Genomic DNA, 230,686 nt, shown 5'->3' with positions numbered 1-230,686 from the left:
CAACAGGGTTAAAAATTGTAAGATTACTTTGATCTAACCCTCTAACACGTATATTCAGGATATCATTTATTTGTACGCGATACGGTGTTTGTTTTTCAGTGATTACAGGAATACTATCTGTAGCCGCTTCTTTATTTTGTAGATATACAATATCACGATGCGGAATACATGAGCTAAAAACAATGGGAAAAATGAGCAAACAAAGGACAAGTAAATTCTTCATTATGAAGCTTAAAAGTTTATTCACAAATATAACTTTTAGATAGGAATATCAAAACTAAAGTGGGTATTTTTGGTTTTTATACGTTTATTTGCAAAAAAACAGCTTTTTGAATTACCTTAACGTTGAAAATATAGCCAAATCTTATGGAGAAGTCTCTTTGTTTAGCGAGATTTCTTTCAGTATTCATAAAGATCAAAAAATAGCTTTTGTAGCGAAAAATGGCACCGGAAAAACATCTATTTTAAACATGCTTGCAGGTTTAGACCAACCTGATACCGGGCAAATTATTTACAGAAAAGATATTACTGTTGCTTTTTTACCACAAGAGCCTATTCTAGATAACAATTTAACTATTGAAGCCTCAATATTTGACACAGAGAACCCTATACTAAATGTTATCAAAACCTATGAACATGCTTTACAAAACCCTGAAGACACAGAGGCTTACCAAAAGGCTTTTGAGCAAATGGATAGTCACCAAGCATGGGATTTTGAAACACAATACAAGCACATATTATTTCAGTTAAAACTTGATAATCTAGACCAAAAAGTAAGCACGCTTTCTGGCGGGCAAAAAAAACGTCTCGCACTTGCCATTGCTTTACTAAAAAAGCCTGATTTACTTATTCTTGATGAGCCTACCAACCATCTTGACCTTGAAATGATTGAATGGCTAGAAGATTTTTTTGCTAAAGAGCAAATTACTCTTTTTATGGTCACTCACGATCGTTATTTTTTAGAACGTGTATGCAATGAAATTATAGAGTTAGACCAAGGGCAACTTTACACCTACAAAGGCAATTACACCTACTATCTAGAAAAGCGCGATGCACGTATAGAACAAGAAGCCATAGAAACAGGCAAAGCCAAACAGCTCTTTAAAAAGGAGCTTGATTGGATGCGACGTCAACCTAAAGCACGTACTACCAAGTCTAAGTCTCGTATTGATGATTTTCATGAAATAAAACACAAAGCCCATCAACGTCGTAAAGACCACCAGGTACAGTTAGAACTTAATATGGAACGTTTAGGTAGTAAGATTTTAGAACTGCACAAAGTTTCAAAATCTTACAAAGACAAAACTATTTTAAACAGCTTTGACTACAACTTTCAGAAAGGTGAGCGTATTGGTATTATTGGTAAAAATGGCACCGGAAAATCTACGTTTTTAAATATACTAACCCAAAGTATTTCGCCTGATTCCGGTAAAATTGTGGTTGGTGAAACTGTAAAGTTTGGCTACTATACGCAAGCAGGAATCACCCCAAAACCAGACCAAAAGGTTATTGACGTTATAAAAGAGTTTGGCGATTATATCCCTTTAAAAAAAGGGCGACAAATAAGTGCGCAGCAACTTTTAGAGCGCTTTTTATTTGACCGAAAAAAACAATATGATTTTGTAGAGAAGTTAAGTGGTGGCGAGCGCAAACGCCTATACCTATGTACAGTGCTTATCCAAAATCCTAATTTTTTAATTCTAGATGAGCCTACTAACGATTTAGATATTGTAACCCTAAATGTTCTTGAGAGTTTTTTACTAGATTTTCCGGGATGCCTTATGGTTGTATCTCACGACCGTTATTTTATGGATAAAATTGTAGATCACTTATTTGTTTTTAGAGGTCAAGGCGTGATTGAAGATTTCCCTGGTAACTACAGTGACTTTAGAGCTTATGAAGACAGCCAAGAAAGCACATCAAAATTACCCGAAGAAAAGAAGGAAAAAAAGGCCTGGAAAAAAGACAGCAACAATAAACTTTCTTATAATGAGCAAAAAGAATATAAAAACATTGAAAGCAAGTTAAACACACTTGATTACGATAAAAAAGCTTTAGAAAAAAAATTTAATAACCTTGATTTAACTCAAGAGCAAATAAATGCCCTATCTCAAGAGCTACAAACCATTATTGATGAGATAGAAGCCAAAGAAATGCGCTGGTTTGAATTGGCTGCAAAAATGGAAGACTCCTAATGAATAATTCATGCGTTGGTGTTTCATAATTCGTACATAAAACATGTGGTATTCCTTATTAGCATACATTAGATTCTTATTTAAATCTACCAATCAACATGGTGTGCACTCGCCTTTTGTGTATCATTTAGTTACTCAATGCTTTTATGACAAAACCAAGTACCCTGAATATGAGATTTTAAAAACCTACCGAAAAGCGTTACTAAAAAACAACACCCCAATTAGCATAACCGATTTAGGTCCAGGTTCAAAAAAAACAGCTTCAAAGCAACGACTGGTTTCAGAAATTGCAAAAACATCAGGAAGCACCTTAAAACGCACACAATTACTCTTTAGGTTATCAAGGTATTTTAAAAGCCCTGCTGTTTTAGAGCTAGGCACCTCATTAGGTCTCGCAACACAAGCACTGCATTTAGGACATAGACATTCAAAAATCACTACCATTGAAGGCTGCCCAAACCTTTCAGCTTTTACTAAAAGTCAAGTCAACAATGAAAACATCTGTTTTAAAACGGGTGATTTTTCAGATGTATTAGAAACTTTAACGCAACCATCTTTTGATCTTGTATTTTTTGACGGCAATCACACCCAAGAGGCCACCATGGCTTATTTTGAAACCTTATTACCTAAAGCTCACAATAACACACTTTTTATTTTTGATGATATTTATTGGTCTAAAGGCATGACAGCCGCTTGGGAAACCATTAAAAACCATCCTAAAGTCACAGTAACTATAGACACGTATTTTTGGGGTTTTGTATTTTTTAGAAAAGAACAAGCAAAAGAACACTTTACAGTTAGGCTGTAAGAAGCACCAGCTGTAATTCCTTCAATTTTTTAACTCATAATTTTTAGCTTTTTAGCAAATATCCAGTAACTTTGTTTGAGTAAAACGCGCTTTTTATAGATGCTTCTCCTCTACTAAAGAACTCTGAAAAAACGCTTTATTTAATCTCTAAACACCTAGAATTACTTAATGAAAATTTACACAAAAACAGGCGACAAAGGTACCACAGCATTATTTGGTGGCACACGTGTTCCTAAACATCATATTCGTATAGAAAGTTATGGTACCGTTGACGAATTGAACTCTCACATAGGGCTCATAAGAGATCAAGACATACAGGAAGCATATAAAAATGTACTCATACACATTCAAGACAGACTGTTTACTGTTGGAGCCATACTGGCTACAGATCCGGAAAAAGCTATCATGAAAAACGGTAAAGAGCGTTTGAACATCCCTAAAATTTCAGAAGCAAACATCACGCTTTTAGAGCAAGAAATGGACGCTATGAATGACGCCTTACCACAAATGACACACTTTGTTTTACCTGGCGGTCACCAAACCGTGTCATTCTGTCACATAGCCCGCTGTGTTTGTAGGCGTGCCGAGCGTTTAGCCTCTGCACTTAATGATTTAGAACCTATAGATCCCAACACATTAAGGTACCTAAACCGTCTTTCTGACTATCTGTTTGTCTTGGCACGGAAGTTGTCTTTAGACTTACAAGCCAATGAAGTTAAATGGATTCCAGAAAAAACATAAATTCATCTAACTATCATTTAATTTTTTTACAACAATTAGTAAAAAAATAAACGTTCTTTTTAATAATGCGTAATTAATTGTTTTTTTTCTTGCTTATTTAAACTAAAAATTTATTTTTGCAAAAAATAAAACGAATTACAAATGTATTGGACATTAGAATTAGCATCTTATTTAAGTGATGCACCTTGGCCAGCAACAAAGGACGAACTTATTGATTATTCGATAAGAACGGGAGCACCACTTGAAGTCGTAGAAAACTTACAATCTATTGAAGATGAAGGTGATCAATATGAATCCATCCAAGAAATCTGGCCTGATTATCCAACAGACGAAGATTACCTCTGGAATGAGGATGAATATTAATATCATTAACATTTTAAAAGTCTCGTATAGAGGCTTTTTTTATGCTTTAAAAACACGTCATTAGTCACATACAAAACACATCAAGACACTTTTAAGTCTTGATTATAAATAACATACGCATTGTTATTATATTATAACAATGCAACAATAATATAACACACATGAGTTTTTTAGATTCTGTACTAAAAGTATTTGTCGGCGATAAGTCGAAACAAGACGTAAAGGCCATCATGCCTATCGTAAATAAAATAAAATCTTTTGAAAGTGCTCTTGAAGCATTATCTCACGATGAATTAAGAGCTAAAACAGCAGCTTTTAAAGCACAAATTGCAGAAGCCAGGAAGCCTCATAATGAAAAAATAGACGCTTTACTTAAAGACGCTGATGCCACTGACGATATAGATAAACGCGACGATGTTTATCAAGAAATAGATCGTATAAAAGACGCTATTTACAACGTTACAGAAGACGTACTAAACGACATATTACCAGAAGCCTTTGCTGTGGTAAAAGAAACTGCAAAACGTTTTGTACACAACACCTCTATCCCTGTTACGGCCAATGAATTTGACCGTTTAATATCTGGAGATAAAGACTATGTAAGTTTAGAAGGCGATCAAGCTATATGGTCAAACTCTTGGGATGCCGCAGGAAAACCCATTACTTGGGATATGATTCATTATGACGTTCAGCTTATTGGTGGTATTGCCATGCACCAAGGAAAAATTGCAGAAATGCAAACAGGTGAAGGTAAAACACTTGTAGCAACCTTACCTGTTTACTTAAACGCTTTAGCTGGTAAAGGTGTACATCTTGTAACAGTAAACGATTATTTAGCAAAACGTGATAGCGCTTGGATGGCTCCTATATTTGAATTTCATGGTTTAAGTGTAGACTGTATAGATTATCACCAGCCAAATTCTGAAGCAAGACGTAATGCTTATAAAGCAGACATTACTTACGGAACCAATAACGAATTTGGTTTTGACTACTTACGTGACAATATGGCTCACGCGCCTAACGATTTAGTACAGCGTCCACATCATTACGCAATTGTAGATGAGGTTGACTCTGTATTAGTTGATGATGCTAGAACACCTTTAATCATTTCTGGGCCAATACCACAAGGTGATCGTCATGAGTTTAACGAACTAAAACCAAAGGTTGATTCTATTGTAGCAACCCAACGAAAATATTTAACTGGTGTATTAGCCGAAGCAAAAAAACTCATTGCTGAAGGCGATACCAAAGAAGGTGGTTTTAAATTATTGCGTGTTTACCGCGGTATGCCTAAAAACAAAGCTTTAATCAAGTTTTTAAGTGAAGAAGGCATCAAGCAGCTTTTACAAAAAACTGAAAACTTCTACATGCAAGACAACAATCGCGAAATGCCAAAGGTAGACGCAGAGTTGTACTATGTTATAGAAGAAAAAAACAACCAAATAGAACTTTCTGATAAAGGTATTGATTACCTATCAGGAAAAGATGACCCTAACTTTTTTGTCATGCCAGAAATTGGCACTGAAATAGCAAAAATAGAAAGTCAAGGTTTATCATCTGAAGACGAAGCCAACCTAAAAGAAGATTTATTCAGGGATTTTGGTATCAAATCAGAACGTATTCATACCCTTAACCAATTATTAAAAGCATACGCCCTTTTTGAAAAAGATGTTCAGTATGTTGTTATGGATAATAAGGTTATGATTGTAGATGAGCAAACAGGTCGTATTATGGATGGACGTCGATATAGTGATGGTTTACACCAAGCTATAGAGGCTAAAGAAAACGTAAAAATTGAAGCTGCGACACAAACTTTTGCAACGGTTACACTTCAAAATTACTTTAGAATGTACCGCAAACTATCTGGTATGACAGGTACAGCGGTTACTGAAGCAGGAGAATTCTGGGAAATCTATGAACTAGACGTTGTAGAAATTCCGACTAACAAGCCTATTGCTAGAGACGACAAAGAAGATTTAGTTTACAAGACAAAACGTGAAAAGTACAACGCTGTTATAGATGAAGTTACCAAACTATCACAAGCAGGACGTCCTGTGCTTATAGGTACCACATCTGTAGAAATTTCTGAATTATTAGGAAAAATGCTTTCTATCAGAAAAATACCTCACAATGTCTTAAACGCCAAACAACATAAAAAAGAAGCCGAGATTGTTGCAGAAGCTGGTAATGCAGGGCAAGTAACTATTGCTACCAATATGGCCGGTCGTGGTACCGATATTAAACTAAGTGATGCTGTAAAAAAAGCAGGAGGTTTGGCTATTATAGGTACAGAACGCCATGACTCGCGCCGTGTAGACAGACAGCTTCGTGGTCGTGCCGGTCGTCAAGGAGATGTAGGTAGTTCACAATTTTATGTATCTCTAGAGGACAACTTAATGCGTTTATTTGGTAGTGAACGAATTGCCAAAATGATGGATAGAATGGGATTAAAAGAAGGTGAAGTGATTCAGCATTCTATGATTTCAAAATCTATAGAACGTGCACAGAAAAAAGTTGAAGAAAATAATTTTGGTGTTCGTAAGCGCTTATTAGAATATGATGATGTTATGAACTCACAACGTGAGGTTGTATACAAACGTCGTCATCATGCCTTATTTGGAGAGCGTTTACGTGTTGATTTGGCCAACATGATTTATGATACCTCTGAAGGTATTGCAGACACAAACAAAGCTGCTAATGATTATAAGAATTTCGAATTTGAACTTATTCGTTATTTCTCAATGAGCTCGCCAATTACCGAAGTAGAATTTAACAAACTATCAGTACAAGATATTGCTGGTAAAATATACAAAGCTGCTTTTGAACATTACCGAACAAAAATGGAGCGTAATGCCGAAGTTGCATTCCCTGTAATTAAAAATGTTTACGAGACACAGCGCGATAAATTTAGACGTATTGTTGTTCCTTTTACAGATGGTAAGAAAACATTACAAGTTGTTACCGATTTAGAAAAAGCTTATGAAACTAACGGGAAACAACTTATTACAGATTTTGAAAAGAACATCACATTAGCCATTATTGATGACTCTTGGAAAACACATTTACGAAAAATGGATGAGTTAAAACAATCTGTACAATTAGCTGTTCACGAACAAAAAGACCCATTACTTATTTATAAGTTTGAAGCTTTTGAGCTTTTTAAAGCTATGATTGATCAGGTAAATAAAGATGTTATTTCATTCTTATTTAAAGGTGAGTTACCATCAGAAGACACCAGCACAATTAGTGAAGCAAAACAAACTCAAAAAAAGGAAAACCTTCAAACACAAAAAGAAGAAATTCCTAATATGGATGAACGTGCCGCTCAAAGTAGAGCTGCAGGAAACACACAACCACAACAAGAGGTTGTTGAAACTATAGTACGAGACAAACCCAAAATAGGTCGTAACGATAAAGTAACTATTAAAAATGTTATGAACGGTGAAAACAAAACAGTTAAGTACAAACAAGCAGAACCGCTTATAGCAAAAGGAGATTGGGTTATTATTGAAGAGTAAACCTAAATCACTACAAAACAACACATTAAAAAAGGTCATGATAATCATGACCTTTTTTTCTTACCATAACTGACTACAACCGATATATTTTTCGTTTTAACGAAAAGTTATTCTAATACGTTTTTTAATAACTAAATTCACATCAAAATACTCCCTGCATTTTTTCGATTAATAGCGCTTAAAACGAAAAAAATATTATTATGGGTTTCTCTTTTTTAAAAAAACCTTTTTCCAAGGTCACCTTGTTATTAAGTTTTACTGCAACACTATGCATCATTAATAACACCATAGCACAATCTATTAGTTTTGGATCATCAGGACTTATAAATGACAATGTATTAAACCCAACCTCTTTAGAATTTGGACCAGATGAAAGACTCTATGTTGCCCAACAAAACGGTATTATTTGGGCTTACGATATAGAACGTGATGCCGCAACAGCTGGCAATGGTACTTATACTGTAATAGGTAGCGAAGAGATCACCAACATACGCTTTGGTATTCCTAATCATACCGATGGTGGAAACCCTAATCCTAGTCAGCAACGACTTATCACTGGTTTGGTTACTGCGGGAACACCTGAAAATCCTATTATTTACGTTAGCTCTTCAGATTACCTTCTTGGCGGCGGCGGCGGCGGTAATGACACAAATCTTGACACAAACTCCAGTATGCTTTCAAAATTAGAATGGGATGGCAACGCATGGACTAAAATAGATTTAATAAGAGGATTACCTCGCTGTGAAGAAAATCATGCTATAAATGGCATGGATCTTTTTGAAAAAGATGGAAACACCTATATGCTCATAGCTCAAGGCGGACAAACCAATAAAGGCGCTCCTAGTAATAACTTTGCTGGTACTCCAGAATATTTTTTATCTGGAGCCATTTTAATAGTCAATCTAACGCAGTTAGAATCTATGCCTGTGTATACAGATCCTAGAACAAACACGCAATATGTTTACGACTTACCAACCCTAAATGACCCAACACGATTAGATATTGATAATACTAGCGAAGACTTTCCTTACCCTTCTGGACACCCAATGTACAATGCAACCATTGATGTAGGCGATCCTTTTGGAGGAAATAACAGTCTTAATCAAGCCTTTGCAGAACCTGGTGGGCCTATTCAAATTTTTTCACCTGGATATAGAAATCCGTATGACATCATTATTACAGAAAACGGACGTATTTACACCTCTGACAATGGTCCAAATTCTCTTTGGGGCGGATTTCCTAAAATTTATGACAGTGCTACAGACATTTATTTAGGTGATGAAAGCACCATTACTTATGACCCGCTAAACCACTATATCAAGAATGAAATTAACGAAAGCGGTAGTACTATTGTGAGAGATCCTTTACACTTTGTTGGCTCTACAAATGATGCTAATGGCACTTATTATGGTGGTCATCCTAACCCGATATTAGCATTTCCATCAAGAGCTGATGTTATTACTTATAACAATTCAGGAGGTGTTTGGACTGCTACAAACACTTATGATTTAGCGACTTTACTACCTAATGTCTCTGGGTATTTTCAATCATCTTTTACCATAGCAGATTTTCCTGACCAGCCTAGACTAGGCGAATATCTTGTTGATGAACCTACAACCAGTACTCGTGTAAATATATTAGACAATGTAAACGCCTCAACCAATGGTATTACAGAATATACAGCGACAAATTTTGATGGCGCTATGCAAGGCAATATCCTTACAGCCTCTTTTAACGGTGGTATAAATAGATATGTATTAAATCCTGAAGGCGATACTGTTTTAGAACATGAAGTTACCTTTAATGGATTTGGCAGTTTACCACTTGACGTTACAGCACAAGGAGACAACGATGTATTTCCTGGTACTGTTTGGGCTGCTACCTATGGTTCAAATAGCATAACCATTTTTGAGCCTACAGATTTAAGTTGTTTTTTACCTGGAGAACCAGAGTATGACCCTCAAGCTGATTATGATGGCGACGGTTACACAAATCAAGATGAAATAGATAACGGTACGAATATATGCTCACAAAGTAGCAAACCCAATGATAACGATGGCGACAACGTATCTGACTTAAATGATGATGATGATGACAATGATGGCATTTTAGATGTCAACGACGCTTTTGCTTTAGATCCAGACAATGGCACAACAACTAATTTACCTATAGATTATCCTTTTTGGAATAACGACCCAGGAACAGGACTTTATGGTTTAGGTTTTACAGGTTTAATGGTAAACCCTGCAGGAACTACTGACTACCTTACACAATTTACAGATGCGTCTTTATCGTTTGGTGGCGCAGCAGGAAAGGCAACCGTTGAAAATGTAAATGGCGGTGATGCATTTCAAAGTAATAACGATCAGCGTAACGGTTTTCAATTTGGGATTAATGTAGATACAAACTCTCCTAACCCATTTACGATACACAGCAAAGTAGAATCACCATTCTTTGGATCAAACGGGTCGCAGCAAGACCCTATAGATTTTCAATCGTACGGAATTAGCTTTGGTACTGGAGATCAAGATAACTATTTGAAAATGGTCATTATGAATGGCACATCAAACAGCGATAATATAAGTGGTTTACAAGTACTTCTTGAAGAAAATGGTATTGTAACTCAAAATTTAATTTATGATATCCCTAGTATTTTAAATGCAAGCTCTGTTGATTTATATTTCTCTATAGACCCTGATACTAACGAGGCACAACCTTTTTACTCTATTGACGATGGAAACAACTTAATACTATTAGGAACACCTATAGCTTTACCTACTAGCTTTCTAGATCCTAATGACAATAAAGGACTTGCCATAACATTGATGTCTACATCACGAGCAGGCGCTACTTCAAATCCTTTTACAGCCACTTGGGATTTTATTGAAGTTTATGAAAATTTAAATGGTCAGGTTTCTGTTTCTCCTAACCCATTAGATTTTGAATTAACACCAGTGTCTAATACGCAACGCACCAAATATGTAACTTTAAAAAATGATGGCGGCCCTATTGACGATCCAATCACCATAACAGGAATTACCTTTGGAGGCGCGGATGCTAGCCTATTTTCTAGTGACGCTATTTTCCCTATAGTAATTGGCTCTGGTTCATCAATTGAAATCCCCATAGACTTTAGTTCAGATAATATTGTTGGCGTTAAAAATGCCACAATGAATGTTACACATTCTGGTATAAACTCACCAACAGCCAACATAGATATCACAGGAGAATTGACAGATATTTATGGCCCAATAATACGTATTAACGCTGGTGGTCCAATGGTTACTGCTTCTGACGATGGTCCAGACTGGGAGGAAAACACCACCTCTACAGGCATTTCTTATGCAGTAACTTCTGGATCTTCTTTTTCTGTGACAGGCATGTATTATGAAGATAGAGATGCTTCAATACCTGACTATATAGATTCTGACTCGTATTACGAGGTTATGCGTTATGAACGTAGTAATAGTGACGAATCATTTCCTATGATTTTTTCTATTGCATTACCTAACGGAAATTATATTGTTAATCTTTATTTTAATAACCTATATAATGGAACTTCAGAGCCTGGAGAACGCATTTTTAGTGTTAACCTAGAGAATGAAAGGCGCATAAACCATTTAGACCCTTCTGGTGAATTTGGATACCGATCTGCAGGAATGATTCAAAACAATGTAACCATTACTGACGGTGTTTTAGAAATTGAATTTATTGCTGAACTTCAAGACCCGCTTATTAATGCTATAGAAATCATGGGGATTCAATACCCTGAAATACTTGTATATCCTATTGCTGATCAATCAAACTGTGAGTTAGAGTTTGCTGATTTCGCTGTTGTAGCTTCAGGAGGAAACCCTTCAGATAATCTCTTTTATGAAATGAGTGGCCAACCTCTTGGCGTGCATATGGAACCTACAAATGGATTAATATTTGGAACTATTGATGAAAGCGCTGTAACAGGCGGACCAAATAGTGATGGCGTTTACCAAGTAACTGTCACCGTTTCTAAACCTGGAAGTTTATCTAAATCTGTCAATTTTGAATGGACTGTAGTTGATGACACTGAAGCACCACTAATAACTTGTCCAGAAGCTATTTCTGAAACCATTTCTAGCAGTGAAACACATGCAAATATTACTATTGTAGAACCTTCGGCTTCTGACAATTGTGCTACAGACATCTCGTATTTAGGAGAACGCTCTGATTTACTACCTATTACAGATCCTTACCCTATAGGTGAAACAACAATAACTTGGACAGCTACTGATGCTTCTGGTAATACCTCATTGAGTTGCGATCAGACTATAGCCGTTACATCTTTAGACCCTATAATACTTTTACCTAAAGCTTATTTACAAGGCGCTTCTTTATACCCTAATACTGGTGAAGAAGCACTAATGCGTGATGATTTACGTATATCAGGACTTATACCAACGACAAGCCCTTATTCAGATATGAAAACTTGTTCATCTGGAGTATTCACTACAACTGGAACAAACGCTATTGTAGATTGGGTTTGGGTAGAGCTTCGAGATGCTACTGATAACACACTAGTTATTGATAGCCAATCGGCTTTAATACAGCGCGATGGTGATATAGTAGATACTGATGGAACATCGCCTTTAAGCTTTTTACAAGCGGCAAACAGTTATTATGTTGTCGTTAATCATAGGAATCATTTAGGTGTTATGACTGCCACTGCTCTAGCTTTATCTAATACTCCAACAATTGTTGATTTTACTAATGGAAGCACCGCTACTTATGGCACAAACTCACAAACAACTTATGGCACACCTAGCGGATTTTCAGGATTATGGGCTGGAGACATTAACAGTAATAATGACGTTCGTTACCTGGGGCCTAGCAATGATTCTGCTATAATAAAAACTACGATACTTAATGCTCCTGGTAATACCACAAATAGCAATTATTACCCTTTTGAAGCTTACCACCAAGGTGACATAAATATGGATGGACAAGTACGTTATTTAGGGCCTGACAATGACAAAGGGATTTTAAAAGAAATAATAACCAACCACCCTAGTAATCCATCATCAAACTATTATCCAATTAACGAGCAGCTGCCAAATTAAAAAAACAAGCATCATGAGAACATTATTTACTTTAATAACCATAGTATTAGCAACTACTTCTTTAAAAGCTCAAATCACTTATGAGTTTAGCTTATCTTTTGTAGGCATAAATAGCGCTACTGGAAATTACCAAATGGCTTTATTAGCAACACCCAGTGCTTCTGTTACAAATCACAGTACAGATGATATGGGCGCAGGTTTTTATGTTCCTACAGGATTAACCATTGGTAATTTTGTAACCGGAAATTCAAACCTTCCTGCAAGTGAATGGTTTATTACACCTATGGGTTCAGGGACTGGTGGTGATGCTTACTTTTTAGGAAGAGACGAAGCAGGAGCTTTTTCTGTGTTGCTTAATGGTTCTGGGCCATTTCAATTAGTGCTTTTTGATGTTATTGCTAATCCGAACCCTTCATCTGGAGAAATTAAATTTGTAGAGAATGGCGATCCTGTTTTTGACACCATTTTTATAGAAAACTATATCAATATTGCTGCTCAAAATTTATATGCTCAAAATAACCCTGCGGCAAGTGCTGTTCAGTTTAATACATTACATAGTAACAGTGCTATTGTTTTTGAAGATTTAAGTGTTTTTCCAAACCCAGCACAACAAGAATTATTTTTGAAGTCTTCAACTTTAAGCCATATAAGATCTGTAATCTTTCATTCTATTGATGGAAAAAAAGTATACGAAAACAATCATTTATCTATTGTAAATAACAGCTCAAAAATTGATGTATCTAGTTTTTTAAATGCTTTATATTTTATGACAGTTACATCTAAAAATGGCGATCAAGAAACCTATAAAGTACTTATTCAGAGATAAGATTAAAGCTTTAGTAACAAATTAGGGTCTGGACAATTTTGTAAAAATTTGTCTAAATCATTTTTACTACAAACGCCTGGGTAATCCCCATAAAAATTCTGAATATCTCTAATAATTTGAAAATGTAAATGTGGTGCATAATCTCCATTTACAGAAGCATCGCCTAATGTTGCTATTTTATCACCTGCTTTAAAGCATTGCCCTATTTGTAAATTAACCAGAGACTCTAAACTTAAATGGCCATAAAGTGTGTAAAACTCTACAGTTTCTATTGTGTGCTTTAAAATAATAGTAGGACCATAATCTCCAAAATTTTGATTGTTTTTAAAGCTATGCACTTCGGCATCAAGTGGCGTAAATATTTCAGAACCTGCATCTAACCACAAATCGACACCTAAATGTATATTTCGCTCTGTATCAACATCTAAATTATTAAAGTGCTTACTGCGTTTATAAATATTTCTTACTTCTGCATAACCACCATAAGCAACTTTAGCATGATGCTTTTGTAGATAAGTGGTCATGTAGTCTTGCCAAGCACTTGAAGAGGCTACGTCAAATTCTTGTAAATCTAAATTATCTTGAGAAAGTTTAATTGGCACATAAGCCGGTAAAGGAATACTAGCGTCTAAAACCAAAAGTGGTTTTGAACTAATCGTATTTAGAAAAGAAGTGAATTTTTGTGAGTTCATTATTAAATAATTGAACTCAAAAGTAACAAACTATTGCATGATAACATCGCTAAATTTAGCATTAATCACAATGGTTTTATCACTGGTAAGGTTTCCTGTAGAAAATGACGAGGTATTTTGATTTGAGTTATTTTTAGGATGTTTTAGCCTAGACTGCTTGCCTTTGTATTGTAAATTATAATCTGTTTTTGGAAGATAAACTACAGCCTCACTATTTTCTAGAACAACATTAAGGTTACTAAAAGTATCTGCTATATTTTTTATAATTAAGTCTCCAAAACTCCCATCAATGATTGCATTTTTTTGCAACGTATTTATTTTAATGTTTGATGAATTAGAACTTAATACCAATCTGTCTGCATTTGTAATAGCTGCTTTATCTACAAAATTAAGTTTTAGTTCACCCATATTCCAATTAGTGATGGTTACTGGTGAATAAGAAGCATTGATGGAAGTCTGGCTTCCATCTATGCTATCTGCTATTAATGTTGTGTAAGATAGGTCTGCTTTTGTATTATAAATAACAGACGTTACTTTTAATTCACCGTGACGTACATTCATTTTTAAATTAGCCTTTTTAGGCATTTTTATAATGATTGTTTTCTTAACTTTTAAATGCGGTTGTCTGTAAGCATCTCTTTCAGAACGATAACGCGCTCTTTCTTCAATATGTTTTCGTCTTTCTTCTAAATGTTTTTCTCTTTCATGCATACGGTTTTGGCGGTGCGCTTCTGCATTTGCTCTTGCTTCAAGGCGTTTTGCTTGTAACTCCATACGTCTTCCATAGGCTTCGCCCCAAGCTTCCATTTGTTTTCCAAACTGCTCGCCCCAAGCCTCCATATCTTTACCAAACTTTTCTCCAAACTCTTCGCCCCAAGCTTCCATATCCTTACCAAATTTCTCTCCAAATTCTTTACCGAATTTTTCGCCCCAGGCTTCCATTCTCTTCTCAAAATCTTTCATTTCATCGCTTGACTCCCATTCTTTTGCCCAAGCTTCCATTTTTTTTGCATATTCATCACCATATTTACTTTCATACTCTTTGCTCCATTTTTCTAAATAAACTTCTCCTTCTTTTTGATATTTTTCATAATCAAAATTAGTATCTGTCATACCTTTTGGTAATTTAGGCAGCTTTGGTAATTTGGGCATTTTTGGCATATCAGAGAAGTTTATTGACTCTATTAAACCTTCTATAATTGGAATATTTGCCAATTCTAATTCTAGGGTTCTTAAAGCTTCTGCTGACTCATCGTTAAAAAAACCTGGTACTTGAGCCCAAGAATGATTTGATGCATCAGAATTTATAGATACATAATCACCAGATCCTTCTATGGCTACATGCCAATTATCAAAATATGGTTTTAATGCGTCTTTAGAGAGTTCATCACTCTCCATATAAGCCTCAATTTCTATCACATCTTTACCCCAAGTATCTATTATAATATTGGTGTAATTTGTGTTTAAGTTAATAGTAACATCTTTATTTGCTTTAACAGATTGTGAGGCTTTTTCAAGCTTGCTCTGCGCCAACGTTGATACGGATATCAACAATATTAAACATAGTATATGTAATCGTTTCATAGTTTTTGTGTTATTAAAGGACATTTGTTTCTGTCTCTTGTAGGGTATTTAATTGCTCTTTTAAGCGATACAGTAAGTTTAAACGTAATTTTAAATTTGTAATTAGTGCATTTACAGTTAACTCATTAGGCCCTTTTTCTGTGATTTCTTTTGATAGTCGCTTATATTCTTTATTAAGCTCTTCTAATTTTTTAATATAACCATCAATAAGCTCCTTGTTTTCTGGTGTTGGTTTTACTTTAGACAACTCATAATTGATAGTTGCCATGTAATAGTCTTCAACTTTTTTTAAATCAGGAGAAACATCACCTAAGGATTTTGTAGTTTCTACATTGGTAATTGTTGGTTTGGTAACAGTTTGTGAAGACTCAAAGTATTTAAAGGCTCCAAAACTCATTCCTAGTAAAATTACAACACTAGCAGCAATACGCATCCATGGCAAAGATTTTGAAGATCTTTTTTCTGGTAAAGCACGATCTAACTTATTTAAAAAACGTGCTTCATGTCCTTTTGACATCTGTTCGTTTGATTGATTTTGATGATTTTTTATTAAATCTCTAATATCTTGTGCCATGTTGCTTTTTTGTTAACTGTTCTTGTACTATTTTTTTACCTCTGTAAAGTTGCGTTCTAGAAGCAACTTCAGAGATATTTAAAATGTTTGAAATTTCTTGATGATCATAACCTTCTAACAAATAAAGCATCACAACATATTTATACTTTTCAGGTAAATTATCTATGGTTTGCTTTATATCATTTATTGTTACAGTATCATCTACCAACCATTTGTCATCATATTCATTATCAACAATTTTAAGATGCGCTTCATCCAACTCTATAAGTCGTTTTTTATTCGCCTTTAAAGTGTCAATACTGGTATTGATAACAATACGTTTTAACCAGGCTCCAAAAGTGACCTCTGCTTGATATTGCTCAAGTTTTGAAAACGCTTTAATAAACGCTTCTTGAACAACGTCTTCAGCTTCAGCATCGTTTGCAATAAATCGTTTGGCAACTATATACATACCATTGCAGTACTGGTTGTACAACTGCATTTGTGCCTTGCGGTTATTTTGCTTGCATTTTTCAATGATATCTGTTTGAAACACGCTTTACTTTTGGTTTTATTTGGTTAGTTCTCTTTAAAGACGACACAAAAAAAGAAGTGTTGCAAAATTTTAAAAAGTTTTTTAAGTTATTAAAAATAATAAAAGAATTTAGTGTTTCCTTTTTACATACTATGACTTTTGAAGTATCTTTATACTATAAAAACAGATAGACTATGAATAGATTTTTGAAATGGGTTTTAGGCATATTAGCTCTTGTTGCTGTTGGCGTATTTTTATATGCTTATTTTGTTGATGGCAGTTTATTGAGCAAACCTTTGAGTCCTAAAGACACTGTTTCTTTTGTTAAGAATGATTTAAAGCTTGATGTATTTTACAACCGCCCATCAAAACGTGGTCGTGAAATTTTTGGCGGATTAGTTCCTTACAAACAAGTTTGGCGTACTGGCGCCAATGAAGCTACAACTTTTAGAACCAATAAAGCATTAAAAGTTGGTAATGACTCATTGCCTGCTGGAAAATATACATTATGGAGTGTTCCTAATGATTCTGCTTGGCATGTAATGTTTAACTCTAAACAATATTCTTGGGGCGTTGATTTAGAAATGAAACCAATGCGCGAACCTGAATTTGATGTTATTGATGTTACAGTTCCTGTAGAAAAAATTGACACCACTGTAGAACAATTTACTATTGGGTTTGATAATGCTTTAGACAACCTATCATTAACTATGGCTTGGGACAACACAAAAATAGCCGTTCCTTTAGAGCAATTTGAGTAAAAAAAACAAACATACATCAGCATTAAGCGAGCAAAAAGGTGTTTCTGATCCAGAAATGACCAACATTTCTTCTATAAAAAACATACGAAACAAACGCAGGTCTCAACCTAGCGCAGAAGATTTAATATCGGGAATTTTAAAAGGTGATGTTACTGCTTTAAGTCGTTCCATAACACTTATAGAAAGCACTAGCAGCACTCATTTAGAAAAAGCTAATGCCATTATAAAAGGGTGTTTACCATATGCTAATAAGTCTATACGCATAGGAATTACCGGTGTTCCTGGTGTTGGCAAAAGTACATTTATTGAAGCCTTTGGAAATCACTTAACACAGTTAAATAAAAAAGTAGCTGTACTTGCGGTAGACCCTAGTAGTTCTTTAACCAAAGGAAGTATACTAGGAGATAAAACACGTATGGAAACGCTGGTAAAAAACACAAATGCTTTTATAAGACCATCAGCATCTGGCGATTCTCTTGGAGGTGTAGCCAGAAAAACCCGTGAAACCATTATACTTTGTGAAGCTGCTGGTTTTGATACCATTATTATTGAAACCGTTGGTGTTGGACAAAGCGAAACGGCTGTACACAGCATGGTAGATTTTTTCTTGTTATTAAAACTGGCTGGCGCTGGAGATGAATTACAAGGAATTAAACGTGGTATCATTGAAATGGCTGATACTATTGCTATAAACAAAGCTGATGGAGATAATTTAAAACAAGCTAAACTTGCTAAAGTAGAATTTAATAGAGCGCTTCATCTGTATCCTAATAAGGATTCTAACTGGCAACCCAAGGTTACACTTTGTAGTGCTTTAGAAAACGAAGGAATTGATGCCATATGGGAACTTATTTTAGCGTATGTAAATACGACAAGCACCAATGGCTACTTTGAAAATAAAAGACAAGAGCAAAATAAATTTTGGTTACTTCAAACAATAGAAGAACGTTTAAAATCAGATTTTTTTAAACAGGCAAAGATTAAAGAGGCTTTAAAAAAGCAAATAGTTTTAATTGAAGCTGGAAAAACAACGCCTTTTGCTGCTGCTGATTATTTATTGTCACTCTCCTAACAGAAATGCTCTTTGTACCAATCTACTTGTTTTTTTACAGCTTCTAAAAGTGTTGTTTGCGGGTTATAATTAAGTAATTTTTTTGCTTTATCAATATTAGCTTTGGTTCGCCATTGATCTCCAGGACGTTTAGGCTTTATATCTATAGCGATTGGTTTTCCTAAAACGTCTTCAACAGTCTTGATACCTTCTTGAGTTGTATGTTCAACCTCGGTACCTAAATTTATAATTTCGCCATCCAAAACTGTTTCCTTACCTAAAACACTCACAACACCATCAACAATATCACCCACATATGTAAAACTGCGTAAATGAGAAGCGCTACCTTCAAACAATGGGAATGGTTCTCCTTTCAAACCTAAATCAATAAGTTTGGTGTACATTTTTTCTGGACGCTCTCTAGGACCTATAACAGAGTATAAACGCAATGAACATGCTGCCATAAGTTTTTCTCTACTTTTTTGAAGTACTAATTGTTCAGCAGCTAGTTTTGTAACACCATAGTGTGATGCTGGTTTTGGAGCTTTGTCTTCAGTAAACGTTGCTTCAAGTCCATAAATAGATGATGTGCCTATGTTTACAAAAAGTTTAAAATTTGATAATGACAGCGCATAATCAACCACGTTTTTTGTTGCTATAATATTGTTGGTAAAATAGTCTTCAAATGTAGATGCAGAAGAAATACCTGGTTGTGCTGCAAAATGAAAAATATACTCAATATCATTAGGTAGTAACGCAGACAAATCATCCGTTCTTAAATCTAGCTTCAACACAGAAATACCTGCCTTTTTTAGCGCATCTTCATTAAGCTTTTTAAGGTCCTCACTGTAATAAGGAGAAAAATTATCAACTCCTACAACATTATGCCCTAAATGCGTTAAGCGCTCTGCTGTATGAGACCCAATAAAACCAACAGCTCCAGTTACTAATATTTTCATATGTTTTTAATTAAACTATCTGTGTTTCTACACATTAAAAATAGGCATACCATTTATTTTATGATATAAAACATCGAAAAAACTTAAAAAAATTAGATTAAAGTAACTTATAGCGGTTGTGTAGATAGTTTTGTAGTTTATAAAAGCCAAAACCTGACAGTGCTCCAAAGGTCATACCACATAATACATCTAACGGATAGTGAACTCCTATATAAATACGACTATACCCCATTAAAGCAGCCCAAAGCAACAATAAAAATATAAGGTTTTTGTATTTATATTTTAGAGTAAGTCCTGTAAAAACGGCTACAGCCATAGAGTTACTTGCGTGTCCTGAAAAGTATCCATAAAGTCCACCACACTCTGATTTTACTCTACGCATTACATCTATAAAATCAGGATTGTGGCACGGTCTAAATCTCATAAAGGAGTCTTTAAAAATATTGGTTACTTGATCAGTAAAAGCAACCATCGCAATAATGAGAACAACCGTTAAGAAAAAAGCATTTCGTTGATATTTTTTAAAAAACAAAAATAGCAACACCCCATAAAATGGAATCCAATAAAATTTAGTTGTATAAAACATCCAAAAAGGATCCCAAGTTGATGAACCTAAGTTATTAAGAAATAAAAACAGTTTTTCGTCGTATGCTATTAGCTTGTCAATCATTGTATATTACTCTTCGTAGCGTTCTATTTCTCTGTCATAAAAATTGCTTGCCTGCTGAATTAAGTTTTCGGCTTCTAATTCTAGTTCTTTTTGATCATGCTGATCAAAATCTTCTAACCATTCTACATCATCATTTTCAAGGTTGATTATAAACCTAGGAAATTCAGTATGAATTACAAATATGGCATCAGGAAAGTCTGTATTATCACCAAGTAAAAATTTAGGAAACTCCATGTTTAGTTTTTATTAATTTGTTGGTTAAAAAATTGAATCTAATATACAATAAAATAGCTGCGGTTGTTAATCCTGCTAATAATCCAAGCCAAATACCAAAGCTACCATAAACGTCTTCTTTACCTAAATAAAAGCTGATAGGAAACCCTATAACCCAATAAGAAATAAACGTTATAAGTGTTGGTATTTTTACATCTTGCAATCCTCTTAAAGCTCCAAGCATTACAACTTGTATACTGTCGCTAATTTGAAAAAATGCAGCAGCAATTAATAATGTTGATGCAATACCAACTACTTGTGTATTATCAGCTAAATTTTTTAAATCGTTATAATCTACATACAGTTTTGGTAACTGTTCGTGAAATAAAAAGAAAAACAGGCCAAATATAACAGCCAATATGGTTCCTAATAAGAATATAGAAAAAGCTATTCTTCGTAATTCTAAATAATTTTTTAGTCCTTTTTGATTACCCACACGAATCATTGCTGCTACGCTTAATCCTGTTGCAACCATAAAAGTCATAGATGATAAGTTTAATGCTATTTGATTTGCTGCTTGAGGATTTTTACCCAATAATCCGCTTAACCAAATTGCGGCTGTGAAAATGGCTACTTCAAAAAACATTTGCATGGCACTTGGCATGCCCAGATTGATAAGTTTTTTAAGCATGCTTTTATCTAACACAAAAATCTTAACGTCTGTTACATAGTCTTTTGATTTACTATTTCTTTTTAAAATCCACCATATAAACAACACCATTATAATTCTAGAGAAAAGTGTTCCGTAAGCAGCTCCTACAATACCCATTTCTGGAAATCCTAATTTCCCAAAAATTAGCACATAGTTAAAAGCCACATTTACAACATTGGCGATAATGGTAGCATACATAGGATATCTAGTCATAGACAATCCGTCACTAAATTGTTTTAATGCCTGAAAAATAATAAGTGGAATTAATGAGAAAGCTACCAAGTCTAAATATGGAATAGCCAACTCAACAACCTCTACAGGTTGTTTCATTAAATACATAAGTGGTTTGGCAAAAAATACCAAAAGAAATAATGAAATTCCTAAAACCATACACAAAAACAACCCATGTTTAAAAGCAGATTTTCCGCCTTTAAAATCATGAGCAGCATCGGCTTCTGCAATAAGTGGCGTAATAGCTGTAGAAAAACCTATTCCTAGAGACATTGCTATAAACATAAAGCTATTGCCTAATGATACAGCTGCTAATTCGGCTGTACCTAACTGTCCAACCATAACATTATCTATAAATGCTACAAAGGTATGGCCTAGCATACCCAACATAACAGGCGCTGCTAATTTCCAGTTGTACTTAAATTCTTTTGTGTAGTCGCTTAAAACCATTTTGCAAAAGTAGGGTTTAGGTTTTGCTTAAAAGAGCTAAATTGAAAATAAATATGATGTATGGTCGTTAAAAATATGTTAGAAGTTTGCTACGCTATTTTTTGCTAACTCAAACTCTTTCATCATATCATCAACTATAACAGATACTGGTTTTATATCGTGAATTAAGCCTGAAATTTGCCCTATTTCTAACTCTCCGTCGTCTAAATTGCCTTCAAACATTCCTTTTTTAGCTCTAGCGCGCCCAAGAAGCTCTTTTAACTGCTCTACTGTTGGAGCGTTTTTATAAAGCTCTTGCACTTCATTAAAGAATTTATTTTTTATTAATCTCACAGGTGCTAATTCTTTTAATGTAAGTTGGGTGTCACCTTCTTTTGCATTAACAACAGTTTCTTTAAAAGCTTGATGCGCAGAACTTTCTTCACTAGCTACAAATCTACTTCCTACTTGCACGCCATCTGCTCCTAAAACCATTGCTGCTAACATAGCTTGCCCTGTAGCAATACCTCCAGCTGCAATTAATGGAATTTCTAGCTGTTCTTTTACCATTGGTATTAACGTTAATGTTGTAGTTTCATCGCGACCATTATGGCCACCAGCTTCAAAACCTTCAGCAACTACAGCATCAACTCCAGCCTCTTGGGCTTTTAATGCAAACTTAACACTGCTTACAACATGAACAACGGTAACACCTCGCTCTTGCAACCAGCTAGTCCAAGTTTTTGGATTTCCTGCCGAAGTAAAAACAATTTTCACTTCTTCTTCTATAATAATATCCATAATCTCTTTGATGTTAGGATATAGCATTGGCACGTTTACTCCAAAAGGTTTATTTGTAGCTTTTTTACATTTTTGAATATGCTCACGCAATACATCAGGATACATACTTCCGGCTCCAATAAGTCCTAATATTCCTGAATTACTAGCTGCTGATGCTAATCGCCAGCCACTGTTCCAAATCATACCTGCTTGAATTATTGGGTATTGTATTTTGAATAATTCCGTGATTCTATTTGCCATAAGTGTATTATTTTATGCTGAAATTTAAGAATATCTCAAAGCTTCAACAAGGTATTTTGTATTAAATATTTTTTGAAATTTTTAATTAAGAAATAACACCGGAGCCAACCAACTCATCATCAAGATACCAGGCTGCAAACTGCCCTTCGGTTATTGCTGATTGAGGTATCTCAAACTCAACATACAAACCACTATCTACTTTATGAAGAGTTGCATTTTGCAATGGTTGTCTATAACGAATTCGTGCTTTTACTTGCATTGTTTCGTCTACTTGTAGCTTTAAATCTTCGCGTACCCAATGCAGTTCGTCGTTTGATATAAAAAGAGCACTTTTATACAACCCAGGATGTTGTTTACCTTGCCCAGTATAAATGACATTCTCATTTACATCTGTATCAATAACAAACAATGGTTCTGTAGTTCCGCCAACAGCCAATCCTTTACGTTGTCCTTTTGTAAAGTAATGAGCTCCTTGATGTTTCCCTACTATTTTTCCATCTGTAACAGCATAAGTTGCTTTTTGAGAAAGATATTGTAAACGTTCTTCGTTTGAGCTAAACTCTGGTTGACTTTTGTTATAAATAGTATTGCTTTCTGGTATTTCTACAATAACACCTTCTTTAGGTTTAAGTTGTTGTTGTAAAAATTCTGGCAAACGTACTTTTCCTATAAAACAAAGTCCTTGAGAATCTTTCTTTTCTGCTGTAATTAAATCTAATTCAGCTGCAATGTCTCTTACTTGAGGTTTTGTTAATTCTCCTATAGGAAATAACGATTTAGACAACTGCTCTTGAGAAAGTTGACATAAAAAATATGATTGATCTTTGTTACCATCAATACCTGCCAACAATTGATAAACGTCTTTACCGTTTTTTTGGATGGTACCTTTTCGACAATAATGCCCAGTGGCTACATAATCAGCTCCAAGTTCTAGTGCTATTTTCATAAACACATCAAACTTAATTTCTCTGTTACAAAGTACATCTGGATTTGGTGTTCTACCGCGCTCGTACTCATTAAACATATAATCAACAATACGTTCTTTGTATTGCTCACTTAAATCGACCGTTTGAAAAGGAATGCCAAGTTTATCAGCTACTAGCATAGCATCATTGCTATCGTCTAGCCATGGACATTCGTTTGATATTGTTACTGAATCGTCGTGCCAGTTTTTCATAAATAGACCTATAACCTCATAACCCTGCTGCTTTAGCAAGTATGCTGCTACACTTGAGTCTACACCTCCTGAAAGTCCTATTATTACGCGTTTATTTTTCATATTTTGCATTTGCAAAGATACAGCATTTTGAATCAATGTTGTATCGTATTGTTTTTTAAAGTTTTACAAACCTAACAATCAACTATTTAATGCTAGTTGATGAAATTAATGCTTAAAAGATTTTAATTTTTAAGCTTTATTATATAACTTGCCGGCCTTATGTTTAGGTAACATCCTTTCTTATACTAGATTGATTAATAGCTTACTCAACTTAAAGAAATACCTAAATAATAAAGCTCCTTATAGTTTTATAAGGAGCTTTTATATTTTTAAAGAGGTACTTTTTTACTTCTTTTTATATGGGTTTTTGCTTCTTATAGTATAATCTTTCTCTTCGCTTACCTTGCCATCTTTATAATGTGTCCATACACCATCTTTTTTATCACGTTTATAACGTCCTTTTAAGATTAGCTTTCCTGTTTCATCATAAAATTTTGCTTCACCATGAAGTTCGTTATTGACATATATATAAGACTTTATTAAAGTTCCGTTTTCAGAATACCACTTTGCTTCTCCTTCTAAAAGCCCTTTATTGTAATGACGTTTTTCGGCAATTTGTCCGTCAGCATAATAAACCACACTTTCTCCATCAAGCAAGCCGTTATCGTTATAATGCTCTAATGTCATTATTTGGTTAGAGTTGTTATGATAATACACCCATTTACCAATATGCTTTTTACCATTCATTTTACCTTGGCTTATCACTTTTCCGTTTGATGCTAAAAACGTAACTTCAGCTATTTGGTTGTCTTTATTAAATAGTTTGGTTGCTGATAGAATCGCTTTATTTTGATATTTTTTATAGAATTTAAACTCCCCTATTTCTTTGCCATGAAAAAACTCTCCTTCGTATCGAAGAATATTTGTGCCTTCATAGTTTTTTTTCCATACACCATGACGCTCACCATTAGCATCAAGTTGGTTTACAGTTTGAGCATGACCAATGCTTATTAGTAGAAGTGTTATGATACTTAAAATTGTTATTCTCATCTATTCTTATTTCTAATTAACGTATAAACGTTTCTTTTTTTAAAATGTTATGTAACAAAAAAGCTGCCAAAAGGCAGCTTTTAAAAAAATTATTTTCTTCGTTGCTGTGCTCTTTTTTGTTCTTCAGCTTGTTCCATCATTTCTTTCATTTTCTTTTGAAAACGACTTTCCTTCTTTGGTTTCTTTTTATTCACTTGAATTTGCGCATGAATCTTGTCTTCATCAAGAATGTAATTTTTGATAACTAACATGATACCAATACTAATAAGGTTTGATATAAAGTAATATAAACTTAATCCAGATGCATAGTTATTAAAGAAAAACAGCATCATAATTGGAGAGAAGTAAATCATGTACTTCATAATTTTACTCATATCTGGCATACCTTCTTGTTGTGGTTGAGATGCCATTTGTTGACCAGTAGTCATTCTCATATAAAAGAATATAGCGATTGAAGCTAATATTGGGAATAAACTAACGTGATCTCCATAGAATGGTATATGAAATGGTAATTTTGCTACAATATCATAAGATGACAAATCGTCTGCCCAAAGGAAACTTTTCTGTCTTAAATCAAAAGCTGAAGGGAAAAATTGAAATAATGCATAAAACACTGGCAACTGTATTAAGGCAGGCAAACATCCGCTTAACGGGCTTGCTCCTGCTTTGCTTTGTAAAGCCATTGTTTCCTGTTGCGCTTTCATTTTATTATCCTTGTACTTTTCTCTAATCTCATCAAGCTCTGGCTTAAGTATTTTCATTTTTGCTTGAGACAGGAATTGCTTATACTGCACAAATGACAATAGCATTTTTATTAAAATTGTCATGATGATAATAGCCATACCATAAGGTAAGAAGCTACTTAACATGGCAAATAACGGTATAAACACATAACGGTTTATCCACCCAAAGATTCCCCAACCTAGAGGTATACTATCCTCAAGGCCAATATCGTAAGTTTTTAAAACCTTATGATCTGTAGGACCAAAATACAAGCCTAAATCTTGATTAAACTCACCAGCTTGTAAAGCTATTGGTAATTTTGTTGCGTAAGCTTTTGTAAAAACAGTATCAATAGTTTCATCTTCTACCAAATTTGTAGATGCTAAATGTACTTCTTCAAATGGTGTTTTTGTAGTAAGAATGCTACTAAAGAAATGCTGTCTGTAAGAAATCCAGTTTACATCATTTTCGGTTTCATCATCTTCACTCGTTGGGCTTAACTTGTCTATTTTACTTCCGTCTAATTGGTATGTTAAGCGCGTGTATCTGTTTTCATAAGAGATACTTTTATCGTGACGGTATGTTTTTAGTTTCCAATCTAAATTAACATCTTGAGAACTATTTACTACATTATTTAAACCTTGTGAGCGAATGGTAAAGTTTACCATATAATCACTTGGTTTAAGCTCATAACGATATTCTAAAAACTTTTGTTCTGAAACTTTAAGCTTCATAGACACAACCGTATTCTCACCGCTTTTTGTTACAGTAGGCTGAAAGTATAAGTCTTGTGTATTAAGTATGCGGCTATCTGTTGTACCAAAATTAATATTAAAAGCCGTGTTTCCGTCTTTTACTAAATAGATAGGCACTGAATCATAATCTACAAATTGCTTCAGTTTTACTTCAGAAAGATATCCACCTTTATTACTAAATTTAAGAGCAAGCACATCATTTTCTACCAATGTTTCTTTAGGCGTTGCTGAAGGCAAACTAGCACCGTAAGCAAAAGCTCCTAATTTGTTTTGTAGTTCAACACGCTTTAATGAGTCTGCATTTGATGATGCCGAGAAGTCATCAGAAGACGTAACGTATGTACTTTTGTCTTCTTTAGCTTTTTTACTTGCTTTAACCTGTTCTTGTTTTGCTTTTTCTTGTGCTTCAAGTTCTTCGGGAGTTGCTTTATTAATATACATCATGTATAGTAATATTCCGAATATAAGTACAAATCCTATGATAGAATTCAGGTCAAATTTCTTTTCTTCCATTTATAAATATGTATTATGGTTGGTTGCTTTTTATTAATATGTTTATTTAAAAAACACAAACGTGATTCTCATACTCAAAAAGCTATCCATTTTTTATTTTATGCCATACTGACACTTATTTCTTTTTTTTATGTTTTAAGGCTGCCTTTACAAATGCTACAAATAATGGGTGCGGATTTGCTACGGTACTTTTGTACTCTGGGTGATACTGCACACCAACAAACCAAGGATGTGTAGGAATTTCTACAACTTCTACAAGTCCTGTATCAGGGTTTGTTCCTGTAGCTACCATACCAGCAGCTTCGATATCATTTTTGTAAGCGTTATTAAACTCATAGCGGTGCCTGTGACGCTCTTGTATTGTATTTGCTTTATAAACTTTTTCTACAATAGAATCTCTTTTTAGGTCGCATACCCAAGCTCCTAAACGCATGGTTCCACCTTTGTCAGTGATATCTTTTTGTGCTTCCATAAGACTAATAACAGGGTTTGCTGTATTAGGATTCATCTCTGTAGAGTTTGCATCTTTAAGGTTAAGTACATTTCTCGAGAATTCTATGACTGCCATTTGCATACCTAAACAGATACCAAAAAATGGCATGTTGTTTTCTCTCACATACTTAACAACATCTATTTTTCCTTCTATACCACGCTCCCCAAAACCTGGAGCAACAAGAACACCATCAAGATGTGCTAATTTAGCTTTTACATTATCTTCATTGATATATTCGGAGTGAATAGACTCTACATGTACTTTTACTTCATTTTCTGCTCCTGCATGAATAAAAGCCTCTAGGATAGACTTGTAAGAATCTTGAAGCTCTACATACTTACCTATAAGTCCGATAGTCACTTCGGTATTTGGGTTTTTATGACGCTTTAAGAACTGATTCCATTGTGTTAGGTCTGGAGCATCACTTTTAAGTGCTAGTTTTTTAAGGACTACTTTGTCTAAACCTTGTTCTAACATTAAGTTAGGGACATCATAAATAGTTGATGCATCTATAGATTGTATTACAGCTTCTTCACGAACGTTACAGAATAGTGCTAGCTTGGTACGTAAATCGCTTGGTAAATCGTGTTCTGTACGACATACGAGAACATCGGCTTGTACACCGCTTTCCATAAGTGTTTTTACACTATGTTGTGTTGGTTTTGTTTTAAGTTCACCAGCGGCTGATAAATATGGTACTAGGGTAAGGTGAATAACAATGGCATTGTTTTCTCCTAGTTCCCATTTAAGCTGACGAACAGCCTCTATATAAGGTAAAGATTCTATATCTCCTACTGTGCCTCCTATCTCTGTAATAACGATATCATAGTCGCCAGATTTACCTAGAATTTGGATACGTTCTTTAATTTCGTCTGTAATATGAGGAATTACCTGAACGGTTTTACCTAGAAATTCTCCACGGCGTTCTTTTTCTATAACGCTTTGATAGATACGTCCTGTGGTTACATTATTTGACTGGCTTGTAGGCACGTTTAAAAAACGTTCGTAGTGACCAAGATCAAGGTCTGTTTCTGCACCATCATCTGTTACATAGCATTCACCATGCTCATAAGGGTTTAGAGTACCCGGATCAACATTGATGTATGGGTCAAGTTTTTGAATGGTGGTTCTGTAGCCTTGTGCTTGAAGTAATTTTGCTAGAGAGGCAGCGATTATACCTTTTCCTAATGAGGATGTAACGCCTCCTGTTACAAAGATGTATTTTGTTGTTGTTATCATGTTGCGCTGTTAAACGCAGGCAAATTTACAAAATTAAATTAGGTATTTAGGCATTGAAATAGTTTTAAAAAAGTGATTTTTATAAAGAAAGTTGTGCTATAATGAATTATGTTTGAATACAGCTACAAGAAGCTAAAAAATAAAATTACATTTTAAAATGTATGGTAAAACAAACTCTGTATAAGAAAGTGATTTTTTTTTTTAGATACAGTTATGTTTAAATTATTAAAACCTATTTAATCATTATTTGTAAATAAATGAAAAGCGCATTAAAAATAAAAGACAAAACTAAATATAATGAAGAACTTAAAATTGCAAAATTTAAGAAGCACATTAGAAAAACATCACCCCACAAACACAACAGTTATTTCGAAATCATTTTCCTAACCAAAGGATCTGGTTCGCATACAATTGATACAGTAGAATACAAAATTCAACCACCTGTAGTATTCAATATACGTAAAGAACAGGTTCATTTTTGGGACATCAAAACAGAACCTGAAGGGTTTGTGCTTATCATAAAAAAAAACTTTATCAACAACTGTTTGGACAAGGAAATTAAAAGCCTGATTTCAGAATTGAGCGCACAAACTTGTCTTTTTCCCAAAGACAATACTGCAATTGACATTTTCAACATTTTACTAAACGAACATCAAGAAAAGAAAAAGTCAAATCAACCGATAATAGACGGACTGCTAAAAGCACTTTTGGCTAAACTACTTGAATCGTCAACGCCTAATATTCCTAAAAACGGTAATAGCACAACCTTTCAAAAATTCATTGACCTTTTGAGCAAAGAAGATGAACTCACAAACAAGGTAAACCACTATGCCCAATTGTTGAACACTACTCCACAAAATTTAAATGCTATATGCAGAAAAGAATCAGGTCAATCTTCTGCTGAAATAATTTCTAATTACATTAATAACGAGGCAAAACGCCTTTTACTTTATACGGATTTAACAGTTAGTGAAATTGCAGGTAAACTTAATTTTAAAGACAACTCTCATTTCACTAAATACTTTAAACGAAACGTAGATAAAACTCCAATTGCTTTTCGTAAAGCAAATGATTAAGTACCACCAGTTTTTCAAATAGACCATATTATCAACTGCGTGTTGTATAATTTTACGCCATAATTAAATCACAACATATGAAATGGCTAATATATATTCTCACAGCACTTCTATTTACTTCTTGTGGAGAAAAACAACAACAAATAGTAGAAGGAAATTGGATAAAAGGAACAGAGCAGGAAAAATTAGAAATCGTTGAAAACCAATTTAGGGGATTTGATATGGCAATGGTAGAAACAGGATACCGTTATCAAGAACTGTATTGGGCAGGTCAAGATGAAAATTGGGAATATGCTGATTACCAAATTGAAAAAATCAGAAAAGCGATTGAGAACGGCTTGAAAAGAAGACCCAAACGCGCAAAATCCGCAGAACATTTCTTAACTGTTGCAATTCCAGAAATGGAAAAAGCACTCGAAAAAAGAGATACCCTTGTATTCAACAAAAATTTCCAAATCTTCACCAATAACTGCATTAGTTGCCACGCAATGGAAAAAGTACCAAGCTTTACTATAAAAAAACCACTTTACAGACAATCACCTATAAGAAAATGAGTATGTTTCAAAAAATTATTAGTTCAGATCATTCAAAAACAACCATCATTATTCGCTTAATGGTTGGTACTGTTTTTCTATCAGAAGGTATTCAGAAATTTTTATTTCCCGCTATTCGTGGTGCAGGGCGGTTTGAAAAAATCGGACTTCCATCACCTGAATTTCTCGGTGCTTTTGTCGGCACATTTGAGATTATTTGTGGATTATTAATTTTACTTGGTTTACTAACAAGGTTGGCAAGTATACTAACATTTATTATAATGTTGGTAGCCATTACTACTACAAAATCAGACATTTTAATTAATGAAGGATTTTGGTCAATGATGCATGGCAGCAGAACTGATTGGGCAATGTTTTTAGGAAGTCTATTTTTAATTATAAAAGGTGGTGGAAAATATTCAGTTGATAAAAAACTTCAAAAAAATGAGTAATAAGAAAAACTTAAAAGAAGTCGCAAAACTTTTTTTCAAATTAGGTAGCATTGCTTTTGGCGGTCCTGCAGCTCATATTGCAATGATGGAAGATGAAGTTGTAAAAAAAAGAAAATGGATGAATCAACAACATTTTCTTGACCTAATAGGCGCCACTAATTTAATTCCAGGGCCTAATTCTACCGAAATGACAATGCATTGCGGTCACGAAAGAGCAGGTTGGAAAGGCTTGATTGTAGCGGGTGTTTGTTTCGTTTTTCCAGCTGTTGTTATTACAATGATTTTTGCTTGGTTATATCAACAATACGGACAACTTCCAAAAATTGAACCTTTCATTTACGGAATAAAACCAGCGGTAATTGCCATTATTCTTGGAGCTGTTTACCGACTTGGAAAAAAAGCACTCAAAAATGTGGAACTCGGAATTTTAGGAGCATTGACGTTGATTGCTTGTTTGCTTGGGGTTCACGAAATTTTGGCGTTGTTTGCTTGTGGTCTTTTAGGTTTAATTCTATACTTTGTTAGAAACTCAAAAAACACATTAAATAGTTTTACTCCATTTCTTTTATTACAAGTAGTTATAACACCGAGTACTCTAAAGATTCTATGGACGTTCTTTAAAGTAGGTGCCTTGCTTTATGGTAGTGGCTATGTATTATTTGCCTTTTTAGATGCTGAATTGGTTACTACAGGTTTATTGACTCGTCAAGAATTGATAGACGCTGTGGCTGTTGGTCAATTTACACCTGGCCCAGTTTTATCAACCGCTACATTTATTGGGTGGCAATTAGGCGGTTTTTTGGGGGCGATTGCAGCAACTGTTGGTATATTTCTTCCTTCTTTCATTTTTGTTACTATACTTAATCCGCTTATACCAAAAATGAGGAAATCGAGAGTTATAGTAGCTTTTTTAGATGCTGTAAATATTGCAGCGGTAGCTGTTATCGTAGCAGTTTGTGTAGAGATGGGAAAAGAAACGTTGACCGATTGGCGAACAGTTCTAATTGCCACTTTGAGTATTATTGCTGTTTTTATCTTTAAGAAAGTTAATAGTGCGTTTATTGTAATTGGTGGTTCACTTATAGGATATTTTTTATCTTTGATGTAGAAATATATGGATTCACTTAAAACAAAAAATAAAGAATGTTGCGATATTCAATATGACAAATCAGGTAATTTTTCTTCATGTACAATAAAATCTCACTGTACACCATTACAAAAATTAGAAAAAAAATAACTAATTAACCATTGATAAATGGTTGGTTATAAGCAACCTTTCAAAAAAATACTTTTTTTTGTTCCTAAAAATGTGTCTTTTATAAAAGATTTCTGACTTCGTAATAAAGTTTAATCATTAAAAACATTTATTATGAATACTGAAGTTAAAATTTTACACTCTTCTTGTTATGCAAAAGCGTCTCCTATTAAAGAGCAATTAGAAAAATTAGCACAAGAAAACAATCTGTCAATTACTATTGAGGAACTGTCAGAAATGCAAGACACCATGGTTTATGGTGCAATGTCTTTTCCTTCATTGGTAATTAACGGTAAGGTTCACGCTTATAAATCATTTAATTCTGATGCAGAACTTCTTGCAGCACTAAAAGCAGCATAATATGGAGAAGTTGACAGAATTATTATCTAGTTTTTCAGACTATATCGTGTTTGAATTATTAGGCCTAGACCAATCAGGGCTGTTTGCAACAGCCCTTCAATACTTTATTGCCACATTTATTTTATAACCTCACCTTTAGTAAACGAAATAGCTATTGTATTATTTTGGGTGTCTTATGGTTGGAAGGTTACTGTAATTTATATTTTATCTGGTATTGTTATAGGTGTTATAGGTGGCGGACAAGCAGGCTTGTCCGTTGCTTATTTTTTAAAAAGAAGTAAACTAAATTATTTAATTCTAGATGCAGAAAGTAATTCCGGTGGTTCTTGGTTGCATACTTGGGATAGTTTAAAATTATTTTCACCTTCTCAATATAGCTCACTTTCTGGTTGGCAAATGCCTACAACCAAACAAGAGTATCCTACAAAGGAAGAATATTTGAGTTATTTGTCTAATTACGAAAAACGATATAATTTCCCAATACAACGAAGTACATTTGTTGAAGAAGTTGTTAAAGAAGGAGAATTATTTAAATTAAAAACCAATCAAGGAGTATTTATTAGTAAAACTATTGTAAGTGCCACAGGTACAGCTCGTTAACCTTTTATTCCTATATACCCTAAAATTGATGAATTTTTAGGTATGCAAATACACTCTAGTGCTTATAAAAATAGTTCACCTTTCAAAAACAAAAGAGTAATTGTTGTTGGTGGTAGTAATTCAGGAGCTCAAATTTTAGCTGAAGTTTCTAAAGTAGCTTATACAAAGTGGGTAACACTAGAAAAACCTGCGTTTCTACCAGAAGAAATTGACGGTCGTTACTTGTTTAATCAAGCTAATGAAAAGTATCTTAAAAAAAAGAATACTTCAAATACTTTACAAGTTTCTTTGAGTGATATTGTACAAGTTGCAAGTGTGAAAGAAGGATTAACACGTAATGTATTTAAAGATTATCGTCCATTTTCCTCATTCTATAAAAACGGTGTAATTTGGCAAAATGGTAGCAAAGAAGCTTTTGATGCCATTATATGGTGTACTGGTTTTAGACCTTACCTGAACCATTTAAAAAAATTAAATATTGTTGAAAATAACAAGGTGGTAACCAACCATACAAGAGCTATTAAAGAACCAAACTTATGGCTAGTGGGTTATGGTAATTGGACAGGTTTTGCTTCAGCAACTATTTATGGCGTTGGTAAAACTGCAAAAATTACAGCAAAAGAAATAATAGATTCACTGTTATAACTACTTAATTATAAGATTGGACATTTTTTTAGTTACTCAACAAAAAACTATATAGCAATCATACAACATATGAGTTTACGTATAAATCACTTTACCATTTACTTATTTTCAAAATTTATATATTCAACACTATTATAACCATCAATAACATATAGTACAATATCTTTATTTGTAATTACACATTATAATGCACGACCAATTATTAATAAAAAACAAATTAGATTAATGAATTTTCAAGGCATCAACAATGAATCTATAGAACTAAACATAATAGACAACAAAACCTCTATAACATTTGACAATCATGCATCTTCTTCTTTACAGTTTGTTTGGTTAAAAGGAAAAAATATTGAAACTATATATGAAAACGCAAAACAACCTTTAGAAGACAACACTATTTTATGCCTTACTTCATTTGACAAACTAGACATTATTAATTTAGAATCTGCAAGAGTTATTAAATTTAACCGTGAGTTTTATTGTGTAAAAGAGCACGATAAAGAGGTGAGCTGTAAAGGGCTACTTTTTTATGGCTCTAACCAATTACCATATTTTAAAATTCCTGAAACCGAATTAGATAAATTTGACACGCTCTGGAAAATGTTTCAAATAGAAATGAAATCAAAAGATAGTTTACAACTTGAGATGCTACAGATGATGTTGAAGCGTTTTATAATACTCTCAACACGCATTTATAAATCTCAAATGAATTTTTCAAAACTAAAAGTTAGTGAAGTAGACCTTGTGAGAGAATTTCATTTTTTAGTAGAACAACATTTTAAAACCAAACATTCTGTAAAAGAATATGCCTTATTACTTTACAAATCCTCAAAAACAATAGGCAATATTTTTTCTCAAGTTTCAGACAAAAGTCCGTTACAAATTATTCATGAAAGAATACATTTAGAAGCAAAAAGAATGCTCAGGTATACTGACAAGTCAATTAAAGAAATTGCTTTTGAATTAGGCTTTGAAGACTTACAAACCTTTAGTCGTTTCTTTAAACGAATAGAAAAATTAAGTCCAACAGCCTTTAAAAACATGCCCTTGGGAAAAATTGCTACCTCTTAAGGAATAATAACCTACCGCGACACCTCATTCTTGTTGCAAATTTGCATTGTAATTAAAAAACAAAACAAAATGACAAGATTTAATGTTCCTGCCCGAGGAGATGTATCGGAAAACAATCAAGCAATTTTTGACAACTTAAACAAAGGCTTAGGTTTTGTACCAAATTTATATGCCTATTTTGCTAAAAACGAAACAGCTTTAGGCGATTATTTAACGTTGCAAAACAGAAAAAGCACCTTAAAAACTAAAGAAAGAGAAGTAATAAATCTAATTACCAGCCAGATAAACGGTTGTCGCTATTGTCAATCAGCACATACTGCTTTAGGTAAAATGAACGGTTTCACTGACGATCAAATCATAGAACTACGTAAAGGGAGCGCTTCATTTGACACAAAACTTGATGCTTTAGTAAAGTTTACAGCATCAATAGTTGAAAATAAAGGTCGTGCCACACAAGAGAGTAAAGAAGCTTTTTTTGACGCAGGCTACACAGAGGCTAATTTAATTGATGTCGTTATGGTTGTTGGTGATAAAATAATAAGCAACTACATACATAATTTAGCTGATTTTAAAATTGATTTCCCTTTAGCCCAAGAACTATAAAAAATAACGATGAAGCATTACGGAGATATTATTATTAGAATTGGATTTGGTTTACTCTTCATTTGGGGTGGATTAGAAAAATTTTTTGAAGGATTTTTAGGTGGTGTTGGTCTTGAATATATGGCCGATGTTCTAAAAAAAACAGGATGGCATTTTTTAGGTGATAACGGCACTTTGGTTTTAGCTATTTTTTTAGCTGCAACAGAGCTTGTAGCTGGTATACTATTAATAATTAATAAGAAAATAACTGTGTCATATCTCTACGTATCATTCTTGATGCTAGTCGCTCTGTTAACTGTTCATATACCTTCGGGAAATTGGATGAATAGTATGATACACATAGCATTATTTACATCACTATTAGGTTTAGGTTTAAATACTTTTGAAAAAGAAAAAGCACTATGGCAACAGAAATAAACATCAAAAATATACCTACAGGATACCAGTCTATTATAAGTAATGGTAGACATAGCATTGTAGGAGATGAACCCTTAAAGGCTAAAGGCACAGATTTAGGTATGTCACCTACAGAATTAGTTTTAGCAGGAATATCAATGTGCAAAGTAGCTACAATACGAAATGTAGCAAGACGAAAAAACATTAATATAAGAGATGTAGATGCTGAATTATCTCAAGTGGTAAAACGAAATACTGATGGCAGCTTTACAACAGAAATAAATTCTGCTATTAAAATTGAAGGTGATATATCTGAAGAAGAAAAAACAATGCTTATTTCAGAGGCTGACAATTGTTACGTAACAAGGCTAGTAAGAGGCGAATGGATTATTAATGATTCTAGCACTTTAGCATAACTAAACTAACATAAGCTTTAAAACAGAAATCTATAAGCGGTAGAAGTAAAAACTTCAACCGCTTTTTTAAGTTCATAAACATAACCTAGTGTAAATATTTTTCAGCACCTACAACAAACAACTTACCATAACACCTTGTTAATTGTGTTTAGGTTTAATTTTATTTAACAAAAAGTCATCTCTTATTTGCTATCTTTATTGTTGGGCAATAACCATTTACTATTTTTTATTGCCACTCATTTATGTACAAAAATGTTGTAAAAAATTTAAAGAATGATTAGAATTTACTTCAAATGTTTTATGTTTCTTGTTTGTGCTAGTGGCTTTAGTCAGGATTCAGAAAAAGAAACCAATAAAGAAACAACCAAAGAAAAAAAGCTATATGTAGATGCTTTTAGTTTTCCTGAAGGCATGAATGGAGAAGCTTACAAAGGATTTACATTAAGCTACCCTATTTCTTCAAAACTAGATGCACAATTGGGTGGTATGTATAATAAAACCTTTTCGTCTGAATTGATACGCTCTTCGTTTATGCTAAAATGGTACACTCGTGAAAGTTTGCATTTACGATCAGGTTTGGAGCGAGAATATGAAAGTAATATTTTTTCTAATCAACAATACATAGAAAGGAACCATTTTAATTTAGGAGTTGGCTACAAGTTAAAGCCTGATTTCTCATTGGAGGTAGGTTACAGACAACAAATTAATAGTCCTAGTCAGCAGAAAATTAATTTTCAAGGAAGCAAAAAAGCACTTTCTGTACGCGCAAAGTTTTAATCTTCTTCTATTGTTTATCTTTGTGTAAAAGTTAATACGCTTACTAAACAAAGCCCTAAACCCGTTTAAGAAAATGAAAAACGCCTTATTATTATTTACAATTATATTATTGAGCAACTGCGCATCAAAAGACGTAGAAATAGAAACCGTTGCAAGTTTTAAAGGTCAGCAAGTTACTGGTGTAACAGTAAGTGATAAAGGAAGGATTTTTGCTAATTTTCCCAGATGGCGAGATCATGTAACGCATGCCGTTGTTGAAGTTTTTGACAATGGCGAGTCTGTACCTTTTCCAGATGAATCTTGGAATAGCTGGTCGTTAAATGCAGCTGTGTCTGACAGTGTTTTTATCGCAGTACAATCTGTAGTTGCTCATGAAAACACACTATATGTTTTAGATACAAGGAACCCTTTGTTTAAAGGTGTTATAGACAACCCTAGGATTTTTGCTTTTGACTTACCAACAAAGCAACTAAAAAACACCTATGTTTTATCAGAAAACGCTTTTCATAAAGACTCTTACATTAACGATTTAAGAGTAGATAAAAAACGAGGTAAAATATATGCAACAGATTCAGGGCATGCTGGTTTGGTTGTGATAGATATTAAATCAGGCGACTCATTTAGAGTATTAGATAATCATACCTCAACACTTGCAGAAACTAATGAGTTGACATTTAGTAATGGCGTTTGGAAAAACACAGTGCACTCTGATGGTATTGCATTAGACACAAAAAATGATATGCTATACTATCATGCATTAACTGGATATAATTTGTATGCCATTGCTACAAAACATCTGAAACCCAATAATGAAGAAAACATAGAACTAGAAGTTAAACTCATTAAAAAAACTGCTGCTCCAGACGGAATGATTATTGATGATGCAGGGCGCTTATTTTTTGCTGATTTAGAAAATGACAAAATATTGACATTAAACCTTACGGATGGTAACATAAATGTATTTGCTGAAGGAACTAAAGTAAAATGGGCAGACACTTTTAGCATATACAACAACGAACTTTACTACACAAACTCAAGAATCAATGAGGTAAAAGGCGCTATCAATGATTTAGAATTTAGCATCAATAAAATACCTTTACATTAAGTACTACTTTAATTATCGATACCTCAATATCACAATGAAGTATTTTGTACATTGCTTATCAAACAATACCTAACCATTTATAATTACCGCTATGGAATTTGATAAAAAGTATACCGTATATACTTGGAAAAACTGGATGTATTTACATTGGATTATTAATCCAGGACTTATTATAAACGAACTTATTTTAGGGCAACGAATTCCTAAAATAACGCTTGTAGACAAAACCTCAAACAAGTCAAAACTAGAAAGCTCTTATATTCCATGTCCGCATTGCAATACCATTCATGATGCCAAAACATGGTCTACAACCAATAGAACAGCTTTTAAAAACTGGTTTGGTTTATATTGCCCAAACTGTGATAACATTATTCCGTGCTTAATAAACATATTCTCTTATCTTATTCTGGCAATAACCTACCCTATTTGGGGCTGGTTTAAAAAATCATTAAAAAGCAGTTGGCTAGAAAAGCAGCCTAAACGCTTTAAAAATTTAGATTTAGAAAGTAAACCAAACCCTTTTGCCGGAAAAGGATGGGTAAAAATAGGATTCAGCTGGGGCTTTTTTATGTTTGTTTTTATGACAATTGTATTTCCGTTAAGCCAAGGCGAAGAAATAACATTATTAAAAACGCTAATAGGAATACCTGTTTGGACCATAGGCAGCTTACTATTTGGCTACACGATGAAACTCCTAATGGGAAATCCGCAGAAAAAAAAAGTTAACAATAAGTAAGCAAATAAGAATGCTATGCTGGGAGCATATTTTAAATTTAAAATCAAATCAGTACATTAGGGAATTGATTTTTATTAAAATAAAATGAACCCAAAAGTAGACGCTTTTATAGAAAACAACACCGACTGGCAAAAAGCACTTACTATTTTACGAGACCTAGCGCTAGCATGTGACCTAAACGAAATTTTTAAATGGAAAAGGGTTTCATGATTGTGTTTGTGGGCTTTCTAAAAAAATGCCTATCTGTGATGGGTCTCATAAATATTTATAACTAGCAAATATGGTAAACACAAATTTTTACTTTAGTAAAGAAGAACCCTATAAAAGCTGCTTGCTTGCTATGCGTGATACGCTTCTTAATTACAACACCCATATTACAGAAACCACTAAATATGGCATGCCTTGTTTTTGCTATAAAGGAAAAGCTTTTTGTTACATATGGACAGACAAAAAAACCAAGAACCCATATTACCTTATGGTTGAAGGCAAGCGCTTACTGAATTTACATTTAGAACCTGGTGATCGGGCTAAAATGAAAATACTTCCTATACAACCCGATAAAGATTTACCAATAAAAATAATTAATGCTGTTATGGATGAAGCTATAAGCCTTTATGAAAATGGTACAATAAAAATAAAATAACCAACCAATGCTAACCAAAACCGAAAAGCGATTTACCTTAATATTTATATTACTGCTGATTTTTGAGATTATTACAAGCAGTTATGCCGCTTTAGAAATGCTACATTATTTTGCTAAACCGGCTTTACTACTATCACTTATTATCTTTTTTTGTAAAGAAAGTGCGGCTATAAACAAACCGATAAAAAGACTAACCGTACTAGCGCTGGCTTTTTCGCTTCTTGGAGATATCCTCCTGATGTTTGTACAAATATCACCTCATTTTTTTATGAGCGGTTTAATAGCTTTTTTAATTGCTCATGTTTTTTATGTACTGGTATTTACCAAACAACGAAACCCACAAGCAAAACCAATTAGTTTTGTTTTAGCCTTATTGCTATATGCCTGTGTGTTATTCTACTTTTTAAAACCTAGATTGGGAGATATGCTTATCCCTGTTATTATTTATATGGCTGTAATTTTGAGTATGGCTACAGCCGCTTTTTTACGATTAGGATTTGTTATAAAAACAAGTTTTACATTGGTGTTTTTAGGCGCTATTTTATTTATGATTTCTGATAGCTTACTGGCTTTAAATAAGTTTTACAAACCATTACCTTTATCAAACGTAAGTATCATGTTTACTTATGCTTTTGCACAACTTTGTATTGTATTAGGTTTACTAAAACAGTCTAAAAAGTCTTGAAAGTTATTTATTTAGATTTATGAAAAGGTCTGATAATTAAACGTGCTGCCTTATCAAAATTGATATAATTATACGTCCAGTTAAAGAACACGATAACACGATTTCTAAAACCAACGAGCGACATAAGGTGCACAAACATCCAAACAAACCAAGCAAAGAACCCTCCAAACTTATAAGTCTTTAAATCTACAACAGCTTTATTTCTACCTATAGTTGCCATAGAACCCTTGTCATGATATTTAAATTTTTTCATGGGCTTCCCTTCTATCAGTTTTAAAATATTTTTACCCAATAATTTTCCTTGTTGAATAGCTGGCTGTGCCACTTGCGGATGCCCTTTAGGATATGCATCAGTTTTCATAAGTGCAATATCACCCAAAGCAAAGATGGTATCATACCCTTGTACTTGGTTATACTGATTTACAAGATATCTGTTTGCGCGCTCTACAACAGTACCTTCTTGCAGGCCGCTAACAGGGTTTCCTGTTACACCAGCCGCCCAAATTACCGTTTCAGACTCTAATTTTAAATCGGTGTTTGTAGTAACTTTTAATCCGTCATAATCTTTCACAAACGTGTTACAGTGTACTTTTACGCCAAGCGCTTTTAAGAATTTCTCTGATTTTTCAGATGCTTGCTTACTCATAGGAGGCAAAACTCTTGCGCTACCTTCTAGCAAGTGAATTTGCATATCTGAAGTATTCAAATCATGATAATCTCTTGGTAAGATATTGTTTTTAAGTTCTGCTATAGCTCCTGCCAACTCAACTCCTGTTGGCCCACCACCAACTATCACAAAATTTAAGAGTGCTTCTCTTGCCTCTTTATCATTTGTTATTGCAGCTTTTTCAAAGTTTTGTAATATTAAGCTACGAATATTTAATGCCTGCGGCACTGTTTTCATTGGCATACTATTACTCTCAATAGCTTTATTACCAAAAAAGTTAGTTTTTGTTCCTGTAGCAACTACTAAATAATCGTAAGCAATCTCTCCTATAGACGTTTGTACAACACGAGCCTTATGGTTTATATTGCTGACCTCTGCTAATCTAAAAAAGGTATTCTTTTGCTTTTTTATAATTTTTCGGAGCGGATATGCAATAGAATCAGGTTCTAAACCAGAAGAAGATACTTGATATAATAGTGGTTGAAATGTGTGATAATTATGCTTATCTATTAAAACTACTTGAACAGGTTTATTGGCTAGTTGTTTTACCATGCTAATACCAGCAAAACCTCCACCAATTATAACAACACGTGGATTTTGAGACGCAGGGATATTCATAAAACAGTATAAAAAAATGTGTCTAACAAAGATACGACATACACCTATTAAACCCTATTTTTACATATTATTTATAAGAATATGTAACATTTATTTAAAACAAGCTACTTATATAATAACTAAACCACCAATTTGAGCAAAGAGTTAGAACATAGTTTTGTTGAACAGCTAGAGAAACATCAAAATATTGTGCATAAAGTTTGCAGGCTATACACCAATAACCAACAAGCACACAATGATTTGTTTCAGGAAATTACCATCCAGCTGTGGAAAGCCTACCCTAAATTTAGAGGCGATGCTAAATTTAGTACCTGGATGTACCGTGTTGGGCTTAACACTGCAATAACGCTGTACAGAAAATCAAAACGCCGTATTACAACTCAAGAGTTTGATGCTATTCAGTTTAAAATAAAAGCAGAAGCTTATGATGACACTGAAGAAGAGCAACTGAAACTTATGTATCAAGCTGTGCATCAACTAAACGACATTGAAAAAGCGCTTGTTTTCCTGTATTTGGAAGACAAGAATTATAAAGAAATAAGTGACACATTAGGTATAAGCGAGGTGAATGCACGAGTGAAGATGAATCGCGTGAAAACCAAATTAAAAACCATTTTAAATCCGTAATGCTATGGATGAATTAGATTTATTAAAGAAAGATTGGAAACGCTCTGAAGAAGCATATCCCAAGTTGTCATATAATGATATATATAAAATGATTCTTAAAAAATCATCTTCCATTGTGAAGTGGATTTTTATTATCAGCTTACTAGAGTTTATTTTTTGGACTGTGATATCATTATCCCTAAAAGATTCTAGCAGTATGAAGCACTTTAATGAGCTTGATGCTGATTATATTTTAATTCCGCTTTCTATAATAGGATATATTGTTTTAGGATATTTCTTTTTCTTATTCTTTAAAAATTACAGAACTATTTCGGTTATAGACAATGCCAAAGTTTTAATGGAAAACATTCTTAAGACACGAAGAATTGTAAAGCAATATGTTGCTTTCAACCTTATATTTTTAATAATTTCAACGCTAGTTGTTTTATTTATTGAGTTTGATCAGGACCAACAATTAATCAATAAAATAGAACAAGCATCTGCTAATGGTGAAGCATTTAAATTTTATGCCATGTTTATAATTACCGTTGTTGTTTTCTTGGGAATAGCTGTTGGTGTCTTACTATTATTCTATTGGTTGGTTTACGGTATATTACTAAAACGCCTAAATAAAAACTACCAAGAGCTTAAAAAATTAGAAGTATAAAATTTTATATACTCTTGATGCTACCATCTTCGTTGCTCGTTAAGTTTTTCTTGAGCTTCTAGTTCTTCTTGAGGAATCACTTTTAAAAATGAAGGATGTTGCTCTATGGCGTATTCTATTTTTTCTACAATATCAGCAATAGATTCGTTTTCGTAATCAATATCTAAAGGCTTTTTAATTTCCATAGATTGAAGAATGTTTTTCTTCTTAACACGAAGTCCTTTTTTATCAAAAGAACGTCTAAAACCATCTATAACTATAGGTACTACAACAGGTTGATAATGCTTAATAATATGAGCTGTTCCTTTTCTTATAGGTTTAAAAGGCGTTGTAGTACCTTGTGGAAACGTGATAACCCAACCATCGCTTAGCGCTTTTTTTATATTGGATATATCACTCATTTTTACCTGTCTATTCACATCTTGTCCCGCTGCTCGCCATGTTCGTTCTATACTAATAGATCCTGCATAAGCAAGAATTTTAGGTAACAAGCCTGATTTCATTGTCTCTTTTGCAGCAACATAATATATATTCAACTTGGGGTTCCATAGGTAACCAACATTTTTAATATTATCTTCTCTGTTGCTTAAACTAGCATTAAACACATGAAACATAGCAACTACATCAGCAAAATATGTTTGATGATTTGAGATAAACAACACATTGGTATCAGGTAGATTTCTTATAATATCAGAACCCTCAATCTGTAATTCATTAAAGCCTCTAAAGCGTCTGTGGGTTAAAGTTCCGATAACTCTAATAACCCATTTTTTTATAAAAAGTGAGTGTCCAAAAGGATTTTGTTTAAACAATCCCATATATGCATTTACGTAAATTAGTTAAGCTACAAATGTAATAAATCTGAATCTTTACCAAAGTTGTTTTAACAAGTCTTTTACTTCACTCAACATCATTGCGGTAGCTCCCCAAACAATATGGTTGTTGAGATTAAAGGCAGGAACCTCCACTTTTTTATTATAGGAGGTTGATACAGATTCTGTTATCACATTGTCGTCATTTAAAAAATCTGAAAGGGTAACCTCAACAATATCTTCTACTTCTTCATCTTGTTTTATAAATTTAGGTGTTTTATGAGTGATCCCTAAAAATGGATGCACATAAAAGTTACTTGGCGGTATATAAACTTGAGTTAATTTTTTTAGCACTTTTATATCTTCTATAGGTACACCAACTTCTTCATAAGTTTCTCTTAACGCTGCATGTTCAATAGATTCGTCTAGAAGCTCTAACTTACCACCTGGAAATCCTATTTGAGCAGAATGAACACCTTTGTAGGTTTTACGAAGAATAAGTACCAGCTTTGTTTGATGTTGCAAATCTGGATAAAACAAAGCCATAACACCAGCTGTTTTGGCATGTTTCATTTTATCTTTTTGCATCTCTTGAAGCTTAAGCCTAAATGGTGGTGACATTTTAAACTGGGATGCTTCGGCTGGCAATGGTATATTTTTTACTTTTGAGGTATATTTTAAAAAATCGTCGAAATTCATTTTTATAAGAAATAATTATATCTGCAAAATACATTTATGATACAAAAAATAGCTTTAATAATAATCTGCAGCTTTTTTGTTTTAAGTTGTCAAGATAAACAATCTAAACCAAAAGAAAATCAAATACAATCATCTAAAGTAACAAAAAATAAAAACACAAAAGCAGATACAATAGCTGATAAAAAACCAGAGTTTCCTTTTCTTACTGATAGTTTGGCGATGGAATTCTTTTTAGAATACGAAAAAACACACAAAGAGAATAAAGTTAGAATTACGACCAAATTTGGTGACATAGACATTTTGCTTTATGATAAAACCAAATTTCATAGAGCCAATTTTATTTACTTAACAAAGCGCGGATATTTTGATAACACTCAATTTTATAGAGTTATAGACAATTTTATTATACAAGCAGGGAATACTGATGATCCTAAAGTAAAACGCAAACGAGGTAAAATAGGACGATATTTACTACCTAAAGATACCAAGCGTGGTTACAAACATGACAGAGGTGCTGTAAGTATGCCTAGTAGCGACATAGAAAACCCCTATAAACTAGCATCGCCTTATGAGTTTTTTATTGTACAACAACAAGGTGGCGCACATCATCTAGATGGTGATTACACTATTTTTGGTACCGTAATTAAAGGAATGGATGTTGTTGATGAAATTGCCAAACAAAAAACGGATGATGGTGACTGGCCGTTGAGAAACGTGTATATACAAAAAGTTGAAATTATTGAATAACCTGTTAGTTAAAGGTTTCATCATCGTCATACAAACTAGGCAAGCTTATTTTAAATCTTACTGCTAGTAAGCGTATTACAATAACAACAATACCAGAAATTATAAACACCACATTATAATCTAGTGGAAATTTACGTAAAATAAAGTATGACAAACCACCGATAATACAGGCTGTTGCATAAATTTCTTTTCTAAAAATCACAGGGATTTCATTACATAATATATCACGAATTACACCACCAAAACAAGCTGACATAGTTCCTAAAGCGATACAAATTATTGGATGCAACTCTGCATTTAAGCCTTTTTCAACTCCTACAATGGTATATAATCCTATTCCTATTGTGTCAAATAAGAGTAATGACGTTCTTAAATAATCTAATTTTCTTCTAAAAAGAACTGCAAATATTGTAGATGCAAGTATGACATATACGTAAGTCATATTTTTCATCCAGGTTACTGGAGTTTCTCCTATTAAAATATCTCTTAAAGTACCGCCACCAACAGCCGTTACAAAAGCAATAATAAGAATCCCAAAAGGATCCATACGTTTACTAAAAGCAACCAACACTCCAGAAATTGCAAATGCAATAGTTCCTAAAATATCAATGGTATAAAACATAGTTTAATGAGTTTGGATATGATTATATGCCGAATAAAAACTGTTTAATAACTTTCTTAAACATTGAAAGATAATAAAATTGCAATTATAGCATTTTTAGATACCAATAAAGCCTTATTGAGTAGATCTTTTTTTTCAAATTCTTAAAACCTTAATTGTGCTAATTTTAATTTTTATGCCCTCTCATTTTAAGCTAATTATAAAAATTAAACAGTTCATCCTGTAAATTTTACAGTTTGGTTCTTTTTATTTCCTTGCTACTTGTTTTGTATAGATATTTGTCCTGTATTAATCAAAAAACAATCTTACATTTATGAAAACACTAGCCATTACATTAGCACTTGCATTATCAAGTTTTATTTGCAACGCACAAAAAAATGACACATTAGCAACTTATACCATTACGGTAAAAATAAACAACACCCTAAATAATAACGGTCATATGCTGATTGGTCTTCATACAACAGATACCTTTATGAAAACGAAAGGTATACAAAATTCAAAAGCCGAGATAAAAGACGGTAAAGTTGAAGTAACTTTTAAAGATGTTGTTCCTGGTGAATATGCTGTTATGGTTTTGCATGATGAAAATGATAATAACCGCATGGACTTTGAAAGTAATGGAATGCCTAAAGAGTCATATGGTATATCTAATAACCCAATGCTTTTTGGACCTCCTACTTTTAGTGACGCAGCCTTTAAGGTTACTAATGAAAACATTGATATGATTATCAGGTTATAAGAATCTATAAAAAAAGCGACTCAATTGAGTCGCTTTTATCGCTATTAACCACTGTTTTTCTAGACTGTTTCGCCCAACCAAGCTTTCATCATCCAAACAGTTTTTTCTTGTTCAGTAATAAAATCACTCATCATAGAGTTTGTACCTTCATCATTGGCATCATCTGATTTATCTAATATAGCACGCTCTATTTTTAATAACTCTGTTAAAGATTCTACTATTAGGTTTACTGCTTTTTCATCTTGAGAAATATTTTTTCCTACAGGCACTTTTGCTGCATTGGTATAATCTTCAAAAGTGTGTAACGGTGTAACTCCTAATGTTAAAATACGTTCGGCTATTTCATCAACCTTAACATTGGCATCAGTATAAAGTTCTTCAAACTTTACATGTAAATCAAAAAAACGCTTTCCTTTTATATTCCAATGAATACCGCGTAAATTTTGATAATATATTTGAAAATTAGCTAATAACGTATTTAAATCGTTTGCTAACTCTTTTGTCATTTCTGTATTTAATCCTATACTATTTAGTGTCATAATTTGTTTGTTATTTTGTTTAGTACAAATTTATTTTATTATTAACACTTCTATGCATAAGTTTTATTGATAGTTTTTATATTTTTATAATCTAAATTGATACCATGACAATAACACAATTGTACTATGTTTTGGCTGTAGCCGAAAACAAAAACTTTACTAAAGCAGCAGAAAAATGTTTTGTTACCCAACCAACGTTAAGTATGCAGATTCAAAAACTAGAAGACGAATTAGATATCTTGATTTTTGATAGAAGTAAAAAACCTATAGAACTCACAGAGGTTGGTAAAAAAATAGTAACTCAAGCTAAAAATATTGTAAATGAATCCTATAGAATTCAGGATATTGTTGACCAGCAAAAAGGATTTATAGGTGGCGAATTTAAGCTAGGTATTATTCCTACTATTATGCCTACGTTATTACCTATGTTTCTGAAAACTTTTATAAAAAAGTATCCGAAAATTAAATTAAAAATAGAAGAGCTTACCACTGAAGAAATTATTGCGAGAATTAATGACGGGCATCTTGATGCTGCAATAGCTGCTACGCCTTTGGAGCATGACACAATAAAAGAACGTGTGCTATACTACGAACCCTTTGTTGGTTATATTCCTGAGCATCATAAATTACATAATAAACAAAAAATAAATATTTCTAATTTAGATATAGACGATATGCTTTTGCTTGAAGATGGGCATTGTTTTAGAGAAGGTATTATAAATTTATGCAAAGCGTTTAAAAACCAAGTAGATGAGCAATTTCAATTAGAAAGTGGTAGCATAGAAACGCTAATTAAGCTATCAGACGAAGGTTTAGGCATGACGCTTTTACCCTATTTACACACATTAGATTTAAGTGAAAAAGCTAAAGGAAATTTACATCACTTTGAAGAACCAAGCCCAGCGAGAGAAGTAAGCATTATTTATCATAAAAGCGAATTGAAAATGCAAATTATAAATGCTCTTTATGATGTAATTTCTAGCATTATTCGTGGCGCTATTGCTTTTCAAAATGTAAAAATAATTAGTCCGTTACCAAACAAAAACTCCCACTAATTAAAACAATTAGCGGGAGTTTCTCTTCTTTAAATTATTATGCTATAATGCGTAATTAAGATAAATAGAAAAACGTTGTTTAGACTCTACATTATCACCAAATAATTCTTGTGATAATGGTAAGGTATAATTTGCTCCTAAAATAAATCGTTTTGTAGCAACTTCTACCCCAAAACTTGAGTTTACAATATAACCATCAGTATCTGTCAGCGTTTCGTTATACTGTTTTATTGAATCATAAACATCACCTGACACTCCAGCAAAAGGCATAACATTAAAAGATGTAAACGGAAATGCATAATATGCATTTAACGCATAACTAAACTGATTACCAAACTGGTAATCGTTCTTATTTTCTCCTTTAAAGTAATAGGTAGCTAATGTGTTTATGCCAAATCTATCTAGCCCTAAATTATAACCAAGAGCAGCAATACCATCAAAACTTCCTGTTCCTAATTGAAACCCTGGGTTGATTCTGTTTGTCAGTCTCTGTTCAAACTCACCTGTTGGCAATTTTAACCCTAATCCAAACTGAAATGAATGCGGTGATTTCTCTTGCGCAAGGTTATTGTAGTCTACATTTTCAGAATCGGTTTCACGTTTTTTATTAAACTGAAGTTTGTACCACGCAATTACATTCATATCACCCAAACCATTTATGTGCTCTTCTCTATCAGTATATACTCTTCGCAAATCTTGATAAGGTATTGTTGTACTTACATAAAAAGATTTGTAAACAGGTATTTGAGCCCAAGCTTGATACGTGTTAAATTGCTCTTTAATAATTGGTGAATTGGCATAAATACCATTTCTTGATTCAAAGTTTTGGTATATATACCTCACGCCAAAAAAATTAGCATTACTTAATGTACCAAAACCAAAACTACCGCTGCTTGTAGAACAACCACATAAATCACATGCAAATTGAAATTCATAATACTTGTGCGGTGGTTGTCCTGAATGTGCTTGTATTGTAAAATTGCATATCAAAAATAGTATGCCGAATACAAGTTTGTATTTAATATTCTGAAAAACGTTCATCGTTTAAAAATTCATTATCTGTTAGTGTTTTTAAGAAAGCTATTAAACTTTCTTTTTCATAATTAGAAAGCGAGATACCATAGGTACCATCGTTTCTCAATAAAATTGGATCTACATTGCCATTATCTACCATACCTGAATCATAAAAATCAAGCACTGCTTCTAGTGATGCAAAACGTCCATCATGCATGTAAGGAAAAGACTTTTCTACATTTCTTAAGCTAGGTACTTTAAATTTGTATAAATCGTCTGGGTTTTCAAAAACCACATACCTACCTTGATCGTTGAGTTGTGGGTTTACTGGCAATCCATTATTTCTATATTCCTGATTTGTAAATAAGGCTGTTGCATGACAGCTTATGCATTTATCTTGAAACGTATTATAACCATCTAACTCTAATGCGGTAAATGTAACCTGATCTTCTGCTCTAATATATTTATCATATTTAGAATTTGAAGAAATCATGGTTATCATAAATTGCGATAACGCTTTAAGCATATTTGAGCTATTTATTTTACCGTCTTCAAATGCTCTTATAAAATCTTGTTTGTATTGAACATCAGCTTGTAATTTACTAACTACATTGCTTAATGTTTCTCCCATTTCTAAATCACTTGTTAATGGAATAATAGGCTGTAAATCCAGATGCGAAGCAGCTCCATCCCACATAAATTCATTTTGAAATGCCAAATTTTGCATTGGTTGAGAGTTTCTAAACCCAATACCTCCATTTACACCATGGCTTAGTGTGTGCCCGTGATGTGTAAAAGCAAAAGCTTGCTCATGACAAAATGCACAAGGAATAGAGTTGTTTGCAGATAGTCTTCCGTCATAAAACAACTTTTTTCCTAAAGCAACACCAGCTTCTGTAGGCGGATTAGCTTCTAAATTATAAGCTATTTCTGGAAAATTATCAGGTTTTTCAATACTTACTGGAATAGGTTCGTATGCTGCTTGTGGTATGCTTGTTTCATCTTTATCACAAGAAAAAAACAACAATACCAATACCAGTATAATGTGTATTATTTTCATCAACTATATATTTAAGATTAAAAAAAACAGGAATACTTATGTGTATTCCTGTTTTTCTTGAAAATATTACTCATTGTGTACGTGGTGTACAACAAACATTTTACTTATGTTATTAGCTATTACCGAAGTTGTTTCAGAGTCTGTATGCACCTGACTATAACCTTCTTCAAAATTTACTGAAGTTTCTCCATCAAAAACTTTAGAGATGTCTGCTTGTACATGAATTTGAGGTTCAACTCCTGGACGAACTCTTACAGTATTTGGAAACGGTAGCGTTACTTCTCTGTAGTTATCTAAATCTGTACCAACACTTCCCATGTGAACATTTAATGCACCATCTGTAGTTACTGCTGATGAATACGTACCATCAAACCTTGTAAAACGGTAGCCTGTTGCCCAAGACCAAAGCATACCTTCTTCTTGAGCGACTTCTAAAAAGTCTCCTTGCCCTTCAGCTCCTAATGCGTAACGTTCCTGATCTATTCCTACACCAAAAGTTAACTCGGTGTAATTTGCAGCATCAACATTGTTTAATGTAATATAGATTTCACCTGCGTTATTTGCATCAGCTTCATCTACAATAAAGATGTTTTCGTCATAAGGGTATACATACTCAATTCCGTTAGCATCTTTTAATTTGACATTACTTATTAAGTATTTTAAACTTTCTAATTTATAAGACTCGCCATTTGATTTGTTATAGTTTACACCAAAAATAAAGTCTTGGTCACCTACTCCGTTATCAAACTTGATTACGACATCTCCTTTTTGACCTACTAAACTTGTTGCTAATAAAGCGTCATCATCTGATGAACATGATAATATAGTTATTGCTAGCATTAACGTAAATGCTAATTTTAAAATTTTCATTTTTATGTTATTTTAATTTAATATTAGGGTATGCTTCATGGCAAGTACCAAAAAGCCTTGTAAAAAAACTAGATATTAAATTAAACGCTGCGGTGGTTTATATTGGCTTTCGCCTTTTAAGAAGAAATAATTATTAAAATACCCATCAACAATATGTTTTGATATTGTTAGCTTGGGTTTTTTAGGTAATATATATGTTTGTATCTGATTAAAAACAGGTAAGAAACCTTCAAAAACAGCTATACTATTAAGCTCGTTTTCATCTTCAGAGTTTTGAGTTTCTAAATTAAGTTGCTTTGCTAAATGACATTTACCATTACACTTTAGTTCTGGCTTATCAGTATTTATACAATACGTTTTTATGATGTAGTCTATATTTAGCTCATAATAAGCCATTTGTCCTAAATAATAAATAGGACGCAGCGAAAGCGCTAATAAAAACGTTATTGCGATTATTCTTTTCAGAAGAAAAATATTTTTGCAAAGATACTTCTAAAACATTTTACATTCAAGTAAAAAACTAAAAAAGCGACTCTAAAAGAGTCGCTTTTTTTTATGGTTTTAAATAGATTAGACATTGATTTAATTCTGGGTTTTGCTGCACAAGTGATTGAACATAAATCTTGAGCTCTTCAATTTCGTAGGGTAATAATCTTTGAAGGGCTTTTTGTACTTCTTTGCAAAACAACGTAGCATCGAAACTTACTTTATTAAGTACAGTTTTAGTGTACTCAAACATTGCTCTTGCCATATTAATTTTAAGGTTATAGTTAGGTAGTTTTTAATATAAGCTTTGTTTTATTGTTTGCTTAAAAATACTAAAAAAAAGGATTAGATTTTTATTTAAACAAAACTTTAACAAGAAAAAATTAGTGTTTAAAATCTGTTATCTCCATCTAGTAAATCTCCTAGTCCGCCTAAAATACTTCCTTCTCCTTTATCTTTTCCTCCAGAACGTGGTGCCGATGCCAAAACACGATCTGCTAGTCTACTAAATGGTAGTGATTGTATATAAACAGTTCCAGGACCTTGAAGCTTTGCAAAGAATAATCCTTCTCCTCCAAAAATGGAATTTTTAATACCTCCTACAAATTCTATATCATAATCTACATCTTGTGTAAAACCTACAATACAACCAGTATCTACTCGTAAAGTTTCTCCTGCTTGCAATTCTTTTTTAGCCATTGTTCCGCCTGCATGCACAAATGCCATGCCGTCTCCTTCTAATTTTTGCATAATGAAACCTTCGCCACCAAACAGCCCACGACCTAAACGTTTACTAAACTCAACACCAACACTTACACCCTTTGCAGCGCATAAAAAGGCATCTTTTTGGCAAATAAACTTACCACGAAATTCTGTTAAATCTATTGGCACTATTTTTCCTGGATATGGTGACGCAAAACTTACGTTTCTTTTTCCTGAAAGCTCATTGTAAAAAGCTGTCATAAATAAACTTTCGCCTGTAAGAATACGTTTTCCTGCTCCTAAAATAGAACCTAAAAATCCTTTGTTCTTTGAAGAACCATCTCCAAAAATAGTTTCCATCTTTATACCATCATCCATCATCATAAAGCTTCCAGACTCTGCAATTACACCTTCTTGAGGGTCTAATTCAATTTCAACAAACTGCATTTCTTCTCCGTAAATTCTGTAATCTATTTCATGTGCTGTCATAATTATATATTTATTTATTGATTGATGTATATAGGTTTCTTTTTTATTGTTTTTGTTACAAATCACTTAACTTTTATACTCCATTCAAAATAAAATGTTGAGACTTCAACATTATCTTGATTTACGCCAATTGATTTCATCCAGAAGGTCTGACCTTCTCCTGTTTTTATTGCTTTATCAATAGCTTCGTTTATTAAATCACCGTCATTGCACGTAAACGTAATACGTCCGGTTGCTTTTTTTGTAAACGTAGCTTTATTATTAGCTACAAGCATTGATATATTTTTACCACTTGACTTAATTTTACCTAACACTAAAGCTCCAGTAGTCAATTCAGCAGCCATTCCTTGTACGGCCCAAAAAAGAGATTTAAATGGATTTTGATTAATCCAACGATGTTTTACTGTAACAACACAGCGTTGCTCTGTAATAGTTTTTACTCGTATTCCTGTAAAGTAAACTGCCGGTAATTTATAGAGATTAAACAAGTTAATCTTTCTTGGTGTAAGTTTCATTTAGCCTGTATTATTTCCTTAAAAATAGATAAAATATTCTATTTTCAATATGTTAATATTATGTTAATTTTAAGTACTTTGTATTGCATAATACCTTTTTTTAAACATATATTTGCATAAGAAACTATTATATACTTTTAAAAAATGATAGATAATCACCAAAAAAACATAGCCACATTTATTCATTTATCTAGCTTTTCTAGGTTTATTATTCCGTTAGGAAATTTTATTGGACCAATTATTTTATGGGTTGCTAATAAAGATAAATCTGAATTTATTGATACGCATGGAAAACAAATAATTAATTTTCAAATAAGTATACTGCTATACGCTTTGGTTTTAGGAATGATAACCGTTCCATTATTCTTATTAAGCTTTTTTAATGGGTTTGACTTTATAGATGTAGATGCTTTTAATAGTGTAAGCATAAGTTTAAACAAACCTTCACCTTTGCTTTATGTTTCTGGTGGTTTAGGTTTTTTAACTGTCATAGGTTTCATTTTAGAGCTAGTATTAATAGTTAAAGCAAGTTTAACAGCCAAGGAAGGCTCACTATATAAATATCCGTTTACAATCAATTTCATCAAATAATCAATCAATCAAAAAATGAACAGTTTCACAATTAAATCGAATTAGAACATGAAGATAGAAAACACAAAAGCACAAATGCGAAAAGGTGTTTTAGAATACTGCATATTATCCATCTTAAAAGATGATGATGCATATGTTGCAGAAATTTTGGAAACCTTAAAAGATGCAAAAATGCTTGTGGTAGAAGGAACCATTTACCCTCTACTAACACGACTTAAAAACGCCGGACTTCTCAATTATAGATGGGAAGAATCTACTTCAGGACCGCCAAGAAAATATTACGGCTTAACAGAAACAGGAAAACTGTTTCTTAACGAACTTAACACCACTTGGAGTGAATTACAAAATGCAGTTAACATAGTAACCAGACAAAAAAACACAAAAAAATGAATAAAACAGTCAACATAAATTTAGCAGGTATATTTTTTCATATAGATGAAGATGCATACTTAAAATTACAACGCTATCTTGAGGCTATAAAACGTTCATTTACAGACTCTCAAGGTCGATCTGAAATCATATCAGACATTGAAGCTAGAATTGCTGAACTTTTTAACGAACGTGTTCAAAATGAAAAGCAAGTTATTTCAATAAAACAAGTAGACGAAGTTATTGCCATAATGGGACAACCTGAAGACTACCTTGTTGATGATGAAATCTTTGAAGATGAGCCAAAAACCACTTACAAGAGTCAGCGTTCTGCATCAAAAAAACTTTTTAGAGACACAGACAACTCTTATATAGGTGGTGTTGCTTCTGGTTTAGCTCACTATTTAGGCATTGATGCTATTTGGGTACGTTTACTATGGTTATTGCTTGCTATAGGTTCTGGAGGAACATTTATTTTTATCTATGTTTTATTTTGGATATTAGTACCAGAAGCACTTACCACTGCTGATAAGCTTACTATGACTGGAGAACCAGTGAATATAAGTAACATTGAAAAAAAAATTAAAGACGGGTTTGAAAATGTATCACAAACAGTATCTGATACTGTAAAAAACATAGATTTACCTAAACAAGGAGAAAGAATAAAATCTACCTCTAAAGGTTTTTTTGACACCATAGGAGACATCATAATGTTTTTCTTGAAAGTTTTTGCCAAGTTTATAGGCATTATCTTAATCATGGTAGGTGCAGGTACACTTATAAGTCTTATTATAGGATTATTTACAGTAGGTATTACAGATATTGTACATATTCCTGGTTTTGACTTTGTTGATGCCGCCAACGCAGCCGATACACCTGTTTGGTTTATTTCACTCCTACTATTATTTGCTGTTGGCGTTCCTTTTTTCTTTGTATTCTATTTAGGATTAAAAATATTGGTAAACAACCTTAAATCTATAGGTAATGTAGCTAAATTCTCTTTATTAGGTTTATGGATAATGGCAATTATTGGACTCATTATTGTTGGCGTAAGACAAGCTAGCGAACATGCCTATGATGCCAGTGTAACACATAAGGAAGAACTTTACATTACAGCAAAAGACACCTTGCATATAAAAATGGTTGATAATGAAAATTATTTTAAGTCTCATGGTAGATACTACAGAAATAATGGCTATAGAATTGTTCATGATGACAACAATGAAAAAGTAATTTTAACATCAGACATTAGATTAATTGTTCGTTCTACAAAAGACTCACTTGCATCTATTCATATAGAGAAAAATGCTGAAGGTAGAAGCTATCAAATTGCTAGAAATAGAGCCGAAAACATTACGTACAATTACGCGCTAGTTGGTAATGAATTACAGTTAGAAAGTTATTTAATGACTGCATTCAACAATAAGTTTAGAGATCAACAAGTAGAAATAACGTTATACCTACCTATTGGATCAACTTTATATGCTGATGAAAACACCTATAGTTTTCACAGAAACTCTAGCTATTACAATGATATTTTAGATAATGGTATGGAATCTCACTATCTAAAGGTATTAGACGGCAGTTTACTTTGTGAAAATTGTCCAGCTGATGAAGATGATGATTTTAAAGTTCGCGTAAACGTAGGCAATAAAGAATCACATATCAAAATAAACGATGAAGGTCTAGAAATACAATCAAAAGATTCTAGCCTTGAAATTAACAACAACGGAATAAACGCAAAAGACGATGACGTAAATGTTAACATTGACGATAATGGTATTGAAATAACTACAGATAACAATTAACAACAACTCATCAATGCTATATAACAATTCAGAAAATCAAACTTTAAAAAAATAATATAAGTTAAGATATTTAAACCATCAATCAAAAAAACAATCAATCATGACAACCATCACCAAAATTATTATATCAATTGCCTTATCACTTATGGTATTATCATGCCAATTTGATATAAATAGCGTTCATGGTAACGGTAATGTTACTACCAGCAATCGTTCTATAAATAAAAGCTTTAACAAAATTAAAGCTAGTCGCGGATTAGATGTTTATCTAACACAAAGCAATGATGAAAGTGTTTCTGTTGAAGCCGATGAAAACCTTCAAGAAATCATTATTACTGAAGTAGAAAATGACGTCTTAAAAATTTATGCTAGCGAAAATATTGGTCAGGCATCAGCAAGAAAAGTGTTTGTAAATTTCAAAAACATTTCGGCAATAAAAGCTAGTAGCGGTAGTGATGTTTTTTCAACCAATACAATTATTGCTAACGATTTAGAACTTGCTTCTACCAGCGGTAGCGACTTAATACTAGATGTAAAAGCAAAAACCATAGACTGTAAATCATCTAGTGGTAGTGATCTAGAATTGTCTGGAACTGTAGATCACTTGATAGCTCAAGCTTCAAGTGGTAGTGATATTGAAGCTAGCGAGTTAAAATCAATAACATCTACAGTAAAAGCAAGTAGCGGTGCAGAAATTGTTGTAAACACAAGTAAAGAACTCATAGCAAAAGCTTCAAGCGGTGGTGACGTAACTTATTACGGAAACCCTGACCGTGTTGATAAATCTGATGGTGTTTCTGGTTCAATTACCAAACAATAACTTAATCTATAATAACCAACCAATAAAAAACCCGAAGCATTTAGCTTCGGGTTTTTACCTTTAAAAAGAAATATTTTTTAATTGTATGTAGAAGTACTTACTTCAAAACCTGCATCTTTTGCTGCTAAATAGCGTTCTGCATCAAGTGCTGCCATACATCCTGTTCCTGCTGCTGTGATTGCTTGTCTATAAACATGATCTGCTGCATCACCACTTACAAAAACACCTTCTACATTGGTTTTACTTGTTCCTGGTACTGCATTTATTATATATCCTGTTGCGTCAAGATCTAAATAGTCTTTAAAAACGTCAGTATTAGGTTTATGTCCAATAGCAACGAAAAAACCAGTAGCTGGTATTTCGTGCTTTTCATTTGTTTGGTTATTAAATACTCTAACACCAGTTACAACTTGACCATCTCCTAAAACCTCATCAGTTTCAGTATTATAAAGTATTTCAATATTTTCAGTATTTTGTACACGAGCTGCCATGATTTTTGAGGCTCTAAACTCATCGCGTCTTACCAACATAGTTACTTTTTTACAAAGTTTAGATAAGTAATGTGCTTCCTCACAAGCAGAGTCTCCTGCTCCAACTATAACTACTTCTTGATTTCTATAGAAAAATCCGTCACAAACGGCACAAGCTGAAACGCCACCACCTAGCTTTAAATATTTTTGTTCAGACTCTAATCCAAGATATTTAGCTGATGCTCCTGTTGAAATAATGACTGTATCACAATGAATTTCTTTTGTATCATTTACCCAAACCTTATGTACATCACCAGAAAAATCTACTTTGGTAATCCAGCCATCTCTAACATCGGTATTGAAACGCTCTGCTTGTTTTTGTAACTGTATCATCATTTCTGGCCCTGTTATTCCTTCTGGGTATCCAGGAAAGTTTTCTACTTCATTAGTGGTTGTTAATTGTCCTCCTGGTTGAGATCCTTGATATAAAACAGGATTCATATTGGCTCTAGCTGCATAAATAGCTGCAGTATATCCTGCAGGTCCAGAACCTATTATTAAGCATTTTACTTTTTCAATTGTATCTGACATAATTATCTTTTGCGTTATTAATCATAACAAAAGTAGGTTTTTTAACTAAAAACTTACAGATTAGTTATTAACAGTTGTTATGATGCTATTTACATTTTCTATGTTCAATAATTTAAAATAGTTTTAACTATACGTCCTAGGTATTATACGTATTTTAGTAAAAACCACAACACAAAAAAGCAATGACTGTGATTTCAAAAAATAGCAAAACCAATAAAATTTTTTATAATTCAGAATCTACCATAGGCAAACAAACTTTAGGATATCTAAACGGATCTTTCAAAAGCTTACTCTCAATTGATGTCACAAAAACCAAAGTAACTGGCACGCAATGGAAAGAACTTGCTGATGGCTTAAATATGTCTTTAGAAGATTTAACAGATAAAAACCATCCTGAATTTAAAAAACATTACGACAAGCATTTATCACTTGATGAAACAGATTGGATTAAAGTACTAAATGCTCACCCTGAAGTACTAAAGAATCCTATTATAATTCTAGGTGAAAAATATTATAAAATTGAGAATCCTTCTGATGTTGAAAAGTTATTAGAACCCAATAGTAAAGGCATTGACGAGAAGAAGCATATTTAAAATTATAAGGACTCAAAAATTATAAAAAACGACATGAAAAGTAACACTATAAAATCTATCAATCCTTTTAATGGTGAACTCATTAAAACATATGAATTGTTTACTGATAAAACTGTTGAAAACACAGTAAATAAGGCTCATGAGACACAGCAAGATTGGAAACTATTAGATATAGAAGACCGTACCGAACTTCTTGCTGAACTTTCTGATACACTTCTCAAAAACAAACAGATCTATGCTGAACTTATGACAAACGAAATGGGTAAACCCATTAGTCAAAGCATTGCTGAAATAGAGAAATGTATGTTTTTATGTGATTTTTACGAAACTAATTCTGAAGAGCTTTTATCAGACGAAATAATTGATACCGAAGCAGAAGAAAGCTTTATTAGCTATGATCCTTTAGGTGTTATATTAGGAGTCATGCCATGGAACTACCCTTTTTGGCAAGTAATGCGCTTTGCGGTTCCTACACTTATGGCCGGAAATACAGTATTACTAAAACATGCTGCCAATGTTTCTGGATGTGCCTTAATACTACAAAAGCTATTTGAAGATGCTGGTTTTCCAAAAGGATGTTTTCAAACACTTCTTGTAAATCATAACCAAATAGAATCCATAATTGCAGACTCCCGAATAAAAGCAGTTTCTCTTACTGGTAGTGAAAAAGCAGGAAGAAAAATTGCTGAAATCGCTGGAAGAAATTTAAAAAAGTGTGTGTTAGAATTAGGAGGCAACAATGCATGTATTGTATTAAACGATGCTGATTTAGACAAGCATTTAGATACCATTGTTAATGCAAGAATGCAAAACACTGGACAAAGTTGTATTGCTGCAAAACGCTTTATTGTAGAAGCAGGTATTTATGATGTTTTTTTAGAAAAGTTTCAAAAAAAAGTGTCTAGTCTAAAACACGGAGAGCCACTAAATTCTAAAACTCAAATAACCGTTCTAGCAAGACCAGACCTAGCTGATGATTTACAAAAACAAATAAATGACTCTATAGAAAAAGGCGCTAAAGTTATTATAGGAAACATAAAAAAAGACGCCTATTTCGCACCAACAATTGTAACAAACGTTACTCCTGGAATGCCGGTATTTGACGAAGAAACCTTTGGTCCTGTAGCTGCTATAATAAAAGCTAAAGATGTTGATGACGCTTATGAGCTTGCTGCTAATTCTAAATTAGGGTTAGGAACTATGATTTTTAGCAAAAACACCAATGACGCTATTGATAGAATAAGCTCTATTGAAGACGGCGCTTTTTTTGTAAATGAGTTGGTAAAATCTGATCCTAGGTTACCTTTTGGAGGTACCAAAAATTCTGGATATGGTAGAGAATTATCCCGAGAAGGTATTTTAGAATTTACGAATAAAAAAACAGTCTACGTAAGTAAATAACTTACGTTATTTATTTAAAAAAACGTTTTAATAATACATAAAACCCATATTTACCAGCCACATTAAAAATGGTACTAACCCAGTTGGCTGGTTTTAAATCATCTTTAAACTCGCTTTTAAGTAGTTTCATTTCTTCTAAAGCAATATTGCGTTCTAGTTTTAAGCGCGTTAAATCTTTTTCTATATCTTCAAAAGATTGATAGTTTTTCATAATAAGTCAGTCAAAAAATTTGGTTGCTAATGCTTTGATAATTTTATTGTTTATAAAGTGTCTCTTATAGTAAATAATAGCCGTTATGATTAAAAACAAACCAGCTACTATAACATAACCTAAAGCTATATTATCAAGCCACTCACCTATAGCCACTGCTGCTGCAAGAGCTAAAAAAAACAAGCCTATAAATAATAAGCCGCCAATAATTAACCCTTTAGCAACAAGACTAATTGAAACTGTTAACTGCTGAAAAACCTTTAACTTATAGTACTCTTGCGTTTTTTTTACATAGGTTTCTCCTGCATCCGACATCTTGCCGGTTGTTTCATTTACAGATTCAAAAATATTCATATTTAAGATTTTTGATATTTCTTATTTTTAGCTTTTAAGTCTGCTAGTTTCTTTTCTAAAGTTGTTATAACATCTTCTGTTTTATGACTCATATCAGACACAATAGCTTCAACTTGCTCATCTAGAGTTTCTTTTTTGCTAGATACAGTATCTGCAACCTTATCCCTCATTTGAACAGCACTTTCATGCATTCGCTCTTTAGCTGACTGCGCTTCGTCTGCAATGCGTTGTCTAGTTTTTGAGCCCTTATCTGGTGCAAATAATATTCCTAAAGTTGCTCCAATTGCTGTTCCTGCTAATATTCCTAAAAGTGTGCTACTATCTTTCCCCATAATTATTTAAGATTTTTTGTGTTAATAAATTGTTTTGCCGTTTCTTATTAAGAATTCTCTTTTGAATTGTTATACTTGAAAAGACTAACTAATATTAACTTACCATAATTTTTTCGGTTTACAATATCTTTTAAAAATACTTTAACACTATAAATAAAAAAAGCTTGGAACAAACCAAGCTTTTCTTATATCATAAAAATGACTATAATTATTTTATCTCAACCAATTCAAGTTCGAATGTTAAATCTTGACCAGCTAATGGGTGGTTTCCGTCAACAATAATATGATCATCATTTACTTCAGCAATTCTAAACTGATGCTCTCTTCCGTCTTCACTTTTTGATACCAATCCCATACCCAATTCTGGAGTAATTTCTTGTGGTAATTGAGCTTTATCAACTTTATGGAATAATTCTTTTTGAACATCTCCATAAGCTTCAGCCATAGGAATATTTACAGTTTTTTTATCGTTTACTTTCATGTCAATGATCGCCTTCTCAAAACCAGGAATTAACATACCTTGACCTAAAGTCGCTTCTAAAGGCTCTCTTTCTAAAGAACTATCAAAAACTTGACCGTTACTTAATTTACCTGTGTAATGTACTCTTACCGTATCATTTTCTTTTACTTGACTCATAAATTTTGTTTTCGTGTTTTATAAAAATCGTTGCAAAACTATCACTTATAAACTGAAAGCCAATAGCATAATTATAAAATATTGGTTAATTAAGAGAATATTAACGCTATAATCAAAAAATTATGTAAACAATTATATTAATCATTATAGTCATATATTTCCAAGTAGTTTATAAAACAACATTTAACTGTTAAGACTCAATTAAATATAAGGAGCTTGTTTGTTAGTTTATTTTAAGCTTTGTTGCTTTTTTAAAAAACATTGAACTTATAACAATTTTTGTAGACATGGATGATGTACTTGCCGATACTTATGTCAAGCACTTAGAATTATATAATTAAGAACCCAACAAAAACTTTCGCTAGCTCAATAGAATCTGGTGAAGTATGGCACAACGTGCCAGAAATGCATCAAAATAGCATTTTACAGCACGCTTATCAATAAGGCTATCAAAGATGCTATACAAATCATGGAAGCGCTCTAAAACAAACACGAAATTTATATTGCAACTGCAGCTACACAATTTTTTAATTCTTTAAAAGAAATAAGCGATTTATTAGACCAGTACATGTCTTTTATTACTTGGAAACATCACATCATGTGTGATCCTAAATTCATCTTAAGAGGTGATTTATAATTGATGATTGTTCGTATAATCTTGAAAAATTTGAAGGTGACACTTTATTATTCAATTCGCCACATAATATAAATGATACTGGATATAGCAGAGTTTTTAGTTGGTTAGAAATCGCTGAGCGTTTATTGTAATTTTTAACAAGATGAATATATAGAATTTGACTCTAATTTTTTTGGGGCTTTTTGTTACAGCAAAAAACTGGTGCCTTTAGCAGGTATTATGGCAGGCGTATTCCTTATCCTCTACAGTTAAAATTTTGTTATAATTAGCGTATTTACATTAAACCTTTGTTAAAAAAATGAATGTTCATTCACTTTTTTATATTTTTGCATATTAGAACTAAAAGTAATGGCAAAACTTCAAAAAAGTATAGACAAACGTAACGCTTTAGTCAAGGCAACTATTGATTTGGTAAACAACAATGGTTTCCACGCTACACCTATGAGTAAGATTGCTAAAATGGCTAACGTATCGCCAGCAACGATCTATTTGTATTTTGAAAACAAACAAGATTTAGTGAATCAAACTTACATAGATGTAAAAACTGAATACACTAAATATGCGTTTAACGGTTATGATGCCAATGCACCTGTAAAAGAAGCGTTTCAATACATCTGGAATCGAATTGCAGATTTTAAACTAAAACAATGCGAACACGCTTTGTTTTTAGCTCAATGTGATAATACACCAATGATAGATGAAGCTAGCAGACAAGAAGGCATTAAACATTTACAACCGCTACTAGATTTATGGGCAAAAGGTAAAGCCGAAGGTGTTATAAAACCATATTCAGACTATATTTTATATGCCTACGCTATAAACCCGCTAGCGTTTTTAATGTTAGCTCAAAAACGTGGCGCAATTACTTTAGATGATACACTAATTAAAAATGCTTTTGAAGCAGCTTGGAACAGTATAAAAAAATAAAAACAACCTATGGAATTATTAGATAAATTAAATTGGAGATATGCCGCTAAAGCTATGAACGGTAAAGACGTACCAGAAGAAAAAGTAGAACGTATTTTAGAAGCTGCAAGATTAGCTCCAACGTCTAGTGGTTTGCAACCTTTCGAAATTTTTGTGGTAAAAAACCAAGACATCAAAGAACAAATTAAACCAATAGCTTGGAACCAAAGGGTTATTACAGAGTGCTCTCACCTACTCGTTTTTGCTGCTTGGGACACGTACACTGCAGATCGCATTAATTACATGTTCGATTTAACCAACGATATTCGTGGTTTTAAAAACGAAGGTTGGGAAAATTACCGTCAAATGTTACTTAACGCCTATCCGCAAAAAGACGAAGAAGAAAACTTTAATCACGCAGCAAAACAAGCCTACATTGCATTTTCACAAGCTATTGCAGCTGCTGCTTTTGAAGGTATAGATGCAACACCAATTGAAGGTTTTGATCCTGAAGCTGTAGATAAAATTTTAGGCTTACGAGAAAAAGGCTTACGTAGCGCAGTATTGTTACCGCTTGGTTACAGAGAAGAAGAAAATGATTGGTTGGTAAATCTTGTAAAGGTTAGAAAACCTATGGAAGATTTAGTAACCGTAATTGATTAACTATAAAAAAGAAAAAAAATGAACAATTTTGAATTTAAAAATCCTACCAAAATTATTTTTGGAAAGGATTCAATTGAGAAACTAACAGATCAAATACCACAAGATGCCAAAGTATTAATGCTTTATGGTGGTGGTAGTATTAAAAAGAATGGTATTTACGATAAAGTAAAAATCGCTTTAGCTAATGTAGATGTTACCGAGTTTGGAGGTATTCCTGCAAATCCAGAATATGATATTTTAATGAACGCTTTAAAAGTCATTAAAGAAGAAAACATCACCTATTTATTAGCTGTTGGTGGTGGTTCTGTAATTGATGGCACAAAGTTTTTATCGGCTGCAGCAGTTTACGACGGTGACACACCTTGGGATATTTTAATAAACAAAGTACGTACAGAAAATGGTATGCCATTTGGTACCGTATTAACCTTACCAGCTACAGGATCTGAAATGAATTCTGGCGCAGTTATTACCAGAGAAGAAACTAAAGAGAAATTAGCTATGGGCGGACCTGGTTTATTTCCGCAGTTTTCAATATTAGATCCTTCGGTAATTACCTCTATTCCACAACGTCAATTGGCAAACGGTTTAGCTGATGCGTTTACACACGTTTTAGAACAGTATATGACCTATCCTGTTGGCGCATTATTACAAGATAGATTTGCTGAAAGTATTATTCAAACATTAATAGAAGTTGCACCAAAAGTATTAGAAGATCCTACAAACTATGAAGCAGCATCTAACTTTATGTGGAGTTGTACTATGGCACTAAACGGACTTATACAACAAGGAGTTCCTGGTGATTGGGCAATACACATGATGGGACATGAGTTAACAGCATTATTTGGAATAGATCATGCCAGAACATTAGCAGTAATTGCACCAAGCCATTACAAGTATAATTTTGAAGCTAAAAAAGAAAAATTAGCGCAATACGCAGAACGTGTTTGGAATGTAACTGAAGGTAGTATTGACGATAAAGCTTATGCTGCTATTGAAAAAACAGAAGCGTTTTATCGCCAGTTAGGTATTGACACTAAATTGTCTGATTACACAGATAAGTTTGAAGGTACTGCCGAAGAAATAGAAAAACGTTTTGAAGATCGTGGCTGGAAACTTGGTGAAAAACAAGAATTATTACCAGCAGATGCCAAGAAAATAGTAACTATGGCATACTAAATTAAAACATTTAAAAGTTTGATTATATAGCGAAACAGAGGTTTAAACTAATTTTAAATCTCTGTTTTTTTTATTAATTATTACAAATATTTACAAAACAGTATTAAACTGTTAAGACTTAATTAAATATAACACACTAATTTGTTAGTCTATTCTAAGCTTTGTTGCTTTGTAAAAAACATTGAACCTATGACAATTTTTGTAGACATGGACGATGTACTTGCCGATACTTACGGTAAGCACATAGAACTATACAATAAAGAACACAAACAAGAGCTTTCTCTTGCACATATTAAATCTGGCGAAGTATGGCATAATGTACCAGAAATTCATCAAGAAAGTATTTTACAACACGCTTACCAAGACGGTTTTTTCAGAAATTTAGAGCCTATAAAAGATGCTATCCAAGTTATGGAAGCGTTATATAACAAACACGAAGTGTATATCGCTACTGCTGCGACTCAGTTTCCAAATTCATTAAAAGAAAAAAGCGATTGGCTAGACCAGCACATGCCATTTATTACTTGGCAGCACAGAATAATGTGTGGACACAAATTTATATTAAAAGGTGATTTACTAATTGACGATCGTACGTATAATCTTGAAAAATTTGAAGGTGATACATTACTTTTCAACTCACCACATAATATAAATGATGCTGGATACACAAGAGTATCTAGTTGGTTGGAGATTGCTGAAAAATTACTTTAAAATTAATTTATATTTAATATGAAAAAAAGACCCAAATCACTTTGAGTCTTTTTTAGTTTTAATATTATGAATTGCTATTTTTTGATGAAGTAAGGAATTAGTTAAAAATGGCTTTATATGCTTTAATTAGTTCTAAAGCACTTGGATGTGGCACACCTGCAGCTTTTTCGTAATCACTTTTTATATCATAGGCACCATTATGCATACTTTCGTAAATGCCACCTATTACAGTGCCTAAAAATTCGCCCAATGCGTCTTGACGTTCTTTGGTATAAGCATCAATTGAAATTGCGTTATAACTTAAATTAGTACCATATACTGTATTGATATAATTAGCAAGTTCTGCTTGTGTAATGGCTTCGCCTGCTAAATTATAAGTGTTTCCGTTATGTTTTTCTTCGGTAAGCATTTGGGTATAAGCTATTGCTAAAGCTTGTCGGCTAGTGTAAGTACACTTGCCTGTTCCGGCAGAATTTCTTATTTCTCCTTCTTTTACATAAGTATCAATGTATTCTAAATCGGGTTTAATGTAAATGCTATTTCTTCCAATAACAAAGTCTAAACCAGAGTTTTTAATGTCTGTTTCTGTTTGGCGGTTACTTTGTACTATTGGGCTAAAAGCCGAACCTTTTTCGGCACCAATAATACTGGTATATACAATTTTAGCAACTTTATTTTGTTTAGCCGCTTCAATAACATTGCGGTGTTGTTCTATACGTTTATCTGGTGCATCCATACCAGAAACTAGCAACACAGCATCAATACCAACTAATGCATCGTTAAATTGTTCGCGACTGTTGTAATCGCCTTTTCTAACTTCAATTCCTAAATGTTGTGCCTTTTCTGGTGTACGCGCAATACCAACTACATGTTCTTTCCCTATGGTTTTTATTAATTGATTAGCTATGGCTGCACCTAACTGTCCGCTAACCGATGTAACTGCTATTTTCATAATATTTTGAATTTTTATTTATGTTATTTATTGTATGTACAAATATCAGTAACAATTAAGGTTGAAGTAAGATGAATATATTCCTAAAAATGGTAAATATAAAACCTACTTGTTTATTGCTTTTATTGCACTTTCAATTTGCAATTGCGCCATATCTAGTATTGCATCGTTTTTAGGTTTAATAATTGATAGTTCTGTACATGCCAAAACAATGGTGTGTTTTAATGCATATGTGTTACATAAATTGAAGTATGAATCCATTAAATCATCGGTTTCGGTATGATTGTAAATAGCTTGTCTTACAGTATCAATAAGCTTCATTTCTGATGCATTAGGTACTAAAACATCTATATTATGAGCATTTAAAGCGTCTTTTATATAATTTGAAGACATGGTATATATAGAACCAAACACCACGACTTTTTTTATTTGTTTAGCCTTAATAGCATTTATTGTTAAATGAATAGGATGAATAATTTGTTGTGGAATTAACATCTCATCTACCGTTTCATGAAGTGTAATATTAGGAATTAATACATGTGAAGCTTGAAATGATTGGATGGCTGAAAATGATGGTTGTAATACGTCTTTTAACGCTTTTGAAGGTTTAGGAAGCAATGTGTTTATTGCATGAAAGTTAACGTTATAAAGTACCAACGGACAAGTACTATAACCACCAAACTTGGCATTATATTCTTTGTTAAGCGCTTGTAAATAAAAGGCTGTAGACCGACTTCCTAATCCTAAAACCACTAGTGTATTATCACTCATAACTAATGGCGTTTTAAGATATAATCTGCAAAATAAGCTTTGCTGTCTAAAATTTTATCTTCTATTGTAAAATCGGTGTTTGCAATAACATTATGAATTAATTTGTCATTATATTTTCTTGAAATTTCTGTATGAATTTTTTCACCTTCATCAAAATCAAACGTAGCATTCATAGCTTTAATGGTTACTGTTTGCGCTTTTGTACTTAAAATATAGCTTTCAGCAATACCTTTAACAGCATCATATTTTGGAAGATGTTCAAAATAATCTAAATTAAAATTGGCTTCTAACTCGTTGTTAATTCGCTCTAAAATATTTAAGTTGAATTGTGCCGTAATGCCTTTAGAATCGTTATAAGCTGGCAATACAATTTCTTCAGGTTTTATTAAATCTACACCTAATAAAAGCATATCATTTTTTTGAAGATTAGCACCTAAATTATAAATAAATTGTTGCGCTATTGCATCTTCCATATTACCAATATTAGAGCCTAAAAACAAAATAACCTTTGGATTATTATTGTGTTTTAATGATGCCAAAACCTCAAAATAATCACCTTGCTTTGGCGTTACAGCAATATCTGGCAAAGTTTTATTTAAATCTTGTTGCAATAACTGTAATGCATTTGCCGAAATATCTATAGGTATATACTCAAAATTAAAATGCTGATCTTTCAAAGCTTTTAGCAAATGTTTGGTTTTTAAACCATCGCCTGCACCAAGTTCAATAAGTTCAAAATGAGTATTGGTTTTTAATTGTAAAGCCTTAATTAAGGCGTTTGTTTTGTTTTTAAAAATCTCTAACTCGCAGCGTGTTAAATAATACTCTGGCAAGTTCATTATTTCTACAAAAAGCGCATCGCCTTTTTTATCATAAAAGTATTTTGAAGGTAATGTTTTTTGAGGTTGCTCTAAACCTTTCCTTACGTCTTCTTTAAATGTGTTTGTCATCTATTTTACAAGTCTAATTCCTGTGTATTGCCAGCGTTGTGCTGGGTTAAAAAAATTGCGATACGTTGGTCTGCTATGGTTTTTAGACGTTGCAACAGAAGCACCTCTTAACACCATTTTACTGCTCATAAATTTTCCGTTATACTCACCTACTGCCCCATTTTCTTTTACAAAATTTGGGTATGGCAAATAAGCGCTATTTGTCCATTCCCAGCGTTTTCCCCATTCAAATTTTTGCGAAGCAATTTCCCATTCAAACTCTGTAGGCAATCGCATACCTTTCCATTCTGCAAACGCTTGGGCTTCAAAAAAACTAACATGACTTACCAATGCTAATGGATCTACCTTTTGCAATCCAGCTAAGGTATATTGATACCATTCATCATCTTTTTTATGCCAATATAAAGGTGCTTTAATGTTGTTTTGGTTTACCCATGTCCAACCTTCATCTAACCAAAGGTTAAAATCTGAATACGCACCAGAATTCATAAACTCTAAATATTCACCATTAGTTACTAAATGATTATGTATTTCGAAATCATTTAAGTATACTTGATGCACACCTAATTCATTATCATAGCAAAAATCATCACCTTGATGACCAATGGTATAATTCCCTGCTTTTATGGTTACTAACGCGTTATTTATATTGTAATCATTCACTAAATTATAGTCGGCATTAAACACAGGAAATAACGGATTATGACCCAGCATGTATTTAACATCGGTTACCAAAAGTTCTTGATGTTGTTGCTCATGATTTAAACCAAGCGTAACCAAGTCTAACAGTCTTTTATTGGTTGTAGTGTTTAAAAGCGTTATCATGTGCTTATCAACATAACTTCTGTATTCAAACACTTTGTCAATACTTGGTCTAGACATATTACCTCTGTTGGCTTGCAAAATGCGAGAACCAACATTATTGTAATAACTATTGAACAAAAAGTTGAAATCATCATCAAACACCTTATAATTGTCACTGTATGTTTTAAGAATAAATGTTTCAAAAAACCAAGTAGTATGTGCTAAATGCCATTTTGCTGGACTTGCAAATTGTACCACTTGAATTGAAAAATCTTCAATAGTTAAATGTTTGCAAAATGAGCGTGTTTCTTGCCTTATTTGCTGGTATCTTGTGCTTAACGCCATTATTCTAATCCTTTTTTTAACGGATTCCAAAACGGTTTAATTTTTAACTGTTTTGCGCTGTAACCTAATTCTTTCTTAAGATACTGATTTAAAATTAAACAAACTCTGCTAGTTGCTTGCTTTCGCCTTCGGTATAGTACACAATCATATTAAATGCTACTTGATGCGCTTTTTCTGGGTGATGGTCTTTCACCAAATCTTTACGACTGGCTAAACTTTCAATGGTAAGAATCTCTATGCCAGAATTATTTGGCTTTTTTGCATTAAACTCAATATTTGGAATGTCTTTTTGCATCAATTATTTCCTTCTTCAGATTTTTCTAATTGCTTCCTAATATGTTCGCTATCCCAATGATTATCGTAGGCTACAATGCCACGTTTAAAATCATTTTCTAGTAATTTTTCTTGCTGTTCTATTTCTTTTCTTGCTATAAACACATAGTCTTCTTCTCGCTTAGGTTCAGAAGCCAATCGTCTTAAACTCGCTTCATCATACTTAATAAAATTCTGTACTTGACGATTTAAAGTATATTTTCTAAAACCTAATTTATTAAGTGCATCACTCGCTAACGCTAACGAGGTGTCTAAGGTTTCACGGTAAATATTAGTTACATCAAGGTTTAATAACTCGTAAGCATCGTAACGGTTTTTTGTACGAACCAACATCTCAACGTGCGGATATTTTTCTTTTACAATTTTACTAATCGCTTTTGCTACAGAAACTTTATTTGTGGCGCAAATGAGTAATTTAGCTTCGGCAATTCCGGCAGATTCTAATAAATCTTCGCGTGTGGCATCACCATAATACACCTCAAATCCCATTTTACGAAGGAAATCGACACGGTTAGAATCGAAATCTAAAATGGTAGCTTCTACACCGTGAGAACGCAAAAATCGGCCAACCGTACTACCAAAATGTCCAAAACCAACTAATATTACTTTTTGCGATTTGGCGATGTGATCCATTGGTCGTTTTATAGATTCTTTTGTACCAATTTTAGGAAGAATGAAACGTTCATTTACCACCGCTAAAATTGGTGTTAAAGACATGGAAACAGCCGTAACCACTAACATCATGTCCATTTGTTCTTGTTCTAAAATATTAAGCTGAAATGCAAACGATAACAATACAAATGCAAACTCACCAACCTGCGCCAAACTGAAGGTTAACAACACATTTTGATCGAGTTTTAATTTAAAAATGCGTCCTGTAACAAATAACACCAACGCTTTTATAACAATAATAGCGAGTAAAATACCGCCAATGGTCAACGGACTATTCGCAATCACCACAAAATTAATAGAGGCACCAACTGCCATAAAAAAGAGTCCGAGTAGTAGATTTTTAAAAGGTTCTAGCGTGCTTTCTAATTCGTGTTTAAATTCACTTGTAGACAAAACAACACCACCTAAAAAAGCACCTAACGCTGGACTTAAGCCTACAAATTCCATTAAATATGAAATTCCGAAAACAATTAAAAATGCAGCTGCAATCAACAACTCTCTAACACCTGTTTTAGCTACTTTACGCAACATAGGCACCACTACAAAACGACCAGCCAAAACAATAAGGACTACCGATAAAATAATAGCTAAAGTTTGTAATCCTATAGGTAAACTTTCAATTAAGGTTGATGCCGAATGTGATATTTCATCACCTGTATTTTCAGGAGAATTACTTAATAACGGTAAAGCACCAATCATAAATATGACGATGATATCTTGAAATAATAAGATGGAAAACGAGCTAGAACCAAAGGTGGTATTCATTAATCCTTTTTCCTTTATAGTTTGCAATGCAATTGCGGTAGACGATAGCGCCACAGCCATACCAATAGCCAGTGCAACCTGCCATTCGTAACCTAAAAATGCAAACAACACATAGGTTAACCCTACGGTTAATGCTACTTGTATGCCGCCCATACCAAGTATGGATTTTCGCATGTTCCAGAAGTTTTTGGGTTCAATTTCTAGACCAATTAAAAACAGCATGACTACAACACCAAACTCTGCAAAGTGTAAAATATCTTCACCTTCTTCACCTATAAATCCTAAAACATAAGGACCTATTAAAACACCTGCTAGCAAATACCCAATAACAGAACTTAAACCCAAACGTTTAGCTATTGATACACAAATAATGGCACCAGCAAGAAAAACAATGGCATTAAATAATAAACTTCCAGACATATGCTACGCGGATAAAATTTCTAAATCGTTTAAGAAAAAACAATTGGATAGCTGCGTTGCATTAAAATCACCTTGTAGCAAATCTATCAATTGTTCGTATTGGTTAGCATAATCTAATAAATCATCATCGGATAAATGGTGCGTTCCCATAACCGCAAAAGGTGGTAAATAGTTCATACCACATAATTTTGCAGTTTGTTCAAAAGGTCTTAAAAATTCATTTATTGTATAGGTATTATAGCCCTCTGTGCAATACACTTCGCGTGATCCACCAGTAGTAATAACATTAAAAACAGTTTTATTATGCAGCACTTTTCCGTTTGGTCCGTATGCCCAATTGAACTCTAAAACTAAATCTTTCCATTGCTTTAAAATGGCAGGACTACTGTACCAATACAACGGATGATGCCAAATAACAATATCGTGTTGAAGTAATAACTCTTGTTCTTGCTGCACATTAATATGAAAGTTAGGATAATGCTCATACAAATCGTGAAATGTTACGTGCGCCTTGTCCTTTAATCGCTCAATAAGTGTTGCATTGACTCTTGATTTTTCAAATTTTGGATGTGCAAAAAGAATGAGTACTTTTTTCATTGGCTATTTTGGTTGACTTTTAAACTTTAGCTACTTATTATGCTTTCTGTTAAAGTTACTAATAATTTCACTTTGTCTTCAGCATACACATCAGGATGCGCATTATTGTAACTTCTTCTATCATTGTCAAAATATGTGCCTGATTGGTTTTTTATGACGTTCTGACATCATATTAATTTGATAGTGTTATAAAAAAAAGCCACACAGAATGTATTTTACATTTGGTGGCTTTTTCTGCTATTAATCAATCAAGCTAAATTATAGAGATTATTTTATTTTGAATTTACCATTTGAGCGAATGTAAACAACCGTTTCAACGTCCGTTTTTAAACGTGGTGAAGTTTTTTCTGCTGCACCAAAATAAGAACCTGGTTCCAACACATTTACGTCATCTTTTTTAGAAAATTGATGCGTTACTTTACCAGAAATAACCACAGCTCTAAAATTTGGGCTTAAATTTTTAATTTTTCCTTTAAATCCGGCAGGTAATTTTATTAATGACGCACGCAGTTGATTTTTTTCGTGACTTCCCCATAAAAAAGCAGTTTCAACATTACTTTTTTCTGAAACCCATTCAATATCATTAGCATTTAACCAAACTAAATTGGTTTTATCAACGTTTACTGGTTTTTCGCCATTATCAAACGCTTCCGATGTTGGTTTTACTAAATATGGGCCTTCTTGAATATCTAAAAACGCCATATTATCTTCAGCATCTGCAGCTGTAATATGTGCTTCGCCAGCAGGTTGTTGCCAATACGAACCGGCTGGTAACCATTGTTTTTCAGCATTTTCATCATCATTATGTAATAATCCTTTAATTACCACACCACGATACGTTATGTTGTGAATATGTGGTGGTGATGAAAATCCTTTTTTAAACTTTACTAAAAAACCTGCAGGCTCGTTATTTGTACGGTCTCCCCAAAGTTTTCCTGCAGCAGGACTTTTATCGCCTCGTAAAGGATTTAACCATCCCCATTCTACATTGTCTGCAGTAACAATTTCGTTTTTAGATTTTCTAGCATCTGTTGTTGGTGTTTGGGCTAATACTTTAGTCGCAACCAATAACAAAACAGCTATTATAATTTTTTTCATCACTATGGTTTTTATATGATTTATATTTCAGTGAAAATTTCACTTTCAGGTAATCTAGATTTTGGTGTTTTATCTGTTGAATTAAAGTCAGATTCTGCTCTATAACCTATAGAAACGGCAACTAATGCTGTGAAACCTTTTTCTCTTAAACCAAATTCTTCATCTAATGCTTTTACATCAATTCCTTCCATAGGTGTCGCATCAATACCTAAACTCGCAACGCCTAACAAGAAGCTACCTATGTTAAGATATACTTGTTTTTCCATCCAATGATTTAAATCTTTTAAATCGTATTTATGGATATTGGCAAATGTTTTTACAGCACCTATAAATCCGTTTTTTATGTCTTCATTTGGGAATCGTCCATTTTTATCATCTACATCTGCAATGTGTTTATAATAATCTTCATTAGCATCGGTTTTTGCACAAAAAAGCACCACTGCCGAAGCATTAGTTACTTTAGGTTCGTTAAAATGGAAAAAACCTTGCGTTCCTTTTGCTATGCGTGCTTTTCCTTCTTCAGTTTCAGCAATAATAAAATGCCAAGGTTGTAAGTTTACACTTGAAGCGCTCATTCTTAACAAGCTTTTTACTTGACCCATATCTTCTTTAGATAATTTTTTTGTTGGATCAAATTCTTTAGTAGTGTATCTCCAGTTAAGTGTTTCTTTTAAATTCATTTTTAATTGATTCTTGTTATGTTTTATTTTTAACTATCAAAAGTATAGTGACAAAAGTATGTATAGTGTTTATTTCTGACAATAACGGTCAAAAAGGATAGTTTAATTTTTTATGGTATAAAAAGACGTAAACTCAACAATATCAATGGATTTAACCGAATGTTAAATTTACTATAAAAAGTATAGTTGTATAATTAATGATAGTATAATACCTTTGTACTTATTTAAACGAATAATATGTATAAATTTAAAGGAAAAGAATACCCTTGTTGTGCCAGTTTAACAATGGGACTTATTGGTGGGAAATGGAAAACGGTAATTCTATTTCATCTTATTGATAAGACATTACGATACAATGAGCTTAGAAAAGAAATGCCTACTGTAACCGAACGTACATTGAGTTTGCAATTAAAAACACTAGAAGAAGATGGTATAGTAAAACGCAAGGTTTACACTTCTAAACCACCGTTAAGGGTAGAATATTCGTTGACAGATTTTGGCAAAACGTTGATTCCAGTAGTACAAGCTATTGCAGATTGGGGAGTTTATGCTGTGAATAAAAAAAAAAAAGTTAATTTATGATAAATTTTAAACGTATATACGTACATTAACACTCTATAAAACAAAATCTTAATGCGATTTAGTGTTTTCATAAAAAAATTAAAAGGCAGCTTGAATATTTTCGACCTGCTTTTTTTTGTGTTACTAATTGCATCTGTAACAATAAACACCGTTTCTATAAAAAAGCATCTTGTATTCACAATGCCTTTATCTATTATTTGTGTTTTATTAAGTTATATCTTTTATAGGACAAATAAACTAAACTACTATTACATCATAGGTTTGATTGCTTTATTTTCGTCTGATATTTTAGCGTCATTAGATTTTAAAAATCATTTTTCTTGGATCACCATATTAAACTTTATTTATTTAACATGCTGTACTTTAGCACTAAAAAAATACATAACTTTAAAAAAGATTAACGATTTAATTTCTTTCACTTCAATAATAGCAGTTAGCTTAATTGGGTATGTTTTATTCTCTATAACAAACCTTTTATTTTCTGCACTAAACAACTACTCAATATTTTTCACATTTCTATTAGTTTTTTCTGTATCTATATTTTTAATTACTATAAGCTTAATCTATTTAAGCGTTCGGTATAAAACAGGGGCCACACTGCTAGCCGCTGGCATATTTTACTTATTCCAAGTTTGTTTAAGCGCGATAAATGAGTTTCTAAACACTAACAAAGTTTTCTTAATGATTATATTGATTTGCCATGTTTTAAGTGTTCTTTTTTTTAAAAACTTTTTGGCGAATACCAATCCTTTAGGGCGTGATTAAAAAAAACTAAATAAGGAAGTAAATAAAAAGCCAAACTTAATAGTTTGGCTTTTAGCTTTTTGTCGGGGTGGCAGGATGATAACTAAACCGCCACTATGCAGTAAAATCAATACTTTCAGAAGTAGACTAAAACAGTGTTAACCGAATTGTAGACCTATCTGTTAGTTTGAAATAGTATTATTTATCTGAACGTCTTACTACAAATTTACAATTTTAACTTCATTAAAACCAGTCAATTTGTATCAAATATTATGATTAATCTATTAAATATTTGTTGACAATATCTTCTTCTATTCCGCTGTATTCAACGAATTCTTTAATTGTGACGAATTGGTAAGATTCCTTTCCAAAGTAGTTTCTAATGTCATTTAAAAGCTTACGCCCATAGCGCTCACTTCGTCCTGTGATACGCTGAATATCTTTTGGGTATATGCAAGCTCTTTTTGGGATCATAATACTTTATCTATGCCTTATCCGTACATCATCCATACTTTATTGTTTTATGATTATGGTGATGATGATGCGTTGTTAAAATGTTGGAAATCCCGATAGGGTTTTCAATATTTTAATGACGTTTTTGGTTGTATCGGAATGGATGACCGAAAACGGAATTGCTTTTTTAACAACGTGCCATAAAATTACGTGATTTGGTTTCATTAATCAAAAAACGAATTATTATGGCAAAACAAACTGGAATTATTAAACTGAAAGGAACTATCGGTGGTATTTCCTTTTACAAAACGACTGATGGGCATTTAGCACGCGAAAAAGGTGGTGTGGATGCCAATCGTATTGCGAATGACCCTGCGTTTCAGAGAACGCGTGAAAATGGGTCTGAATTTGGACGCGCTGGTAAAGGTGGTAAATTATTGCGTAATGCAATCCGTATTCTTTTACAAAACGCAAAGGACAAACGTGTGGTTTCACGTTTAACTAAAACGTTGGTTGCTATCACTAAAACTGATACAACCAATGAAAGAGGATCTAGAACACTTCAAGATGGGAATTTAAGCCTGTTAGAAAGCTTTGAATTCAATTTAGGTGGAAAGTTAGGGACAACCCTTTTTGCGCCATTCACGAATGCTTTTGACCGTGTTTCTGGTGATGCTACGGTTAACCTTGATGCGTTTTCTCCAACGGTAAGAATTGCAGCACCAACGGGAACAACCCATTTTAAGGTGGTAATGGGTGCTTCTGAATTGGATTTTGAGAATGAAACCTCAACATTTGAAAATGATGAGACCGCTATTCTGCCTTACACCGCTGCTGATACTGCTGCTATTGCCTTAACAGCTTCATTGACTGCAAACTCAACGCTTCCTGTGGTTCAGGTGCTTGGTGTTGAGTTTTACCAAGAGGTAAACGGACAAATGTACGAGCTTAAGAACGGTGCTTACAACGCTTTGGCAATTGTTATTGTAGATACTCCGTAAGTATGGAATTAGTGCTGCATAGAGCCTATTTTAAAGAGGGCACCAATGGTGCTCTCTTTAATTCTGGTAAATTCCTTTGTCATACCATTGAATTGCCCTGGAACAATAACAAGCGAAATATTTCCTGTATTCCTGAAGGCACTTATGAAGTTCAACCACGTTTTTCAAAACGGTTTAAGCATCATTTGATTTTGAAGGATGTAAAAGGTAGAAGTTTTATTCTCTTTCATCCTGCGAATGATGCCTTAAAAGAGCTTCAAGGTTGTATTGCTCCAGTAACTTATTTGAGTGGAATTGGGAAAGGTGTTTATTCTAAAAATGCTATGCAAAAACTGTTGTCTTTGGTGTATCAAGCTAAAGACAGAAAAGAAACTATTTTATTAACTATTAAATCACAGAATTATGAACATTGTAGAACGTTATAAAAAACCAACTCCCAAATTTTTTAAGACTTTACGCAATATTGGTATTGCATTGGCTACTGCAGGTGGTGCTATCATAGCTGCACCTATTTCGATGCCTGCTATTGTGGTAACCATTGCTACTTATATGACCGTTGCTGGAACTGTAGCCACCGCAGTAAGTCAAGCTGTTGTTACTGATGATGAAAATACCGAAACTGATGCGAATGACGATGGATTATAATACCAAATCTGCCATTATTGGTGGTACTTTCTTTTCATCTTTTTTAAATATAGGTGTTGAGGATTTGATTACTACCATTGTTTTGGCTGTTGTTGGTGCAATCGTAAGTTTCTTTGTTTCTCTACTTCTAAAAAAACTGATCACTTTTCTTGGGGCAAAGTGTCGTAGGTGGAAGTAATTATTGATGTTAAGCGATAGGAAAGATAAATAAAGGGCATTTTCTAAAAAATGCTCTTTTTTTATGCGCGGTGTTGAGGTGGGTGAAAGCTATGACCGTCTGCCTTCTAAGCAGATGGTTTAGCCTTTTACCTACCGCAGACACAAGGCAAAACATTAATAATTGCTGAAACCTACACCGTTGAAATGGGTGGTGGGGAAAAGATGGAAAAATTGTGTGTTCTGAACTTCAATGTCAGTTCTGAATTGAGCGTGGGGAATGTCGGATATTTTACATAATGGCGTTATAGTACAGAAAGTGAATGAATGTTACTATAACTACCCGTTATGTAAACATAGCTTTGGGTAGTTTTTGGTGTGAGGGTTGGAAACAGCTCTTTGCTTTTTTGCTGTACCAAATTGTTCAAATAATTCTTTTAAGCAAAACAAGCAATGTGCTGTGTGCGGGTTGGCAGCCAAAAACTACAAGCGCGTTGGCGAGCGGAACAAACCAAAAGACAGAGGATTTTTGTAATAGCAACAAACTGGATTTTGGTTTGTGGGGAATTGTAAAATAAATTTTTCTTAAAAACAGGGGTCACAACCTATGACCCTTATTTCAATTAACATATTGATAATCATAAATTATAAACTACCCAACAAAATTCATTGGGACAAATTATTTTAAAATTGATTTTTTTTAAATAGTGAAATAAAGGAAACCTCCGATTTTAGAAATGTATAAATTCCCATTAGTGAAGATAATATTGCTAGTAGACTTTCTAAATTCATACTGAAATATACAACTATTTGCGATGTCTTTTATTTACTAATTTCTTTCTAATTGATTCAATTTTATTAATTTCTTCCAGGTTAAGATTAAGAGAATTATGTAAAATTTGATGATTGTATTTTAACAAAACGTCTTCAATATCATTTTTACTCTTAAAATCTTTTTTGTAAGAATTAAAATCATTGTGATGAGCCATTGGAATAGGCAATACTCTAAACTCATTTGGCGTAAGCTCTAAAACACCACCTCCATAGTAACGTCCTTCTAGTTCTGCAAAAGCTAATGTTAATGAATTATAGAATGAAAATATAAAATCATTTAAATTATGACCTTTTTTAACGGTTACATTATAGGCACTGTCAGTTACAAATACATTCGCTTCATTTTTTAATAATTTTGGGTATTCGTGAGCCCTTTTAAAGAAAAATGCTTTTGATTGTTTTGCTATATTTGGTACTTGATACCAGTGGTTTCTTTGTTTACATTTAAATCTTTCTTGAAGTTTTTCTTCTTCTCCTAAATCAATATAGTCCTGTACATTTGAAGGGATATTTTCAACATCTAAATTATTAAAGTCCAATAAATAAGCTGGTTTATTTTCCTTGATTAATTTTGAATAATCATTTCTATTGAATGCTACTGAACCGTTAACAAAAAAACCTTTTTGTACTATTGGTCTTGCATAAGCTTCTAAATCGTATTGATCTAAAATTTCTTTATCTACAATAAAATAATTATTAGCAGCTGTTACAATACCTGCTTTATTATCTACATAATCAGAAACAAGATTTAAATCTTGTTTAATATTTTCAAGAAATGTATGTTCTTCTGGCGTTATAAAATGATGTGTCCATTTTTTACTAGACTCTGATACACTTTCATTACTATACAATCTAAAACTTCTTTTTTGAAGCTCATCCATTGATTTGATTGTTGTATAAAATGTACCAGGTACTTTATGCTTTTTATAGCCAATTAACAGTACTGTATCTTGACCTTTGCACTCCAAAAATTGAAGCTCATCAAACATAAAAATCTCGATACGCTCAAAAGAAGCTTTAAGCAAATCTCTAATTTCTTCTGTAAACTTTACTTGTAGTAATTCTAATGGAAGTACAAAAGCCAAAAGACCATCATTCTGTAGTTTAGAAATACCGCTAACCAGAAATGATGTCCAAATGTTATTTATTTTTCTATCAGCAAGGTTTTGCTCTAAATGAATTTCTTTAGCCAGTACTTTTTGTTCATCAGTGAGATAATTACTTTTTACATATGGTGGGTTCCCTAGGATGGCTGAAAATTTCTTTTTACTATCAGAGTGAAAATTCAAATAATCTTTATTAAAAGCTGATAATTTTATAGAGTTATTTACATTCTTCTTCTTTGCTTTTTTTAATTCTTCCTCTTCCCTTTCTACAATAGTTAAATTAATTTTATTAAAATTATTTAACGCTTCTGTTTCATTTATAGCCTGAACAAAATTTCCATCACCAACACTTGGTTCAAGCACAGAGATATTAAGCCTATCTATTTGAGATAAACAATAATCCGCAATAAATTTTGCTAAATTTAGAGGTGTATAATATGAACCTATGCTTTTTTTATTCATTTTCTAATTTCAGCCAATTTGTATGGTCTTATATTATTTCGTTTTTGAGTTGTCTTTAGTAACTCTATTACACCTTTATTAGACTCCTTTAATAACTCTTGTGTATCTACCATTTCTTGCAGCGCCTCGATAGCTTTCGTAACATTTTCTGCTCTTTGCTGCAAAACTGTTTCACGCCTTTCATACAACAATTGTGGGCGATTTAAATAAAGTCTTTCTGTCATATATCTAGTACTAACATACTTACCATTGACTTTATAGTCATCACTACTTACCTCAAACAATTCCGAATAATTGTATTCAGAAGGATCTGGATAACAAATTATATCTAAATCATCTGCATCGTTGGGCCAGTCATTGCTCTTAAACCTATTGCATATAGGACAGCTATAAAATAAGTTACAAATATCATTTTCTAAAGCTTTAAATCTTTCAATTGATTTTGGTTTATAATGCTCGATATGATAATGGTCAATACCTCCAAATTGTGCTTCATTTATTGAACAATAAATACATTGAAAAAAACACTCTTCTGCTATTTGCTCTTTCCAATCTGTATATGTTCCTTTTTCCGGTTGATTAGCCTTGTCTTTAACTATAAGTTTCCAATTCACTACTCCTTGATTTTATTTTCAATTTTCTTCTGAAGCTCTTCTAAAAATTGAATTTTACTTTCATACTCATCTAGCCAATCCTTTCTTTCTCCTAAACCGCTGTCTATTTGAACATTTAGTTTAAGTTGTAACGCTTTCAAACGTATTAAATCATTTTCGTCACTCTTACCTGATGCTACTAACTCTGACAAATGCTTTAATTCTGAAAGCTCTGAAATATTTTCATCTAAAAAACTTTGACTTGCACGAATAAACCTCTTTACATATTTCTCACCATCATTAATAAATTCTTCTCTACCTATTATATCTTCAAACTCACTAAACTTTTCCTGTAAGTCATCATCGTTTTTATGTGACGTTATTACATAGATTGGAATATCTTTAAAATATTTTCTTATCTCTAAAACGAGCTGATTTCCTCTATAACCGACAGGACCTTTTCCTCCTTCAGAATCATTATGCATTTGTTCATCAAAAATTAAACAAACTATATCATTTTGCTCTACCCAATCTTTGTATTGAGCTATTGAATCATCAGGAAAAGGAAATGTATCAACCACCTCAATACTAGAATCAAAATTTTCTAAATGAGATTCAAGAATTGATTTTAACGTTTCTCTTTGCTCTCTATCATCATCTATGATGCCTATTTTACTCATAACTAATTTCTTTGTTTTCTTTCTTTTGGAAGCCAAATTTTAAACCTAGCTCCTTTTAATACAGGGTCTTTATCAAAAGAAATATTACCGTTTAAATCGTTTACTATAGAATTGACGACTGTAAGACCAAGACCAGTACCAATACTCTTACTGCCTTGTGTTGGATTTACTTTAGTTGAAAAAAGCGGTTCAAATAGCCTGTGCTCAAACTCTTTAGAAACACCTGGACCAGAATCAGAAACAATGAGAGAATATCCATTTTCAATCAATTTTTTTGGTTCCTTCAAGTCTTCTTCAATTAATCTAACTTCTATCAATCTCTTACCAGACTTCAAAGTAGCAGCGGTATAAGCATTTGTTAAAAGGTTAATTAAAACTGTTTCAATATCCATTTGAAACGTATATGTATAAATATCTTTAAGTTCTGTATTAATGCTTATTGAAGCAGCTTTATATGCCGGTTCTAACTCATTAACGACAGACTGTATAATTTTAGCAATATTTACATTTTTTTTATTACGTTTTTCTCTTTGAACTCTTGTTAATGCGTAAGCACCCCATGCAGCAACTCTTTTCGATGATTTTACAGCTTTTTCGATTTCTACTATCGCATCATCAACTTTCGGAATTTTTCTAGATAATGCAAGTTTTGCTGCCATTACAGAACCTTTAAGTTGAGTTATAGAACCTTCCGTTTCATGACCAAAAACCGCAGAGGATATACCTATTGTTGCTAAACCACTTAAGGTTCTATTCCAATTAAGAAGTTCTGTAATTGTTTTTTCAACTTTATCAGTTGTACCACTTAAATCATTTACATTTTTTTGAACCCTCTCTTTAATGTGACTAGCTACATCAGAGTTATTTTGAATCTCTAAATTGATGCTATACAAATCCTTTTCAATACTATTTAAAGCTTTTATTATTCGTTCAGTTCTCGACTCTTTACTACGTGATTTTCTTTTAGCCTCGTTAATTTTTGGTATTAATCTGGTTCTGTAAGACTCAAGCATATTTATAGTACCCATTACCAAACTTTTTAAATCATAAAAAGCTTCTGATTCTACCAACCCTTCTCTTGCAGCACTATCCGCTAATTCTACATTAGAATCTCTAGCTATAAAAACAGCACCTACTAATTGATTTGGTGTAACACTATAATTTGCAGACCTACTAATACCAGCTGGATCTTTAGCTTTTCTATCAGCTAATCCTAACCAATCATACCCAAATTGAGAACTAGGGAAGCCATAAGGTTTAACAACTATTCTGTCACGATATATTTTTATACCAGCATTGTTATCGAGAAACTCTCTTAATTTGGTTAGATTAAATTCAAAATCTTTTACCGATGCACTTTCTCTTAAAAAGAAATAAAGTTTAATGGTAGCTGAACCAGATCTAATTTTATTTTCAATTAAATTAGTGGTATCAATACCTGTTCTTGTTAATAAGTTAGACCATTCAATTTTTTCAATAACTTCTTTGTCATTGTACTTGTCCCAGTAAGTATAAATTATTTCTGTACCTGTACCAGGATAATAAGCTTCAATTTTAATTTCAGCTGCATCGAGATAATTTGAGTTAATTTCTTCTGATGGAAGAGGATAAACATCGTTAACTAAAGAAATATGAAAATCTTGAACATCTTCAAAAGGCGGTGTTAAGGCAGATAGTTCTTGAAAAAGATTTTCAATGTTTGTCTTTGTCCATGATTGACGTTGCTCTTCAATTAATATTTCCGTACCCGTTGCCGAAGGTTTACCATCAGTTAGAGGTAAATTGATTTCTTTCGGCTCAAAAATTTGAACATGAATATCTGAAAGAGATTTACCTTCAACATCAAAATCATCCCAATTGACTTTTAAGCCTATAAGTTTTTCATCTTTAGATTTTGTTCTCAATTCTAGTTTTGAACCTAGTCTATCAGTGGATATTCGTCCAATTCCTTTTTCACCAGTTTTTCTACGTCCTAATTTACTTTTCGTTGAAACCCTTTTACCTGAATACCCAATACGTAACCAACTATTCTTCAATTCCTCTGGTTTCATACCAAAACCATTATCAGCGACACGTATCATGTCTTTAGTTTCAGAGAAAATCTCAATATCTACTTTTGTGGCATCAGCATCATAGCTGTTTTTTACCAACTCTAATAAAGCAGTTGAATGATCTTTAATGCTATCTCTTCCTAAATGAATTAAAGTTTTAGCATCAATATAAAATCTTTGATTTGTAGGGTCTAGCTTTGCCAATTCTGTAGACAATGAAACAATATCATCTAAATTTGGCGGGTTACTTTGTATGGCCAAGAGTAATTTTGCTTGTATTTCTTCAGGTTTACTCACTATGAATTAATTAGATTTCTTGGATTCATGTTTAAAGCCTTTGCTATTTTGAATAGTGTAGGTAGTGATGGTTGTCTATGATTTGTACACCAATTAGATACGGTTGTTTCACTCATATCCAACTTTTTCGCCAACCATTTATTGGACTTGTTTTTTTCTGCTAGAACAATTTTTATCCTATTATAACTATTAAATACAGGCATATTATTTATACTAAAACACAAATATATTTAAGTTTTAGCATATTCTATTAAAATATCTTAACTATCTGCGCTTATCTAAACTTTCCTTATCAAAAGCTATCAAATTAAAAAGTTGTCGCATTCTGGAACGCACAGTAACCCTATAACGTGTCTTTAACTATTAAGCTTAATACTAACAATTAAACGCTTTAGCCATCAAGGTTTGTTCTTTATTAGCAATACCTATTTCTTTCGCCACCTCTTTCCAAGTTTCTACTACAGTTAAAACCTCATGAATAATTTTATCCATTTGTTTATCATCTAGACGAAAAAATTCACCTACACTTTTTACCAAATCATAGTCAAGCGCATTGTTATCCATATCAATATTGAGTGCTAAACCATCTTTATCTATAGATGGATTTAAATCATAAGCTGGTGATAATATCCACCCTTGATTGGTTAAAATAAATCCATGGTTTCTTAAATGGTCATCGGTATTTGAAATAGCAATATTAAAGACTATTCTACGCCACAATTGCTCTAAATTATCGTTAACCAAAGCTCCATGGTTTTGAATGAATTCTGCTAATTCCAAATAGCTTGCTGGATTATCTCTTATGGTGTCTTCGTTATTTCCTGTCATGGTCATAGCAGAAGCGAAATGAAGTCTACAGCCTTCTTCACGGTCAAATCTTTTGGTAAAAAAGGTATGATAGTTACCTGATATCTTTTCAATTTTAGATGGTGCCATGTGGATGCCTGCCTTTATTGCCAACTGATAAGCCAAGTATTCCCATGCGGCTTTGTCTATGGTATCGTTTTTTGAAGGAAACTTTGCAATCCATAACTCCTTATTTTCATCTAATATATTAGCTTTCGGCCTTGCACCTCCTAAAGAGGATCCTGGCGCCATTAAAACAGCTAGCCATTTTTTTACTTCATCATTGTCATCGTCATTTTCAAAATTCTTTGCTGCTTCTTGCAGCTCTCTAATGGATGACCACGGTGGTGTTGGGTTTAGTTCGTTATCATCTAAAAATGGCCCTTCTGGGTCAAGTTTAAAACGCAAAGCACCCATTCGGCTTTCGTCATAAACACCTAACAAATAATCTATTTCATATAATGTTTTTGCCTTTTCATTATTTGCAGCTGCTTCTTGTGACGCCCTACGTTTCATAAGTGTGCGTCCCCAAGTATCAGGCATACTATCCAAGAACACACCAAAATTTTCTTTATTGTTTGGGTATTGTGGACCACTATAGAATTGAATGTCCGGATCTAATAGCATTTGTTCTTTAGATTTCAACCAATCTTTATCATACTCAAAACTGAATGCTTTCTTCCCTTTTGCATACAATGCAGAAAGGACTCCCATTAATTGCGGTTCTTCCAAACCTTTCCAATGTGCGTATATGTATATGTCTTGTTTGCCTTTTGCCATATTAAATATTTCATGAGATTACTCATGCATTATTATTTTAATGTTTTTTGTATTCGTGAATGCTTTGCATTTGCCACGCTTTGCTCGCAATGACAACCTTATTTTAAATTAAATCGAGGTCTTGAAGTTTTCTACCAAATTCATCATCCGCTGCTAATTTGAGAAAATCATCTTGCAACCCAAGCACACGTAATACATTGAAATAAGCCCCAATAGTTACACTTGGGTTTCCAGACTCAATAAGATATAATGTACTTCTTACAATATCTGCTCTTTCAGCAACTTGCTCTTGTGTTAGCTTCCTTCTTTTTCTTGCCAATTTTATATTCTCTCCCATTTGTTTAAGTACTTCTTTGTGTTTTGGGAACAGGATTTGCTTTTTCTTACTCATTACTATATGATTGTTATTTCACACAAATATAGCAATTTTGATTGAAATAACAATCATTTTATTATTTTGTTTTTTAAAATAGATTGCTTCACCCTATCGGGTTCGCAATAACAGCGACGATTAAGTTTTGGCAAATTTTGAGTTTTTTTGCCAAAGTTTTATTTGGTGTTTTTACAAGAAATTATTTAACAACACACTCGCTGAACCTATCTCTAAATCTAATTTTTTAAGACCCACCCGCTAGCTGGCCACATCGCTAAAAACATCCACTGGATGTTTTTTTGACGCTCGGTCCGGTGTTGTGCATTATTTTCTCTTGTCAATACTTTGCTCATTGAAAGCTATCAAATTAAACAACTGTCTCATTCTTGAACGCACTCGATTACCATAGCGTTCTTCCAGTTCCTGGGCGTTTAGGTTTGTGGTGGCGTGGGTCCTTATTTTTCGCTGAAGAAATAAATCATAACGAGATAAAAGGATTTCGCCCATAACGTTGCAGTCTTTACCAAAATGTCTTCCGGTGGTTTCTACTCCTAAATCGTCAAAGCAGTAAAAATTACTGTTACCATACTCTTGAATCGTTTTGTAGCCAATATTGTTGAAAGCAAACGTGATGTTTCTTGCCGGAATTAGTATGTATGATTTTTGGTGTGGCACGATGTGTCTTAATAACTTCATTAAACTGGTTTTGCCACAGCCTACTGGACCAGATAATAAAATACCTTTGTTTGGATCTATATTTAGTTTTTCGCAAGCTTCAAAATCACGAATGAAATAAATACATAGTTTGTAGAGCACGACCTCATCTTCTTCATAAATCTTGAAGTTCTTACCGAATAGCAATTTACCTTTGGCATCGAGATAGGTTAATATCTTTTGGAAATCGTATAGAATATGATTGTCTTTAAGTTCGCCAAGTTTGTATTGGACGCCTTTTTCAGTGATAATATGTGGTGGTCGGGTGTTCATGTATATTAAAAACCTATTTTTTTATTCTATTCATTTCTTTTGCTTGCCCAAAAGAAACGAACCAAAGAAAAGGGCACCCTTTCGATAGGAATTTCATCGCTTCCTTTCGGCGCGTTGAACCAAGCTCAAAACTTCGCGTCACTACGTTCCTGGATTTCGAAGCTTTTGAGCTTATATTCTGACGAAAGGGACACTTTCCAATTATATTTCTCATTTTCAATTAAATTTAGGTTATGACATGTGGCGGTTGCATTTTACTCATTGTAATTTAAAAGTGGATTCCGCATCAAGTGCGGAATGACAAAAAAGAGATTGCTTCGCTTTGTTCGCAATGACGTTTCATTTGTTGAGATCCTGAAACAACCTTTCGACAAGCTCAAGGTTACATCTTCAGAATGACAAAAAATTAAAGTGGTTCGTTGTAGTTTTTATTTTTAGTGGTCTTTAGGTTGTCCATATTTGGGATACCTCGACTGCGCTCGGTACAGGCTCTTTTTTGTTTGTTTTCGTTTTTAAAATCTTCTGAAATTGAATTTTTAAAATTTTTCTGTTTATTACTGTTTATGTTTTTTATAGTTTGTATATGTTTATATATAGGTACCAGTGCTTGTCCAGTACTTGTCTCGATTTGACTATTGTTGTGTCCCACTACTTGTCCAGAACTTGTCCCAAATTTGAGCATCTTAATTTTACTCCCTCTATACGGATTGTGGGATGGGAAATACACGATATATTTCCAATGGTTTAATTCCTTGATGCATCTGTGATAGGTAGATTTAGAGCCTATTTTAGATAATTGCATAACCTCATCACGGTTTATAAAAAACTCTTCTAAAAATCGGTTTAAATTCCACAACTGAAATAAGGCTATGTACAAGCTTATGTGGGTTGGGTTTAAACGACTATCTTTTGAGAATTGGTTGAAAACTGCGTTTAGATGTTTGATATAATTAACGTCCTGCATATTAGTTCCATAGTTTAAACGCCAATGCACCAACTGGCCTCTTCGCTAAAAACATCCACTGGATGTTTTTTAAAAGCTCGATCCTATAATTTACTTCTTGCATATTTTTTACCCTTTCATTTTGCCTTGATGCAAAACGAAACAAAAAATCAAGACTTCATATTAATTCCTTGAAAATCTGCATCAATGATTTATCATGCGCATTGCAACCGCTTCGCTTCGGCAATGCTCCACTGCCCATCACTACTCATTGACTTGATTTTACTACAGAATTAATATAGATGTCATTTTTTCTTCTTTAGAATTTGTTATGAATACGGTTTTCTTCCATTACTTTTAGAATTTCTTCGTAGTCGTAATAAATAACTCCTCCGACTTTGGTATATGGTAATGTACCATTGATACGCAAATTTTGTAATGTTCCAGGTGAGATGCTTAACAGGTTGCGAACTTCTGGTGATTTGAGCCATTTTTTAGGCGCAAACCCTGATTGGTGGTTAATGATTGCTTTGATATCCTCAAGTAATTCTTCTTTAAATTCTCGAAGATCTTCGGTAGTGATAATTGTTGCTGCCATAGTAACGATTTTTAATTAATAATGAGATCCTGAATCAAGTTCAGGATGACAAAAAAAACTCTCACAGCTATTTCGACAGTGCTCAATATGACAGTGAGAGTTTTATATTGATTTGACTTTCGTTTGGCAAATATGAAGTGAAATAGTGAGGTTTATTCACAAGAAGCACCCAAGTTGGGTGATTTTATTTACTCATTTTTAATGACTTACATTAATATCATTTGATAATAATTTCTAATAGAACAATAATTAAAATACTATAAATTTTATGACTAAAAGATACTTTTTACAACACCCAACTTGGGTATTTTATTCATCGGCACTTACCATTCTTGTAACCAATGAATCTTTCATTTTATCTAGAAATTTTGTTTGATTTGTTTTACGTGAACGAATTTCTAAATAAGTTCTATAGTAATCGCCCAAATCGATATTGAACAACTGCTCACAAGCCATTGCCATTTCTTTTATATCGGCAGTTCCACTATTAATTGCACCCGAACTTTGTAGTGCATAAATGAGTTCGATTAAATCAGTTTTATTAGCAGTCCAGAATAAGCGAGATTGCTTTTGAAAAGGATTTACTGTTGCTTCCATATTATTCTTGTTTTCTAGTTTATCAATTTCTTTTTTTAAGTATACAATTAACATATCATAAGCTAGTATCATTGCAACCGTACTATCATGGCTCGTTGAGAATTGTTCATCAGATAAAAAATGGAATGTATCTGGGTGCAATCTTAAATCTGAATTTTTTCTAGTAAAATATTGCCTATCGAAAATTGTTGAACCTCTCCTGTAATAATGATAGAATTCTAAATTATCATTAAAATACGTTTGTAATTTATCTATGTGACTATTAAAATACTTTACTTGTGTTTTCTTACTGCTCCTGGGTCTTTTACTTTCTATAGTAAATAATTTTAGATAATAAATTAGCTTACTATATATTTTTGGTTTAATTTGTTTGAAAAAATATATTTCTTCTTCAAATGATTTAAATCCTCTTTTATCTATAAGTAATCTGACTTTATTTAGGACTTCTTTAGCTTCTTTTATATTCTTTTCTGCAATAATTAAGACATCACCATTATCTGTTTCAATAGTATTCAATGAAGCTTCAAAATTTGTTACTATTCGATTAAATACATTCACTTTTAATTTGTATTGATTATGAATTTATTTGAAATTATTAGAGCTATTAGTTATCCATAGAAGCAATAAAAACTACACATTCTTTATTTGACGTATTTATTATGCTGTGCTGTATTCCTACTGGAAACATAAAAATATCTGATGGCTTCCCTTTATATATTTTATCGTCTATGGTAGCAGATATTGTGCCTTCTAATATTAAGAGTACTTCATTTTTATTAGGATGAACATGAACAGGGTAGGTGGCAAAAGGTGCCACTTTCACTAATTTAAAGTTACTTCCTGTTAACGATAATAATTTCTTACTCGAAAAGCCAACAATATTTCCAACTTGCCAGTCGAGCTCATCTACATTTTTGTAATAATCCATTTTAGTTAAAATAGGTGTTTTTTAATGAATAGTTAAATAAGATTTGTGATGCTTTTTATTATGCCATAATGCATCGCCTCATGATAATTATTAAACAATATGGCATCTTCAATAGTGTTAAGTTTAAATCCTGTTTCTATTTTAAATGGTTTAAAATTTGAAAACAGATTGTTTTGGTAGTCAACTTTTGTTAATTCGACCAATGCCAATAAAAGTATTTTCAACTCGTCTATTTCTTCCTGTTGAATTTCTCTATTTGGTTTTGTTCCGGGTTTATAGGTGTTAAACATTGTGTCTGAAACGTAGCCTTCAAGTCCTGCTGTTTTGTATAATAGAGCCTGTTGCGCCACTATAATGTGACCAATATTCCAAATAAGGTTATTATTGAACCCTAATGGGATTGTATTTAATTGTTTTACATTGTAATTTTTTAAATATTTTAGGTGAAGTCTTCTATTAGTTTTCCAAATATTAAACACTGAATCCATTACTTCTTTTTAGTTTTATTAATTGTTACTTGATTTGTATAGATTTTTTGAACCACAGATTCTTCTTTGTGATATAAAATGGTTGTTTGTTTCTTTTTTTATAAATGATAGTAAGCACAAAAATGAGTATGATAGTTATAATTCTAAAACTGTTGGCATAACTATCTCCGAGTGCATTATCGCTAACAGAAAAAAGCATCCAAGAAAGATTCATGAAAAAATGTAAGCCAATAGGCACCCATATATTAAACTCCCACTCTACATAGACCCATGCAAAAATCATGGCAGCTATAAAGGTGGTCAAGAAAATACCTACGAGTGTTATTAGTTCTTGACTTTGGTATAAATGAATTATTGCGAATAATATCGCTCCTAAAATTATTGAGAGGAAAAAACCTAGGCGCGTAAACCTAAATACAAAGCCAAATAAAAATCCTCTAAAGTAAAGTTCTTCAAAAAAAGCTGCTGCAATTCCTGATATTAAAAATTCGTTAATGGATAGTTCTTTATTTAAAGTAAATAAGAAGGAAAAACCAATAAACATTGGAACCGTGCAAAACAGAGCAAACACCATTCCTTTTAGAATAGAAGCGCTTAACCCTAAATTTTTGAAAAAATATTTGGGCTTACTTAATAGCAACACACCCATAAACAATGGAATTCCAAATATCAAATAGGAGACATTATGGCTTATTCCCATATTGAGTATTGTCTCATTAATATAACCTCTTACAGATTTGAAATACAAATCATCTAAAAAAAAATATATACTAAAGCTTAAAAAGACAACTAAAAGGATTTTATTCTTCATTTAAACTACTGTTTTAGCAGCTTTTTTATTGTAATCTCATTTCTATTATTCCTGACCTCTACATAATAGTTTCCTACTGATAATCCGGAAATATCTATATCTTCATAGAACCCATTTTTAATAGACATTACTTCTTGCCCCAAGGCATTGAAAATTGTGACTTTGATAATATCCTGTTTAGAATTGGTAATTATATAAAAAGCTGTTACTGCCGGATTTGGCACTAGTTTTACTGTACTCTTTTTAGTTTCAAATTCATCAATGCCCAATGTTGTAAATGCATTATTAATTGCATAGCCTCTATTTGAAAACCCATGGTATGCCAAGGAGAAACCAGCAGAGCTACTTCTTGAAAATGCAAAATCTATATTATCGGCATCAAAATCAAAGATATAATCATTAGAATCACCTGTATCAAAATTTCTAGTGGCCACCAGTGTTCTTGTACTTCCACTTACCTCATTTGATTGTGTACTCCAATTACTTGTATCATTTGAAGGAGGGACTCCAATACCATTATGAACTGCATCTGCTATTCTAGCACCATTAAAATAAATAATATCTTCTCCTACACTCATACCGTCTCCAAAATTAAAATCTCCAAATTGCAATGCAAACCATCTATCCGATGGTCCTGTAAGAGTTAGGGTTGCTGTTGAAGTAGCATTATCTAAATCTAATTTAGCCGTCATTCCTGGTAACAAATTTACCACACCTGTAGATTTAATTTGTGCATTCACTTCATGTTGAATTATGATTAGTAAAAGCATTACAAGTAATTGTCGTTTCATAATTTTAGTTTTTTAAAAGATTAATAATTTCTTGATTATCTGATGATATAGCATACTCAAATGTAGATTTGCCAGTTTTATCTGCTAAATTTAGATTTGCACCATGCTCAATAAGCAGTTTAATAACCTGAATATTCTTAAACATTATTGCATACATGAGGGGGCTAACACCATTAGCATCTGTTAAGTTAACATTTGCCTTACGATTTAATAAAGCCTTAATAATTTCTACATTATTTTTAACCACGGCAGCTGCTAATGCCGTACCATTATCGCTATTATGATTTAAGTTAGTTACATATGGCAAAATATACTCTACAATAGATTGTTGATTGTAATACGCAGCTATAATTAATAATGAGTGATTATGACTATTTAAAGTATCTACTACTTTTCTATCTACTTCGACATACTGTTTTACTTGCATTAAATTACCTTGTCTAACCGCATCAAAAATATCTGTGTTATTTTTACTTTGGCTTAATGCAAGTAAGGGAAGCAATAAGAGTACAATTAGTTTCATGGCTTTAATGTATAATTAAATGATATTTGAATTTCTTTAGCAATTTTGCTCATTACCAATTTTGGAATGTCTATAGCAAAATCTTCTGGAGTAACTGTAAAATCACCACCTAACATTACTTCTCCACCTATTTTATTTATTCTACAGTTTATTTCTATTTTTTGTGTTACTCCATGGATTGTCAAATCACCGATTAACACAAACAATTGATTGTTATTCTTTAATTGACTGATGCTAAAATCTTCCAGTTTTCCTTTAAATGTCGCTTTTGGATAAGTTGTACTTTCCATATAATTTTCATTAAAATGTTCTTGCATTAATGCTATTTTAAATTGAAATGCATTAATAAAAACGATAGATGCGACTGAACCCGTTTTTACATCTATAATTGCAGATGCGGAACTGGTTTTAGCTTTTACTTCTTCAAATCCTGATACTGAAGCCTCAAATTGAACGTTTCCATTACGCGTTTTGTAATGTTGGGCATTTGCCCAAGTTATCATAAGGTTTATTGTAAGTATTGAAAGTATTAATTTTTTCATAAGTTATAGTTCTAATAATCCATCCTCCAACCATTGAAGAATTATATTAATTTGATTTTGACTCATTCTTCCTGTTTGGGGCATTAAACCTGGTTCTCCATTTTGTTTTTGAATACGATCTAACAAGTTTGTATTTATAACGGCATCTTTCACTTGAGCATAATTAGTTAATGGTCTAAAACCTGCTGTATTTCCCGCTGAATGACAACTAACACAATTGTCTTGGATTATGCTTTGAACATGAGAATTATAGGTAACCAACTCATTCAGTATTTCTTCATGCTCTTCCAATTCTACATAAGTATTGGAACTACAACTAAAGAGTAGGCTACCTATAAAAACCAAAACATGAATTTTCTTTTTCATTGTATTTAAAACACTCTATATAAATTAAACCCGAAATATACGTCTCCATTACCCCAATCTCCAGCTGCGTTTGTCAAGTATGAGCTTTCTGTCATACCTTGTGAATTAGTAAATAACAATTGAAAAACATGCCCTCCTGTTTCAATATCTAACCCTAAAGACAATGGATTTCTATAAAAGGAAGGCTTGTTGCTATACATATATTCGGCATTTACTGATAAGCGTTTACTTAACTTGAACCGACCACCACCACCGATGGAAAATTGTTTTTGATTTTCAATAATTGGATCGTATACATTTTTATGTATGTAAGACACAATAACTTCTATTGTTAGTGCTTTAGATAAGGAACGTGATATTAAAACTTGTGAAGTATAACTTAATCGGTTTTGAAAAGATAATTGCGGGTAAACATCTTTATCTAACTGGCTACTAATCTGAATCGTGTTATAACCAACTAAAGAAATTAGACTGTTTTCATTTTGATTTATTAGCCTATACTTAAAAGCAAGTTCGTAAGTTTTATTTAACGTATGTCTTGATATTCCAATAGACACCCAATTTTTGATACCATAAATAAAACCAAGTTTAGTGGTTGCATTGTCTAATCCGAAAAACGTGTTTATTCCATCTTTTAACGATCCAAATCTATGGGACACCACAAAATACAAATCTCCTTGTCCAACCATTTTAGTTGATTGTAGACTTACTATCTGAAGTCCTTTAAAAGAAGGCCATACTGTAGTGGCATTAGTATCTGTATCTAGGCTATCAAGAAGATTGTCTTGAGCAGAGCTTTGGCCACTAATTCCAAGTATTAATAGTATTATAATAATTCTATTACACATTCATCCATTTTTAAATTATCAAACAATTCGTCATAACCCACATATTTACCCTTCACCTTTATGGTTTTATCTTTAATTGTATTATTAAATTTTTCATTTGCTATGCATACAATTTTATTATTCAATATTATTACTGAATCTTGAACAACTGTTACATTTCCTGTTAGGCTAATAACTTTGTTTAAATATTTTCTATCGAAAGCAACATTGCTTTCCACAAATTCCAAGTAAAATTGCTTCACACTATGATTGTAATCACTTTTTACATCTTCAATAGAAACTGGAGGTTGAACAACATTTTTATAAATCAAATAGAAGCCACTAATTTGTATTACTAAAATGATGGCTATTATTTTGAGTCTTTTCACCTTCATATAGAATAAATTTATCTTGATTTTTTTTATTAAAAGGCGCCTAAATGGCGCCTTTTAAAGCTACTAACCAATAAGGGAAGAAATAATAAAAGCTTAATTCTTTGCTTTTATTAAACTTGAACTCGACAATTGGGCTAAACTAAAAGCCGCAATTGCCATTACTAGGTCTCTTACTGCCACGTCTAAAAACGAACCACTAAAGATTAATGTTAAAGCAATTAATATTAACCACGACATTACTACATAAGAACCAATAATTGGGCGCATAAGCACTAATACCCCTGCAATTATTTCAATAACCCCTACAACAATCATAAAGGTTGATGCTTCAAAAGGGAGCATATCAACCATACCTGATGACAGGTATTGTGTCCAATCTGTTAGAATATTTGTAAACTTATCCAGACCAGCAACAATAGGTACGATACCAAATGTGTAGTACAATAATTTCTCAACTATTAAATTGTTCGATTTCATCTTAATCTATTTTAATTTGTTACACCCTTTTGATGCAAAAATTAATGTTAGGTTACAAAAAAGGACAAAAGGTTTAAAAAATAGGTTATTGAAAAGTGACATAAGCCTATCTAATTATTTTAGAACTATTCAAGAATAATTTTCTTGATGTAGACTTCATTTTTATTTTTTGTTCTTATTCGTAAAACATATATTCCAGGTGAGAGGTGTTTCATACTTAATTTATTTAACCTATCAGCGCTTAAGACCTCTCTTCCATCAATATCAAATAAAGCTATATTCGATATTATACCTTCTTTCAGTTTAATATTTAAAATATCATTAGTTGGATTAGGAAAAACTTTTAAATTTTGGTTATTTGAAACATCGGGTATACTTAAGGCTTCAAGATCTATAGTGTAAGTCATTAAGCCTAGATCAAAGCTTCCTATATATGCTTTCACAGAATTTCCATCAAATATAAATGCAGATGACTTACCGAGTGTATGCAATAACTGTTGATTAGTAATGGTTTCCCATGTCTCACCACTATTTATTGAAAAATATAATTGAAAATCTGACGCTAAAGAAGAGGTTGAAGTATGCGTTGAAGCCGCCATATGACCATTTACTTCCGTAGAAAAGCTGATTTTATGAGTAACACTTGTTGTTTTTTGTTCCCAATGTTCACCTCCATCGGTTGATATAAATATTCCTTTTGTTGTAGCAATGGCCCATTCATTTACATTAAGTGGGTTGTTATCTATATCATAGATTAAATCATAGTTAAGAATTAAGTCTTCCAAACCACTGCTGTGATTTTCCCAGGTTAATCCATTGTCTTCTGAAGAGTACATTTCTGCTCCAATACTTAAAACTATTTTTCCAGACTCTGAAATTAAAATATCATTAATAAAATCATAAGCCGGTAAGTTAATATTAGCCTCTTCAATATTGCTCATATCCGAAAAGTTAATTTTTTTCAAGACAGTTTCAGCACCACTAAAACCTCCAAAAGCTACCAAAATGGTATCATCTTCATTAGGATAAGCTGCCAACCCTGTAAGTTTATTTGCAAACAAAGAAATTAGCATTGATTTTGTAGCTCCATTATCATTACTTACATATAAGTTCGAACCTATAAAACTTGAATTAAAGGTAAACACTCTGTCAACTTGTGTTTTATCAGCTATTTGAGTTATACCAAGATTGTTAGTAGCCATGTTAAGTGGTAATATTTCATATGCTGTTTCTACTCCCGTAGTCACGTCTCTATGAACATATCCAAATTGAGCTGAATAGTAAAGATTGATATTAGAGCCATCGTTAAAGACATCCATATTTCCTGTACTAGAAAAATAAGGTGTTCTAATCCATGAAACGGTTTGCCCATAGTCAGAAGATATTAGAGGTACATAATTACCTGTGATAACCATCTCATCCTCATCAAATGGATTAAAACTTACTTTTTGTCCATAATAATAGCTCTCGGGATTATCATTTAAATATAAATTTTGTTGCCAGGTGTTACCTCCATCTACTGATGTTACTATTTCATTTTCCTCTAACACTAAAATTTCAAGCGGGTTTAAAGGGTTGTATTTGATATAAGTGATTTCATTTAAAATACCTTCAGCCCAATTCATATTTACCACCGAAAAAGTATTACCTCCATCTGTAGACTTATAGAGATTTTCTTGAGAAAAACCAAAACTCATGCCTGTACCTAAAAGTATGTTGTCATTATTTGTAGGATCAAAAGCAATAGGCCCTAATATAACACCTTCCAGTTTTTCAACCCATGTCTGTCCACCATCTTCGGAAACTAATAATCCACCGTCAATATCTTGATTTCCAAAGCCTCTAGACAAAAACAATTTATCAGGATTATTTGGGCTAATTTTTACTTTGTTTATAAATACATTACTATTATTTGTCGTGTCATAAATTGCATTCCAATTAGCACCACCGTCACTAGTAAAAAATGTCATTCCATACATAATATCAAATTGATCTCTATAAATTGTATCAACAATTAATACGTCATCATCTTGTTGATAAAAATCATAGTCCCAAACAAATCCTCGTAAATTCTGATTAGGTAACGCAATATTTTTTGTAATACTTTGGCTAGATAGGTCATAAACCATTATTGCCCCATCATAACCAGCCGTCTGGTAAACTGCAAAGCTTAACCCCAAACCATCTGGCATTAGTTTTAAATACCTGATAGACGCATCAGGAGGTAGAGGTCTATTTATACCTACTGGTAATGTATACAAAATATCCCATGACTCACCATTATTTTCTGAAACTACTATATGATTTACTCCAGAAATAGCATAAATTTTGTTTGGAGTAGCAGGATCATAAATAAGGTCGAAAATTCTACCAAAATTGTCAGAACCTTCATACTCGATTTGAGCAAATGACATTAACGAAAAGAAGCAGAATAATACTAATGTAAAAATTTTTCTCATAACTATTGTTTTTAAAATTCTATACAATAGTCAAAAAAAATACTGGGGAACAGGTAAAGAATCTACATAACAATCGTGACATCAAACCTAAAAAACGTGACAACCTATTATATAGATGATAAATAATTATATAACCCCTTACTATTTGGCAAATTTAACTTATCACTTACTCGTTCTTTTCTTTTGCGAATGGCCTCTTGAGTAACATTAAAGAGGCTCGCTATTTCTTTATTTGACAAGTTCATATATAAGTAACACAGGTAACGAACATCATTAACATTAAGATTAGGATGCTGCAATTTTAATTTTTTTAAAAATCCATTATTTACCTGTTCGAAATGTATCATAAAATCCTTCCACTCATTGTCACTCTTTAATAAAATTTTTAACTCTTTTATTTTTCTTGTTACCTGTTTACTTTTTAAGACTTCTTTTTGTTCTGTCAATTCATTTATAATATTATCTATGAGTTCATTTCTATTTGCTATTTGTAAGGCTTTTGTAGCTAATTTTCTATTTCTAGATTCAATTTCATTCTTTAATCTTTCTTCCTCCAACAAAGCCATAGTCTTTCTGTTTTGCAATTGCCTCTCAAGAATAATCTTATCATTTTCTTTTTTTTCTAATTCAAGAGTTATCATCTTTTTAAATTGGTTATGAATTATTTTTCTTTGTTTACTTTTTATAATACTATTTCTCAACGCCCATGCTATAAGCAATAAAATTACAACGGACCAACCTATAAAATAACGCAGCCTTGATTGTGTAAGCTGAAGCGATTTTTTATTCTGACTTAATTGATTTTTGTAATTTTCAATTTCAAATCTAACTCTAGCCGATTCAAATAGAGCACTATTTTTTAAATTGTTTATAGTATCTCTGGTTGCTATTACTGAATCTAAAGCTGCAAACGCCTTATCGTATTCTTTGAGTTGCTTATTTAACTTTGCAAGTTTTTGAAAAACCTGCAATTTATTTTTAGGGGTCATAGAAACCTTAAGCGCATTTTCTAAATACTGCTTTGATCTTAACAAATTGCCTTCAGACTCAAAAATATCAGAAATTAAGAGTAGTAAGTTGAATTTTTCTTCTCCTCCAGCTTTCAAACCATTTAAAGTCTTTAAAGCCATGGAATTTGCCTCTTTTATGAGATTTCTTTTATAAAGATTTTCAATTCTAGCAATAGTACTAGAAATAGCTATTGATGGATAATTTTTAAGTTTAGAATCTGCAGTGTTTAAATATTTAATTGCTTTATCTAATTCATTATTCATGTTAGCTACAATTGCTAAATTAATTGAGTACATCCCCATTTTTTTATCATCCCCTTTAAGTTGAGCCAATTTGTAAGCTTTTAAAAAGTAGCCTTTGGATTTAGCAAGTTCTCCTTGGTCAAAGTAAAGAATTGCTAAATTATTCAAAACTGTCATTTCTTCGGCTTTATTAAGATGTTCTGTTGATATTTTATATGCTTCTAAATAATTGTTAAGCGCTTCCCCGTAATCTAACATTGAATAATAATTTACTCCAAGGTTATTTAATGCTAAAAATTGATATTTATATAACTTTTGCTCCTTAGATTCGACAAGTAAATTTGTTAATAGCTTGATTGATTTGCGATAACTTCTGTCTTTTTGGAGTTTTAAAGATTGAAACAAAATGCTGTCTAATTCAATTTCATTTTGAGCATGGAGGACAGAGGTGAAATTAAAAATTGAAATATAAAAAACAATAAATAAGTTCATTTTCATGTTTTTAATTCAATTTAATTTTTACGTAGGATATTTGTGGAATTAATTTTTTATTCTAGTTTTTTTTTAATGTGAGATCAATTAGTTTGAATGAGGCGGAATATACATATGCATTCTTTGATATAATAAAGATTATTTGATATTCCCCGTTTAGATTACAATTAGCTATTCTGTAATTTTATTTAAAACAATGATTTACTGTGCTAAATTTTATAATTAATCTTTTCTATCTGAAAATAATATAACTAAATATTAATCATAAACTTATATTAAACAATCAGTATTCAATTCAGATATCACCAAAGAGTTTGAGTTAATTACAATTTAAAATTTAGGCTGCGATTTATATATATACTCCATAACGTTTGCAACAATTCTATCGCATTTAGAATTACCAAATTCAAAAATATTTGTATAATCGGTTAAACTCAAAATTGAATCCTTAAGCATTGTTCTAGCTCTATGCAAACGCACTTTTACATTGCTATTGCTTAAATCTAAACATTTCGATATTTCAGTTATTGCTAACCCTTCAACCTCTTTGAGCATATAAACTATTTTATACTTTTCAGGAAGTGTGTCTATTGCCTTTTCCATAAAACAAGAAGATTCTTTGTACATAGTTTTGTGTTCAGGGGTCATAATGTTTTTGTCTTCAATTTGTAATATATTTTCATCTTGTTGCAGGGCAATGGTTTTTATTTTAGAAGCCCTTCTTTTCCTTTGCAAAGCTTCGTTTATTCCAATTCGAATTAACCAAGTAGAAAACATAGCATCATTTTTAAATTGGTATAATTTTTCAAACGCCTTAATATAAGTATCTTGCATAACATCTTCAACGTCAGACTCTAAATCTATATAGCTTCTGATTGTTCTAAACAATAGTTCATTATTTCGGCGCATAAGAATTTCGAATAATTCTGTTTCACCATTTAGTACTTTTTCAATTATTAACGTTTCTTTAAGTTCTTTCTTGGTTGTAGTGCTGGTATTCATAACGGTATTATTTCTAATTAGATGCAAATTATTTTTTAAGGTTACATTTTTTGTAACCTTTTTTTAATGTTTTCATCTAAAGTGAACAAGACCTTGATAGGTCGATAACTTATTACATATTTAATTAATAATCTATAGTTTTGAATTATTTAGCTACTGTACTGAATAAAACATGGTTAACCCCAAATGTTTTTCAGTTATCTATTGAAAGACCAGAGTCTTTTACTTATCAAATTGGGCAAGCATTAGAAATATCATTACATAAAGATACGGAATTTTTAAAAGCACCTTTTACCATAACGAGTATTTATGAGAACGATAAAGATTTACAATTTATCATTAAAGTTTACCCAGAACACAATGGAATTACTGTTGCGCTATCAAAATTAAAAGTAAACGACACCATATTAATTACAGATGCTTGGGATTCCTTTGCTTATAAAGGCAAAGGCGTTTTTATAGCTGCAGGATCTGGTATTACTCCATTTATACCAATACTTCGATTCTTAAAAGAAAAAAATAAAATAGAAGGTCATAAATTAATCTATGCCAATAGAACGGAGCGCGATATTATCTTGAAATATGAACTCGAAACCATTTTAGGGAATAGTTTCGATAATCTATTAAGTAGAGATCATTTAAGCAAATATGGTTTTGGACGGGTAGATTATGATTTTCTTTCTGACACCATTGACTCTACTCACCAATATTTTTATGTATGTGGACCAAAACCTTTTCTTGAGAGTATTAACAAGGCCTTATTAAAACTCGGGGTAAACAAAAACTTAATTCAATTAATATATTAAACCCTAAAAAATGAACGGAAAAGAACAGCATAAAATCAATATTTTTTCTAACAATGAAATCAAGAATTTGGAAACCATATCAAAGCATCAAGAAAAATTAAAAACTATTGAGCATCATTTTGCAAAGATTATGGAAGCTTTAGGTTTAAAACTTGATGACCCGAGCCTAAAAGAAACCCCTAAACGTGTTGCAAAAATGTATATCAATGAAGTTTTTAAAGGGTTGAATGAGGAGAATTTTCCAAGTATTTCCTTTTTTGAGAACGTCAGTGGTTATCGTGAAATGGTTTTAGTAGATAACATAAAGGTTTATTCATATTGCGAACATCACTTTGTGCCTTTCTTTGGAAAAGCTGCAGTAGCCTATATACCAAAAGACCGCGTTATTGGTTTGTCAAAAATAAATCGCATTGTTCAATTTTATGCTAGTAAACCTCAAATACAAGAAAAACTTACTGTTGAAATTGGTGAAAAGCTGAAGAATTTATTAAAAACAGACGATATAGCTATCCACATTGAAGCTAATCATCTTTGTGTAGCCTCTCGTGGTGTAGAAGACGAAAAAAGTTATACCAAAACAAATTTTTTTAGTGGGAAATTTTTAAAAGAAAAAGAAAAATCCAGATTTCTAAATTCAATAAGCAATTAATTTTTTAAAAAAATTGTAACCCTACCCCTCTTTTTGCATCAAAAGGTTAACTAATACTAAAATTTAGAACTCATGAAAACAAAAAGAAAGAATGCTTTAATACTCGTTTGTTTAATGCTTTTATGCACATCTAAACTCACTTTTGGCCAAGAGTCTCCAAAATTAATCGATACTGAAATAGCTTCAGTAGCGGTGGTTGCCAACCAAATTGATATAGATTATGCCAAAATTGCCCTTAAACGCTCTAAAAACAAGGATATTATCGACTTTGCCAACAGGATGATAGAAGATCACAATGCGGTTATTCAACAGGCCGTTGCCTTGGTTGAAAAGTTAGGTGTGAATCCTAAAGATAATGCCGTAAGTCAATCTCTATTGAAACAATCTAAAGAAACACTTAAGACTTTAAAAAAGGTAAGTCGAAAAGATTTTAACAAAGCTTATATTGATAATGAAGTAGCTTATCACAAAGCTGTAATTGATGCTGTAAACGGCTTACTAATTCCTGAAGCCAATAATACAGAATTGAAAGGTTTATTAGAAGCTGTAGTACCAGCACTTGAGGCCCATCTAGAACATGCTAAAATGACTCAAGCTAAAATTTAAAATTGAAATGCAATCTCATAAATCATCAGTTTCAAAGTATTTATTACTATTAGCAGTATTGGTTTGCACCTTTGTTCTAATAGCTGGTTTTAAAAACCCAGATAAATTACTTAATAGTAATTCTAATGCTACAACACACACAGTAACTATATTCCGAATGAAATACCATCCAGCACAGCTTAATGTCAAAAAAGGTGATACTGTAATTTGGATAAATAAGGACTTTGTACCTCATGATGTCACCGAAGAGACAACCCAAAAATGGACTTCAAAACCTTTCAACCAAGGAGAGCAATGGTCCAAAGTAGTAAATGAGGACATTAAGTATTTCTGCAATCTGCATAAAGTAATGAAAGGAACAATCACAATAATTAAATAAACTTAAAATTAAACGACATATGAAAACAAAAAAAATAATTAAACTCCTTGGAATTTTCATTTTTATGATTTCAATCGTGAGTTGCGATAACGATGATTCTGGTTTTAGTCCAAATCCACAACCAGCTCCAGGTGAAGGTTCTCTAAATCTACCGCCTTTAAATCCTCAATTAGTTGCAGAAGGACAAGACATTTTTCGGTATGACACATTTGGAAATGAAACTTTTTGGACTGATGTGTTACAAATGAACCAAGTAATAGAAACAGCTGTTAGTCCAGCTACAGCTTTAAGTGTCGGTTTAAAGGTTGATGCAGCAGCGCTACCGCAAGAAGTTGTTACTGCTATTCAAAATGGCGATGTAGATTTAAATGACCCACAAACTACTTTAGTTTTATTACAATTAGATGCTGTTTTAGGTGTAAAAGGAGAAGTTAGCCAAAATCAAGATGGTAGTTTAAGTTTGGACAGAGTGGGAATCACTTGTGCTCTGTGTCATTCTACAGTTGATGATTCTTTTGCGCCAGGTATTGGAAATCGTTTGGACGGTTGGGCAAATAGGGATTTAAATCCAGGTTTAATAATCTCATTATCTCCAGCTTTAGACCAAGCCACAAAAGATATTTATGCCTCGTGGGGACCTGGGCTTTATGATCCAAGATTTAACATTGACGGTATAGACAATCCTGTAGTTATCCCTCCTGCTTATGGGTTATATGGGTTACCAAAAGCCATCTTTACTGGAGATGGTGATGTTGAGCACGAACCTGCTGGACCAGTTGCATATTGGAACAGATATGTAGCTGTAACTCAAATGCGTGGACATGGGTATTTTGAAGATACACGTCTAAATTTAGTAAGAGATTATAGAGAAGGTGATGATTTAGTCACAGATAAACTTCCAGCTTTACAAGAGTATCAGTTTTCACTAAACCCACCTGCTTCACCATCTGGTACATTTGATGTTGCAGCTGCTGCAAGAGGTAAAGAATTGTTCTCTGGAAAAGCACAATGCGCAACTTGCCACTCTGGTCCTCTCTTTAGTGATAATACTATTGATGGCAGATTACATCCTCAAAGTGCTTCAGTTGCTGTGGACAAAGATTATGTGAATAGATCGGCAACTAAACAATGGCGCGTTACGCCTTTAAAAGGGATATGGCAGCACGCTCCATATTTCCATGATGGTTCTGCCGCAACATTAGCAGATGTGGTTGAAAGATATAATGATGAGAACAGTCTTAATTTGAGTAATACTGAAAAGGCTGACCTTACAGAATATCTTAAATCCATTTAGCAAATTATTTAAACAATAAATAGCGGTATTCAAATTTGGTTTATTGTTTTTTTAACTATGATGATAATACGCAAATTACTAACATGAAGAGCACTGCTTTTAAAATACTCTTATTTTTAAACCTTATTATTAGTGGATTTTTAGTTATTAATCTATACATAAATCGTGATTTAGACCTTGATTTTACAGATAAAATTATTAGTGTACGAGGTCTTGTAGTAACAGATTCATTAGGTGTTGAACGTGTAATCATCGGCTCCAACCTTCCTGACCCTCAAGGGCACGGCTATCGTTTCTCGAGAGGGTCTGAAGTTACGGGTGTTATGCTCTACGATTCTGAAGGGCAAGAAAGAGGTGGATATGTAACTGACAATGAATATGGTAATATATTTTTAACACTCGATTCTAAAAATTCTCAAAATGCTTTATTCATAGCAGAGCCTCAAGGATCTGCATCCCTAGTAGTTTGGGGTAAAAATGGGAATAAAATATCAATAGGAGCATCAGATCAAGGTACTCGATTTGAAATAATCGAAAATGGTATAAAAAAGGAGCTGAATGAAAAATAAAATATACATTTTTTTTATAACTATAATTTCGATGATCTTTTGTGGTTGTAAACAAAATATAAAAATTCACAGCAAGTCCTATTATGCAATTAATTCATTATCATATACAGATGTCATCTTCAAATCAAGTAGAGATACTGTATTAGCCTCAACATTTAGTGGGCGAATAGTAGAGAGAATCAAAGGTCACAATAAAGAAAATATTTTAATCAATATAAACGACGAAATATACAGTCTAGTTTATGATCAAAAAAAACATCGTATTTATGCTTCAACGTTAAATTCAGGAATATTAGTAATTGACGCCAATAAAAAAATGGTAATAGATTCATTAAATATTGAAGGGACATGGATATCTAACATTTTCTTATCAAAAGATGGAGAGTTATTAGCAGGCAGTACTGCAAATCAAAAAAACTGTATATGGGATTTAAATAATAATACCTCTTTTAAACTTCCTGACAGTCTATCACATTATAGTATAGCAGGTATTGATAATTCTGGAAATATAATAATAAATGCTAAAGAGAAATTTATTTTTTGGAATGTTTGGGAAAATTCTACTGAAAAAGAAAATATCCGCAATGGAAAATTAAAAAGTATTGACAAATCAGGTAATATGCTCGTTTTTCATGATAAAAATTTTCAGTATTATAAAGCTAACAAAGATTCTGTTTCTTTTAAAAGACATCACCAAGACTGGCCATATTATTGGAAAGAAAAAGACACTCTAATAAGGATTCCTTTTCAGTTAACATTGACAGCTGGTATATTAACAGAAAAATACATATACACAGCAGGTGTCGATAGATCAATTAGAAAATGGAATAAGCAAAATGGACAATTAAATGAAGAAATTATTAAACATAGAGCAACTATAAGTGCTATCGACCTTTCGTTTGATCAATCACAAATAGTTTCGGTTGATTTAAAAGGCGGAATTCTATTTCATGATGTAAACAAAAAAAGTAAAGATGAATAAACATCTATAAATGGGATTTTATTCAAATTTTAACGTCCCTTTTGAGGAAGTATCGTTCTTAATAGAATTCATCCTTAAAGGGATGCTTTTATTTAGTAAACTCGTATCTAATTACAATTATAACAACTAGGTTAATACCAGTTAATAATCTTTTCAGGAATGTATAAAAAGAATATGAGGCGTTTTAAAAAAATCTTATTTTCAACACGAACCATGACTATTCTTTTACTTGTCTATGGTATTTCGATGATGGCTGCTACTTTTATAGAAAGCAGTTTTGACACCTCTACAGCGAAGGAATTAATTTACAACTCCATTTGGTTTGAAGTCTTGATGCTTTGGTTGATATTAATTTTTACAACAAATATTAAAACTTACCGATTAACAAGAAGAGAAAAATGGCCAATTCTTATTTTCCATTTGGCTTTCATTTTTATGTTTATTGGTGGTGCAATCACAAGGTATTCTAGCTTTGAAGGGCAAATGCCAATAAAAGAAGGTCAGACCACTAATGAAATAATAAGTGATTTAACTTATTTTAACCTATCTGTTACTGATGGTGACAAAACTTTGAATTATAACAAGCACCCTTATACGATGTCTTACTTTAATTCAAAGGACACCAAATGGCCTTTAAAGAGAACCTACAAACAAAACTTCCTATTTAAGGATAAGGTGATTACTTTAAAAAGTTTGGATTATATACCATCAGCCAAAGACTCTGTTGAAGCAACAGAGTTAGGAAAAAAAATGCTCAACATAGTATCTGTTGGACAGACAGGTAGAGTAAATAATTATATTTCAGATGGTGGCACTAAATCCATTAATGGGATGATTTTTAGTTTTAACAATCCTATAAAAGGATCGATTCAACTCACTGAAAGAAATAATAATCTCTATATTGATTTACCTGTTGAAGGACAATATATGTCGATGCTTGGACAACAAAAAGGTGTTGTTACTGATTCTTTATTATTAGCTAGACAATCCGGAACTATAAAAGCCAACGAATCTACTATGCTAAACCACAGAGCACTTTATAGCGTTAATGGTGTTAATTTCATCATCCCAAATAGTATTTTTAAAGGTAAAAGAGTGTATTACAAAGGTGACAAAACTGAACCTATGGACAAGAATTTATTAGATGTTGTCCAGATAGAACTGGAGTCGGGAAATACAAAAGACACACTATTTATCAAAGGAGGAAAAGGGGTAACAGGTTATAGTGAAACTACACAAATCAATGGCTTAAATGTTTCCATTGGTTTTGGATCTAAAATACTATACACGGATTTTAGCATACGCTGTGATGATTTTATACTTGATAGGTATCCAGGATCCAATAATCCATCATCTTATGAAAGTAAAATAACCATTATTGATTCTGATAAAGAAAACCAACACCATATTTATATGAACAATGTAGTTGATTATAAAGGGTATCGTTTTTTTCAGGCGAGTTATTTCCCTGATGAAAGTGGAACTATTCTCTCGGTAAATGCAGATAGATGGGGTACAAATGTGACATATTTTGGGTATTTTCTATTATTTACAGGAATGTTTTTTACACTGTTTTGGAAGAAAACACATTTTTGGAAATTGAATCATTCATTAAAAAAAATGCGCACCAAAAGTTACATTTTATTGTTCATGTTGTTTTTTGGGCTTGGAGCTACTGGTCATGCTCAAAACGATATATTTCAACCTGAAGACTCGCTGGCATTACAACATCAAAAAATTGGTCCTAATACACAGTTTGCAAAACCAAATGAGCTTGGTTCCAAAAGAATCATTAATCTGGATCATGCCAAAAAGTTTGGACAACTCTTGGTTCAGGATTTTCAAGGACGGGTTAAACCCATGGATACATACACTTTGGAACTTCTTCGAAAAATTCATAAAAAGGACGTCTATAAAAAAGGAGATATTAATATAACACCTATACAATGGTTTATCTCTATGCAAATTGACCCTGGATATTGGGCTAACGAACCTTTAATTAAAGTTAGTAAAAAGGGAGGCGACCAACTTATGAAAGAAACTGGCGCTAATGCAGATGGTTACACATCATATACAAATTTAGTAGACTTGAATTCCGGAATTTTTAAACTTGAAATTCAGAATAAAAATTCCTTTAGTAAACGAAAAGCGGAACAATCAAATTATGACAAGGCTGTTATAGAGGTAACTGAACGGTTTAATATTTTTAGCAATATTGCTTTTGGGTATTACACTAACATGATACCTGTAAAGAATGACCCATCACAAACATGGGTTAGCTGGATTTATAGTACCGAAGAAAGTCCTGTAGAGATAGATGAAACAGCTTATAGATTTTTAACCCCTTATTTTAATGGAGTAAAAGAAGGATTGAAAACTAATAATTGGATTAATGCCGATAAAAGTATTAAAGAGATTAGCGAGCTTCAAAAGACTTGGGGTAAAGATATAATACCATCAGATTTAAAAATCAAGCTGGAAATATTATATAACCACCTAAACGCTTTCTTTTGGCTCATGATAGTTTATAGTTTTTTAGGCATGGCTTTGATTATAATTGGCTTTTTAGGAGTGCTTTCTTCAATTCCAAAATATCATCGTTTAATTCATTTCTCTACTAAAATATTGCTAGGTTTAATGGTATTAGCATTGACTATTCAAGCATTAGCTTTAGCCGTTCGTTGGTATCTTTCAGGTCATGCGCCTTGGAGCAATGGTTATGAAGCCATCATCTTTATTTCAGGAATTGGAGTATTGTCAGGGTTACTTCTTTACAAAAATCGAAATGCTTTTATACCTGCCGCTGGAGCTTTGGTAGCGATGATAATGATGGGATTTGCTCATGGTGGATCCATGTTAGATCCTCAAATTACGCCTTTGGAACCGGTTTTAAAGTCCTATTGGCTCATGGTGCATGTGGGTATCATAACCTCCAGTTATGGGTTCTTTGGATTGTCGGCTGTATTAAGTGTCATTTCGTTAATCCTATTTAGCATAAAACCCTCAAAAAAAACATCACATTCTATTAAGGAATTGACCATAGTCAATGAAATGTCCTTGACCATAGGTGTGTTTGCATTAACAATTGGCACTTTTCTTGGAGGTATGTGGGCAAATGAGAGCTGGGGACGATATTGGAGTTGGGACCCTAAAGAGACTTGGGCATTCATATCAGTTATATTATATGCCGTTGTTTTGCACTTAAGATTGGTGCCTAAACTTAAAAGCAAATTAGTATTCAATATCGCTAGTTTATGGGCTATATGGTCTATTATATTTACTTATTTTGGGGTTAATTATTACCTCACAGGGCTTCATTCATATGCTGCAGGCGAACCTATACCAATTCCTATTTGGATATATGTTACAGTTGTAGCGATGTTAATAGTATCTGTAGTTGCTTATTTTAGAGGTAAGAAGATTGGGATAAGATTATAAAAACATAGAATTGTATTTATAATTCTGGTTTTTAAATTGATTTTTTAATAAACTAAAAAAAGAGGATACCTAAATATCAACTAAACATCTAGATGCGTTTTTATTTTTTTAAGCAAGCACAGTAACAAGTCTAATTCTTGTTTATGAGTTCGAAAAGACAATATTGCTGCACGTAAAGTTAATTTGTTATCCAAAATGGTTGAAGAAATAAATATTCTACCATCTTGTTGAATATAATCCAATATTATTTTATTAAGCACATCACTTTCATAGCCTTTTAATTCCAATCTAAAAGCTACAACGCTTAAATCTGGTTCACATAGAACTTTATAACCAATTATTGAAAGTTCTTGGTATAAGTAATAGGCTAATTGTAATTTTTCATTTAGATATTCTGAAAAAACAGTGTCTCCATATAATTTTAAAGGCAACCACATTCGAAGCCCTCTAAAGTGTTTACTCAATTCTGGAGATAGGTCAGCTGGCGAATATTGATTATCATTTTTTGCATCTCTCATGTAATTAGAATTAGCATTATAACTATGAGCTTCTGCGAGATACTTTATATTTTTCACTAAAACAATTCCCAAACCATATGGCATAAATAAACCTTTGTGAGGGTCAAGTATAATAGAATCTGCAAGCTCCATTCCTTTAAGTTTATCCTTCCCCAAAGCTGTCAATTTAAAAAAGCCACCGTATGCCGCATCTATATGCAACCAAATATGATGTGCTTTAGATATGTTACTTAATTTTATTAAAGGGTCCACAGATCCAACGTCAGTTGATCCTGCATTCGCTATAATTAAGAAAGGAACTAAACCTATATGTTTATCATGCTTGATTTGAGTTTCTAAATCTTGTACAGACATTTTAAAGCGTGAATCAACAGGAATTTCCCGTAAAACACATTTTTCTAGCCCTGTAATCTTCAAAGCTTTATATACACTATGGTGCGTTTGGGATGTAAAATAAATAACACTTTTTGAAACATTTGATATTGCAATACCTTTACTATGTTTAGCTGTATGAAGTGCAATTAGGTTTGCCATACTTCCTCCAGATGTTAGGTTTCCACCAAAGTCTTTGTCATAGCCTATTAATTTTCCAGTCCAATTTATCAATGCATCTTCCATTCTTACAGCACCTGGCGATGCATAAAACACTCCTGCATACCTATTAGTAATAGCTGCGAGATAGTCACCTAGTGCTGATGTATAGATTCCACCACCTGGAATATATCCTAAATGGCCGCCAGAAGCCGCATTGAGTCCTGTATTTAGCACTCGTTCCTTAAAAAACACTAGTATATCTTCTATCGAATTTTTCTTTTTATCAATATCAAAAAATGAATCATATTCTGTTATTTCATTTGTATCAAAATGGTAAGCTTTCTGTTCTTCTATAGTATGAATAAATTCCTCTGAAAAATTAATTATCTTTTCATACAATGATTTTCTTTCAATAGCTGATTCTTCCAACTCAAAAATATTAGTAGGCATTTTTGATTTATCTTCTTTCATAAGTTATTTATAACATTTAGAACTTATATCCTGTTTGAATGTAATCTTGATTGACACCAATTGTTATTAAATGTGTTCTTACATCTTCTTCAAATTTTCTTGGACCACAGATATAAAATTTTTGTTCAGTGCTTTTAACTAGTTTCAACAAGAAGTCTTTATCTATTTTCCCAAAATAATGACCACCATATTTAGATCTACTTAAAATAAGTGACAAGTTAGAACTGAATAATTGTTTCAGTTTTTTATAAAATATAACGTCATCTTTAGTTTTATTGGCATAAATTAGATTATGATCATGTTTGACATCAATACCTTTCTCTTGCAAATCCTTAAAAATTGGCAAAAAAGGGGTTATACCAGTTCCAGCAGCAATAAAAGTACCACTTCCATCATACTTATAGGAATCCCAAGCTTTGGATAATTGAATTGTATCATTCTTCAATAACTCTGAAACCCCCTTCGTTAGGCCATTTTCAGTTGGATAAATTTTTATAACAAATTCCAAATAATTATCTGTCGGCACATTGGCTATTGTAAAAGGAGCCACTGCCAATTCATAACCTGGTTTATCAATACTTAAATCCACTGCTTGTCCCACACTAAATTCAAATCTCCAGGGCTTTGTCACTTTTAAAGATAAAACGTTGTGATTTATAGCTGTTAAGCTTAAAACTTTTGCCTTATGTGGAAAAACAAACTCCATCATTTATTATTTTAATATCCTTATAATTTGGATGCTTTTTTATTCAATTGGTTACAAATGATTTCTTAACCATTAAATTTAATTTTTCGCTTTTGGACTTGTTTTGATAGTTTCAACTTTAATAAAGCCATATCTCCACTTACTTTTCTTTCAATAACTTTTGCATAAATTTGAGTAGTAGCGATTTTAGAGTGACCAAGAAGTTTTGATACAGTTTCAATAGGCACACCATTACTTAAAGTAACTGTGGTTGCGAAAGTGTGACGAGCAATATGAAAAGTTAGATTCTTTTTGATTTTGCATAAATCCGCAATTTCTTTTAAATACGAGTTGAGCTTTTGATTTGAAATATTAGGAAATAAGGTTTTTGTTTTCTTGGTTTTGATATGCCCTTTGTATTTCTGAATTAATTCTTCAGCAATTGGAAGTAGTGGGATTTTTACTTTGTTATGTGTTTTTTGTCTATTGGTGATTATCCATTTTCCGCCATCAATACCAAAGGTGATATTGTCTTCGTTGAGGTTCATGACATCAATGTATGATAAACCAGTATAGCAGCTAAAAACAAACAAATCCTTAACGAGCCCCAGTCTTTCTATTTCAAATTCTTTTTCGATAATAGATTGCAATTCATCCTCACTTAAAAACTCACGTTCATTTTTGATATACGTTGGTTTGAATTTTATAAAAGGGTCTTTATCTATCCATTCCATTTTATATGCCAATGTTACCATTTTACGAAGTCGTTGAATATGTTTCATAACCGTGTTGTTTTCCATTTGTTTTTGATGGTCCTCCGGAACATAGGAACGTAAGAACTTTTCAAAGTCAACCAAAAACCGAAACGTTAATTGAGACAAATAGATGTCTTGAATTTTCTTTTTGTTAAGAAATAGTTTGATATACTTTTGGGTAGTGAAATAATTCTTTAAAGTACCATAGCTTAAAGATTCGCTCATTTGGGTATTGTGGTAATCTACCAATGTAAGTAAAGAATATTCTTCGTTGTCCTCTCCCAGAAATCTTGCTTTAATGGATTGAGCACAGATAAACGCTTTCTCTTTTACAAGTTCGTCATGAGCTTCATATATTCTATTTTTGATCTGGTCTAAATACCTGTTGAGTAGTCTTGATTCTTGTTTGTTCCCTCTTGCTCTTCCTTTGTTGGAATCCCATTCAGATACAATTACTTTTCGTTTTAAACTAATATTTGCTCGTTTACCATTAACAGTTATTCTGCCATAAACAGAAACTCGGTTATTTTTTGCACGCGTTGCGTTTACCCAAAATGATAAACTGAAGGTGGTTTGTGATTGCATAGTTGTCGTCTTTTTGTTAAACATTCATTCAAGACGAAAGTCAAATCAACTATTTCAATTACAGAGTTTTAAGTATCTATCGGTTCACACTTTTTGTGTTTTGAAACTGTGAACCGAATTGTGAACCGAATTAAACCATATTAATTCAATTCTTATGATAACCCAAAAACCATAAAACCTTGTAAATCATACGATTTACAAGGTTTTAGTTTCTATTGGTATTCATTTTTGTCGGGGTGGCAGGATTCGAACCTGCGACCTCCGCGTCCCAAACGCGGCGCGATAACCGGGCTACGCTACACCCCGAAAAATTGGTTATCAATTTAGGACTGCAAATATATAGCTTTTCTTTAAATTAAAAGAATAATTATTTTTAAATTTATATCCAATCTGTTTTTTTTATGAAACGACACTACACTTTGTTATTTACCATCGTATTTATCAGTCTTCTAGCTTGTGCTCAAGAGAAAAAAGACACGACAAAAAATAATTACGAACTTATAGTTCCTGACTTAACAATACCTTGGGGTTTTACTTTTTTACCAGACAACACTATTTTAATTACTGAAAAAGAAGGCAAGCTCATTCATTATAAAAATGGTGCTAAAACTGAAATTTCGGGGTTACCAGAAATATATGTAAGAGGTCAAGGTGGTTTACTTGATATAGCTTTGCACCCTGATTTTAAAAATAACGGTTGGATATATTTCACTTACGCATCGCCCAAAGGCACTAGAAAAGGAGGCAACACAGCATTAATGCGAGCAAAAATTAAAAATAACACTTTAATAAATAAAGAACTGCTATATAAAGCTGAACCGAACACTACAAAAGGGCAACATTTTGGCTCTAGGATTGTTTTTGACAAGAATAGCTATTTATATTTCTCAATTGGCGAACGTGGAGACAGAGACACAAACCCACAAGACATTACTAGAGATGGTGGTAAAATTTACAGACTGCATGATGATGGCTCTATACCTGAAGACAACCCTTTTATAAATGTCTCTAATGCTAAAAAAGCAATTTACAGTTATGGTCATAGAAACCCTCAAGGCATGACCATTCACCCTGAAAGTGGTGCTATTTGGTCTCATGAACATGGTCCAAGAGGCGGTGACGAAATAAACATTATAAAAGCAGGCAAAAACTATGGCTGGCCAGTAATAAGTTATGGTATAAATTACAGCGGAACAAAATTTACTGACATCACAAAAAAAGAAGGCATGGAACAACCTCTTCATTATTGGGATCCATCAATAGCCCCTAGCGGCATGGCTTTTGTCTCTAGCGAAAATTATAAAAAATGGAAAGGAAACTTGCTTGTTGGCTCTCTAAAATATCAATACGTAAGCAGGTGTATCATTCAAAACAACACCGTTATTAAAGAGGAAAAAATTTTAGAAAATCTAGGACGTGTGCGTTCAATAGTTCAAGCTCCTGATGGTTACATTTATGTAGGTATTGAAAATTTAGGAATCGTAAAACTTTTAAACTAAAATGTTAAAAAACATATCATTAATCATTATCGTATTACTACTCGTTACATCTTGTAAGAATACTAACAGTAAGCAGGATTTAGCAATAAACAACACTCAAGATCCAGAACTAAAATCTAGTATTCAACGAGGAAAAACAGTTTACTCTGATTTTTGTGTATCATGCCATATGCCTAATGGCAAAGGTGTTCCTAAAGCATTTCCTCCTTTAGCTAAATCTGATTTTTTAAAAAATAACCAAGAAAAAAGTATACACGCTATAAAATACGGACTAACAGGAAAAATCACCGTAAACGGTATTACCTACAATAGCGCCATGGTACCGTTAGGGCTATCTGATAGTGAAATTGCTGATGTTATGAATTATATTAACAATGCTTGGGGAAATAACATTTCTAATATTGTTACCACTGAAAAAGTTTCAAAAATTCAACGATAATTTTCGATAGTAAATAACTAAATTTGCCTTTTAATTATTAAAAAAAAGAATTCATGCTGATTATTGGAATTGCTGGTGGCACAGGATGCGGAAAAACAACCGTAGTTAATCAAATTTTAGATCAACTACCAGAAGGAGAAGTTGGTGTAATTTCTCAAGACTCTTATTACAAAGACACATCTCATTTAAGTTTTGATGAACGTGTAAAAATAAATTTTGACCATCCAAGATCTATTGATTTTGAACTTATTGAAACTCACTTAAAAGCTCTAAAAAAAGGAGAAACAATTCAGCAACCAGTATATTCTTTTGTAAAACATAACAGAACTGGAGACACAATATTAACACACCCAAGAAAGGTTATGATTGTAGAGGGTATTTTAATTTTATCTCACCCTGAAATTAGAGACCTTTTTGACATAAAAATATTTGTTCATGCTGATAGTGACGAACGATTAATACGAAGGTTAAAACGTGATATTTCTGAACGTGGTAGAGATTTAGACGAAGTTTTATCTCGCTATCAAAACACTCTAAAACCAATGCATCAGCAATTCATAGAACCTATGAAAGAATATGCCGATATTATAATACCAAACAATAAATATAATACCGTAGCTGTTGATATTGTAAAAACTATTATTAACGAACGTTTAGTATAAAAACATGGCTCTAAAAAACAACAAATACCTTAAACCCTTCAAGAATGTTTTTTTGTTAATTCTTGTTGTGTTTGCTGTTTGGATGATTTTTTTAGATTCTAACTCTTGGCTTATTCATCATGAATTAAATTCTGATATAGATGAACTTGAAGCTGAAAAAGAATACTATCAAAAAGAAATAATAAAAGACAAGAAAGCTATAAAAGCATTGAGCACAGAAGATGGCATAGAAAAACTAGCTCGAGAAAAATATTATATGAAAAAAGACAATGAAGATATTTATATTATAGAATATGAAGACAGCATTGCTAAAACAAGACATGATGAGTGACAAGCTATTTAATGACTTTCCAGAGATTACCTCAAAGGAGTGGAAACAAAAAATACAAGTAGATTTAAAAGGTGCTGACTATAACGAAACCTTAATTTGGAAAACAAACGAAGGAATTGATGTCAAACCATTTTATCACGCTGATGAATTTGAAACATTACCTGAAAACTCAAAATCTCAAGCATCTAAATGGGCTATTTGTGAAACTATTTTTGTTACCGACGCTAAAAAATCAAACACGCAAGCCTTACAAGCCTTAAATAGAGGTGCTGAAAGTATACTTTTTGTTATTCCTAATAAAGACATTGTTATAGATCACTTACTAAATGACATTGATAATGCGCAAACACCATTACATTTTCATTTACAATTTTTAAACTCGAGCTTTACAGAAACTCTTACAAAATCTACCAATAAAGACAACACGTTTATACATTGTGATATCATTGGCAATTTGGCAAAATCAGGTAATTGGTTTTCAAATTTAAATGAAGATCATAAACAGCTTGAACTTATTTTTAAAGACACAAATACATTAAGCGTAGATTTATCTTTATACCAAAACGCCGGAGCCACATCTGTACAACAGCTAGCTTATGCATTAGCTCATGCAAATGAATATCTTAATTATTTAAAAAAGCAACCATTAAACAACCTTAAAATTGTTTTCAATACAACCATTGGTACCAATTACTTTTTTGAGATAGCAAAACTTCGTGCCTTAAGACTATTGTGGCAAACACTAGCTTCTGAATACGAAGCCAATGTAAATTGTCATATATTCTCAATACCAACAAAGCGCAATAAAACACTTTACGACTACAACACCAACATGCTTCGTAGCACAACAGAATGTATGAGCGCCATTCTTGGAGGCGCAAATACCGTTTGTAATTTAGCTTACGATGCCATTTACCATAAAAATAATGAGTTTGGAAGTCGAATATCTAGAAATCAGTTGTTAATTTTAAAACATGAAAGCTATTTTAATAAAGTAAATAACCCTTCTGACGGCGCTTACTACATTGAGAGTTTAACCAATCAACTTGCTGAAAAATCTCTTGCATTATTTAAAGATATAGAAGAAAACGGCGGATTTCTTCATCAGTTAAAAGAAGGCACAATTCAACGTAAAATAAAAGAAAGTGCCGAAAAAGAACAAGAGCAGTTTAATTCTGGAGACATCGTTTTATTAGGAACCAACAAGCACCCTAATCTAGAAGACAAAATGCAAAATGAACTAGAATTGTATCCTTTTGTAAAAACTAACACAAGAAAAACCCTCATAGAGCCTATCATAGAAAAAAGGTTAGCAGAAACTCATGAACAAAACAGATTACAAACAGAATAAATAAAAAAATCATGAAAACTTCTTTAAAACTTTCAATTTTAGCCATTACATTATTACTATTAAATTGCGAAAACAAACATAAAACAGTAATAGATTATAAATTTGCTGATAAAGAAACCGCAATTATTTGTGGAAACTCTGATGAAGCAAAACTATTAAACGAAGCCCTTTATAGCTTTGAAGATGATATTACACAGTTTTATTTTAAACAAAATTCAAATGTACCTGCTGCATACAATCGTTTCTTTAAATTAGCAGCTGCAAACAGAGTTAAATTTGAAGAAATTGCCACACCTCACACGCTTGAAATTTTTAACGCTTTAAAAAACAATACTGATTTACTAAAAGACAACTCAATAAACTATAATTCAGAGATTATTTCTTGTCTTTCAGAAAATTTTCAAAATAAAGATTTAAAAACCACATTTCATGCATTAGTTAATACAAATAGTATGGAGGCTACGTTGTTTTATCCAGCATTATTACCTCACATAAGAAGCACTAAAACAGATAGAAATTTAGGACTTTACGTTGCTTTAGATTTTTATTACAAAAACCTAAAAGATTTAGACACTTCTCAATTAGGAAAAAAAGAAGAATCATCTAATGTTAGCTTCCCAAACAAAGCCATAAAAAATGCACCTATTCAAAAAAACGCAACTGATCATAAAGGTCACGAAGGTCATAATCATTAAAAAATGAGCAGAAAAAATCTCCAACATATAACCATAAAACCTAATTCATCACAGCCAAATACTGATATTTCAGAATTTGACACAGCTGAAAACATTCCTGTAAAATCTGACTACTCAAAAGCAGATATCAAAGATTTAGAACACCTAAACTTTGTAGCTGGAATAGCACCCAACTTACGTGGTCCATACAGCACCATGTATGTTCGCAGACCTTGGACAATACGTCAATATGCTGGGTTTAGTACCGCTGAAGAAAGTAATGCTTTTTACAGACGTAACCTTGCTGCAGGACAAAAAGGCTTATCTGTAGCTTTTGATTTAGCAACCCATCGTGGCTACGATAGCGACCACGAGCGCGTTGTCGGCGATGTAGGTAAAGCTGGTGTTGCCATAGATAGTGTTGAAGACATGAAAGTACTCTTTGACCAAATACCTTTAGATAAAATGTCGGTATCCATGACTATGAATGGAGCTGTTTTACCTATAATGGCATTTTATATTGTTGCTGCAGAAGAACAAGGTGTAAAACCTGAACAATTAGCAGGAACCATTCAAAATGATATTCTAAAAGAGTTTATGGTGCGTAATACTTACATTTATCCACCAACGCCTTCCATGAAAATCATTTCAGATATTTTTGAATATACCAGCAAAAACATGCCTAAATTCAATAGTATAAGTATATCTGGATACCACATGCAAGAAGCTGGTGCTACTTGTGATATTGAACTTGCTTATACACTTGCTGATGGTTTAGAATATATCAGAAAAGGACTGGCAGCAGGAATGGATATTGACACTTTTGCGCCACGTTTATCTTTCTTCTGGGCCATTGGGATGAATCATTTTATGGAAATTGCCAAAATGCGTGCCGCAAGAATGCTTTGGGCAAAATTGGTAAAACAATTTAATCCAAAAAACTCTAAATCTTTAGCATTACGAACCCATTGTCAAACCAGTGGTTGGAGTTTAACAGAGCAAGATCCTTTTAACAATGTTGCTAGAACTACAATAGAAGCTGCTGCTGCTGCTTTTGGAGGCACACAAAGTTTACATACTAATGCACTTGACGAAGCTATTGCATTGCCAACAGATTTTTCGGCTAGAATTGCGCGTAACACGCAAATTTTCTTACAAGAAGAAACCCATATTACAAAAACCGTTGATCCCTGGGCAGGAAGCTATTATGTAGAAAAATTAACGCACGATATTGCTGAAAAAGCTTGGTCTCTTATACAGGAAATTGAAAACCTTGGTGGTATGACCAAAGCCATAGAATCTGGAATTCCTAAAATACGCATTGAAGAAGCCGCAGCTCGTAAGCAAGCTCGAATAGATTCTGGTCAAGACATTATTGTTGGTGTAAATAAATACAGACTTGATCAAGAAGACCCAATAACAACACTTGAAGTAGATAATCAAACGGTTAGAAACTCCCAAATAGATCGTATAAACAGCATAAAAGCTTCTAGAGATACCAGTAAAGTTGAGGCCACTTTAACAAATTTAACAGAAGCTGCTAAAACCGGAAAAGAAAATTTACTAGCTTTAGCAGTAGAAGCAGCAAGAGAACGTGCTACTCTAGGAGAAATAAGCAATGCTCTAGAAGCTGCATTTGGACGTTATAAAGCGCAAATTAAATCATTTTCTGGTGTGTATAGTAAAGAAATAAAAGACGACGAATCCTTTAAAAAAGCAAAAGACCTTGCTGATAAATTTGCAGAACAAGATGGTCGTAGACCTCGTATTATGATTGCAAAAATGGGACAAGATGGTCATGATCGTGGAGCAAAAGTTGTTGCTACTGGTTATGCCGATGTTGGTTTTGATGTAGATATTGGACCACTTTTTCAAACACCACAAGAAGCTGCAAAACAAGCTGTAGAAAACGACGTACATATTTTGGGTGTGTCAAGTTTAGCTGCTGGACACAAAACATTAGTACCACAAGTTATTGAAGCTTTAAAAACCTATGGTCGTGATGATATTATGGTAATTGTTGGTGGCGTAATACCAAAACAAGACTATCAATATTTATTTGATGCAGGAGCTGTTGCAGTATTTGGTCCCGGAACTAAAATAAGTGATGCTGCTATTAAAATTCTAGAAATTTTAATTGATTAGTGCTCTGTTTTTTCAATAACAAAAACTGCTATATCCAGAAGACATTAATATTCACGAAGTGTTAACAAATTCCATTTCATTTCCTAATAAATAATTGTATTTTTACGGAACTAAAACCAAATCAATTAATGGGTAAAATTATAGCAATTGCTAATCAAAAAGGTGGTGTAGGAAAAACAACTACATCTGTAAATTTAGCAGCTTCTTTGGGAGTTCTTGAGAAAAAAGTACTATTAATAGATGCCGACCCACAAGCAAATGCAACATCTGGATTAGGAATAGATGTTGAAACTGTAGAAATTGGGACATATCAGCTTTTAGAACACACCAATTCTGTAAAAGACGCTATTATTAAAACAGATTCTCCAAATCTAGATGTAGTACCTGCTCATATAGATTTAGTAGCCATTGAAATTGAATTGGTAGATAAAGATGCGCGTGAGTATATGCTACAAAAAGCATTACAAGAAGTCAAAGACGAATACGATTTTATTTTAATTGATTGCGCTCCATCTTTAGGATTATTAACGCTTAATGCATTAACAGCATCAGATTCTGTTATTATCCCAATACAATGCGAATATTTTGCATTAGAAGGGCTAGGCAAATTATTAAACACTGTAAAGAGTGTTCAGAAAATACATAACAAAACATTAGATATTGAAGGTTTATTGCTAACCATGTATGATTCTCGCTTAAGGTTATCAAATCAAGTTGTAGAAGAAGTACAAAAACATTTTAATGATATGGTATTTCAAACCATTATACAGCGAAATGTACGTTTAAGTGAAGCTCCTAGCTACGGTGAAAGCATTATTAATTACGATGCAGGTAGTAAAGGCGCTAGCAACTACTTAAGTTTAGCAAAAGAACTTATTAATAAAAACTCCTAATTTATGGCGAAGGCAACCAAGAAACAGGCTTTAGGAAGAGGACTATCAGCGCTTTTAAAAGATCCATCAAACGATATTTCATCGGTTCAAGACAAAAACGCAGACAAGGTAATTGGTAATATTGTAGAGCTTGAAATAGATGCTATTGAAATAAACCCTTTTCAACCTAGAACAAACTTCAACGAAGAAATGCTTCGTGAATTAGCTTCTTCTATTAAAGAATTAGGTGTTATTCAACCAATAACTGTAAGAAAACTAGACTTTAATAAATTTCAATTAGTATCTGGAGAACGTCGTTTTAGAGCATCAAAACTTATAGGATTAGAAACTATTCCTGCCTACATTCGTATCGCTAACGATCAAGAATCGTTAGAAATGGCTCTTGTTGAAAACATACAACGTCAAGATTTAGACCCTATTGAAATTGCTTTATCATACCAACGTTTAATTGATGAGATTAACCTCACTCAAGAACAAATGAGTGAACGTGTAGGAAAAAAACGTTCTACAATTGCTAATTATTTACGCTTACTTAAATTAGATCCTATTATTCAAACAGGTATGCGAGATGGTTTTATATCAATGGGACATGGACGTGCCATAATAAATATAGAAGACCAAAACACGCAATTAGATATCTACGAAAAAATAATCACCAATAAACTATCTGTTAGAGATACTGAAGCTTTAGTAAGATCATATCAAACTGATAAAAAAGTAAAAACTCCGGCAGAGAAGCAAGAACTTCCAAAGTACATAAAAAAAGGAGTTAAAGACTTTTCTGAATACTTTGGTCATAAAATAAACGTTAAAGTTTCAAAAAATGGTAAAGGAAACATTACCATTCCTTTTCATTCTGAAGAAGATTTTAATCGTATCATTAAACTTGTAAAACGTGACAATTAGATTTATTGCAACACTATTTTTTTCTATTTTCCTCTGTTTTAATTCTTTTGCTCAAGATGATAAAAATAAAGGCAAGAAATCAACTATTACACCTACAGAAGAGTTAGTAGTACAAGCTGGAGATCCTATTAGAGAACCTATAGATCCTTTATCTCCTGCTCGAGCGGCATTTTATTCTGCCGTTTTGCCTGGTTTAGGGCAAGCTTACAATAAAAAATACTGGAAAATCCCTATTGTTTATGCTGGTTTAGGTATAAGTATGTATTTTTATTTAGACAATCATAAAGAATACAGTCGCTATCGCGATGCTTACAAAAGACGTCTTGCTGGTTTTTCAGATGATGAATTCCCAACAGTTACAAACGCTGGTTTAATTGAGGCGCAAAATACCCTACGAAGAAACAAAGAAATATCATTACTTGTTACCATAGGTTTATATGCTTTAAATATTATTGATGCCAATGTAAGCGCACATTTATTACAGTATAATGTTGATGACAGGTTAACACTAAAACCACATTATAAGATTAATGAGTTTGACAATACCGGTGATTTAGGGCTAACTCTTAATTTCAAATTTTAGCTATGAAAATTGCATTATTAGGCTACGGAAAAATGGGAAAAACCATTGAAAAAATTGCCATAGATCGTGGTCATGAAATTGTTATTAAAACATCTGACGAAGATGGCTATGATATTACAAAAGCAGATGTTGCTATAGACTTTAGCGTACCTAATGCTGCTTTTTTTAATATTGTAAACTGCTTTAAGCACCAAGTTCCTGTTATTTCTGGAACTACAGGCTGGCTAGACAACTACAATAAAGCTATTGCTATTTGTGAAGAAGAAAAAGGGGCTTTTATTTATGCTTCAAATTTTAGTTTAGGAGTAAATATTTTTTTCGAATTGAATAATTACCTGGCCAAAATGATGGGACAATTAAAGCAATATGAAGTGTCTATGGAAGAGATACATCATACACAAAAACTTGATGCGCCTAGCGGGACTGCTATATCTCTTGCCGAAGGTATCATTAAAGAACATCCTGAATATACCAACTGGAAATTAGGTAATGAAGAGACAAACAAAACAATACCTATAACAGCAAAACGTATTGAAAATGTACCAGGAACTCATCGTATAGATTATGGTAGTCATACAGATACTATTTCTATTACGCATACAGCTCATAACCGAGAAGGGTTTGCTTTAGGTGCTGTTATAGCTGCCGAATGGATTTTAGGAAAAACGGGAGTATTCGCTATGAAAGACGTGTTAAATATTGGTTAAACTCATTACTATTAGTAACAATACTTAACGTTTTAACACCAACTATTAAAATAAAAACAAATAATTACATCTTGTAATTAGAAAAAATAAAGATTATGACACTTACGCAATGGTTAATTTTCTTCCTAGTAATTCAAGTTATTCATGGATTAGGAACTTGGAAACTATATACAAAAGCAGGAAGACAAGCTTGGGAAGCCTTTGCTCCTATTTACAATGCGGTAATTTTAATGAAGATTATAAACAGGCCTTGGTACTGGACAATTCTTTTATTTCTTCCTATTGTAAACCTAATTATGTTTCCTGTAGTCTGGGTTGAAACCGCAAGAAGTTTTGGTAAAAACTCAAGTACTGATACCGCTTTAGCTATTTTTTCATTAGGCTTTTACAATTATTACCTAAATTACGCTACTGATTTAGAACATATTAAAGATCGTAGCCTACAACCAAGAACCGGTTTTGGAGATTGGGTTAGTTCTATTTTATTTGCTATTGTCGCAGCAACCATTGTACACACTTATTTTATTCAGCCGTATACCATTCCTACTTCATCATTAGAAAAATCTTTACTTGTAGGTGATTTTCTTTTTGTTAGTAAGTTTCATTACGGAGCAAGAATACCAATGACAACCGTAGCCGCGCCTATGGTACATGATACCATTCCTGTTTTAAATAAAAAATCTTATTTATATGATGATGTAAAAGGCAACAAAAGTGATTCTTGGATGAACAAACTTACACTGCCTTATTTAAGAATTCCTGGGTTTCAAGACATAAAACGCAATGATATTGTTGTTTTTAACTGGCCTGTTGACACACTTTACAATATGTATAAGCCAGCTGACAGAGCATACCATAAACCTATAGATAAAGAAACCAACTATGTAAAACGTTGTGTAGGTTTACCAGGAGATTCACTAGAGGTTCGTAACGGATATGTATACATCAACGGAAAACAAAATGAATTACCTGATAGAGCAAAACTTCAGTTTTCATATAGAGTAGAAACAAAAAACGGCCCTTTTAACAATTACTTGTTATCTGAACGTTATGGCATAACAGATTTCCCAAGATATAATCAAGATTATTCTGTTTGCTATTTCCCAGCTATAACTAAAGAAACTCTTGAAAAGTTTAAAGCACATCCTAATGTAAAAAGTATTGAACCTTTAAAACGTGAAGATGGTGAGCGTGAACCTAGTGTATTTCCTCATGATCCTAATTACAACTGGAACAATGACTTTTTTGGACCACTTTATATCCCAAAAGCAGGAGCAACCGTAAACCTTGATTTAGATGCTCTACCGCTTTATAAACGTGCTATAGTAGAATATGAAAATAACACCTTACAGGTTAAGGGTAATCAAATATACATTAATGGCGAACTCGCAACATCTTATACATTTAAAAAAGATTATTATTGGATGATGGGAGACAATCGTCACAACTCTCTTGATGCTCGTTCTTGGGGGTTTGTGCCATTTGACCATGTTGTAGGAAAACCAGTATTTATCTGGATGAGTTATAATGCAAACGGAAAAGGTATAAAAGAAAAAATTCGTTGGGAACGTCTATTTACAACCGTACACGGAAGTGGCGAACCTGTTTCTTATTTCATTCCATTTTTAGTATTATTAGCTGGTTGGTTCGGGTTTAATACATGGCGCAAAAAGAAAAAAGAAAACGCTGCTTAAGTTATAATAAACCAGTGTATCAATGAACATTCTTATTCATCCAACTTATTTTCCTACAATTGCGCACTTTGTAGCCATTGTAAATGCTGAAAATGTCATTTTTGAAATGGATGATAACTTTCAAAAGCAAACCTATAGAAACCGCACCTATATTTATGGCGCTAACGGAAAGTTGCTTTTAAATATTCCTGTTGTTCATACTCAAAAAACACGTCAAAAATATCGTGATGTACAAGTTTACAATGAAGAAAAATGGCAAATACAGCATTGGAAATCATTAGAATCTGCTTACAGAACATCACCTTTTTTTGAGTTTTACGAAGATGAGTTTGAACCATTGTTTCAAGAGGAAGTAACTAACTTATTAGATTTTAATTTAAAGTGCTTTCATACAGTTTGTGACTGTTTACAATTGGATTTACATATATCTGAAACAAACGTTTACCATAAAGATGTAGCAGATATGACAGATTTTAGATACTTGGTAAATGCAAAAAAAGAAACGCCACCTATTTTTGAAAATTACACGCAAGTTTTTGATGATAAACATGGCTTTATAAACAACCTAAACATTCTTGATTTGCTATTTAATGAAGGTCCAAATGCGGTCAATTATTTAGAATCTCAATCATTTCCTTGGTAATGATTCAAGCTATTGTTCATTACGGAATTCATTTTCTTTTACCGCTATTTATTGCTTTAGTTTGGTTTAAAAACAATTGGCTAAAAGCTTACTTAATCATGATGAGTGCTTTTATTATTGATTTAGATCACCTTCTGGCCTCACCTATTTTTGCTCCTAATAGATGTAGTATCAATTTTCATCCACTACATAGTTATGTTGCTATTGGGTGCTACATATTTTTACTTTTTCCTAAAAAAACGAGACTTTTTGGATTAGGATTAGTTTCCCATATAGTTGCAGATACTACAGATTGTTTTTTAATGCAATTTTAAATTAGCCAAAATGGGATAATGATCTGAATAATCATCATCAAAAGTTTTAAAATCTGTTACTTCAAAAGTTTTATCAGCTAGGATAAAATCAATCCTAATAGGGAAAAACTTAAAATTATGAGTTCTTCCAAAACCATTACCAGCATGTTTAAAAGTATCTTTTAAATCGCCTTTTATCTCTTTATAAACATAAGAAAATGCTGTGTTGTTGAAATCGCCACAAATAATCATTTTGTAATGACATTGTTTTTTATGAAGCAAAAATAATTCGGTTTGAAATTGTTGCATTTTAAATGTTTGTCCTACCCTTTTCAATAAGCGTTCAGAATCTTCTTCTTTAAGCTTATTTACATCAGCATCAATTTTTAAAGATTGTAAATGCACATTATATACTCTTATTGTATCTTGCTTTTTTACAATATCTACAAAAACAGCATTATTAGATGTATTAGGAAACTCTATTGAGCCAGAATTTATAATAGGATATTGCGAAAAAATAGCTTGTCCGTATTTGGTTTTATTCCCAGAGAGTTTTTCGTATTTGTACTTAAAAAACGATAAATCAATATTTTTATGAGGATGATACTCCTGCATACTTAATACATCTGGTGAACTTTTCTTAATTAAGTCAACCATTTTAGTCTCTATGCCATTTTCAGGTATCCAATCATATACATTAAATAAACGCACATTATAATTCATAACAGACAATAATGTTGATTGGTCTTTGGTATTGTCTTCAGATGTAGAAAATTTATAAAGCGAGCCAAAACTAAAATATCCAATAACTAAAACCACAAGTGATAGCATGAGTTGCTTTTTTAGTTTTACAAGCCAGTATAAAAAAAACAAAACGTTTACCAAGATAAGAAAAGGCACTCCCAAACTTAACACTGATAAAACGGCAAATGTTTTAGGTGGAAAAAAAGGCAATATATAAGATAATAAGAGCATGGTAGCCACTAAAGCATTAACAAGGTAAATTAATTTATCAATAAACTTTAGTCCTTTCATAGTTGGTGCTACACTTATTTTCCTGCTCTAAACAAGAATTCTTTTTCTTCTTTGGTTAAACTATCGTAACCGCTTTTACTTATTTTATCTAAAATAATATCTATTTTCTTTTGCTTATTAAACTCACTAAATTCTTCTTTAGTATAACCAGCAACCTTACCTGACTTATTTTTATGTACTGTTTTAAGTGGTGACGTTTTTGTTTTCTTAAACATACTAGCAATGGTATCCATGAAACGCTCAAAACCAGATCCTATATCTTGTCCTTTATGTAATTGTGTTGCATAGAAATAACCTAATAATGCACCTCCTAAATGCGCTAGGTTACCGCCTGCATTTAAACCAAATAAGCCTAAAACATCAAGCACTACAATAGCAGCACCAAGATACCAAAGTTTTAAATTAAATGTAAAAACTCGCACTTCAGTAGTTGGCATGTAAGCGCATAAAAATATAAGTAAAGCCCTAACAGCTGCAGATGCACCAACTAACCTGCTTTTACCCACAAAAAAATCAGGAAAAACATTATAGCCAACCATGAATAATAATCCACCAGCTATGGCTCCTAAAAAATAGACATTAAGTGCTATTTTAACACTAAATAGATTTGTAAACATACGACCTATAAAGTATAGCCAAAGCATGTTAAAAACGATGTGCCAAAAATCATAATGCGCAAAAGCATAGGTAATTATAGACCAAGGCTGTAATAGAAAATCAAAAAAATCACTTGGTAATTCTAACCAAGCTAAACTAGAACCTTGATTAAGAACGGCTCTTAAAATTAAGCCTAAAAGAAACACTACAACATTAACACCAATGATTTTCTCAAAAACATTAAGTCGCTGTAATTTATCTTGTATATCTTGATTTAAGGAAGTCATATATTAATTCCAACGATTTTTATTAAACTGTGTTTTTTTCCAATACCACATAATTAAAAAACCAGTTAATGCGCCACCAATGTGTGCTACATAAGCTGTGTTGCTTGGACTAAAAAATGATTGTCCTGTTAATGCTGATATTAAATCTAAAGCAATTATTCCAGGAATAAAATACTTTGCCTTAATAGGAACTGGTAAAAAAATCAGCATTAATTTGGCTTCTGGATACAACATACCAAAAGCAACTAAAACGCCCATAATAGCACCAGATGCTCCTACCATTGTACTATTGAAAACACCTACAAAATTACCTAGCTGCTCTTGAGTCATATGATTCAACCAACGTGTATCATAAACATTATAACCAGATTTTAGTGTTTCGTAAACCTGTGTCTGGTCAAAACCTGCTTCGTTAAGCAAAGACATGCCTGAATAGAATTTGAAATAATAATACCCTATCATTAATAGTACTGCGCCTAACCCTGATGAAACATAAAAAAACAAAAACTTTTTAGCTCCAAAGCGTTGTTCAACAGCTGTACCAAACATCCACAAAGCAAACATGTTAAATAAAATATGCATAAAACCTCCATGCATAAACATGTGTGTTATTATCTGCCAAGGTTGAAAAGCTAGATTTTTAGGAAAATGTACCGCAAACCAATCATAAAACAACGTACCACCTCCAACGGTCATAGTACCAATAAACATAAGTACATTAATAATTATTAAATGCTTTACAGTATCTGTTATTCTATTCATCATAAGGCTATACTTTTAAACAAATTTTTTATCTAATTCGTCAACCGATAATGTAATAAATGTTGTTTTATTAAACGGTGACATATTAGGTTCCTTACATCCAAACAAGCTATTTACTAAATGTTCTTGCTCTGGAACTGTTAGTGTTTGCCCGGTTTTTACAGCCAAACTTTTTGCCATAGATTTTGCTAATAAATCAGCTGAACTAAAATGACTATCTGGCACTTCGTTTTCTATATCACTAATAAGTTGCTCTAATACCACTGACACCTCACTAGCAGGAACACTTACAGGCACTCCTGATATTTCAACACTTTCTTTAGTAACGTTTGAAAATACAAAACCGGTATGTTCTAAATCTTCTTTTACTTGATTTATGATATCAATCTCTTGTGTAGAAAAATGTAATTCAATAGGAAATAATAACTGCTGACTTACACTTTCTTTAACAGTAATGTGTTGTAAAAAATCTTCGTATAAAACACGTTGATGAGAGCGGTGCTGATCTAAAACCAACATACCAGATTTTATGGTACTTACAATATATTTATTATGAAGCTGATAAGTGCTTTTAGAGTTTTCCAAAGCCTTATCATCATTAAAAATAGAGGCTGTTTTTTCTTCTGTTTCAAACTGAACACTCGTAAACTCTTGCTGACTTTGTGTTCCTTTAGATTCCAAGCCTACATACAAGCTATCCCAACTTGATGGTGTTTGTTTTTTGAATGCGGTAGCCTGTTTGCTTGATCGTTGCTCTTTAAAATTATTTTGTTCTTGAAAAGGATTAAAATCTCTATCAACTTCTATTTGTGGTGTACTTACTCCTTTATCTTTGTAGTTATAAGGCGTATCTAATTGTGCATCGCGATCAAAATCTAAAACAGGGGCAATATTAAATTGCCCCAAACTATGCTTTACAGATGCTCTTAAAATCGCATAAAGCGTGTGCTCATCATCAAACTTTATTTCAGTTTTTGTAGGATGAATATTGATATCTATTGTTTGCGGATCTACAGTAAGATTCAGAAAATAACTAGCATGAGTTCCGTCTTTTAAAAGTCCGTCAAAAGCCGAATTTATAGCGTGATTTAAATAGGCATTTTTTATAAATCTATCATTTACAAAAAAGAATTGTTCGCCTCGTGTTTTCTTGGCATATTCAGGTTTTCCAACAAATCCAGAAATTTTAAGTACTTCGGTATCTTCATTTACTGGAACTAATTTTTCGTTGGTTTTATTTCCAAATATATTTACAATGCGCTGCCTGTAATTACTTTCTGGCAGATTAAACAATTCGTTTCCATTATGATACATCATAAAATGAATCCCAGGATGAGCCAATGTTACACGGTGAAATTCATCTATGATATGACGTAATTCAACTTGATTAGATTTTAAAAAATTTCGTCTTGCAGGAATATTAAAGAAAAGGTTTTTTACCGCAATTGAGGTTCCTTTTGGAGTTACTACAATCTCTTGTGATACAATCTCGCTACCTTCTATTATTAGGTTTGTACCTACTTCGTCATCTTCTTGTTTGGTTTTTAACTCTACATGAGCAATGGCAGCTATACTAGCTAATGCTTCTCCACGAAAACCTTTGGTATGTAATTGAAACAAGTCATCAGCTGAACGAATTTTTGATGTTGCATGGCGCTCAAAACTTAAACGCGCATCTGTAGCACTCATTCCGCTACCGTTATCAATAACTTGAACCAGTGTTTTTCCTGCTTCTTTTATAAGTAATTTTATGCTTGTTGCTTGTGCATCTATAGCGTTTTCTAAAAGCTCTTTTACTACAGAGGCTGGTCTTTGTACAACTTCTCCTGCAGCAATTTGATTAGCTACATGATCTGGTAATAACTGAATGATATCTGCCATTAGTTTTTAGGGAAAAAAATGGATAAATCAAACTCGATAAAAATAAGGAATAGCAATATTAAGACACCTATAATAATTAAAACACGTTTATTAGCCTTTTCATCTGTATTGTTTTTATAATCTTCAAGAGCATTGTTTAGCTTTCCTTTAAGACCTTTTGTTGTACCTACAGTGGTTCTAAAATCGTCAAACTTATGTTTTATTTCGTAAGGACTTCCTTCACCTTTGTAGTGTCTTGGTGTATAGCTATACTTTTTATTTTGTCGTGTTTTAAAAATTCCCATACTGTTACGTATTATTCTTTTGTTCTACTTCAATAATCATACTTGCTGCAAACAAGTTTTTTTAAATGCTTATGAAACTAAATTAAAATGATTTTTTATTGTACTAACCACCAAGGTTTGTTTCATAATTACTTAATATGCACCAAAGAACAATGACCATAATTAAGAACACTATAAGATAAGGAAGAGATAAAAGTTTGCCAGTTTTTTGCTTACGCTTTCGAGACTCTTCAACCCAATTCAATTCAAAATTAGGTTTAGAATCGGCTTCTTTATCTTGAGAATGTCTTGGTTTGTAATTAAACTGCTTGTTTTTACGTTGTTTAAAAATCACGCTTCTTACTTCCTTTATTATACTTCAAATGTACTTAAAATACCAAGAAATATTGGGTTTAGAATGCCAAAAATTGTTAACAAGCAATGTTTTAAAATACAAATCTTTTGTGCAAATGTATAGAAGCAAGAACTGTGCCTTACTAAAAAACAGAGGTTAAATTAGCTTTCGCTATTATATAAAGGCGACATTACTTACCTAAATGCACCATTTTTATGGCAGCTATGGCAGCTTCGGTTCCTTTATTACCATGTTTACCACCTGAACGGTCTATGGCTTGTTGCAGATTATTGTCTGTTAGAACACAAAATATAACCGGTATGTCGTGTAGTATGTTTAAGTCTTTAATACCTTGAGAAACAGCTTCACAAACAAAATCAAAATGTTTTGTTTCTCCTTGTATCACACTACCTATAGCAATCACAGCATCTACACCTTGTTGCTGCATTTTTTTACTACCATAAATAAGCTCATAACTTCCAGGAACATTCCATCTTATTATGTTTTCTGCTGCTACATCGTGGTCTAATAGCGTTTGGTAAGCGCCATTAAAAAGTCCTTCTGTAATGGTATCATTCCATTCAGAAACAACAATCCCAAACCGAAAATCTTTCGCGCTTGGGATTGTAGCTTTATCGTAATCTGATAAATTATTATTTGCTGTTGCCATGTTTTTTTCCGAATTAATCGGTAAATTATTTATTTGCCAACACTTGTGCTTTTCCTATGAAGACATCAATATTTGCTGCCTCATTAGAGTTTGCATAGTTATCTTTTATGTCTTTAAAGTAAGTTAATGCTTTATCTGCTTTTCCTAACTCTAAAGCTATAACACCTGCTTTAAATACATACATAGGTGTTGTAAACTCATTCGTACGCATTTTAGCTGCCTCTTCATAGTAACTTAAAGCATCTTCTTTTTGGTTTAATTGTACAAAAGCATCACCAATTGCACCTTTTGCCATAGGAGCTAAAATTTCATCATCACTAGAAAAATCACTTAAATAAGTAACGGCATTTTTATAGTCTTTAAGGTTTAAGTAAGCCATACCAGCATAATAGTTTGCTAGGTTAGCTGCTTGGCTTCCGCTATATTCAGAAACAATATCAAGCATTCCTAATTTACCTTCACCTCCGTTAAGAGCTAATGTATATAAAGAATCTTTTGAAGTACCATTTACTGCTTCGTTGTAATACTTTTTAGCTTGGTACATATCATTCATAGCTTCGGTTTGTTTTGGCTTTGCTACAAACTCATTGTAACCTAAATAGCCTAAAACCACAGCGGCTACAACACCAATTATAACGAAAATGTACTTTTGGTTTTTAATAACCCAATCTTCGGTTTTAGATGCTGTTTCATCTAATGTATTAAAAACTTCAGCTGTTGTTGATTGTTCTTCTTCAACCTGTACTACTTCTTCTTTCGTCTTTGGTTTATAACCTCTTTTCTTATAAGTTGCCATATATTTCTAAATTAATGCGCCGCAAAAATATGATTTTTCTTCATAAATAAAAGTGTATTTATTTGTTATTTTTCAATAATTTGCACATCTTTTCAAGAATACACTAAAACGACCCTAAGTTAATTTTTTATGATATTAAAATCACTTTCATTACTTAATTATAAAAATTTTGAAAGTCAGTCATTTACTTTTAATGATAAAATAAATTGTTTTGTAGGAAATAATGGTGTTGGCAAGACCAATGTTCTAGATGCTATTTATCATTTATCTTTTGGTAAAAGTTATTTTAATCCTATTGCGTCTCAAAATATTAAGCATGGTGAACAATTTTTTGTTGTAAATGGCGAATACGATAAGCTTGATAATTCTGAAAAAATTGTTGTTAGCTTAAAAAAGGGACAAAAAAAAGTAATAAAACGAAATGGTAAAGCCTATGAAAAATTTAGTGATCATATAGGTTTTTTGCCTCTTGTTATTATTTCTCCTGCTGATAGAGATTTAATTATTGAAGGCAGCTCAACACGTAGAAAATTTATTGACAGTGTTATTTCTCAAAGCGACAAAGCCTATCTTGAAGATGTTATAAATTACAACAAGATAGTTACTCAAAGAAATTCATTACTTAAATATTTTGCACTAAATAATACGTTTAATAAAGACACGCTTGAGGTTTATGATAGTCAACTACACACTTTTGGGCATCGTATTTTTGAAAAACGCCAAGCTTTTCTAGAAGTATTTGTTCCTATATTTAAAGCAAGATACAAAGCTATAAGTAGCGGAGATGAAACTGTTGATTTGCTATACAAAAGTGATTTACTAGAAAATACTTTAGAGGCACTTTTAAAAAACTGTATTAACAAAGACAAAGCTTTACAATACACAAGCGTAGGAACGCATAAAGACGATTTAGAGTTTACAATAGAATCGCACCCTATCAAGAAATTTGGAAGTCAAGGACAACAAAAATCTTTTTTAATTGCCTTAAAATTAGCACAGTTTGATTTTATTAAAGCGCAAAGTGGTGTTAGTCCTATTCTTCTTCTGGATGATATTTTTGATAAACTTGATGAACAACGTGTATCTAAAATAATCAAGCTTGTAGATGATGAAAACTTTGGTCAATTGTTTATTAGCGATACACATGCTGACAGAACTGAAAAAGCTATAAAACAAGTGCATCAATCTTATGAAATATATAATTTATGAAACAGCTTATCATTATAGCTATATGTATTACCTTTATTACAAGTTGCAGTAAGCATGTAGAAAACTACATACCTAATATATCTGGTTATTGGGAAATTAAAAAAGTCACTCTACCTGATGGCACTGTAAAAGAGTATGCTTACAACAACACCATAGATTACCTAGAAATAACTGATAGCTTAAATGGTATTAGAAAAAAACTAAAACCAACACTCAATAATACATTTGAGACATCAAATATTATTGAAAACTTTGAAATAAAAATAGAAAACGACAGTTTAAATTTATATTACAAAACACATTTTGATACCTGGAAAGAAACCATTTTATTAGCTACAGAATCGCAATTAAAAGTGGTAAATAAGAACAAAGCAGTATTTGTATATAAACGTTTTGAACCAATAGAAATCACTAATTAAATCACCTTTAATCTTTTTTAAAATAAAACATGGCCAAACGTAATAACGAAAACATATCTATATCTGATGCATTAAAAGAATTTGTTGAAACCAACAAACTTGAACGCGGTTTAAACCGAATTAATGTTGCTGATGCCTGGAAAGATATGATGGGAAATGGAGTAAATAATTATACAACGGCAATTTCCCTAAAGGGAGATACATTATATGTACAATTAAGCTCAAGTGTTTTACGTGAAGAATTAAGCTACGGCAAAGAAAAAATAATAAGTATGCTTAACGAGAATTTAGGAAAAGAACTTGTTAAAACACTTATTTTGAGATAAACCATTACACAACTATAAATCATAAAAAAAGCCTGTATTTCTACAGGCTTTTTTTATTTATAATTACAAAGTTTATTCTTTAATTAACTTGATAACCTTTTCAGCATTACTAGATTTTACTTTCATAAAATACATACCAGAAGCAACACCAGTCAAGTCTAATTGTTGAGATTTACTGTTATTATTTAATTTGACTGTTTTAATAATACGCCCATTAATATCATAAACACTAGCTTGAATTAAAGTTATATTTCCTGTATTATTCAATGTAAATATTCCATTAGAAGGGTTCGGATACACTTTAATACTATTATCTAAAACATTATACTCGGCTACAGATAACGGATAGTTACAGTTATAGATTGCTAAATCGTCAACAAACCAGCCAGTCACACCATTACAACCATCTGTACCAACTTCAAATCTAAATTGAATGGTTGCATTTTCTTCAACACCAATAGACGATAAGTTAATAAAACTACGTCCCCAACTTCCAGATAACGAACCTTGGTCAGCTCCTGTAAATGCTGCTTCACCTGCCATAGGGTTATCATTACCCTGACCTTGCGGATTTATAAAATCGTTATAACCATTTTGGGTAAATGCACTTAAGGGTACTAATGTCCATAAGCCGCCATTCAAGCTATACTTGATGTTAGCACCATCCCATTTAGATTCTGTTGCTATGTAGTGCATAAAGCTCATCTCAAAATCACCATCAGTGTAGTCAGGCATTGTTATTACAGGGCTTTGCAAACGAATAATACCATTTTGAAACGACGTACTACAATTTCCATTAACAGGATCTACACCAAACGCAGCTTGTCCTGCTCTATTATCTGGTAAACCTGTTACAACTTCCCAGTCTCTAGACTCCCAAGTCAATGCATTTTCTGGTAACTGTTCTACAGTCCATGTTCCGATACCACTTTCCCAATCTTCAAAAAATATAGCATTATCTGTAGCTGCATCACAAGGATTAGATGTTGTTGCTAAAATAGGCTCATAATCACAAGATGCTGGCTCCATCCTTATCTCTACAGCCAATAAAGCATTTACTAGTTGGTTGTAATCTGACACTGTTATTATTTCACCTGATAAACCTGCTGCAGTTTCATTTGTTGTTAATCCTTCTAAATTTACACCTATTAAATCAGTACATGAAGCTTCTAGTGCGTCTGCTAGGTTTAAAAAGTCACTTGTTGGAGTTAAGTATTCACTTTGAGCTCTCCAAAATATATGTGCTGCTTTAGTAAAACCTATTCCGGTTACTGTTTGTCCATTATATGTTCCTCCATCTACCAATAATGCATAGGCATGATTTGGTATTCCAGAGTTAATATGCACGCCTCCATTATCAAAATCACCACAAGAATATTGTATTTCGTCAGATACTTTCCCTGGATTTCCATAACACGTAGGGTTCCACATATCTCTCAAACCATTTCCTCCATTTATTGATGTGGCGTCCTCTGCTATTATCCATCTATCAGTACTTCTACAAGTATCAGAACGAAGACCTAAATCTTCGCCAAAGTCATTAAAGTTATTTAATATGTCAATGGTTTCTCCCCATATGTCAGAGTAAGATTCGTTTATTGCTCCAGATTGATATGCATAAATTAATCCGCTTGTATATTGCGTGTAAGCATGTCCCCATTCATGAGCAATAACATCATCTGCAGCTGTTCCATCACAATATTCTGCAAAACTACCATTCCATCGCGCATTAGGGCATGAAAAGTTTGTACTGTTGTTTAATGTTACCATTTGACCATCGGCACCATCAAAAGAAACATAACCAAATGCATTGTTAAAAAAGTTGTAAACATGCTCTGATGCAACTACTTCGTTTTGTTGCCAAACAGATAAAGCACCAGGAAAAACATCGCCTTCTTCCCATACAATATTTCCTATACTAGATTCATGCACCACACGATCTATAGCATGAGCCATTCCAGTAAATTGCTCTACAAGTTCTCCTGTATGAGCGTTTATGTATAAGAATTCACGAACATCTTTGTCATTTCTCACCTCAACTTCATATACTAAATATTGAGAACCAAAGGTATTTTGAATTAATCCTTTTTGAAAAATAAACATATCTGTATTAAAAACGAATGTAGAGTATCCAGAATAGTTAATACCTTGTTCTGCGACAGTTTGTAAGGCTATAGCTTTTGCCTGACTGCTGGTTAATGTTGGCTCTGTTTTTATTTTTTTATCAACAGTAATAACATTACCGTTTATAGCTGTAAGCGCATTTGATTTATTAAAATGAAAACGCAATTGCCCTGAAAATACTGTCACACCTTGATGTTGTTGTTTTAAAACGACATGGTTTAGTCCATGTTTATCTGTTTTAACTGGCAAGACCTTAAAAGCCTCTTGCACTGTACTTAAACCAAATATTTCTTTATGGTTTTCAAGAAATGTTTGAACTTTTGCTTCCAATGAAGCACCTGCAATTTTCATTGGTTTATCAGCTGGAAATCTAATAAACTCAATGTCTGAGGCATAGTTTAGAGAAACGGTTGCATGAGTTTGTTTCTCAAAATCTCTTAATGCTTTTTGTTTGTCTTGGGCATTTACAAAAACGCACAATATCATCGCAATAAAAGATAAAACTGTAGATTTTTTCATAATATTTTTTTTGAATTATGCGAATTTACCACATATATACGAAAAAAGCCTAAAACATTAACATTTTAGGCTTTTTAAGTATTTATTTTTTAGATCTCTAGAACATTTCTCTTCCAGAAAAATGGAATGCACCTTCTATTGCTGCATTTTCATCACTATCACTACCATGTACTGCATTTTCTCCTATTGAAGCAGCATACAATTTACGTATAGTTCCTTCTGCTGCTTCTGCTGGATTTGTAGCACCTATTAAAGTTCTAAAATCTTCAACAGCATTGTCTTTTTCTAGAATAGCAGCAACTATAGGACCTCGAGTCATATATTCTACTAATTCTCCAAAAAATGGACGCTCATTATGAATAGCATAAAATGTTTCTGCGTCTTTTTTTGTCATTTGAGTTAATTTCATTGCTACAATTCTAAAACCTGAAGCAGTAATTTTCTCTAAAATTGCGCCAATATGCCCCTTTTCAACAGCATCTGGCTTAAGCATTGTAAATGTTCTATTTGTTGCCATTTGTTTATTTTAATTTGCTGCAAAAGTACTATATTTCTTTATAAAAACAAGACGATACATTTTTAAAAAATTGTATCTTCGCTTTCTATGACAAATGAAGACATCAACAGCATAAAGCAACTTTTAAAATCTCCAAAAAAAATTGTTATTGTGCCTCACAAAAACCCTGATGGAGATGCCATTGGATCTACATTAGGACTATATCTATATCTCTTAAAATTTAATCATCAAGCAGCCGTTGTTGCTCCTAATGCATATCCTGATTTTTTAAAATGGATGCCTCAAGAAAGCACTATTTTAAAGTATGATACCCAAACAGAAATGTGCGAAAAACTAATTCATGAAGCCGAAATACTGTTTACGTTAGACTTTAATGCTCTAAATAGAACTGGAGATATGGAAACCGCCTTAGCAGCTTGTCAGGGTACTAAAATAATGATTGATCATCATCAACAACCTGATGATTATGCATTGTACACTTACTCGGATGTTACCATGAGCTCAACATGCGAAATGGTTTACAATTTTATCGATATGCTTGGCGACAACACACTAATTGATGCAGACATTGCCACGTGTCTTTATACAGGAATAATGACAGATACGGGTTCTTTCAGGTTTTCATCTACCACAAGTAACACGCATAGAATTATTGCAAACCTTATAGATAAAGGTGCTAAAAACTCTGAAATTCATAACGCCATATATGACACCAACAGTTATGACAGGTTACAGCTTTTAGGACGCGCCTTAAGCAACCTAAAAGTACTTAACGATTATAAAACGGCTTACATAACACTTACTCAAGAAGAGCTAAATACCTTTAATTTTAAAAAAGGTGACACCGAAGGCTTTGTAAATTATGCCCTATCTTTAGATGGTATCATTTTTGCAGCCATTTTTATTGAAGATAAGCAGAATGATATAATTAAAATATCATTACGCTCTAAAGGAGATTTCTCTGTAAATGAATTTTCAAGAGCTCATTTTCAAGGTGGCGGACACACTAATGCTGCTGGCGGAAAAAGCGATTTAAATATGAAAGCTACTGTTGATAAATTTATTAGTATATTACCTGACTATAAAAACACCCTAAATCATGCGTAACATTATAGTTATATGCGCCTTTTTGACTATAGTTTTAGCTTGCAAGTCTCCTGAAGCTAGGCGACCTATATCTGCTAAATCTGGATCTTTTATTGACAAGTCGGTTGCCAGAAATATAAAGCTAAACGAAAGTGAATATAAACGCATTGAAGAAATCATTAAAAACAATCCTCAAAACAATTATATAGCATCTCAAAATGGCTTTTGGTATTATTATAACACAAAAATTGCCGACACTACAAAAACACCTGGTTTTGGAGATATTATAAATTACACCTATAATGTAAAAACCTTAAGCGGCCAACTTGTTTATTCTAAAGATGAGATAAAAACTCAAAATTATGTTATGGATAAACAAGAGCTTTTTTCTGGACTTCGCGAAGGTCTAAAACTTATGAAAGCGGGAGAAACCGTTACATTTTTATTTCCATCACAAAAGGCTTATGGGTATTATGGCGATGAAAACAAAATAGGCACCAATGCACCACTCATGTGTGAGGTTACAGTAAACTCAATAAAAACAAGTGAATCAAATTAACAATCAAACAATAAACACATAAAAATGAAAATCTTAAAAAATAGTATCAAGCTTTTAGCACTTTCGTTACTTATAAGTTTTACCTCATGTAGTCAGCAAAAATATCCAGATTTAGAAGATGGATTGTATGCTGAATTTGTAACAAACAAAGGCACAATGGTAGCTAAATTATTTTATAAAGAAGTACCTGCTACTGTAGCAAATTTTGTCGCTCTTGCTGAAGGAACACATCCTATGGCTGATGAAAAATTTAAAAACAAAAAATATTTCAACGGACTTACCTTCCATAGAGTTATGGATAAGTTCATGATACAAGGTGGAGATCCTGATGGAAACGGAATGGGCGGACCTGGATACAAATTCACAAGTGAGTTTGACGTTAACTTAAGACACGATAAACCAGGTATATTATCAATGGCTAACTCTGGTGGTTTAGACACTAACGGAAGTCAATTTTTTATCACTGAAGTTCCTTACCCAAGTTTAGATGCTTTTGATGCAAATGGAAACTTAAAGCCTTGCGAAAACCCAAGAGTAAGTTGTCATGGTGTTTTTGGTGAATTAGTTATAGGTCTTGATGTACAAGATACCATTTCAAATGTAGCAGTATCTAAAGATAGACAAACCCTAAATAAGCCTCTAGAAGATGTTATTATGACAGAGGTAAACATCATAAGAAAAGGTGCTGATGCAAAAGCATTTGATGCTGCAAAAGTTTTTTCTGATGAATACCCAAATTTAGGCGATAAAATAGCAGCTATCAAGGAAGAAGCTGAAAAGAAAATTAAAGAAAGTGCTGCTGTAGCCGCAGATTCTTTTATAAAAAAATATGGTGATTTAGGAACTGTAAAACGTACTGAAACTGGTTTAGTAATGATTTTTACTGAAAAAGGCACTGATAAAAAACCTACATCTCAACAAAAAGCACTGATTGATTGCGCTGGTTACTTTGTAGATGGTCGTTTATTCTACACCACAAAAAAAGACGTAGCTCAAGCTAACAACCAATACAATGAGCAGCAAGATGAAGCAGGAATGTACAAACCTTTTGCAATGCCTTATAACGAAACTGCACAGTTAGTACCAGGTTTTAGAGAATCTATGTTAAATATGAACATAGGTGATAAAGTAAAAGCTTTTATTCCGTCTTATTTAGGTTATGGTGCTAGCGGTAGAGCACCTATGATTCCACCAAACACAAACCTAATTTTTGATATTGAGCTTGTTGGTATAGATAAATAATAATACCTAATATAGATAAAAAAAGCAGCTTTTAAAGCTGCTTTTTTTTGGGGTTATTTTTTAGGAATTTGTTTTAAAATCTCAAGAACAAACTTCCAATATTTTTGTGCTGAACTTATACTTGCTCGTTCATCAGGAGAGTGCGCTCCTTTTATAGTTGGCCCAAAACTTATCATATCCATATCTGGATAATTTTGTCCTAAAATACCACACTCTAAACCAGCGTGACAAGCAGCTACATGTGCTTTTTCTCCATTCATTTCTTCATATAAAGCATCAAGTACTTTAAGGATTGGTGAGTCCATATTTGGAGCCCAACCAGGATAATCACCTGAAAACGCCACTTCACAACCAGTCAATTCAAACGTTGCGCGTAATGTATTAGCCAAATCCCATTTAGAACTTTCAACTGAAGAACGTGTTAAACAGCCTATTTTTATCTCACCATCTTTTACAATAACTCGCGCTATGTTATTTGATGTTTCTACTAAATCAGGAATATCGGCACTCATTCTATAAACACCATTTAGAGCGGCATAAAGCGCACGTGTAAGCCCTTCTTGAACACCTAAATCCATAATCATTTTTGGTGTTTCAGATTTTGAAACCTCTATTTCTAAATCTGGCTCCATAGTTTTCAGCTCTGTTTTAATGACTTGTGCCATTTGAGCCATTTCCATAATAAAAGCATCTTCATGCATACTATCTATAGCTACAATGGCTTTACTCTCTCTAGGTATTGCATTACGAAGACTTCCTCCGTCTATTTCAGAAATACGCAATCCAAAATTCTCAAAACCATCAAACAATAAACGGTTCATTATTTTATTTGCATTTCCTAATCCTTCATGAATTTGCATTCCTGAATGTCCACCTTGTAAACCTTTTACTGTTACAGTAAATCCAGTTTTAAACTCTGGTGTCTCTTCCTCTTTATAGCTACGTCTTGCTGTAACATCTACTCCACCAGCACAACCAACACCTATTTCGTCATCTTCTTCGGTATCAAGATTTAAAAGAATACCGCCTTCTAGCAAACCTCCTTTAAGTCCCATAGCGCCTGTCATACCTGTTTCTTCATCAATGGTAAATAAAGCTTCTATTGCAGGATGTGCTATGTCAGTGCTTTCTAAAATAGCCATAATTGTCGCAACACCTAAACCATTGTCTGCTCCAAGCGTAGTACCTTTTGCACGAACCCAATCTCCATCTACATACATTGCAATACCTTGTGTAGCAAAATCAAAATTGGTATCTGCATTTTTTTGATGTACCATATCTAAATGCGATTGCATAACCACAGTTGTTCTGTCTTCCATACCTGCGGTTGCTGGCTTCTTAATGATAACATTTCCTACTTCATCTTCTATAGTTTCTAGTCCTAGATTTTTACCAAAGTCTTTCATAAACGCAATAACCTGTTCTTCTTTTTTAGAAGCTCTTGGTACAGCATTTAAATCGGCAAACTTATTCCAAAGTTGTTTTGGTTCTAATTCTCTTATTTCTGAATTCATTGTGTCTGTTTTTTTTACTTTCACAAAGGTAGTTATAACTCATAGAGTATTACAAACATTTCCTTATTTTTGAAAGATGCTGAAACACCCAAAACCTTATTTAGCGTTTGCTATAATTCCGCTATACGTTATTGTAAAAGCTCTTTCTAGATTCCCTGAATTTATAGAAACTTATTACAGTAACGGTATTTACCCTATTATTTCTAAAGTATTACGATACGTTTTTGGCTGGCTTCCGTTTTCTTTTGGCGATATTTTTTATGCGCTTGCCATCATTTACATTTTTAGATGGTTTATTATTAACAAGCAACGCTTGAGGAAAAACACAAAGCAGTGGTTTATTGATGTATTTTCTACCATTTCTGTTATCTATTCTGCATTTCATGTGTTTTGGGCATTAAATTATTATAGAAAACCTCTTCATACAAATTTACATCTAGATGCAGATTACACCACAGAACAATTAGTTAGTGTCTCAAAAAAGCTAATAGAAAAATCTAATTCAATACAGTTTGACATTACAAAAAACGACACTTTAAAAGTGGTATTCCCCTATTCTAAAAGAGACATTTTAAATCTTATTCCTAAAGGCTATGATGTTTTAAAAGAAACGTATCCGCATTTAGAATACAAACCGATTAGTATTAAAAAATCTCTATTTAGCTTACCGCTAACCTACATGGGTTTTAGCGGTTATTTAAACCCATTAACAAACGAAGCGCAAGTAGATGGTTTAATTCCGTCTTACAAATTTCCTACAACAGCGTCTCATGAAGTTGCTCACCAACTTGGTTATGCTGCTGAAAATGAAGCTAACTTTATTGGAAGTTTGGCAGCTATAAATCATCCCGATATCTACTTTAAATATTCTGGCTACACATTTGCACTACGTCATTGCCTTAATGAAGTTTATTTAAGGGATCCTGAATTATATATTTGTATCGCAGAAAACATCAACATAGGTATTTTAAAAAATTATAAAGAAGTACAACTGTTTTGGGATAGCTACAAAAATCCAACTGAACCTTTGTTTAAAAAAACCTATAACTCATACCTTCAAGCCAATAATCAAAAAGACGGTATGAAAAGCTATAGCTATGTGGTAGCACTTGTAGTGAATTACTTTGAAAAACATGACTTGTAAATGTTAAAAAAATAAAATAGAAATCTTAAACAACACATATTAACTATATTTAAGCTTAAAATTTCTAACCCATACCAAATGATAAAAAAATATTTAGTTATCGTAATGGTTTTGTGTACTTTTTCATTATCTGCACAAGACTATTTTCCAAAAAACGATGGTGTAAAAACAACCAATTCAAACTTCACAGCATTTACAAATGCTAAAATTTACACCTCGCCAACACAAATTATTGAAAAAGGAACACTTCTTATAAAAGATGGCAAAGTAGTGGCTTCTGGCTCATCAGTTTCAATTCCAAAAAACACAGTGATAATTAATATTGAAGGCAAAACAATATACCCTTCATTTATTGATATCTATTCTGCTTTTGGTGTAAGCAAACCCAAAGCTGCTGCAAGTTCTAGGTCACCACAATACGACTCTAACCGTGAAGGCTACTACTGGAATGATCATATCAGACCTGAACAAAAGGCTATTGATCATTTCAACTTTAATGATAAAACTGCTGAAGACTTACGAAAAGCCGGCTTTGGTGTTGTTAACACTCACATTCCTGATGGTATTATTCAGGGAACAGGAAGCTTAATTGCCTTAATTCCTCAAGGAAGCGATGCTGACAGAATATTAGATAACAATTCAATACAATATTTATCATTAAGAAAAAGTGTGGCTTCAAGGCAAGCCTATCCTACATCATTAATGGGTACAATGGCACTTTTAAGACAAGTAAATTATGATGCTGATTGGTATGCAAAAGGCCTTGCTAAAACTACCGATCGCTCTTTAGAGGCATTTAACAAAAATAAATCCCTAGTACAGGTTATTCATGCTGGAAATAAAATGAATGCGCTCCGATTAGATAAACTAGGTGATGAATTTAACACACAATATGTTATTGTAGGTGGTGGCGATGAATACGAGCGCATAGATGCTATCAAGGCTACCAATGCTACATTTATTATCCCATTAGATTTCCCTGATGCTTATGATGTTGAAGATCCGCTTTTAGCTCAAGCTGCAAGTTTATCAGACTTACGTGAATGGAACCAAAAACCTGCAAACCCAAAATTTTTAGCAGAAAAAAACGTGCCATTTACATTAACACTTCACGGACTTAAAGCTCCTAAAGATTTCATGCCTAACATTCAAAAGGCCATTGAATACGGTCTAGACAAAACCAAAGCTCTTGAGGCTCTAACAACTGTTCCTGCAAAAATACTAGGCAAAGAAAACACTTTAGGAACTCTTAAAAATGGCGCATACGCAAACTTTTTAATTACTTCGGGTGATGTTTTTGAAAAAGAAACAACGCTTTATGAAAATTGGGTAAAAGGAAAAAAACATGAAATTGTACCTATGAATACTACAGATATTCGTGGCGACTACAAACTGTCTATAGCTGGCACCGATTACGAACTTTCAATTTCTGGAGAGTTAAGCAAGCTTAAATCTAGCATAAAAACAGACGACAACAATTTAGGCTCTAAAATAACGTATAAAGATGATTGGGTAAACATAACATTCTCTAGTATTGATACTACAAAACAAGACTACATTAGGTTATCATCAAGAGTAACAGCCTCAAAAAACCTAAACGGAAAAGCTATTTTACCAAACGGAAATGAAACATCATTTTATGCTACAAAAATTGAAAAAGCTGATGAAACAAAAAATGACAATGATAAAAAGAATGACGATACTGTTAAACTATTTCCTGTAACATATCCTAACGAAGCTTTTGGCTCTAAAACACTACCTCAACAAGAAACTATTTTATTTAAAAACGCTACTGTTTGGACAAACGAAAACGAAGGCATCCTCAAGCAAACAGACGTTTTAATCAAAGATGGAAAAATTGCTAAAATAGGCACAAACTTATCTACCAGCAATGCACAAGTAATTGATGCCACAGGAAAACACCTAACTGCTGGTATTATAGATGAGCATTCGCATATTGCTACTGACGCCGTAAATGAAGCCGGTCAAAACTCTTCAGCCGAAGTTACTATTGAAGATGTTGTAAACCCTGAAGACATTGATATTTATCGCAATTTAGCAGGTGGCGTTACATCAATCCAAATTCTACATGGATCAGCAAATCCTATTGGTGGCCGTTCGGCTATCATCAAACTAAAATGGGGAGAGTCTGCCAATCAACTTATTTACAACAACACGCCAAAATTTATAAAATTTGCTTTGGGTGAAAATGTTAAACAATCTAATTGGGGTGATAATGCAAGAACCCGATTCCCACAAACAAGAATGGGTGTAGAACAAGTATATATCGATTATTTTACCAGAGCACAAGAGTATGACGCTCTTAAAAAAAGCGGGAAACCGTATCGCAAAGATTTAGAATTAGAAACACTCGCTGAAATTCTAAATAAAGAACGATTTATTTCTTGTCACTCCTATGTGCAAAGCGAAATAAATATGCTTATGAAAGTGGCAGAACAATTCAATTTTAACATCAACACCTTTACGCACATTTTAGAAGGCTACAAACTAGCTGATAAAATGAAAGCTCATGGCGTTGGTGGCTCAACCTTTAGTGATTGGTGGGCTTACAAATATGAAGTCAACGATGCAATTCCTTACAATGCGGCAATCATGCACAATCAAGGCGTTACTGTTGCTATAAATAGTGACGACGCCGAAATGTCTAGACGTTTAAATCAAGAAGCCGCAAAAACTGTTAAATACGGAGGCATGACTGAAGAAGATGCTTGGAAATTTGTAACACTAAACCCTGCAAAACTTTTACATATTGATAACCGTGTAGGAAGTATTAAAATTGGTAAAGATGCCGATGTGGTTCTATGGTCTAACAACCCATTATCAATATACGCTAAAGCCGAAAAAACCATTATTGAAGGCGCTGTCTATTTTGATATAGAAAAAGATAAAGCCATGCGCGCCGATATGAAAAAAGAAAAGAACGAGCTTATTACTATGATGCTTCAAGCAAAAAATAAAGGCTTAAAAACACAACCAATTAAAAACAAAGAAAAGCACATATTACACTGTGACACTGTTGATCACCAAAACTAAAACACTATGAAAATTTTAAAACTATTTACTGTATTCGTTTTATTGTTGTGTGTATCAACAATAACAGCACAACAAACACCTGCATCAAAACAAGTGCAAGCTATAACTATTGAAGGCGCTACCGCACACCTCGGAACTGGTGATGTTATTGAAAACTCATTAATCATGTTTGAAAACGGTAAGCTTACATTTGTCGGTAGTGCTATGGCAAAAATTGCAAGAAAAGGAACTATAATCAATGCTAAAGGCAAGCATATATATCCAGGGTTTATCATTCCTAACTCAACATTAGGTTTGGTAGAAATTGATGCCGTAAGAGCCACGCAAGACAACCGAGAAGTAGGGCAAATGAATCCACACATCCGTAGTTTGATTGCTTACAACACCGAATCTAAAATCATAGAAAGTATGCGTCCTAATGGCGTTTTAATGGGGCAAATCACACCGCAAGGCGGTCGTATTTCTGGCACATCATCAGTTGTACAGTTTGATGCTTGGAACTGGGAAGACGCTTCAATAAAAACAGATGATGGCATTCATTTAAACTGGCCAAATCCTTACTCAAGAGGTCGCTGGTGGCTTGGAGAACCGGCAACATTAAAGCCTAATGATAATTACGGAAAGCAAATTGAAGCACTAACATCTTACATTACACAAAGCAAAGCTTATAATAACGGAGATAATAATACAAAACATCTTCCTTTTAATGCTTTGAAACCTGTTTTTACTGGAAGTAAAACGCTATATATTCATGCCAATGATGAAAAAAGCATAACAGACGCTATTATGTTTGCCAAAGATACAGGTGTAAAAAACACAGTTATAGTTGGTGGATACGAAGCTTACAAAGTAACCGATTTACTAAAACAGCATAACATTGCTGTTATATTGAACCGTGTGCATAGTCGACCTAATACTGATGATGAAGACTATGACCTACCTTTTAAAGCTGCAAAACTATTAGTAGACAAAGGTATTCTGGTTGCTCTACAAGCAAACGGTGATATGGAACGTATGAACTCAAGAAACTTGCCTTTTTATGCTGGAACTTGCGCAGCTTACGGACTTGATAAGGAAGAAGCTCTAAAACTTATCACCTCTAATACAGCAAAAATATTAGGCGTTGATGAGATTTGTGGTTCACTAGAAGTAGGTAAAGATGCTACACTATTCATTAGTGAAGGTGATGCTCTTGATATGCGAACCAACCAGTTAATAAAAGCTTTTATTCAAGGACGCGATATAAGTTTAGAAACTCACCAAACCGAACTCTGGCAACGTTATTCAAATAAATACAAAAATCAATAATATAAAAAGCGGGTCTGATAGACTCGCTTTTTTTTAAATTATAGTTTAAACAAAAACCTTACTTTTGCTATTCATTATGACAAAGCAAATTACAAGCGTTCAAAACGCTTTTATAAAAGACCTATTCCAACTCAAGGAAAAATCTCGAGCTCGTAAAAAAACGGGAAATTTTTTAATTGAAGGTAAACGCGAATTATCATTAGCTATAAAAGGAGACTATACTATTGAAACGGTTTTATTTTATTCAGAGTTAATTTCTGAATCAGAACTAAAAAGTCTAATAGATACACCATACAATATCATAGAAATATCTAAAGAGGTCTATCAAAAGCTAGCACATAGAGACACTACCGAAGGCGTTCTTGCTGTTGCAAAATCAAAACAACACAGCCTTAACGATATTCAGTTAAGCTCTACAAACCCACTAATTTTAGTTGCTGAAGCTCCTGAAAAGCCAGGCAATATAGGTGCTATTTTACGTACTGCCGATGCTGCTAATGTTGACGCTGTTATAATTGCTAATCCTAAAACCGATTTGTACAACCCCAATATTATTCGTTCTAGCGTGGGTTGTGTGTTTACAAAACCTATTGCCACAGGAACCACAACACAAATTATAACCTACCTAAAAGCTAACAGCATACATATTTACTGTGCAGCTTTACAGGCTTCGGTAAACTACCACACACAAGACTACACAAAGCCTACAGCCATTGTTGTTGGCACTGAAGCTACAGGCTTAAGTGATGAATGGCTTACAGCTTCTACCCAAAATATCATTATCCCTATGCAAGGCGAAATAGACTCTATGAATGTCTCTGTTGCTGCAGGAATACTTATTTTTGAAACAAAACGACAACGCAATTTTAAATGACAGCTACTACGCTTTTCTACATCATCATAGCCATTATTATTATCAACTTTATTGTTGACAAAGTTTTAGATGCCCTCAACGCAAAACATTTTAATGATACAATTCCTGAAACCTTAAAAGATGTTTATGACGAAGCTGATTATAAAAAATCACAAGCTTACAAAACAACAAATTATAAGTTTGGTGTTATTACAAGCTCCTTTTCGCTTCTGCTTACATTGGTTTTTTTAGTGTTTGACGGTTTTGAATACATTGACAATATAGCAAGAGAATTTAGTGACAACGCGATAGTTATAGCGTTAGTTTTCTTTGGCATTATTATGATAGGCAGTGACATCATCACAACGCCATTTTCTTACTATAAAACCTTTGTAATAGAAGAACGATTTGGATTTAATAAAACTACCAAACAAATATTCTTCTTAGATAAGATAAAAAGCTGGGTAATGATGGCTATAGTTGGTGGTGGCATTTTAGCCTTAATCATCTGGTTTTATCAAGCTACAAAAACAAACTTTTGGCTTTATACTTGGGCTTTAATAACTGCTTTTACAGTGTTTATGAATATGTTTTACTCTAAATTAATAGTACCTATATTCAACAAACAAACACCTCTTGAACCTGGTACATTACGTGATAAAATATCAGCTTACGCAAATACCGTTGGTTTTAAACTAGATAAAATATTTGTAATTGATGGTTCTAAACGTAGTACAAAAGCCAATGCTTATTTCTCTGGGTTTGGCAGCGAAAAACGTGTTACACTTTATGACACCTTAATCAATGATTTAAATGATGAAGAAATTGTGGCTGTATTAGCGCATGAAGTTGGACATTACAAAAAGAAACACATTATTTTTAACCTTGTTGCATCGGTTATCTTAACAGGTATTACACTATACATCCTTTCTATATTTATTTCAAACCCTATATTATCACAAGCCATTGGTGTAAAAACACCAAGCTTTCATATTGGCTTAATAGCTTTTGGAATGCTGTATGCGCCTATTTCTGAAATCACAGGTTTAATTATGAACTGGTTCTCAAGAAAATTTGAATACCAAGCTGATGATTATGCAAAGCACACTTACAAAGCTCAACCGCTAATTTCTGCCTTAAAAAAACTATCTAAAAACAGCTTAAGCAACCTTACACCGCATCCTGCTTATGTTTTTATGCACTATTCGCATCCTTCATTATTAAAGCGAGTTCAAAACTTAAAGAAGTAAGCTATTTGAAAAAAATGGTCAAATACAATTCAAAGAAAAATACTTCGTAAAAAAACAAGTAATTTATGAAAGCTTAATACATACTTCTCTGATAAATGCGGAACGTATTTTCTACAAAAGTCCTATAAAAACCAAAACAAACTATTGCTCATTAAGTTTCTTTATCTTATTTTAGTTATATGACAGAAATTGATATAGAAAAAGAGAACGCTGCCATTGCCAAAGCCTACAAAGAGCTCCTTAGAGTAAGTTATAGAACGCTTTCTGATGACGACAAAAAACTAATAAGAAAAGCCTTTGAAGTCGCTTTAGATGCACACAGCGAACAACGAAGAAAATCTGGAGAAGCATACATTTTCCATCCTATTGCTGTGGCTAAAATTGTAGCTCAAGAAATTGGACTTGACGCAACATCTATTGCCGCTGCATTACTACACGATGTTGTTGAAGACAACGAAAACTATGCTATTTCTGACATTGAACAACTTTTTGGTGAAACTGTAGCGCGTATTGTTGATGGACTTACAAAAATTTCCTCTCTAAACAAATCTACCGATATTTCTCTACAAGCAGAAAATTTTAGAAAAATGCTACTTACACTCAATGATGATGTAAGAGTTATAATCATAAAAATTGCTGACAGGTTGCACAACATGCAAACTATGGACTCTATGCGTGCTGACAAACAAGTAAAAATCGCATCTGAAACCCTTTACATTTATGCACCATTAGCTCATAGAATAGGTTTATACAATATAAAAACCGAACTAGAAGATTTAGGCCTAAAATACACAGAACCTGAAGTATACAATGACATCCTAACAAAAATTAAAGAAAGTAAAGAAGAACAAGATGCTTATATAAAAGAGTTTAGTGATGTTATCAGAACCTCTCTAGATAAAGAGAGGCTGAATTACGAAATCAAAGGACGCCCTAAATCTATATTTTCTATACGCAGAAAAATGCTTAATCAAGGTGTCACCTTTGATGAAGTATATGACAAGTTTGCGGTAAGAATTATTTACAACAGTGATCTTGATAATGAAAAGTTCCTTGCTTGGAAAATTTACTCTATTGTTACAGATCATTTTAGACCAAACCCAACAAGGCTTCGTGATTGGATATCCTCTCCAAAGTCAACAGGCTACGAGGCTCTTCATATTACCGTTGTAGGCCCTAAAGGACGCTGGGTAGAAGTACAAATTCGTAGTGAACGTATGAATGAAATTGCTGAAAAAGGCTATGCAGCACACTACAAATACAAAGAAGGCAATGACAATGACGACAGTTTAGACTCCTGGATATCAAAACTTCAAGAAGCTTTAGAAAGCCCTGAAACTAATGCTGTAGACTTTGTAGAGCAGTTCAAACTAAATCTTTACTCTAAAGAAATTTTTGTTTTCACCCCAAAAGGCGATTTAAAATCATTACCTAAAGGCGCAACACCTCTTGATTTTGCTTTTAGTATCCACACAGAAGTAGGCATGAAAACTCGTGGCGTTAAAGTAAACGGTAAACTAGTCCCTTTAAGCCATACTCTAAAAAGCGGTGACCGTGTTGATGTGTTAACCTCTGAAAGTGCAAAACCTAACCCTAACTGGCTAGATTATGCCACAACAGCTCGTGCTAGAAGCAAAATTAAATCAGCTCTTAAAGAAGATAAAAAAGAAATTGCTGAAGACGGAAAAGAAATTTTACGCCGTAAACTAAAACAGCTCAAAATAAATTTAGATGAAAAATCTATTAACCAACTCGTTAATCATTTTAAACTAAAAACCAGTCTAGACTTATTTTATCGTGTTGGTGTTGGCACAATAGACAATGCCATGCTTAAAGACTTTGCCTCATCCAGAAGCAATGCCTTTATGAGCTACTTAAAAAACAAAATCTCTAGAAAACCTTCCATTCCAAAAGAAGAACTAGAAAAAGATGAAATAACATCAAAATATGATCAATTAGTTTTTGGTAAAGAAGAAGAAAAATTAGATTACAAATTTGCAAATTGCTGTAATCCAATTCCAGGAGATCCTGTATTCGGTTTCCTTACCATAAACGATGGCCTAAAAGTGCATAAAAAAAACTGCCCTAATGCTGTAAGTTTACAATCAAACTATGCATACAGAATCATGACTGCAAAATGGATTGATTCTTCGCAACAAGAATTTGCAACACAAATAAAACTCTCTGGTATAGATAATTTAGGACTCGTAAACAACATTACACAAGTCATATCATCAAACATGCATGTCAATATGAAAAGCATCAGTTTTGAAAGTGATGATGGCGTTTTCTCTGGTAAAATTAACGTAGTTGTACAAAACAATACCATGTTAAAAAAACTTATGGATAATCTAAAAAAAATTAATGGTATAGATAAAGTATACAGAGTTTAAAAATAAGTGTAAATTTGCATTGAAATTATGAGTGTAAAAACAGATATAAAAAACCAGGAAATTGTTAAAAATGTCTTTACAGCCTACCTAGAGGAAAATGGACATAGAAAAACACCGGAACGCTACGCTATTCTTCAAGAAATTTATGATAGTGAGGAGCATTTTGATATAGAATCATTATACCTCAACATGAAAAACAAAAAGTATCGCGTTAGTAGAGCCACACTTTACAATACTATAGAACTACTTTTAGAGTGCGGATTAGTTAGGAAGCATCAGTTTGGTCAAAACCAAGCTCATTATGAGAAATCTTACTTTGACAAACAACACGACCATGTAATTCTAACTGATACTGGTGAAGTGATAGAATTTTGCGACCCTCGCATACAATCTATCAAAAAAACAATTGAAGAAGTTTTTGATATTGAAATCACAAACCACTCACTTTACTTTTACGGCAACAAAAAAACAACTAAATAACATATTTTATAATGGCAGTAGATTTACTACTAGGATTACAATGGGGAGACGAAGGCAAAGGAAAAATTGTTGATGTTCTTACCTCCAAATACAACATTATTGCTAGATTTCAAGGTGGGCCTAACGCTGGTCACACACTAGTATTTAATGGTAAAAAACACGTTTTACATACCATTCCTTCAGGAATTTTTCATGACGACGCAGTCAATTTAGTAGGAAATGGTGTTGTTATAGATCCTGTCATTTTCAAAAAAGAACTAGACAACCTAGAAGCACAAGGCGTTGATTACAAAAAAAACCTTTTTATCTCTAGAAAAGCGCACATCATACTACCTACACACCGCTTACTAGACGCTGCTAGTGAGGCTTCAAAAGGAAAAGCAAAAATAGGTTCAACTCTAAAAGGTATCGGACCAACTTACATGGATAAAACCGGAAGAAACGGTATTCGTGTAGGTGATTTAGAATTGGCTGACTGGAAAGAAAAATACCGCGCTCTTGCAGACAAACATGAATCCATGATTGCGTTCTATGATGTAGATGTACAGTATGATTTAGCCGAGTTAGAGAAAGAATTCTTTGAAGCTGTTAAAGTCTTAAAATCATTAAAACTTATAGACTCTGAAGCATATATCTTTCAAGCTCAAAAAGACAAAAAAACCATTTTGGCTGAAGGCGCTCAGGGCTCATTATTAGACATAGACTTCGGTACATATCCATTTGTAACATCAAGCAATACAACAGCAGCCGGAGCATGCACAGGTTTAGGTATTGCTCCAAACAGAATTGGTGATGTTTTTGGTATTTTCAAAGCATACACAACACGTGTTGGTTCTGGGCCGTTCCCAACAGAACTATTTGATGAAGACGGTGCTACTATGGCAAAAGTTGGTCACGAATTTGGAGCAACAACAGGACGTCCACGTCGTTGTGGTTGGTTAGATTTAGTAGCTTTAAAGTATGCTTGCCAAGTAAATGGTGTTACACAATTAATGATGATGAAAGCTGATGTACTTTCTGGTTTCGAAACCCTAAAAGTATGTACAGCCTATAAATACAAAGGTGAAACTATCACACATTTACCATACAACATCGAGCCTGAAAATGTAGAACCAATTTACACTGATTTTAAAGGCTGGTCAGAAGATCTTACAGAAATGTCTGATGCTTCAAAAATGCCTAAAGAATTAAATGATTATATCGCATTTTTAGAAAAAGAACTTGAAACTCCTATCACCATAGTGTCTGTTGGCCCTGATAGAAAACAAACTATTTTTAGGTAGTTCTACTATTATAGCATCCCAACAACGATTGGGATCACATAATTACAATATAACACAAACCCTGTCATGAAAATATTATGACAGGGTTTGTCTATATAAGCCCTAAATACAACATCTCACAACCCTAATCTTGTTCACTTAAATAAACTTTAAAACAAAATCATATAATACATTATTTGATTTATATCCAACAAAAATTTACATGAAACTCCTAGAAAATCAATTGTATTTCTCTAAAACTTAAACAGCTCCTTAACAACAATCGCATAAGCTTTTCTATTAAAAAAATCATAATCCATAATCAAAGATTATTATAATCATTATTTTTGCTGAAAATCAACATCTATTGAAACAGTTACGCATATACAGTATTCTTTGTTTAATATGGTTCACAACCATGACTAATGCGCAAGAACAAAAACGCATTGAGGTAAAATATTCAGGATTTTTAGAGTTTAATGATGCTAAAAACCCAGGAATAAAAACCATGACAAGAGATGATTCTGGTCAAATTCACGTGGTGCATGAAGGCGTAGACATGTGGTGCGATCAAGCCCTACTCTACACAAACGAAGACTTTATTGAAGCATACGGTAATGTAAGTATGAAACAAGGAGATACCATAAACATGACCGCAAAGTATGCTGAATATAGCGGAAAAACACAATTAGCATTTGCAAGTGGTGATGTTGTTTTAACAGAACCCAACTCCACTTTAACCACAGACACACTCTACTTTGACCGTGTCAAGCAACAATCTTTTTACAAAAGTGGTGGTCGTGTAGTTAGAGATTCTTCTGGAACGATAACAAGTACCATAGGACGTTACTACATGGATGCTAAAAAATACCAATTCGTAAATGATGTTGTACTTGTGCACCCAGATTATAGAATAAATACAAACCAATTAGATTTTTATTCAGAAAGCGGTTATGCATATTTATATGGCCCTTCTACAATCACCACAGACGAGAGCACAACCTACTGCGAGCGAGGTTTTTATGATACCGAAAACAAAATAGGTTATGGCATCAAGAAAACACGCATAGATTATGACAACCGCATCTTTGAAGGAGATAGCATGTACTTTGACAATAACCGAAGTTTTGCTTCGGCCACAAACAATATTAAAGTAACAGACACAGCTAATAATAGTGTCATAAAAGGACATTATGCTGAAGTTTATAAAGAACGAGATTCTGTTTTTATTACAAAACGTGCCTTAGCAATTACCGTACAAGAAAAGGACTCCATCTATATGCATGCTGATACACTTATGGTTACAGGAAAACCTGAACACCGTATCACAAGAGCTTTTAGAAATGTAAAAATGTATAAATCTGACATGAGTGGCAAAGCAGATTCTGTGCATGTAGATCACTTAAACGGTTTAACACAAATGATTAATCTAGCTCGATTATCATCCAATGACCCTTTTGCTCAAAAAAGAACACCGGTATTATGGAATTTACAAAACCAAATGACTGGAGACACTATTCACATAAAATCTAATCCTGAAACAGAAAAAATTGATTCCCTTTTTGTTTTTGAAAATGCATTTATAGTTAGTAGAGATACCATTAGTGAAGATGGCTACAATCAAGTAAAAGGTCAAAGTCTTACAGGCTTGTTTGATGACCAAAATAATTTAAACCAGGTTGATATCATCAAAAATGCCGAATCTATTTTTTATGCTCGTAATGATGAGCAAGAACTATTTGGTATAGACAAAGCAAAATCAGGAAGTATTACGATATTTTTTGAAGAAGGAGAAATAGATCAATATAACAGATATAAAGAAGCCGAAGCAAAAACATATCCAGAATCTGAACTTCCTAAAAACGCTAGAAAGCTACGTGGCTTTGTTTGGCGAGAAGAAGAACGACCTAAAAGTATAGAAGACTTATTTAGCGATGACCCACCTCTAAACCTTCCTACCATAAAAGGGCTAGACGACTATGTTCCTCAAGAAGAATTCTTTGACAAGGCTATGATAGAGCGTATTGATCAAGCTGAAAAAGATGAAGACGAAAAGGAAGACAAAAAACAGCAACAGGGCTTAAAAGAAAAGAAAAAGAAAAAGAAAGCTTATAAAGTTTCTAGAAACCTCCCTAAAGAGATTCAAAAACAACGCGTTCAAGAAGATTCTTTAAAAAATTCTGGTGTATTAGTAAATCCTCCAAAACAAGCTCCTAAAAAACAAGGAGACAATTAATTACAATGACATCAGATTTTTTCTCATACCAAGCGCAAACATCAGAGAATCCTCTTGCTATGGAAGTCTCTCACGCAAACGGATCTTATATTTACGACAGTAAAAACAAAGCTTATTTAGATTTTGTTGCTGGTGTATCTGCATGCACATTAGGCCATAAACACCCTAAAGTTGTTTCGGCTATAAAAGAGCAACTAGACCGCTATTTACATGTCATGGTATATGGTGAATACATACAAGAACCTGCTGTAAACCTAGCCAAGTTATTAGCTAAACACCTACCAGAATCATTAAATAAAACCTACTTAACAAACTCTGGCACAGAAGCTATAGAAGGCGCTTTAAAGCTTGCAAAAAGAGCTACAGGTCGCTCTCAAATCATTGCCGCAAAGCATGCTTATCATGGCAATACTATGGGTTCTATGAGTATTATGGGCTTTGAAGAACGAAAACAAGCTTTTAGACCTCTTTTGCCTGATGTCTCTTTTATTACTTTCAATGATAATAGTGATTTAAAAAACATCACCACAAAAACAGCTTGTGTTATTTTAGAAACCATACAAGGTGGAGCAGGTTTTATAGAACCAAAAAACAACTACCTAGAAAATGTTAGAAAACGTTGTGACCAAGTTGGTGCGCTATTAATTTTAGATGAAATCCAACCAGGCGTAGGAAGAACAGGCAAGCTTTTTGGTTTTGAAAACTACAACTGCATACCAGATATTTTAGTTTCAGGTAAAGGACTTGGAGGCGGTATGCCTATTGGTGCGTTTACAGCCTCTACAAAACTTATGGACTTACTACAAGACAACCCAAAGTTTGGTCATATAACAACCTTTGGCGGACATCCTGTTATTGCTGCTGCGGCTTATGCTACGCTAAAAGAAGTTGTTGAAAGTGATTTAATGCAACAAGCTATTGAGAAAGAAGCTTTAGTACGAAAACACCTTAAACATCCATTGATTACAGAAATACGAGGAAAAGGATTAATGCTTGCTGCTTTAACACCTTCAGCTGATATAACTAACAACGTGGTATTAAAAGCTCAAGACAACGGATTGATTCTTTTTTGGCTTCTTTTTGAACCTAAAGCCATACGAATAACGCCACCGCTAACCATTTCAAACGAAGAACTTATAGAAGGTTGCAAAATCATTACCGATATATTAGACACGCTTTAAGCTATTTTTAAACCAGAAACCACTGAAAATCAACAAACAACACCCTGACACATCAAACCTGTTGATTACTTTGTTAAAAACATTTGCCGTAATCGCTGTTTTTAACTCATTTAGAACACTAAATTTAATACGTAAACCATACAAATGTGCTTATGGAGTTTAGTCCTAACGACAACAACAACTTACCACTTACTAAATTTGAGTCAATGCTAAAAACAAATAATATTTTGTTTTTTGACTCTGAAGAATTTGAGAACATAATTCATCACTACCTTACACAAGGCAAAGTAGCTTTAGCTAAAAAAGCCATTAAATTAGGATTAGAACAACATCCTACATCAACTAATTTAAAATTGTTTCAAGTAGAAGTTCTTGTGTTTGAAAACAAATTAAATCAAGCTGATAAAATACTTAACAGCTTGCATGATTTAGAACCTCAAAACGAAGAAATATACATTCAGAAGGCTAATATTCTATCTAAAAAAGATGACCATGAAAAGGCTATAAACGTCTTAAAAAAATCATTAGAACTTACTGAAGATGTGTCTGATATTTATTCTCTAATTGGTATGGAATACTTGTTTCTAGATAAGTTTGAAGATGCTAAATCATATTTCATGAAGTGTTTAGAAGCTGATTTAGAAGACTATTCAGCACTTTACAACATGATGTATTGCTTTGATTTTCTAGAACAAACCGAAGAAGCCATAGAATACCTAAATACATACCTTAACAACAACCCATATTGTGAAGTTGCTTGGCACCAATTAGGAAAACAATATTACGACTTACAAGATTATAAAAAAGCACTAGCAGCTTTTGATTTTGCAATTATTTCTGATGACACGTTTATTGGTGCTTATATAGAAAAGGGAAAAGTATTAGAAAAGCTAAAAAAATATCAAGAAGCAATTGAAAATTATTCTATCACTCTAAAACTTGATGACCCAACATCTTTTGCTCTTTTGCGTATTGGCTCATGTTATGAGAAATTAGGAAATCAAGAATTAGCCGTTCAATATTACTACAAAACAGTACACGAAGACCCTTTATTAGATAAAGGTTGGATCGCCATAACAAAATTCTATACCAAACAGCGTAATTTTCAAAAATCACTTTACTACATTAATAAAGCGATTAATATAGATGCTGAAAATGTGACTTACTGGAAATTATATGCTAAAATAAACCAGCGTTTAAATTTTCTAGAAGAAGCTGAACGAGGCTTTAAAAAAGCATTAGAACTTGGCAACTATGAGATTGACACTTGGCTAACCAGAGGTGATATTTTATTACAGTTAGGTGAAACCGAAGCCGCAGTATATAATTTTTTACAAGCTTCTGAATTTTATCCTGAAAATGCAGAAATAGAATACCGATTGGCTGGATTATACTATACGCTAAACGAAACAGAAAAAGGCTCATTTCATTTAAAAAACGGCCTACATTTTAACCCTGAATATGCTTTTATCCTAAAAGAACTTTTCCCAAAAGTTTATAACAAACAGCAAGTTAAATCCTTATTAAAAACAGATTAATAAGTCTAATCGTCTAACTAAAAATACATACCTTTGATTTTCTTAAAAATCAAACTATGCAACGACGCTTTTTAGACTATACAATCATCACACTAAAAGGTTTAGCTATGGGTGCTGCCGATGCCGTTCCTGGAGTTTCTGGTGGTACTATTGCTTTTATATCTGGTATTTATGAAGAGCTCATTGCGACTATAAGTAATATAAACTTATCTCTTTTTAAAACCTTAAAACAAAAAGGTTTTAGTGCTTTTTGGAAAGCAGCAAATGGCAATTTTATCACTGCGCTTTTAATAGGTATCGTTATAAGTTTTGTGTCGTTTATGCGACTAGCTAAATACTTAATAGAATATCATCCTGTTTTAATCTGGTCATTCTTTTTTGGACTAATTGTAGCCAGTATTTATTTTGTTGGAAAACAAATACAAAAATGGAATTTAACCACTTTTTTAGGTGTTATTTCTGGAGCTGTTTTAGCTTATTACATTACAACCATTCCTGCTTCTCCTGTAAATCACAGCCCTTATTTTTTATTTTTTGCTGGAGCTGTTGCTATTTGCGCCATGATTTTACCTGGTATTTCAGGGTCGTTTATCTTGCTTATTCTTGGAGCTTATAAAACGTTGAGCAATGCCTTTCATGACTTTGATTTAAAAAAAATATTCATATTTGCTTTAGGTGCTCTTGTAGGTTTGTTAAGCTTTAGCCATATTTTAAAATGGTTATTTAAAAAGTATCACAACCTGACATTAGCGTTACTTACAGGGTTTATTATTGGCTCACTAAACAAAGTTTGGCCTTGGAAAAAAACCATATCAGTTATGGTTGAAGAAACAGGAGAAATAGTTTCATTTTCTAAAGTTTCAGAATTTGCAACACTATCTGTACAACAAATACAAAGTAATGATTTTGAAACCTATAAAACTATTTTAGAAAAAAGCATTTCGCCAATTCACTATTCTGAATTAAATAAATACGCTGCTCAAGATCAATTAGTACCAGCTATAATATTAATGATTACCGGATTTTTAACTATTTTTATATTAGAACGCCTAGGTAAAAGAAACCAATAATGCAAAGTACTAGAACACTAACAGACAAAATCTTTTTAGTATTAAAAGGATTAGGAATGGGTGCTGCCAATAAAGTTCCTGGTGTATCCGGTGGTGTTGTAGCATTTGTTGCTGGCTTTTATGAAGAATTTATCTACTCGCTTCAAAAAGTAAATGGTAAAGCCTTTAAGCTACTTATAAACGGAAGATTTAAAAGCTTTTTCAGATATATTAATGGAAGATTTTTAAGCCTGTTATTTTTTGGAATGCTTATAAGTTATTTCAGCGTTTCAAAAATATTAGATTATTTAATTATTCATTACGAGCTCTATGTTTGGAGTGTGTTTTTTGGAATGATTATAGGCTCTATTTATTACATAAGCAAAGATTTTAAAAGCTGGAATTACAAAACAGGCTTATCTTTAATTATTGGTATTTCTATAGGATTAAGCATAAGTTTTTTAGACCCAGCAAAAGAAAACGATAATCTTTGGTTTGTTTTTTTCTGTGGTATAATAAGTGTTTCGGGGATGACATTACCTGGTTTTTCAGGGTCTTTCATACTTATTTTATTAGGAAATTACGTACTACTACTCGTAGACTCCGTAAATGCTTTGTATGATACATTTGCCAATATTTTAAGTTGGGATTTCAGCTTCACAAAAGATCCTGAACGCATAAGAATGCTAAAAGTTCTGGCCGTATTTACATTAGGTTCTATTGCCGGATTAGTAACCTTTTCTCATTTATTAAATTACATTTTAAAACATTATAAAAACATAACAACGGCTTCAATTATTGGGTTTATTATTGGCTCACTTGGTGTTGTTTGGCCGTGGAAAAAAACTATTTATAAATCATCTAATTCTGGAACAATAATTCTAGACTCTTCTGGAAAAAAAATTATTGAAAATTACCAACGTTTCATTCCAGATTTACATACCGAAACTTACTATGCTATTGGTTATATTCTTTTAGGAATAATTATTGTTTTAGCATTAGAAATTTACGGACAAAAAACACGAAAAGTTCATGACTGATTTTGGATTATTAGGAAAAAACATATCGTATTCCTTTTCTGAAAGCTATTTTAAAATAAAATTTGAAGACGAAAACATTAAAGACACCTCTTATAAAAATTTTGATATAAAATCGATTGCAGAATTTCCTTCTATATTAAAAAACAACGCTAATTTAAAAGGGCTTAATGTTACCATCCCTTATAAAGAAGCCGTTATTCCATTTTTGGATAAAATAGATAAAAAAGCTGAAAAAATAGGCGCTGTAAACACCATCAAAATCACTAAAAAAGGAAAAATAAAAGGCTATAACACAGATTTTTATGGGTTTAAAAAATCATTAAAACCATTTTTAAAATCGCATCACAAACGCGCTTTAATATTAGGCACAGGTGGCGCCAGTAAAGCTGTTGCTTTTAGCTTAAAAAGACTTGATATTCCTTACACCTTTGTATCTCGAGAAGCCTCTAAAAAGAAAGCGCCTCTAACCTACAATAGCCTTACTGAAGATATTTTAAGTACACATGAGATAATAATAAATTGTACACCATTAGGAACCTTTCCAGATATAGATCATTGTCCTAACATACCCTATAAGGCAATCACAGAAAAACACATCCTTTTTGATTTAATTTACAACCCTGAAGAAACCTTATTTCTAAAAAAAGGAAAACAGCAAAAGGCCACCATAATAAACGGTTACGAAATGCTAAAACTACAAGCCGAAAAATCTTGGAAAATCTGGAATTCTTAAACACGTATTTTTAAAATCTATTAAAAAACTAGGAACCTTTTGTAAATATTTAACTTGTTAGTATCTTTAACGCTAAAGCGAATTTAAGAACCTTAAACTTTTTTAAGATGTCAGAGCAAGATAACCTGCAAGAAGCAGATGGAAACAAAGAGCAAGAAACTGTAAATGATACAGCACAAACGCCACAATCTGAAGCACCTCAAGATGATGATGCTGTTATAAATGAAATAGACGAATCTAACGCTGAAGATGCAGAAGATGAAGGTTCTAAAGACCGTCATACTATTGAAGAAAAAGAGTATGAAAAAATGTCTATGGAAGACCTTGTTGATGAACTTGATAAGCTTGTAAAAAACGAAAAGGTTCAAGCTATAAAAACTCATGTTGAAAACATACGCACAGAATTCAAATCAAAATTCAATGCCTTTCTTGATGAGAAAAAAGAAGAGTTTTTAAATGAAGGAGGCAACGAAATTGATTTTTACTTCTCAAGCCCGTTACAAAAACGCTTTAAAGACACATACAAAGACTATAGAAACAAGCTTAATACCCATTACAACAACATACAATCCAGTCTAAAAAACAACCTTTCTGAACGTCTTGAGATTATTGAAGAAATAAAAGGATTGATTAACGTAGAAGAAAACATTAACACAACCTACAAACATTTCAAAGAGCTACAAGACCGCTGGAAAAATGCTGGACCAATCCCTAGAGATAAATACAATAATGCCTGGAACAGCTATCATCATCATGTTGAGATTTTTTACGACTTTTTACATTTAAATAGGGACCTACGCGATTTAGATTTTAAACACAATCTGGAGCAAAAGCTAAAAATAATAGACCGCGCTGAAGAACTTGCCAAAGACGACAACTTAAATCGTGCTTTTAGAGAGCTTCAAGTTTTACATAAAATGTGGAAAGAAGAACTTGGCCCAGTTGGAAAAGAACATCGTGAAGAAATCTGGAACCGATTTAAAGCGGCAACAAAAACCATACATGACAAGCGCCAATTATATTTTGCTGAACTAGACAAAGTTTATGAAGACAACCTTAAAGTAAAACACGCAATAATTGACAAAATTAATGCCATTGCTGAAAAAGGCGCAAACTCACACAAAGAGTGGCAAGCAGCTATAAAAGATGTTGAAGCTTTAAGAAACGAATTCTTTAACGCCGGTAAAGTTCCTATCAAAGTAAATGAGGCTACATGGGCAAAATTTAAAGATGTTGTAAGAAATTTTAATAGAAAGAAAAACGCATTTTATAAAGACCTAAAGAAAGATCAATACGATAACCTGCAAAAAAAGCTAGATTTAATAAAAATTGCTGAAGATAATAAAGACAGTGACGATTTTGAAACAGCAACACCTTTGATGAAAAAAATTCAAAGTGATTGGAAAAAAATAGGTCATGTTCCTAGAAAAAACAGTGATAAAATATGGCTGCAATTCAAAGCAGCATGTAACCATTATTTTGACCGCTTACACGCTGCTAAAAATGCAGCAAACGCTGAAGGAAATGAAGCTTATGCTAAAAAAAGTGAGTTATTAGACACTATAAAATCCATAGAACTTTCTGGTGATAAAGATGCTGATATTACACTTATAAAATCGCATATTGAAACATGGAAAAACCTTGGAAATGTTCCATCTAACAAACGCTATATAGAAGGAAAATTAAATAGCGTATTAGACGAGCTGTTTAGCAAATTGAATTTAAACAAGAATGAAGCAGAGCTTATTAAGTTTGACACAAAACTAGAAATACTAAACAATGCTCAAGACTCAAGACATTTAGATAATGAACGTACTTTTATTCGTAAAAAAATAAATGAGATAAAGTCTGAAATAAATCAACTTGAAAATAATCTTCAGTTTTTCACCAATGTTGATGACAGTAATCCACTAGTTAAAGAAGTACACAATAACATAAATCAGCATAAAGAATCGCTGAAATTATGGAAAACCAAATTGAGTAAAATAAAAGAACTCTATTAAAAAATATTCCTTATTAAATAACCAAATCCTGCTTGTTGATTAATAATCTTCAAACAGGATTTCGGTTCCTAACTAAACTAACTAAACAGTTATTTTTTCCCAACAAAAAATAACTAAATGTATCAATGACACGTAAGGTAATTTTTGATTATGCTATTAATCTACTTATGAATTTGTGTCATTGTTTTATATATACGCGTTAAGTTTACGTTTGGATCTTTTTAGATTAAAAAAATTAAAGTTTTTTTGCTTCTTCCCAAAAAACGTCCATTTCTTCTAGGGTCATGTCTTTTAAAGATTTGTTTAAACTTCTTGCTTTTGACTCTAAATATTGGAACCTTTTTGTGAATTTTTTGTTTGTTCTCTCTAATGCATTCTCTGGGTTTATTTTTAAAAATCTGGCATAGTTTACCATTGAGAATAAAACGTCTCCAAATTCATTTTCCATAGCATCGGTATTACCTTGATCAACTTCATGCTTAAATTCTGCCAACTCCTCTTCTACTTTTTCCCAAACTTGATGTGGTTGCTCCCAGTCAAAACCAACTCCTGCTACCTTATCTTGAATTCTATTAGCCTTTACCAATGCAGGCAAACTCTTTGGCACGCCTTCTAAAACACTTGTTTTCCCTTTTCCTTCTTTTAGTTTTATTTGCTCCCAATTACGTTTTACATCTGCTTCATCAGTTACTTTAACATCACCATAAATATGCGGATGCCTGTGTACTAACTTATCACAGATACTATGGCAAACATCGGCTATATCAAAATCATTAGTTTCACTACCTATTTTAGAATAAAATACGATATGCAGTAGCACATCGCCTAATTCCTTTTTTATTTCTTGTAGATCATTATCTAATATGGCATCGCCAAGCTCATAAGTTTCTTCTATGGTAAGATGTCTTAAGGTTTCCATGGTTTGTTTTTTATCCCATGGACATTGTTCCCTAAGTTCATCCATAATAGTAAGTAAACGGTCAAATGCTTTTAGTTGATTGGCTCTTGAATTCATATAGATGTTTTAAGTTATTTTTTTTTAAATTATCGTGTTGTTTATATAGTAAAAGTACAATTATTATGAAGTTAAGTATTTGCTTTAAATAAAAAAATCCAGCTTTATTGCTGGATTTTTTTTTATCTAAAAAGTATTTTATTCTTCTTCATCTGTTGTTGATTCTTCAACATCAAAATCTAACATATCATGTTTATGAAGTAAGTTATACCATTGTACAACTTTTTTTATGTCGCTTGCATATACTCTGTCTTCATCATAATCAGGAAGCACTTCAAAAAAGTATTCTTCTAATTTATCTTTACTGTCTTTATGACTTATAGAGGTTGCATTTGCGTTTTCTTTTTCTTTTATTTTAGTAAATACATCACGTAACGGCACTTCTTCAGTAAGTGTATAAATTGCTATTTCGCTTAAAATACTCACATTGTGATGAATACCTACAGATAATTTTCTTTTATCTATTAACGACTCTGCAACAAAACCTGTTCTGGTTTGTGCTACCATTTTATATAATCCTGGTTTTCCCGCTATTGCTAATACTTTATCTAAACTCATATACTATTTTTAAGGTGGGCAAATATATATTTTTGCAACTGTTATTCAAATATTATCGTTTCTTTTTTTGATTAGGAAAACGCATTCTATAATCAATGTTTATCTTTCCTTTAGAAATATTATTTAGCTTACCTTTTATAAGACGTTTTTTTAAACTAGACAGTTTGTCTGTAAATAAAACTCCTTCTATATGATCATATTCATGTTGAATAACTCTTGCGGCTAATCCATCAAAAACTTCGGTGTGCTTTTCAAAATTTTCATCATAGTACTCAATGGTGATTTTAGGTTGTCTAAAAACATCTTCTCTTACATCTGGTATACTCAAACACCCTTCGTTAAAAGCCCATTCGTCACCTTCTTCTTTTACTATTTTAGCATTGATAAACACACGCTTAAAATCTTTTAAAAACTCACGCGCTTCTTCTGGCATACCTTCGTCTTCTGCAAAAGGTGATGTGTCAACAATAAATAAACGTATAGGCAAACCTATTTGAGGTGCAGCGAGTCCAACACCATAAGCATTGTACATAGTCTCGTTCATATTTGCTATAAGCTCATCTAGTTTTGGGTAATCTTTAGCAATATCCTTTGCTTTGACTTTTAATACAGGATCGCCATAAGCTACTATTGGTAATATCATTTTTTGTTTTTAAAGAATTGACTGCAAAAATACAACACTTCTTTAGTATTCACATAAAAACAATCAATTTATTACGTTAAAACATACTTAAAACGCAATAATCTGACTATTTATAATGTAAGTAGTTTTGAAGAATTAAAGTCGCACTAATTTCATCAACAAGTGCTTTGTTTTTACGTTGCTTTTTTGACAAACCACTATCTATCATTGTTTGAAAAGCCATTTTTGAAGTAAAGCGCTCATCGACACGTTTTATAGGAATGGCAGGAATAGCTTTTTCTAGTTTTTTAAGAAAGTTTGAGATTAAAGCTTCGCTTTCTGATGGTTCATTATTCATTTGTTTTGGTTCTCCCACCAAAAACAGCTCTACAGCTTCTTTATCTGTGTAGTCTTTAAGAAAAGTTAATAAGTCTTTTGTTTGAACCGTAGTAAGCCCTGAAGCTATTAGTTGTAACTCATCTGTTACAGCAATACCTGTTCTTACTTTTCCAAAATCTATAGCGAGTAATCTTCCCATACCTTTGCAAAGGTAACATAATAAAAAAACTCTCCACTAAAAAAGCGGAGAGCACATTGCAAAACTAATTATTTCCCATTATAATTAAAGTGCAACTTATTATTAAGACGCTCTTTTATTTGATAGGTCACATTTTTTTTAATGTTTTTTAGCTATACAATTTTATAGGGTTATCTTTGCGAAAACCATTTTTTTTACAATGAAACAACTACAACACATAATAGAAGAAGCTTGGGAAAACAGAGAGCTACTTAAAGACAAAGTAACCATTGATAGCATAAGAAACGTTATAGATTTACTTGACGCTGGAACTTTACGCGTTGCTGAACCTACAGAAAACGGCTGGCAAGTTAACGAATGGGTTAAAAAAGCTGTCGTTTTATATTTCCCAATTCAAAAAATGGAAACTTTTGAAGTTGGTATTTTTGAATATCATGATAAAATTCCTTTAAAAACGGGTTATAAAGACAAAGGTATTCGTGTAGTACCTCATGCAGTAGCACGTCATGGCGCTTATATTTCTAGCGGTGTTATTATGATGCCTAGCTATGTAAACATTGGTGCCTATGTAGATGAAAGTACTATGGTTGATACTTGGGCAACAGTAGGAAGTTGTGCGCAAATAGGCAAAAATGTGCACCTATCTGGTGGTGTTGGTATTGGTGGTGTTTTAGAACCTTTACAAGCAGCTCCTGTAATTATTGAAGACAATGCGTTTATAGGATCAAGATGTATTGTTGTTGAAGGTGTAAAAGTAGAAACCGAAGCTGTTCTTGGTGCAAACGTAGTACTAACAGCCTCTACAAAAATTATTGATGTAACAGGAGATCAACCTGTTGAAATGAAAGGCATTGTTCCTGCACGATCTGTTGTAATTCCAGGAAGTTACGCTAAAGAGTTTCCTTCTGGAACTTACAATGTTCCTTGTGCTTTAATTATTGGTAAACGAAAAGAAAGTACAAACAAAAAAACATCTCTTAATGATGCTTTAAGAGAATATGATGTTGCTGTATAAATGAAGATTTTAGTTATTCAACAAAAAATGATTGGTGATGTGCTTACAAGCAGTATTCTGTTTGAAGCATTACGTGAAAAATATCCTAATGCCCAATTAGATTATTTAATAAATTCGCACACCTTTCCTGTCGTTGAAAACAACCCTTTTATTACTAATTTTATTCATTTCTCACCTGAAGTTGAAAAAAGCAAACGAAAACTTTTTAAACTAGCAAAAAGTATAAAAAAGAACAAGTATGATGTTGTTATTGATGTGTATTCCAAACTCTCTAGCAACATCATAACTTTATTTTCTGGAGCAAAAACAAAAATTTCGTACCACAAATCCTATACAACTTTTGTTTATACTCACAATATAAAACGTTTAACTAGCACTAGCAATCCTGCTGGTTTAGCTATTGTAAACAGGCTACAATTATTAGAACCTCTAGGCATTGATATAGAAAACATAAAGCCTAAAATTTATATCACTCAACAAGAAAAAGAAACTAGTAAAGCATTTTTGAAATCTTATAACATAGATTTTAAAAAGCCCCTTTTTATGATTAGTGTTTTAGGTAGTGGAGAAAATAAAACCTACCCGTTTCATCATATGGCAAAGGTGATAGATCTTATTGTTTCACAAACTCAAGGCCAAATTTTATTTAACTACATTCCAAAACAAGAACCTGAAGCCAAAGCTATTTTTGATTTATGTAAAACCAACACGCAAAATCATATATACTTTAATGTATACGGTAAAAGCTTACGTGATTTCTTGGCTATAACAACACACTGTAACGCGCTAATTGGCAACGAAGGTGGCGCAGTAAATATGGCAAAGGCTTTGAATATTAAAACGTTTACCATATTTTCACCATGGATAGACAAAGATACTTGGAGTGTTTTTGAAGATGATTCTAACAATGTTTCAGTACATTTAAAAGACTATAAACCTGATTTATATGCTAATAAAACTGAAAAAGAAATGAAACCTCAAGCCATGTCACTTTATCAAGAATTTAACCCTGATTTCTTTGAAAAACAACTCATATCTTTTTTAAAGCACATATACTAAATGCAAAAACTAACTGCCATAATTCCTGTTGGTAACGAAATACACAATATTGAAGCTGTCATAGATTCAGTAAGGTTTGCCAATGAAATTATTGTTGTAGATAGTTTTACTAACGATGGCACTTATGAAAAAGCAAAAAGTCTTGGTGTCACAGTGTTACAACGAGAGTTTAAATATGCTGCAGACCAGAAAAATTGGGCAATTCCTCAAGCTAAATATGATTGGGTTTTACTTGTTGATGCTGACGAACGTGTAACTCCTGAACTACAAGCCGAAATTATTGATTTATTGAAAAATCCTAAAGCAGATATTGTTGCTTATTGGATAGGTAGAATGAATCATTTTATGGGTAAACGCGTACATTTTAGTGGCTGGAGAAATGATAAAGTTATTCGCTTTTTTAAAAGAGATTCCTGTAAATACGAAGATAAATTTGTGCATGAGGAAATAATAGCAAATGGTCCTGTAAGTAAATTAAAAAACAAGCTTTATCATAACACATATACAACACTCGACGCATACATTGAAAAGCTAAACAAATATGCTACATGGCAAGCAAAAGATTACGACAAAAAAACAGGAACTTTAACGCCTTACCATTTTGTAATAAAGCCTTTTTGGGGTTTTTTTAAACACTACATAGTACAAAGCGGCTTTAGAGATGGCGTTGTAGGTTTAACCATAGGATATCTTCAAGGTTATGTAGTTTTTATGCGCTACGTAAAATTATGGTTGTTACGCAAAAACAGGAAATAACTATTTTTTACGCCAAAAAAGCAGTTTCTTTTTTAAGCGAATTTTCCTGTAAAATTTATCTTGAAACTTTTGAGTAGAAGACCACATCAAATTAAAGATTTTTTGAAAATCTTCTCCAGAACATTTAGCATACTCATCACTCATTATTCTCACCACAGATTCATGAACACTTAAGCGCTCAAAATTCCTGATGCGTGTATTAAAAGACATATGCTTAAACTCCATTCGGTTTAAATCAACCAAATAAAATTTATAATCACCATTGTTTATCTGAATTAGGGTATTTCCTGGTGAGTGATCTAAAAAATTAATACCTTTTTTATGTAGATTGTATGTAAACCTTGTAAATGCTCGTAAAATCTTTTCGTTATTTGGGTAATCTAAATTTAACATCAACTCTCTATACGTAATATCATAATCTAAATGCTCGCTTACGTAGTAACTATTTTTAAAAAGAAAAGAGGTTGTTTTCTCATAATAAGCTATTGGCTGTGGCGTGCCTACATTTAATGCCATTAATTTACTAGCATATTCAAAAGAGCGTTGTGCTTTACTTTTTCTAAAAAACTTATAGACTACTTGATTAACAAGGTTTGGTATTTTAAACGATTTTATGTTTAAAACCTTACCCTTAACCTTAAAGGTTTTAAGAGAATTCCTATCACCACCTGACAGTAAAGTTCCTGAAACTGAAAAATTATTAATACAATTTTCAATATCATCTTTAAAAGCTAAAAACTTATCAGAAATTTTAATGTCCATGTGTTTTATTAATTATTTTATAGTGTCTTAATTACAGTCTTATCCAATCGCTTCCAACCAAATCGCTCACATCAATACTTTGATCAGCAAACCATTGTTTTGGTGCTATTGTTATTTTGTTTTTAACACCGCTTAACCAAACAGCCCACCAAGAAAAACTACTTGCAGACATAATGAAATGTTGACAAGAAGCCATTAACTGCAAATCTTCTTTGTATTTAATTTTTTCTGTTTCAAAATCTACAACTGTAAAGTTAGCATCCATTTTTATATTATCAATACACCATTGAGGTTCATCTGAAAATATAAAAAAATGAGGATCCTTTATATGGTCGTTAATATATGTAGAAGCTTTCTCAAAATAATCAGAACTCATAGGTACAAAATAATTATTCTGTACATAATCGCCACGCCTCATATGTACACAAACACTGTTGGTTTGTTGTATTTTTTCAAGAATATTTGTTGCTTGTGGTGATAAAGATTCTTTAAAAGAAAAATCAAGTCTTAATGAAGCTTCAGCATCACTAAAATATTTTTCGCTTTGCCAGTAACCACTATATAACGCATTGTTTAATGGCGAATTTATCAGGTTATCATCAACCGTAAAGGTTTTTTCCTTTACTTTTTTCTTACCTAATAACTTTATTCCTTTAATTATTTCAACTATAAAATGCAGATGGAGTTTATTAAAAAAACGAATTGTTTTTGGGTTTATTAGGTAACTTTCTTCAACATTAAATATATGAAGTTGATAAGGCCTATAAGTAAACCCTTCTTTCTTTTTTACCCTTAAAATGGTTGTTAAATCTAGCTTTAATGGCGTGTTTAATTGCTCTGAAATTCTTTTTCCTAAAGCATACTGAAACATTTGATTTCCTAATCCACCACGCAATCTAACAATAACCATACTTGTACAAATCTTTTAAACACGTCATTTTAAACGTATTTGTTGAAAAACATTAATTATTTAAGCAATATTACAACTTTTCTTATTTTTGCTGTAATATTTTTTTGATATTATCACCATGCAAGATATAATTAATAAAGCCTTTGAAACCTTAAAAAAAGGAGGGCTTATACTATATCCTACAGATACTGTTTGGGGTATTGGTTGCGATGCTTCAAATAGTCATGCTGTTGAAAAAATTTACAAACTAAAACAACGTGCTGAAAGCAAAGCGCTTATTTGCCTGGTCGCCAATGATGTTATGCTAAAAACGTATATAAAAAACGTTCCTGAGGTTGCTTATAGCTACTTTAATAATAACGAAAAACCTACGACAATAATTTACAACAATCCGCAACATTTAGCTTCAAACTTAATTGCCAACGACAATACATTAGCTATTAGAATCCCTAATCATGATTTTTGTCTACAACTTCTTAATAAATTTAATGGCGCTATTGTTTCTACATCTGCAAATATTAGCGGTGAACCAACGCCAAATTCATTTAAAGAAATATCTTCTGACATTTTAAAAGGTGTAGACTATGTTGTAAATTTGCCTGACAAAAAAACAGCCACAAAACCATCCTCAATCATAAAATTACACGACGATGGCAGTGTGCAAATAATAAGAAAATAACTCTCAATAATTAGTCCTACTCGAAACTTGGCATTAGAAGCTCATGAATTATAAAAAAGCACTGCAACACCCTATATTCAAGACTGTTTCTCAATCAGCCAAAGAACTTAACATAGACAGTTACGTTATAGGCGGATTTGTTCGCGATTTTATTTTAAAAAGAGGCACTGCAAAAGACATTGATATTGTTGCCATTGGCAGCGGTATCGCTTTAGCAAAACAAGTCGCAAAAAATTTACCAAACAACCCTAAAGTTCAAGTTTTTAAAACTTATGGAACAGCAATGCTTCGCTATGATGATATTGAAGTTGAATTTGTAGGCGCTAGAAAAGAAAGTTATCAGGAAAATAGCCGCAACCCTATTGTTGAAAACGGCTCACTTCAAGATGATCAAAACCGAAGAGATTTTACCATAAATGCATTAGCTCTTAATTTATCTGAAACCAACTTTGGAGAACTATTAGATCCGTTTGGAGGTATTCAAGATTTAGAAAACAAACTAATAAAAACACCTTTAGATCCTGATATTACTTATAGCGACGATCCTTTACGAATGATGCGTGCTATTCGTTTTGCAACACAATTAGGATTTAAAATTGAAGAAGAATCTCTTAACGCTATTTCAAGAAATAGCGAACGCATAAAAATAATTACCAACGAACGCATTGTTGTAGAACTAAACAAAATTTTAGAAAGCAAAAAACCTTCTACAGGGTTTTTATTACTTGAAAAAACAGGACTACTTAATCGTATTTTACCAGAGCTTACTGCCTTAAAAGGTATTGACGAGATAGAAGGCCAACGCCATAAAGACAATTTTTATCACACGCTTGAAGTCGTTGATAATATTTCTGAAAACACAGATAACTTGTGGTTACGCTGGGCCGCCTTGCTTCATGATATTGGCAAAGCACCAACCAAACGTTTTTATAAAAGAACAGGCTGGACCTTTCACGGTCATGAATTTGAAGGTTCAAAAATGGTCTATCATCTTTTTAAGCGCCTTAAAATGCCACTTAATGACAAAATGAAATTTGTACAGAAAATGGTATTTATGAGCTCAAGACCTATTGTACTAGCAAATGATGAAGTTACAGACTCTGCTGTTCGTAGATTAGTTTTTGATGCAGGTGATTATGTGGATGATTTAATGACACTTTGTGAAGCTGACATTACTACAAAAAACCCGAAAAAATTCAAAAAATATCACAACAACTTTAAGATAGTTCGTGAAAAAATAGTTGAAGTTGAAGCACGTGATCATGTGCGTAATTTTCAACCACCAATTTCTGGTGAAGAAATTATGAATACTTTCAATTTAAAACCTTCAAAAGAAATAGGTATCATAAAAGAAACGATTAAAGAAGCTATTCTAGAAGGTGATATCCCTAACGAACATGAAGCTGCCTATGAACTTATGCTTAAAGAAGGTAAGCGATTAGGCTTGACCATACAAAACTAAAAAACATATGAAAAAGCATTTTCACACCATTGCCAAAGTAACGCTTGTTTTAACATATTTGGTTATTATTGCTGGTGCTGTGGTAAGAATGACAGGTAGCGGCATGGGTTGCCCAGACTGGCCTAAATGTTTTGGCTACTATATTCCGCCTACTGAACACGAACAGTTAGAATGGCATGCTAATAAAACCTACAAAAAAGGGCAAGTTATTATTGTAAATAAAACACTACAAGTAGCCAAATCAGATTTTACAACTGCAGATACATTTATAAAATCACATTGGGAAACCTATACAAAACATGATTATGCTGTTTTTAACCCAACACATACTTGGGTAGAATATATAAACCGACTATTTGGTGCTCTAGCAGGTTTCGCGACATTATTAATGGCTTTTGCATCAGTAAAGCTCTGGAAAGAAAACAAAACCATTACGCTGCTATCGTTTGCAATAGTTTTTGGCATGGGATTTCAAGCTTGGTTAGGAAAAACCGTAGTAGACTCTCATTTAGCGCCTTTTAAAATAACAGTTCATATGGTTATGGCACTGGTAATAGTTGCTGCCATTTTATATGTTATTTACAAAACAAGCCCTAATAAAAAGGCTTTTAAGCAACACAATGTATTTAAAAACGTACTAGTAATTGCTTCTATACTAACACTTATTCAAATTGTGTTAGGTACGCAAGTAAGACAATTTATTGATGAGCAAAGTAAACTGCTAGGAGATGAAAATACAAACTTATGGCTAAACAATCCAACCGTTTCTTTTTACGTACATAGATCATTCTCTATTATAGTCCTACTGGTAAATGGTTACCTATATTACTTATTAAAAAAACAAAAACTCAACCATAAAAAATTAAACTGGGTTATGGGCATTCTCATCATAGAAGTACTTTCAGGAATTGCCATGGCTAATTTTAATTTTCCGTTTGGTTCGCAAAGTTTACACCTTGTTTTAGCTAGTATTTTGTTCGGAATTCAATATTACTTAATTTTAGAAGCATTTAACGCTAAAAACAAACTACAAACTTCGTAACTTTGCACGCTTATTTTAAAAAATTATGGTTTATAGATTTAGAGTTATTCTTGACAACGATACAGAAGATGATGTTTTTCGCGATTTAGAAATTCGTGAAACAGATACCCTTGAAGATTTACACAACATCATTACGCAATCCTTTGGGTTTGACGGCATGGAAATGGCTTCATTTTACATGAGTAATGATGCTTGGGAACAAGGAGAAGAAATTTCGCTGTTTGACATGAGCGAAGGCGTAAACTCTGTAAAACTAATGAACGAAACCACTATTAATGATGTAGTTCATGAAGCACAAACAAAGCTTATTTATGTTTATGATTTTTTAAGCATGTGGACATTTTATGTAGAACTTGCTGAAATTGTTGAAGAAGTTGAAGGTACCGATTACCCAAACCTTATGTTTGTACATGGGCAAATTCCTGATCAGGCACCAGAAAAAGCTTTTGAATCTGATGATTTAGACGATGATTTCAATGAGTTTGATGACGATCTTGACATTGAAGACTATGATAATTTAGATTTTGATGAAAATTGGAATTAATCGACTTTTCTTTTTATAAAAACTTAAAAATGCATTCTACCTTTAGAATGCATTTTTTATTTTGTAACAATTCACTAATTTAATCGTCACATAAATAACCAACATTACTGACTTTTATATCAGTAAACAAAAACCACACATTTTGGAGACCGTATTAACAATCAAAAATCTTACAAAAAAATTCGGCTATCTCACAGCTGTAAAAGACCTATCATTCACTATAAACAAAGGCAACGTATATGGAATTTTAGGCCCTAACGGCAGCGGAAAATCTACCACATTGGGTATTGTACTTAACGTGGTAAACAAAACCGAAGGAAGTTTTCATTGGTTTGATGGTAATGTCTCAACACACAATGCGTTAAAAAAAGTAGGAGCTATTATAGAGCGCCCTAACTTTTACCCATATATGACTGCCTATCAAAACCTGAAACTTGTTTGCAAGATAAAAGGCGTTCCTTACAGTAAAATTGAAGAAAAACTTCAAGTGGTAGATTTACTAGATAGAAAAGACCATAAATTTAAAACCTATTCTCTGGGAATGAAACAACGTTTAGCTATTGCTTCTGCGCTTTTAAACGACCCAGAAATATTAATATTAGACGAACCTACTAACGGATTAGACCCGCAGGGAATTCATCAAATACGTGAACTTATAAAGAAAATTGCCAGCGATGGCACTACAATTTTGTTAGCCTCTCACCTACTCGATGAAGTTGAAAAAGTATGTAGCCATGTAGTTGTTTTAAGAAAGGGTGAAAAACTATATTCTGGTCGTGTGGACGAAATGATAAGTAGTCACGGATTTTTAGAGCTTAAAGCAGAAAACCAAGAACAACTATTAAAATTTCTTGACGACAAAAAAATGTTTGGAAAAATTAAAGTAGAAGATGATTTGGTTACTGCGTTCTTGGATCAGCCTATGGATGCAAAGGCTGTAAATAAACTTATGTTTGAAAACGGCATTACACTATCACACCTTGTTAAACGAAAAGAAAGCCTTGAAGAGCAGTTCTTAAAACTAACAGACAACGTTTAATTCCAATCAAAAAACCAATCACATGTTACGACTTATAAATTTAGAATTACAAAAACTTTTACTTAACAGAACCAGTAAAATACTCATTTTTGTATCGTTCATTTTACCATTTACAGTATTAATCTTATCTTCAATAAAAATAAATTTTTTCGGATTTTTCACACTAGAACTAGGCGAATTGGGTATTTTCAACTTTCCTATAATCTGGCATATAACAACGTTTTTTGCTTCTTATTTCAAATTCTTCTTTGCTATTGTTGTTGTAAGTATGATAGGCAATGAATACAGTAATAAAACACTAAAGCAAAACTTAATTGATGGTTTAAGCAAGAAAGAATTTATCTTGTCAAAATTTTACACCATTGTATTCTTTTCACTTTTAGCAACAATCCTGATAAGCGTTGCTTCATTTTTTATTGGCTTATACTATTCTAGTTATACAGAAGCTGCTATTATTTTTAGAGAAACCGAGTTTATTTTAGCATATTTCATAAAGCTTGTTGGGTTCTTTAGCTTGTGTTTGTTTTTTGGTATGCTTGTAAAGCGTTCAGCTTTTGCGCTTGCTTTTCTATTTATTTTATATATCGTAGAGTGGCTAGTTTTTTGGGGTTCATATGAGATTTTTGGTAATTCTGAAACAGCTTTTAAAGTTAAAGGTTTTATGCCTTTAGAGTCCATGTACAAGTTGATAGATCAACCTATACAACGTATCATAATGACTAAATATCCTGATAAAGTAGACTTAACTTACGACTACGCCGTACATTGGCAAGAAATAGCCATTGTGTTAGGTTGGACTGCTGTATTTATCTTTTTATCGTTTAGATTATTAAAAAAGCGAGATTTGTGATATCTTTGATAGCAATTGCTATCAAAAAAAATGAAAAAAAAATTATTATACATACTGTTAACTGTATGTACTTACACCTATGCTCAACAAGAAGCGGCTAACTGGTATTTTGGAGAAAATGCAGGAATTAACTTTGGTCCAGATGGGAGTATTACAGTTTTAAATGATGGTCAGTTAAATACTGTTGAGGGTTGCTCATCTATATCTGATGCTAGCGGCAACCTCCTTTTTTATACAGACGGTCAAAGAGTTTACAACAGGAATCATCTAGAAATGAGTCCTTTTCTTTTGTTAGGAGATGAATCTAGCACGCAATCTGCTATTGTTGTTCCAAAACCTAACGACCCTGATATTTATTATATATTTACTGTTGGCTCTAATCAAACCACAAATGGTTTGAATTATTACACTGTAGACATGACACTTAACGGTGGACTTGGAGGTATGGTTGGAGCTGAAACAGAGCTTCTTGAAAGATGTTCTGAAAAAATATCAGCCGTATTAAAAGACTGTGAATCAGGCTCTATTTGGGTTATTGCCTTATCGAATTCAAATGGAAACAGCGTAGCCTCTATGAATACATTTCATGCTTTTGAAGTTACAACCACTGGTGTAAACCCAATTCCTGTATCGTCAACAATTAATACTTTAAATATTACTGACTCTCGTGGCTATTTAAAATTATCTCCTAATGGTGAAAAACTTGCTTGTGCGAACACCAACAACGGCTTGTTCCTATTTGACTTTGACAAAGATTCAGGGACTGTAAATAATCCCTTTAGATTAAATATTTCGGGGACAAACAATAAACCTTACGGTATTGAATTTTCTCCAAATAGTAGCTTATTATACGCAACATCCTCTAACGATTTTTTTGGTAGTGGTGACACTAATCCTAGAAACCACCATTCAGTACTTACTCAATTTAATCTTGAAGCAACCGATATACAAGCTTCAGAGTTCCCTTTAGACAGACAAGATTTATATAGAAGTGCATTACAATTAGGTCCCGATGGTAAAATTTATAGGACTATGTCTTTAACTTACAGCACAGGAACTCCTTACTTGAGTGTTATAAACAATCCTAATACTATAGGAGTTGGATGTGATTATCAAAACAATGCTATAGATTTAGGCACTAATAATTCAACACAAGGCTTACCGCCTTTTATAGCTTCTTTTTTTGCTGAAGATATAGATATTATCAGAAATGGTAGCGAAACTACATTTTTACCTTTATGCACGGGAGACACATACACTTTAGAAGCTGACAATATTCCTGACGCTACCTATGAATGGACTTTTGATGGTAATATAATTAGTGAAAATGATTATGATTTAGTCGTATCTCAAAACGGTATTTATGAAGTTACTATAAACCTTAATGATGGTGGATGTGAAATTTTAGAAGGGAAGGCTATCGTTGAGTATTTTGATTATCCAACTGCTAACTTAATAGACGACATTTCTATTTGTGACGATAACAACGACGATACTTGGTCTTTTGATTTTACAAGTCTAGATATTGATGCTTTAGGCACTCAAGACGCTTCAATTTATAGCGTTCATTATTTTGAATCTGAAGTTGACGCTAATAACAATGACAACGAAATTATAGGCGCTTATGAAAACACATCAAACCCACAAACTATTTGGTACAGAGTCCATAACGATGGAAACCCTAATTGCTATGACTTAAAATCTTTTACCATTAGTGTTTTAAACACACCAACTGCCAATGATATGCAAGATCAAGCAGTTTGTGATGATGATACTGATGGAGATGATGTAAACGGACAAGTTGAAATTAATCTAACAAACTTTAATGACGACATCTTAAATGGTCAAAATGCCGCAGATTACAACATAACATATCATTCGTCATTAAACGATGCTATAAATGGCTTTTCTGATTTACCTTTTACTTACTATAATCAAACTCCTTTTTCTGAAACTATTTTTGCTAGAATAGAAAATAAAGAAAATGATGACTGCTTTGATACAAATTCATTTAACATTATTGTAAACCCATTACCTGTTGTTGTTAACACATCGCTAATACAATGTGATGAAGATGGCATTAACGACGAAATAACAACCTTTAATCTAAACCAAATAATTGATGATATAACAGGTGGAAACACAAATTTATCTACAACTTTTTACGAAAGTTTGACAGATGCCCAAGACATATCTGCTACTTCAGTAAATGCTGATGCTTTTACTAATAATGCTAATCCTCAAATTATTTACGCCAGAGTAAAAGACGACAATACAGGCTGCTTCAATATTGCTAATATAACGCTACAAGTTAGCACCACACAAGTTAACGACTATGTTGCTAATCCTGTATGTGACGAACTTAATTCTGAAGATGGTATTAACTCCTTTAACCTAGATGATTTTACCACAGATATACAAACTCAAAACAATATCTCATTTCCTGTTACTTATTACAGCTCATATAATGATGCTTTACTTGAGCAAAACGAGTTAACATCTCCTTATACCAACACGCAACCTTATAATGAAACTATTTATTTTAGAGTAGAAAATGCTAATGCCTGTTTTGGTATAGGTGAAGCTTTATTAACAATCAATGAGCTTCCTCAATTTGAAGACGACGAAACCGTTTTGTATTGCCTTAATAATTTCCCATCAAGCATACCTATAGATGCTGGAATTGTTAACGATAATCCTAATAACTATTCATATAACTGGTCTTCTGGAGAAAACACTTATGAAATTATGGTAAATACCGTTGGAACTTACACCGTAACGGCTACCAACATAAATACAGGTTGTTCTAAATCTAGAAATATTACTGTAAATCCATCAAACATTGCTACATTTGACTCTATTGAGGTTATCGATGCTTCTGAAAACAATACTATTACAGTACTTGTTTCTGGAGAAGGTGATTATGAATATGCTCTTTTTGATCAAAACGGAATTGTCACTAATTACCAAACCAACAATACCTTTACTAACGTTTATCCTGGTATCTATACCGTAAGTGTAAAAGATGTTAAAAATGATTGTGGTATTGTAGAAAACAGTGTTTCTGTTATTGGGTTTCCTAAATTTTTCACACCAAATGGTGATGGCACCAACGATACTTGGCAAGTGCAAGGTATTTCATCTATGTTTCAGCCTAATTCTAAAATTCTGATTTTTGATAGATATGGCAAACTTTTAAAACAATTAGATCCTCTTGGGCCTGGTTGGGATGGAATTTACAATGGAAACGTTTTACCTGTTAGCGATTATTGGTTTTCTGTAACTTTACAAGATGGAAGAGTTTACAATAATCACTTTACTTTAAAACGATAAGCTTTAAAATTTGTACATTTATTTAGAAATATAGTTTCTAATTATTAATGTATCGTAACAACACAATCTTTGCCTTTTTATTCTTTGTTTGCATAAACAATGGATTGTGCCAAGACATCGATCTCTTTCAACAATTCAATGGACGCTATGATTATACTGCCATAGGTAACACCCTAAACCCCGAAGAGAATAATATTGTTAGAGATTTTTGTGAAATTCTTCCGGAGTCTGAAGCACAATTAACCATAAACAGTAGCCACACCATTGTTGCTGCATATTTATATTGGGCTGGTTCAGGCGCTGGCGATTTAGAAGTTAATTTCAATAACCAAACCATAAACGCCGAAGAAACCTACACTATTGACTATGAAGACCCTAATTATGGTACCCTAACCTATTTTTCGTGTGTTGCCAATGTTTCTAACTACGTAATATCACAAGGAAACGGAATCTATGAATTTTCAGGATTAGATATTTCAGACACATTATCATCAAATTCTGGATATTGTAATAATAGAACAAATTTTGCAGGTTGGAGTTTGTATGTTATTTATGAAGATAGCAGCTTACCCATAAATCAGATAAATATTTTTCAAGGATTAGAAATTATAAATAGAAACATTCAGGAAAAAGTAATCTTGCTAGAAGACATTAATGTTTTAGATAATATTGGTGCTAAAATAGGGTTTCTAGCTTGGGAAGGTGATTCTCTTTTAAATTATGGCGAATCGTTATTAATTAATAACAATCTACTTTCTAATCCTCCTTTAAACCCATCTGATAATGCATTTAACGGTACAAATAGTTTCACGAACTCTAACACGCTTTATAATTGTGATTTAGATGTTTATAATATTCAAAATAATATTGCTATTGGAGATACATCAGTTGAAATCAAACTCACCACTGGAGGTTTTGATTCTAATGGTATTTTTCAAGCAGATTTAATTATCTTAAACAATATTATTACTGTATTAAACATACAGTTACCAGATGCAATCATTTCTATAAACGATACAACTGTTTTTTGTAACAACAGAAATGTTGAAGTTGACTATACGGTTTCAAATTTTAATAGCACAGATATATTACCTAGCAATACGCCAATTGCTTTCTATGCAAATAACGAATTAATTGCGCAATCGTATACTCAAAACACGCTTAATGTTGGAGCTTCAGAAAGTAACACCATACAGATAACTATTCCTGAAAATATTCCGTTAGACTTTACATTAACCGCTGTTGTAGATGATGATGGGACTGGAGTTGGTATAATTACAGAACTTAATGAACTGAACAACACATCTCAAAACGATGTCTCATTAATTCCATTTCCTGAAGTTATTGATTTACCTGACTTGAGTAATTGTGATGAAGGCTTTGATAGTGCTCATTTTGATTTAACACACTTATTAAACAATATAAATTATGACCCAAACTTTAATGTTAGTTACTATACGACTTTAGAGGATTTATATAATGATGACAATGAAGTTCTAACACCAACAAACCACAAAAACACTCAAAATCAACAATATATATACATTAAAATAGAAAATTCAATTTGTTTTGATATCTTTAGGAGTAAATTAATTGTAAAAAATTGTCCGCCATACATCCCCGAAGTTTTTACCCCAAACAATGATGGCTATAATGATTGGTTTAACATACAAGGTCTTTATAACATTTTTGAGAATCATAAACTATTAATATATAACAGATACGGAACATTAATCTTTGAAGGTAATAACAACTTGCCTTGGCAAGGAAAAGCTAATAAAGGAATTAACAACAAAGGAAAAATTTTACCTGTAGGAACCTATTATTACATATTATACCTTAACGATTCAAACTACAAACCTATAACCGGATGGGTTTATTTAAACAAATAACTAAATGCATTTAATCGTATTTTTTTGCGTTTTATCTATATTTTAGTTATTTTGTCGCGTGTTTAAACATAAATTTAACTAAAGTTGACAAATCTAGATAGAACAGAGAGTGCGTCATTCAAAAGCTTACGCTACATATACGTAGTTATTACAGCATTAATTAGTCACGTATTTTATGCTCAACAAATTCAGATTGTTGACAATTTATCTCCTTCACAATTAATTGAAGAACACCTAGCTATTGGATGTGTAGAAGTATCTGATATTACATCTAGTATAAACGGTAGCGTAAACCAAATAAATAGCTATGGCTATTTTGAAAGAGGCTCATCAAACTTTCCTTTTGAAAACGGAATTGTACTAACAACAGGATCTGCTATATCTGCAGGTAATACACAAAATACAATTACTCTTAACGAAGGCGATACAAATTGGGGAACTGACAGCGATTTAGAAAATGCTCTTGGAATAACAAACACACTTAATGCGACCTCTATAGAGTTCAACTTTACTTCTGTTACAAATCAAATACAGTTTAATTACATATTGGCTTCAGAAGAGTATTATGCAAATTTTCCATGTGATTACTCTGACGGATTTGCGTTTCTAATTAAAGAAGCCGGCTCTACAATGCCCTATACCAATATAGCCATAATTCCTGGCACCAATACATCTGTTAATACCAATACTATTCATGAAGAAATAGTTGGAATTTGTCCAGCTCAAAACGAAGCTTATTTTGAGGGTTATAATATTGGTGACACAAACTTTAATGGGCGAACTACAGTTATGACAGCTACTGCTAACATAGAACCCTATGTAGAATATCACATTAAACTGATTGTAGCTGACCAGTCTGATGAAAGTTATGACTCAGCTGTATTTATAGAAGGAAACAGCTTTAACTCCTCAGTTGATTTAGGATCAGACATATCAACATGCGCCAATAATACAACACTAAATGCCGAAATTGATAACAATAATGCTAGTTATGAATGGTATTTTAACAATGGGGTAATTAACGGAGAAACTACACCTTCTCTTAATGTAACTGAATCAGGAGAATACCGTGTATTAATTCGTATTCCACTAAATAATGATTTTTGCGAAATTGAAGACTCCGTTCAAGTAAACCTTAACGATGCACAAACCTTAAGCGGCATAACAAACTTTACACTTTGTGATACTGCCGAGAATGATGGTATAAGAGTTTTTAACCTTGACACAAAAACGCCTGAAATACTGGCATTATTAGCACCAAGCAACTATAGCATAAGCTATCACCTATCTGAAAATGATGCTATAACAAACAACAATTCTCTATCTTCATTAATACAAAACTCAAACAATCCACAAACACTTTTTGTTAGAATTGAAGATATTGATAATGGGTGCTTAACGTATGCTCAATTTGACTTAATTGTAAATCCTTCTCCTGAAATTGTAGAACCTGAACCTTTAATAATTTGTGACCCTGATGCTGCAAATGGAGCTACTCAAGTAGATTTAACACAACTCAATGATGAAGTTTCTAATAACAATCCTGATGTTATAATAACGTATCACTACTCTCAAACTGATGCTAATACTGGCGACAACCCAATAAATTCAATCTTTGTCAACACAAACTCTAATCAAAACGTTTTTATAAGAGTAACAAACCCTGATACAGGTTGTTCTGATACAACATCTGTAAGTATAACACTTTTAGAAACACCTCAAATAAATTCAGACCCTCAAACTATTAATGCATGTGAAGATGATGATGATGGCTTTGAAACCTTTGATTTATCAACTGTTATAAATGATGTCTTACAAGGTTTAACAAATGTAACCGTTACTTTCCACACAACAAACCAAGATGCTCAAACAGGAGACAATCCTATACAAGATATTACCAATTATGAAAACACCACGCCAAATGTTCAAGTAGTTTATGTTAGAGTTGTAAGTGATGACAATGACTGTCCTGCTATATCTACCGTGACTCTTTATTCTAATATATTAGAGTCTGAAACCAATATTAGAAATTTTTATAGATGTGATGATGCTAGTAATGATGGCATTAGCAACTTTAATCTAACAAACATAGCAAATACTATTATAAACGGGCTTCCAAACACAACAGTCGCGTTTTATGAAAATGAGCAAGACCAACTTAACGAAACCAATGCTATAGATCAAAACACACCTTATCAAGTTACTTCATCACCTCATACATTATATATAACCATATCAAACGATGACTGTACACACTTAAGCAGTATAAATCTAATTATAAATCCGCCAGTTATCATACAACCCTTAAGTCCTGTTGATTACTGTGACACAGATGATGATGGATTTACATCTATTGACTTAAGTACTTTTGACACTTATTTTGGTGAAGGTATTACTGACCCTCAAGTAAGTTATTATTTAACTCAACAAAATGCTGATGATCTAGAAGGTGAACTGCCGCCGTTTTATACCAATATATCAAACCCTCAGACATTATATATTAGTGTCAGAAACGGTTCTACCGGATGCAGAGATACTGCCGAAATACAAATTAATGTCATCCCTGCCCCAACAGTTATACAACCTAGTGATATTATAATTTGTGATGACAATCAAGATGGTTTTTATATAGTAAATCTAGATGATAAAATTTCTGAAATGATAAGTGATACTACAAACTTAAACATCTCATTTTTCACCTCTTTAAATGATGCCAACAACAACATTGACGCAATTGAAAACACTGATACATACAATGCAAATACACAAACCATATACTCTAGAATTGAAAGTGATATTACAAGTTGTTACGCTGTAGCTGTATTTGATATTATAATAAACACTGAACCCTATTTTCCTGAAATAAGCAATTACAGTAATTGTGAATCTGACGGAAACCAAACTGCTGAATTTGTATTTATCAATAAAGATGAAGAAATATTAGACGGACAAACAGGAAAACGTGTTTTATACTTTACTGAAGAAAACCACGCCATAAACAGAACCAATATTATTGACAAAACAGTAGCTTACACAAACACATCAAACCCACAAACCATTTATGTAAGAACTGAAAACATTAGTGATGTTTCATGCTATAACACAGCTTCTTTCTCTATAGATGTTGGTTCTAACCCCATTTACAATACACCTTTAGACCAAGCTGTTTGTGACGATATTTCTAATGATGGCCAAGAAATATTTGACCTTTCTATTGTTACAAACCAAATATCTCTTAACAGTCCAGAAAACCTAACTATCACATACCATAGAACACTAAACGAAGCCAATAACGCACAAAACAGTTTGCCTCTTGACTTTGCTAACGAAGAAAACCCTCAACAAATATATGCGCGTATAGACAACGGAACTCATTGCTTCGGTATTGCAGAATTTGGTCTACAAGTGATACAAGTTCCTATAGTAAATTCAGCTCCAGAAATTGTATTATGTGATGACGATTATGACGAAATAACAACTTTTGACTTAACTGTTTCTGAATCTGAAGTTTTAAATATAAGACAAGATGATATTGCTATTAGTTACCATGCCGATTTAAATGATGTTGAGAACCATATAGAAATTCAAAATCCAAACGCCTATAATAACACTAGCAATCCGCAAACAGTGTATATAAAAATTACCAACACGATATCTTTATGCTATGTTTCAGTTCCTATTGACTTACATGTTAATATACCTCCTCAAATATTAGCTCCTTTAGTTCAAGTTTGTGAGCCAGATAACCTAACATATAATCTGTCTGATGCCTTACCTACTTTAATAGGAAACCAGCAAAATATAGAAACCACATTTTACGCAAACCTAACAAATGCAGAAAATGAATCAAATGCATTAGATACTAATTACACTTATACTTCTTATAATGACACAATCTATGTTAGGGCTGAAAACACATTAACAAATTGTGTACAAATTTCATCATTTAACTTAATAATCAACCCTACTCCAGTAGCACATTCTACTCCTAACCTTGAAACCTGCGATGATGATTTTGATGCTATGCACCTATTTGATTTATCAGATCAAACACCTATTATATTAGGCAATCAAAGTGCAAATCAATACACCGTTTCTTATTTTGAACTAGAAGAAGAAGCTATAGATAATGTAAACACTATTCAAGATTTAAATTATGTTGCTTATGATAATCAAACACTGTATGCAAGAATAGAAAACAATACAACAAATTGTTTTAGCATAACATCTTTTGACATTTTTGTACACAGAAAACCAGAATTAAATATTCCAGACCAAACAGTTTGTTTAAATAGTTTACCTTTAGTGGTTTCAGCCGATACAGGCTTTGCCTCAGATTCCTATCAATGGTCTACAAATGCTACAACACCTACAATTGATATCACACAAGTAGGCACCTACTCTGTAACAGTTACCACACCATATGGTTGTTCAACATCAACAACATTTAACGTTATTGAATCAGAGCAAGCAACCATTGAGTTTACTGAAACTGTAGACTTTTCAGACCCTAATAACATTACTGTTACAATAAGCGGCATTGGAGATTATGTATACATTTTAGACGGAGGCGCTCCTCAAGAATCTAATACTTTTTACAATGTAACGTTAGGACCACACACTATTGAAGTGTATGATTTAAACGGATGTGCTTCTGCAATAAAAGAAATTGTTGTGGTTGATGCGCCTTTATTTTTCACCCCAAATAATGACGGACAAAATGACGTTTGGCAAATTACAGGAATAGAAAAACTAGAAGGGACAATCGTTTATATTTTTGATAGATATGGCAAACTACTTAAAACATTAAGTCATACATCAATAGGCTGGGATGGTACTTACAATAATAGTCCTATGCCTACAAGTGATTATTGGTTTTTAGCAAAAGTAAAAAAAGATGAAAGTGAATTTGAAGTAAAAGGTCACTTTACATTAAAAAGATAACTCTTTTTTTATTACGGCTTTAACATTCTTAACCAAGAGAAAAACGCTATTATTGGTTATATTTGCACCCCAATAAAAAGTAATGAAAAAAGGCATATACATCCTTATATTTTTATTATCTGCTTACACAAGGTCTCAAAATGTACAAGTAGACAGTCAAACATATACACCGCAACAACTCATTGAGGATGTTTTGATTGATAGTGATTGTATCACAAATGTTACTGTTACAGGTGTCGTAGGTGGAAACTTTAATGACACCGACCAAAGTTATGGTTATTTTGATGCCACAGGAACTGGGTTTCCTTTTCAAAGAGGTATTGTTTTAAGTACTGGCAGATTATCCAATGTACCTGGACCAAACACTTATATAAGCGATGATGACGCCCCTAATTGGACAGGAGACAATGATTTAGAAAACGCATTAAATGAATCAAATACCTTAAACGCTACAATTTTAGAGTTTAATTTTACTTCAAATGCTGATCAAATAAATTTTCGCTACTTATTTGCTTCCGAAGAATATCAAGAAGGAGACAGCAACACCTGTAGATACTCTGACTTATTTGGATTTTTAATTCGTCCCGTAAACCAACAAGAGTATACTAATATTGCTTTAGTTCCAAATACGCAAACTCCAGTTAAAGTTACAACTGTACATTCAGGAATCCCTAATGGTTGTGACCCAATAAACGAAGTTTATTTTGGAGGTTGGAACAATGCTAATGCTCCTATAAATTTTAACGGACAAACAGCAGTTTTAACAGCAACGGCTAATATTATTCCTAATCAAGCTTATCATGTAAAACTTGTTATTGCTGACGAACAAAACTATCGTTATGACTCGGCTGTATTTTTAGAAGCCGGAAGCTTTAGATTAGGAACAGATTTAGGTCCAGATAGACTTATTGCTACAGGAAACCCACTTTGTGATAATGAAACCTTGGACGTTGATGCACAAATGCCTGGTAACAATACTTACAGATGGTTTAGAAATAACACAGAAATCGTTGGTGAAACAAATGCAACTTACACAATAACACAAGAAGGTGTTTATGATGTTGAAGTTACACTACAAAACAACTGTATCGCTTATGGATCTATAACTGTTGAATATAGCCAACCTCCAGTAGTAAATAATACCACATTAATAAATTGCGATGCAGATCAAAATGGCTTTACAATTTATAACTTATTTGACGCATCAAGAACCACTATTCAATCTCAAGACGGATCTATAACAGGTTTCTTTACAGATAGAAATAACGCCATACAAAATACAGATAATATTACGAACCCTACTGCTTATGAAAATACGCAAATTTTGCAAACAGTTTATGCGCGTATTGAAAATAGATATGGTTGTTTTGCTATTGCAGAAGTAACTTTAGACACTTCAAATAACACCGTAGTTATTCCTGATTATAACACTTGTGACGACGAAACTGCTGATGGTATTACCAGTTTTAATTTAAATGAGGTTCAAAACACCATTGAACCTTTGGTTCCTAATGGCGCTTCTATTGTCTTTTATTCAAACGAAAATGATGCCTACGTTAATCAAAATTCATTAAGCAACTCATACACCAATAGTAATCCTTACAGCGAAACTCTGTATGTAAAAATTACAAATAACAATGCCTGTTACTCTGTGAGTGAAGTTGTGATACATATTAATGAAAATCCTGACTTATTACCTGATGAAACGACTTTATATTGTTTAAATGATTTCCCTACATTCACCTATTTAGACGCAGGAATCACCAACGGATCTATTAATAACTATACATTTACCTGGGAGAAAGACGGAACTGACCTGAACACCAATACGTCACAAATTGCAATTAACGAAACAGGTATCTACACTGTAACGGTTACCAACGCTAATGGATGTTCGGCAATCAGGACTATAACTGTCAGACCATCTAACATTGCAACCATTGATGATGTTTCTATTATTGAAGCTTCTTCAAACAATTCAATAACCATATATGCATCTGGAGAAGGTGATTATGAATATGCATTAGATAATAACTCTTTTCAAGACAGTAATACATTCACAAACGTATCTGCTGGTTTATATACCATTTTTGTAAGAGATAAAAACGGTTGTGGTCTTATTTCAAAAGATATATCTGTGCTTGGTTTTCCTAAATTTTTCACCCCAAATGGTGATGGCGATAATGATACCTGGAAACCTATAGGAATCACTTCAAACCAATTAACTATCAAAATATTTGATCGTTATGGCAAACTAATTAAAGAGTTAAATGCTTCTGAAAATGGATGGAATGGCGTTTTCAATGGTCAAAATATGGCTAGTGATGATTACTGGTACCACGCTGTTTTTCAAAACGGTAAAGAATATTTTGGTCATTTCTCTTTAGTGCGATAGTGAAAGTAACACAGGCTTAACACAAACTCCCTAAAATATTTCCTATTTTTGCCTGCCAATTATTTTTTTAATGAAACGAATCGCCTTCTTATCTGCAATTATTTTTTCAGTTTTATACACAAACTTAAATTTTGCTAAATCAAACATTTGTCCAGCTCCTATAGTAACTAACTTTTCACCAACTCAAGGTCCAGAAAACACATTAGTTACAATAAACGGATCAAACTTTAATGATGCAGCTTCTGTTTTTTTCGATGGAATTTCTACTTCTTTCTCTATTATAAATGATAATGTTATAGAAGCTTATGTTCCTGCAGGAATCAGTAGCTCCTCAACAATTACAATTACAAGTTCAGGAGGCTGTACAGGAAATGCTGCAACAGACTTTAACTTTCTAGATTCTCAATGTAGTACTGCTGATGCTTATATTTCTGAAATTTATGATGCCTTATCAGGAAGTTATGCTGTCATTGAGCTTTACAACCCAACAAGTTCACCAATAGTATTAGACGGAGTTTATGTCATTGAACGTTATGGGGATATTGGAAACGCTACTCCAAGCCATACCTACAATGTTTCAGGTACTATCCAACCATTAGATACTTTCATTATCATACTAGGTAGTGGTTCTAATTGCCCATCGCTAACTGCTGATTTTACTGTTTCCACTGGAATTAATGATAACGATGAATTTAAACTTTTAAAAAATGGTGTACTAATTGACATTGTTAATGCTCCAGGAGAAAGAGGTTACAGTATTATTAGAAACCCTGATGCAGCTGTTAGTCAAACCACTTTTAACGGTAGTGATTGGACTATAAATTCTGAAGAAGATTGCTCTGATTTAGATTCGCACACTGCTGATCCTATTCCAGATAATACGCCAACAATTACTCAACCAAACACTCAAACCATTTGTGAAAATGGCACAGCAACTTATTCTATTTCAATATCAGGAACAGAAACATATACGTATCAATGGATGGTTTTAAATACTGCTGGCAACTGGGTTAACGTTACAAATAATGCTAATTATTCTGGAGCCAACACCAGCACACTAACTGTAAATAATGCACCTACAAGTTTTGATGGAAATCAATACTATTGTGAAATGACATCTGCAACATGTGACTTGGTAAGCATCGCCGTACAACTTAATGTAAATAATCCTCAAGTTGATACACTCTCTGATTATTCGGATTGTTCTAGCTATACCTTACCTACGCTTACAAACGGTAATTACTTTACCCAAGCAAACGGTAATGGGACACAGCTTAATGCTGGTGATGTGATTTCTTCTACGCAAACTATTTATATTTTTAATGAAGTTGGTACGGCACCAAATACGTGTTCTAATGAAAGTAGCTTTACGGTAACCATTTCTGGAAATCCGCCTGTGGATACACTTGCTGATTATTCGGATTGTTCTAGCTATACCTTACCTACGCTTACAAACGGTAATTACTTTACACAAGCAAATGGTAATGGTACTCAACTTAATGCTGGTGATGTGATTTCTTCTACGCAAACTATTTATATTTTTAATGAAGTTGGTACGGCACCTAATACGTGTTCTAGTGAAAGTAGCTTTACGGTAACCATTTCTGGAAATCCGCCTGTGGATACACTCTCTGATTATTCGGATTGTTCTAGCTATACCTTACCTACGCTTACAAACGGTAATTACTTTACCCAAGCAAACGGTAATGGGACACAGCTTAATGCTGGTGATGTGATTTCTTCTACGCAAACTATTTATATTTTTAATGAAGTTGGTACGGCACCAAATACGTGTTCTAGTGAAAGTAGCTTTACGGTAACTATCTCTGGAAATCCGCCTGTGGATACACTTGCTGATTATTCGGATTGTTCTAGCTATACCTTACCTACACTTACAAATGGTAATTACTTTACCCAAGCAAATGGTAATGGTACTCAACTTAATGCTGGTGATGTGATTTCTTCTACACAAACCATTTACATTTTTAATGAAGTTGGTACAGCACCAAATACGTGTTCTAGTGAAAGTAGCTTTACGGTAACTATCTCTGGAAATCCGCCTGTGGATACACTTGCTGATTATTCGGATTGTTCTAGCTATACCTTACCTACACTTACAAATGGTAATTACTTTACACAAGCAAATGGTAATGGTACTCAACTTAATGCTGGTGATGTGATTTCTTCTACGCAAACTATTTATATTTTTAATGAAGTTGGTACGGCACCTAATACGTGTTCTAATGAAAGTAGCTTTACGGTAACTATCTCTGGAAATCCGCCTGTGGATACACTTGCTGATTATTCGGATTGTTCTAGCTATACCTTACCTACACTTACAAATGGTAATTACTTTACCCAAGCAAACGGTAATGGTACTCAACTTAATGCTGGTGATGTGATTTCTTCTACGCAAACTATTTATATTTTTAATGAAGTTGGTACGGCACCTAATACGTGTTCTAATGAAACTAGCTTTACGGTAACCATTTCTGGAAATCCGCCTGTGGATACACTTGCTGATTATTCGGATTGCTCTAGCTATACCTTACCTACACTTACAAATGGTAATTACTTTACCCAAGCAAATGGTAATGGTACTCAACTTAATGCTGGTGATGTGATTTCTTCTACGCAAACCATTTACATTTTTAATGAGGTCGGTACAGCACCAAATACATGTTCTAGTGAAAGTAACTTTACGGTAACCATTTATAATTCGGTTGATTTTAGCTTAAACGATTCTAATATTTCAATAAATGACAACAACCTTATTGTAAACATGTCTAATACAAGCATTAGTTATGAATATGCAGTTGATAATTCTAACTTTCAGACAAGCGCATCTTTTTACAACCTTTCACCTGGAACTCATACGCTTTATGTTCAAGACAGTAACGGTTGTATCATAAAATCCTTAAATTTTGAAATTAAGGAATCTAATGACATTCACATTCCGTTGTTTTTTACACCAAATTTTGATGGTCAAAATGATGTTTGGCAAATAACAGACAACAAAAACACGATAAAAGAAATTTACATTTTTGATAGATACGGAAAACTTTTAAAACAGGTTTCTCCAAGACTTAAACGTTGGGATGGTAATTACAATGGATACCCTATGGAAACAAATGACTATTGGTATCTTATTACTCTAAAAACTGGAGAACAGCTTAATGGTCATTTTACTCTAAAACGTTAATCATAATTAAGTAGGCAACGCATTTATTTTTATGTAATTTTGTTGTATGAAATTCAAGATAAAATCAGAATTTAGTCCAACAGGAGATCAGCCTCAAGCCATAAAAAAACTAGTTAATGGTATTGAATCTAGCGAGCAATACCAAACACTTTTAGGTGTTACTGGTTCTGGAAAAACATTTACTGTTGCTAATGTTGTTCAAGAAGTACAGCGACCTACGCTTGTTTTAGCTCATAACAAAACACTTGCTGCACAATTATATTCTGAATTTAAACAGTTTTTTCCTGATAATGCGGTTGAATACTTTGTGTCATACTATGATTATTATCAACCAGAAGCTTACATTCCGGTATCTGGCGTTTATATTGAAAAAGATTTATCTATAAACGAAGAGATAGAAAAAATGCGATTAAGCACAACATCTTCGCTACTTTCAGGGCGACGAGATGTTCTGGTGGTTGCATCTGTATCTTGCCTATATGGTATTGGTAACCCTGTAGAATTTCAAAAAAATGTTATTTCTATTGAGCGTGATCAAGTAATATCACGAACGAAACTTCTTCATAGACTGGTTCAAAGTTTATATTCTAGAACAGAAGCCGATTTCAACCATGGGAACTTTAGGATAAAAGGTGATACTGTAGATATTTTCCCTAGTTATGACGATCATGCTTTTCGCATTCACTTTTTTGGTGATGAAATTGAAGACATTGAAGCCTTTAATGTACAAACCAATGAAGTCATTGAGAGATATGACCGTTTAAATATTTACCCAGCAAATATGTTTGTTACTTCTCCCGAAGTATTACAAAATGCTATAAAAGACATTCAAGACGATTTAGTTAAGCAACATGATTATTTTAAAGAAATAGGTAAACATCTAGAAGCAAAACGCCTTAAAGAGCGTACCGAGTTTGACCTAGAAATGATTAGAGAATTAGGTTATTGCTCTGGTATTGAAAACTATTCGCGCTATCTAGACGGCAGGCAACCAGGCACAAGACCTTTCTGTCTATTAGATTATTTTCCTGATGATTACCTAATGGTTGTTGACGAAAGTCATGTGACCATCTCTCAAGTTCATGCTATGTATGGCGGCGATAGAAGCCGAAAAGAAAACCTAGTAGAATATGGTTTTAGACTTCCTGCTGCTATGGATAATAGACCGCTAAAGTTTGAAGAATTTGAAGCCTTACAAAATCAAGTGATATATGTAAGTGCAACTCCAGCCGACTATGAATTACAAAAAACCGATGGCGTTTATGTTGAGCAAGTTATTAGACCTACTGGTTTATTAGATCCTATTATAGACGTTAGACCAAGTCTCAATCAAATTGATGATTTAATAGAAGAAATACAGCAACGTGTTGAAAAAGATGAGCGTACGTTGGTTACAACACTTACCAAACGTATGGCAGAAGAACTTACCAAGTATCTTGACAGAATTCAAATTCGTTGTCGTTATATACATAGTGATGTTGATACACTTGAGCGTGTAGAAATTATGCAAGACTTAAGAAAAGGATTGTTTGATGTATTAGTTGGTGTTAATTTACTTCGAGAAGGTTTAGATTTACCCGAGGTTTCGTTGGTAGCCATTTTAGATGCTGATAAAGAAGGTTTTTTACGTTCAGCACGCTCATTAACCCAAACTGTTGGTAGAGCTGCTAGAAACCTAAATGGTAAAGCCATTATGTATGCTGATAAAATTACAAACAGCATGCAAAAAACTATAGATGAAACCAACTATAGACGTGAAAAGCAAATAAACTATAACACAAAACATAACCTAGTTCCTAAAGCTCTCAACAAAAGTTTAGACAGTGCTTTATCTAAAAATTCTGTTAGTACTTACAGTTATGAATTAGAAGCTGCAAAAGCTGCAGAACCCGAAAGCGAATATTTATCTAAAAGTGAGTTAGAAAAGAAAATTCGTGAAAATAGAAAGCATATGGAAAACGCTGCCAAAAACCTAGATTTTATGGAAGCAGCAAAATTTAGAGACAAAATAAAAAACTATCAGGAAAAACTAGACGCGCTAAAAGCTAACTAGTTGTATTGCACCTTAAAAATATCAATTAAAACATCTGGTGGCACAACTTTATTAGGAAAACTATCCATTAAATAAAGCACCTTGTTTATTGACTCATGGCTTAACCCCATGCGCAAACCATAATTAAAAAGCTTTGTTATTTCCTTATGAGATTTTTCATTATCAATATTCATCAATAAAACCAACCTGTGAAACTGAACAATACGTTCACTATGAGAGTTTAAATGAATATAATTTATTGGATTTTCAATGAGATAATCAAAGTCTTCTCGAGTTATTTCTAATTGTCTTGCTATCGCCAATAAAAAATTATATTCAATAGGTTTTAAATCGCTTTCATTTTTTGCAAATGAAATCATTTCAGACAATAAACTTAACTTTTCTACCCTATTAATCATACTAAACAAAGGATTGCTATTACTTTTTTATAAAGATACAGAGATAGAATATTTGATAATCCCTTATAAATTGTAACTTGTCGAAAATTACATGGTATTTCATCGTTGTTTTTTTACTTTAAATTAAAAACAACATTTAAAACACTGATTTTTAATTATTTAAAACAAAAATGTATTTTATCGACTTTCATTTCATAAACATGTCATTTTCGATGAAATGCTCACGGTAATTTACTCATTATAATAGCTTTAAATTATAATTATGACAAACAATGATATTTTTAAGAAACTACGAGTTGCTTTACAGCTGCGAGATGACGAAATTGTAAAGATTTTAGAACTGGTAGATTTCAGAATTTCTAAAAGTGAATTAGGGGCTTTTTTTAGAAAAGAAGATCACCCTAAATACAAGGAATGCGGTGATCAAATTTTAAGAAATTTTTTAAATGGACTTGTAATACATTTACGAGGTCCTAAACCTGACAAAAAACCAAAACTTACACCACCAAAAAAGAGCAACGATTAAGTTGCTCTTTTTATATATAATTTAATATTTTATTTAGACCAAAAATATAAGTTATACTATAGTGTTACTCATTTTCACTAGTTTTCATACAAAGAATAAGATTTAATACTGGTATTAATGTAAACCAAACAGAAACTCCAGCATCTCTTAACCTTCTAACAGTAGCACTTATTAATGGTATAAAAAATATTAAGTTAATAACGCTCCTTGTCCCTCTAAAATTTAATCCGTTAGGTTTTATATTATTAGCTTTTAAATACCAAGCTTCTAGTAACCCAAAAGGTATTGAAAGTATAAAAATATTAAACACAACAAAAATTAAAATAAAATAGGTCCAATATTCTTTTCTTCCAGTCTTTCCTTTATAATTAAAGGTTTGTTTAAAAATTTTCACTATATCTTTCATCATAAGTTCTATATTTAACCCCAACCTAAACAGTTTCTAATCCCACAATCCAATAAAACTTGTTGAGCGCCACCAGTTATTGATTCGTATATTATTTGTGCTGTTGACCATTGCTGATAAACTGCATATGCGCAGTGCTTTACACCTTGTTGACTACATTCAGTACTATCAGATATATTACCGTTAGAATCGTGATTACATTCAGGGCAAAGACCTGAATTTGGGTAATTAGGATCTTGCTTCGTAAGCATTCCGTTTTCCACATTTATTAATAATACAGAAGCATCATTTAACAATATATTAATCTCAATATCTGGTTTAGTTTGTTCTATATATTTTATAAATGTATTAAAATCAGATCCCAAATCAAAAGGTTTGTTTGAGGAAATTTCAGTTTTTATTTCATATTCTGATTCTCTTGAAGTTTTGTTATTTGAATCGTTTATAAAAACTACACTTTCAGTTTCATAAAAGTATTGAAATTCTTTTTTCACCTCTTCCTCTCATTCTCTTGAACAAGATAAAATAGAGAGTAAACTTAAAATTATTAAATAAATGTTTTATAAAATATAATGTATTTACAGAGCATTAAATACAAGAAATCATTGCTAATAACGATATTATTAAAATTTTAGAGCTTGTAGATTTTAGAGTTTCTAAAAGTGAACTAAATGCATTTTTTAGACGAGAAAACAATCCAAAATACAAGGAATGCGGTGATCCAATTTTAAGAAATTTTTTAAATGAACTTGTAATACATTTACGAGGTCCTAAACCTGATAAAAAACCAAAACTTACACCACCAAAAAAGAGCAACGATTAAGTTGCTCTTTTAATTAAATAACTACTTTAAGTATTAAACTGCTTAATTTTTAAGCACCTTAAAAGTTTTTGTAGCATTCTCAACTTGCACTTTAACTAAATAACTACCTTTTGATAAATGATTCATATCAATACGTACTTCTTTGAGAGTATTTATTTGTTTATCTACACACAACCTTCCTGTGATATCAAAAACACGTACTGAATTAATTTTTGAATGAGACACGCTCTTTATAAATAAGCTATGAGTTGCTGGGTTTGGATAAACTGCTAATTGATTTTGTAAAACATTGTTCTCTACTGATAATGTAGAATGGTCTGCATAGGTTTTTATGACACCTGTAATACCATTAGGGTTTTGAGCATCAGAACTTGTAAATAACACGTTTCCTTCACTATTTAAAGCAACTGATTGGCCACTACCAGCATCAACACTATCATCGTATTCACCAGATTGAATAACCCAATGGTTAACGCCTTCAATTTGCCCGCGTTTGTATAGGTAAACTCTTGGCGACGAACTAGAATTAAAAAAACGTGCACCAATGGCCATAAATAACCCATCATTATTCAGAGATAAAGAACTACCAAACCTATCACCATTAGTTAATCCAAAAATATTTCTAAAAAATGTATAACTTGTTCCACTAGAATAGTATGTTTTCACGTAGCCAGGAACACCTGTTGCTAGCCTAGTTCCAGCTGCCAGTATACCTCTGTTACCGCTTAATGCTATAGTATTACCAAGTCTATCATTCGCTTGGGATCCTTCAGCATTAAAAACTCGGTTCCAGCCACTCGAATACTGATAAACGGATATCTGTCCTCTACTCTGTCCGCTAGTTGTAGCGTTAATGTTATGATAAGGGGCTCCTACAGCTAAATAATCACCATCATTATTAAAATCTAATGTGCTACCAAAATTCTCTCCAGTAACAAGACCTTCTAAAGTGCTTCCTAATTGAAGCCAATTGCCAGAGTTGTACTCGTATACTTTTACTTCACCAGTTCCAGTATTGGCTCCAGGTATTCCTACAGCTAGTCTTGTTCCGTCTGCATTTAAGCTTATACTTCTTCCTAAACTCATACTAGTAGATCCTCCAACAAAGTCTGATCCTAATTGTGTCCAAGTGCCAGAAACATTTTGAAAAACACGTACATACCCTGAATAAGTATTGCCGTTAGGACTTCCTGAAGGAGCTCCAACTACTATAATGTTTCCTGAAGCATTAATATCAATAGTGTCTCCAAAATAATCGCCAGCCTGAAGACCAACAATATCATTTCCTATTTTCTCCCAACTACTATTATTATACTGATAAACTGAAACTTTTCCAATATTAGCATCGGTTCCCGTAACGCCATCATATCTTGGTGAGCTTATTACAATGGTGTTTCCATCAGAGCTTACTGCAAATTTATTTCCGAAGTAATCTCCCTCTATTCCGTCAGGGTCAAAAACATCTTCCCTATAAGTTGTAAATTCTTGTGAATAAATAAAAAGTGGCAGCATCAAGGCATAAAAGAATAATTTTGTTTTCATAAAAGTTTGATTTATTGATTAATAGTTACCTACTAGCAGTTTTTTTTATACTACTAGCAGGTTGTGCAAATCAATGTTAAAATCAAACTATTGAGAAATTTTTGGGGTCTACAAATGGGCTACAACAAAAATAAGCTACTGTAAAACAATTAGTTAAAAACAAAAAAACACCTTACTACATTTGGTATAAGAAGTTCTTTAGATCATCTTCTTTTCCAAGATTTAGTTTCTTTTTTAATCGATATCTGCTCATTTTTACACTTTTAGGAGTAACGTTTGTTAGTGTAGCAACTTCTTTTGTTGATAAATTCATACGAATATATGCGCAGGCTTTTAGGTCGTTATTGGTAAGATTGGGATATTTTAAGTTTAATGTTTTGAAAAATTTGGGATGAACATTATTAAAGTGTTTTTGAAAAGTAGCCCAATTATCATCAAAATTTAAACCTTGTTTTATAATACTATTCAATTCTTTTATAAAACTAGACTTTGAGGCTTCATTATCGCCAAATGCTTTTACTTTATCGCTTAAATCTTCTAACAGTTTATTTTTTTGTAACGAACTCATTGTTAATGAGCTTAACTCTACCGACTTTAACTCTAGTTCTTTTTTCTGAAGTTGCGCTTCAAGCTCTGATGCTTTTTTTTCTTTTATTAAAAGAGCTTCTTTTAGCTGAAATGATTTTCTCCTTATTTTATAACGATTGTATAAAAGGATAACTGTAACAACTAATAACAATGAGAATACAATGGCCCAGTTTCTATAAAGCTTAAACAACGCTACTTCTTTATCTTTTTGTATAGAATCTGTTTTTAAAATTTGAATTTCTTTAGCTTTTTTCTCTGCTTCATATTGCTCTTGGTAAAAAGCGACTTTTTTTGTTAAGTCATTTTTAAATAAGCTATCTCGAGATGCCGTATAAAGTTTAAAATTATGATACGATTTTTTGTATTCATTCAATTGATGATAACTATCAGTAAGCCCTTTATATGCATCTACCTGATATGGTAATGAACCAGATAATTTTGCATTGATTAAGGCTTGACTGTAAAAACGATTTGCTTCGCTATATTTTTTTTGATTAAATAATAATGTTGCTAAATTGATTTCTGTTAGGGCTGAATTTTCTGTATCCTTAATATCAGAAAACAACTTATTTGCTTTTAAGTAATAAACCATTGCTTGATCAATGAGGTTTTCACTCTTGCTTATATTACCTAAATTAGAATAAATACCTGCTAAAGAACGTTTATCATTCATTTTTTCGGCAAAATCTAAATACTCTAAATAATATGATTTTGATTTTTTATAATCACCTATTTCATAATAAAGTGTTGCTAAATTATTAATTGAACTAGCTATCAATCTTGGGTTCTTTATTTCTTTTCGTAAATCATAAGCTTCTTGTAAGTAAGCTAATGCTTTATCAAAACTTTCTAAATCTTTATAAAGTAACCCAATACCGTTTAAAGCATCTGATGTTTCCTTTTTTAAACTATAGCTACGGTAAATAGGTAATGCTTTAAAATAATAATCCAACGCCTCTTGGTAATTACCTTTTTGCCTATTTAATGCTGCTATATTATTATAAGATCGTGCCGCAAATGAAGAGTCTTTAAGTTTTAATCTATAAACAAGCGATTTTTTATAGTTATATAAACTAGAGTCTACAATTCCCAATCGTTGAAAAAGCACACCCATATTATTGTATGCATCGCCTTTTTTTCTTGAATCTGAAGTAGGAATACTTTGTAGTGATTTTTGCCAATAAGTTCTGGTACTATCGTATGCTCTAATATAAAAATAAGCAGTTCCAAGATTTTTATAAGAGTCTGCTAACCCTGATTTATAATTAAGCTTTTCACTTAAAATAATAGCGTCTTGAAGATGTTTAAAAGCTAATGCTATATTTGTGTTGAAAGATTTTCTTCCTATTTCATTTAGCAACTTTACTTTACTCGTATCATCCTTAATAGTTTTAAGCTCTAACAGTAAAGAATCAACTTGAGAAAAAACAGATGTTGTAGCAAATAATAATATAAAAGCAATCTTCTTCATAATAGTTGGTTGTTTAGTGCTTCTAAAATAGTTTAAATATTATAATTACACCAAAAAACACTATAACAGAGTGCTTTATAAAAAAAAGAGCAACTATTTAAGTTGCTCTTTTTTTAATTATATTAAGATTATCTATGTATTAAGACAATACATCTTGTACTTTATCTGCAGCTTCTTGAAACTCTGTTGCACTTAATACATCAAGTCCAGAATTATCAATTAATTCTTTAGCTATATCTGCATTTGTACCTTGTAAACGTACAATAATTGGAACTTGTATAGCATCTCCCATATTCTTGTAAGCATCTACAACACCTTGTGCTACACGATCACAGCGTACAATACCACCAAATATGTTAATTAAAATAGCTTTTACGTTAGGGTCTTTTAAAATAATTCTAAAAGCAGCCTCAACACGAGCAGCATCTGCAGTACCACCAACATCTAAAAAGTTAGCTGGCTCACCACCTGCTTGCTTAATTAAATCCATAGTAGCCATTGCTAATCCAGCTCCGTTTACCATACAACCAACGTTTCCATCAAGATCAACATAGTTTAATCCTAATTGACCTGCTTCAACTTCAATAGGGCTTTCTTCACGTAAGTCACGTAATTCAGCTAAATCTTTATGTCTGTATAATGCGTTATCATCTAAAGTTACTTTAGCGTCTACTGCCATTATTTTATCATCACTAGTTTTTAAAACTGGGTTGATTTCAAATAAAGAAGCATCAGATTTATCATATGCTGTATATAATGCCGTAACAAACTTTGTCATTTCTTTAAAAGCTGTACCACTTAAACCTAAATTAAATGCTACACGACGTGCTTGAAAAGGTAAAATTCCTGTTGCAGGATCTATTTCTTCTGTAAAAATTAAATGAGGTGTTTTTTCAGCAACTTCTTCAATATCCATTCCTCCTTCTGTAGAATACATAATCATATTACGACCATTACCTCTGTTTAATAATACAGACATGTAAAATTCATTAGGTTCTGAATCGCCAGGATAATAAACATCTTCAGCAACTAAAACTTGGTGTACACGTTTACCTTCAGCAGAAGTTTGAGGTGTTACAAGGTCCATCCCTATAATTTGACCAGCAATATCTTTAACTTCGTCTAGGTTTTTAGCAAGTTTAACTCCGCCTCCTTTACCACGTCCACCTGCATGAACTTGGGCTTTAATAACGTGCCATCCTGTACCTGTTTCTTCAGTTAATTGTTTAGCTTTTTCAACTGCTTCGTCTGCTGTTTGGGCAACTAATCCACGTTGAATACGTACGCCAAAACTGCTTAATAATTCTTTTCCTTGATATTCGTGTAAATTCATCTTGTTTAAAGTAAAATTTTTGTTCAACAAAAGTAAATAATCACATTTACTTACCCTAATATTTGACAACTAAAAATATTTTAAATATCATTGCTCTTGTTAAATAATTAACAAGATGTTTTAATTTTGTAATATTTAGCAACATTACTTTTTAATAGGTTATTATAAAATATCTTTGACAAAAAGATTTTTCATGCAAAACAATCAATTACTAGAAATAGCCAAGGAATTTGGCAGCCCATTATATGTATACAATGCTGAAACAATAAGCTATCAATATAAAAGATTAACGAGTGCTTTTAAAGGTGTTAAGAATTTACGTATTAATTATGCTGTTAAGGCTTTATCTAATGTTTCTGTATTGAAATTCATGAAAAAACTAGGTTCAAATATTGATACAGTTTCTATTCAAGAAGTTCAATTAGGACTAAAAGCAGGCTTTGAACCAGAACAGATAATTTTTACACCTAATGGCGTTTCTTTGCAAGAGATTGAAACCGTGGCAAAACTGGGTGTGCAAATTAACATTGATAACTTATCAATTTTAGAACAGTTTGGTACAGCTTACCCTAAAACACCTGTTTGCATTAGGATAAATCCGCATGTTATGGCAGGTGGAAACACCAATATATCTGTGGGACATATTGATAGTAAGTTTGGTATTTCAATTCACCAAATACCACACATATTACGTATTGTTGAAAACACAAACATGCATATTAACGGCATTCACATGCATACTGGCAGCGATATTCTTGATATTGATGTGTTTTTATATGCCAGTGAGATTCTTTTTGAAACTGCAAAAAACTTTAAAACATTAGAGTTTATTGATTTTGGCTCGGGATTTAAGGTTCCTTACAAACAAGGAGACATTGAAACAAACATTGAAGAGCTTGGTGTAAAATTAACCAAACGTTTTAATGCTTTTTGTAAAGCATATGGCCGTGAGTTAACTCTTGCTTTTGAGCCCGGTAAATTCTTGGTTAGTGAAGCTGGACAATTTCTTGTACATGTAAATGTTATAAAACAAACAACATCAACCGTTTTTGCCCAAGTAGATAGTGGGTTTAATCATTTAATAAGACCTATGCTTTATGGTGCTCAACATGATATAGTAAACATATCAAACCCTAATGGCAGAGAGCGTTTTTATAGCGTTGTTGGCTACATATGCGAGACAGACACTTTTGCTAATAACAGACGTATTTCTGAAATAAATGAAGGTGATATTCTTGCTTTTAAAAATGCTGGTGCTTATTGTTATTCTATGGCTTCAAACTATAACTCTCGCTATCGACCTGCTGAAGTACTTTGGTACAAAGACAAAGCTCACTTAATTAGAAAAAGAGAAACTTTTGACGATATCATAAACAATCAAATTGAAATTGTTTTAGATTAAAATATTTTAATCCATGAGAAAACAAAAAAGCGTTCCCTCTATAGAAACGCTTTTTTGTTTTAGTAAATGTTTTGAAAATTATTTTTTTATGAATTTTTGAACATGTTCTGCACTTCGAGTTTTAATTGAAGCCACATATACTCCTGTTTCTAAATGATTTACTGATAGTGTCTCACTGTTTTCAGATATTAAAACAACTCTTCCATTTAAATCAGTAACCGTAATAACTTGAATGGCCTCTTGTGATTTAACTTGTAAAACATCAGTAACTATACTAGGAATAATTCTTACTTGATCTGAAACAATAGAAGGTTTGTGAGTACTTAAACTTAATGGTAAATAGGCTTCCATTATAGTCTCATTGACACTAAGCAAATTAACAACAAAGTTATTGGTTCTAAACACTAAATTATCATCGTTATTATCATAATAGTAGTATGAAGTTTGTGTTGCAGGAACACTTCCAAAAAACGGTACAACTAGCGTTAAGTTCTGTTCTATTTTTAATCTTGTAACACTACCACTATAAGCACCTTCTCCTATATCATTCATATTTAATGTGCCATAGGCATCAACACTTACTTGCAGCGTTCCTGTAAAGGCACCTGAAAATGTTGTGTATGTAAATGACCCTGAAACAAAATCTGAATTAGATGCATTATAACTCATAGGAAATGTACCGACTAAAGCATTATCTGTGTAATTTAATACTAAATCATCTCTTTCTACTCCTGTAAGAGAAACTGCACCTGTTTCTATTTTTTGAAAAATTTTATTTGTATTTGCAGCATTACTCACATCTGTAATTGTTAAAACACTTGTTGTTCCTGGATAAAAAGAAAGCTCTGAAGTTGTTGGAGTTACATAAGTATCTTCATTTACAGTTCCTGCAGTTGCAAGGTCGTTAAAATTCCAGGTTAATCCAGCTCCAGAAGCGCTCTGATTTACGGCTCCACTTGATGTCACAACAGCAAATCTTAATCCATTTGCACTGTTAAAATTATTGATAGGAGCTTGAGAAAAGCCATAAATTGAAATTAAGAAAAAGGCAATAAGTAGTTTTGTTTTCATAATAATAGTTTTAATCAAAGCTATAGAAAACAATATGTGTATTACAAAAAAAAAGACCATCGTAATAAATTGACGATGAACAGCATACTCGTATCAGCCTCAAGTACAAAACACATTTTACTCTCACAAAAAACATAAAAACCTATTGTACTTATTACTCATGTATTATTTTTTTATCTTGGATAATTGATAATTTATTAATAGTTTTGATATTCCTACCTTATTAAATTATTTGCCCTAAATTAATAGCTTAAATGAATATTCAAAACTTTGATGTAAATGACTCTATTCAAGTCCTTGATTTTATACAAAAAGCCGCAAAAATTGGTACTTGGCATGTAAACCTAGAAAACAATGAGGTTTCATGGAGTAAACTCACCAAACAAATTCACGATGTAAGTGATGATCATAGCGTAAATATTGACACTGCTATAAGTTATTATAAAGAAGGTTTCTCTAGAGACAAAATAACATATTGTTTTAATTGCTGTATCACAGAAAAAAAACCCTTTGATGTAGAGCTTGAAATAGTAAGTGCCAAAGGAAGAGAAAAATGGGTTAGAGCGATAGGTTTTCCAGTAGTAGAAAACGACAATTGTATAAAAGTACAGGGACTATTTCAAGATATAACCGAAAAAAACAAAATACTAAAAAAATTAGCCTTAAAAGAAGAGCAGTTTAGGAAAACATTTGAAAGTACCGCTATTGGTATGGCTATTGTAAGTCTTGATGGCAGGTGGCTAAAAGTCAATGAAAGCTTAAAAAAAATGTTAGGTTACACTAACGAAGAGTTTACATCTCGAACATTTAAGGATTTAACTCACAAAAACGATTTAGAATTAGGGCAAAAAGAACTGAAACAATTACTTCAAAAAGAAATTTCTAGTTTTAAAATTGAAAAAAGATACATCCATAAAAACAATGATGTGATTTGTGTATCTTTAAGTGTATCCCTTGTGAGTAATGACGATGGTATTCCTTTACATTTGGTGGCTCAAATAAATGATATCACACAAAGAAAACAATCAGAGAGAAAGGTAAAATCGTTATTAGATATTACAAAAGACCAAAATTCAAGACTATTAAATTTTGCACATATTGTCTCTCACAATCTTCGTTCGCATTCAGGGAATTTAGAAATGCTATTAGATTTAATGAAGTTTGAAGAGCCAGAAGCTACAGATAACAGCTATTTCCCATTAATAAACACAGCCGTAGATCACTTAAGCGAAACTGTAGAAAACTTAAACCAAGTTGCTATTTTAAACACAAAAATTCATGAAGACCTAACACCTATAAACCTTCATGATGTAGTAAACAAAACAGCAAACAGCGTAAACGCTTTAATTATTGAGAATAATGCAAAAATTAATAATTTGGTAAATCCAAATCAAATTATACACACAATACCTGCTTATCTTGATAGTATTTTACTAAACTTTTTAACTAACAGTTTAAAATATAGAAAAGAGAACGTAGACCCAATTATTACATTTAAAGCCGACACGTCAAAAGACAGTGATAACAATCCTATTTTAATTCTAGACATAGAAGACAATGGTGTTGGGATAGATTTAGACAAGCATGGCAAAAAACTTTTTGGCATGTACAAAACCTTTCACAAGCACAAAGACTCAAGAGGATTAGGCTTATTTATTACTAAAAACCAAATAGAAGCCATTGGCGGCAAAGTTTTTGTGAAAAGTAAAGTAGGAATTGGCACTATTTTTTCATTACATTTAAGGTATGAAAAAAGTTAATATTACATACATCATTGATGATGATCCTATTTTTGTGTTTACGGCACAAAAAATGTTGAAATTTGAAGATTTTTGCTATAACTTTTCAGTGTTTCATAATGGCGAAGATGCTATAAATCATTTAGCTCCATTAATGAAAGCCAACACAGATCTTCCTGATCTTATTCTATTAGATTTAAATATGCCTATTATGGATGGTTGGCAATTTTTAGATGAATTTATAAAAATAAAAACCACTAAAAAAATTACAATTTACATTGTAAGCTCTTCTATAGATCCTGCAGATATTGAAAAGGCAAAAACATATCAAGAGGTTTCAAACTATGTAATAAAACCAATTACTAGAGAAAAAATAAAGCACATTTCTGACGAAATGAAGCAGCAAATCTCTAATTAAAAACACTTATTTATTACTTTGTTTTTAATTTTCCTGTAAAGTGATTAATAGAAGAACTTATAGGGTTTCCAGATGCACGCCTAAATGATGCTATTTGTCCGCAATGCCAAATAGCGTCAGATATTGGACCATTAATAGCATTCCAGTAAGGAAAAACTTTTCCTTTACCAAAGTTAATATTGTAATCTGATAAGTCATCAGCTTCTCGTAGTATATCTGCTGCTTTTTTAAGATTTAAAAGCGTTTGCTTTCTAATATCAGCATAAGCGTTATTAGAGTTATCTACTTTTTTATGCTCTTGTTTTAATGCCGCACTTAAAATCACTTGAGATAAATCAAAAATATGAGTAAGTGTTTCTCCTGTTGAGCGTGATTCTGCATCAATTTTATAAGAAAAATCTTTATCCTTTAAACCTTCAGTTGCCCAATAAAATCTAAAACCAAGACCTTCAATTTGTCTGGCAGCTACTGTTCCTGCTGTAAAACTATTGGAAGCTTCTGGTATTTCATGGTATGGTAACGCTTCTTGAGCATTAGTAGCTAAACATGTTAGCAAAATCATTGCTGGTATTAAATTTCTCATTTTTTAATCTTTGATTTGGTTTGAATTAGAAATCGGTGCGATTCCATAAGTATCAAATAAATACACCAAAGCTGTCATTGTTGCCGCTCCTAGCTCTAGCTCTCGTTTGTTTACATGTTCAAATGTATCATTTGCTGCATGATGATGATCAAAATAGCGTTGCGAATCTGGACGCAAACCAGCCAACACATTGGTTTCTGTTTTTAATGGGCCTACATCTGCTCCGCTTCCTCCTTGTTCAAAATAGTGAATTAAATACGGTTTAAACAATGGTTTCCAACTTTCAATTTTTGAAAAAACAGCATCACTACAATCAAAACTAAAGCCTCTTGGAGTAAATCCTCCAGCATCACTTTCTAAAGAAAAAATATGATTTTCTCCTTTTTGCTTTGCTACTTCAGCATATTTTGTTGCTCCACGAAGTCCGTTTTCTTCATTCATAAATAACACGACTCTAATGCTTCGTTTTGGTTTAATACCACTTTCTTTTAGCAATCTTAATACATCCATAGATTGCACTACGCCAGCACCATCATCATGTGAGCCATCTCCTAAATCCCAAGAATCAAGATGACCTCCAACAATAATATACTCATTAGGGTATTGACTTCCTGTAATTTCACCTATAACATTATATGATTGTACATCTGCTAATTGGCGACATGATTGACTAAAGAAAAACTTCACATTTTTATCTAATGCTAACATGGTACTTAATGTTTCGGCATCATTTGTACTAATTGCAGCAGATGGAATACGTTTAGAGTTTGGCAAATCGCCGTAAGTCATACTTCCTGTATGTGGAAAATCATCTAAACGTAAATTCATAGAGCGCACAATAACACCAACAGCTCCAAGTTTTGCAGCTTCCATAGCACCTGCATAACGCTGATCTACACAACCACCATAAGCTTCAAAAGTTTGTATTAAATCGGCTTGCATTGGCCTATTGTAAAACACTATTTTGCCTTTAATATTAGCTTCTCCTAGCTTTTTAAGTTCTTCTATTCCTTGAACCTCAACAACATTTGCTTTTAATCCGCCATAAGGTGTCGCGATTGAGCCGCCTAACGCACATATATTTACCGTTGTTGTTTTTCCAGGACCTGTTTCTATGTAAGCATATTCTGGAGCGCCACGCACCCATTTAGGCACCATAACAGGTTGTAACCATACTTTATCTAATCCTAATTTTTCTAGCTCTTCTTTAGTATAAGCTACTGCTTTTTCAGCATTTAGCGATCCTGACAAACGACCACCTATTTGGTTTGACAAATAATCAAGCCATTCATAACTTTTACCATTTGTTAATGATGTTGTATAAATAGTTTTTAAGGTTTCAGCATCGGTTTGCGCTGATATGTTTATTGTAAAAAGAATAAGTAGGAGTAATAAAAAGCGTTTCATTAAATAAAATTTAAGTTTTAAAGATACTATTTATGATGTACGAAATTCTAAAATAAATTATAAAAAAATCCTGTTTATAGAAACAGGATTTGCAATATCATTCACTTTTTAATTGCTCTTTGTAGATATGTAGTTTTTCTTTAATAGCATCATCTAGCTCTGGCTCTACAATATCTTTGTATGTTTTTAGTGTATCTAGTAAAATTTTTGCGACTATATATCTAGCTGTAGGTTTATCATCAGCTGGAATTGTATACCAAGGCGCATGTGGTTTTGATGTTCTATTTATAGCATCTTGATAACATTCTTGATATTGATCCCATAGCTTGCGTTCTTTTAAATCTCCTGGTGAAAATTTCCAGTTTTTCTCTTCCTTTTCTAAACGACGTAAAAGCCTATCGCGTTGCTCATCTTTTGATAAGTGTAAAAAGAACTTAAAGATAATTGTACCATTATCAGCAATGTGCTTTTCAAAATTATTTATTTGCTGAAAACGTTCATGCCAAAAAGCATCGTTTACATCTTCAACAGTATGTATATTAGGTAAGTTTTCTCCCAAAATATATTCTGGATGCACTCTTGTTACTAATACATTTTCATAATGTGTTCTATTAAAAACTCCAAACTTTCCGCGCGCAGGAAGTGCAATATAATGACGCCATAAATAATCATGCTTTAACTCTAACTCGGTTGGTACTTTAAAGCTATGAACTACCACTCCACGAGCATTAAGCTCTTTAAAAACTTCTCGGATCATACTGTCTTTACCTGCTGTATCCATACCTTGAATGCAAATTAAAACAGCATACTTACCATGAGCATACATGGTGTTTTGAATTTTTGCTAAATCTTTACATACATCTTCTAGTGCATCTTCAATTTTATCTTTATCAGCATCTAAATCGTAGTTTGTGCTAATATCTTTAAGATGGATATTTTGGCTAACTTTAAAATCGTTGATGTTTATATTCTTTTTCATAACGTGTATGTTATTTTGAAGCAAAAAGTTTTACATCACTTTCGCTTACTTCTTTTTCACCTAAAATTATTAGGCGTTCTACAACATTTCTTAATTCACGAATATTTCCTGTCCAATCGTACTCTTGCAGTAATTTAATAGCTTTTGAAGAAAACTCTTTTTTTGCATTTCCTTGTTCTTCTGCTATTTTGTTTGCGAAAAAATCAACTAAAAGAGGTATATCTTCGCGCCTATCATTTAATGCAGGAACTTTGATCAAAATAACCGCTAAACGGTGATATAAATCTTCTCTAAACTTACCATCTGCAATTTCTTTTTTTAAATCTTTATTGGTTGCTGCCACAACGCGTACATCTACTTTAATGTCTTTATCATTACCAACACGTTGAATTTTATTTTCTTGTAAAGCACGTAATACTTTTGCTTGCGCAGAAAGACTCATATCGCCTATTTCATCAAGAAAAATGGTTCCTCCGTTTGCAGCTTCAAACTTTCCAGCTCTATCTTTTACAGCACTAGTAAAGGCTCCTTTTACATGCCCAAACAACTCACTTTCTATAAGTTCTGAAGGAATTGCGGCACAGTTAACTTCTACTAATGGACCTTTTGAGCGGTTACTTTTTTCATGCAACCAATGGGCTACTAACTCTTTCCCTGTTCCGTTTGGTCCAGTAATAAGCACCCTAGCATCTGTTACAGATACTTTTTCAATCATCTCTTTTATGTGAGCTATGGCTTCACTTTTGCCAATCATTTCATAGTTTTTGCTCACTTTCTTTTTTAATCGCTTATTTTCTACAACAAGTTCCTTGCTGTTTAGCGCGATTCTCACAGTGTTTAACAATCTGTTTAAATCTGGCGGTTTCGATATATAATCAAAAGCACCTAAACGCATTGTGTTTACAGCTGTATCTAAATCTCCGTGTCCAGAAATCATAACCATTGGTGTTTCTGGTTTTATTTTCTTTACGGCTTCAAGAACTTCAACACCATCCATTTTTGGCATTTTTATATCACAAAGCACCAAATCAAAATCGTCCTTCTTAATGGCTTCAACTCCTTTTAAACCATCTTCAGCTTCTTCTACGATATATTTATCATTTTCTTCTGAAAGAATTTTTACAAGTACACGTCTTATTGCTGCTTCATCTTCTATTACTAATATTTTTGGCATATTATATCTTGTATTTTAATCCGGTTCTTAAATATAAGGTATTTACGTCATCTAAAGTAAATACTTTGTCTTTGTCTTTATTACGTAGTATGTTTTTTTGATCTAAAGTATAGCCTGAATACATGTAAAAAGCAAAGTGCTTTGTAAAATAATATTCATATCCTAATCCTAATACTATAACGCGTAAAGAAACGTTTTCTACAACTTGATTATTGACAGTTATTTTATCTTGTACATGCGCATAATAACCATCTAAACTTATGAATGATTGTAGTACATTTTTTTCGTTAAAATAATATTCTATATTGGCTTTAGGAACTCCCAATGTATATGCCCAATGTGAATTAAGCTTTCTAAAATAACTTACAAAAGGTAATGGGAAAGGCAATCCTGATGTACTATTGTAGGTTAAACCAATTATTAATCTGTTTGGTTTTTTTGCTGTTTCGTCTTTTGTTTTATCATTAATAGCGTAAACGCCTCCGTTTATAAAAAAATCAGACCCGGTTATTTTTGATTTTAATGTTGATGCGATTCTAGGTGTTACTTTGGCTCCAAATCGCCATTTTTCATTATGCTTAAAGGTGTAGCCAATGGTAGCATCTATAACATGTACTTGGTTTATTAGACTTCGATTAAAAGGATAATGGTCTTCAAGGTCTATAGCTACATTATTGTATTCGGCACCAAAAACAAGATAATCATCTTCAGAAATTTCAATAGGAATATTAAAAAAACCTCGAAACCTACTATAGCTGTCTTCGGAGTTTTTTTTGGGTATAAAAGAATATTCTAACCTAGCTAAATTACTTAATTGTGCTTGTAAAGTAGAACAAAGTAGCAGGGTAAAAAGAATTAAAACGTTTTTATATGCCTTACTTAAACTCACATGCTATTTTTTTGGATCTATAATATGAATGTCTCTTTGTGGGAATGGTATAGAAACATTATTTGCTCTAAATAATTTATCTATTTCAAAACGAATATCACTTTTTGGGAAGTTAGATTTAAAACTGTCATTAAGTGTAAAAACTACTTTAAAGTTTAATGAACTATCTGCAAAATCTGTAAACAAAACTGTCGGTTCTGGGTCATCTAATACGTTAGGGTGGTCATTTACAGCCTGTAGTAATAATTGCTTTACTAATTGAACATCGCTTCCATAAGCCACACCTACTGAAACACTTTCTCGTGTGGTTGTTCCGTTTTGTGTCCAGTTATATAAGCTATTTGTTAAATACAAATGGTTAGGTATTACGAGTACTTTATTGTCTATTGTAACGGCTCTGGTTGTTCGTAGTTTAATTTCTTCAACACGTCCTATTTTATCTTCAATTTCAATAATATCTCCTACGCGTAAACTTTGATCTATTAAAATAAAAACACCAGAGATAATATCTTGAAATAAGGTTTGCAATGCTAAACCAATACCTATTAATAAGGCTGCTGAAGCAGCAAAAATGGCTGTAACATTTACTCCAACAGCATCAAAAACAATTATTAAAACCACTAAATACACAAGCCATCTTGCAAATGAAAATACGGTATTAAATTTTGCTTTATCCTCTAAAGGCAATCGCTTTACGTAAAGTCTTTTTATAAAGTTCAGTACAACGGTTGTTATAATATATATAACGCCAACTAGTAATATTAGGCCTATTGTAATCTTTATAGTTTTTTCTTCGTTTTGATATAAAATCGTACCTAAAAAATCTATAATTGTTTCCCAAATGCCACTTTCTGTAACTACTTCTTCAATATTATCTAGTTTCTCTTCCATTGATTTTCCTATTAATATTTAATCCATTTAATAAGTTCTTTATAGCTAGGCTTTTTTCCATACATTAAAATTCCTACTCTATAAATTTTTGCTGCAAACCATACGGTAAACATAAATGTTCCTACTAGCAATACTAATGATACTAACTGTTGCCATACTGGTACACCAAAAGGAATTCGCATTAACATAACTACTGGCGATGTAAATGGTATGAAAGAAAACACGGTAGAAACGGTTCCGTGCGGATCTTCAATAACAGTAAAAATACCAATATATACAGCTAGGATTAACGGCATAAGTATTGGAAACAAAAACTGCTGCGTATCTGTTTCATTATCTACAGCGGCACCTATTGCTGCATACAAAGAACTATATAATAGATATCCTGCAATAAAAAATAATACAAAGGCAAAAATTAAATTGGTAATTGGTAAATTATAAAATGCATTCATAATATTCTGCACCATAGCTGTAGAATCAGAGTTATTTACCGCTTGGTTCACGAGTTCTTGTTGTGCTGAATGAGATTGAGCAAAGTCTATTCCGAAAATTGCAGAAACTATAACCATTAAAAAACTCCCTAATATTAACCAAATTACAAATTGAGTAATCCCAGCTAAAGATGTTCCTATAATTTTACCTAACATTAACTGTATTGGTTTTACAGAAGATATTATGACTTCTATAATACGACTTGTTTTTTCTTCAATCACGCTACGCATAATCATGTTACCATAAATGATAATAAACATAAATAGTAAATATCCCGCAGCACAACCAAAAGCTAATTTTACAACACTATCTATTTTTGAAGTTTTTTCGCCAACAAAACTTTCTTGAGCAATATCTACGCGCACTTTTGAAGACTTTATCATTTCTATATCAACACCTTCATCGGCTAGTTTCAAGTCAGTAAGTTGCTTTTCTAATTTACTTTCTAAATCACTCATTAAGGTAAGTGATGGTGCTTCTTCTGAATAAAATTTTATATGCTTTGACAGCGTATTTACATCACTGTAATTCTCAATATAAAGTAATCCGTAATGATCCTTTTCTTCTGCTTGTTTTTTGGCTTCAGCAAGTGATACGTTTTTAAGTATATTGTATTTTGTTGTTTCTGTATCTGTAAAAGACGATTCTATAATACCTGACTCGTCTAAAATTGAAATGGTACGTTCTGTATTATTATTTAACTGTGATAAATAGGCCACAACAGCAATTAAAACAATCATAATTATGGGACTTAAGATTGTCATAATTAAAAATGACTTGTTTTTTACTTTTGTTAAATACTCACGTTTTATTATTAGTGATAAATGGTTCATAACTAGTTATTCTTTACGGCTTGAATAAAAATATCATTGGCGCTTGGTATAAGCTCTACAAAATGAGAAACTTCTCCTTTTGATGTTAAGTAGCTTAATAAATTGTTTGGCGTTTGTTGATCAGTAATTTTTACATTAAGTTTAAGTACATCTCCTAGTGTTTTAAAACTTGCTGGAGAAACAATAAAGTTTTGAGCCAGCTCTTTTTCTAATAAGAATTTGTCATTTGTTTTCACAGCTATTTCAAACGTATTGGTTTTGTATTGCTGCTTAATGTCATCTAATCGTCCATCAAGAATTTTGTTTGATTTATGTATCAAAGCAATATGATCACAAAGTTCTTCTACAGATTCCATTCTATGTGTAGAAAAAATAACTGTTGCTCCATTATCTTTTAAACGTAATATCTCGTCTTTAATTAAATTAGCATTTATAGGGTCAAAACCAGAGAAAGGCTCATCAAAAATTAACAATTTAGGTTCATGAAGCACTGTAACTATAAATTGAATTTTTTGGGCCATTCCTTTAGATAGCTCTTGTATTTTTTTATTCCACCAGTCTCCTATCTCTAAACGATCAAACCAGTATTTAAGTCGTTTTTTTGCCTCTGCTTTACTTAATCCCTTTAGTTGAGCTAAATACAATGCTTGTTCACCCACTTTCATAGATTTATACAACCCACGTTCTTCTGGTAAGTATCCAATATCTTTAATATGATGAGTTGCTAAAGGTTCTCCATCTAGCAAAACTTGCCCAGTATCAGGCATAGTTATTTGGTTAATGATTCTAATAAGTGTAGTTTTTCCTGCTCCGTTAGGTCCTAAAAGCCCAAAAATACTGCCTTTAGGCACTGTAATTGAAGCATTATTTAAAGCTGTAAAATCTCCAAATTTTTTAGAAACTGAATGTGCTTCTAATAAGTTGCTCATAAACGACGATTAATTAATTTTTAATTGAGGTAAATATATTAAATGTTGGAAAGGTAGTATAATAAACTATCAATTAATATAAAACAAAACCCATCCTTAAAACTTTCATTTAAAGGATGGGAAAAAATTGCTATGAAAAAGAAAAATTACCACTATTAAATAAATAGTGATAAATCAAATATAGTGTTTTTTCCTAAATAAACAGAGACCTTGCTAAAAAAGGTTTATCATAAACAACAAAAACCCACTAAATTAGTGGGTTTTTTTAAATAAAAATTCATTTTAATTTTTAAGAAAACATATCTTTTACTTTCTCAAAAAATGATTTATCGCTTTTTTCTGGTTTAGGAGAAAAGTGCTCATCTTCTCTCATAGACTCAAAAAATTCTTTTTGCTGTTTGTTAAGCGTTTTTGGTGTCCAAACATTTACATGAACTAGTAAATCTCCTTTACCATAACCGTTTATTGATGGAATACCTTTTCCGCGTAAGCGTAAAATTTTACCAGACTGAACACCTGCTTCAATTTTTATACGCACTTTCCCTGTAACAGTATCTATTTCTTTTGATGTACCTAGAACAGCATCAGGAAGGCTAACGTATAAATCGTAATGTAAGTTATCACCTTCTCGCTGTAATGTTTCGTGTGGCTCTTCTTCAATTGCCACTAGTAGGTCTCCTGAAACACCGTTTCCTGGGGCTTCATTTCCTTTACCTGAAACTTTAAGTTGCATACCATCTACAACACCTGCCGGTATTTTTATTGATACTGTTTCTTCTTTTGATAATAAGCCATTAGCATCTGCCTCGTCTGGTTTTTTATCTATAATTTGTCCTGATCCACCACAAACGTTACAAGTAGTAGCTGTTTGCATTCTACCTAAAATGGTATTGGTAACACGTGTAACTTGACCAGAGCCATTACATGTTGTACAGGTTTTGTATGTTGTTCCACTTGCTTGAACTTTACGGCGAACTTTAATTTTCTTTTCTACACCGTTTGCTATTTCGTCTAGAGTAAGTTTAACTCGAATACGAAGGTTACTACCTTTTACTCGACGTTGACCACCGCCAAAACCGCCGCCAAAACCAGAAAAACCGCCGCCACCAAAAGCACCGCCAAAAATATCACCAAACTGGCTAAATATGTCATCCATATTCATGCCGCCACCGCCAAAGCCTCCTGCGCCTTCAAAAGCTTGATGTCCAAATTGGTCATAACGGGCTTTTTTATCTGCATTACTTAAAACTTCATATGCCTCGGCAGCTTCTTTAAATTTTGTTTCAGCCTCTGCGTCGTCTGGGTTTTTATCAGGATGATATTTTAGCGCTAATTTTCTATATGCCTTTTTGATCTCTGTAGCTGATGCACTTTTATCTACTCCTAATATTTCGTAATAATCTCGTTTTGCCATGTGTGTATTTTATTGTCCTGTAACTACTTTTGGAAATCTTATAATTTTATCGCCTAGTTTGTAACCTTTTTCTATAACGTCTATAATTTTTCCTTTTAAATCATCATTTGGCGCTGGTATTTGTGTTATTGCTTCATGAATATCTGCATTAAAAACATCACCTTGATTAAGTTCTATTTCTTCAAGTCCTTTTGCTTTTAAAGTTGTTTTTAATTTATTGCTTATTAGCTCAACACCTTTTAGCAATTCCTTTTCTTCTGTTTTTGCTATTTCAACATATGCTCTATCAAAGTCATCTATAACAGGTAAAAGAGCCAACATAACTTCTTGGCTTGCTGTTTTAAATAACTCTACGCGCTCTTTTGATGTACGTTTCTTGTAGTTTTCAAACTCAGCAAAGAGTCTTAAAAATTTATCTTTTTCTTTATTCAACTCTTCTTGAAGTTTTTCTTCAGTAGTTTGTTCATTTTCTTGATTTACTACTTGTTCTTCTGCTTGCTCTACAGCAATATCTTCTTTTTTATCTTTCTTGCTCATTGTGTACTTAAATTGTTATAATAAATACTAAAACTTTAATTGGCAAAAGTACTGCCATTATTATTAAAATGCCATAATGTCATAAAATATTTTTAGGAGTTTTTATAAGTGTTTTAATTGTCAATTCATTATTTTTGTTAGATAACACTAAAACACATATAACTCATGAAAAGAAAATTTTTAACTGTTTTCACTATTGCCTCTATTGCTTTTGGTTTAACTAGTTGTAAAGACAAAGCTCAAGAAGCTAATACTAGCGAAGCTGAACCAGCTGCTGTTAGCGAAAGCGTTTCTCAAAAATACGTTACTGATGTTGCTCAATCTTCAATAGAATGGAAAGGGTTTAAGCCTACAGGAACACATAACGGAACTGTAAGTATTGACACTGGAGTTTTTCAAACAAATGATGGACAATTACAAAGTGGAACTTTTTTAATTGACATGAATACTATTAAAGTTCTTGATGGTGACGAAAAAATGCAAGCAAGCCTTGAAAGCCACTTAAAAGGAACAGTTGAAGACAAGAAAGATCATTTCTTTAATGTAAATCAATTCCCTACTGGTGCTTTTGAAATTACTGGTGTAGAGTCTATGGCTGCTGGTAAAACTAACCTTTCTGGAAATTTATCTCTTAAAGGAATGAAACACAATATTTCTTTTCCTGTAACTATTACTAATGAAGGCGATAAAATGACTATTTCTAGTGAAGCTTTTACTATTGATAGAACTAAATGGAACATTAACTATGGTTCTAAATCTGTTTTTGACGATTTAGGAGATAAGTTTATTAATGATGATATTGAATTAAAAATCAATATTGTTGCCTTTAAGAAAGCTTAATGTTTCAGATATAGCATAATAAAAAAGTCACTTACACAAGTGGCTTTTTTTATTTTAACAATAGATTTTCTAATGCTGGTAATAAATTTGGATATTTAAAATTAAAGGCATGTGTTTCTATTTTTTTTGAACTTACTCGTTGACTTTCAAATAACAGTATATGCATTTCTCCTAAAATCAGTTTCATTATTGATTTAGGTATATTGGGCAACCATAATGGTTTATTTAGGATTTTTGCTGCCGTTTTAGTTAAATCAGTATTGGTTACAGGGTTAGGTGCAACGGCATTGAAAGTTCCTCCTAAACGCTCTTCCATAACATATACAAACAACCTTGCCAAATCGTTTATATGAATCCATGATTGCCATTGATTTCCACTTCCAAAAGTAGCCCCAAATCCAAATGTAATAGGTTTTACTATTTGAGGCAAAGCGCCTTCTTTACTATCTAATACTAAACCTATTCTTACTTTAGAAACTCGCATTCCTAATTGCGAAAACTCATCTGTAGCAGCTTCCCATTTTTTTACAACTGATCCTAAAAAGCTTGGAGAAATTTGTTCAGAATCTTCATTGTAATAATTCGTAAGAGAACTAGGATAAACTCCAATAGCACTTGCTGATATTATATGAGGTATTTGTAATTGCTCCTTTAACAGAGCCGTTTTAAGCAGCTTTAATGTATTTATTCTGCTATTTATAATTTGCTTCTTGTATTGTTTTGTCCATCGTTTTGAGATAGTAGCACCGGCCAAATTAATTATAGTATCAACATCTTTAAAACAATTTGAATCTATTTCTTCTTTTTCAGGATTCCAATAAAATCCTTTATAGTTTTCTTTGTTCTGTATTTTGTTTTTAGATGTTGTTAAATAGTGAACCGTAATGCTATTTTCATGACATTGTTTCACTATAGCTTTACCAACTAATCCTGTTGCTCCTGTAATTAAAACTGTCATACGTGCTTTTTATTAAATTTACGAATTTAAAAATCTAAAAGATGTCTATTTATATAAGCTTTAACAGATTTAACGTAATTTTAAAAATTGAAGCAAAAAAGCATACAGAATAAAGCTTAATTCAAAGCTCTCATCATATTACTTTAGATATTAACTTAACTTGAAGATGATGAACACTTCGTTGCCCTAAGCATTTCTCGTTTACCTGGCGGACCTGGCAATCGTTCTACAGTAAAGCCAACCTCTTGCATTGCACGCCTTACACTTCCTTTTGCAGAATACGTCACTAAAACACCTTCTAATTTTAAAGCATTATACATAATTTGAAATATAGAAGGCGTCCATAATTCAGGTTGAACTCTAGCTCCAAATGCATCAAAGTATATTAAATCATATTGAGATACATCCTGAATATCTTTGAAGAATTTTTGCTGTTTGGTTAATGTAAAATCATCTGTTATTTGGTGAGATTCTTCCCAAGAACATGCATGCATTTTAGTATAATACTTTTCAAAATCAGCGGCATTTAATTGTTCTGTATAATTTAATAAAGCTATTTCTTCTTGTTTTACAGGATAAGCCTCTACGCCCACATAATCAATAACTACAGGCAAATGACTTTGCTGTATCAAGGTAATAAAAGCATTAAGACCTGTACCAAAACCAATTTCTAGTAATGATATTTTTTCAGAATTGTTATGTTGAGAGGTTGTTTTATATAGCAAACCATGTTTTATAAAAACATGGTTTGCTTCTTGTATGGCTCCGTGAATAGAGTGATATTGCTCGTTCCAATCTTGTATTTGAATGGTTTTTGAACCATCTCCAGTTGTTATTACTTGACGTTTCAAACTATTTAATTAATAGTTTTTTAATACGTGGTATTGGCCCAGTACAATTGGTTTGATGACAAGATATACAAACGTTAACAGCATTGTTAAATCGCTCTTCTATAGGTTGTGTAGACGCTTGGTTAAAAATTTCTTTTTCTGTTTGAATAAATAATTTAGAGAAACTTTCAAACGTAGCGTTTCTATCTTTTGCTTTGGTCAATTCTGCTGAATGTATTTTTAAAAACTCTAACGGAAATTCAGCAGGCATTTTTCCATCAAGGATATCTTGTTTTATTTTTAAATTATGAGCATACATCTCGTTCATAAGTAAAGCCATTTCTGAAGGCTCATACATATCATAAACAATAGGTTCTTTTTTATTTTGTGTTGTTTCATTATCTTTTTTTGAATCATTACAACTCAAAATAAACAAACACGCAAGAAAACTTAATAATAAAACTCTCATCTATTTTATTCTTCTACAAGCAATACGCCATCTGCCATAAAAGTATAAGTCTTTCTAGGCTCTGTAATTGCTGCTATTTCTTCTTCTGTTTTTCCTGCATCTTCAGCATAGTGCTTTAAATCTTCAACAGATATCTCATTTACGTAAGCATTTCCGTCTATAATAACATCTTTACCTGAAATGTTTTTTGGCATGAAAAACGCATAGTCTTTAAATTTAACCATAACTTCTTCGTCATTACCTAAATCTAAACGCATCCAACATCCTTTTACTTGGCAAACACTATTTACTTTAGCAGTCATTTTTGTACTTATAGAGTCACCAACTTTCATAGCTCCGTATTTTGCTGCCATGTCTTGAGCACTCAATGCGTTATCAGCTTCAATTTTATCTCCAAAAGGCACATAAGTCACTTCTGTAGTAACTTCTTCTTCAACACTTACTTCTTCTTTGTTTTCATTTTTACATGAAACAACTAGTAATGCTAATAAAAACACGTATAATATATTCTTCATAATCTTGATGTTAATTAAAAATTTTGACTTCAAATATACACCTTTTTTAAGTAAACTTTATATATAATCATAAGGTTTAATTCTGTATTTTTGCACCATCTAAAAAACCAAAAAATGAGTAGTATTTCATCTAAAGAAATTCAAATAGAAAGGGCTAAAACAACTAAAATAGATCAAGTAGATTTTAACAACATCGATTTTGGTCGTATTTTTACAGACCATATGTTTGTATGTGATTTTAAGGATGGTAAGTGGCAAACGCCAAAAATAATGCCTTACCAACCTATGACTATTGACCCATCTGCTAGAGTATTTCATTATGGTCAAGCTGTCTTTGAAGGTATGAAAGCTTATAAGGATGAAGCTGGTAAAGTTTGGCTATTTAGACCAGAGGAAAACCATGCAAGAATAAACAAATCTGCAGCTAGGTTAGCTATTCCTGAATTCCCAAAAGATTATTTTTTTAACGGACTTCATACGCTACTAAATCTAGATAAAGACTGGGTTAAACCAGGTATGGGAAACTCATTATACATTAGGCCTTTTGTAATTGCTACAGAGCCTGCTATTTCTGCATCTCCTGCTAGTGAATACCGTTTTATGATTATTTGTTCACCTGCCAAAGCTTACTATTCTGGAAAAGTACGTGTATTATTTGCCGAAAAGTTTAGTCGTTCTGCTGATGGAGGCGTTGGTTTTGCTAAAGCCGCTGGAAATTATGCTGCGCAATTTCACCCAACTAATTTAGCTAAAGAACAAGGATATCAACAAGTTGTTTGGACAGATGCTAATACGCATGAATATCTTGAAGAAGCAGGAACAATGAATGTGTTTTTTAGAGTTAATGACACGCTTATTACGGCGCCAACAAATGATAGAATTTTAGACGGAATTACTAGAAAAAGTATTATTCAACTTGCTAAAGACAACCATATTGATGTTGAAGTTCGTCGTGTAAGTGTTAAGGAAATAAAAGATGCTGCTAGAAATGGTTCTCTTAAAGAGATTTTTGGAGCAGGAACAGCCGCTGTGATAAGTCCTATTTCTGCATTTGAACATGCTGAAGAAGTTTTTGAGCTTCCTAATATTGAAGATTCTTTTGCTTCTATTTTCAAAGAGAAATTACTAAATATACAACATAACTTATCTGAAGACCTTCATAATTGGAGGCAAGAAGTTAAGTAATAAAAAAAAGAAGCCAAATGGCTTCTTTTTTTATTTGTTTAAAATAGATTCAATATCGGGTTTAAAATAATTTGGTCCTTTTAGCACTTTACCATCTTCTCTGTAAATAGGTTCACCATCGTCTCCTAATTTACTCATGTTACTTCTTTGTATTTCACTAAAAACCTCTTCTATTTTGTGCTGTAAACCGTGCTCTATTATGGTACCACAAAGTATATAAAGCATATCTCCTAAAGCATCAGCAACCTCAATCAAATCATTATTATTTGCTGCTTCAAGGTACTCTTCATTCTCTTCGCGCATAAGCTTGTAACGCAACATGTTTTTATCTATACCTAAATCTGCTTTTGGTGTTTCTCTATGGCCAATTTTAAATGCTGTATGAAATGCTTTTACAGCTTCTATTTTATCTTTCATTTAGAATATTATAATTTTAACTATTTAAACAAAGTGCAGTTGAATTCTTTCCTTATTTTTGCATAAAAATAACAATATGTTTACTAAGGGACAATTGATTTTCGGGATTTTATTTTTTATAGCGTTTGTCCTAATAATAGCTTATACTTACCGTAAAGATTTAAAGCTTCACAGGCGTTATTACAAAGGTACAATTTGGGTGCTTATTGCGTTTGTTTCTTTTATAGCGTTTATTGCCGCTATTAAGTTTGTTTTTATGTAAGAAAAGTTTTAGTTTTAACTAAATATCATTGTTTAAATAGGTTACATACCGTTTAACATAAACAATATACCCTTTATTGGGGATTTTTAAAACACTCCTTTATAGAGATATTTGGATATTAAAAACAGCTAAAACCAACCCGTATGAAATCTTATCACTTTTTTTTTATTGTTTTATTACTATGTGTTTTTTCTTGTAAAGAAGAAAAAAAGCAGCCTGAAGTAAACACCGAAGTAAAAACAAAGTCTACTCAACAAAACACAACTCCCGCTTCTAAAGGCACTTATTCAAACATTAGACCTATAAGTACTTCTGAAAACAGCTTGTATACTAATAACCTACAAATTATTGATGGTAAAACAGAGAGTAATTATGACAATACTAGTAAAACAATAACGCTTGAAATTCCTGTTTCAAATGCTAATTTCAGCTTTTACAAGAAGTTTGATATATCTTCAAGTACAAAAAGCGCCATACTTTATGTTGTTACAGACAATACAGATAGCCCTATTCTGTCTAATAAAAAAACTCATATTATAGAAGATACGTTTTCTATGGCGAACTTTCTAGACGGCAATCACGTAAAAAACAACAAACTATATATTTTCACTTTTAATGATGCGCCAAAAGATTTTGATAAAGACGAAAAAACAATTGTTAAATATTATACAGATTTAGTTGCCAATGGAAACGTATCTTCAATAGCTTGCCTACAAACAAAATCTTTTTTGCCAGAACCTAAAGAGCAATGCGGTGGAATAATAGTTGGTAACTAACCAATGTATAGAAAACATTCAATTTTATTCTTTTTTGTTTTGGTGGTTATGTTTACCGCCAAAACATTTTCATTTGTTAATCTGATAAAAAACGATTCGGTTTTAAAGCTTTATAATAATGAGCTAAAACAAACCAAAGACCCAGCTAAAAAAGCAGATATCCATTTTAAATTAGGTAATTATTATTCAAAAATAAATAAAGAAAATCTAGCTTTTAGCAACTATACAAAAGCTTTAACAATTTTTGAAAAACTGAATCTTAAAGAAAAAGAAATGGATTGTAACCTATCAATCTTTTCGCTTTTAGACTCTCAAAACAATATAAAAATAGAAGCGCTTCCCTATCTGGACAAATACTACAAAGCCGCTTTGTATTCTCAAAAAGAAGAGAAAATGTTTATTGCTTTACTCAATTACGGCAACTATAATTTTAATAAAACAAATTACCGCAAAGCGCAATCTTATTATTCTGAAGCTTTATCATTATCAAAAAAAACAAATGATTCTCTTGGTATAGCTAAAATAAACACCAACTTAGGCTTGCTTTATTCTGGCTTTATTAAAGACCAAGACTCGGCTAAAATATTTTTTGAAAATGCTCTAAAAATATATCCTAAAAATAACATGTACGAGCGTTTTATAACTTACATAAATTACGCCAACGCTTTTGAGAAAGAACATAACTACAAAAAATCTATTGAGTATTTAAAAAAAGCTGAACGCATTACGCCCGAAAAACATAAACTAAATTTGCAAAAAATATTATTCAGTAAATTTTCTAATGCTTTTCAAAATTTAGGAGATTTTGAAAATGCCTTTAACTACTATAACAAATACAATACAGCCAGAGACAGCATAAATATTACCAATCAAAATATTGAGATATCAAAAATAAAAGAGCAGTATGATAACGAAAAGTTACGTGCTGATAATTTAGAGATTGAAGCACAACGAAAGCAAAACAGAAACTTTCTTATTGGGGCACTTTTTATAATTTTTGCTGGAAGCATTTTTATATTTCAACAATACAAAAACAGCAAAAGAAAGCAACAGTTAATCAAACAAGAAAAAGAATTAGAAACTCAAAAACTTACCGCAGCATTAAAAGAACAAGAACTTCTCTCTATAGACGCAATGATAGAAGGTCAAGAAAAAGAACGCCAACGCATTGCCAATGATTTACACGATGATTTAGGCGGTTTAATGACTACCATAAAATGGCATTTCAACACACTTGAAGAAAGAAAATCTCCTGAAATTCTAGAAAAAACAAACCTACTTCTTGATGAAGCTTACCAGAAAATAAGAAGTATTGCTCACGCTAAAAACTCCGGTGTTATAGCAAAGCAAGGATTACTTAAGGCTGTACAAAATATGGCCGATACCATATCAATAAACAACAAACTACAAATAAGTGTTATAGATCATGGCCTAGAGAACCAACTTGAGAATAGTTTAGAGCTTACTATTTTTAGAATCATTCAAGAATTAATTACAAATATTATAAAACATGCTCAAGCTACCGAAGTAAACATTCATATTACAAACCATGATGATTCATTAAACATTATGGTAGAAGACAACGGTATTGGTTTCAATCCTAGTCAAATAACAAAAACCAAAAAAGGCATGGGCATAAGCAGTATAGATAAACGTATAGAACATTTACATGGAAAAATGACCATAGAAAGTGAGCCTAATAAAGGAGCAACCGTAATAATAGACATCCCGATATGATACGAATAGCCATTGCCGAAGACCATCAATCACTTATAGATGGCATTAAATTACTTTTAGAGTACGAAGAGAACATATCTATTATTGGCACTGCCAATGACGGAGAAGCACTATTAGAAATAGTAAAAAGCAAACAACCTGATATTGTAATAACAGATATTCGTATGCCAAAAGTAGATGGTATCACAGCTACAAAAGAAATAAAAAAACTATTTCCAAACATTAAAGTTATCGCCTTTACCATGTTTGATCAAAGTGAAGCTGTAGATCAAATGATTAATGCTGGCGCCTCCGGATACATATTAAAAAATTCAGCTTTAGATGTTATTCAAAATGCTGTAGAAACTGTCGCTAAAGGTGATAATTACTATGACGCCAAGCTTAACATCAATACAAAAACAAACAAGAGCAATAATAAAGGGCTTCTTACCAAACGCCAAAATGAGATTTTAAAACTCATAGCACATGGCAAAACTTCTAGAGAAATAGCAGATGAGCTTTTTATAGGAGTACATACCGTAGATACACACAGAAAAAATATGATTAAAATATTAGGCTTACAAGGTAAAGGCGAGTTAATGCGCTATGCTTTAGATAAAAAATATAAGTTTTAAAAAAAGTCTATTTCTTTTCAATAAAACAATAAATACCCATTATTAGGTATTGAACACCATCTTACCCAGAGTTAAATTTGTAGTAACAGACTGAAAGTCTAATCACTAGATAACCCAACGTACTATTTAGTGGTTAACAAATAAAAAACAACCTGTTATTAAAGCTATTAATTAACCAACAAATTTACTCCCATGAAAAAACTAAAATTATTATCACTATTAGTTTTAACGTTATTTCTAAACACAGCTTGTGATGAAGAAGACGAACAAACTATTTTAGATTTTGGAATTAGCGATCCGCAAGCTGTTTCAGAATACATGAATGCCAATTTAATATTACCGTCAAGTGCATTTACTATTAATCCTGAAGACGTAGAAATAGACAACAGTGTACAAATAAACTCGTTTGGAAATGATGTGGTTCCTATTAGCGGAGGACAAACTATGGATAACAATATTTCTTTCTCTGCATCAAATGGCAACGTTGATGGTGTAGGGATGCGATTTGGAACTAGTGGTCCCATATACTTTGTTCCTATAAATACAAATGGCTCAAATTCAGGGGTTGGATCATTTCAATTTTCTTTACCTGCTGAAATATGTAACAATCTTTCAAAAATATGCCATGACATAAAGTGTTATGAGTTTGCCAAAACAAGTGCCGGAAACATATCACAAGCTAACATTAGAGATGTAGCTATGCTTTGCGGAAATTGTAATGAACCTTCATGTCAAGAGTTCGTAGATCCTAGCGACTGCTATCCTCCAGGAACTGCTTATGGTAGCTTTAACTCTTCAATAAGCGGTAATCAATCTGGTTTTGCTGCTTGTAGTGGCGGAACGGTAGGTGTTGTTAGCGACACTTGGACATTATCTATTGTAAATGTTGGATCTAGCGGATCTTTTAGCATTGATGCTGATTATTATGATGGATGCTCATCATGTGCTGCTATACAAATTACCGACGATAACGGAACAGCCTACATTGCTGTAAGCGGTTCTGCTTCTTGGAGCGGAAATACATTCTCTTTTAATGTATCTGTAAAAGATATAGATAGTTATGCTAACAACACAGGCTCTTCTTACAATTTAAACGGAAGTGTAAGCTGTAACTAATTTTAAAAAAAAATGTAGCTGCAAGCGCTATTAATTGTTGTAGGGATATATTAAAGTACAGCTACATAAAAATCCCCTGTAAAAGGGGATTTTTTTTAATCAAAAAATTAAAAATCTATATAATCATGAAAAAAATAATTACTTGTTTTATCGCACTACTTACTTTTTCAGCTTTCTGTCAAGTTCCTGAAAATGATTTGTTAGAAAATGCTATCACTCTCAATGCCTTTCCTTATAACCATAATAATTTGAGATTAGATTTAGCGACTTCTAGTTCAATATCTCCAAATATCTGTCCTGTTGGAAACTACAATCTAGTCTATTATAAATTTACTGCAGAAGAATCTTCAGAATTTGAAGTAACCCTAGAAGACGCAAATAACAATGACATTATAACTTCTTTTGTAATCATATTTACAGCACCTAACTTAAATATTACTGATGATTCCGAGTTAACTATAGTTACTGCTTGTAGTTTTGGAGCTAACACATCATTTACCACAATAGCAGGACAAAACTATTATGTATTAGTACACCGAGGCGATGCTAATGAGACGTCAAATATTATTTTTCAGCAAGAGACAATAACACCTATTCCTTCAACAGAGAGAAATGCTCTTATCGCTATTTATAACAGCACTAATGGTTCAGATTGGAATACTAACACAAATTGGAACAGTACAAACCCAGTAGGAACATGGTATGGCGTTACAACATCTAATATTAATGGCACAACACATGTAACTTCAATAGACCTAGGAGGCAATAATTTAACAGGTACATTACCATCTGAAATTGGAAACTTTCCTGAATTAACATGGCTCGGTCTTTGGGGTAATCAAATTTCAGGAGAAGTTCCACCAGAAATTGGAAACCTTACAAGTTTAACTGGACTTGACCTATCTCCAAACACATTTTCTGGAACAATACCCGAGGAAATTGGAAACCTCGTAAACCTTCAAATTCTTTGGTTAAACCACAACGGACTAACAGGCAGTATTCCGTCATCATTTGAAAATCTGATAAACTTAAGAGAGCTTTATCTAATTGGAGCAGTTGGTAACTCATCTGAATGGAGTAGCAGTTCATACAGTGGCGATTTTCCTGATTTAACCGCAGCACCTTTAGAGATTTTACGTATTCAAGATAATTTTTTCACATTTAATGATATAGCTGATGAATATGATACGTATGTAGCAAACATTCCTGATTTTCAATTTAACCCTCAATTCACACTAGATCCGCCAGAAGAACCATCTATTGATGTTGGTGAAAATATCACACTATCAATCACTGATACGCCTAGTACAAACAGAAATGCATCAAGAAGCCTTTCTACTAATAATTACCAATGGTTTAAAGACGATGTTGCTATTCCTGATACAAATGCTACAACTTACGTCATTACAAATGCTCAAGGCCCTGATAGCGGTATTTATTATTGCGAAATCACAAACCCTGATTTACCTGGTTATGTTGTTAAAAGATCAAACATAACGCTTGATGTTGGTGGTTTTTTAAGTGTTGATGAAGCTACTTTTAATAATTCTGTGAGTATTTTTCCGAATCCGACAAGTGATTACATCTATATAGAATTACCTAAAAACAACACTAACACACATATAAGTATTCATAATATTCTTGGTAAAAAAGTAACAGAACTGGACACAACAACCAACCAAATAAAACTAAACGTATCGCACTATAGTCAAGGCATTTATTTAGTTTCAATAACAAATAACAACAACACATATATCAAGAAAATAATTAAAAAGTAGTTAATTTTTATTTTAGTTTTAATTAAGAAAAAAAGCCTTAATGATAATCATTAAGGCTTTTTTGTTGTTGCTATATGAACTTTGTTTTTAATTCTTCTCTGGTAGAAAATTATATGCCTCACTATAGTCTAACATTTGTCCAGAAAATGTTTCAGGCTGTGTTACCTTAATAGCTGTAATATTTCCGTTAGCATCCATTTCAGGAACTAATACAGGATTTACAAAACCACTATAAGGCGCAGAAGTAAACTGCTTATTACGCTCTAATACCTCAGCATGAATATCTTGGTCTACTTTTACACCATATGTTTCCACTAGATGTTCTACGGCTTTAAAATCTCCTTCAGACTTTATACGTTGTGTTTCTCTTAATAACTGTCCAAATAACTCATGTAATTTTTCATAATCATTGATGTTAAAGTATGTTTTACCATCACGAGTTACTTTCTCTATCACGTTATCTGCTTGTCCTTTTTCAAAAACCCAAGCACTTACCCATTGCCTATTACGCATGTGTGCTTCTTCTACATCATCACCTAAATTTAAACGAATAAGTTGTGTCATTAATCCATTACGGATGTAACCGTCGTAAGCTGCTTTTCCTACAGATTTCCAATCGTCAACCAAACCTAATTCTTGTAATTTTGGATTGTATAAATAGTAAAGCCCTACTAAATCTGCACGACCTTCTTCAAGTGTAGATGCATAGTTTTTAAGCGTTTCTTTAGTCTCTCCTACTCCAGGATTTAATTGTCCTGATGCGTGACCAATCACCTCATGCAATGCTGTGTGTAACTTATCTGCAAGTTGCCCATATTTTTCTTCTAGCTGTAACTCTTCTTCATCGTTTACAAACTCTTTTAATCGTCCTGTACTTCCTGCGTTATTATATGCATTAATGATGTTTCCTAAAGACACCGATTTACTTCCAACAGCAGCACGAATCCAGTTAGCATTTGGTAAGTTTACACCAATAGGAGTGCTTGGTGATGCATCTCCAGCTTCTCCTGCAACATTAACAACTTTGTAAGTTACGCCAACTACGTTTTTCTTTTTATGCGCATCCATTAATGGAGAGTTATCTTCAAACCACTGTGCATTTTCTGATAATACAGCCATTTTTTGAGACATATCAAAGTCTTTGATCTGTACAATCGTTTCATAACTTCCTCTATATCCTAACGGATCATTATAAACCTCTATAAAACTGTTTATATAATCTACATTACCTTCAGTTGCGGCTGTCCAAGCCACATTGTAGTCATCCCAAGTTTGAAGATCTCCTGTTTTATAGTATTCAATTAACAAACCTATAGCATCTCCTTGCGCTTGGTTTTCTGCAACACCTTTTGCTAATTCTAACCATTTAATTATTTCATCTATGGCCGTTCCATATAAGCCTCCAGATTTATAGACTAATTCTTTTAATTCTCCACCTTCTTTAACCAATTTAGAGTTTAAACCAAATGACAATGGTTTCTCTGGGTTTGGTGATTTTTTATTTTTGTAAAACGTCTCTACATCAGTATTAGTTACATTTGGTCCATAAAAGTTTACGGCTGAAAGCGCCACGTTATCTACACCTTTTGCTTGGTTTACTTTTTTAGCGTCTTTATCGTTAAAAATAACATCAAAAGCTTCTCCTTCTAACGTTGTGTTTGTTACTGCTAATAATGTTTTGAAATACGCTTCAGAGAATTCTGGTTTTAATTTATCGTTAGAATAATGATGATGTATTCCGTTACTAAACCAAACTCTTTTCAAGTATGTTTCAAAAGCTGACCAATCACTGGTTGTTTTATCTCCTTTAAAGTTTGTATAAACATTTTCAAGAGCTTTTCTTATAGTTAAATTATGACGATAATTTTGATCCCAAGTAATATCTCTTCCTGATAATCCAGCTTGAGTTAAGTAATAAACTAGTTTTTGCTCTTTTAGAGTTAAATTTTCCCACCCTGGAATTTGATAGCGTAATATTTTAATATCCGCAAATTGCTCAACATTAAAATCAAAAACTGCTTCCTCTTGAGTGTCTGTAGTTTCTACTACAGGCTCCTTTTTATCTTCATTACAAGACACAAAGGTTGATAATGCTAAAGCAAAACCTAAAACATGTGTAAACTTCATTATAAATAGTTTTAATTATTGTTATACAAATGTAACATATATAAAAGATAGTTTAAAATTGATTATCTTTGATTATACAACCTTTAACCAAAAAAAATGAAAGTTTTTAAATACCTTCTATTCTTATTGTTAATCATAGTTATTGGATTATCTGTATACATTGCTGTTCAACCTAACAGTTTTGAGGTAAAAAGAGAACGTACTATCAATGCTCCTAATGCCGTGATTTATAATAATGTTATTGATTTTAAAAACTGGGAAGCTTGGTCTTCTTGGGTTGAAAAAGATTCTACAACAAAAATTACATTAAGCGAAAAAACCAAAGGGATTGGCGGAGCCTATTCATGGACAGACAAAGACGGAAAAGGCGCTATGAAAACAATTGCCACAACTCCATACACATCCATAGATCAAGAGTTACAATTTGGAGATTATGAGCCATCAAAAATACATTGGGAATTCTCTCCTACTTCTGACGGCAATACTAATGTTACTTGGAAAATGAATAGTGACAATGTCCCATTTATGTTCAAAGCATTTGCTTTAGTTTCTGGCGGATTTGATAATATGATTGGCCCTGATTTTGAAAGAGGTTTAGAAAAATTAGATAGTATTGTTACCGAATCTATGAAAGTATACTCAATAAAAACCAAAGGTACTACCACACATAGTGGTGGATTTTACATATACAATACGACATCTTGTAAAATAAGCGATTTAGAAAATAAAATGCAGGAAATGCTACCTGAAGTTATTGCTTACGCTAAAAAGAACAATATAAGCATTGCTGGAGCTCCTTTTGTATATTATCATAAATGGGATGAGACCAATAACGCAGTTATGTTCTCTTGTTGTGTTCCTACTACAGCGCAAGTAATCACTACCGAAAGTGATATTCTTACAGGACAATTAGAACCTTTTAAAGCTGTAAAAACAACTCTTAAAGGTGATTACTCTAATTTAAAAGAAGCATGGGACAAAACCATGAATTACATTACAAAAAATGCTTTTGAATTTTCTGAAAATGGCCCTATGCTAGAAACCTATATAACAGAACCTACAAATGAACCTAATCCTGCAAACTGGGTTACAGATATATACATTGCCATAAAAGAATAAATGAAAAATATTATACTCGTATTTATTGGTGGTGGTTTAGGCAGTGTATTACGGTTTGTTTTAGGCAAATTCCTTAATAGCTCTGAAACAGGAATTCCTTATGGCACGTTTGCCGCAAATATTTTAGGTAGTTTACTTATTGGTATTATTTTAGGGCTTGCTGCAAAAAATAATACTCTCTCTCAAGGTAGCACACTTCTATTAGCTACTGGATTTTGTGGAGGCTTCACCACATTTTCAACCTTTGCGTATGAAAATCATGTGTTTTTAAAATCTGGAGACTTTGCTAGTTTTGCCATTTATACTATTAGCAGTTTCATTTTAGGTTTCCTAGCAGTATTTTTTGGCATGTTCCTCACTAAATAAAAATATACGACATTCTACGTATGTTTTAGCATTCAATTAATTAGGATTTTTGAACCATTAATCAATAAAACCTAGTTATGATGAAAAATTTATTATGCCTTGTAGCCTTATTTATTATAAGCTACACCCAAGCTCAAAACATTTTTATTGTTGACAACGACCCTGTTATTGACACATCTCCTGCTCATATGTTTAACAACATTACTGATGCGATTGCTGCCGCAAATAACGGAGATATTATTTACGTACAACCGTCTTTAACAAGTTATGGAGCTGTTACTATCAACAAAGAAATTACTCTTTTTGGTTCAGGTTAT

Annotated in this window: 226 protein-coding genes, 1 tRNA gene and 4 pseudogenes (2 of these 231 running past the window's edge); 121 read left to right on the top strand and 110 right to left on the bottom strand. The window is 32.6% G+C overall.

Annotation, left to right across the window (positions count from 1 at the left end; translation table 11 throughout):
• Window positions 1-223 carry the 5' portion of a polysaccharide biosynthesis/export family protein gene (locus tag ABD690_RS07840; RefSeq protein ID WP_344729048.1) on the bottom strand. Its footprint begins 572 nt before the window's first position, so only the first 223 of its 795 coding nucleotides appear in the window; its start codon is at window positions 221-223; the stop codon falls past the left edge of the window.
• A gap of 106 nt (window positions 224-329) precedes the next feature.
• On the opposite strand from ABD690_RS07840, the gene ABD690_RS07835 reads away from it, so the two are divergent.
• The 7 genes from ABD690_RS07835 (at window position 330) to ABD690_RS07805 (ending at window position 13,544) form a co-directional block, all read left to right on the top strand.
• Window positions 330-2,195 carry an ABC-F family ATP-binding cassette domain-containing protein gene (locus tag ABD690_RS07835; RefSeq protein ID WP_344729046.1) on the top strand — a complete coding sequence of 622 codons (1,866 nt, stop codon included), beginning with the start codon at window positions 330-332 and terminating at the stop codon, window positions 2,193-2,195.
• A 43-nt stretch (window positions 2,196-2,238) separates the two neighbouring features.
• Window positions 2,239-3,003 carry an O-methyltransferase gene (locus ABD690_RS07830; protein ID WP_344729044.1) on the top strand — a complete coding sequence of 255 codons (765 nt, stop codon included), beginning with the start codon at window positions 2,239-2,241 and terminating at the stop codon, window positions 3,001-3,003.
• A 168-nt stretch (window positions 3,004-3,171) separates the two neighbouring features.
• On the top strand, window positions 3,172-3,744 hold the full coding sequence (locus ABD690_RS07825) for a cob(I)yrinic acid a,c-diamide adenosyltransferase (RefSeq protein ID WP_344729041.1): 573 nt from the start codon (window positions 3,172-3,174) through the stop codon (window positions 3,742-3,744).
• Window positions 3,745-3,885: 141 nt separating this feature from the next.
• The gene (locus tag ABD690_RS07820) at window positions 3,886-4,107 is read left to right on the top strand and encodes a DUF2795 domain-containing protein (RefSeq protein WP_007648604.1); all 222 of its coding nucleotides are present in this window, start codon (window positions 3,886-3,888) and stop codon (window positions 4,105-4,107) included.
• A gap of 161 nt (window positions 4,108-4,268) precedes the next feature.
• The gene (gene secA, locus ABD690_RS07815; RefSeq protein ID WP_344729030.1) at window positions 4,269-7,625 is read left to right on the top strand and encodes a preprotein translocase subunit SecA; all 3,357 of its coding nucleotides are present in this window, start codon (window positions 4,269-4,271) and stop codon (window positions 7,623-7,625) included.
• Window positions 7,626-7,825: 200 nt separating this feature from the next.
• On the top strand, window positions 7,826-12,718 hold the full coding sequence (locus tag ABD690_RS07810; RefSeq protein WP_344729028.1) for a malectin domain-containing carbohydrate-binding protein: 4,893 nt from the start codon (window positions 7,826-7,828) through the stop codon (window positions 12,716-12,718).
• A 13-nt stretch (window positions 12,719-12,731) separates the two neighbouring features.
• Complete coding sequence (locus ABD690_RS07805; protein WP_344729026.1) at window positions 12,732-13,544, top strand: T9SS type A sorting domain-containing protein; 813 nt, start codon at window positions 12,732-12,734, stop codon at window positions 13,542-13,544.
• 2 nt (window positions 13,545-13,546) lie between these two features.
• Here the strand turns inward: ABD690_RS07805 and ABD690_RS07800 are convergent, their stop codons facing one another.
• Genes ABD690_RS07800 through ABD690_RS07785 form a run of 4 tightly spaced genes read right to left on the bottom strand, consistent with a single transcriptional unit; the run spans window position 13,547 to window position 16,929 of the window.
• A complete protein-coding gene (locus ABD690_RS07800) occupies window positions 13,547-14,236 on the bottom strand; it encodes a peptidoglycan DD-metalloendopeptidase family protein (RefSeq protein WP_344729024.1) in 690 nt (229 codons plus the stop codon).
• Between the two features lie 30 nt (window positions 14,237-14,266).
• The gene (locus ABD690_RS07795) at window positions 14,267-15,820 is read right to left on the bottom strand and encodes a YggN family protein (protein WP_344729022.1); all 1,554 of its coding nucleotides are present in this window, start codon (window positions 15,818-15,820) and stop codon (window positions 14,267-14,269) included.
• 13 nt (window positions 15,821-15,833) lie between these two features.
• Window positions 15,834-16,394, bottom strand: a complete 561-nt coding sequence (locus ABD690_RS07790) for a hypothetical protein (protein WP_344729020.1) — start codon at window positions 16,392-16,394, stop codon at window positions 15,834-15,836.
• Complete coding sequence (locus ABD690_RS07785) at window positions 16,378-16,929, bottom strand: RNA polymerase sigma factor (RefSeq protein WP_344729018.1); 552 nt, start codon at window positions 16,927-16,929, stop codon at window positions 16,378-16,380. The genes ABD690_RS07790 and ABD690_RS07785 overlap by 17 nt, the downstream gene beginning before the upstream one ends.
• Window positions 16,930-17,102: 173 nt before the next feature.
• Here ABD690_RS07785 and ABD690_RS07780 point away from each other — a divergent pair, with 173 nt between their 5' ends.
• Both ABD690_RS07780 and meaB read left to right on the top strand, forming a co-directional pair.
• Window positions 17,103-17,669, top strand: coding sequence for a DUF2911 domain-containing protein (locus tag ABD690_RS07780; protein ID WP_344729016.1), 567 nt, complete (start codon window positions 17,103-17,105; stop codon window positions 17,667-17,669).
• Window positions 17,662-18,741 (top strand): methylmalonyl Co-A mutase-associated GTPase MeaB, encoded by a 1,080-nt coding sequence (gene meaB / locus ABD690_RS07775; RefSeq protein WP_344729014.1) that lies wholly within the window; start codon window positions 17,662-17,664, stop codon window positions 18,739-18,741. Before ABD690_RS07780 ends, meaB begins: the two co-directional genes overlap by 8 nt.
• Here meaB and ABD690_RS07770 read toward each other — a convergent pair.
• From ABD690_RS07770 to pyrG, 9 genes are all read right to left on the bottom strand, one after another.
• Complete coding sequence (locus tag ABD690_RS07770; RefSeq protein ID WP_344729012.1) at window positions 18,738-19,679, bottom strand: NAD-dependent epimerase/dehydratase family protein; 942 nt, start codon at window positions 19,677-19,679, stop codon at window positions 18,738-18,740. The genes meaB and ABD690_RS07770 overlap by 4 nt on opposite strands.
• A 97-nt stretch (window positions 19,680-19,776) precedes the next feature.
• Window positions 19,777-20,349, bottom strand: a complete 573-nt coding sequence (locus ABD690_RS07765; protein WP_344729010.1) for a phosphatase PAP2 family protein — start codon at window positions 20,347-20,349, stop codon at window positions 19,777-19,779.
• A gap of 6 nt (window positions 20,350-20,355) precedes the next feature.
• Window positions 20,356-20,583 (bottom strand): hypothetical protein, encoded by a 228-nt coding sequence (locus tag ABD690_RS07760; protein ID WP_344729008.1) that lies wholly within the window; start codon window positions 20,581-20,583, stop codon window positions 20,356-20,358.
• The gene (locus tag ABD690_RS07755) at window positions 20,570-21,955 is read right to left on the bottom strand and encodes an MATE family efflux transporter (protein WP_344729006.1); all 1,386 of its coding nucleotides are present in this window, start codon (window positions 21,953-21,955) and stop codon (window positions 20,570-20,572) included. Before ABD690_RS07755 ends, ABD690_RS07760 begins: the two co-directional genes overlap by 14 nt.
• Window positions 21,956-22,033: 78 nt before the next feature.
• Complete coding sequence (locus ABD690_RS07750) at window positions 22,034-22,975, bottom strand: NAD(P)H-dependent flavin oxidoreductase (protein ID WP_344729004.1); 942 nt, start codon at window positions 22,973-22,975, stop codon at window positions 22,034-22,036.
• 85 nt (window positions 22,976-23,060) lie between these two features.
• Window positions 23,061-24,254, bottom strand: coding sequence for a tRNA 2-thiouridine(34) synthase MnmA (mnmA, locus tag ABD690_RS07745; protein WP_425554954.1), 1,194 nt, complete (start codon window positions 24,252-24,254; stop codon window positions 23,061-23,063).
• A 285-nt stretch (window positions 24,255-24,539) separates the two neighbouring features.
• Window positions 24,540-25,244, bottom strand: coding sequence for a toxin-antitoxin system YwqK family antitoxin (locus tag ABD690_RS07740; protein WP_344729002.1), 705 nt, complete (start codon window positions 25,242-25,244; stop codon window positions 24,540-24,542).
• An 89-nt stretch (window positions 25,245-25,333) separates the two neighbouring features.
• Window positions 25,334-27,235, bottom strand: a complete 1,902-nt coding sequence (yidC, locus tag ABD690_RS07735) for a membrane protein insertase YidC (RefSeq protein ID WP_344729000.1) — start codon at window positions 27,233-27,235, stop codon at window positions 25,334-25,336.
• A gap of 115 nt (window positions 27,236-27,350) precedes the next feature.
• Window positions 27,351-28,967, bottom strand: coding sequence for a CTP synthase (gene pyrG / locus ABD690_RS07730; protein ID WP_344728998.1), 1,617 nt, complete (start codon window positions 28,965-28,967; stop codon window positions 27,351-27,353).
• A gap of 257 nt (window positions 28,968-29,224) precedes the next feature.
• Here pyrG and ABD690_RS07725 point away from each other — a divergent pair, with 257 nt between their 5' ends.
• From ABD690_RS07725 to ABD690_RS07640, 18 genes and pseudogenes are all read left to right on the top strand, one after another.
• On the top strand, window positions 29,225-30,043 hold the full coding sequence (locus ABD690_RS07725; RefSeq protein WP_344728996.1) for an AraC family transcriptional regulator: 819 nt from the start codon (window positions 29,225-29,227) through the stop codon (window positions 30,041-30,043).
• Window positions 30,044-30,120: 77 nt separating this feature from the next.
• Window positions 30,121-30,597 carry a hypothetical protein gene (locus tag ABD690_RS07720; RefSeq protein ID WP_344728994.1) on the top strand — a complete coding sequence of 159 codons (477 nt, stop codon included), beginning with the start codon at window positions 30,121-30,123 and terminating at the stop codon, window positions 30,595-30,597.
• 2 nt (window positions 30,598-30,599) lie between these two features.
• Complete coding sequence (locus ABD690_RS07715) at window positions 30,600-31,028, top strand: DoxX family protein (RefSeq protein ID WP_344728992.1); 429 nt, start codon at window positions 30,600-30,602, stop codon at window positions 31,026-31,028.
• Complete coding sequence (chrA, locus tag ABD690_RS07710; protein WP_344728990.1) at window positions 31,021-32,136, top strand: chromate efflux transporter; 1,116 nt, start codon at window positions 31,021-31,023, stop codon at window positions 32,134-32,136. The genes ABD690_RS07715 and chrA overlap by 8 nt, the downstream gene beginning before the upstream one ends.
• A gap of 261 nt (window positions 32,137-32,397) precedes the next feature.
• Entirely contained in the window at window positions 32,398-32,643 is a 246-nt protein-coding gene (locus ABD690_RS07705) for a thioredoxin family protein (RefSeq protein WP_344728988.1), read from the top strand.
• A 1-nt stretch (window position 32,644) separates the two neighbouring features.
• Window positions 32,645-32,770, top strand: a complete 126-nt coding sequence (locus tag ABD690_RS07700; protein WP_344728986.1) for a hypothetical protein — start codon at window positions 32,645-32,647, stop codon at window positions 32,768-32,770.
• Window positions 32,771-32,811: 41 nt separating this feature from the next.
• Window positions 32,812-33,888: pseudogene (locus ABD690_RS07695) on the top strand (ArsO family NAD(P)H-dependent flavin-containing monooxygenase).
• A gap of 225 nt (window positions 33,889-34,113) precedes the next feature.
• Window positions 34,114-34,959, top strand: coding sequence for a helix-turn-helix domain-containing protein (locus ABD690_RS07690; RefSeq protein WP_344728984.1), 846 nt, complete (start codon window positions 34,114-34,116; stop codon window positions 34,957-34,959).
• 69 nt (window positions 34,960-35,028) lie between these two features.
• Complete coding sequence (locus ABD690_RS07685) at window positions 35,029-35,562, top strand: carboxymuconolactone decarboxylase family protein (RefSeq protein WP_344728982.1); 534 nt, start codon at window positions 35,029-35,031, stop codon at window positions 35,560-35,562.
• Window positions 35,563-35,571: 9 nt separating this feature from the next.
• Entirely contained in the window at window positions 35,572-35,979 is a 408-nt protein-coding gene (locus tag ABD690_RS07680) for a DoxX family protein (protein ID WP_344728980.1), read from the top strand.
• Window positions 35,964-36,374 carry an OsmC family protein gene (locus ABD690_RS07675; protein ID WP_344728978.1) on the top strand — a complete coding sequence of 137 codons (411 nt, stop codon included), beginning with the start codon at window positions 35,964-35,966 and terminating at the stop codon, window positions 36,372-36,374. Before ABD690_RS07680 ends, ABD690_RS07675 begins: the two co-directional genes overlap by 16 nt.
• 273 nt (window positions 36,375-36,647) lie before the next feature.
• Window positions 36,648-37,151 (top strand): hypothetical protein, encoded by a 504-nt coding sequence (locus ABD690_RS07670; RefSeq protein WP_344728976.1) that lies wholly within the window; start codon window positions 36,648-36,650, stop codon window positions 37,149-37,151.
• Window positions 37,152-37,224: 73 nt separating this feature from the next.
• The gene (locus ABD690_RS07665) at window positions 37,225-38,256 is read left to right on the top strand and encodes an L-dopachrome tautomerase-related protein (RefSeq protein ID WP_344728974.1); all 1,032 of its coding nucleotides are present in this window, start codon (window positions 37,225-37,227) and stop codon (window positions 38,254-38,256) included.
• A gap of 91 nt (window positions 38,257-38,347) precedes the next feature.
• Entirely contained in the window at window positions 38,348-38,992 is a 645-nt protein-coding gene (locus tag ABD690_RS07660; RefSeq protein ID WP_344728972.1) for a hypothetical protein, read from the top strand.
• An 84-nt stretch (window positions 38,993-39,076) separates the two neighbouring features.
• Window positions 39,077-39,202 carry a hypothetical protein gene (locus ABD690_RS07655; RefSeq protein WP_344728970.1) on the top strand — a complete coding sequence of 42 codons (126 nt, stop codon included), beginning with the start codon at window positions 39,077-39,079 and terminating at the stop codon, window positions 39,200-39,202.
• A 1-nt stretch (window position 39,203) separates the two neighbouring features.
• Window positions 39,204-39,263, top strand: a pseudogene (locus tag ABD690_RS07650) (CDGSH iron-sulfur domain-containing protein); the annotation flags it as partial.
• Between the two features lie 9 nt (window positions 39,264-39,272).
• Window positions 39,273-39,635 carry a DUF1801 domain-containing protein gene (locus ABD690_RS07645; protein ID WP_344728968.1) on the top strand — a complete coding sequence of 121 codons (363 nt, stop codon included), beginning with the start codon at window positions 39,273-39,275 and terminating at the stop codon, window positions 39,633-39,635.
• Window positions 39,636-39,642: 7 nt separating this feature from the next.
• Window positions 39,643-40,320 carry a lysoplasmalogenase gene (locus tag ABD690_RS07640; RefSeq protein ID WP_344728966.1) on the top strand — a complete coding sequence of 226 codons (678 nt, stop codon included), beginning with the start codon at window positions 39,643-39,645 and terminating at the stop codon, window positions 40,318-40,320.
• A gap of 7 nt (window positions 40,321-40,327) precedes the next feature.
• On the opposite strand, the gene ABD690_RS07635 is transcribed toward ABD690_RS07640, so the two are convergent.
• On the bottom strand, window positions 40,328-41,605 hold the full coding sequence (locus tag ABD690_RS07635) for an NAD(P)/FAD-dependent oxidoreductase (RefSeq protein WP_344728964.1): 1,278 nt from the start codon (window positions 41,603-41,605) through the stop codon (window positions 40,328-40,330).
• 132 nt (window positions 41,606-41,737) lie between these two features.
• On the opposite strand from ABD690_RS07635, the gene ABD690_RS07630 reads away from it, so the two are divergent.
• Both ABD690_RS07630 and ABD690_RS07625 read left to right on the top strand, forming a co-directional pair.
• Complete coding sequence (locus ABD690_RS07630; RefSeq protein WP_344728962.1) at window positions 41,738-42,232, top strand: RNA polymerase sigma factor; 495 nt, start codon at window positions 41,738-41,740, stop codon at window positions 42,230-42,232.
• A gap of 4 nt (window positions 42,233-42,236) precedes the next feature.
• Window positions 42,237-42,878 carry a hypothetical protein gene (locus ABD690_RS07625; protein WP_344728959.1) on the top strand — a complete coding sequence of 214 codons (642 nt, stop codon included), beginning with the start codon at window positions 42,237-42,239 and terminating at the stop codon, window positions 42,876-42,878.
• A gap of 20 nt (window positions 42,879-42,898) precedes the next feature.
• Here ABD690_RS07625 and ABD690_RS07620 read toward each other — a convergent pair whose 3' ends face one another.
• Together ABD690_RS07620 and ABD690_RS07615 are read right to left on the bottom strand one after the other, a co-directional pair.
• Window positions 42,899-43,696, bottom strand: coding sequence for a lysophospholipid acyltransferase family protein (locus ABD690_RS07620; RefSeq protein ID WP_344728957.1), 798 nt, complete (start codon window positions 43,694-43,696; stop codon window positions 42,899-42,901).
• Between the two features lie 51 nt (window positions 43,697-43,747).
• Window positions 43,748-44,389 carry an NUDIX hydrolase gene (locus ABD690_RS07615; RefSeq protein WP_344728955.1) on the bottom strand — a complete coding sequence of 214 codons (642 nt, stop codon included), beginning with the start codon at window positions 44,387-44,389 and terminating at the stop codon, window positions 43,748-43,750.
• 36 nt (window positions 44,390-44,425) lie between these two features.
• Between ABD690_RS07615 and ABD690_RS07610 the strand changes: the two genes are divergently transcribed.
• Window positions 44,426-45,136: a peptidylprolyl isomerase gene (locus ABD690_RS07610; RefSeq protein WP_344728953.1), complete on the top strand. Its 711-nt coding sequence runs from the start codon at window positions 44,426-44,428 to the stop codon at window positions 45,134-45,136.
• A 4-nt stretch (window positions 45,137-45,140) separates the two neighbouring features.
• On the opposite strand, the gene ABD690_RS07605 is transcribed toward ABD690_RS07610, so the two are convergent.
• Window positions 45,141-45,758: a trimeric intracellular cation channel family protein gene (locus ABD690_RS07605; protein WP_344728951.1), complete on the bottom strand. Its 618-nt coding sequence runs from the start codon at window positions 45,756-45,758 to the stop codon at window positions 45,141-45,143.
• Between the two features lie 313 nt (window positions 45,759-46,071).
• Here ABD690_RS07605 and ABD690_RS07600 point away from each other — a divergent pair, with 313 nt between their 5' ends.
• A complete protein-coding gene (locus ABD690_RS07600; protein ID WP_344728949.1) occupies window positions 46,072-46,500 on the top strand; it encodes a DUF2141 domain-containing protein in 429 nt (142 codons plus the stop codon).
• Between the two features lie 59 nt (window positions 46,501-46,559).
• Here ABD690_RS07600 and ABD690_RS07595 read toward each other — a convergent pair whose 3' ends face one another.
• On the bottom strand, window positions 46,560-47,039 hold the full coding sequence (locus ABD690_RS07595) for a Dps family protein (RefSeq protein WP_344728947.1): 480 nt from the start codon (window positions 47,037-47,039) through the stop codon (window positions 46,560-46,562).
• 104 nt (window positions 47,040-47,143) lie between these two features.
• Here ABD690_RS07595 and ABD690_RS07590 point away from each other — a divergent pair, with 104 nt between their 5' ends.
• Window positions 47,144-48,094, top strand: coding sequence for a hydrogen peroxide-inducible genes activator (locus ABD690_RS07590; protein ID WP_344728945.1), 951 nt, complete (start codon window positions 47,144-47,146; stop codon window positions 48,092-48,094).
• Between the two features lie 42 nt (window positions 48,095-48,136).
• Here the strand turns inward: ABD690_RS07590 and ABD690_RS07585 are convergent, their stop codons facing one another.
• The 7 genes from ABD690_RS07585 to ABD690_RS07555 all read right to left on the bottom strand — a co-directional run bounded on the left by ABD690_RS07585 (window position 48,137) and on the right by ABD690_RS07555 (window position 53,230).
• Window positions 48,137-49,135: a transporter family protein gene (locus ABD690_RS07585; RefSeq protein WP_344728943.1), complete on the bottom strand. Its 999-nt coding sequence runs from the start codon at window positions 49,133-49,135 to the stop codon at window positions 48,137-48,139.
• Complete coding sequence (locus ABD690_RS07580) at window positions 49,113-50,168, bottom strand: cytochrome-c peroxidase (RefSeq protein ID WP_344728941.1); 1,056 nt, start codon at window positions 50,166-50,168, stop codon at window positions 49,113-49,115. Before ABD690_RS07580 ends, ABD690_RS07585 begins: the two co-directional genes overlap by 23 nt.
• Window positions 50,169-50,234: 66 nt before the next feature.
• On the bottom strand, window positions 50,235-51,038 hold the full coding sequence (locus ABD690_RS07575) for an MbnP family protein (protein ID WP_344728939.1): 804 nt from the start codon (window positions 51,036-51,038) through the stop codon (window positions 50,235-50,237).
• Between the two features lie 75 nt (window positions 51,039-51,113).
• A complete protein-coding gene (locus ABD690_RS07570) occupies window positions 51,114-51,434 on the bottom strand; it encodes a hypothetical protein (RefSeq protein WP_344728937.1) in 321 nt (106 codons plus the stop codon).
• A 157-nt stretch (window positions 51,435-51,591) separates the two neighbouring features.
• Entirely contained in the window at window positions 51,592-51,789 is a 198-nt protein-coding gene (locus ABD690_RS07565; protein WP_344728935.1) for a hypothetical protein, read from the bottom strand.
• A gap of 125 nt (window positions 51,790-51,914) precedes the next feature.
• Window positions 51,915-52,715: a TIGR00266 family protein gene (locus tag ABD690_RS07560; protein ID WP_344728933.1), complete on the bottom strand. Its 801-nt coding sequence runs from the start codon at window positions 52,713-52,715 to the stop codon at window positions 51,915-51,917.
• 62 nt (window positions 52,716-52,777) lie between these two features.
• The gene (locus ABD690_RS07555; RefSeq protein ID WP_344728931.1) at window positions 52,778-53,230 is read right to left on the bottom strand and encodes a DUF4442 domain-containing protein; all 453 of its coding nucleotides are present in this window, start codon (window positions 53,228-53,230) and stop codon (window positions 52,778-52,780) included.
• A gap of 144 nt (window positions 53,231-53,374) precedes the next feature.
• On the opposite strand from ABD690_RS07555, the gene ABD690_RS07550 reads away from it, so the two are divergent.
• The 4 genes from ABD690_RS07550 to ABD690_RS07535 all read left to right on the top strand — a co-directional run bounded on the left by ABD690_RS07550 (window position 53,375) and on the right by ABD690_RS07535 (window position 56,818).
• Window positions 53,375-53,821 carry a DUF4870 domain-containing protein gene (locus ABD690_RS07550; protein WP_344728929.1) on the top strand — a complete coding sequence of 149 codons (447 nt, stop codon included), beginning with the start codon at window positions 53,375-53,377 and terminating at the stop codon, window positions 53,819-53,821.
• A 48-nt stretch (window positions 53,822-53,869) separates the two neighbouring features.
• The gene (locus ABD690_RS07545) at window positions 53,870-54,211 is read left to right on the top strand and encodes a PadR family transcriptional regulator (protein WP_344728927.1); all 342 of its coding nucleotides are present in this window, start codon (window positions 53,870-53,872) and stop codon (window positions 54,209-54,211) included.
• Window positions 54,208-55,998, top strand: a complete 1,791-nt coding sequence (locus tag ABD690_RS07540; protein WP_344728925.1) for a PspC domain-containing protein — start codon at window positions 54,208-54,210, stop codon at window positions 55,996-55,998. The genes ABD690_RS07545 and ABD690_RS07540 overlap by 4 nt, the downstream gene beginning before the upstream one ends.
• A gap of 100 nt (window positions 55,999-56,098) precedes the next feature.
• Entirely contained in the window at window positions 56,099-56,818 is a 720-nt protein-coding gene (locus ABD690_RS07535; RefSeq protein ID WP_344728923.1) for a head GIN domain-containing protein, read from the top strand.
• Between the two features lie 77 nt (window positions 56,819-56,895).
• On the opposite strand, the gene trxB is transcribed toward ABD690_RS07535, so the two are convergent.
• Window positions 56,896-57,879, bottom strand: a complete 984-nt coding sequence (trxB, locus tag ABD690_RS07530; RefSeq protein WP_344728921.1) for a thioredoxin-disulfide reductase — start codon at window positions 57,877-57,879, stop codon at window positions 56,896-56,898.
• A 182-nt stretch (window positions 57,880-58,061) separates the two neighbouring features.
• Between trxB and ABD690_RS07525 the strand changes: the two genes are divergently transcribed.
• On the top strand, window positions 58,062-58,472 hold the full coding sequence (locus ABD690_RS07525; RefSeq protein ID WP_344728919.1) for an arsenate reductase family protein: 411 nt from the start codon (window positions 58,062-58,064) through the stop codon (window positions 58,470-58,472).
• A gap of 33 nt (window positions 58,473-58,505) precedes the next feature.
• On the top strand, window positions 58,506-59,873 hold the full coding sequence (locus tag ABD690_RS07520; RefSeq protein WP_344728917.1) for an NAD-dependent succinate-semialdehyde dehydrogenase: 1,368 nt from the start codon (window positions 58,506-58,508) through the stop codon (window positions 59,871-59,873).
• A 10-nt stretch (window positions 59,874-59,883) separates the two neighbouring features.
• Here ABD690_RS07520 and ABD690_RS07515 read toward each other — a convergent pair whose 3' ends face one another.
• From ABD690_RS07515 to ABD690_RS07500, 4 genes are all read right to left on the bottom strand, one after another.
• Window positions 59,884-60,084 (bottom strand): DUF6327 family protein, encoded by a 201-nt coding sequence (locus ABD690_RS07515; RefSeq protein ID WP_344728915.1) that lies wholly within the window; start codon window positions 60,082-60,084, stop codon window positions 59,884-59,886.
• Between the two features lie 6 nt (window positions 60,085-60,090).
• Window positions 60,091-60,438 (bottom strand): hypothetical protein, encoded by a 348-nt coding sequence (locus ABD690_RS07510; protein ID WP_344728913.1) that lies wholly within the window; start codon window positions 60,436-60,438, stop codon window positions 60,091-60,093.
• A 2-nt stretch (window positions 60,439-60,440) separates the two neighbouring features.
• Complete coding sequence (locus ABD690_RS07505) at window positions 60,441-60,770, bottom strand: YtxH domain-containing protein (protein ID WP_344728911.1); 330 nt, start codon at window positions 60,768-60,770, stop codon at window positions 60,441-60,443.
• A 208-nt stretch (window positions 60,771-60,978) separates the two neighbouring features.
• Entirely contained in the window at window positions 60,979-61,407 is a 429-nt protein-coding gene (locus ABD690_RS07500) for an FKBP-type peptidyl-prolyl cis-trans isomerase (protein ID WP_344728909.1), read from the bottom strand.
• A gap of 496 nt (window positions 61,408-61,903) precedes the next feature.
• Here ABD690_RS07500 and ABD690_RS13510 point away from each other — a divergent pair.
• The 5 genes and pseudogenes from ABD690_RS13510 (at window position 61,904) to ABD690_RS07480 (ending at window position 65,500) form a co-directional block, all read left to right on the top strand.
• Window positions 61,904-62,175, top strand: a pseudogene (locus ABD690_RS13510) (5' nucleotidase, NT5C type).
• Between the two features lie 217 nt (window positions 62,176-62,392).
• Entirely contained in the window at window positions 62,393-62,971 is a 579-nt protein-coding gene (locus ABD690_RS07495) for a TetR/AcrR family transcriptional regulator (protein WP_344728907.1), read from the top strand.
• Window positions 62,972-62,980: 9 nt separating this feature from the next.
• The gene (locus tag ABD690_RS07490) at window positions 62,981-63,613 is read left to right on the top strand and encodes a nitroreductase family protein (RefSeq protein WP_344728905.1); all 633 of its coding nucleotides are present in this window, start codon (window positions 62,981-62,983) and stop codon (window positions 63,611-63,613) included.
• 18 nt (window positions 63,614-63,631) lie between these two features.
• Window positions 63,632-64,789, top strand: a complete 1,158-nt coding sequence (locus ABD690_RS07485; protein WP_344728903.1) for an iron-containing alcohol dehydrogenase — start codon at window positions 63,632-63,634, stop codon at window positions 64,787-64,789.
• Window positions 64,790-64,978: 189 nt separating this feature from the next.
• The gene (locus tag ABD690_RS07480; protein WP_344728901.1) at window positions 64,979-65,500 is read left to right on the top strand and encodes a 5' nucleotidase, NT5C type; all 522 of its coding nucleotides are present in this window, start codon (window positions 64,979-64,981) and stop codon (window positions 65,498-65,500) included.
• A gap of 97 nt (window positions 65,501-65,597) precedes the next feature.
• Here the strand turns inward: ABD690_RS07480 and ABD690_RS07475 are convergent, their stop codons facing one another.
• The 9 genes from ABD690_RS07475 to nfsB form a co-directional block, all read right to left on the bottom strand.
• A complete protein-coding gene (locus tag ABD690_RS07475) occupies window positions 65,598-66,452 on the bottom strand; it encodes an NAD(P)H-binding protein (protein WP_344728899.1) in 855 nt (284 codons plus the stop codon).
• 105 nt (window positions 66,453-66,557) lie between these two features.
• On the bottom strand, window positions 66,558-67,223 hold the full coding sequence (locus tag ABD690_RS07470) for an aspartate/glutamate racemase family protein (RefSeq protein WP_344728897.1): 666 nt from the start codon (window positions 67,221-67,223) through the stop codon (window positions 66,558-66,560).
• 2 nt (window positions 67,224-67,225) lie between these two features.
• Complete coding sequence (egtD, locus tag ABD690_RS07465) at window positions 67,226-68,173, bottom strand: L-histidine N(alpha)-methyltransferase (protein ID WP_344728895.1); 948 nt, start codon at window positions 68,171-68,173, stop codon at window positions 67,226-67,228.
• On the bottom strand, window positions 68,174-69,322 hold the full coding sequence (egtB, locus tag ABD690_RS07460) for an ergothioneine biosynthesis protein EgtB (protein WP_344728893.1): 1,149 nt from the start codon (window positions 69,320-69,322) through the stop codon (window positions 68,174-68,176).
• Window positions 69,323-69,416: 94 nt separating this feature from the next.
• Entirely contained in the window at window positions 69,417-69,617 is a 201-nt protein-coding gene (locus tag ABD690_RS07455; RefSeq protein WP_344728891.1) for a hypothetical protein, read from the bottom strand.
• Window positions 69,617-71,512: a monovalent cation:proton antiporter-2 (CPA2) family protein gene (locus ABD690_RS07450; RefSeq protein WP_344728889.1), complete on the bottom strand. Its 1,896-nt coding sequence runs from the start codon at window positions 71,510-71,512 to the stop codon at window positions 69,617-69,619. Before ABD690_RS07450 ends, ABD690_RS07455 begins: the two co-directional genes overlap by 1 nt.
• A gap of 3 nt (window positions 71,513-71,515) precedes the next feature.
• Window positions 71,516-72,109: an NAD(P)H-dependent oxidoreductase gene (locus ABD690_RS07445; protein WP_344728887.1), complete on the bottom strand. Its 594-nt coding sequence runs from the start codon at window positions 72,107-72,109 to the stop codon at window positions 71,516-71,518.
• Window positions 72,110-72,376: 267 nt separating this feature from the next.
• The gene (locus ABD690_RS07440) at window positions 72,377-73,207 is read right to left on the bottom strand and encodes a DUF4437 domain-containing protein (RefSeq protein ID WP_344728885.1); all 831 of its coding nucleotides are present in this window, start codon (window positions 73,205-73,207) and stop codon (window positions 72,377-72,379) included.
• A gap of 20 nt (window positions 73,208-73,227) precedes the next feature.
• Entirely contained in the window at window positions 73,228-73,887 is a 660-nt protein-coding gene (gene nfsB, locus ABD690_RS07435) for an oxygen-insensitive NAD(P)H nitroreductase (RefSeq protein ID WP_344728883.1), read from the bottom strand.
• Between the two features lie 237 nt (window positions 73,888-74,124).
• Between nfsB and ABD690_RS07430 the strand changes: the two genes are divergently transcribed.
• Entirely contained in the window at window positions 74,125-74,469 is a 345-nt protein-coding gene (locus ABD690_RS07430) for a winged helix-turn-helix transcriptional regulator (RefSeq protein ID WP_344728881.1), read from the top strand.
• A 1,020-nt stretch (window positions 74,470-75,489) separates the two neighbouring features.
• Here the strand turns inward: ABD690_RS07430 and ABD690_RS07425 are convergent.
• Complete coding sequence (locus ABD690_RS07425; protein ID WP_344728879.1) at window positions 75,490-75,687, bottom strand: hypothetical protein; 198 nt, start codon at window positions 75,685-75,687, stop codon at window positions 75,490-75,492.
• Between the two features lie 224 nt (window positions 75,688-75,911).
• On the opposite strand from ABD690_RS07425, the gene ABD690_RS07420 reads away from it, so the two are divergent.
• The 4 genes from ABD690_RS07420 to ABD690_RS07400 all read left to right on the top strand — a co-directional run bounded on the left by ABD690_RS07420 (window position 75,912) and on the right by ABD690_RS07400 (window position 78,046).
• Complete coding sequence (locus ABD690_RS07420; protein WP_344728877.1) at window positions 75,912-76,667, top strand: hypothetical protein; 756 nt, start codon at window positions 75,912-75,914, stop codon at window positions 76,665-76,667.
• A 2-nt stretch (window positions 76,668-76,669) separates the two neighbouring features.
• A complete protein-coding gene (locus tag ABD690_RS07415) occupies window positions 76,670-77,092 on the top strand; it encodes a DUF5675 family protein (protein WP_344728875.1) in 423 nt (140 codons plus the stop codon).
• Window positions 77,070-77,312, top strand: coding sequence for a hypothetical protein (locus ABD690_RS07410; protein WP_344728873.1), 243 nt, complete (start codon window positions 77,070-77,072; stop codon window positions 77,310-77,312). The genes ABD690_RS07415 and ABD690_RS07410 overlap by 23 nt, the downstream gene beginning before the upstream one ends.
• 479 nt (window positions 77,313-77,791) lie before the next feature.
• On the top strand, window positions 77,792-78,046 hold the full coding sequence (locus ABD690_RS07400; protein WP_344728869.1) for a hypothetical protein: 255 nt from the start codon (window positions 77,792-77,794) through the stop codon (window positions 78,044-78,046).
• A 228-nt stretch (window positions 78,047-78,274) separates the two neighbouring features.
• Here ABD690_RS07400 and ABD690_RS07395 read toward each other — a convergent pair whose 3' ends face one another.
• The 25 genes and pseudogenes from ABD690_RS07395 to ABD690_RS07275 all read right to left on the bottom strand — a co-directional run bounded on the left by ABD690_RS07395 (window position 78,275) and on the right by ABD690_RS07275 (window position 99,969).
• Window positions 78,275-79,870, bottom strand: coding sequence for an Eco57I restriction-modification methylase domain-containing protein (locus tag ABD690_RS07395; RefSeq protein WP_344728867.1), 1,596 nt, complete (start codon window positions 79,868-79,870; stop codon window positions 78,275-78,277).
• Window positions 79,867-80,484, bottom strand: coding sequence for an HNH endonuclease family protein (locus ABD690_RS07390; RefSeq protein WP_344728865.1), 618 nt, complete (start codon window positions 80,482-80,484; stop codon window positions 79,867-79,869). Before ABD690_RS07390 ends, ABD690_RS07395 begins: the two co-directional genes overlap by 4 nt.
• Entirely contained in the window at window positions 80,484-81,143 is a 660-nt protein-coding gene (locus tag ABD690_RS07385; RefSeq protein ID WP_344728863.1) for a response regulator, read from the bottom strand. Before ABD690_RS07385 ends, ABD690_RS07390 begins: the two co-directional genes overlap by 1 nt.
• A 2-nt stretch (window positions 81,144-81,145) precedes the next feature.
• Complete coding sequence (locus ABD690_RS07380; protein WP_344728861.1) at window positions 81,146-83,491, bottom strand: sensor histidine kinase; 2,346 nt, start codon at window positions 83,489-83,491, stop codon at window positions 81,146-81,148.
• On the bottom strand, window positions 83,491-83,694 hold the full coding sequence (locus ABD690_RS07375; protein WP_344728859.1) for a helix-turn-helix transcriptional regulator: 204 nt from the start codon (window positions 83,692-83,694) through the stop codon (window positions 83,491-83,493). Before ABD690_RS07375 ends, ABD690_RS07380 begins: the two co-directional genes overlap by 1 nt.
• Before the next feature lie 61 nt (window positions 83,695-83,755).
• Window positions 83,756-83,842: pseudogene (locus ABD690_RS07370) on the bottom strand (ATPase); the annotation flags it as partial.
• Between the two features lie 24 nt (window positions 83,843-83,866).
• Entirely contained in the window at window positions 83,867-85,117 is a 1,251-nt protein-coding gene (locus tag ABD690_RS07365) for a type II toxin-antitoxin system HipA family toxin (RefSeq protein ID WP_344728857.1), read from the bottom strand.
• A 103-nt stretch (window positions 85,118-85,220) separates the two neighbouring features.
• Window positions 85,221-85,508 carry a helix-turn-helix domain-containing protein gene (locus ABD690_RS07360; RefSeq protein ID WP_344728855.1) on the bottom strand — a complete coding sequence of 96 codons (288 nt, stop codon included), beginning with the start codon at window positions 85,506-85,508 and terminating at the stop codon, window positions 85,221-85,223.
• Window positions 85,509-85,814: 306 nt separating this feature from the next.
• Window positions 85,815-86,477, bottom strand: a complete 663-nt coding sequence (locus ABD690_RS07355) for a P-loop NTPase family protein (RefSeq protein ID WP_344728853.1) — start codon at window positions 86,475-86,477, stop codon at window positions 85,815-85,817.
• Window positions 86,478-86,883: 406 nt separating this feature from the next.
• Entirely contained in the window at window positions 86,884-87,441 is a 558-nt protein-coding gene (locus ABD690_RS07350) for a hypothetical protein (RefSeq protein ID WP_344728850.1), read from the bottom strand.
• A 298-nt stretch (window positions 87,442-87,739) separates the two neighbouring features.
• Window positions 87,740-88,018 carry a helix-turn-helix domain-containing protein gene (locus tag ABD690_RS07345; RefSeq protein ID WP_344728847.1) on the bottom strand — a complete coding sequence of 93 codons (279 nt, stop codon included), beginning with the start codon at window positions 88,016-88,018 and terminating at the stop codon, window positions 87,740-87,742.
• A 309-nt stretch (window positions 88,019-88,327) separates the two neighbouring features.
• Entirely contained in the window at window positions 88,328-89,131 is an 804-nt protein-coding gene (locus ABD690_RS07340; RefSeq protein ID WP_344728845.1) for an RteC domain-containing protein, read from the bottom strand.
• A gap of 88 nt (window positions 89,132-89,219) precedes the next feature.
• A complete protein-coding gene (locus ABD690_RS07335) occupies window positions 89,220-89,543 on the bottom strand; it encodes a cupin domain-containing protein (RefSeq protein WP_147676318.1) in 324 nt (107 codons plus the stop codon).
• A 32-nt stretch (window positions 89,544-89,575) separates the two neighbouring features.
• Window positions 89,576-90,031 carry a DinB family protein gene (locus tag ABD690_RS07330; RefSeq protein WP_344728842.1) on the bottom strand — a complete coding sequence of 152 codons (456 nt, stop codon included), beginning with the start codon at window positions 90,029-90,031 and terminating at the stop codon, window positions 89,576-89,578.
• A 25-nt stretch (window positions 90,032-90,056) separates the two neighbouring features.
• The gene (locus tag ABD690_RS07325) at window positions 90,057-90,842 is read right to left on the bottom strand and encodes a CPBP family intramembrane glutamic endopeptidase (protein WP_344728840.1); all 786 of its coding nucleotides are present in this window, start codon (window positions 90,840-90,842) and stop codon (window positions 90,057-90,059) included.
• 5 nt (window positions 90,843-90,847) lie between these two features.
• Complete coding sequence (locus ABD690_RS07320) at window positions 90,848-91,633, bottom strand: T9SS type A sorting domain-containing protein (protein WP_344728838.1); 786 nt, start codon at window positions 91,631-91,633, stop codon at window positions 90,848-90,850.
• A gap of 4 nt (window positions 91,634-91,637) precedes the next feature.
• On the bottom strand, window positions 91,638-92,156 hold the full coding sequence (locus tag ABD690_RS07315) for an ankyrin repeat domain-containing protein (RefSeq protein WP_344728836.1): 519 nt from the start codon (window positions 92,154-92,156) through the stop codon (window positions 91,638-91,640).
• Window positions 92,153-92,698 carry a YceI family protein gene (locus tag ABD690_RS07310; RefSeq protein ID WP_344728834.1) on the bottom strand — a complete coding sequence of 182 codons (546 nt, stop codon included), beginning with the start codon at window positions 92,696-92,698 and terminating at the stop codon, window positions 92,153-92,155. Before ABD690_RS07310 ends, ABD690_RS07315 begins: the two co-directional genes overlap by 4 nt.
• Before the next feature lie 3 nt (window positions 92,699-92,701).
• Window positions 92,702-93,064, bottom strand: a complete 363-nt coding sequence (locus ABD690_RS07305; RefSeq protein WP_344728832.1) for a c-type cytochrome — start codon at window positions 93,062-93,064, stop codon at window positions 92,702-92,704.
• A 5-nt stretch (window positions 93,065-93,069) separates the two neighbouring features.
• Window positions 93,070-93,912, bottom strand: coding sequence for a DUF5777 family beta-barrel protein (locus tag ABD690_RS07300; RefSeq protein WP_344728830.1), 843 nt, complete (start codon window positions 93,910-93,912; stop codon window positions 93,070-93,072).
• On the bottom strand, window positions 93,891-94,286 hold the full coding sequence (locus tag ABD690_RS07295) for a hypothetical protein (RefSeq protein WP_344728828.1): 396 nt from the start codon (window positions 94,284-94,286) through the stop codon (window positions 93,891-93,893). The genes ABD690_RS07300 and ABD690_RS07295 overlap by 22 nt, the downstream gene beginning before the upstream one ends.
• Window positions 94,287-94,379: 93 nt before the next feature.
• Entirely contained in the window at window positions 94,380-94,763 is a 384-nt protein-coding gene (locus ABD690_RS07290) for a hypothetical protein (RefSeq protein ID WP_344728826.1), read from the bottom strand.
• Between the two features lie 125 nt (window positions 94,764-94,888).
• A complete protein-coding gene (locus ABD690_RS07285; protein ID WP_344728824.1) occupies window positions 94,889-97,222 on the bottom strand; it encodes a T9SS type A sorting domain-containing protein in 2,334 nt (777 codons plus the stop codon).
• A gap of 107 nt (window positions 97,223-97,329) precedes the next feature.
• On the bottom strand, window positions 97,330-98,967 hold the full coding sequence (locus ABD690_RS07280) for a tetratricopeptide repeat protein (protein ID WP_344728822.1): 1,638 nt from the start codon (window positions 98,965-98,967) through the stop codon (window positions 97,330-97,332).
• Between the two features lie 330 nt (window positions 98,968-99,297).
• Window positions 99,298-99,969: an RNA polymerase sigma factor gene (locus ABD690_RS07275; protein ID WP_344728819.1), complete on the bottom strand. Its 672-nt coding sequence runs from the start codon at window positions 99,967-99,969 to the stop codon at window positions 99,298-99,300.
• 140 nt (window positions 99,970-100,109) lie between these two features.
• Here ABD690_RS07275 and ABD690_RS07270 point away from each other — a divergent pair, with 140 nt between their 5' ends.
• The 8 genes from ABD690_RS07270 to ABD690_RS07235 all read left to right on the top strand — a co-directional run bounded on the left by ABD690_RS07270 (window position 100,110) and on the right by ABD690_RS07235 (window position 108,692).
• Window positions 100,110-100,775 (top strand): FAD-binding oxidoreductase, encoded by a 666-nt coding sequence (locus ABD690_RS07270; protein WP_344728817.1) that lies wholly within the window; start codon window positions 100,110-100,112, stop codon window positions 100,773-100,775.
• Between the two features lie 10 nt (window positions 100,776-100,785).
• Entirely contained in the window at window positions 100,786-101,424 is a 639-nt protein-coding gene (folE, locus tag ABD690_RS07265) for a GTP cyclohydrolase I FolE (protein ID WP_147676306.1), read from the top strand.
• Window positions 101,425-101,496: 72 nt separating this feature from the next.
• Window positions 101,497-102,030: a DUF4142 domain-containing protein gene (locus ABD690_RS07260; RefSeq protein WP_344728813.1), complete on the top strand. Its 534-nt coding sequence runs from the start codon at window positions 101,497-101,499 to the stop codon at window positions 102,028-102,030.
• A 7-nt stretch (window positions 102,031-102,037) separates the two neighbouring features.
• Window positions 102,038-102,409 carry a plastocyanin/azurin family copper-binding protein gene (locus tag ABD690_RS07255; RefSeq protein ID WP_344728811.1) on the top strand — a complete coding sequence of 124 codons (372 nt, stop codon included), beginning with the start codon at window positions 102,038-102,040 and terminating at the stop codon, window positions 102,407-102,409.
• 19 nt (window positions 102,410-102,428) lie between these two features.
• Complete coding sequence (locus ABD690_RS07250) at window positions 102,429-103,703, top strand: c-type cytochrome (RefSeq protein WP_344728809.1); 1,275 nt, start codon at window positions 102,429-102,431, stop codon at window positions 103,701-103,703.
• Between the two features lie 83 nt (window positions 103,704-103,786).
• Complete coding sequence (locus ABD690_RS07245; RefSeq protein WP_344728806.1) at window positions 103,787-104,272, top strand: hypothetical protein; 486 nt, start codon at window positions 103,787-103,789, stop codon at window positions 104,270-104,272.
• Window positions 104,262-105,254: a WD40 repeat domain-containing protein gene (locus ABD690_RS07240; protein WP_344728804.1), complete on the top strand. Its 993-nt coding sequence runs from the start codon at window positions 104,262-104,264 to the stop codon at window positions 105,252-105,254. The genes ABD690_RS07245 and ABD690_RS07240 overlap by 11 nt, the downstream gene beginning before the upstream one ends.
• 213 nt (window positions 105,255-105,467) lie before the next feature.
• Window positions 105,468-108,692 carry a cytochrome c biogenesis protein gene (locus tag ABD690_RS07235; protein ID WP_344728802.1) on the top strand — a complete coding sequence of 1,075 codons (3,225 nt, stop codon included), beginning with the start codon at window positions 105,468-105,470 and terminating at the stop codon, window positions 108,690-108,692.
• A gap of 80 nt (window positions 108,693-108,772) precedes the next feature.
• On the opposite strand, the gene ABD690_RS07230 is transcribed toward ABD690_RS07235, so the two are convergent.
• The 4 genes from ABD690_RS07230 to ABD690_RS07215 form a co-directional block, all read right to left on the bottom strand.
• Window positions 108,773-110,215, bottom strand: coding sequence for a pyridoxal phosphate-dependent decarboxylase family protein (locus tag ABD690_RS07230; RefSeq protein WP_344728800.1), 1,443 nt, complete (start codon window positions 110,213-110,215; stop codon window positions 108,773-108,775).
• A gap of 16 nt (window positions 110,216-110,231) precedes the next feature.
• Window positions 110,232-110,921: a ferredoxin reductase domain-containing protein gene (locus ABD690_RS07225; RefSeq protein WP_344728798.1), complete on the bottom strand. Its 690-nt coding sequence runs from the start codon at window positions 110,919-110,921 to the stop codon at window positions 110,232-110,234.
• Between the two features lie 65 nt (window positions 110,922-110,986).
• On the bottom strand, window positions 110,987-112,240 hold the full coding sequence (locus ABD690_RS07220) for a site-specific integrase (RefSeq protein ID WP_344728796.1): 1,254 nt from the start codon (window positions 112,238-112,240) through the stop codon (window positions 110,987-110,989).
• A gap of 231 nt (window positions 112,241-112,471) precedes the next feature.
• A tRNA-Pro gene (locus ABD690_RS07215) sits at window positions 112,472-112,546 on the bottom strand.
• 95 nt (window positions 112,547-112,641) lie between these two features.
• On the opposite strand from ABD690_RS07215, the gene ABD690_RS07210 reads away from it, so the two are divergent.
• The 14 genes from ABD690_RS07210 (at window position 112,642) to ABD690_RS07145 (ending at window position 125,081) form a co-directional block, all read left to right on the top strand.
• Window positions 112,642-113,739, top strand: coding sequence for a PQQ-dependent sugar dehydrogenase (locus ABD690_RS07210; protein ID WP_344728794.1), 1,098 nt, complete (start codon window positions 112,642-112,644; stop codon window positions 113,737-113,739).
• A gap of 1 nt (window position 113,740) precedes the next feature.
• Window positions 113,741-114,178, top strand: a complete 438-nt coding sequence (locus tag ABD690_RS07205; protein WP_344728792.1) for a c-type cytochrome — start codon at window positions 113,741-113,743, stop codon at window positions 114,176-114,178.
• 53 nt (window positions 114,179-114,231) lie between these two features.
• Complete coding sequence (gene udk / locus ABD690_RS07200) at window positions 114,232-114,840, top strand: uridine kinase (protein ID WP_344728790.1); 609 nt, start codon at window positions 114,232-114,234, stop codon at window positions 114,838-114,840.
• A gap of 4 nt (window positions 114,841-114,844) precedes the next feature.
• Window positions 114,845-115,171: an FtsB family cell division protein gene (locus ABD690_RS07195; protein ID WP_344728788.1), complete on the top strand. Its 327-nt coding sequence runs from the start codon at window positions 114,845-114,847 to the stop codon at window positions 115,169-115,171.
• On the top strand, window positions 115,164-116,522 hold the full coding sequence (locus ABD690_RS07190; RefSeq protein ID WP_344729309.1) for a methylmalonyl-CoA mutase subunit beta: 1,359 nt from the start codon (window positions 115,164-115,166) through the stop codon (window positions 116,520-116,522). The genes ABD690_RS07195 and ABD690_RS07190 overlap by 8 nt, the downstream gene beginning before the upstream one ends.
• Window positions 116,523-116,533: 11 nt before the next feature.
• Window positions 116,534-117,217 (top strand): hypothetical protein, encoded by a 684-nt coding sequence (locus ABD690_RS07185; protein WP_344728786.1) that lies wholly within the window; start codon window positions 116,534-116,536, stop codon window positions 117,215-117,217.
• Between the two features lie 3 nt (window positions 117,218-117,220).
• Window positions 117,221-119,341, top strand: coding sequence for a methylmalonyl-CoA mutase (gene scpA / locus ABD690_RS07180; protein WP_344728784.1), 2,121 nt, complete (start codon window positions 117,221-117,223; stop codon window positions 119,339-119,341).
• 128 nt (window positions 119,342-119,469) lie between these two features.
• Window positions 119,470-120,234, top strand: a complete 765-nt coding sequence (locus ABD690_RS07175) for a ParA family protein (protein WP_344728782.1) — start codon at window positions 119,470-119,472, stop codon at window positions 120,232-120,234.
• A 3-nt stretch (window positions 120,235-120,237) separates the two neighbouring features.
• Window positions 120,238-121,140 (top strand): ParB/RepB/Spo0J family partition protein, encoded by a 903-nt coding sequence (locus ABD690_RS07170; protein WP_344728780.1) that lies wholly within the window; start codon window positions 120,238-120,240, stop codon window positions 121,138-121,140.
• A complete protein-coding gene (locus ABD690_RS07165) occupies window positions 121,130-121,723 on the top strand; it encodes a DUF5683 domain-containing protein (RefSeq protein ID WP_344728778.1) in 594 nt (197 codons plus the stop codon). The genes ABD690_RS07170 and ABD690_RS07165 overlap by 11 nt, the downstream gene beginning before the upstream one ends.
• Before the next feature lie 2 nt (window positions 121,724-121,725).
• Window positions 121,726-122,430 carry a 4-hydroxy-tetrahydrodipicolinate reductase gene (dapB, locus tag ABD690_RS07160; protein ID WP_344728776.1) on the top strand — a complete coding sequence of 235 codons (705 nt, stop codon included), beginning with the start codon at window positions 121,726-121,728 and terminating at the stop codon, window positions 122,428-122,430.
• Window positions 122,431-122,525: 95 nt separating this feature from the next.
• Window positions 122,526-124,124 (top strand): signal peptidase I, encoded by a 1,599-nt coding sequence (gene lepB / locus ABD690_RS07155; RefSeq protein WP_344728774.1) that lies wholly within the window; start codon window positions 122,526-122,528, stop codon window positions 124,122-124,124.
• Window positions 124,125-124,146: 22 nt separating this feature from the next.
• Complete coding sequence (locus ABD690_RS07150) at window positions 124,147-124,767, top strand: WbqC family protein (protein ID WP_344728772.1); 621 nt, start codon at window positions 124,147-124,149, stop codon at window positions 124,765-124,767.
• Complete coding sequence (locus ABD690_RS07145) at window positions 124,767-125,081, top strand: DUF6122 family protein (RefSeq protein WP_344728770.1); 315 nt, start codon at window positions 124,767-124,769, stop codon at window positions 125,079-125,081. Before ABD690_RS07150 ends, ABD690_RS07145 begins: the two co-directional genes overlap by 1 nt.
• Here ABD690_RS07145 and ABD690_RS07140 read toward each other — a convergent pair.
• The 8 genes from ABD690_RS07140 to ABD690_RS07105 all read right to left on the bottom strand — a co-directional run bounded on the left by ABD690_RS07140 (window position 125,067) and on the right by ABD690_RS07105 (window position 131,706).
• On the bottom strand, window positions 125,067-126,095 hold the full coding sequence (locus tag ABD690_RS07140) for an endonuclease/exonuclease/phosphatase family protein (protein ID WP_344728768.1): 1,029 nt from the start codon (window positions 126,093-126,095) through the stop codon (window positions 125,067-125,069). The two genes, ABD690_RS07145 and ABD690_RS07140, sit on opposite strands and share 15 nt — an antisense overlap.
• Before the next feature lie 14 nt (window positions 126,096-126,109).
• On the bottom strand, window positions 126,110-126,979 hold the full coding sequence (locus tag ABD690_RS07135) for a rhomboid family intramembrane serine protease (RefSeq protein ID WP_344728765.1): 870 nt from the start codon (window positions 126,977-126,979) through the stop codon (window positions 126,110-126,112).
• 3 nt (window positions 126,980-126,982) lie between these two features.
• Window positions 126,983-127,741, bottom strand: a complete 759-nt coding sequence (locus tag ABD690_RS07130; protein ID WP_344729307.1) for a rhomboid family intramembrane serine protease — start codon at window positions 127,739-127,741, stop codon at window positions 126,983-126,985.
• Window positions 127,742-127,756: 15 nt separating this feature from the next.
• Complete coding sequence (gene mutL, locus ABD690_RS07125; protein WP_344728763.1) at window positions 127,757-129,622, bottom strand: DNA mismatch repair endonuclease MutL; 1,866 nt, start codon at window positions 129,620-129,622, stop codon at window positions 127,757-127,759.
• On the bottom strand, window positions 129,622-129,906 hold the full coding sequence (locus ABD690_RS07120) for a riboflavin synthase subunit beta (RefSeq protein WP_344728761.1): 285 nt from the start codon (window positions 129,904-129,906) through the stop codon (window positions 129,622-129,624). Before ABD690_RS07120 ends, mutL begins: the two co-directional genes overlap by 1 nt.
• Window positions 129,907-130,009: 103 nt before the next feature.
• Window positions 130,010-130,240 (bottom strand): hypothetical protein, encoded by a 231-nt coding sequence (locus ABD690_RS07115; RefSeq protein WP_344728760.1) that lies wholly within the window; start codon window positions 130,238-130,240, stop codon window positions 130,010-130,012.
• A 190-nt stretch (window positions 130,241-130,430) separates the two neighbouring features.
• The gene (gene ribH / locus ABD690_RS07110) at window positions 130,431-130,910 is read right to left on the bottom strand and encodes a 6,7-dimethyl-8-ribityllumazine synthase (RefSeq protein WP_344728757.1); all 480 of its coding nucleotides are present in this window, start codon (window positions 130,908-130,910) and stop codon (window positions 130,431-130,433) included.
• A gap of 25 nt (window positions 130,911-130,935) precedes the next feature.
• On the bottom strand, window positions 130,936-131,706 hold the full coding sequence (locus tag ABD690_RS07105; protein WP_344728755.1) for a tetratricopeptide repeat protein: 771 nt from the start codon (window positions 131,704-131,706) through the stop codon (window positions 130,936-130,938).
• Window positions 131,707-131,835: 129 nt separating this feature from the next.
• On the opposite strand from ABD690_RS07105, the gene recF reads away from it, so the two are divergent.
• From recF to ABD690_RS07090, 3 genes are read left to right on the top strand one after another with little or no spacing between them, the layout of a single operon-like run.
• Window positions 131,836-132,915, top strand: a complete 1,080-nt coding sequence (recF, locus tag ABD690_RS07100) for a DNA replication/repair protein RecF (RefSeq protein WP_344728753.1) — start codon at window positions 131,836-131,838, stop codon at window positions 132,913-132,915.
• Window positions 132,912-133,334, top strand: a complete 423-nt coding sequence (locus ABD690_RS07095; protein ID WP_344728751.1) for a hypothetical protein — start codon at window positions 132,912-132,914, stop codon at window positions 133,332-133,334. The genes recF and ABD690_RS07095 overlap by 4 nt, the downstream gene beginning before the upstream one ends.
• 29 nt (window positions 133,335-133,363) lie before the next feature.
• The gene (locus ABD690_RS07090; RefSeq protein ID WP_344728749.1) at window positions 133,364-133,660 is read left to right on the top strand and encodes a DciA family protein; all 297 of its coding nucleotides are present in this window, start codon (window positions 133,364-133,366) and stop codon (window positions 133,658-133,660) included.
• Between the two features lie 72 nt (window positions 133,661-133,732).
• Here the strand turns inward: ABD690_RS07090 and ABD690_RS07085 are convergent, their stop codons facing one another.
• Together ABD690_RS07085 and ABD690_RS07080 are read right to left on the bottom strand one after the other, a co-directional pair.
• Complete coding sequence (locus ABD690_RS07085; protein WP_344728747.1) at window positions 133,733-136,303, bottom strand: M4 family metallopeptidase; 2,571 nt, start codon at window positions 136,301-136,303, stop codon at window positions 133,733-133,735.
• Window positions 136,304-136,400: 97 nt separating this feature from the next.
• Complete coding sequence (locus ABD690_RS07080; RefSeq protein ID WP_344728745.1) at window positions 136,401-136,820, bottom strand: nucleoside-diphosphate kinase; 420 nt, start codon at window positions 136,818-136,820, stop codon at window positions 136,401-136,403.
• Window positions 136,821-136,907: 87 nt separating this feature from the next.
• On the opposite strand from ABD690_RS07080, the gene ABD690_RS07075 reads away from it, so the two are divergent.
• From ABD690_RS07075 to ABD690_RS07065, 3 genes are read left to right on the top strand one after another with little or no spacing between them, the layout of a single operon-like run.
• Window positions 136,908-137,927, top strand: a complete 1,020-nt coding sequence (locus ABD690_RS07075; protein ID WP_344728743.1) for a DHH family phosphoesterase — start codon at window positions 136,908-136,910, stop codon at window positions 137,925-137,927.
• On the top strand, window positions 137,920-138,465 hold the full coding sequence (gene gldI / locus ABD690_RS07070; RefSeq protein ID WP_344728741.1) for a gliding motility-associated peptidyl-prolyl isomerase GldI: 546 nt from the start codon (window positions 137,920-137,922) through the stop codon (window positions 138,463-138,465). The genes ABD690_RS07075 and gldI overlap by 8 nt, the downstream gene beginning before the upstream one ends.
• Window positions 138,466-138,489: 24 nt before the next feature.
• Window positions 138,490-139,707, top strand: coding sequence for a peptidylprolyl isomerase (locus tag ABD690_RS07065; RefSeq protein ID WP_344728739.1), 1,218 nt, complete (start codon window positions 138,490-138,492; stop codon window positions 139,705-139,707).
• Between the two features lie 53 nt (window positions 139,708-139,760).
• Here ABD690_RS07065 and ABD690_RS07060 read toward each other — a convergent pair whose 3' ends face one another.
• Complete coding sequence (locus ABD690_RS07060) at window positions 139,761-141,221, bottom strand: aminoacyl-histidine dipeptidase (protein ID WP_344728737.1); 1,461 nt, start codon at window positions 141,219-141,221, stop codon at window positions 139,761-139,763.
• Between the two features lie 76 nt (window positions 141,222-141,297).
• On the opposite strand from ABD690_RS07060, the gene ABD690_RS07055 reads away from it, so the two are divergent.
• The 15 genes from ABD690_RS07055 (at window position 141,298) to ABD690_RS06985 (ending at window position 162,745) form a co-directional block, all read left to right on the top strand.
• Window positions 141,298-142,365 (top strand): DUF3810 domain-containing protein, encoded by a 1,068-nt coding sequence (locus tag ABD690_RS07055; protein ID WP_344728735.1) that lies wholly within the window; start codon window positions 141,298-141,300, stop codon window positions 142,363-142,365.
• A 78-nt stretch (window positions 142,366-142,443) separates the two neighbouring features.
• Window positions 142,444-145,419, top strand: coding sequence for an amidohydrolase family protein (locus ABD690_RS07050; RefSeq protein ID WP_344728733.1), 2,976 nt, complete (start codon window positions 142,444-142,446; stop codon window positions 145,417-145,419).
• Between the two features lie 6 nt (window positions 145,420-145,425).
• Window positions 145,426-146,727, top strand: a complete 1,302-nt coding sequence (locus tag ABD690_RS07045) for an amidohydrolase family protein (RefSeq protein WP_344728730.1) — start codon at window positions 145,426-145,428, stop codon at window positions 146,725-146,727.
• A 76-nt stretch (window positions 146,728-146,803) separates the two neighbouring features.
• Window positions 146,804-147,601, top strand: a complete 798-nt coding sequence (locus ABD690_RS07040) for a TrmH family RNA methyltransferase (protein WP_344728728.1) — start codon at window positions 146,804-146,806, stop codon at window positions 147,599-147,601.
• Window positions 147,598-148,830, top strand: coding sequence for a M48 family metallopeptidase (locus ABD690_RS07035; protein ID WP_344728726.1), 1,233 nt, complete (start codon window positions 147,598-147,600; stop codon window positions 148,828-148,830). The genes ABD690_RS07040 and ABD690_RS07035 overlap by 4 nt, the downstream gene beginning before the upstream one ends.
• Window positions 148,831-149,009: 179 nt before the next feature.
• Complete coding sequence (locus ABD690_RS07030) at window positions 149,010-151,223, top strand: RelA/SpoT family protein (protein ID WP_344728724.1); 2,214 nt, start codon at window positions 149,010-149,012, stop codon at window positions 151,221-151,223.
• 27 nt (window positions 151,224-151,250) lie between these two features.
• Window positions 151,251-151,703, top strand: coding sequence for a Fur family transcriptional regulator (locus tag ABD690_RS07025; RefSeq protein ID WP_344728722.1), 453 nt, complete (start codon window positions 151,251-151,253; stop codon window positions 151,701-151,703).
• Window positions 151,704-151,714: 11 nt separating this feature from the next.
• Window positions 151,715-152,986 (top strand): adenylosuccinate synthase, encoded by a 1,272-nt coding sequence (locus tag ABD690_RS07020; protein WP_344728720.1) that lies wholly within the window; start codon window positions 151,715-151,717, stop codon window positions 152,984-152,986.
• A gap of 397 nt (window positions 152,987-153,383) precedes the next feature.
• The gene (locus tag ABD690_RS07015) at window positions 153,384-155,201 is read left to right on the top strand and encodes an OstA-like protein (RefSeq protein ID WP_344728718.1); all 1,818 of its coding nucleotides are present in this window, start codon (window positions 153,384-153,386) and stop codon (window positions 155,199-155,201) included.
• Window positions 155,202-155,206: 5 nt separating this feature from the next.
• Window positions 155,207-156,382, top strand: a complete 1,176-nt coding sequence (locus ABD690_RS07010) for an aspartate aminotransferase family protein (protein WP_344728716.1) — start codon at window positions 155,207-155,209, stop codon at window positions 156,380-156,382.
• 152 nt (window positions 156,383-156,534) lie between these two features.
• Window positions 156,535-157,920 (top strand): tetratricopeptide repeat protein, encoded by a 1,386-nt coding sequence (locus ABD690_RS07005; RefSeq protein ID WP_344728714.1) that lies wholly within the window; start codon window positions 156,535-156,537, stop codon window positions 157,918-157,920.
• 56 nt (window positions 157,921-157,976) lie between these two features.
• Window positions 157,977-158,990: a DUF368 domain-containing protein gene (locus tag ABD690_RS07000; RefSeq protein ID WP_344728711.1), complete on the top strand. Its 1,014-nt coding sequence runs from the start codon at window positions 157,977-157,979 to the stop codon at window positions 158,988-158,990.
• Window positions 158,990-160,009 (top strand): DUF368 domain-containing protein, encoded by a 1,020-nt coding sequence (locus tag ABD690_RS06995; protein WP_344728709.1) that lies wholly within the window; start codon window positions 158,990-158,992, stop codon window positions 160,007-160,009. Before ABD690_RS07000 ends, ABD690_RS06995 begins: the two co-directional genes overlap by 1 nt.
• Window positions 160,002-160,742, top strand: a complete 741-nt coding sequence (locus ABD690_RS06990; protein WP_344728707.1) for a shikimate dehydrogenase family protein — start codon at window positions 160,002-160,004, stop codon at window positions 160,740-160,742. Before ABD690_RS06995 ends, ABD690_RS06990 begins: the two co-directional genes overlap by 8 nt.
• A 107-nt stretch (window positions 160,743-160,849) precedes the next feature.
• Window positions 160,850-162,745: a DUF349 domain-containing protein gene (locus ABD690_RS06985; protein WP_344728704.1), complete on the top strand. Its 1,896-nt coding sequence runs from the start codon at window positions 160,850-160,852 to the stop codon at window positions 162,743-162,745.
• A 235-nt stretch (window positions 162,746-162,980) separates the two neighbouring features.
• Here the strand turns inward: ABD690_RS06985 and mazG are convergent, their stop codons facing one another.
• The 4 genes from mazG to ruvX form a co-directional block, all read right to left on the bottom strand.
• Window positions 162,981-163,760 carry a nucleoside triphosphate pyrophosphohydrolase gene (gene mazG, locus ABD690_RS06980; RefSeq protein ID WP_344728702.1) on the bottom strand — a complete coding sequence of 260 codons (780 nt, stop codon included), beginning with the start codon at window positions 163,758-163,760 and terminating at the stop codon, window positions 162,981-162,983.
• Between the two features lie 138 nt (window positions 163,761-163,898).
• Window positions 163,899-164,318 (bottom strand): DUF5606 family protein, encoded by a 420-nt coding sequence (locus tag ABD690_RS06975; protein WP_344728700.1) that lies wholly within the window; start codon window positions 164,316-164,318, stop codon window positions 163,899-163,901.
• 52 nt (window positions 164,319-164,370) lie between these two features.
• Complete coding sequence (gene def / locus ABD690_RS06970) at window positions 164,371-164,961, bottom strand: peptide deformylase (RefSeq protein WP_344728698.1); 591 nt, start codon at window positions 164,959-164,961, stop codon at window positions 164,371-164,373.
• Window positions 164,962-165,067: 106 nt separating this feature from the next.
• The gene (gene ruvX, locus ABD690_RS06965; RefSeq protein WP_344728696.1) at window positions 165,068-165,478 is read right to left on the bottom strand and encodes a Holliday junction resolvase RuvX; all 411 of its coding nucleotides are present in this window, start codon (window positions 165,476-165,478) and stop codon (window positions 165,068-165,070) included.
• 199 nt (window positions 165,479-165,677) lie between these two features.
• Here ruvX and ABD690_RS06960 point away from each other — a divergent pair, with 199 nt between their 5' ends.
• From ABD690_RS06960 to ABD690_RS06950, 3 genes are read left to right on the top strand one after another with little or no spacing between them, the layout of a single operon-like run.
• On the top strand, window positions 165,678-166,493 hold the full coding sequence (locus ABD690_RS06960) for a 2,3,4,5-tetrahydropyridine-2,6-dicarboxylate N-succinyltransferase (protein ID WP_344728694.1): 816 nt from the start codon (window positions 165,678-165,680) through the stop codon (window positions 166,491-166,493).
• Window positions 166,494-167,552: a glycosyltransferase family 9 protein gene (locus ABD690_RS06955; protein ID WP_344728692.1), complete on the top strand. Its 1,059-nt coding sequence runs from the start codon at window positions 166,494-166,496 to the stop codon at window positions 167,550-167,552.
• Window positions 167,553-168,308 (top strand): glycosyltransferase family 2 protein, encoded by a 756-nt coding sequence (locus ABD690_RS06950; RefSeq protein ID WP_344728689.1) that lies wholly within the window; start codon window positions 167,553-167,555, stop codon window positions 168,306-168,308. It abuts the gene before it with no gap.
• On the opposite strand, the gene ABD690_RS06945 is transcribed toward ABD690_RS06950, so the two are convergent.
• Together ABD690_RS06945 and ABD690_RS06940 are read right to left on the bottom strand one after the other, a co-directional pair.
• Window positions 168,309-169,070 carry a lipopolysaccharide kinase InaA family protein gene (locus ABD690_RS06945; protein WP_344728687.1) on the bottom strand — a complete coding sequence of 254 codons (762 nt, stop codon included), beginning with the start codon at window positions 169,068-169,070 and terminating at the stop codon, window positions 168,309-168,311.
• A 31-nt stretch (window positions 169,071-169,101) separates the two neighbouring features.
• Window positions 169,102-169,980, bottom strand: a complete 879-nt coding sequence (locus tag ABD690_RS06940) for an alpha-1,2-fucosyltransferase (RefSeq protein WP_344728685.1) — start codon at window positions 169,978-169,980, stop codon at window positions 169,102-169,104.
• Between the two features lie 118 nt (window positions 169,981-170,098).
• Here ABD690_RS06940 and ABD690_RS06935 point away from each other — a divergent pair, with 118 nt between their 5' ends.
• The 12 genes from ABD690_RS06935 (at window position 170,099) to uvrB (ending at window position 193,415) form a co-directional block, all read left to right on the top strand.
• Complete coding sequence (locus ABD690_RS06935) at window positions 170,099-170,659, top strand: L-threonylcarbamoyladenylate synthase (protein WP_344728683.1); 561 nt, start codon at window positions 170,099-170,101, stop codon at window positions 170,657-170,659.
• Between the two features lie 43 nt (window positions 170,660-170,702).
• Window positions 170,703-172,121, top strand: coding sequence for a CCA tRNA nucleotidyltransferase (locus ABD690_RS06930; protein WP_344728682.1), 1,419 nt, complete (start codon window positions 170,703-170,705; stop codon window positions 172,119-172,121).
• A 7-nt stretch (window positions 172,122-172,128) separates the two neighbouring features.
• Window positions 172,129-173,163: a COX15/CtaA family protein gene (locus ABD690_RS06925; protein WP_344728680.1), complete on the top strand. Its 1,035-nt coding sequence runs from the start codon at window positions 172,129-172,131 to the stop codon at window positions 173,161-173,163.
• Between the two features lie 25 nt (window positions 173,164-173,188).
• Window positions 173,189-173,707: an IS1096 element passenger TnpR family protein gene (locus ABD690_RS06920; protein ID WP_344728678.1), complete on the top strand. Its 519-nt coding sequence runs from the start codon at window positions 173,189-173,191 to the stop codon at window positions 173,705-173,707.
• A gap of 142 nt (window positions 173,708-173,849) precedes the next feature.
• Window positions 173,850-174,746, top strand: coding sequence for an ABC transporter ATP-binding protein (locus ABD690_RS06915; RefSeq protein ID WP_344728676.1), 897 nt, complete (start codon window positions 173,850-173,852; stop codon window positions 174,744-174,746).
• 22 nt (window positions 174,747-174,768) lie between these two features.
• Entirely contained in the window at window positions 174,769-175,596 is an 828-nt protein-coding gene (locus tag ABD690_RS06910) for an ABC transporter permease (RefSeq protein WP_344728674.1), read from the top strand.
• Window positions 175,597-175,626: 30 nt separating this feature from the next.
• On the top strand, window positions 175,627-178,929 hold the full coding sequence (locus ABD690_RS06905) for a T9SS type B sorting domain-containing protein (RefSeq protein ID WP_344728672.1): 3,303 nt from the start codon (window positions 175,627-175,629) through the stop codon (window positions 178,927-178,929).
• A 104-nt stretch (window positions 178,930-179,033) separates the two neighbouring features.
• On the top strand, window positions 179,034-180,821 hold the full coding sequence (locus ABD690_RS06900; RefSeq protein WP_344728670.1) for a T9SS type B sorting domain-containing protein: 1,788 nt from the start codon (window positions 179,034-179,036) through the stop codon (window positions 180,819-180,821).
• A gap of 84 nt (window positions 180,822-180,905) precedes the next feature.
• Window positions 180,906-185,765, top strand: coding sequence for a choice-of-anchor L domain-containing protein (locus ABD690_RS06895; protein WP_344728668.1), 4,860 nt, complete (start codon window positions 180,906-180,908; stop codon window positions 185,763-185,765).
• Between the two features lie 82 nt (window positions 185,766-185,847).
• The gene (locus ABD690_RS06890) at window positions 185,848-188,160 is read left to right on the top strand and encodes a choice-of-anchor L domain-containing protein (protein ID WP_344728666.1); all 2,313 of its coding nucleotides are present in this window, start codon (window positions 185,848-185,850) and stop codon (window positions 188,158-188,160) included.
• Between the two features lie 70 nt (window positions 188,161-188,230).
• A complete protein-coding gene (locus ABD690_RS06885) occupies window positions 188,231-191,362 on the top strand; it encodes a T9SS type B sorting domain-containing protein (RefSeq protein WP_344728664.1) in 3,132 nt (1,043 codons plus the stop codon).
• Window positions 191,363-191,408: 46 nt separating this feature from the next.
• On the top strand, window positions 191,409-193,415 hold the full coding sequence (uvrB, locus tag ABD690_RS06880; RefSeq protein WP_344728662.1) for an excinuclease ABC subunit UvrB: 2,007 nt from the start codon (window positions 191,409-191,411) through the stop codon (window positions 193,413-193,415).
• Here uvrB and ABD690_RS06875 read toward each other — a convergent pair.
• Complete coding sequence (locus tag ABD690_RS06875; RefSeq protein ID WP_344728660.1) at window positions 193,412-193,813, bottom strand: TerB family tellurite resistance protein; 402 nt, start codon at window positions 193,811-193,813, stop codon at window positions 193,412-193,414. The two genes, uvrB and ABD690_RS06875, sit on opposite strands and share 4 nt — an antisense overlap.
• 262 nt (window positions 193,814-194,075) lie before the next feature.
• Between ABD690_RS06875 and ABD690_RS06870 the strand changes: the two genes are divergently transcribed.
• Window positions 194,076-194,339: a DUF1456 family protein gene (locus tag ABD690_RS06870; RefSeq protein WP_344728658.1), complete on the top strand. Its 264-nt coding sequence runs from the start codon at window positions 194,076-194,078 to the stop codon at window positions 194,337-194,339.
• A 64-nt stretch (window positions 194,340-194,403) separates the two neighbouring features.
• On the opposite strand, the gene ABD690_RS06865 is transcribed toward ABD690_RS06870, so the two are convergent.
• Window positions 194,404-194,748 (bottom strand): DUF805 domain-containing protein, encoded by a 345-nt coding sequence (locus tag ABD690_RS06865; protein ID WP_344728656.1) that lies wholly within the window; start codon window positions 194,746-194,748, stop codon window positions 194,404-194,406.
• Between the two features lie 11 nt (window positions 194,749-194,759).
• Entirely contained in the window at window positions 194,760-195,239 is a 480-nt protein-coding gene (locus ABD690_RS06860) for a hypothetical protein (protein ID WP_344728654.1), read from the bottom strand.
• Between the two features lie 98 nt (window positions 195,240-195,337).
• Here ABD690_RS06860 and ABD690_RS06855 point away from each other — a divergent pair, with 98 nt between their 5' ends.
• Window positions 195,338-195,568: a DUF1456 family protein gene (locus tag ABD690_RS06855; protein WP_344729305.1), complete on the top strand. Its 231-nt coding sequence runs from the start codon at window positions 195,338-195,340 to the stop codon at window positions 195,566-195,568.
• 42 nt (window positions 195,569-195,610) lie between these two features.
• Here ABD690_RS06855 and ABD690_RS06850 read toward each other — a convergent pair whose 3' ends face one another.
• From ABD690_RS06850 to sucC, 3 genes are all read right to left on the bottom strand, one after another.
• Window positions 195,611-197,110, bottom strand: a complete 1,500-nt coding sequence (locus ABD690_RS06850) for a T9SS type A sorting domain-containing protein (RefSeq protein WP_344728652.1) — start codon at window positions 197,108-197,110, stop codon at window positions 195,611-195,613.
• A gap of 175 nt (window positions 197,111-197,285) precedes the next feature.
• Window positions 197,286-199,169, bottom strand: coding sequence for a tetratricopeptide repeat protein (locus tag ABD690_RS06845; RefSeq protein ID WP_344728650.1), 1,884 nt, complete (start codon window positions 199,167-199,169; stop codon window positions 197,286-197,288).
• 139 nt (window positions 199,170-199,308) lie between these two features.
• A complete protein-coding gene (gene sucC / locus ABD690_RS06840; protein ID WP_344728648.1) occupies window positions 199,309-200,502 on the bottom strand; it encodes an ADP-forming succinate--CoA ligase subunit beta in 1,194 nt (397 codons plus the stop codon).
• A 193-nt stretch (window positions 200,503-200,695) separates the two neighbouring features.
• On the opposite strand from sucC, the gene lysA reads away from it, so the two are divergent.
• Window positions 200,696-201,904 carry a diaminopimelate decarboxylase gene (gene lysA / locus ABD690_RS06835; protein WP_344728646.1) on the top strand — a complete coding sequence of 403 codons (1,209 nt, stop codon included), beginning with the start codon at window positions 200,696-200,698 and terminating at the stop codon, window positions 201,902-201,904.
• A 78-nt stretch (window positions 201,905-201,982) separates the two neighbouring features.
• Here the strand turns inward: lysA and ABD690_RS06830 are convergent, their stop codons facing one another.
• Complete coding sequence (locus tag ABD690_RS06830) at window positions 201,983-202,975, bottom strand: T9SS type A sorting domain-containing protein (RefSeq protein ID WP_344728644.1); 993 nt, start codon at window positions 202,973-202,975, stop codon at window positions 201,983-201,985.
• A gap of 254 nt (window positions 202,976-203,229) precedes the next feature.
• On the opposite strand from ABD690_RS06830, the gene ABD690_RS06825 reads away from it, so the two are divergent.
• The gene (locus tag ABD690_RS06825; RefSeq protein ID WP_344728642.1) at window positions 203,230-204,735 is read left to right on the top strand and encodes a sensor histidine kinase; all 1,506 of its coding nucleotides are present in this window, start codon (window positions 203,230-203,232) and stop codon (window positions 204,733-204,735) included.
• Window positions 204,722-205,132, top strand: coding sequence for a response regulator (locus tag ABD690_RS06820; protein WP_344728640.1), 411 nt, complete (start codon window positions 204,722-204,724; stop codon window positions 205,130-205,132). The genes ABD690_RS06825 and ABD690_RS06820 overlap by 14 nt, the downstream gene beginning before the upstream one ends.
• A 13-nt stretch (window positions 205,133-205,145) precedes the next feature.
• Here the strand turns inward: ABD690_RS06820 and ABD690_RS06815 are convergent, their stop codons facing one another.
• The 10 genes from ABD690_RS06815 to ABD690_RS06770 all read right to left on the bottom strand — a co-directional run bounded on the left by ABD690_RS06815 (window position 205,146) and on the right by ABD690_RS06770 (window position 215,260).
• On the bottom strand, window positions 205,146-205,715 hold the full coding sequence (locus ABD690_RS06815; RefSeq protein WP_344728638.1) for a hypothetical protein: 570 nt from the start codon (window positions 205,713-205,715) through the stop codon (window positions 205,146-205,148).
• A gap of 3 nt (window positions 205,716-205,718) precedes the next feature.
• Complete coding sequence (locus tag ABD690_RS06810; protein WP_344728636.1) at window positions 205,719-207,122, bottom strand: M20/M25/M40 family metallo-hydrolase; 1,404 nt, start codon at window positions 207,120-207,122, stop codon at window positions 205,719-205,721.
• A gap of 97 nt (window positions 207,123-207,219) precedes the next feature.
• Window positions 207,220-208,101 carry a PPK2 family polyphosphate kinase gene (locus ABD690_RS06805; RefSeq protein WP_344728634.1) on the bottom strand — a complete coding sequence of 294 codons (882 nt, stop codon included), beginning with the start codon at window positions 208,099-208,101 and terminating at the stop codon, window positions 207,220-207,222.
• 10 nt (window positions 208,102-208,111) lie between these two features.
• The gene (locus ABD690_RS06800; RefSeq protein ID WP_344728632.1) at window positions 208,112-209,275 is read right to left on the bottom strand and encodes a sigma-54-dependent transcriptional regulator; all 1,164 of its coding nucleotides are present in this window, start codon (window positions 209,273-209,275) and stop codon (window positions 208,112-208,114) included.
• A gap of 1 nt (window position 209,276) precedes the next feature.
• A complete protein-coding gene (locus ABD690_RS06795) occupies window positions 209,277-210,164 on the bottom strand; it encodes a DUF6268 family outer membrane beta-barrel protein (protein WP_344728630.1) in 888 nt (295 codons plus the stop codon).
• A 3-nt stretch (window positions 210,165-210,167) separates the two neighbouring features.
• On the bottom strand, window positions 210,168-211,055 hold the full coding sequence (locus tag ABD690_RS06790) for a mechanosensitive ion channel family protein (RefSeq protein ID WP_344728628.1): 888 nt from the start codon (window positions 211,053-211,055) through the stop codon (window positions 210,168-210,170).
• An 11-nt stretch (window positions 211,056-211,066) separates the two neighbouring features.
• Window positions 211,067-212,380, bottom strand: coding sequence for an ABC transporter permease (locus ABD690_RS06785; RefSeq protein WP_344728625.1), 1,314 nt, complete (start codon window positions 212,378-212,380; stop codon window positions 211,067-211,069).
• Between the two features lie 2 nt (window positions 212,381-212,382).
• On the bottom strand, window positions 212,383-213,309 hold the full coding sequence (locus ABD690_RS06780) for an ABC transporter ATP-binding protein (RefSeq protein ID WP_344728623.1): 927 nt from the start codon (window positions 213,307-213,309) through the stop codon (window positions 212,383-212,385).
• Window positions 213,310-213,598: 289 nt separating this feature from the next.
• Window positions 213,599-214,723, bottom strand: coding sequence for a molecular chaperone DnaJ (gene dnaJ, locus ABD690_RS06775; protein WP_344728621.1), 1,125 nt, complete (start codon window positions 214,721-214,723; stop codon window positions 213,599-213,601).
• 9 nt (window positions 214,724-214,732) lie between these two features.
• Window positions 214,733-215,260 carry a nucleotide exchange factor GrpE gene (locus ABD690_RS06770; RefSeq protein ID WP_344728619.1) on the bottom strand — a complete coding sequence of 176 codons (528 nt, stop codon included), beginning with the start codon at window positions 215,258-215,260 and terminating at the stop codon, window positions 214,733-214,735.
• Between the two features lie 165 nt (window positions 215,261-215,425).
• Between ABD690_RS06770 and ABD690_RS06765 the strand changes: the two genes are divergently transcribed.
• Entirely contained in the window at window positions 215,426-216,100 is a 675-nt protein-coding gene (locus ABD690_RS06765) for a YceI family protein (protein WP_344728617.1), read from the top strand.
• A gap of 49 nt (window positions 216,101-216,149) precedes the next feature.
• On the opposite strand, the gene ABD690_RS06760 is transcribed toward ABD690_RS06765, so the two are convergent.
• The 4 genes from ABD690_RS06760 to ABD690_RS06745 all read right to left on the bottom strand — a co-directional run bounded on the left by ABD690_RS06760 (window position 216,150) and on the right by ABD690_RS06745 (window position 218,872).
• Window positions 216,150-217,058 carry a TIGR01777 family oxidoreductase gene (locus tag ABD690_RS06760; protein ID WP_344728615.1) on the bottom strand — a complete coding sequence of 303 codons (909 nt, stop codon included), beginning with the start codon at window positions 217,056-217,058 and terminating at the stop codon, window positions 216,150-216,152.
• Window positions 217,059-217,213: 155 nt separating this feature from the next.
• Window positions 217,214-217,909, bottom strand: coding sequence for a tRNA (5-methylaminomethyl-2-thiouridine)(34)-methyltransferase MnmC2 (gene mnmC2, locus ABD690_RS06755; RefSeq protein WP_344728613.1), 696 nt, complete (start codon window positions 217,907-217,909; stop codon window positions 217,214-217,216).
• A 1-nt stretch (window position 217,910) separates the two neighbouring features.
• Complete coding sequence (locus ABD690_RS06750; RefSeq protein WP_344728611.1) at window positions 217,911-218,357, bottom strand: hypothetical protein; 447 nt, start codon at window positions 218,355-218,357, stop codon at window positions 217,911-217,913.
• A gap of 5 nt (window positions 218,358-218,362) precedes the next feature.
• Window positions 218,363-218,872, bottom strand: a complete 510-nt coding sequence (locus tag ABD690_RS06745) for a DUF4920 domain-containing protein (RefSeq protein WP_344728609.1) — start codon at window positions 218,870-218,872, stop codon at window positions 218,363-218,365.
• 114 nt (window positions 218,873-218,986) lie between these two features.
• Here ABD690_RS06745 and ABD690_RS06740 point away from each other — a divergent pair, with 114 nt between their 5' ends.
• The gene (locus tag ABD690_RS06740; RefSeq protein ID WP_344728607.1) at window positions 218,987-220,057 is read left to right on the top strand and encodes a branched-chain amino acid aminotransferase; all 1,071 of its coding nucleotides are present in this window, start codon (window positions 218,987-218,989) and stop codon (window positions 220,055-220,057) included.
• A gap of 30 nt (window positions 220,058-220,087) precedes the next feature.
• Here ABD690_RS06740 and ABD690_RS06735 read toward each other — a convergent pair whose 3' ends face one another.
• Window positions 220,088-220,474: a pyrophosphohydrolase domain-containing protein gene (locus tag ABD690_RS06735; RefSeq protein WP_344728605.1), complete on the bottom strand. Its 387-nt coding sequence runs from the start codon at window positions 220,472-220,474 to the stop codon at window positions 220,088-220,090.
• Between the two features lie 405 nt (window positions 220,475-220,879).
• Here ABD690_RS06735 and ABD690_RS06730 point away from each other — a divergent pair, with 405 nt between their 5' ends.
• The 5 genes from ABD690_RS06730 to ABD690_RS06710 all read left to right on the top strand — a co-directional run bounded on the left by ABD690_RS06730 (window position 220,880) and on the right by ABD690_RS06710 (window position 226,757).
• The gene (locus ABD690_RS06730) at window positions 220,880-221,512 is read left to right on the top strand and encodes a hypothetical protein (protein WP_344728603.1); all 633 of its coding nucleotides are present in this window, start codon (window positions 220,880-220,882) and stop codon (window positions 221,510-221,512) included.
• Window positions 221,513-221,515: 3 nt separating this feature from the next.
• Entirely contained in the window at window positions 221,516-223,249 is a 1,734-nt protein-coding gene (locus ABD690_RS06725; protein ID WP_344728601.1) for a tetratricopeptide repeat-containing sensor histidine kinase, read from the top strand.
• A complete protein-coding gene (locus ABD690_RS06720; protein ID WP_344728599.1) occupies window positions 223,246-223,863 on the top strand; it encodes a response regulator in 618 nt (205 codons plus the stop codon). The genes ABD690_RS06725 and ABD690_RS06720 overlap by 4 nt, the downstream gene beginning before the upstream one ends.
• Window positions 223,864-224,055: 192 nt before the next feature.
• Window positions 224,056-224,979 (top strand): hypothetical protein, encoded by a 924-nt coding sequence (locus tag ABD690_RS06715; protein WP_344728597.1) that lies wholly within the window; start codon window positions 224,056-224,058, stop codon window positions 224,977-224,979.
• Between the two features lie 125 nt (window positions 224,980-225,104).
• Window positions 225,105-226,757 (top strand): T9SS type A sorting domain-containing protein, encoded by a 1,653-nt coding sequence (locus ABD690_RS06710; protein ID WP_344728595.1) that lies wholly within the window; start codon window positions 225,105-225,107, stop codon window positions 226,755-226,757.
• An 87-nt stretch (window positions 226,758-226,844) separates the two neighbouring features.
• Here ABD690_RS06710 and ABD690_RS06705 read toward each other — a convergent pair whose 3' ends face one another.
• A complete protein-coding gene (locus ABD690_RS06705) occupies window positions 226,845-228,884 on the bottom strand; it encodes a dipeptidyl-peptidase 3 family protein (RefSeq protein WP_344728593.1) in 2,040 nt (679 codons plus the stop codon).
• A gap of 96 nt (window positions 228,885-228,980) precedes the next feature.
• Here ABD690_RS06705 and ABD690_RS06700 point away from each other — a divergent pair, with 96 nt between their 5' ends.
• The 3 genes from ABD690_RS06700 to ABD690_RS06690 all read left to right on the top strand — a co-directional run.
• Window positions 228,981-230,003: an SRPBCC family protein gene (locus ABD690_RS06700; RefSeq protein WP_344728591.1), complete on the top strand. Its 1,023-nt coding sequence runs from the start codon at window positions 228,981-228,983 to the stop codon at window positions 230,001-230,003.
• Entirely contained in the window at window positions 230,004-230,369 is a 366-nt protein-coding gene (gene crcB / locus ABD690_RS06695) for a fluoride efflux transporter CrcB (protein ID WP_344728589.1), read from the top strand.
• A gap of 80 nt (window positions 230,370-230,449) precedes the next feature.
• Window positions 230,450-230,686, top strand: the 5' portion of a protein-coding gene (locus tag ABD690_RS06690) for a right-handed parallel beta-helix repeat-containing protein (RefSeq protein WP_344728587.1). The gene runs 864 nt beyond the window's last position; 237 of the gene's 1,101 nt are visible here — the first part of the coding sequence; it begins with the start codon at window positions 230,450-230,452; its stop codon lies off the right edge, out of view.

It is taken from the genome of Corallibacter vietnamensis, assembly GCF_039537875.1.
In the GTDB taxonomy this organism is placed as follows: Bacteria; Bacteroidota; Bacteroidia; order Flavobacteriales; family Flavobacteriaceae; genus Corallibacter; species Corallibacter vietnamensis.
This window is presented reverse-complemented; position numbering and strand designations above follow the sequence as displayed.

What these genes read in the sequence shown, in the direction of transcription:
- ABD690_RS07310 (WP_344728834.1), bottom strand. Translation starts at nt 92,698, where the DNA reads ATGAAAAAATTAATACTTTCAATACTTACAATAAACCTTATGATAACT.
- ABD690_RS07760 (WP_344729008.1), bottom strand. Translation starts at nt 20,583, where the DNA reads ATGGAGTTTCCTAAATTTTTACTTGGTGATAATACAGACTTTCCTGAT.
- ABD690_RS07600 (WP_344728949.1), top strand. Translation starts at nt 46,072, where the DNA reads ATGAAAACACTAGCCATTACATTAGCACTTGCATTATCAAGTTTTATT.
- ABD690_RS07170 (WP_344728780.1), top strand. Translation starts at nt 120,238, where the DNA reads ATGGCGAAGGCAACCAAGAAACAGGCTTTAGGAAGAGGACTATCAGCG.
- ABD690_RS07140 (WP_344728768.1), bottom strand. Translation starts at nt 126,095, where the DNA reads ATGAAAGGACTAAAGTTTATTGATAAATTAATTTACCTTGTTAATGCT.
- ABD690_RS07625 (WP_344728959.1), top strand. Translation starts at nt 42,237, where the DNA reads ATGGATGAATTAGATTTATTAAAGAAAGATTGGAAACGCTCTGAAGAA.
- ABD690_RS07580 (WP_344728941.1), bottom strand. Translation starts at nt 50,168, where the DNA reads ATGAAAATAATACACATTATACTGGTATTGGTATTGTTGTTTTTTTCT.
- ABD690_RS06725 (WP_344728601.1), top strand. Translation starts at nt 221,516, where the DNA reads ATGTATAGAAAACATTCAATTTTATTCTTTTTTGTTTTGGTGGTTATG.
- mutL (WP_344728763.1), bottom strand. Translation starts at nt 129,622, where the DNA reads ATGGCAGATATCATTCAGTTATTACCAGATCATGTAGCTAATCAAATT.
- ABD690_RS07240 (WP_344728804.1), top strand. Translation starts at nt 104,262, where the DNA reads ATGAAAAATAAAATATACATTTTTTTTATAACTATAATTTCGATGATC.
- ABD690_RS07195 (WP_344728788.1), top strand. Translation starts at nt 114,845, where the DNA reads ATGGCTCTAAAAAACAACAAATACCTTAAACCCTTCAAGAATGTTTTT.
- ABD690_RS07795 (WP_344729022.1), bottom strand. Translation starts at nt 15,820, where the DNA reads ATGAAACGATTACATATACTATGTTTAATATTGTTGATATCCGTATCA.
- ABD690_RS06990 (WP_344728707.1), top strand. Translation starts at nt 160,002, where the DNA reads ATGACTGATTTTGGATTATTAGGAAAAAACATATCGTATTCCTTTTCT.
- ABD690_RS06830 (WP_344728644.1), bottom strand. Translation starts at nt 202,975, where the DNA reads ATGAAAACAAAACTACTTATTGCCTTTTTCTTAATTTCAATTTATGGC.
- ABD690_RS07315 (WP_344728836.1), bottom strand. Translation starts at nt 92,156, where the DNA reads ATGAAACTAATTGTACTCTTATTGCTTCCCTTACTTGCATTAAGCCAA.
- ABD690_RS06875 (WP_344728660.1), bottom strand. Translation starts at nt 193,813, where the DNA reads ATGATTAATAGGGTAGAAAAGTTAAGTTTATTGTCTGAAATGATTTCA.
- ABD690_RS07175 (WP_344728782.1), top strand. Translation starts at nt 119,470, where the DNA reads ATGGGTAAAATTATAGCAATTGCTAATCAAAAAGGTGGTGTAGGAAAA.
- ribH (WP_344728757.1), bottom strand. Translation starts at nt 130,910, where the DNA reads ATGGCAACAGCAAATAATAATTTATCAGATTACGATAAAGCTACAATC.
- ABD690_RS07610 (WP_344728953.1), top strand. Translation starts at nt 44,426, where the DNA reads ATGATACAAAAAATAGCTTTAATAATAATCTGCAGCTTTTTTGTTTTA.
- ABD690_RS07040 (WP_344728728.1), top strand. Translation starts at nt 146,804, where the DNA reads ATGACAAAGCAAATTACAAGCGTTCAAAACGCTTTTATAAAAGACCTA.
- ABD690_RS06825 (WP_344728642.1), top strand. Translation starts at nt 203,230, where the DNA reads ATGAATATTCAAAACTTTGATGTAAATGACTCTATTCAAGTCCTTGAT.
- ABD690_RS07810 (WP_344729028.1), top strand. Translation starts at nt 7,826, where the DNA reads ATGGGTTTCTCTTTTTTAAAAAAACCTTTTTCCAAGGTCACCTTGTTA.
- ABD690_RS07145 (WP_344728770.1), top strand. Translation starts at nt 124,767, where the DNA reads ATGATTCAAGCTATTGTTCATTACGGAATTCATTTTCTTTTACCGCTA.
- ABD690_RS06950 (WP_344728689.1), top strand. Translation starts at nt 167,553, where the DNA reads ATGCAAAAACTAACTGCCATAATTCCTGTTGGTAACGAAATACACAAT.
- ABD690_RS07500 (WP_344728909.1), bottom strand. Translation starts at nt 61,407, where the DNA reads ATGAGTCAAGTAAAAGAAAATGATACGGTAAGAGTACATTACACAGGT.
- ABD690_RS07455 (WP_344728891.1), bottom strand. Translation starts at nt 69,617, where the DNA reads ATGCAAAAAGACATTCCAAATATTGAGTTTAATGCAAAAAAGCCAAAT.
- dnaJ (WP_344728621.1), bottom strand. Translation starts at nt 214,723, where the DNA reads ATGGCAAAACGAGATTATTACGAAATATTAGGAGTAGATAAAAGTGCA.
- ABD690_RS07105 (WP_344728755.1), bottom strand. Translation starts at nt 131,706, where the DNA reads ATGGCAACTTATAAGAAAAGAGGTTATAAACCAAAGACGAAAGAAGAA.
- ABD690_RS06920 (WP_344728678.1), top strand. Translation starts at nt 173,189, where the DNA reads ATGGTTTATAGATTTAGAGTTATTCTTGACAACGATACAGAAGATGAT.
- ABD690_RS06790 (WP_344728628.1), bottom strand. Translation starts at nt 211,055, where the DNA reads ATGGAAGAGAAACTAGATAATATTGAAGAAGTAGTTACAGAAAGTGGC.
- ABD690_RS07475 (WP_344728899.1), bottom strand. Translation starts at nt 66,452, where the DNA reads ATGAAAATAGCAGTTACATCGGTTAGCGGACAGTTAGGTGCAGCCATA.
- ruvX (WP_344728696.1), bottom strand. Translation starts at nt 165,478, where the DNA reads ATGGGAAGATTACTCGCTATAGATTTTGGAAAAGTAAGAACAGGTATT.
- ABD690_RS06815 (WP_344728638.1), bottom strand. Translation starts at nt 205,715, where the DNA reads ATGAGAAATTTAATACCAGCAATGATTTTGCTAACATGTTTAGCTACT.
- ABD690_RS07250 (WP_344728809.1), top strand. Translation starts at nt 102,429, where the DNA reads ATGAAAACAAAAAAAATAATTAAACTCCTTGGAATTTTCATTTTTATG.
- ABD690_RS06885 (WP_344728664.1), top strand. Translation starts at nt 188,231, where the DNA reads ATGAAACGAATCGCCTTCTTATCTGCAATTATTTTTTCAGTTTTATAC.
- ABD690_RS07000 (WP_344728711.1), top strand. Translation starts at nt 157,977, where the DNA reads ATGCAACGACGCTTTTTAGACTATACAATCATCACACTAAAAGGTTTA.
- ABD690_RS07485 (WP_344728903.1), top strand. Translation starts at nt 63,632, where the DNA reads ATGAACAATTTTGAATTTAAAAATCCTACCAAAATTATTTTTGGAAAG.
- dapB (WP_344728776.1), top strand. Translation starts at nt 121,726, where the DNA reads ATGAAAATTGCATTATTAGGCTACGGAAAAATGGGAAAAACCATTGAA.
- ABD690_RS07525 (WP_344728919.1), top strand. Translation starts at nt 58,062, where the DNA reads ATGACTGTGATTTCAAAAAATAGCAAAACCAATAAAATTTTTTATAAT.
- ABD690_RS07520 (WP_344728917.1), top strand. Translation starts at nt 58,506, where the DNA reads ATGAAAAGTAACACTATAAAATCTATCAATCCTTTTAATGGTGAACTC.
- ABD690_RS07620 (WP_344728957.1), bottom strand. Translation starts at nt 43,696, where the DNA reads ATGGGATTGTTTAAACAAAATCCTTTTGGACACTCACTTTTTATAAAA.
- ABD690_RS06995 (WP_344728709.1), top strand. Translation starts at nt 158,990, where the DNA reads ATGCAAAGTACTAGAACACTAACAGACAAAATCTTTTTAGTATTAAAA.
- ABD690_RS07190 (WP_344729309.1), top strand. Translation starts at nt 115,164, where the DNA reads ATGAGTGACAAGCTATTTAATGACTTTCCAGAGATTACCTCAAAGGAG.
- ABD690_RS07050 (WP_344728733.1), top strand. Translation starts at nt 142,444, where the DNA reads ATGATAAAAAAATATTTAGTTATCGTAATGGTTTTGTGTACTTTTTCA.
- ABD690_RS06715 (WP_344728597.1), top strand. Translation starts at nt 224,056, where the DNA reads ATGAAAAAACTAAAATTATTATCACTATTAGTTTTAACGTTATTTCTA.
- ABD690_RS07830 (WP_344729044.1), top strand. Translation starts at nt 2,239, where the DNA reads ATGTGGTATTCCTTATTAGCATACATTAGATTCTTATTTAAATCTACC.
- ABD690_RS07030 (WP_344728724.1), top strand. Translation starts at nt 149,010, where the DNA reads ATGACAGAAATTGATATAGAAAAAGAGAACGCTGCCATTGCCAAAGCC.
- ABD690_RS07365 (WP_344728857.1), bottom strand. Translation starts at nt 85,117, where the DNA reads ATGGCAAAAGGCAAACAAGACATATACATATACGCACATTGGAAAGGT.
- gldI (WP_344728741.1), top strand. Translation starts at nt 137,920, where the DNA reads ATGCGTAACATTATAGTTATATGCGCCTTTTTGACTATAGTTTTAGCT.
- ABD690_RS07025 (WP_344728722.1), top strand. Translation starts at nt 151,251, where the DNA reads ATGAGTGTAAAAACAGATATAAAAAACCAGGAAATTGTTAAAAATGTC.
- ABD690_RS06770 (WP_344728619.1), bottom strand. Translation starts at nt 215,260, where the DNA reads ATGAGCAAGAAAGATAAAAAAGAAGATATTGCTGTAGAGCAAGCAGAA.
- mnmA (WP_425554954.1), bottom strand. Translation starts at nt 24,254, where the DNA reads ATGAAAAATAAACGCGTAATAATAGGACTTTCAGGAGGTGTAGACTCA.
- ABD690_RS07825 (WP_344729041.1), top strand. Translation starts at nt 3,172, where the DNA reads ATGAAAATTTACACAAAAACAGGCGACAAAGGTACCACAGCATTATTT.
- ABD690_RS06865 (WP_344728656.1), bottom strand. Translation starts at nt 194,748, where the DNA reads ATGATGAAAGATATAGTGAAAATTTTTAAACAAACCTTTAATTATAAA.
- ABD690_RS07490 (WP_344728905.1), top strand. Translation starts at nt 62,981, where the DNA reads ATGGAATTATTAGATAAATTAAATTGGAGATATGCCGCTAAAGCTATG.
- ABD690_RS07645 (WP_344728968.1), top strand. Translation starts at nt 39,273, where the DNA reads ATGGTAAACACAAATTTTTACTTTAGTAAAGAAGAACCCTATAAAAGC.
- ABD690_RS07820 (WP_007648604.1), top strand. Translation starts at nt 3,886, where the DNA reads ATGTATTGGACATTAGAATTAGCATCTTATTTAAGTGATGCACCTTGG.
- ABD690_RS07440 (WP_344728885.1), bottom strand. Translation starts at nt 73,207, where the DNA reads ATGAAAAAAATTATAATAGCTGTTTTGTTATTGGTTGCGACTAAAGTA.
- ABD690_RS07495 (WP_344728907.1), top strand. Translation starts at nt 62,393, where the DNA reads ATGGCAAAACTTCAAAAAAGTATAGACAAACGTAACGCTTTAGTCAAG.
- ABD690_RS07205 (WP_344728792.1), top strand. Translation starts at nt 113,741, where the DNA reads ATGTTAAAAAACATATCATTAATCATTATCGTATTACTACTCGTTACA.
- ABD690_RS07700 (WP_344728986.1), top strand. Translation starts at nt 32,645, where the DNA reads ATGGAGAAGTTGACAGAATTATTATCTAGTTTTTCAGACTATATCGTG.
- ABD690_RS07505 (WP_344728911.1), bottom strand. Translation starts at nt 60,770, where the DNA reads ATGGGGAAAGATAGTAGCACACTTTTAGGAATATTAGCAGGAACAGCA.
- ABD690_RS07655 (WP_344728970.1), top strand. Translation starts at nt 39,077, where the DNA reads ATGAACCCAAAAGTAGACGCTTTTATAGAAAACAACACCGACTGGCAA.
- trxB (WP_344728921.1), bottom strand. Translation starts at nt 57,879, where the DNA reads ATGTCAGATACAATTGAAAAAGTAAAATGCTTAATAATAGGTTCTGGA.
- ABD690_RS07770 (WP_344729012.1), bottom strand. Translation starts at nt 19,679, where the DNA reads ATGAAAATATTAGTAACTGGAGCTGTTGGTTTTATTGGGTCTCATACA.
- ABD690_RS07595 (WP_344728947.1), bottom strand. Translation starts at nt 47,039, where the DNA reads ATGACACTAAATAGTATAGGATTAAATACAGAAATGACAAAAGAGTTA.
- ABD690_RS07585 (WP_344728943.1), bottom strand. Translation starts at nt 49,135, where the DNA reads ATGAACGTTTTTCAGAATATTAAATACAAACTTGTATTCGGCATACTA.
- ABD690_RS07285 (WP_344728824.1), bottom strand. Translation starts at nt 97,222, where the DNA reads ATGAGAAAAATTTTTACATTAGTATTATTCTGCTTCTTTTCGTTAATG.
- ABD690_RS07635 (WP_344728964.1), bottom strand. Translation starts at nt 41,605, where the DNA reads ATGAATATCCCTGCGTCTCAAAATCCACGTGTTGTTATAATTGGTGGA.
- ABD690_RS07295 (WP_344728828.1), bottom strand. Translation starts at nt 94,286, where the DNA reads ATGAAGGTGAAAAGACTCAAAATAATAGCCATCATTTTAGTAATACAA.
- nfsB (WP_344728883.1), bottom strand. Translation starts at nt 73,887, where the DNA reads ATGAATTTAAAAGAAACACTTAACTGGAGATACACTACTAAAGAATTT.
- ABD690_RS07120 (WP_344728761.1), bottom strand. Translation starts at nt 129,906, where the DNA reads ATGGGAATTTTTAAAACACGACAAAATAAAAAGTATAGCTATACACCA.
- recF (WP_344728753.1), top strand. Translation starts at nt 131,836, where the DNA reads ATGATATTAAAATCACTTTCATTACTTAATTATAAAAATTTTGAAAGT.
- ABD690_RS07415 (WP_344728875.1), top strand. Translation starts at nt 76,670, where the DNA reads ATGGAATTAGTGCTGCATAGAGCCTATTTTAAAGAGGGCACCAATGGT.
- ABD690_RS07450 (WP_344728889.1), bottom strand. Translation starts at nt 71,512, where the DNA reads ATGTCTGGAAGTTTATTATTTAATGCCATTGTTTTTCTTGCTGGTGCC.
- ABD690_RS07685 (WP_344728982.1), top strand. Translation starts at nt 35,029, where the DNA reads ATGACAAGATTTAATGTTCCTGCCCGAGGAGATGTATCGGAAAACAAT.
- ABD690_RS06890 (WP_344728666.1), top strand. Translation starts at nt 185,848, where the DNA reads ATGAAAAAAGGCATATACATCCTTATATTTTTATTATCTGCTTACACA.
- ABD690_RS07290 (WP_344728826.1), bottom strand. Translation starts at nt 94,763, where the DNA reads ATGAAATCGAACAATTTAATAGTTGAGAAATTATTGTACTACACATTT.
- ABD690_RS06700 (WP_344728591.1), top strand. Translation starts at nt 228,981, where the DNA reads ATGAAAGTTTTTAAATACCTTCTATTCTTATTGTTAATCATAGTTATT.
- ABD690_RS07780 (WP_344729016.1), top strand. Translation starts at nt 17,103, where the DNA reads ATGAATAGATTTTTGAAATGGGTTTTAGGCATATTAGCTCTTGTTGCT.
- ABD690_RS06740 (WP_344728607.1), top strand. Translation starts at nt 218,987, where the DNA reads ATGAGTAGTATTTCATCTAAAGAAATTCAAATAGAAAGGGCTAAAACA.
- yidC (WP_344729000.1), bottom strand. Translation starts at nt 27,235, where the DNA reads ATGGAAGAAAAGAAATTTGACCTGAATTCTATCATAGGATTTGTACTT.
- ABD690_RS07545 (WP_344728927.1), top strand. Translation starts at nt 53,870, where the DNA reads ATGAAGATAGAAAACACAAAAGCACAAATGCGAAAAGGTGTTTTAGAA.
- ABD690_RS07425 (WP_344728879.1), bottom strand. Translation starts at nt 75,687, where the DNA reads ATGATCCCAAAAAGAGCTTGCATATACCCAAAAGATATTCAGCGTATC.
- ABD690_RS07590 (WP_344728945.1), top strand. Translation starts at nt 47,144, where the DNA reads ATGACAATAACACAATTGTACTATGTTTTGGCTGTAGCCGAAAACAAA.
- ABD690_RS06750 (WP_344728611.1), bottom strand. Translation starts at nt 218,357, where the DNA reads ATGAGAGTTTTATTATTAAGTTTTCTTGCGTGTTTGTTTATTTTGAGT.
- ABD690_RS07225 (WP_344728798.1), bottom strand. Translation starts at nt 110,921, where the DNA reads ATGGAGTTTGTTTTTCCACATAAGGCAAAAGTTTTAAGCTTAACAGCT.
- ABD690_RS07640 (WP_344728966.1), top strand. Translation starts at nt 39,643, where the DNA reads ATGCTAACCAAAACCGAAAAGCGATTTACCTTAATATTTATATTACTG.
- ABD690_RS07055 (WP_344728735.1), top strand. Translation starts at nt 141,298, where the DNA reads ATGCTGAAACACCCAAAACCTTATTTAGCGTTTGCTATAATTCCGCTA.
- ABD690_RS06745 (WP_344728609.1), bottom strand. Translation starts at nt 218,872, where the DNA reads ATGAAGAATATATTATACGTGTTTTTATTAGCATTACTAGTTGTTTCA.
- ABD690_RS07510 (WP_344728913.1), bottom strand. Translation starts at nt 60,438, where the DNA reads ATGAATATTTTTGAATCTGTAAATGAAACAACCGGCAAGATGTCGGAT.
- ABD690_RS07015 (WP_344728718.1), top strand. Translation starts at nt 153,384, where the DNA reads ATGACTAATGCGCAAGAACAAAAACGCATTGAGGTAAAATATTCAGGA.
- ABD690_RS06760 (WP_344728615.1), bottom strand. Translation starts at nt 217,058, where the DNA reads ATGACAGTTTTAATTACAGGAGCAACAGGATTAGTTGGTAAAGCTATA.
- ABD690_RS06955 (WP_344728692.1), top strand. Translation starts at nt 166,494, where the DNA reads ATGAAGATTTTAGTTATTCAACAAAAAATGATTGGTGATGTGCTTACA.
- ABD690_RS07385 (WP_344728863.1), bottom strand. Translation starts at nt 81,143, where the DNA reads ATGAGTAAAATAGGCATCATAGATGATGATAGAGAGCAAAGAGAAACG.
- ABD690_RS07010 (WP_344728716.1), top strand. Translation starts at nt 155,207, where the DNA reads ATGACATCAGATTTTTTCTCATACCAAGCGCAAACATCAGAGAATCCT.
- ABD690_RS07690 (WP_344728984.1), top strand. Translation starts at nt 34,114, where the DNA reads ATGAATTTTCAAGGCATCAACAATGAATCTATAGAACTAAACATAATA.
- ABD690_RS07540 (WP_344728925.1), top strand. Translation starts at nt 54,208, where the DNA reads ATGAATAAAACAGTCAACATAAATTTAGCAGGTATATTTTTTCATATA.
- chrA (WP_344728990.1), top strand. Translation starts at nt 31,021, where the DNA reads ATGAGTAATAAGAAAAACTTAAAAGAAGTCGCAAAACTTTTTTTCAAA.
- ABD690_RS06930 (WP_344728682.1), top strand. Translation starts at nt 170,703, where the DNA reads ATGAATTATAAAAAAGCACTGCAACACCCTATATTCAAGACTGTTTCT.
- ABD690_RS07325 (WP_344728840.1), bottom strand. Translation starts at nt 90,842, where the DNA reads ATGAAGAATAAAATCCTTTTAGTTGTCTTTTTAAGCTTTAGTATATAT.
- ABD690_RS07725 (WP_344728996.1), top strand. Translation starts at nt 29,225, where the DNA reads ATGAAAAGCGCATTAAAAATAAAAGACAAAACTAAATATAATGAAGAA.
- ABD690_RS07320 (WP_344728838.1), bottom strand. Translation starts at nt 91,633, where the DNA reads ATGAAACGACAATTACTTGTAATGCTTTTACTAATCATAATTCAACAT.
- ABD690_RS07615 (WP_344728955.1), bottom strand. Translation starts at nt 44,389, where the DNA reads ATGAATTTCGACGATTTTTTAAAATATACCTCAAAAGTAAAAAATATA.
- ABD690_RS07260 (WP_344728813.1), top strand. Translation starts at nt 101,497, where the DNA reads ATGAAAACAAAAAGAAAGAATGCTTTAATACTCGTTTGTTTAATGCTT.
- ABD690_RS07755 (WP_344729006.1), bottom strand. Translation starts at nt 21,955, where the DNA reads ATGGTTTTAAGCGACTACACAAAAGAATTTAAGTACAACTGGAAATTA.
- ABD690_RS07765 (WP_344729010.1), bottom strand. Translation starts at nt 20,349, where the DNA reads ATGATTGACAAGCTAATAGCATACGACGAAAAACTGTTTTTATTTCTT.
- mazG (WP_344728702.1), bottom strand. Translation starts at nt 163,760, where the DNA reads ATGAATTCAAGAGCCAATCAACTAAAAGCATTTGACCGTTTACTTACT.
- ABD690_RS07075 (WP_344728743.1), top strand. Translation starts at nt 136,908, where the DNA reads ATGACAAATGAAGACATCAACAGCATAAAGCAACTTTTAAAATCTCCA.
- ABD690_RS06945 (WP_344728687.1), bottom strand. Translation starts at nt 169,070, where the DNA reads ATGGACATTAAAATTTCTGATAAGTTTTTAGCTTTTAAAGATGATATT.
- secA (WP_344729030.1), top strand. Translation starts at nt 4,269, where the DNA reads ATGAGTTTTTTAGATTCTGTACTAAAAGTATTTGTCGGCGATAAGTCG.
- ABD690_RS07715 (WP_344728992.1), top strand. Translation starts at nt 30,600, where the DNA reads ATGTTTCAAAAAATTATTAGTTCAGATCATTCAAAAACAACCATCATT.
- ABD690_RS07150 (WP_344728772.1), top strand. Translation starts at nt 124,147, where the DNA reads ATGAACATTCTTATTCATCCAACTTATTTTCCTACAATTGCGCACTTT.
- ABD690_RS07355 (WP_344728853.1), bottom strand. Translation starts at nt 86,477, where the DNA reads ATGAACACCCGACCACCACATATTATCACTGAAAAAGGCGTCCAATAC.
- egtB (WP_344728893.1), bottom strand. Translation starts at nt 69,322, where the DNA reads ATGGCGTTAAGCACAAGATACCAGCAAATAAGGCAAGAAACACGCTCA.
- ABD690_RS06720 (WP_344728599.1), top strand. Translation starts at nt 223,246, where the DNA reads ATGATACGAATAGCCATTGCCGAAGACCATCAATCACTTATAGATGGC.
- ABD690_RS07515 (WP_344728915.1), bottom strand. Translation starts at nt 60,084, where the DNA reads ATGAAAAACTATCAATCTTTTGAAGATATAGAAAAAGATTTAACGCGC.
- sucC (WP_344728648.1), bottom strand. Translation starts at nt 200,502, where the DNA reads ATGAATTTACACGAATATCAAGGAAAAGAATTATTAAGCAGTTTTGGC.
- ABD690_RS06940 (WP_344728685.1), bottom strand. Translation starts at nt 169,980, where the DNA reads ATGGTTATTGTTAGATTGCGTGGTGGATTAGGAAATCAAATGTTTCAG.
- ABD690_RS07410 (WP_344728873.1), top strand. Translation starts at nt 77,070, where the DNA reads ATGAACATTGTAGAACGTTATAAAAAACCAACTCCCAAATTTTTTAAG.
- ABD690_RS07720 (WP_344728994.1), top strand. Translation starts at nt 30,121, where the DNA reads ATGAAATGGCTAATATATATTCTCACAGCACTTCTATTTACTTCTTGT.
- lepB (WP_344728774.1), top strand. Translation starts at nt 122,526, where the DNA reads ATGACACTTACGCAATGGTTAATTTTCTTCCTAGTAATTCAAGTTATT.
- ABD690_RS07570 (WP_344728937.1), bottom strand. Translation starts at nt 51,434, where the DNA reads ATGGCTTATTATGAGCTAAATATAGACTACATCATAAAAACGTATTGT.
- ABD690_RS07665 (WP_344728974.1), top strand. Translation starts at nt 37,225, where the DNA reads ATGAAAAACGCCTTATTATTATTTACAATTATATTATTGAGCAACTGC.
- scpA (WP_344728784.1), top strand. Translation starts at nt 117,221, where the DNA reads ATGAGCAGAAAAAATCTCCAACATATAACCATAAAACCTAATTCATCA.
- def (WP_344728698.1), bottom strand. Translation starts at nt 164,961, where the DNA reads ATGATATTACCAATAGTAGCTTATGGCGATCCTGTATTAAAAGTCAAA.
- ABD690_RS06985 (WP_344728704.1), top strand. Translation starts at nt 160,850, where the DNA reads ATGTCAGAGCAAGATAACCTGCAAGAAGCAGATGGAAACAAAGAGCAA.
- ABD690_RS07130 (WP_344729307.1), bottom strand. Translation starts at nt 127,741, where the DNA reads ATGAATAGAATAACAGATACTGTAAAGCATTTAATAATTATTAATGTA.
- ABD690_RS07550 (WP_344728929.1), top strand. Translation starts at nt 53,375, where the DNA reads ATGATAGATAATCACCAAAAAAACATAGCCACATTTATTCATTTATCT.
- ABD690_RS07020 (WP_344728720.1), top strand. Translation starts at nt 151,715, where the DNA reads ATGGCAGTAGATTTACTACTAGGATTACAATGGGGAGACGAAGGCAAA.
- ABD690_RS06870 (WP_344728658.1), top strand. Translation starts at nt 194,076, where the DNA reads ATGACAAACAATGATATTTTTAAGAAACTACGAGTTGCTTTACAGCTG.
- ABD690_RS06935 (WP_344728683.1), top strand. Translation starts at nt 170,099, where the DNA reads ATGCAAGATATAATTAATAAAGCCTTTGAAACCTTAAAAAAAGGAGGG.
- ABD690_RS06705 (WP_344728593.1), bottom strand. Translation starts at nt 228,884, where the DNA reads ATGAAGTTTACACATGTTTTAGGTTTTGCTTTAGCATTATCAACCTTT.
- ABD690_RS07305 (WP_344728832.1), bottom strand. Translation starts at nt 93,064, where the DNA reads ATGAAAAAGAAAATTCATGTTTTGGTTTTTATAGGTAGCCTACTCTTT.
- ABD690_RS06850 (WP_344728652.1), bottom strand. Translation starts at nt 197,110, where the DNA reads ATGAAAACAAAATTATTCTTTTATGCCTTGATGCTGCCACTTTTTATT.
- ABD690_RS06910 (WP_344728674.1), top strand. Translation starts at nt 174,769, where the DNA reads ATGTTACGACTTATAAATTTAGAATTACAAAAACTTTTACTTAACAGA.
- ABD690_RS06710 (WP_344728595.1), top strand. Translation starts at nt 225,105, where the DNA reads ATGAAAAAAATAATTACTTGTTTTATCGCACTACTTACTTTTTCAGCT.
- ABD690_RS07255 (WP_344728811.1), top strand. Translation starts at nt 102,038, where the DNA reads ATGCAATCTCATAAATCATCAGTTTCAAAGTATTTATTACTATTAGCA.
- crcB (WP_344728589.1), top strand. Translation starts at nt 230,004, where the DNA reads ATGAAAAATATTATACTCGTATTTATTGGTGGTGGTTTAGGCAGTGTA.
- ABD690_RS07210 (WP_344728794.1), top strand. Translation starts at nt 112,642, where the DNA reads ATGAAACGACACTACACTTTGTTATTTACCATCGTATTTATCAGTCTT.
- ABD690_RS07680 (WP_344728980.1), top strand. Translation starts at nt 35,572, where the DNA reads ATGAAGCATTACGGAGATATTATTATTAGAATTGGATTTGGTTTACTC.
- ABD690_RS07360 (WP_344728855.1), bottom strand. Translation starts at nt 85,508, where the DNA reads ATGAGTAAGAAAAAGCAAATCCTGTTCCCAAAACACAAAGAAGTACTT.
- egtD (WP_344728895.1), bottom strand. Translation starts at nt 68,173, where the DNA reads ATGACAAACACATTTAAAGAAGACGTAAGGAAAGGTTTAGAGCAACCT.
- ABD690_RS06925 (WP_344728680.1), top strand. Translation starts at nt 172,129, where the DNA reads ATGAAAAAGCATTTTCACACCATTGCCAAAGTAACGCTTGTTTTAACA.
- ABD690_RS07090 (WP_344728749.1), top strand. Translation starts at nt 133,364, where the DNA reads ATGGCCAAACGTAATAACGAAAACATATCTATATCTGATGCATTAAAA.
- ABD690_RS07280 (WP_344728822.1), bottom strand. Translation starts at nt 98,967, where the DNA reads ATGAACTTATTTATTGTTTTTTATATTTCAATTTTTAATTTCACCTCT.
- ABD690_RS07035 (WP_344728726.1), top strand. Translation starts at nt 147,598, where the DNA reads ATGACAGCTACTACGCTTTTCTACATCATCATAGCCATTATTATTATC.
- ABD690_RS07565 (WP_344728935.1), bottom strand. Translation starts at nt 51,789, where the DNA reads ATGGCAAGAGCAATGTTTGAGTACACTAAAACTGTACTTAATAAAGTA.
- ABD690_RS07045 (WP_344728730.1), top strand. Translation starts at nt 145,426, where the DNA reads ATGAAAATTTTAAAACTATTTACTGTATTCGTTTTATTGTTGTGTGTA.
- ABD690_RS06780 (WP_344728623.1), bottom strand. Translation starts at nt 213,309, where the DNA reads ATGAGCAACTTATTAGAAGCACATTCAGTTTCTAAAAAATTTGGAGAT.
- ABD690_RS07330 (WP_344728842.1), bottom strand. Translation starts at nt 90,031, where the DNA reads ATGGATTCAGTGTTTAATATTTGGAAAACTAATAGAAGACTTCACCTA.
- ABD690_RS07400 (WP_344728869.1), top strand. Translation starts at nt 77,792, where the DNA reads ATGAATGTTACTATAACTACCCGTTATGTAAACATAGCTTTGGGTAGT.
- ABD690_RS07705 (WP_344728988.1), top strand. Translation starts at nt 32,398, where the DNA reads ATGAATACTGAAGTTAAAATTTTACACTCTTCTTGTTATGCAAAAGCG.
- ABD690_RS07805 (WP_344729026.1), top strand. Translation starts at nt 12,732, where the DNA reads ATGAGAACATTATTTACTTTAATAACCATAGTATTAGCAACTACTTCT.
- ABD690_RS06960 (WP_344728694.1), top strand. Translation starts at nt 165,678, where the DNA reads ATGAAACAACTACAACACATAATAGAAGAAGCTTGGGAAAACAGAGAG.
- ABD690_RS06845 (WP_344728650.1), bottom strand. Translation starts at nt 199,169, where the DNA reads ATGAAGAAGATTGCTTTTATATTATTATTTGCTACAACATCTGTTTTT.
- ABD690_RS06730 (WP_344728603.1), top strand. Translation starts at nt 220,880, where the DNA reads ATGAAATCTTATCACTTTTTTTTTATTGTTTTATTACTATGTGTTTTT.
- ABD690_RS07445 (WP_344728887.1), bottom strand. Translation starts at nt 72,109, where the DNA reads ATGAAAAAAGTACTCATTCTTTTTGCACATCCAAAATTTGAAAAATCA.
- ABD690_RS07080 (WP_344728745.1), bottom strand. Translation starts at nt 136,820, where the DNA reads ATGGCAACAAATAGAACATTTACAATGCTTAAGCCAGATGCTGTTGAA.
- ABD690_RS07395 (WP_344728867.1), bottom strand. Translation starts at nt 79,870, where the DNA reads ATGAATAAAAAAAGCATAGGTTCATATTATACACCTCTAAATTTAGCA.
- ABD690_RS07740 (WP_344729002.1), bottom strand. Translation starts at nt 25,244, where the DNA reads ATGAGAATAACAATTTTAAGTATCATAACACTTCTACTAATAAGCATT.
- ABD690_RS07345 (WP_344728847.1), bottom strand. Translation starts at nt 88,018, where the DNA reads ATGGCAGCAACAATTATCACTACCGAAGATCTTCGAGAATTTAAAGAA.
- ABD690_RS07605 (WP_344728951.1), bottom strand. Translation starts at nt 45,758, where the DNA reads ATGTTTTATACCATTGATATTTTAGGAACTATTGCATTTGCAATTTCT.
- ABD690_RS06820 (WP_344728640.1), top strand. Translation starts at nt 204,722, where the DNA reads ATGAAAAAAGTTAATATTACATACATCATTGATGATGATCCTATTTTT.
- ABD690_RS07535 (WP_344728923.1), top strand. Translation starts at nt 56,099, where the DNA reads ATGACAACCATCACCAAAATTATTATATCAATTGCCTTATCACTTATG.
- ABD690_RS06785 (WP_344728625.1), bottom strand. Translation starts at nt 212,380, where the DNA reads ATGAACCATTTATCACTAATAATAAAACGTGAGTATTTAACAAAAGTA.
- ABD690_RS07095 (WP_344728751.1), top strand. Translation starts at nt 132,912, where the DNA reads ATGAAACAGCTTATCATTATAGCTATATGTATTACCTTTATTACAAGT.
- ABD690_RS06805 (WP_344728634.1), bottom strand. Translation starts at nt 208,101, where the DNA reads ATGAAAAAGAATATAAACATCAACGATTTTAAAGTTAGCCAAAATATC.
- ABD690_RS07065 (WP_344728739.1), top strand. Translation starts at nt 138,490, where the DNA reads ATGAAAATCTTAAAAAATAGTATCAAGCTTTTAGCACTTTCGTTACTT.
- ABD690_RS06810 (WP_344728636.1), bottom strand. Translation starts at nt 207,122, where the DNA reads ATGAAACGCTTTTTATTACTCCTACTTATTCTTTTTACAATAAACATA.
- ABD690_RS06735 (WP_344728605.1), bottom strand. Translation starts at nt 220,474, where the DNA reads ATGAAAGATAAAATAGAAGCTGTAAAAGCATTTCATACAGCATTTAAA.
- ABD690_RS06905 (WP_344728672.1), top strand. Translation starts at nt 175,627, where the DNA reads ATGAAAAAAAAATTATTATACATACTGTTAACTGTATGTACTTACACC.
- ABD690_RS07480 (WP_344728901.1), top strand. Translation starts at nt 64,979, where the DNA reads ATGACAATTTTTGTAGACATGGACGATGTACTTGCCGATACTTACGGT.
- ABD690_RS07470 (WP_344728897.1), bottom strand. Translation starts at nt 67,223, where the DNA reads ATGAGTGATAATACACTAGTGGTTTTAGGATTAGGAAGTCGGTCTACA.
- ABD690_RS07060 (WP_344728737.1), bottom strand. Translation starts at nt 141,221, where the DNA reads ATGAATTCAGAAATAAGAGAATTAGAACCAAAACAACTTTGGAATAAG.
- ABD690_RS07135 (WP_344728765.1), bottom strand. Translation starts at nt 126,979, where the DNA reads ATGACTTCCTTAAATCAAGATATACAAGATAAATTACAGCGACTTAAT.
- ABD690_RS07230 (WP_344728800.1), bottom strand. Translation starts at nt 110,215, where the DNA reads ATGAAAGAAGATAAATCAAAAATGCCTACTAATATTTTTGAGTTGGAA.
- ABD690_RS07220 (WP_344728796.1), bottom strand. Translation starts at nt 112,240, where the DNA reads ATGCAATCACAAACCACCTTCAGTTTATCATTTTGGGTAAACGCAACG.
- ABD690_RS07660 (WP_344728972.1), top strand. Translation starts at nt 38,348, where the DNA reads ATGGAATTTGATAAAAAGTATACCGTATATACTTGGAAAAACTGGATG.
- ABD690_RS07335 (WP_147676318.1), bottom strand. Translation starts at nt 89,543, where the DNA reads ATGGATTATTACAAAAATGTAGATGAGCTCGACTGGCAAGTTGGAAAT.
- ABD690_RS07430 (WP_344728881.1), top strand. Translation starts at nt 74,125, where the DNA reads ATGTATAAATTTAAAGGAAAAGAATACCCTTGTTGTGCCAGTTTAACA.
- ABD690_RS07085 (WP_344728747.1), bottom strand. Translation starts at nt 136,303, where the DNA reads ATGAAAAAATCTACAGTTTTATCTTTTATTGCGATGATATTGTGCGTT.
- ABD690_RS07300 (WP_344728830.1), bottom strand. Translation starts at nt 93,912, where the DNA reads ATGTGTAATAGAATTATTATAATACTATTAATACTTGGAATTAGTGGC.
- udk (WP_344728790.1), top strand. Translation starts at nt 114,232, where the DNA reads ATGCTGATTATTGGAATTGCTGGTGGCACAGGATGCGGAAAAACAACC.
- ABD690_RS07675 (WP_344728978.1), top strand. Translation starts at nt 35,964, where the DNA reads ATGGCAACAGAAATAAACATCAAAAATATACCTACAGGATACCAGTCT.
- ABD690_RS06765 (WP_344728617.1), top strand. Translation starts at nt 215,426, where the DNA reads ATGAAAAGAAAATTTTTAACTGTTTTCACTATTGCCTCTATTGCTTTT.
- ABD690_RS07275 (WP_344728819.1), bottom strand. Translation starts at nt 99,969, where the DNA reads ATGAATACCAGCACTACAACCAAGAAAGAACTTAAAGAAACGTTAATA.
- ABD690_RS07560 (WP_344728933.1), bottom strand. Translation starts at nt 52,715, where the DNA reads ATGACAGCACATGAAATAGATTACAGAATTTACGGAGAAGAAATGCAG.
- ABD690_RS07185 (WP_344728786.1), top strand. Translation starts at nt 116,534, where the DNA reads ATGAAAACTTCTTTAAAACTTTCAATTTTAGCCATTACATTATTACTA.
- ABD690_RS07790 (WP_344729020.1), bottom strand. Translation starts at nt 16,394, where the DNA reads ATGGCACAAGATATTAGAGATTTAATAAAAAATCATCAAAATCAATCA.
- ABD690_RS07670 (WP_344728976.1), top strand. Translation starts at nt 36,648, where the DNA reads ATGATTAGAATTTACTTCAAATGTTTTATGTTTCTTGTTTGTGCTAGT.
- ABD690_RS07235 (WP_344728802.1), top strand. Translation starts at nt 105,468, where the DNA reads ATGACTATTCTTTTACTTGTCTATGGTATTTCGATGATGGCTGCTACT.
- folE (WP_147676306.1), top strand. Translation starts at nt 100,786, where the DNA reads ATGAACGGAAAAGAACAGCATAAAATCAATATTTTTTCTAACAATGAA.
- ABD690_RS07375 (WP_344728859.1), bottom strand. Translation starts at nt 83,694, where the DNA reads ATGCCTGTATTTAATAGTTATAATAGGATAAAAATTGTTCTAGCAGAA.
- lysA (WP_344728646.1), top strand. Translation starts at nt 200,696, where the DNA reads ATGCAAAACAATCAATTACTAGAAATAGCCAAGGAATTTGGCAGCCCA.
- pyrG (WP_344728998.1), bottom strand. Translation starts at nt 28,967, where the DNA reads ATGATAACAACAACAAAATACATCTTTGTAACAGGAGGCGTTACATCC.
- ABD690_RS07555 (WP_344728931.1), bottom strand. Translation starts at nt 53,230, where the DNA reads ATGAAACTTACACCAAGAAAGATTAACTTGTTTAATCTCTATAAATTA.
- ABD690_RS07005 (WP_344728714.1), top strand. Translation starts at nt 156,535, where the DNA reads ATGGAGTTTAGTCCTAACGACAACAACAACTTACCACTTACTAAATTT.
- ABD690_RS07750 (WP_344729004.1), bottom strand. Translation starts at nt 22,975, where the DNA reads ATGGCAAATAGAATCACGGAATTATTCAAAATACAATACCCAATAATT.
- ABD690_RS07420 (WP_344728877.1), top strand. Translation starts at nt 75,912, where the DNA reads ATGGCAAAACAAACTGGAATTATTAAACTGAAAGGAACTATCGGTGGT.
- ABD690_RS06800 (WP_344728632.1), bottom strand. Translation starts at nt 209,275, where the DNA reads ATGCCAAAAATATTAGTAATAGAAGATGAAGCAGCAATAAGACGTGTA.
- ABD690_RS07350 (WP_344728850.1), bottom strand. Translation starts at nt 87,441, where the DNA reads ATGCAGGACGTTAATTATATCAAACATCTAAACGCAGTTTTCAACCAA.
- ABD690_RS07245 (WP_344728806.1), top strand. Translation starts at nt 103,787, where the DNA reads ATGAAGAGCACTGCTTTTAAAATACTCTTATTTTTAAACCTTATTATT.
- ABD690_RS07575 (WP_344728939.1), bottom strand. Translation starts at nt 51,038, where the DNA reads ATGAAAATTTTAAAATTAGCATTTACGTTAATGCTAGCAATAACTATA.
- uvrB (WP_344728662.1), top strand. Translation starts at nt 191,409, where the DNA reads ATGAAATTCAAGATAAAATCAGAATTTAGTCCAACAGGAGATCAGCCT.
- ABD690_RS07800 (WP_344729024.1), bottom strand. Translation starts at nt 14,236, where the DNA reads ATGAACTCACAAAAATTCACTTCTTTTCTAAATACGATTAGTTCAAAA.
- ABD690_RS06975 (WP_344728700.1), bottom strand. Translation starts at nt 164,318, where the DNA reads ATGAGTTTAGATAAAGTATTAGCAATAGCGGGAAAACCAGGATTATAT.